Origin of the sequence: Gaetbulibacter aquiaggeris (assembly GCF_044003965.1) — a bacterium.
Lineage (GTDB): Bacteria > Bacteroidota > Bacteroidia > Flavobacteriales > Flavobacteriaceae > Yeosuana > Yeosuana aquiaggeris.
In genome coordinates this window covers 128,557-359,242 of the sequence record NZ_JBAWKC010000003.1, presented here as the reverse complement: position 1 = coordinate 359,242, position 230,686 = coordinate 128,557, and the positions used below count along the sequence as shown (strand labels likewise).

204 protein-coding genes (1 of these 204 cut by a window edge) are annotated in these 230,686 nt (G+C 32.1%); 90 read left to right on the top strand and 114 right to left on the bottom strand.

Going from position 1 to position 230,686, the window contains the following annotated elements:
* Together V8G56_RS10835 and V8G56_RS10830 are read left to right on the top strand one after the other, a co-directional pair.
* Positions 1-327, top strand: partial view of a GNAT family N-acetyltransferase gene (locus tag V8G56_RS10835; RefSeq protein ID WP_395438471.1) — the 3' portion only. The gene continues 2,340 nt to the left of window position 1, outside the view; the window shows 327 of its 2,667 coding nt (coding positions 2,341-2,667); its start codon lies beyond the left edge, outside the window; its stop codon occupies positions 325-327.
* A 22-nt stretch (positions 328-349) separates the two neighbouring features.
* On the top strand, positions 350-1,492 hold the full coding sequence (locus tag V8G56_RS10830) for a GNAT family N-acetyltransferase (RefSeq protein WP_395438470.1): 1,143 nt from the start codon (positions 350-352) through the stop codon (positions 1,490-1,492).
* A 36-nt stretch (positions 1,493-1,528) separates the two neighbouring features.
* Here V8G56_RS10830 and V8G56_RS10825 read toward each other — a convergent pair whose 3' ends face one another.
* The 8 genes from V8G56_RS10825 to V8G56_RS10790 form a co-directional block, all read right to left on the bottom strand.
* Positions 1,529-3,217, bottom strand: a complete 1,689-nt coding sequence (locus V8G56_RS10825) for a carbamoyltransferase family protein (protein WP_395438469.1) — start codon at positions 3,215-3,217, stop codon at positions 1,529-1,531.
* Between the two features lie 572 nt (positions 3,218-3,789).
* Positions 3,790-4,068: a hypothetical protein gene (locus V8G56_RS10820; RefSeq protein WP_395438468.1), complete on the bottom strand. Its 279-nt coding sequence runs from the start codon at positions 4,066-4,068 to the stop codon at positions 3,790-3,792.
* A gap of 259 nt (positions 4,069-4,327) precedes the next feature.
* A complete protein-coding gene (locus tag V8G56_RS10815) occupies positions 4,328-5,023 on the bottom strand; it encodes an HAD family hydrolase (RefSeq protein WP_395438467.1) in 696 nt (231 codons plus the stop codon).
* A complete protein-coding gene (locus V8G56_RS10810) occupies positions 5,007-5,972 on the bottom strand; it encodes an ATP-grasp domain-containing protein (RefSeq protein WP_395438466.1) in 966 nt (321 codons plus the stop codon). Before V8G56_RS10810 ends, V8G56_RS10815 begins: the two co-directional genes overlap by 17 nt.
* 54 nt (positions 5,973-6,026) lie before the next feature.
* Positions 6,027-6,992, bottom strand: a complete 966-nt coding sequence (locus tag V8G56_RS10805; protein WP_395438465.1) for a hypothetical protein — start codon at positions 6,990-6,992, stop codon at positions 6,027-6,029.
* A 5-nt stretch (positions 6,993-6,997) separates the two neighbouring features.
* Positions 6,998-8,449 carry an MBOAT family O-acyltransferase gene (locus V8G56_RS10800; protein WP_395438464.1) on the bottom strand — a complete coding sequence of 484 codons (1,452 nt, stop codon included), beginning with the start codon at positions 8,447-8,449 and terminating at the stop codon, positions 6,998-7,000.
* Positions 8,450-8,627: 178 nt separating this feature from the next.
* Complete coding sequence (locus V8G56_RS10795) at positions 8,628-9,107, bottom strand: Lrp/AsnC family transcriptional regulator (RefSeq protein ID WP_395438463.1); 480 nt, start codon at positions 9,105-9,107, stop codon at positions 8,628-8,630.
* Positions 9,108-9,178: 71 nt separating this feature from the next.
* Positions 9,179-10,336, bottom strand: a complete 1,158-nt coding sequence (locus tag V8G56_RS10790; RefSeq protein ID WP_395438462.1) for a M14 family metallopeptidase — start codon at positions 10,334-10,336, stop codon at positions 9,179-9,181.
* A gap of 301 nt (positions 10,337-10,637) precedes the next feature.
* On the opposite strand from V8G56_RS10790, the gene V8G56_RS10785 reads away from it, so the two are divergent.
* Both V8G56_RS10785 and V8G56_RS10780 read left to right on the top strand, forming a co-directional pair.
* A complete protein-coding gene (locus V8G56_RS10785) occupies positions 10,638-11,015 on the top strand; it encodes a helix-turn-helix domain-containing protein (protein WP_395438461.1) in 378 nt (125 codons plus the stop codon).
* A 37-nt stretch (positions 11,016-11,052) separates the two neighbouring features.
* Complete coding sequence (locus V8G56_RS10780; RefSeq protein ID WP_395438460.1) at positions 11,053-11,427, top strand: DNA topoisomerase IV; 375 nt, start codon at positions 11,053-11,055, stop codon at positions 11,425-11,427.
* Position 11,428: 1 nt separating this feature from the next.
* Here V8G56_RS10780 and V8G56_RS10775 read toward each other — a convergent pair whose 3' ends face one another.
* Together V8G56_RS10775 and V8G56_RS10770 are read right to left on the bottom strand one after the other, a co-directional pair.
* Complete coding sequence (locus V8G56_RS10775; protein ID WP_395438459.1) at positions 11,429-11,929, bottom strand: hydrolase; 501 nt, start codon at positions 11,927-11,929, stop codon at positions 11,429-11,431.
* 2 nt (positions 11,930-11,931) lie between these two features.
* A complete protein-coding gene (locus V8G56_RS10770) occupies positions 11,932-12,693 on the bottom strand; it encodes an MBL fold metallo-hydrolase (protein WP_395438458.1) in 762 nt (253 codons plus the stop codon).
* Between the two features lie 196 nt (positions 12,694-12,889).
* Between V8G56_RS10770 and V8G56_RS10765 the strand changes: the two genes are divergently transcribed.
* The 4 genes from V8G56_RS10765 to V8G56_RS10750 all read left to right on the top strand — a co-directional run bounded on the left by V8G56_RS10765 (position 12,890) and on the right by V8G56_RS10750 (position 17,266).
* The gene (locus tag V8G56_RS10765) at positions 12,890-14,002 is read left to right on the top strand and encodes a Re/Si-specific NAD(P)(+) transhydrogenase subunit alpha (RefSeq protein WP_395438457.1); all 1,113 of its coding nucleotides are present in this window, start codon (positions 12,890-12,892) and stop codon (positions 14,000-14,002) included.
* Between the two features lie 3 nt (positions 14,003-14,005).
* A complete protein-coding gene (locus V8G56_RS10760; RefSeq protein WP_395438456.1) occupies positions 14,006-14,314 on the top strand; it encodes an NAD(P) transhydrogenase subunit alpha in 309 nt (102 codons plus the stop codon).
* A complete protein-coding gene (locus V8G56_RS10755; protein WP_395438455.1) occupies positions 14,314-15,708 on the top strand; it encodes an NAD(P)(+) transhydrogenase (Re/Si-specific) subunit beta in 1,395 nt (464 codons plus the stop codon). Before V8G56_RS10760 ends, V8G56_RS10755 begins: the two co-directional genes overlap by 1 nt.
* A gap of 109 nt (positions 15,709-15,817) precedes the next feature.
* On the top strand, positions 15,818-17,266 hold the full coding sequence (locus tag V8G56_RS10750; protein ID WP_395438454.1) for a TonB-dependent receptor: 1,449 nt from the start codon (positions 15,818-15,820) through the stop codon (positions 17,264-17,266).
* Between the two features lie 3 nt (positions 17,267-17,269).
* Here V8G56_RS10750 and bcp read toward each other — a convergent pair whose 3' ends face one another.
* The gene (gene bcp, locus V8G56_RS10745; protein ID WP_395438453.1) at positions 17,270-17,725 is read right to left on the bottom strand and encodes a thioredoxin-dependent thiol peroxidase; all 456 of its coding nucleotides are present in this window, start codon (positions 17,723-17,725) and stop codon (positions 17,270-17,272) included.
* A 34-nt stretch (positions 17,726-17,759) separates the two neighbouring features.
* On the opposite strand from bcp, the gene nth reads away from it, so the two are divergent.
* Positions 17,760-18,419: an endonuclease III gene (nth, locus tag V8G56_RS10740; RefSeq protein ID WP_395438452.1), complete on the top strand. Its 660-nt coding sequence runs from the start codon at positions 17,760-17,762 to the stop codon at positions 18,417-18,419.
* Between the two features lie 28 nt (positions 18,420-18,447).
* Here nth and V8G56_RS10735 read toward each other — a convergent pair whose 3' ends face one another.
* Both V8G56_RS10735 and V8G56_RS10730 read right to left on the bottom strand, forming a co-directional pair.
* A complete protein-coding gene (locus tag V8G56_RS10735) occupies positions 18,448-18,594 on the bottom strand; it encodes a hypothetical protein (protein WP_395438451.1) in 147 nt (48 codons plus the stop codon).
* Between the two features lie 54 nt (positions 18,595-18,648).
* Positions 18,649-19,233: an RNA polymerase sigma factor gene (locus V8G56_RS10730; protein WP_395438450.1), complete on the bottom strand. Its 585-nt coding sequence runs from the start codon at positions 19,231-19,233 to the stop codon at positions 18,649-18,651.
* 323 nt (positions 19,234-19,556) lie between these two features.
* Here V8G56_RS10730 and uvrA (V8G56_RS10725) point away from each other — a divergent pair, with 323 nt between their 5' ends.
* Entirely contained in the window at positions 19,557-22,343 is a 2,787-nt protein-coding gene (gene uvrA, locus V8G56_RS10725) for an excinuclease ABC subunit UvrA (RefSeq protein ID WP_395438449.1), read from the top strand.
* A gap of 71 nt (positions 22,344-22,414) precedes the next feature.
* Here the strand turns inward: uvrA (V8G56_RS10725) and V8G56_RS10720 are convergent, their stop codons facing one another.
* Together V8G56_RS10720 and V8G56_RS10715 are read right to left on the bottom strand one after the other, a co-directional pair.
* Positions 22,415-23,482, bottom strand: a complete 1,068-nt coding sequence (locus tag V8G56_RS10720) for a DUF3667 domain-containing protein (protein ID WP_395438448.1) — start codon at positions 23,480-23,482, stop codon at positions 22,415-22,417.
* A gap of 47 nt (positions 23,483-23,529) precedes the next feature.
* A complete protein-coding gene (locus tag V8G56_RS10715) occupies positions 23,530-24,243 on the bottom strand; it encodes a VIT1/CCC1 transporter family protein (RefSeq protein WP_395438447.1) in 714 nt (237 codons plus the stop codon).
* A gap of 232 nt (positions 24,244-24,475) precedes the next feature.
* Between V8G56_RS10715 and V8G56_RS10710 the strand changes: the two genes are divergently transcribed.
* Positions 24,476-25,603 carry a hypothetical protein gene (locus V8G56_RS10710; RefSeq protein ID WP_395438446.1) on the top strand — a complete coding sequence of 376 codons (1,128 nt, stop codon included), beginning with the start codon at positions 24,476-24,478 and terminating at the stop codon, positions 25,601-25,603.
* A gap of 72 nt (positions 25,604-25,675) precedes the next feature.
* On the opposite strand, the gene V8G56_RS10705 is transcribed toward V8G56_RS10710, so the two are convergent.
* Genes V8G56_RS10705 through V8G56_RS10690 form a run of 4 tightly spaced genes read right to left on the bottom strand, consistent with a single transcriptional unit; the run spans position 25,676 to position 31,136 of the window.
* Positions 25,676-27,142, bottom strand: a complete 1,467-nt coding sequence (locus V8G56_RS10705) for a lipopolysaccharide biosynthesis protein (RefSeq protein WP_395438445.1) — start codon at positions 27,140-27,142, stop codon at positions 25,676-25,678.
* Entirely contained in the window at positions 27,142-28,425 is a 1,284-nt protein-coding gene (locus V8G56_RS10700; protein ID WP_395438444.1) for a glycosyltransferase, read from the bottom strand. Before V8G56_RS10700 ends, V8G56_RS10705 begins: the two co-directional genes overlap by 1 nt.
* A complete protein-coding gene (locus tag V8G56_RS10695; protein ID WP_395438443.1) occupies positions 28,412-30,835 on the bottom strand; it encodes a YfhO family protein in 2,424 nt (807 codons plus the stop codon). The genes V8G56_RS10700 and V8G56_RS10695 overlap by 14 nt, the downstream gene beginning before the upstream one ends.
* Before the next feature lie 31 nt (positions 30,836-30,866).
* Positions 30,867-31,136: a DUF4834 family protein gene (locus V8G56_RS10690; protein WP_395438442.1), complete on the bottom strand. Its 270-nt coding sequence runs from the start codon at positions 31,134-31,136 to the stop codon at positions 30,867-30,869.
* Positions 31,137-31,292: 156 nt separating this feature from the next.
* Here V8G56_RS10690 and V8G56_RS10685 point away from each other — a divergent pair, with 156 nt between their 5' ends.
* A complete protein-coding gene (locus V8G56_RS10685; protein ID WP_395438441.1) occupies positions 31,293-32,285 on the top strand; it encodes a transporter in 993 nt (330 codons plus the stop codon).
* Between the two features lie 26 nt (positions 32,286-32,311).
* A complete protein-coding gene (locus tag V8G56_RS10680; RefSeq protein ID WP_395438440.1) occupies positions 32,312-33,430 on the top strand; it encodes a GTP cyclohydrolase in 1,119 nt (372 codons plus the stop codon).
* 46 nt (positions 33,431-33,476) lie between these two features.
* On the opposite strand, the gene V8G56_RS10675 is transcribed toward V8G56_RS10680, so the two are convergent.
* The 3 genes from V8G56_RS10675 to V8G56_RS10665 all read right to left on the bottom strand — a co-directional run bounded on the left by V8G56_RS10675 (position 33,477) and on the right by V8G56_RS10665 (position 38,164).
* Complete coding sequence (locus tag V8G56_RS10675) at positions 33,477-34,736, bottom strand: aminotransferase class I/II-fold pyridoxal phosphate-dependent enzyme (RefSeq protein ID WP_395438439.1); 1,260 nt, start codon at positions 34,734-34,736, stop codon at positions 33,477-33,479.
* A 245-nt stretch (positions 34,737-34,981) separates the two neighbouring features.
* Positions 34,982-36,022, bottom strand: coding sequence for a PLP-dependent cysteine synthase family protein (locus V8G56_RS10670; RefSeq protein ID WP_395438438.1), 1,041 nt, complete (start codon positions 36,020-36,022; stop codon positions 34,982-34,984).
* An 81-nt stretch (positions 36,023-36,103) separates the two neighbouring features.
* The gene (locus V8G56_RS10665; RefSeq protein WP_395438437.1) at positions 36,104-38,164 is read right to left on the bottom strand and encodes a S9 family peptidase; all 2,061 of its coding nucleotides are present in this window, start codon (positions 38,162-38,164) and stop codon (positions 36,104-36,106) included.
* Between the two features lie 81 nt (positions 38,165-38,245).
* On the opposite strand from V8G56_RS10665, the gene V8G56_RS10660 reads away from it, so the two are divergent.
* Positions 38,246-38,569 carry a YbaB/EbfC family nucleoid-associated protein gene (locus tag V8G56_RS10660; protein WP_395438436.1) on the top strand — a complete coding sequence of 108 codons (324 nt, stop codon included), beginning with the start codon at positions 38,246-38,248 and terminating at the stop codon, positions 38,567-38,569.
* Positions 38,570-38,571: 2 nt separating this feature from the next.
* Here V8G56_RS10660 and V8G56_RS10655 read toward each other — a convergent pair whose 3' ends face one another.
* A complete protein-coding gene (locus tag V8G56_RS10655; protein ID WP_395438435.1) occupies positions 38,572-39,591 on the bottom strand; it encodes a threonine aldolase family protein in 1,020 nt (339 codons plus the stop codon).
* 91 nt (positions 39,592-39,682) lie between these two features.
* Here V8G56_RS10655 and prfB point away from each other — a divergent pair.
* From prfB to V8G56_RS10640, 3 genes are all read left to right on the top strand, one after another.
* A protein-coding gene (prfB, locus tag V8G56_RS10650; RefSeq protein WP_395438434.1) for a peptide chain release factor 2 occupies positions 39,683-40,790 on the top strand; the annotation gives its coding sequence in 2 pieces (ribosomal slippage) (positions 39,683-39,745 and positions 39,747-40,790; 1,107 coding nt in all).
* 30 nt (positions 40,791-40,820) lie between these two features.
* Positions 40,821-41,162, top strand: a complete 342-nt coding sequence (gene arsC / locus V8G56_RS10645; protein WP_395438433.1) for an arsenate reductase (glutaredoxin) — start codon at positions 40,821-40,823, stop codon at positions 41,160-41,162.
* Positions 41,163-41,277: 115 nt separating this feature from the next.
* Positions 41,278-43,809, top strand: a complete 2,532-nt coding sequence (locus V8G56_RS10640) for a TonB-dependent receptor domain-containing protein (protein WP_395438432.1) — start codon at positions 41,278-41,280, stop codon at positions 43,807-43,809.
* 82 nt (positions 43,810-43,891) lie between these two features.
* Here the strand turns inward: V8G56_RS10640 and V8G56_RS10635 are convergent, their stop codons facing one another.
* Positions 43,892-44,059, bottom strand: coding sequence for a hypothetical protein (locus tag V8G56_RS10635; protein WP_395438431.1), 168 nt, complete (start codon positions 44,057-44,059; stop codon positions 43,892-43,894).
* Between the two features lie 194 nt (positions 44,060-44,253).
* On the opposite strand from V8G56_RS10635, the gene fumC reads away from it, so the two are divergent.
* On the top strand, positions 44,254-45,651 hold the full coding sequence (gene fumC / locus V8G56_RS10630) for a class II fumarate hydratase (protein ID WP_395438430.1): 1,398 nt from the start codon (positions 44,254-44,256) through the stop codon (positions 45,649-45,651).
* Positions 45,652-45,754: 103 nt separating this feature from the next.
* Here fumC and V8G56_RS10625 read toward each other — a convergent pair whose 3' ends face one another.
* From V8G56_RS10625 to rpsA, 7 genes are all read right to left on the bottom strand, one after another.
* Positions 45,755-46,249: a CAP domain-containing protein gene (locus tag V8G56_RS10625; protein WP_395438429.1), complete on the bottom strand. Its 495-nt coding sequence runs from the start codon at positions 46,247-46,249 to the stop codon at positions 45,755-45,757.
* Between the two features lie 165 nt (positions 46,250-46,414).
* Positions 46,415-47,062 (bottom strand): pyridoxamine 5'-phosphate oxidase, encoded by a 648-nt coding sequence (pdxH, locus tag V8G56_RS10620; protein ID WP_395438428.1) that lies wholly within the window; start codon positions 47,060-47,062, stop codon positions 46,415-46,417.
* Positions 47,063-47,216: 154 nt separating this feature from the next.
* Positions 47,217-48,125: a ribonuclease Z gene (locus V8G56_RS10615; RefSeq protein ID WP_395438427.1), complete on the bottom strand. Its 909-nt coding sequence runs from the start codon at positions 48,123-48,125 to the stop codon at positions 47,217-47,219.
* A 1-nt stretch (position 48,126) separates the two neighbouring features.
* Positions 48,127-48,459 (bottom strand): ribonuclease Z, encoded by a 333-nt coding sequence (locus V8G56_RS10610; protein WP_395438426.1) that lies wholly within the window; start codon positions 48,457-48,459, stop codon positions 48,127-48,129.
* Between the two features lies 1 nt (position 48,460).
* The gene (locus tag V8G56_RS10605; protein ID WP_395438425.1) at positions 48,461-49,390 is read right to left on the bottom strand and encodes an aspartate carbamoyltransferase catalytic subunit; all 930 of its coding nucleotides are present in this window, start codon (positions 49,388-49,390) and stop codon (positions 48,461-48,463) included.
* Positions 49,391-49,400: 10 nt separating this feature from the next.
* Positions 49,401-49,940: a bifunctional pyr operon transcriptional regulator/uracil phosphoribosyltransferase PyrR gene (pyrR, locus tag V8G56_RS10600; protein ID WP_395438424.1), complete on the bottom strand. Its 540-nt coding sequence runs from the start codon at positions 49,938-49,940 to the stop codon at positions 49,401-49,403.
* A gap of 147 nt (positions 49,941-50,087) precedes the next feature.
* Positions 50,088-51,947 (bottom strand): 30S ribosomal protein S1, encoded by a 1,860-nt coding sequence (gene rpsA, locus V8G56_RS10595; protein WP_395438423.1) that lies wholly within the window; start codon positions 51,945-51,947, stop codon positions 50,088-50,090.
* A 273-nt stretch (positions 51,948-52,220) separates the two neighbouring features.
* On the opposite strand from rpsA, the gene V8G56_RS10590 reads away from it, so the two are divergent.
* A complete protein-coding gene (locus tag V8G56_RS10590; RefSeq protein ID WP_395438422.1) occupies positions 52,221-52,601 on the top strand; it encodes a LysM peptidoglycan-binding domain-containing protein in 381 nt (126 codons plus the stop codon).
* Positions 52,602-52,653: 52 nt separating this feature from the next.
* Here V8G56_RS10590 and cmk read toward each other — a convergent pair whose 3' ends face one another.
* The 4 genes from cmk to V8G56_RS10570 all read right to left on the bottom strand — a co-directional run bounded on the left by cmk (position 52,654) and on the right by V8G56_RS10570 (position 57,765).
* Positions 52,654-53,349, bottom strand: a complete 696-nt coding sequence (gene cmk, locus V8G56_RS10585) for a (d)CMP kinase (protein ID WP_395438421.1) — start codon at positions 53,347-53,349, stop codon at positions 52,654-52,656.
* Positions 53,350-53,351: 2 nt separating this feature from the next.
* The gene (gene porQ / locus V8G56_RS10580) at positions 53,352-54,371 is read right to left on the bottom strand and encodes a type IX secretion system protein PorQ (RefSeq protein WP_395438420.1); all 1,020 of its coding nucleotides are present in this window, start codon (positions 54,369-54,371) and stop codon (positions 53,352-53,354) included.
* Positions 54,372-54,465: 94 nt separating this feature from the next.
* Positions 54,466-56,916 (bottom strand): endopeptidase La, encoded by a 2,451-nt coding sequence (lon, locus tag V8G56_RS10575; protein ID WP_395438419.1) that lies wholly within the window; start codon positions 56,914-56,916, stop codon positions 54,466-54,468.
* 198 nt (positions 56,917-57,114) lie between these two features.
* Positions 57,115-57,765, bottom strand: a complete 651-nt coding sequence (locus tag V8G56_RS10570; protein ID WP_395438418.1) for a rhomboid family intramembrane serine protease — start codon at positions 57,763-57,765, stop codon at positions 57,115-57,117.
* 62 nt (positions 57,766-57,827) lie between these two features.
* Between V8G56_RS10570 and V8G56_RS10565 the strand changes: the two genes are divergently transcribed.
* Positions 57,828-58,709 (top strand): lysophospholipid acyltransferase family protein, encoded by an 882-nt coding sequence (locus V8G56_RS10565; protein WP_395438417.1) that lies wholly within the window; start codon positions 57,828-57,830, stop codon positions 58,707-58,709.
* 11 nt (positions 58,710-58,720) lie between these two features.
* Here V8G56_RS10565 and glmM read toward each other — a convergent pair whose 3' ends face one another.
* The gene (glmM, locus tag V8G56_RS10560; protein ID WP_395438416.1) at positions 58,721-60,109 is read right to left on the bottom strand and encodes a phosphoglucosamine mutase; all 1,389 of its coding nucleotides are present in this window, start codon (positions 60,107-60,109) and stop codon (positions 58,721-58,723) included.
* 130 nt (positions 60,110-60,239) lie between these two features.
* Here glmM and V8G56_RS10555 point away from each other — a divergent pair, with 130 nt between their 5' ends.
* The 3 genes from V8G56_RS10555 (at position 60,240) to V8G56_RS10545 (ending at position 63,354) form a co-directional block, all read left to right on the top strand.
* Positions 60,240-60,845 carry an acyl carrier protein phosphodiesterase gene (locus tag V8G56_RS10555; protein WP_395438415.1) on the top strand — a complete coding sequence of 202 codons (606 nt, stop codon included), beginning with the start codon at positions 60,240-60,242 and terminating at the stop codon, positions 60,843-60,845.
* Entirely contained in the window at positions 60,842-62,545 is a 1,704-nt protein-coding gene (gene ggt / locus V8G56_RS10550) for a gamma-glutamyltransferase (RefSeq protein ID WP_395438414.1), read from the top strand. Before V8G56_RS10555 ends, ggt begins: the two co-directional genes overlap by 4 nt.
* An 86-nt stretch (positions 62,546-62,631) precedes the next feature.
* Positions 62,632-63,354, top strand: coding sequence for a hypothetical protein (locus V8G56_RS10545; RefSeq protein ID WP_395438413.1), 723 nt, complete (start codon positions 62,632-62,634; stop codon positions 63,352-63,354).
* A 26-nt stretch (positions 63,355-63,380) separates the two neighbouring features.
* Here the strand turns inward: V8G56_RS10545 and V8G56_RS10540 are convergent, their stop codons facing one another.
* Positions 63,381-63,905: a hypothetical protein gene (locus V8G56_RS10540; protein WP_395438412.1), complete on the bottom strand. Its 525-nt coding sequence runs from the start codon at positions 63,903-63,905 to the stop codon at positions 63,381-63,383.
* A gap of 102 nt (positions 63,906-64,007) precedes the next feature.
* On the opposite strand from V8G56_RS10540, the gene uvrA (V8G56_RS10535) reads away from it, so the two are divergent.
* The 7 genes from uvrA (V8G56_RS10535) to V8G56_RS10505 all read left to right on the top strand — a co-directional run bounded on the left by uvrA (V8G56_RS10535) (position 64,008) and on the right by V8G56_RS10505 (position 76,231).
* Positions 64,008-66,839 (top strand): excinuclease ABC subunit UvrA, encoded by a 2,832-nt coding sequence (uvrA, locus tag V8G56_RS10535; protein ID WP_395438411.1) that lies wholly within the window; start codon positions 64,008-64,010, stop codon positions 66,837-66,839.
* Positions 66,840-66,862: 23 nt separating this feature from the next.
* The gene (locus tag V8G56_RS10530) at positions 66,863-67,552 is read left to right on the top strand and encodes an LOG family protein (protein WP_395438410.1); all 690 of its coding nucleotides are present in this window, start codon (positions 66,863-66,865) and stop codon (positions 67,550-67,552) included.
* A gap of 116 nt (positions 67,553-67,668) precedes the next feature.
* Entirely contained in the window at positions 67,669-70,500 is a 2,832-nt protein-coding gene (locus V8G56_RS10525; RefSeq protein WP_395438409.1) for a gluzincin family metallopeptidase, read from the top strand.
* Between the two features lie 172 nt (positions 70,501-70,672).
* Positions 70,673-73,084, top strand: coding sequence for an alpha-ketoacid dehydrogenase subunit alpha/beta (locus tag V8G56_RS10520; protein ID WP_395438408.1), 2,412 nt, complete (start codon positions 70,673-70,675; stop codon positions 73,082-73,084).
* 7 nt (positions 73,085-73,091) lie between these two features.
* Positions 73,092-73,565 carry a hypothetical protein gene (locus V8G56_RS10515; protein WP_395438407.1) on the top strand — a complete coding sequence of 158 codons (474 nt, stop codon included), beginning with the start codon at positions 73,092-73,094 and terminating at the stop codon, positions 73,563-73,565.
* 87 nt (positions 73,566-73,652) lie between these two features.
* On the top strand, positions 73,653-75,818 hold the full coding sequence (locus tag V8G56_RS10510; protein ID WP_395438406.1) for an endonuclease MutS2: 2,166 nt from the start codon (positions 73,653-73,655) through the stop codon (positions 75,816-75,818).
* Complete coding sequence (locus tag V8G56_RS10505) at positions 75,815-76,231, top strand: thiol-disulfide oxidoreductase DCC family protein (protein WP_395438405.1); 417 nt, start codon at positions 75,815-75,817, stop codon at positions 76,229-76,231. Before V8G56_RS10510 ends, V8G56_RS10505 begins: the two co-directional genes overlap by 4 nt.
* On the opposite strand, the gene V8G56_RS10500 is transcribed toward V8G56_RS10505, so the two are convergent.
* The 4 genes from V8G56_RS10500 to V8G56_RS10485 form a co-directional block, all read right to left on the bottom strand.
* Complete coding sequence (locus V8G56_RS10500) at positions 76,232-77,065, bottom strand: sulfurtransferase (RefSeq protein WP_395438404.1); 834 nt, start codon at positions 77,063-77,065, stop codon at positions 76,232-76,234.
* Between the two features lie 2 nt (positions 77,066-77,067).
* Positions 77,068-78,513: a dicarboxylate/amino acid:cation symporter gene (locus V8G56_RS10495; RefSeq protein ID WP_395438403.1), complete on the bottom strand. Its 1,446-nt coding sequence runs from the start codon at positions 78,511-78,513 to the stop codon at positions 77,068-77,070.
* 104 nt (positions 78,514-78,617) lie between these two features.
* A complete protein-coding gene (gene aroC / locus V8G56_RS10490) occupies positions 78,618-79,682 on the bottom strand; it encodes a chorismate synthase (protein WP_395438402.1) in 1,065 nt (354 codons plus the stop codon).
* Between the two features lie 75 nt (positions 79,683-79,757).
* Entirely contained in the window at positions 79,758-82,688 is a 2,931-nt protein-coding gene (locus V8G56_RS10485) for an FAD-binding and (Fe-S)-binding domain-containing protein (RefSeq protein ID WP_395438401.1), read from the bottom strand.
* 134 nt (positions 82,689-82,822) lie between these two features.
* Between V8G56_RS10485 and V8G56_RS10480 the strand changes: the two genes are divergently transcribed.
* On the top strand, positions 82,823-83,305 hold the full coding sequence (locus V8G56_RS10480) for a hypothetical protein (RefSeq protein ID WP_395438400.1): 483 nt from the start codon (positions 82,823-82,825) through the stop codon (positions 83,303-83,305).
* A 61-nt stretch (positions 83,306-83,366) separates the two neighbouring features.
* On the opposite strand, the gene V8G56_RS10475 is transcribed toward V8G56_RS10480, so the two are convergent.
* The 10 genes from V8G56_RS10475 to V8G56_RS10430 form a co-directional block, all read right to left on the bottom strand.
* Entirely contained in the window at positions 83,367-83,678 is a 312-nt protein-coding gene (locus V8G56_RS10475) for a hypothetical protein (RefSeq protein ID WP_395438399.1), read from the bottom strand.
* Positions 83,679-83,817: 139 nt separating this feature from the next.
* A complete protein-coding gene (gene bshA / locus V8G56_RS10470; RefSeq protein WP_395438398.1) occupies positions 83,818-84,954 on the bottom strand; it encodes an N-acetyl-alpha-D-glucosaminyl L-malate synthase BshA in 1,137 nt (378 codons plus the stop codon).
* A gap of 50 nt (positions 84,955-85,004) precedes the next feature.
* A complete protein-coding gene (locus tag V8G56_RS10465) occupies positions 85,005-87,923 on the bottom strand; it encodes a glycoside hydrolase family 3 N-terminal domain-containing protein (protein WP_395438397.1) in 2,919 nt (972 codons plus the stop codon).
* Between the two features lie 205 nt (positions 87,924-88,128).
* Positions 88,129-89,352 (bottom strand): phosphoserine phosphatase SerB, encoded by a 1,224-nt coding sequence (gene serB / locus V8G56_RS10460; RefSeq protein ID WP_395438396.1) that lies wholly within the window; start codon positions 89,350-89,352, stop codon positions 88,129-88,131.
* 123 nt (positions 89,353-89,475) lie between these two features.
* Entirely contained in the window at positions 89,476-89,961 is a 486-nt protein-coding gene (locus tag V8G56_RS10455; protein WP_395438395.1) for an ABC transporter ATPase, read from the bottom strand.
* Entirely contained in the window at positions 89,961-90,134 is a 174-nt protein-coding gene (locus V8G56_RS10450) for a hypothetical protein (RefSeq protein ID WP_395438394.1), read from the bottom strand. The genes V8G56_RS10455 and V8G56_RS10450 overlap by 1 nt, the downstream gene beginning before the upstream one ends.
* Positions 90,131-90,922, bottom strand: a complete 792-nt coding sequence (locus V8G56_RS10445) for a (Fe-S)-binding protein (protein WP_395438393.1) — start codon at positions 90,920-90,922, stop codon at positions 90,131-90,133. The genes V8G56_RS10450 and V8G56_RS10445 overlap by 4 nt, the downstream gene beginning before the upstream one ends.
* Before the next feature lie 47 nt (positions 90,923-90,969).
* Positions 90,970-92,271 carry a 4Fe-4S dicluster domain-containing protein gene (locus V8G56_RS10440; RefSeq protein ID WP_395438392.1) on the bottom strand — a complete coding sequence of 434 codons (1,302 nt, stop codon included), beginning with the start codon at positions 92,269-92,271 and terminating at the stop codon, positions 90,970-90,972.
* A 6-nt stretch (positions 92,272-92,277) separates the two neighbouring features.
* The gene (locus V8G56_RS10435; RefSeq protein ID WP_395438391.1) at positions 92,278-93,210 is read right to left on the bottom strand and encodes an MlaD family protein; all 933 of its coding nucleotides are present in this window, start codon (positions 93,208-93,210) and stop codon (positions 92,278-92,280) included.
* A gap of 51 nt (positions 93,211-93,261) precedes the next feature.
* Positions 93,262-94,389: an N-acetylmuramoyl-L-alanine amidase family protein gene (locus tag V8G56_RS10430; protein WP_395438390.1), complete on the bottom strand. Its 1,128-nt coding sequence runs from the start codon at positions 94,387-94,389 to the stop codon at positions 93,262-93,264.
* A gap of 86 nt (positions 94,390-94,475) precedes the next feature.
* Between V8G56_RS10430 and V8G56_RS10425 the strand changes: the two genes are divergently transcribed.
* Together V8G56_RS10425 and V8G56_RS10420 are read left to right on the top strand one after the other, a co-directional pair.
* On the top strand, positions 94,476-97,232 hold the full coding sequence (locus V8G56_RS10425; RefSeq protein WP_395438389.1) for a putative LPS assembly protein LptD: 2,757 nt from the start codon (positions 94,476-94,478) through the stop codon (positions 97,230-97,232).
* A gap of 26 nt (positions 97,233-97,258) precedes the next feature.
* Positions 97,259-97,639: a RidA family protein gene (locus V8G56_RS10420; protein WP_395438388.1), complete on the top strand. Its 381-nt coding sequence runs from the start codon at positions 97,259-97,261 to the stop codon at positions 97,637-97,639.
* Position 97,640: 1 nt separating this feature from the next.
* Here V8G56_RS10420 and V8G56_RS10415 read toward each other — a convergent pair whose 3' ends face one another.
* Positions 97,641-99,542, bottom strand: a complete 1,902-nt coding sequence (locus V8G56_RS10415) for a response regulator (protein WP_395438387.1) — start codon at positions 99,540-99,542, stop codon at positions 97,641-97,643.
* A gap of 213 nt (positions 99,543-99,755) precedes the next feature.
* Here V8G56_RS10415 and V8G56_RS10410 point away from each other — a divergent pair, with 213 nt between their 5' ends.
* The 4 genes from V8G56_RS10410 (at position 99,756) to V8G56_RS10395 (ending at position 107,847) form a co-directional block, all read left to right on the top strand.
* Positions 99,756-100,799 (top strand): GMP reductase, encoded by a 1,044-nt coding sequence (locus V8G56_RS10410; protein ID WP_395438386.1) that lies wholly within the window; start codon positions 99,756-99,758, stop codon positions 100,797-100,799.
* A 255-nt stretch (positions 100,800-101,054) separates the two neighbouring features.
* Positions 101,055-104,381 carry a transglutaminase family protein gene (locus tag V8G56_RS10405; protein ID WP_395438385.1) on the top strand — a complete coding sequence of 1,109 codons (3,327 nt, stop codon included), beginning with the start codon at positions 101,055-101,057 and terminating at the stop codon, positions 104,379-104,381.
* An 11-nt stretch (positions 104,382-104,392) separates the two neighbouring features.
* Positions 104,393-106,954 carry a circularly permuted type 2 ATP-grasp protein gene (locus tag V8G56_RS10400; protein WP_395438384.1) on the top strand — a complete coding sequence of 854 codons (2,562 nt, stop codon included), beginning with the start codon at positions 104,393-104,395 and terminating at the stop codon, positions 106,952-106,954.
* Positions 106,951-107,847, top strand: a complete 897-nt coding sequence (locus tag V8G56_RS10395) for a transglutaminase family protein (RefSeq protein WP_395438383.1) — start codon at positions 106,951-106,953, stop codon at positions 107,845-107,847. Before V8G56_RS10400 ends, V8G56_RS10395 begins: the two co-directional genes overlap by 4 nt.
* 5 nt (positions 107,848-107,852) lie before the next feature.
* Here V8G56_RS10395 and V8G56_RS10390 read toward each other — a convergent pair whose 3' ends face one another.
* The 4 genes from V8G56_RS10390 to V8G56_RS10375 all read right to left on the bottom strand — a co-directional run bounded on the left by V8G56_RS10390 (position 107,853) and on the right by V8G56_RS10375 (position 115,316).
* The gene (locus V8G56_RS10390; protein WP_395438382.1) at positions 107,853-108,716 is read right to left on the bottom strand and encodes a BadF/BadG/BcrA/BcrD ATPase family protein; all 864 of its coding nucleotides are present in this window, start codon (positions 108,714-108,716) and stop codon (positions 107,853-107,855) included.
* Positions 108,717-108,785: 69 nt separating this feature from the next.
* Positions 108,786-109,787: a type I glyceraldehyde-3-phosphate dehydrogenase gene (gap, locus tag V8G56_RS10385; RefSeq protein WP_395438381.1), complete on the bottom strand. Its 1,002-nt coding sequence runs from the start codon at positions 109,785-109,787 to the stop codon at positions 108,786-108,788.
* Positions 109,788-109,805: 18 nt separating this feature from the next.
* Positions 109,806-110,792 (bottom strand): 6-phosphofructokinase, encoded by a 987-nt coding sequence (gene pfkA, locus V8G56_RS10380; RefSeq protein WP_395438380.1) that lies wholly within the window; start codon positions 110,790-110,792, stop codon positions 109,806-109,808.
* A gap of 150 nt (positions 110,793-110,942) precedes the next feature.
* Complete coding sequence (locus V8G56_RS10375) at positions 110,943-115,316, bottom strand: translocation/assembly module TamB domain-containing protein (RefSeq protein ID WP_395438379.1); 4,374 nt, start codon at positions 115,314-115,316, stop codon at positions 110,943-110,945.
* Between the two features lie 186 nt (positions 115,317-115,502).
* Here V8G56_RS10375 and tsaD point away from each other — a divergent pair, with 186 nt between their 5' ends.
* From tsaD to V8G56_RS10345, 6 genes are read left to right on the top strand one after another with little or no spacing between them, the layout of a single operon-like run.
* A complete protein-coding gene (tsaD, locus tag V8G56_RS10370) occupies positions 115,503-116,525 on the top strand; it encodes a tRNA (adenosine(37)-N6)-threonylcarbamoyltransferase complex transferase subunit TsaD (protein WP_395438378.1) in 1,023 nt (340 codons plus the stop codon).
* A gap of 4 nt (positions 116,526-116,529) precedes the next feature.
* A complete protein-coding gene (locus V8G56_RS10365) occupies positions 116,530-117,237 on the top strand; it encodes a 16S rRNA (uracil(1498)-N(3))-methyltransferase (RefSeq protein ID WP_395438377.1) in 708 nt (235 codons plus the stop codon).
* A 6-nt stretch (positions 117,238-117,243) separates the two neighbouring features.
* Entirely contained in the window at positions 117,244-117,888 is a 645-nt protein-coding gene (locus V8G56_RS10360) for a DUF4159 domain-containing protein (RefSeq protein ID WP_395438376.1), read from the top strand.
* A gap of 19 nt (positions 117,889-117,907) precedes the next feature.
* Positions 117,908-118,408, top strand: a complete 501-nt coding sequence (locus V8G56_RS10355) for a TrmH family RNA methyltransferase (protein ID WP_395438375.1) — start codon at positions 117,908-117,910, stop codon at positions 118,406-118,408.
* A 22-nt stretch (positions 118,409-118,430) separates the two neighbouring features.
* A complete protein-coding gene (locus tag V8G56_RS10350) occupies positions 118,431-119,519 on the top strand; it encodes an AI-2E family transporter (protein ID WP_395438374.1) in 1,089 nt (362 codons plus the stop codon).
* A 7-nt stretch (positions 119,520-119,526) separates the two neighbouring features.
* On the top strand, positions 119,527-120,708 hold the full coding sequence (locus V8G56_RS10345; protein WP_395438373.1) for a THUMP-like domain-containing protein: 1,182 nt from the start codon (positions 119,527-119,529) through the stop codon (positions 120,706-120,708).
* A gap of 134 nt (positions 120,709-120,842) precedes the next feature.
* Here the strand turns inward: V8G56_RS10345 and V8G56_RS10340 are convergent, their stop codons facing one another.
* The 3 genes from V8G56_RS10340 to V8G56_RS10330 all read right to left on the bottom strand — a co-directional run bounded on the left by V8G56_RS10340 (position 120,843) and on the right by V8G56_RS10330 (position 124,070).
* Positions 120,843-121,682 (bottom strand): universal stress protein, encoded by an 840-nt coding sequence (locus V8G56_RS10340; RefSeq protein ID WP_395438372.1) that lies wholly within the window; start codon positions 121,680-121,682, stop codon positions 120,843-120,845.
* Between the two features lie 88 nt (positions 121,683-121,770).
* Positions 121,771-122,829, bottom strand: a complete 1,059-nt coding sequence (locus V8G56_RS10335; protein WP_395438371.1) for a response regulator — start codon at positions 122,827-122,829, stop codon at positions 121,771-121,773.
* Entirely contained in the window at positions 122,826-124,070 is a 1,245-nt protein-coding gene (locus V8G56_RS10330; RefSeq protein ID WP_395438370.1) for a PAS domain-containing sensor histidine kinase, read from the bottom strand. Before V8G56_RS10330 ends, V8G56_RS10335 begins: the two co-directional genes overlap by 4 nt.
* Before the next feature lie 232 nt (positions 124,071-124,302).
* Here V8G56_RS10330 and V8G56_RS10325 point away from each other — a divergent pair, with 232 nt between their 5' ends.
* Together V8G56_RS10325 and V8G56_RS10320 are read left to right on the top strand one after the other, a co-directional pair.
* Positions 124,303-124,758, top strand: coding sequence for a pyridoxamine 5'-phosphate oxidase family protein (locus V8G56_RS10325; RefSeq protein ID WP_395438369.1), 456 nt, complete (start codon positions 124,303-124,305; stop codon positions 124,756-124,758).
* Positions 124,759-125,004: 246 nt separating this feature from the next.
* The gene (locus tag V8G56_RS10320) at positions 125,005-126,348 is read left to right on the top strand and encodes an OmpP1/FadL family transporter (RefSeq protein WP_395438368.1); all 1,344 of its coding nucleotides are present in this window, start codon (positions 125,005-125,007) and stop codon (positions 126,346-126,348) included.
* A gap of 234 nt (positions 126,349-126,582) precedes the next feature.
* Here V8G56_RS10320 and moaA read toward each other — a convergent pair whose 3' ends face one another.
* Genes moaA through V8G56_RS10270 form a run of 10 tightly spaced genes read right to left on the bottom strand, consistent with a single transcriptional unit; the run spans position 126,583 to position 133,554 of the window.
* Complete coding sequence (gene moaA, locus V8G56_RS10315; RefSeq protein ID WP_395438367.1) at positions 126,583-127,590, bottom strand: GTP 3',8-cyclase MoaA; 1,008 nt, start codon at positions 127,588-127,590, stop codon at positions 126,583-126,585.
* Entirely contained in the window at positions 127,591-128,502 is a 912-nt protein-coding gene (gene moaCB / locus V8G56_RS10310) for a bifunctional molybdenum cofactor biosynthesis protein MoaC/MoaB (protein ID WP_395438366.1), read from the bottom strand. It abuts the gene before it with no gap.
* Positions 128,503-128,527: 25 nt separating this feature from the next.
* Positions 128,528-128,893, bottom strand: coding sequence for a four helix bundle protein (locus V8G56_RS10305; RefSeq protein WP_395438365.1), 366 nt, complete (start codon positions 128,891-128,893; stop codon positions 128,528-128,530).
* Positions 128,894-128,940: 47 nt separating this feature from the next.
* On the bottom strand, positions 128,941-129,384 hold the full coding sequence (locus tag V8G56_RS10300) for a molybdenum cofactor biosynthesis protein MoaE (protein ID WP_395438364.1): 444 nt from the start codon (positions 129,382-129,384) through the stop codon (positions 128,941-128,943).
* Positions 129,377-130,471 carry a molybdopterin-synthase adenylyltransferase MoeB gene (gene moeB, locus V8G56_RS10295; RefSeq protein WP_395438363.1) on the bottom strand — a complete coding sequence of 365 codons (1,095 nt, stop codon included), beginning with the start codon at positions 130,469-130,471 and terminating at the stop codon, positions 129,377-129,379. Before moeB ends, V8G56_RS10300 begins: the two co-directional genes overlap by 8 nt.
* An 8-nt stretch (positions 130,472-130,479) precedes the next feature.
* A complete protein-coding gene (locus tag V8G56_RS10290) occupies positions 130,480-130,713 on the bottom strand; it encodes a MoaD/ThiS family protein (protein WP_395438362.1) in 234 nt (77 codons plus the stop codon).
* Positions 130,697-131,281 carry a molybdenum cofactor guanylyltransferase gene (mobA, locus tag V8G56_RS10285; RefSeq protein WP_395438361.1) on the bottom strand — a complete coding sequence of 195 codons (585 nt, stop codon included), beginning with the start codon at positions 131,279-131,281 and terminating at the stop codon, positions 130,697-130,699. Before mobA ends, V8G56_RS10290 begins: the two co-directional genes overlap by 17 nt.
* Before the next feature lies 1 nt (position 131,282).
* Complete coding sequence (locus V8G56_RS10280) at positions 131,283-132,023, bottom strand: sulfite exporter TauE/SafE family protein (RefSeq protein WP_395438360.1); 741 nt, start codon at positions 132,021-132,023, stop codon at positions 131,283-131,285.
* Positions 132,024-132,026: 3 nt separating this feature from the next.
* Complete coding sequence (locus V8G56_RS10275; RefSeq protein ID WP_395438359.1) at positions 132,027-132,365, bottom strand: winged helix-turn-helix domain-containing protein; 339 nt, start codon at positions 132,363-132,365, stop codon at positions 132,027-132,029.
* A gap of 10 nt (positions 132,366-132,375) precedes the next feature.
* Positions 132,376-133,554 carry a molybdopterin molybdotransferase MoeA gene (locus tag V8G56_RS10270; protein ID WP_395438358.1) on the bottom strand — a complete coding sequence of 393 codons (1,179 nt, stop codon included), beginning with the start codon at positions 133,552-133,554 and terminating at the stop codon, positions 132,376-132,378.
* Between the two features lie 264 nt (positions 133,555-133,818).
* Here V8G56_RS10270 and sqr point away from each other — a divergent pair, with 264 nt between their 5' ends.
* The 3 genes from sqr to V8G56_RS10255 are packed head-to-tail and all read left to right on the top strand — an operon-like array spanning position 133,819 to position 135,865.
* Positions 133,819-135,051, top strand: a complete 1,233-nt coding sequence (gene sqr / locus V8G56_RS10265) for a type III sulfide quinone reductase, selenoprotein subtype (RefSeq protein WP_395438357.1) — start codon at positions 133,819-133,821, stop codon at positions 135,049-135,051.
* An 11-nt stretch (positions 135,052-135,062) separates the two neighbouring features.
* Positions 135,063-135,371 (top strand): TusE/DsrC/DsvC family sulfur relay protein, encoded by a 309-nt coding sequence (locus V8G56_RS10260; RefSeq protein ID WP_331633885.1) that lies wholly within the window; start codon positions 135,063-135,065, stop codon positions 135,369-135,371.
* Positions 135,372-135,391: 20 nt separating this feature from the next.
* Positions 135,392-135,865, top strand: a complete 474-nt coding sequence (locus V8G56_RS10255; protein ID WP_395438356.1) for a DsrE/DsrF/DrsH-like family protein — start codon at positions 135,392-135,394, stop codon at positions 135,863-135,865.
* Between the two features lie 88 nt (positions 135,866-135,953).
* Here V8G56_RS10255 and V8G56_RS10250 read toward each other — a convergent pair whose 3' ends face one another.
* A complete protein-coding gene (locus V8G56_RS10250; protein ID WP_395438355.1) occupies positions 135,954-136,442 on the bottom strand; it encodes a hypothetical protein in 489 nt (162 codons plus the stop codon).
* A 274-nt stretch (positions 136,443-136,716) separates the two neighbouring features.
* On the opposite strand from V8G56_RS10250, the gene V8G56_RS10245 reads away from it, so the two are divergent.
* Positions 136,717-138,435, top strand: a complete 1,719-nt coding sequence (locus V8G56_RS10245) for a T9SS type A sorting domain-containing protein (protein ID WP_395438354.1) — start codon at positions 136,717-136,719, stop codon at positions 138,433-138,435.
* A 143-nt stretch (positions 138,436-138,578) separates the two neighbouring features.
* Here V8G56_RS10245 and V8G56_RS10240 read toward each other — a convergent pair whose 3' ends face one another.
* From V8G56_RS10240 to V8G56_RS10185, 12 genes are all read right to left on the bottom strand, one after another.
* A complete protein-coding gene (locus V8G56_RS10240) occupies positions 138,579-139,454 on the bottom strand; it encodes an OmpA/MotB family protein (protein ID WP_395438353.1) in 876 nt (291 codons plus the stop codon).
* 37 nt (positions 139,455-139,491) lie between these two features.
* Complete coding sequence (locus V8G56_RS10235; RefSeq protein ID WP_395438352.1) at positions 139,492-139,935, bottom strand: hypothetical protein; 444 nt, start codon at positions 139,933-139,935, stop codon at positions 139,492-139,494.
* Between the two features lie 74 nt (positions 139,936-140,009).
* Positions 140,010-140,537, bottom strand: coding sequence for an Hsp20/alpha crystallin family protein (locus V8G56_RS10230; RefSeq protein ID WP_395438351.1), 528 nt, complete (start codon positions 140,535-140,537; stop codon positions 140,010-140,012).
* A 120-nt stretch (positions 140,538-140,657) separates the two neighbouring features.
* Positions 140,658-141,074 carry a hypothetical protein gene (locus V8G56_RS10225; protein ID WP_395438350.1) on the bottom strand — a complete coding sequence of 139 codons (417 nt, stop codon included), beginning with the start codon at positions 141,072-141,074 and terminating at the stop codon, positions 140,658-140,660.
* A 17-nt stretch (positions 141,075-141,091) separates the two neighbouring features.
* Complete coding sequence (locus V8G56_RS10220) at positions 141,092-142,465, bottom strand: MBL fold metallo-hydrolase RNA specificity domain-containing protein (RefSeq protein ID WP_395438349.1); 1,374 nt, start codon at positions 142,463-142,465, stop codon at positions 141,092-141,094.
* Between the two features lie 10 nt (positions 142,466-142,475).
* Positions 142,476-143,318: an ATPase gene (locus tag V8G56_RS10215; RefSeq protein WP_395438348.1), complete on the bottom strand. Its 843-nt coding sequence runs from the start codon at positions 143,316-143,318 to the stop codon at positions 142,476-142,478.
* 47 nt (positions 143,319-143,365) lie between these two features.
* A complete protein-coding gene (locus V8G56_RS10210) occupies positions 143,366-143,797 on the bottom strand; it encodes a hypothetical protein (RefSeq protein WP_395438347.1) in 432 nt (143 codons plus the stop codon).
* 63 nt (positions 143,798-143,860) lie between these two features.
* Positions 143,861-144,715: a universal stress protein gene (locus tag V8G56_RS10205; protein ID WP_395438346.1), complete on the bottom strand. Its 855-nt coding sequence runs from the start codon at positions 144,713-144,715 to the stop codon at positions 143,861-143,863.
* Between the two features lie 65 nt (positions 144,716-144,780).
* Complete coding sequence (locus V8G56_RS10200) at positions 144,781-145,611, bottom strand: universal stress protein (RefSeq protein ID WP_395438345.1); 831 nt, start codon at positions 145,609-145,611, stop codon at positions 144,781-144,783.
* Between the two features lie 3 nt (positions 145,612-145,614).
* Complete coding sequence (locus tag V8G56_RS10195) at positions 145,615-146,484, bottom strand: universal stress protein (RefSeq protein WP_395438344.1); 870 nt, start codon at positions 146,482-146,484, stop codon at positions 145,615-145,617.
* 16 nt (positions 146,485-146,500) lie between these two features.
* Positions 146,501-147,355, bottom strand: coding sequence for a universal stress protein (locus V8G56_RS10190; protein WP_395438343.1), 855 nt, complete (start codon positions 147,353-147,355; stop codon positions 146,501-146,503).
* Between the two features lie 71 nt (positions 147,356-147,426).
* Positions 147,427-149,145 (bottom strand): adenosylcobalamin-dependent ribonucleoside-diphosphate reductase, encoded by a 1,719-nt coding sequence (locus V8G56_RS10185; protein WP_395438342.1) that lies wholly within the window; start codon positions 149,143-149,145, stop codon positions 147,427-147,429.
* 117 nt (positions 149,146-149,262) lie between these two features.
* Here V8G56_RS10185 and V8G56_RS10180 point away from each other — a divergent pair, with 117 nt between their 5' ends.
* From V8G56_RS10180 to V8G56_RS10170, 3 genes are read left to right on the top strand one after another with little or no spacing between them, the layout of a single operon-like run.
* The gene (locus tag V8G56_RS10180) at positions 149,263-149,709 is read left to right on the top strand and encodes a DUF2267 domain-containing protein (protein WP_331628471.1); all 447 of its coding nucleotides are present in this window, start codon (positions 149,263-149,265) and stop codon (positions 149,707-149,709) included.
* A gap of 9 nt (positions 149,710-149,718) precedes the next feature.
* A complete protein-coding gene (locus V8G56_RS10175) occupies positions 149,719-150,366 on the top strand; it encodes a dienelactone hydrolase family protein (protein WP_395438341.1) in 648 nt (215 codons plus the stop codon).
* An 8-nt stretch (positions 150,367-150,374) separates the two neighbouring features.
* Entirely contained in the window at positions 150,375-151,022 is a 648-nt protein-coding gene (locus V8G56_RS10170) for a phosphoribosyltransferase (RefSeq protein WP_395438340.1), read from the top strand.
* A gap of 1,032 nt (positions 151,023-152,054) precedes the next feature.
* Here V8G56_RS10170 and V8G56_RS10165 read toward each other — a convergent pair.
* The 4 genes from V8G56_RS10165 to V8G56_RS10150 form a co-directional block, all read right to left on the bottom strand.
* Positions 152,055-152,441: a hypothetical protein gene (locus tag V8G56_RS10165; RefSeq protein WP_331630292.1), complete on the bottom strand. Its 387-nt coding sequence runs from the start codon at positions 152,439-152,441 to the stop codon at positions 152,055-152,057.
* 6 nt (positions 152,442-152,447) lie between these two features.
* Positions 152,448-153,299: a universal stress protein gene (locus tag V8G56_RS10160; RefSeq protein ID WP_395438339.1), complete on the bottom strand. Its 852-nt coding sequence runs from the start codon at positions 153,297-153,299 to the stop codon at positions 152,448-152,450.
* A 127-nt stretch (positions 153,300-153,426) separates the two neighbouring features.
* Complete coding sequence (locus V8G56_RS10155; RefSeq protein WP_395438338.1) at positions 153,427-154,482, bottom strand: response regulator; 1,056 nt, start codon at positions 154,480-154,482, stop codon at positions 153,427-153,429.
* Positions 154,479-156,359 (bottom strand): PAS domain-containing sensor histidine kinase, encoded by a 1,881-nt coding sequence (locus V8G56_RS10150; RefSeq protein WP_395438337.1) that lies wholly within the window; start codon positions 156,357-156,359, stop codon positions 154,479-154,481. Before V8G56_RS10150 ends, V8G56_RS10155 begins: the two co-directional genes overlap by 4 nt.
* A gap of 178 nt (positions 156,360-156,537) precedes the next feature.
* On the opposite strand from V8G56_RS10150, the gene V8G56_RS10145 reads away from it, so the two are divergent.
* The 19 genes from V8G56_RS10145 to V8G56_RS10055 all read left to right on the top strand — a co-directional run bounded on the left by V8G56_RS10145 (position 156,538) and on the right by V8G56_RS10055 (position 174,018).
* The gene (locus tag V8G56_RS10145; RefSeq protein ID WP_395438336.1) at positions 156,538-156,930 is read left to right on the top strand and encodes a hypothetical protein; all 393 of its coding nucleotides are present in this window, start codon (positions 156,538-156,540) and stop codon (positions 156,928-156,930) included.
* Positions 156,931-156,932: 2 nt separating this feature from the next.
* Positions 156,933-157,331 carry a DUF302 domain-containing protein gene (locus V8G56_RS10140; protein ID WP_395438646.1) on the top strand — a complete coding sequence of 133 codons (399 nt, stop codon included), beginning with the start codon at positions 156,933-156,935 and terminating at the stop codon, positions 157,329-157,331.
* Positions 157,321-157,620, top strand: a complete 300-nt coding sequence (gene trxA, locus V8G56_RS10135) for a thioredoxin (RefSeq protein ID WP_395438335.1) — start codon at positions 157,321-157,323, stop codon at positions 157,618-157,620. The genes V8G56_RS10140 and trxA overlap by 11 nt, the downstream gene beginning before the upstream one ends.
* Positions 157,621-157,701: 81 nt before the next feature.
* Positions 157,702-158,328, top strand: a complete 627-nt coding sequence (locus V8G56_RS10130; RefSeq protein ID WP_395438334.1) for a WG repeat-containing protein — start codon at positions 157,702-157,704, stop codon at positions 158,326-158,328.
* Positions 158,329-159,417 (top strand): site-2 protease family protein, encoded by a 1,089-nt coding sequence (locus V8G56_RS10125; RefSeq protein WP_395438333.1) that lies wholly within the window; start codon positions 158,329-158,331, stop codon positions 159,415-159,417.
* A gap of 43 nt (positions 159,418-159,460) precedes the next feature.
* Entirely contained in the window at positions 159,461-160,513 is a 1,053-nt protein-coding gene (locus tag V8G56_RS10120; protein WP_395438332.1) for an efflux RND transporter periplasmic adaptor subunit, read from the top strand.
* Positions 160,506-161,768: an ABC transporter permease gene (locus tag V8G56_RS10115; RefSeq protein ID WP_395438331.1), complete on the top strand. Its 1,263-nt coding sequence runs from the start codon at positions 160,506-160,508 to the stop codon at positions 161,766-161,768. Before V8G56_RS10120 ends, V8G56_RS10115 begins: the two co-directional genes overlap by 8 nt.
* Before the next feature lies 1 nt (position 161,769).
* Positions 161,770-162,444, top strand: a complete 675-nt coding sequence (locus tag V8G56_RS10110) for an ABC transporter ATP-binding protein (protein ID WP_395438330.1) — start codon at positions 161,770-161,772, stop codon at positions 162,442-162,444.
* Between the two features lie 111 nt (positions 162,445-162,555).
* A complete protein-coding gene (locus V8G56_RS10105; protein WP_395438329.1) occupies positions 162,556-163,440 on the top strand; it encodes a DnaJ C-terminal domain-containing protein in 885 nt (294 codons plus the stop codon).
* 2 nt (positions 163,441-163,442) lie between these two features.
* A complete protein-coding gene (locus tag V8G56_RS10100; RefSeq protein ID WP_395438328.1) occupies positions 163,443-163,739 on the top strand; it encodes a chaperone modulator CbpM in 297 nt (98 codons plus the stop codon).
* A 363-nt stretch (positions 163,740-164,102) separates the two neighbouring features.
* Positions 164,103-164,783: a DUF6799 domain-containing protein gene (locus tag V8G56_RS10095; RefSeq protein WP_395438327.1), complete on the top strand. Its 681-nt coding sequence runs from the start codon at positions 164,103-164,105 to the stop codon at positions 164,781-164,783.
* 60 nt (positions 164,784-164,843) lie between these two features.
* Positions 164,844-165,764, top strand: a complete 921-nt coding sequence (locus V8G56_RS10090) for a hypothetical protein (RefSeq protein ID WP_395438326.1) — start codon at positions 164,844-164,846, stop codon at positions 165,762-165,764.
* A 73-nt stretch (positions 165,765-165,837) separates the two neighbouring features.
* Entirely contained in the window at positions 165,838-166,431 is a 594-nt protein-coding gene (locus V8G56_RS10085) for a CDP-alcohol phosphatidyltransferase family protein (RefSeq protein WP_395438325.1), read from the top strand.
* A 15-nt stretch (positions 166,432-166,446) separates the two neighbouring features.
* Positions 166,447-167,667, top strand: coding sequence for a metallophosphoesterase (locus V8G56_RS10080; RefSeq protein ID WP_395438324.1), 1,221 nt, complete (start codon positions 166,447-166,449; stop codon positions 167,665-167,667).
* A 157-nt stretch (positions 167,668-167,824) separates the two neighbouring features.
* Positions 167,825-168,910, top strand: coding sequence for a fatty acid desaturase family protein (locus V8G56_RS10075; protein ID WP_395438323.1), 1,086 nt, complete (start codon positions 167,825-167,827; stop codon positions 168,908-168,910).
* A gap of 233 nt (positions 168,911-169,143) precedes the next feature.
* Positions 169,144-171,987 carry a T9SS type A sorting domain-containing protein gene (locus V8G56_RS10070; protein WP_395438322.1) on the top strand — a complete coding sequence of 948 codons (2,844 nt, stop codon included), beginning with the start codon at positions 169,144-169,146 and terminating at the stop codon, positions 171,985-171,987.
* A 203-nt stretch (positions 171,988-172,190) separates the two neighbouring features.
* Positions 172,191-172,697 (top strand): hypothetical protein, encoded by a 507-nt coding sequence (locus V8G56_RS10065; protein WP_395438321.1) that lies wholly within the window; start codon positions 172,191-172,193, stop codon positions 172,695-172,697.
* Between the two features lie 9 nt (positions 172,698-172,706).
* Positions 172,707-173,177 carry a pyridoxamine 5'-phosphate oxidase family protein gene (locus V8G56_RS10060; protein ID WP_395438320.1) on the top strand — a complete coding sequence of 157 codons (471 nt, stop codon included), beginning with the start codon at positions 172,707-172,709 and terminating at the stop codon, positions 173,175-173,177.
* 172 nt (positions 173,178-173,349) lie between these two features.
* On the top strand, positions 173,350-174,018 hold the full coding sequence (locus V8G56_RS10055; RefSeq protein WP_395438319.1) for a BON domain-containing protein: 669 nt from the start codon (positions 173,350-173,352) through the stop codon (positions 174,016-174,018).
* A 253-nt stretch (positions 174,019-174,271) separates the two neighbouring features.
* Here the strand turns inward: V8G56_RS10055 and V8G56_RS10050 are convergent, their stop codons facing one another.
* From V8G56_RS10050 to V8G56_RS10035, 4 genes are read right to left on the bottom strand one after another with little or no spacing between them, the layout of a single operon-like run.
* Entirely contained in the window at positions 174,272-174,760 is a 489-nt protein-coding gene (locus V8G56_RS10050; protein WP_395438318.1) for a hypothetical protein, read from the bottom strand.
* 2 nt (positions 174,761-174,762) lie between these two features.
* On the bottom strand, positions 174,763-175,758 hold the full coding sequence (locus V8G56_RS10045; protein WP_395438317.1) for an MlaD family protein: 996 nt from the start codon (positions 175,756-175,758) through the stop codon (positions 174,763-174,765).
* Between the two features lie 12 nt (positions 175,759-175,770).
* Positions 175,771-176,553, bottom strand: coding sequence for an ABC transporter ATP-binding protein (locus tag V8G56_RS10040; protein WP_395438316.1), 783 nt, complete (start codon positions 176,551-176,553; stop codon positions 175,771-175,773).
* A gap of 2 nt (positions 176,554-176,555) precedes the next feature.
* A complete protein-coding gene (locus tag V8G56_RS10035) occupies positions 176,556-177,326 on the bottom strand; it encodes an MlaE family ABC transporter permease (protein WP_331630241.1) in 771 nt (256 codons plus the stop codon).
* A gap of 254 nt (positions 177,327-177,580) precedes the next feature.
* Between V8G56_RS10035 and V8G56_RS10030 the strand changes: the two genes are divergently transcribed.
* Positions 177,581-178,354, top strand: coding sequence for a patatin-like phospholipase family protein (locus V8G56_RS10030; RefSeq protein ID WP_395438315.1), 774 nt, complete (start codon positions 177,581-177,583; stop codon positions 178,352-178,354).
* Positions 178,355-178,423: 69 nt separating this feature from the next.
* A complete protein-coding gene (locus V8G56_RS10025) occupies positions 178,424-179,026 on the top strand; it encodes a hypothetical protein (protein WP_395438314.1) in 603 nt (200 codons plus the stop codon).
* Between the two features lie 70 nt (positions 179,027-179,096).
* On the opposite strand, the gene V8G56_RS10020 is transcribed toward V8G56_RS10025, so the two are convergent.
* On the bottom strand, positions 179,097-180,800 hold the full coding sequence (locus V8G56_RS10020) for an ABC1 kinase family protein (protein WP_395438313.1): 1,704 nt from the start codon (positions 180,798-180,800) through the stop codon (positions 179,097-179,099).
* A 3-nt stretch (positions 180,801-180,803) separates the two neighbouring features.
* Positions 180,804-181,172, bottom strand: coding sequence for a hypothetical protein (locus V8G56_RS10015; protein ID WP_331630233.1), 369 nt, complete (start codon positions 181,170-181,172; stop codon positions 180,804-180,806).
* Between the two features lie 131 nt (positions 181,173-181,303).
* Here V8G56_RS10015 and V8G56_RS10010 point away from each other — a divergent pair, with 131 nt between their 5' ends.
* The 6 genes from V8G56_RS10010 (at position 181,304) to V8G56_RS09985 (ending at position 185,737) form a co-directional block, all read left to right on the top strand.
* Positions 181,304-181,708 carry a CBS domain-containing protein gene (locus V8G56_RS10010; RefSeq protein ID WP_395438312.1) on the top strand — a complete coding sequence of 135 codons (405 nt, stop codon included), beginning with the start codon at positions 181,304-181,306 and terminating at the stop codon, positions 181,706-181,708.
* Positions 181,709-181,839: 131 nt separating this feature from the next.
* Entirely contained in the window at positions 181,840-182,625 is a 786-nt protein-coding gene (locus V8G56_RS10005; RefSeq protein ID WP_395438311.1) for a lipocalin family protein, read from the top strand.
* A gap of 186 nt (positions 182,626-182,811) precedes the next feature.
* Positions 182,812-183,081 (top strand): heavy-metal-associated domain-containing protein, encoded by a 270-nt coding sequence (locus tag V8G56_RS10000; RefSeq protein WP_395438310.1) that lies wholly within the window; start codon positions 182,812-182,814, stop codon positions 183,079-183,081.
* A 6-nt stretch (positions 183,082-183,087) separates the two neighbouring features.
* Complete coding sequence (locus V8G56_RS09995) at positions 183,088-183,807, top strand: peroxiredoxin (protein WP_395438309.1); 720 nt, start codon at positions 183,088-183,090, stop codon at positions 183,805-183,807.
* 17 nt (positions 183,808-183,824) lie between these two features.
* Entirely contained in the window at positions 183,825-184,769 is a 945-nt protein-coding gene (locus tag V8G56_RS09990) for a L,D-transpeptidase (RefSeq protein ID WP_395438308.1), read from the top strand.
* A 593-nt stretch (positions 184,770-185,362) separates the two neighbouring features.
* Complete coding sequence (locus tag V8G56_RS09985) at positions 185,363-185,737, top strand: GerW family sporulation protein (protein WP_395438307.1); 375 nt, start codon at positions 185,363-185,365, stop codon at positions 185,735-185,737.
* An 83-nt stretch (positions 185,738-185,820) separates the two neighbouring features.
* On the opposite strand, the gene V8G56_RS09980 is transcribed toward V8G56_RS09985, so the two are convergent.
* The 8 genes from V8G56_RS09980 to V8G56_RS09945 form a co-directional block, all read right to left on the bottom strand.
* Positions 185,821-186,834 carry a 2-hydroxyacid dehydrogenase gene (locus tag V8G56_RS09980; protein ID WP_395438306.1) on the bottom strand — a complete coding sequence of 338 codons (1,014 nt, stop codon included), beginning with the start codon at positions 186,832-186,834 and terminating at the stop codon, positions 185,821-185,823.
* A gap of 5 nt (positions 186,835-186,839) precedes the next feature.
* Entirely contained in the window at positions 186,840-187,478 is a 639-nt protein-coding gene (locus tag V8G56_RS09975; RefSeq protein ID WP_395438305.1) for a hypothetical protein, read from the bottom strand.
* Between the two features lie 293 nt (positions 187,479-187,771).
* Positions 187,772-187,939 carry a hypothetical protein gene (locus V8G56_RS09970; protein WP_395438304.1) on the bottom strand — a complete coding sequence of 56 codons (168 nt, stop codon included), beginning with the start codon at positions 187,937-187,939 and terminating at the stop codon, positions 187,772-187,774.
* On the bottom strand, positions 187,936-188,346 hold the full coding sequence (locus V8G56_RS09965) for a DUF7793 family protein (protein WP_395438303.1): 411 nt from the start codon (positions 188,344-188,346) through the stop codon (positions 187,936-187,938). Before V8G56_RS09965 ends, V8G56_RS09970 begins: the two co-directional genes overlap by 4 nt.
* 4 nt (positions 188,347-188,350) lie before the next feature.
* Positions 188,351-188,764 carry a hypothetical protein gene (locus tag V8G56_RS09960; protein WP_395438302.1) on the bottom strand — a complete coding sequence of 138 codons (414 nt, stop codon included), beginning with the start codon at positions 188,762-188,764 and terminating at the stop codon, positions 188,351-188,353.
* A 187-nt stretch (positions 188,765-188,951) separates the two neighbouring features.
* Complete coding sequence (locus V8G56_RS09955) at positions 188,952-191,879, bottom strand: sigma 54-interacting transcriptional regulator (protein WP_395438301.1); 2,928 nt, start codon at positions 191,877-191,879, stop codon at positions 188,952-188,954.
* 537 nt (positions 191,880-192,416) lie between these two features.
* Positions 192,417-192,893, bottom strand: a complete 477-nt coding sequence (locus tag V8G56_RS09950; protein WP_395438300.1) for a hypothetical protein — start codon at positions 192,891-192,893, stop codon at positions 192,417-192,419.
* 47 nt (positions 192,894-192,940) lie between these two features.
* Positions 192,941-193,333, bottom strand: a complete 393-nt coding sequence (locus V8G56_RS09945; RefSeq protein WP_395438299.1) for a hypothetical protein — start codon at positions 193,331-193,333, stop codon at positions 192,941-192,943.
* 232 nt (positions 193,334-193,565) lie between these two features.
* Here V8G56_RS09945 and V8G56_RS09940 point away from each other — a divergent pair, with 232 nt between their 5' ends.
* The 4 genes from V8G56_RS09940 (at position 193,566) to V8G56_RS09925 (ending at position 198,768) form a co-directional block, all read left to right on the top strand.
* The gene (locus V8G56_RS09940; protein WP_395438298.1) at positions 193,566-193,934 is read left to right on the top strand and encodes a carboxymuconolactone decarboxylase family protein; all 369 of its coding nucleotides are present in this window, start codon (positions 193,566-193,568) and stop codon (positions 193,932-193,934) included.
* The gene (ftsH, locus tag V8G56_RS09935; RefSeq protein WP_395438297.1) at positions 193,915-195,867 is read left to right on the top strand and encodes an ATP-dependent zinc metalloprotease FtsH; all 1,953 of its coding nucleotides are present in this window, start codon (positions 193,915-193,917) and stop codon (positions 195,865-195,867) included. The genes V8G56_RS09940 and ftsH overlap by 20 nt, the downstream gene beginning before the upstream one ends.
* Positions 195,868-196,008: 141 nt before the next feature.
* The gene (locus tag V8G56_RS09930) at positions 196,009-196,773 is read left to right on the top strand and encodes an exodeoxyribonuclease III (RefSeq protein ID WP_395438296.1); all 765 of its coding nucleotides are present in this window, start codon (positions 196,009-196,011) and stop codon (positions 196,771-196,773) included.
* A gap of 63 nt (positions 196,774-196,836) precedes the next feature.
* Positions 196,837-198,768 carry an erythromycin esterase family protein gene (locus tag V8G56_RS09925; RefSeq protein WP_395438295.1) on the top strand — a complete coding sequence of 644 codons (1,932 nt, stop codon included), beginning with the start codon at positions 196,837-196,839 and terminating at the stop codon, positions 198,766-198,768.
* 105 nt (positions 198,769-198,873) lie between these two features.
* Here the strand turns inward: V8G56_RS09925 and V8G56_RS09920 are convergent, their stop codons facing one another.
* From V8G56_RS09920 to V8G56_RS09905, 4 genes are all read right to left on the bottom strand, one after another.
* Entirely contained in the window at positions 198,874-200,325 is a 1,452-nt protein-coding gene (locus V8G56_RS09920; RefSeq protein ID WP_395438294.1) for an RtcB family protein, read from the bottom strand.
* Positions 200,326-200,739 (bottom strand): archease, encoded by a 414-nt coding sequence (locus tag V8G56_RS09915; protein WP_395438293.1) that lies wholly within the window; start codon positions 200,737-200,739, stop codon positions 200,326-200,328.
* Positions 200,736-201,374: a class I SAM-dependent methyltransferase gene (locus V8G56_RS09910; RefSeq protein ID WP_395438292.1), complete on the bottom strand. Its 639-nt coding sequence runs from the start codon at positions 201,372-201,374 to the stop codon at positions 200,736-200,738. Before V8G56_RS09910 ends, V8G56_RS09915 begins: the two co-directional genes overlap by 4 nt.
* Positions 201,375-201,603: 229 nt before the next feature.
* Positions 201,604-202,242: a phosphoribosyltransferase gene (locus tag V8G56_RS09905; RefSeq protein WP_395438291.1), complete on the bottom strand. Its 639-nt coding sequence runs from the start codon at positions 202,240-202,242 to the stop codon at positions 201,604-201,606.
* 203 nt (positions 202,243-202,445) lie between these two features.
* Here V8G56_RS09905 and V8G56_RS09900 point away from each other — a divergent pair, with 203 nt between their 5' ends.
* Positions 202,446-203,114 (top strand): BON domain-containing protein, encoded by a 669-nt coding sequence (locus V8G56_RS09900; protein ID WP_395438290.1) that lies wholly within the window; start codon positions 202,446-202,448, stop codon positions 203,112-203,114.
* 262 nt (positions 203,115-203,376) lie between these two features.
* Here the strand turns inward: V8G56_RS09900 and V8G56_RS09895 are convergent, their stop codons facing one another.
* Positions 203,377-203,580, bottom strand: a complete 204-nt coding sequence (locus V8G56_RS09895; RefSeq protein ID WP_331629857.1) for a dodecin family protein — start codon at positions 203,578-203,580, stop codon at positions 203,377-203,379.
* A gap of 212 nt (positions 203,581-203,792) precedes the next feature.
* Here V8G56_RS09895 and ppsA point away from each other — a divergent pair, with 212 nt between their 5' ends.
* Positions 203,793-206,192, top strand: coding sequence for a phosphoenolpyruvate synthase (ppsA, locus tag V8G56_RS09890; RefSeq protein ID WP_395438289.1), 2,400 nt, complete (start codon positions 203,793-203,795; stop codon positions 206,190-206,192).
* Positions 206,193-206,219: 27 nt separating this feature from the next.
* Positions 206,220-207,242 carry a S1C family serine protease gene (locus V8G56_RS09885; protein ID WP_395438288.1) on the top strand — a complete coding sequence of 341 codons (1,023 nt, stop codon included), beginning with the start codon at positions 206,220-206,222 and terminating at the stop codon, positions 207,240-207,242.
* A gap of 270 nt (positions 207,243-207,512) precedes the next feature.
* Here V8G56_RS09885 and V8G56_RS09880 read toward each other — a convergent pair whose 3' ends face one another.
* Positions 207,513-210,167 (bottom strand): cation-translocating P-type ATPase, encoded by a 2,655-nt coding sequence (locus V8G56_RS09880; protein WP_395438287.1) that lies wholly within the window; start codon positions 210,165-210,167, stop codon positions 207,513-207,515.
* A gap of 582 nt (positions 210,168-210,749) precedes the next feature.
* On the opposite strand from V8G56_RS09880, the gene V8G56_RS09875 reads away from it, so the two are divergent.
* The 3 genes from V8G56_RS09875 to V8G56_RS09865 all read left to right on the top strand — a co-directional run bounded on the left by V8G56_RS09875 (position 210,750) and on the right by V8G56_RS09865 (position 214,102).
* Positions 210,750-211,178 (top strand): MarR family winged helix-turn-helix transcriptional regulator, encoded by a 429-nt coding sequence (locus tag V8G56_RS09875; RefSeq protein WP_395438286.1) that lies wholly within the window; start codon positions 210,750-210,752, stop codon positions 211,176-211,178.
* Between the two features lie 149 nt (positions 211,179-211,327).
* On the top strand, positions 211,328-212,725 hold the full coding sequence (locus V8G56_RS09870; protein ID WP_395438285.1) for a S41 family peptidase: 1,398 nt from the start codon (positions 211,328-211,330) through the stop codon (positions 212,723-212,725).
* 114 nt (positions 212,726-212,839) lie between these two features.
* Positions 212,840-214,102, top strand: a complete 1,263-nt coding sequence (locus V8G56_RS09865) for an alpha/beta hydrolase-fold protein (protein WP_395438284.1) — start codon at positions 212,840-212,842, stop codon at positions 214,100-214,102.
* Positions 214,103-214,490: 388 nt separating this feature from the next.
* Here the strand turns inward: V8G56_RS09865 and V8G56_RS09860 are convergent, their stop codons facing one another.
* From V8G56_RS09860 to V8G56_RS09830, 7 genes are all read right to left on the bottom strand, one after another.
* Positions 214,491-216,143, bottom strand: coding sequence for a GH35 family beta-galactosidase (locus V8G56_RS09860; RefSeq protein ID WP_395438283.1), 1,653 nt, complete (start codon positions 216,141-216,143; stop codon positions 214,491-214,493).
* Between the two features lie 137 nt (positions 216,144-216,280).
* Complete coding sequence (locus V8G56_RS09855; protein ID WP_395438282.1) at positions 216,281-217,471, bottom strand: T9SS type A sorting domain-containing protein; 1,191 nt, start codon at positions 217,469-217,471, stop codon at positions 216,281-216,283.
* Between the two features lie 84 nt (positions 217,472-217,555).
* Complete coding sequence (locus V8G56_RS09850; protein ID WP_395438281.1) at positions 217,556-218,653, bottom strand: PKD domain-containing protein; 1,098 nt, start codon at positions 218,651-218,653, stop codon at positions 217,556-217,558.
* Between the two features lie 18 nt (positions 218,654-218,671).
* The gene (locus tag V8G56_RS09845; RefSeq protein WP_395438280.1) at positions 218,672-220,633 is read right to left on the bottom strand and encodes a hypothetical protein; all 1,962 of its coding nucleotides are present in this window, start codon (positions 220,631-220,633) and stop codon (positions 218,672-218,674) included.
* A gap of 17 nt (positions 220,634-220,650) precedes the next feature.
* Positions 220,651-222,369, bottom strand: coding sequence for a RagB/SusD family nutrient uptake outer membrane protein (locus V8G56_RS09840; protein ID WP_395438279.1), 1,719 nt, complete (start codon positions 222,367-222,369; stop codon positions 220,651-220,653).
* 12 nt (positions 222,370-222,381) lie between these two features.
* Positions 222,382-225,675 (bottom strand): SusC/RagA family TonB-linked outer membrane protein, encoded by a 3,294-nt coding sequence (locus V8G56_RS09835; protein WP_395438278.1) that lies wholly within the window; start codon positions 225,673-225,675, stop codon positions 222,382-222,384.
* A 158-nt stretch (positions 225,676-225,833) separates the two neighbouring features.
* Positions 225,834-227,006, bottom strand: coding sequence for a FecR family protein (locus V8G56_RS09830; protein ID WP_395438277.1), 1,173 nt, complete (start codon positions 227,004-227,006; stop codon positions 225,834-225,836).
* A 112-nt stretch (positions 227,007-227,118) separates the two neighbouring features.
* Here V8G56_RS09830 and V8G56_RS09825 point away from each other — a divergent pair, with 112 nt between their 5' ends.
* On the top strand, positions 227,119-227,718 hold the full coding sequence (locus V8G56_RS09825) for an RNA polymerase sigma factor (RefSeq protein WP_395438276.1): 600 nt from the start codon (positions 227,119-227,121) through the stop codon (positions 227,716-227,718).
* 646 nt (positions 227,719-228,364) lie between these two features.
* Here V8G56_RS09825 and V8G56_RS09820 read toward each other — a convergent pair.
* On the bottom strand, positions 228,365-230,686 hold a 2,322-nt coding region (locus tag V8G56_RS09820), incomplete at its 5' end, for a T9SS type A sorting domain-containing protein (protein ID WP_395438275.1).

The following is a 230,686-nucleotide window of genomic DNA, read 5'->3' as shown; positions in this document are numbered from 1 at the left end:
TTTGCTTTTCTTGGTGGTACAGATGCCATGCATTATGATAAAAGACCAAATGATTTTTTAAGAGTAGAAATTATAAAATGGGGTATAAATAACAACTTCAAACATTATATTTTAGGCGGTGGACAAAAGGATTATGATGGTTTATATAAAAGTAAAAAATCCTTTTTTCCAAAAGAAGAGGATGCTATATTTTATACAGGCAGAAAAATAATTGATAATAAAGCATATAATGAACTCTGTGAAAATCATATAGAAAATTTCACTAACACACGTAAAGAAGAACTAAAAAATTATTTTTTTCCACTTTATAGATTTCACAACCGATAAACATATGATAATTAACGTATAGATGAATAAAAAAAATAACGATTTTTTTTTTGAACATTATGAGAAAAATGCTGTTCCAAGTATTTTTAAAGAAATTTTTTATATCCAAGAAAAAAATAACTTTGTAAATCATAATTATAATTTAGAGGAAAACTTAAGTGTCCTAAACTCTGTAATGTTTGTTCCAAGTTACACAATTCCAAAAGTTGACGAAACAATTTTTAACACAAAAAAAGTAAAACATTTTTTTAAGGGATATGCAATAGAATTGGAAGATTTCAACTCTGTAGACGATTATTTGAAATTTAGATTTAGAAAAAATTCAAAATCCATTTTAAAAAAAGTTAAACGTTTGGAGCACTGTTTTCACATAAGTTATCATTTTTATTTTGGGAAAATCTCAAAAAAAGATTATAATTTTTTTATGAGTCAATTAAAAGAAATGATTGCAAAAAGGTTTCAACAAAGAGGAGATGTTAGTCAAAATTTATTAAACTGGGAACACTATCATAAAATATTCTTTAATCTGATAAATGATAAAAAGGCTTCTTTATTTGTAATAAAAAATAATGACGAGCCAATTTGCATTTCAATTAGTAATCATTTTAATGGAAAAATGTTTAGTTCTGTTTCATCCTATAACATCGACTATGGAAAATTTAGTTTAGGGAATACTGAAATTTATAAAAAATTAGAATGGTGCCTTAAAAACAATCATAACACTTATGAAATGGGCATGGGAGATTTAAGTTATAAGCAGGAATGGAGTAGTAATATATATAATTTTGAACATCAAATAGTGTATCCGAAAAAATCTTATTTTATATCTTTAATGGCTCATCTGGAGTTCATAAAAATTTACCTAAAAGAGGCTGTTTACAAACTGGCTTATGTTCGTTATAAAAACTTTAAATCTAGATTTAAAAAAGTTAATTGTTTTGATGAAGACTATAAAATAATAGAAAATACAACTGAAGATTTTAAAAATGTATCTAAGATAGACTATAATGCCCGTGAAAATCAATACCTAAGGAAAGCTATATTTGATTTTTTATATTCAAATATAGAGCAGGAAAAGGATATAACTGTCAATCAAATATCAAAATTAGAAAAAACGTTTATTATAAATGGTAAATTTAATTCTCAAACAATTCAATTTAATTGATTTAGAAAATGTGTCTTGCATCAACATAAAATCGTGTTACTTTTTAATTATAAAATCACCAATAACCAAATAATCCAGTCCAGTAGAAAAGAAACAGCGAATAGCATCTTTTGGAGATTCTACCAGTGGTTCCCCTTGTATATTAAAACTGGTATTCAATACTACAGGTATACCTGTTCTGTCTCCCAATTTTTTAATCAATTCATAATATCTGGGATGTAAGTCCTTGCTGACGGTTTGCAATCTGGCACTACCATCTACATGAGTCACTGCTGGAATAACAGATAGCTTTTCTTTTAATACATTACAAACTTTGAGCATAAAAGGGGCTTCTACTTCCAAATCAAAAAACTCATTTTTAGCATCTAAAGTACAAGATGGTGCAAAAGGTCGATAGGCTTCTCTAAATTTTACTTCAGCATTTATTTTATCTTTCATATCAGGAAATGCTGGATTGGCTAATATACTGCGACTTCCTAGAGCTCGTGGTCCAATTTCCATGGCCCCTTGAAACCAGCCAATAATTTGACCTTTTTCTAAAAGGGCTGCAGCCAATTCACAGATATCATCATGAGATTCATAAGATAATTTCGCTCCTTTTAATACGGTTTCAATCTCCTCATTACTATAACTCGTGCCAACATAAGGATTTAAATGCACAAAATTCCGTTTATGTTTTAAAAGCCCATTATATAAATAATACGCCGCACCTATGGCCGTACCATTATCACCGGCGGCAGGCATGACATATATGTCTTTAAACGGACTTTCTCGAACAATGCGACCATTCATTACACTATTAAGAGAAACACCTCCAGAAATGACTAAGTAGTCAGCCTTCGTTTTTTTATGAAGAATATCACAAATTTCTAAAACCTTATTTTCAAGTACGCGTTGAAAAGCGGCGGCTACATCCATATGATGCTTTTGAAATGCTTCTCCTTTTTGTCTAGGTTGTCCAAATATTTTAAAAAATTTATCTGAACAGCGCTTCCAACTCATATTTTGATAATTAAAATAGCTCAAGTCAAATGATAATTGCCCGTTACTATCGATCGACACTATTTTATCAACTTCCTCTAAAAATACACTTGGATCACCCATAGGAGCCAATCCCATAGTCTTACCTTCATCATAAGTGGTTCTAAAACCACAAAATTGGGTGACTGCCTCATAAAACGACCCTAAAGAATGAGGAAAATAACTTTGTCCTAAACAGGTAATGTCATTGCCTTTGCCATAACCAAGCCAGGTAGTTGCCCATTCTCCGGAACCATCAATACCTAATAATGCAGCTTCTTCATATGGGGATACATAAAAACTTCCTGCTGCATGTGTGAGATGATGTTCAATCAAATGTACTTCTGGTCCTACTTTTTGAGAATCCCAATGATACTCAAACCAATTCCAAAAACTCATTCGTTCATTATAGCCATGCACCAATTCATGATTAATAAAAGATTTTATGGTATTTAAATGGGTTATACTATGAACTATTTTTCTTCCTAAATTATGAGTGGGTTTAATGGAGATTGCAATATGATCGATATCATTATATTCCAATTCTGCAATTTTAAGGCAACGATCGATAGCTAATGAAGGAAAACTTCTGGTATGTTTATCTCTGTTAAGACGTTCTTCCTCAATAGCTGCAATTAATTGACCATCTTTCACAATGCATGCTGTGGAATCATGAAAATAAAAATTTAGACCTAATATAACCATGCTTAATTATTTTTAACAAATACATAATTCTTATTGGATAAATTAAATAGGTATTAATGAAATTTCCTATGACAAATGTTAGCTTATCTGTATTTAAATATAAATCATGAAATTTGAATTCATTACTCTGTTATTTACTTAGGATAAATTTGTTAACTCAAATCAATATAGCATATGAGTATTTAGTATTAAGAATCAAATTTTTGCTTTAATTAATTTAGTTCTCGATACAATTTTCCGTAATAAATCAATCGAACTGATATCTATATGGTTAGGTGTAACAAGTCAAAATGCGAATTTGGTTTATTTATTATACTCTTAGAAACCACCACAAGGAGTTTCAATTACACCTTTAAAATATAATGTGCGATTAGATTGGCTATTAAATCCCTACCATGGTTTTTCCAATGGATATCATAAATCAAGATGGTTGGTATTTTAGATTGATTGGTGATTTTACTAAAATCAATATTTTGATAAGAATTTTTATCTAAAAAAATCTAAAAAACACTTTAGGAGTATGCTCTTTGTTTATTAATAAAACGAATCGTGTTTTATTATAACCATAGATATTAACTAAACTTTGAAAATTTTAAATATCTATTTTGGGTAACATTATAATCTTCTACTTCTTTTATTGAAGTATTTTGTTGTCCGAAAGAAAGCAAGTTCTCTGTCAAATTTCTGGCCTCAGATAACGCTCCTATATTTTGAAGATATACCAATAGCTTAATATTTCTTAAAGCATGGTAAACAGGAGACCCCAGCCGTATACAATCTTTTAAAATACCATATTCATTTATTGTTAAATCATTTTGAAATTTAATGCTTATAACAACATGATCAATCAAATCAAAATAAGACTGATATTGATGAATTAAATGTAATTAGTCGGCTAAATCATAGCATGTGTATAGCCAAACTCAATGAAATACACCGGACATCCTCTCTTTGTAAAAGAGAATCCTCATAATAGTTGTTTCTCCATTTTAATAAGGTCCTTCTCTTAAAAATAAATGGCATAAAACGTATTTATAACATCAAACCAAGAAACAGTGCTAAAGTTGATATCAAAATCCACGGAATTCCATATGTTGTTAACAATGAGTTTCATGATGTGGTTGGTAATTTAAATAATAAAGATGAGAGTTCTGATAAATGACGAATCACAAACTGAGGCTGTTTGGAGTCATCACCTTTAAACTCTTGTTTATGGATGTTACGTCCCTTGTCTTTTAAACAAACCGTTGTCCATCCCAAAGCGTTAGGTGCTATAAAATCTTTGTTGGTATTATCGCCAACATATACATAGTGATACGTCACTCCGAACAACGTTTCATAATATTCATAATTTCGTGCATCTGGCTTACTACTGCCAAAAGATTCAGAAATAACCGTGGCATCAAAATAATCCTGCAATCCTAAGGCTTTAAGTTTATGGTGTTGTTGAAGGGCTCTCCCATCAGTAATCAAACCCACCTTATATGCCTCTTTCTTGATGGAGTTAAGGACATCTTGAGTATCATGTGACAAGGCTATATCTGGATAATGGTTTCGATATATTGCAACCAAATCTGTCAAATTATATTTTTGGACACCATAGGTTTCTATAACCGTTTGAAAAGTATCCCCACCCGTTTTATAACATTGAAGCATATAACGATATAACGTTTCAGCAGATTCGGCGACCTCTTTACTTAAGATATCAGAAATCTCTTGAAATGCCGATTTTAAAAAATCAATTTCCTGATACAAGGTATCATCCAGATCAAAAACAACTACCATCGTATTATTTTTTATAATCATGTACTAAAATTTCGTTATCATAGCGTAGCATCAATAAATTAGACTCCCAGTCATTAAAAACTGTTACGGGTTGATTTAAAAAATACTCCTGAATAATCCATTTTACATAATTCGCTCCCGCGAGATAGGTTAAAGGAAAACCACCCCCAAAACGTGCATTAATCTCAATACCAAATATTGAACCATCCAACTTATGTTTAAAAAACTGTGTTGTTAAACACCCTATAACACCTTCAATATAATCTAAATGTGATGTAATATAAGGTACTAATTCATTTTTAACAGTAAGCCCTTTGCTAACTTCACCATCTCTGACTTCTATACGTTTTCTAGGAACGACACATTTTAAATGATGCTGCTTATCATAATATAAATCGCAGGTAAATTCTTCAAAATTATTGTGATCCAGATATTCCAGAAACATTAAATTGGGATTCTTAAAATGATAGCTTGTGAGCTCTTCTTCATGTTTGATTATATGGGTATCCACACTGCGACTCCCACGAAGAGGTTTTATAAATAAAGGTAAACTATAATCAAGTTTTGGATATTCTCTAGCGACCTGAATGTCATGTTTTTTAAAAAACAAATGTGTGTCTCTTTTATTTCGGCATACTTCTATAAATGACTCTGAAGATACAATGACCATTATACCATGGCTATTAAACATATTTGAATGTTTTGCAAGAATCAAAAGTTCGGTATCGATAGTAGGAATAACAAGCTTAATTTCTTGTTTTAGACAAATATCTAATAAGATATTAATATAATTTTTATCTTCAACTAAAGGCATTTGAAAGGCACAGTCGGCAACTTGGCAGCCGGCAGATAATGACACGTTGAAATCTGTCACCATAACCTGGCCATTTCTAAAAATAGCTTTTAATTCCTTTTGAAAGGCTTTCACCAAAGAAACACGTCTACCTACAGATGTTATTAAAATATTCACGATTGTAATTATAGATTATGGTGCATAAATAACAAAGGTAAAGGATTTTTGCAGTTATTCGTGTTTTAGTCCTTTTTGGATATATTTAGAAATCAGTTTGGCTATTAAATCCCTACCATGATTATTCCAATGCATATCGTAAATCAAGGTGGTTGGTCTTTTTGACTGCTTTAAAGTTTCTGAAAAATCAAGATATTTAAAATCATAATCATTAAGGTAATTGACAAATACTGTTGGCGATGAAGAAACATCTATTAGAAAAGTAAACTTAGATTTATTAAAACCATACCTATTAATTAAACTTTCAAAATTTTTAATATATTTTATTTCTCTTTCTCTTTGAAGTTTTTCTTCTTCAATTTTCGTTAACTTTTGTTGCTGATGATTACCTCCTTCTGAAAGTAATTTCCATACTAACTCTCTGGGTGCATCAAAGGCGCCTATATTTCGTAAATACACCAACAATTTAATTTGCCGCAGGGCTTTATACATGGGCGACTCTAAGACCAAGCGTTCTTGCACGACATTGTACTCTACTCTGGTTAAATCATTTTCAAACTTTAAACCCAAAATAACATAATCAATGAGTTCGAATTGATTTTTATATTGATTGATTAAATGCAACTGATCGGCTAAATCATAGCCCGCATACCCATATTCATAAACTTCAACGCCATTTAATTCCTTTTCTATTTTTTTGCCGATTGAATTATAATAATTTTGATGGAAACCTTCAATAAAAGAATCGCCAACTAGCGCAATTTCAATCTTATCTTTAGTGGGTTTAAATTCTCTATAGGAGTTATAGCCAAAATTATTAATATGGTATTCTGAAAAATTTTGCCTTCGGTTACCGGTTACTGAAAATCCATTTTGATTAGGCACCCATTTTTCTACTCCAAATTCATCAATATATCTAACAGGATAATCCTTTGTTAAATGAAAAACTCGAATTAGGGATTCTAATAATATCAAAATTAGAACTGAATAAATTAATATTTTAAAAAATAATTTTTTCATTCTCTTTAAAATTGAAAATAGATAAAAGATCTGTCAATACTACTGTCATAAAATAATAACATGGATAAAATGATGATCGCATAAATAATAAAACGAAATATTTTTGATTTAAACTTAAAAGGAGAACGCTCATCTTTTCGAATCATCCATTCATAAATTACAAAGAGTATAATCAGTATGTAGTAATCCATCATACGATAGCCCATTGGGTGATTATAGGAACTATAGGACAAATCAGTAAATATACGGTCAATATAACCAAAGGCATCTGTAATGGAATTGGACCTAAAGAAAATCCTGGAAAACGTCACTATTGTAAAAGTTAAAAAAATCTGACCAATCTCTGTTAGAGAAGGTAAAATAGAGTTTTCAGCTACCACAGAATCTTTATAAATGGCATTTCTGCCCATCAAAAAAACAGGTATAAAAGCTAAGGCATGAAAACCACCCCAAAAAATAAAGGTCCAGTTCGCACCGTGCCAAAAGCCACTGACTAAGAAAATAATACATATATTCCTAACAGACTTTAATTTGCTACCTCTAGATCCTCCTAAGGGAATGTATACATAATGTCTAAACCAGGTAGACAAAGAAACATGCCAGCGTTGCCAGTACTCAGCCACATTTCTTGAAAAATTAGGAAATTTAAAATTTGACATCAATTCAACTCCAAAAAGCTTAGAAGTTCCGATTGCAATATCTGAATACCCGCTAAAATCGCCATAGACCTGAAAACTAAATAAGGTCACACCTAATATAAGCGTGGATGCCGGATAGGTTGAATAGTTTGAAAATATGTCATCAACTATAGGTCCAATAGAATCAGCGATAACCACTTTTTTAAACAAACCCCATAAGATCAATTTTAAGCCACTAACTGCTTCATCATAATTAAAAGTACGTTTATTTAATATTTGAGATAATAAGTTAGACGCTCTTTCAATGGGGCCTGCAACGAGTTGCGGAAAGAAACTCACAAAGGCAGCAAAAGATAAAAAATCTCTGGTTGGTTTTAATTTTTTATAATACACATCAAACGAATAGGACATGGTTTGAAAGGTGTAAAAAGAAATACCAACAGGTAGAATAACTTGTAGTGTCCAGGTACTCTTCATTTGATAACCCAATAGAGAGAACAAATCTACCCAGGAGTCTACAAAAAAGTTATAGTATTTAAAAAACCCTAAAAGGCCAATATTAAAAATAACACTCACCCATAGCCAGCGTTTTCTGATCTTTTTCTCACTATTAATATCAATATTAATGGCAACATAATAATCAACGATGGTACTCAATAATATTAATGACAAAAAGCGCCAATCCCATAACCCATAAAACAAATAACTTGAGGCTAATAAAAACAGGTTCTGAGCCTTTAAATGTTTATTAAAAACAAACCAATACAAAACAAATACCGTTGGAAGAAATATAAAAAATTCTAAAGAATTAAATACCATAAAGACTTAATTATAAAATCACTGTAATTTGAAGCTAATTTTAGAACAGCAAACCTCTGATTTTTTTAATTACTTTTCAAAAAAAATCTTTGAATAGTTTTATATGTTCTATTATCAGTATTATAAAAGAAAAAAGCCCTTAAAAAGGGCTCTTTATTATGTAGTTTGAATATGAATTTTACATTTCACTAAAAATAGAGTGCATCAATCGTTTTTTATCGTTAATGCTTTCTTCAAGAGAGATCATGGTTTCAGTTCTGTAAACACCTTCTATATCATCCAGCTTAAAGATAATTTCTTTAGCATGTTCCGTACTTCGTGCTCTTATTTTACAGAAAATATTAAACTTTCCTGTAGTAATATGTGCCACGGTAACAAAAGCGATATCATTGATGCGCTCCAAAACAAACTTCGTTTGAGAGGTATTGTTCAAATACAAGCCAACATAGGCAATAAATGAATATCCCAATTTTTTATAATCCAAGGTTAGAGATGAGCCTTTTATAATGCCTGATTCTTCCATTTTCTTAACTCTTACATGGACAGTGCCCGCAGATATTAGTAATTTTTTAGCAATATCAGTAAAAGGAATTCTTGTATTGTCAATGAGCATATCAAGAATTTGATGATCAATTTCGTCTAATTTAATTTTCCCCATGATTATTGTTTATTTAAATAAAACACAAAAATAATACATTTTCGTTAAATTATATCTATAATTTCTGCACTTTATTTCAATAATAATGAGATTTTCTCATTATTTACTATTACTACAACGTTTTCGGAATCGACTTCCAACTTTTTATTGTCAGCATTGAGAACTTGTTGCCCATGGGCGCTAATTTCTTGATGACCAAAAAACGAACTCAGATCCCCCATTTTTGCAACTTTAGGCATAAAGGCTATAACTCCCTCTTTAAGGATCTCCTGATATAAAAGACCTATATCGCAATAAGAACCGTTTTTTTCTGAATTAACTAAGGCCTTTCGTATAATAATATCATAAAAGCATTTATCGTTTTCAGGAATATCAAAATAGGGCTGGTAATTTACACCTTCTACCCTATTTAAGGCAAGATGATCCAAGGATTGCAGTAAAGCCATATAAATGTACTTTCTGGTGATATCGCGCGCATAATCATTAGCATAATGCCCTGCTTCAAACAAAATAGTCGGTGTATTCAAACTTTGAAAAGTATCGCCCACACAATTGAGATTAAAAGCATCATCATACACCCCAACCTGATCAGGAATAACCATTTGTAGTGTCGCATTCATTGCGGCGATAAGCTCCATAGCAATCTTTCTATTGGAAGTTACAGTACATTGTTCATCTTGGGCAGGCGCCAAAAAAGAGACAGTGGCCGGATGATTGGTTTTTCCGGCAGAAAATATGGTACGCTGCCCATGGAGGTTATAGCAGAAATCTGGTTTAAATGCGTTAAAAGCCTGTCTGAGAATCTTACTTTCAGGTTGAGATAAGGCTTGAGCATCTCTGTTAAGATCGATGTTATTGGCATTGACTCTTGTATAGGATTCAGCTCCATCCGGATTTAAAATAGGAATGATATATAATGAGCAAGCATTTAATATATGATGAGTTGAATCTAAATCTTCTGAAAGCGTATTTATTAGATCAAAAAGCGCCTTCGTGGTGGTGGATTCATTACCGTGCATTTGTGACCACATCAATATTTTTTTTGCGCCGCTACCTATCTTAATGCCATAAACAGGTTTTTTTAAAACAGACAGTCCGATGGTCTCAATAGTCATTTTGGATTCCAGTTTTTTAAACAAAGGCTGGATATGTGCATTGGTAATATAGCGATGATAAAGACGGGATTCTTTATGCGTTTCAAATAGATCTTTTAAGACTTCAATATGCATCTGAAATAATTAAGATACAAATGTAAACATTTACTAATTTACATTTGTAAACATATAATTGAGGTAAATTTGTATACAATAGTCAACATTTGTATATAAAATTTACAGATGTAATCAGTCTGTTATAAAGATTTACAGCTATTAATATGTTTGCATATATATATTATTCTATTTCAATACTTTATGTTATTTTATATCATGTTTTTATTTAAATGTAATTGACTTTATCCCCTTTTATTTTAGGGATTACAACTATAATTGTTACATTTGTAAAACCATTTGACCCTAAATTGTGTTTACAATGATAAACAACGAAGATTTCGCTAAAAGACTCCAAAAAGTGATAGAATTTTATGGAGAATCTGCGGCTTCTTTTGCTGAAAAAATTGGCGTACAGCGCTCCAGTATCTCTCATATATTGTCAGGTAGAAATAAGCCGAGTCTTGACTTTATATTAAAGATCCTTTCCTCCTTCCCAGAAGTTGAATTGTATTGGTTGTTGAATGGAAAAGGTACCTTTCCATCAGAAGTAAATTCTAAAACGGATACCGTGTTATCAGATGACAAGATATCAGATAGTTTGGTAAAAAAAACAGTTGAAGAAGAGGCGACCAATAGATCTATTGAGCGCATCATTATCTTTTATACCGATGGAAGTTTTAAAAACTATCAGAATTAAGCATTTTCTTTAGTAATTTTGTGTTGAAATCATTTTTATGAAAAATCTCCTTTTCTTACCCCTGGCTTTTCTTATTATAAGCTGTTATCAAACTGAACGTCATTGTAAGGATTTTAAAACGGGTAGCTTTTATAGCGAAGTCAGCATAGAGGACGTATTGTATACATCTCAGTTTACACGATCCAACGATGTGCAGGTGGAGACGTATAATGGAAAATCAGATTCAGCTCACGTCCGCTGGATCAATGATTGTGAAGTTATTTTTAAGACGATACACCCAAAAAACATGGCTGAGCATAAAGATATTCATTTGAAAATCTTAACCACCACGGATTCTTCATACACCTTTGAATATTCTTATGTAGGAGAAACTAAAAAGCAAAAAGGAGTAGCCTACAAAATTAGGGACTAGATTAATTTAAAGGATATAAAAAAGATTCTACTACATTAAAATTAAGCTCATTTGACTCTGTTAGTTCATAGGTCATAAAAAGTTCTCCCCAAAATTCACCATCCGAGAAATCGGCAATAATCCATTTATGATTTAACAGTTTAACCGTATTGATCATCATTTTTCTTCCTGAACTAGACGCATAAGACACCAATGGATGTTCTCCTTTCACTTCATTTAACTCATAGATGTGATCTTTGATATAAGGGATCAACTCCGTCACTTTGTAGCCTTTATTTTCAAAATAACTAATGGCATCTTCATTGCGTTCTAAATTAAAATGTGATAAGTTTAAAATATCATCTTCTAAAGTAGCAATAGAATCTTTGTAGATAGCTAATCTTGCTTCACTTGACCGCAATTTTTGATCTTGAGATTCCATAATGCGTTTAGAAGTGACATATTGAAATAATATGATCAAAACCGAGAAGATAAATAAGTAAATGAAAATACGTTGTTTCATAATTAAATAGTGATTTGTAAATTATCATAGGCTAAAAAAACATGCTGTGGCAACTTTTTTTCTACATCTTCATGAAAACCTAATAAATGGCTAATGTGCGTAATATAAGCCACTTCAGGATTCACCTGGTCTATAAACTGCAAAGCTTCTTCTAAATTAAAATGAGAGATATGTGGCTCTATTCTTAAAGCATTGATGACTAAAACTTTGACGTCTTTTATTTTTTCAATTTCAACCGCTTCCATGCGCTTCATATCTGTTAAATAGGCAAAATTTTTAAACCGAAACCCAAATACCTGTAATTGATGATGCATCCCGTTAACAGGTATCACTTGTAGATTATGCAACATAAATGGTTTGTTTTCAATAACATTGACAGAAAGCGTAGGAACTCCTGGGTATTTATTCTCTGTGGTGAATATATAATCAAAGCGTTTTGTTAAAGAGGCGATAACCCGTTTGTGGGCATAAATTGGAACATCACCCTGGCGAAAATAAAAAGGCCTGATATCATCTAATCCGGCCACATGATCTGAATGTTCATGAGTAAATAAAATACCATCAATTTTATGACAATTGACGCGTAACATTTGTTGTCTGAAATCGGGACCACAATCTACAACATAAGCATAATCGTCCCATTCAACAAGAACTGACACGCGCAATCTTTTGTCTTTAAGATCAGTACTTAAACAAACAGGATGTTTACTTCCTATAACGGGAATTCCTTGTGAAGTGCCTGTTCCTAAAAATGTGATTTTCATTCGATAAATAATGCAATTTGGTTCTAAATTTAACACTTATTAATGAAACCATACACGAGCCTTTTATATTTTTAAAATCATAGGCGATTTACATCTAAAAACTATATCTTTTTTTAATTTAAAACATGATAATTATCAGATAATAAACCTTAGTAAAGAGTTATTTTTATGGGATAAAAAATTAAACTATTTTAAAATGATAATAGGAGTTTTAAAAGAAACCCAAAAAGGTGATAATCGCGTCGCTATTACCCCAAAAATTGCCCAACAACTTATTGAAAAAGGTTTTGAAGTCAGAGTCCAAGAAGATGCAGGCGCCAATTCTTCTTATAAAAATTCAGATTATAGCAAGGCCGGAGCAAGCATAAGAACTAAAGATGATCTTATAAAAAACGCAGACATTCTAATAAAAATTAATCCTTTTGAAAATAAGGAATTAGAAAAATTAAAAAAAGGTCAAATAATTATTGCGCAATTATTTCATAAATCGCACCCACATGATATGAAGATCATTGCCGAAAGAGGCGCTACTGCCTTTTCAATGGATGCCATGCCTCGAATTTCAAGAGCACAGGATATGGATGTTTTAAGTTCACAGAATAATTTAGCTGGTTACAAGGCCGTCATTAAAGGAGCTTATGAGATGACAAAAATATTCCCGCTTATGATGACTGCTGCAGGCACTATTTCTCCAGCTAGGGTTCTGGTATATGGTGTTGGGGTAGCAGGTTTACAGGCTATTGCGACTGCAAAAAGATTAGGAGCCATCGTTGAAGCTACAGATATTAGAACAGAAACTAAAGAACAAGTAGAATCCTTAGGCGGAAAATTCATCATGGTTGATAATAACGGTGAAGAATCAGAAGGTGGTTATGCAAAAGTGGCCTCAGAAGATTACGCAAGACGACAAAAAGAAGCGGTTGACAAATCCTTATTCAAGGCCGATCTAGTCATTACAACGGCTATGGTCCCTGGAAGAAGATCGCCTCTTTTAATTACTGAAGACCAGGTAAAACAAATGCAAAATGGGGCTGTAATTATTGATCTAGCGGCGGCACAAGGTGGTAATTGCGAATTAAGCGTTATGAATAAAGCGGTTATTAAGCATGGTGTGAAAATTATAGGAACCACCATTGCACCTGAAAGTGTTTCAACAAATGCCAGTGATTTATACGCAAAAAATACTTTTAATTACTTGGTACACTTAACAGAAGGTGATCATTTTAAATGGGATTTAGAGGATCAAATTACGGATGAAACATTGATTGTATATAACGGAAAAATTAGACAAAACGGAAAAATAGCATAAAAAATGAATGAATTAATTGATTTTATAAGTAATAATATTCAAATGATATATATCGTCATACTGATGATATTTGTTGGAGTTGAAATTATTGGTCACGTACCAGCGGTATTACACACCCCTTTAATGTCTGGGGCCAATGCCATACATGGCGTGGTTATCATTGGGGCCATTTTAGTGTTACTTGGTGTCAATCCTGAAAATTATTTAGGACAGGCTTTAGGTTTTGTGGCTGTTTTATTAGGAACGCTAAACGTAGTAGGTGGTTTTGTAGTCACAGACCGCATGTTAGAAATGTTTAAAAAGAAAAAATAATGGAGTATATATTTAGTTTGGAATTTATTTATCTCATTGCATCGATGACCTATATATTAGGTCTAAAAATGCTAGGTAAACCAGAATCTGCAAGAAGAGGAAATTTAATAGCTGCCGCTGGTATGACCATAGCCATATTTGGTACTATTTTCTTATATCAAGGGGAAGTTCCCACATTTATATATGTATTAATTGGTACAGCCATTCTTATAGGGACTATCATTGGGTGGGTAATCGCTAAAAAAGTAGCGATGACCAAAATGCCTGAATTAGTGTCTTTATTTAATGGTATGGGAGGCGCGAGTGCTGCTCTAATTGGACTTATAGAATTTGAACACTATACGGGTCACAAATTATCAACAATAACTATTGTAGCTGGTATTATTATTGGTAGCATTTCCTTTTCAGGAAGTATGATCGCCTGGGCCAAGTTGAATGGAACCTTAAATAGGCCTTTGCGCTTACCAAAATATAATTTATTAAATAACCTTGTCATCATCAGTATCTTTGTTTTTGCTGGTTTTATCGCATGGTCTGGAACTGACAGTCAATTCTTACTTTATATTTTATTCTTTGCTGCCTTAGCCTATGGAATTTTATTTGTATTACCAATTGGTGGAGCAGATATGCCAGTGGTTATTTCATTATTAAACTCCTTTACGGGTTTAGCGGCTGCCTTAGGTGGTTTCTTATACGGCAATATGGTAATGCTAACCGGTGGTATTTTAGTAGGTTCTGCAGGTACTATATTAACATTTGCCATGTGTAATGCTATGAACCGATCGCTTGTTAGTGTAATTTTTGGAAGTTTTGGGTCTTCAGAGGCGCCTATGGCAGGTTCTGAGTCTCAAACTATCACAGGATCCATCAAAAAAACAACCATCAGTGATGTGGCGATATTAATGAATTATTCACAACGAATTATCATTGTTCCTGGGTACGGTTTAGCAGTGGCCCAAGCCCAACACGCCATTCATGAATTGGAACAATTATTAGAAAGCAAAGGCATTTCAGTTAAATATGCCATCCACCCTGTTGCCGGACGTATGCCGGGACATATGAATGTGTTATTAGCTGAAACGAATGTAGATTATGATAAACTAGTGGAAATGGAAGACATCAATCCAGAGTTTTCAAATACAGATGTGGTTTTTGTAGTTGGTGCTAATGATGTGGTGAACCCAGCTGCTCATAACAATCCTTCTAGCCCCATATTTGGAATGCCTATATTAGATGTTGAAAAGGCTAAAAGTATTATCATCAACAAAAGAAGTATGAATCCCGGTTATGCTGGTATTGAAAATGAATTATTTTATAACACCAAATCATCCATGCTTTTTGGTGATGCTAAGAGTGTTATTCAATCTTTGATATCAGAGTTAAAAGGTATGTAATCCCATAATTTCTTAAATTTTGTTAAAGCCATTTCATACAAAGAAATGGCTTTATTTTTTTCTATTTTAGCGCTATTTTTTTTTCTATTTTTGTCTCAATAAAAAAATTATGGCTTTAAAATTAAAAGGAGATAAAGAAATCAGTAAAATTCTGACCATAAAGCAGAAATCTTTGCAGATTAATCTGAATGATAACATTTACGGAACTTTTGCTGAAATTGGTGCCGGACAAGAAACTGTAAGGAACTTTTTTCGTGCCGGAGGGAGTTCGGGAACTATTGCAAAAGCAATGTCTGCTTACGATAAGGATTTTAGTGATGCCATTTATGGAGTTGAAGCTGATAATCGCTATGTAAGTGAATCACGTTTGCGCAAAATGCTCAATCATGAAGTTAATTTGATTGAAGACCGTATTACACGAGATAAGCACCCCGATAAATTGTTTTTTGCTTTTGCAAATACGGTAGCAACTATCGACTTTTCTAAAAAATTTAAAGGTCATGGCTGGGTAGGTGTTAAATTTCAATTAGATCCTTTAGAAGATTATAATGAGATCATTTTACACGTGCGTTTTAAACAAACAAATGCGCAGTTGCAGCAAGAAACCTTAGGAGTTCTTGGAGTCAACCTTTTATTTGGAGGTTTTTACATGCATGATGATCCCAAGGAAATCGTCAAATCATTATATGATAATATTGAAAGAGATCAGATCGAAATAGATATGATTAATTTCTCAGGGTGCAGATTCACTTATGTTGATAACCGATTGATGAGTTTGCAGCTGGTGAAGAATGGCATGACGGAAGCCGTTATGTTTGGACCTGACGGTATCAATCTGCTTCCTGCGCAAGAACTTTATAAAAAGAATATCCTAGCCCTTCGCGGAAGTTTCAGACCGGTTACGAAGGTGAATATGGATATCTATGAAAAAGCCAAAGAACTGTTTTTAGCTGAAAAAACAGTAGACAAAAATAATGTCAAAATAATCTTTGAAATTACCCTTGCTAACCTTCGTGCTGAGGGTAAAATTAATGAACGTGACTTTTTAGATAGAGCTGAATTACTATGTTCATTAGGGCAGAATGTAATGATAACCAATTTTCAGGAATATTACAGATTGGTTGAATACTTTGCTCAATTTACTAAGGCTAGAATGGCTTTAGCAATGGGTGTTTATAATTTAATTCAGATCTTTGATGAAAAGTACTACCGTCATTTAAGCGGTGGTATTTTAGAGGCCTTTGGAAAATTATTCTTTAAAGATCTGAAAGTTTATTTATATCCACTTAAGAATCATCAAACGGGAGAATTATTTACCAGTGAAAACCTGAAAGTGCATCCGCGTATGAAAGAATTGTATAAATTCTTTAAATACAATGGTAAAATGAATGATATTAAAGACTTCAACCCTGATATTTTAGATATTTTATCTCGGGAAGTGCTTAAAATGATCCAGGACAACGAAGAAGGATGGGAAGACATGCTTCCTGAAGGAGTTGCAGATACCATAAAAGACCAACGCTTATTTGGATATACTAGAAGACGGAAACAAAAATAGTTTTTAGTCTTCTAATATTTGTGCTGCGTGATCTTTAGTTTTTACTTTATCAATAACGCGCTCTACAATACCATTTCCATTGATTAAAAAGGTCATTCTATGAATACCATCGTATTCTTTACCCATAAACTTTTTTGGACCCCAGACTCCAAAAGCATTAATAACCACTTTTTCTTCATCTGCTAACAATGGAAAAGGGAACTCGTATTTACTTTTAAAGTTCTCTTGCTTTTTAACATTATCAGCACTCACACCTAATAGCTCATAGCCTTTTTCTTTTAATAGATCATAATGATCTCTTAAATTACAGGCTTCTGCTGTGCATCCCGGAGTATTAGCCTTTGGATAAAAGAATACCACTAGTTTTTTACCTTTATAATCTGATAAGGACACTTGTTTTCCCTGGTCATTTAATACGCTGAAATTTGGAACTTTATCCCCTACTTTTAATGTGTTCATATTTTTTAACTTTGTAACTGCTAAAATACAATAAATGTCAAAACAAGAAAAGGTTGAATTTGTAATTTCTACTTTAAACAAGTTATACCCCGAAATTCCAATTCCTTTAGAGCACAAAGATCCTTACACGCTTTTAATTGCGGTTTTAATGTCAGCACAAAGCACCGATGTGAGAGTGAATCAAATAACTCCATTATTATTTGAAAAAGCGAATAATCCCTATGACATGCTTAAACTTTCAATTGAAGAGATCAGAGAGATCATAAAACCAGTAGGATTATCTCCTATGAAAAGCAAGGGCATTTATGGCTTATCTCAAATTCTTATTGAAAAATATAACGGTGAAGTCCCTCAGGATTTTGAAGCTTTAGAATCATTGCCATCCGTAGGCCATAAAACCGCTAGTGTGGTGATGTCACAAGCGTTTGGTGTTCCTGCATTCCCCGTGGATACCCACATTCATAGACTTATGTACCGATGGAACCTAAGCAATGGTAAAAATGTGGTTCAAACTGAAAAAGATGCTAAAAGATTATTTCCCAGAGAATTATGGAATGATTTGCATTTACAGATTATCTGGTATGGAAGACAATACTCACCGGCCAGAGGCTGGGATCTAGAAAAAGATATGATAACAAAAACGATTGGCAGAAAATCAGTGATTGATGCTTATTATAAATTAAAAAAGTCCTGATGACTAACTACCAGGACTTTTTCAAAGTTTAGTTGAGAAGCGCTTCAAACTTCATCTTATTACAATTAATAACACTTAAAGCCTTAGAATAATTTAGAAGAAAATTAACCGTTTCCTCTTTTGGTTGCAAGTCGTTAAATTTTTCAATTGAATTATTAGTGTAAAGTTTTGCCATTTGTTATAGTTTAAATTAATAATCTATGAAACGGAACAAAACTTATTTTATTGTTTAATTGGTTAAAACTATATTATGTTTATCAATAATTTTTCTCAAATTAATGAGGGCATATCGCATTCTACCTAATGCCGTATTAATACTCACGCCTGTTTTATCTGATATTTCTTTAAAACTCATATCCTCATAAATCCGCATTAATAAGACTTCTTTTTGATCTTCAGGAAGTTCTTCCACCAGACGTTTTACATCATTTTCTACCTGCTCTTTTATAATTTTCTTTTCAGCGTTTAAGGAACTGTCACTTAATACCGAAAAAATACTGAACTCTCCACTATTATCAAATTTTGGCATTCTGCTATTCTTTCTAAAATAATCAATGACCAAATTATGTGAGATACGCATAACCCATGGTAAAAATTTACCTTCTTCATTATAAGCACCTCTCTTTAAAGTACGTATCACCTTGATAAAAGTATCTTGAAAGATGTCTTCAGTGACATCGCGGTCATATACTTTTGAATAAATAAAACTGTAGATTTTTTGTTTATGCCTTTTAATAAGAATTTCTAAAGCATACTCTTCTCCCTTTATATATCTACTAACTAACGTAGCATCTGGTATAATTTCGTGTTGCATAATCATTACTTTTAATGCATAGAAGAGATCTTCTTTGCTTGGGGTTAATTATTTAAAAGTAATTTTCTGCTATAGGCTAGAGGTATTTTATGATTAATATCATGTCAAATATAATCACAAACAATCTTAAAAAACAATAATTTGTGGCTTTTTTTTAACTTATAAACAGTTAAAAATGCAATTTTTACGATGAAATACATAAAAACCAATGAATCAAGTATGATAAAACAGTTACATAATGATCACTTTTAAAGGCTATAAATAATAAATTTAGAAGGATAAAAATACTTATAGTATCTTTGCAAAATTATTCTTTAAAAGCTATGATTACTAATCTTTCAGACGTCAATCCGAAACATAATATCATTATTAAAGGGGCGAAATTACACAATTTAAAAAATATTGATGTGGTGATCCCCAGAAATAAACTTGTTGTAATTACCGGTTTATCTGGTTCTGGTAAGTCTAGTTTAGCTTTTGATACCTTATATGCTGAAGGGCAACGACGCTATGTTGAAAGTTTGTCAAGTTATGCGCGTCAGTTTTTGGGCAGGCTAAACAAACCAAAAGTTGATTATATTAAAGGTATTGCTCCTGCTATCGCTATTGAACAAAAAGTAAATTCAACAAATCCACGATCGACTGTTGGAACCACAACTGAAATTTATGATTATCTCAAATTATTATTTGCCAGAATAGGCAAAACATACTCTCCTGTATCTGGAAATGAAGTAAAAAAAGATACTGTTACAGATGTTTTAAATTACATCAAGAAGTTCCCTGAAGGTGAAAGATTGTTGCTCCTCGCTCCTATTCATTTGGAAACTGGAAGAGAAATGCAGGATAAACTAAAGGTTTTACAGCAACAGGGTTACGCCAGGATTAAGGTTAATAAGGATGTTTTGAGAATTGATGAAGTAAAAAACTTAACTACCAATGACATTTTTTTAGTAGTCGATAGAATTATTATAAAAGATGAAGAAGATTTTGAAAATAGATTAGCTGACGCCGTTCAGACTGCCTTTTTTGAAGGAAAAGGAGAATGTATCATTGAAACACTAAGTGATAATTCTATAAAACTTTTTAGTAACAAATTTGAACTGGATGGTATTACTTTTCTGGAACCAAACATTCATTTATTTAGTTTTAACAATCCTTATGGAGCCTGTTCAAAATGTGAAGGATATGGAGATATTGTTGGGATTGATGATGATCTAGTGATACCAAATACAGGCTTATCTGTTTATGAGAATGGCATTTTTCCTTGGCGTGGGGAAAGTATGAGCTGTTACAGAGATCAATTGGTCAATAATTCACATAAATTCAATTTTCCCATTCATAAACCTTATTTTGAATTAACAGCAGAACAAAAACAGCTCATTTGGGAAGGTAACCAATATTTTGAAGGTCTTAATTCCTTTTTTGCTGAGCTTGAATCTAAAGCCTATAAAATTCAAAACAGAGTCATGTTATCACGCTACCGGGGTAAAACAAAATGCAAGACCTGTAATGGTAAACGCTTAAGGATAGAAGCTAATTATGTTAAGATTTGTGAATCAACAATCACTGATTTAGTAGAAATGCCTTTAAACAAATTAACCGGCTTTTTTAAGAATTTAGAATTAAATGATTATGATACTAAAATTGCAGACAGGTTATTAAAAGAAATTAATAATAGATTATTGTTCCTTTCAAATGTGGGTCTGGATTATTTAACCTTGAACAGAAAATCAAACACGCTATCCGGTGGAGAAAGTCAACGCATCAATCTGGCGACCTCATTAGGAAGTAGTTTGGTTGGATCCATGTATATTTTAGATGAACCTAGTATTGGCTTGCATCCTAAGGATACTGAACGGTTAATCACGGTTTTAAAATCTTTGAGAGATCTGGGAAATACAGTTATAGTGGTGGAACATGATGAAGATATTATGAAAGCGGCTGATAATATCATTGATATTGGTCCAGAAGCCGGAACCTTTGGCGGTCATGTGGTTGCTCATGGAACCTATGCAGATATCTTAGCTTCAAATTCCTTAACTGCAGGTTACTTAAATGGAACCTTAGAAATTGAAATTCCCAAAACAAGAAGAACTTCTAAATATCACATTGATATAATTGGAGCCCGTGAAAACAACTTAAAAAATATTGATGTCAAGTTTCCACTTGGCATGTTAACAGTGGTTACCGGCGTTTCAGGGAGTGGAAAAAGCACATTGATTAAAAAAATTCTTTATCCTGCACTACAGAAAAAGTTAACAGATTTTGGGCATAAGCCCGGACAGTTTACTAAGCTTGAAGGTAATTTTAGCAATGTCAATCACATTGAGTTTGTAGATCAAAACCCTATTGGAAGGTCTTCGCGTTCTAATCCTGTGACCTACATAAAAGCCTATGATGATATCAGAGCCTTATACGCTAATCAAAAATTAAGTACTATCAGAGCCTATCAGGCTAAACACTTTTCTTTCAACGTAGATGGCGGACGCTGTGAGACTTGCAAAGGCGAAGGTGAAGTAACCATTGAAATGCAATTTATGGCCGATGTGCATCTGGAATGTGAAACGTGCAAAGGAAAAAGATTTAAAAAAGAAGTGCTTGAAGTGACTTTCGCAGATAAAAACATTGATGATATTTTAAATATGACCATTGATGATGCTATTTCTTTTTTTGACACCAAAAAGCAGACTAAAATTAAAAACAAGCTGCAACCTTTACAAGATGTGGGATTGGGGTATGTTACCTTAGGCCAAAGCTCTTCCACCCTTTCCGGTGGCGAAGCACAGCGTATCAAGCTGGCTTCCTTTTTAGGTAAAGGTGCGAATAAGGAAAAAGCGCTTTTTATTTTTGATGAGCCTACTACCGGTCTGCATTTTCATGATATTTTAAAACTTTTAAAATCATTTAATGCGCTTATTGAAAACGGTCATTCCATCATCGTTGTAGAGCACAATTTAGAACTTATTAAATGTGCCGATTACATTATTGATTTAGGTCCTGAAGGCGGAGAAAACGGTGGTCACATTGTCGCTATAGGAACCCCTGAAGCTATAATAAACACACAGTCTTCTATAACTGGAAAATATTTGAAAGAAAAACTAAAAGTTTAAACTGAATTACCTTAGTATTTCGAACTTATTTTATCACATTATTCATTTTTGTCCCCAACAACCCTTTATTATTAATAAAACATAAACGCAGCGGCAAACATCACGCCTATAGCTATTGGTAATACAAATATCATATAGACAAAAGTGACTATACCCGTTTTAAAGAAACTCACTAAATAGCTTTGTTTATAAAAATGCTTTATTGCTAAAAACAAATAGAAGAAAGTAGAAAGTACAATTCCCCAAATTAATCCATCTGGAATTTGCCAAATAAATTTAGCAGCCAATATGATAGTGAAAACAGTAAATAAAAAGGAATAATAATAGAAACTAAAAACCAGATGATGTGCAAATGAGCCTCTCCTCCAGAAAAAGAGTTTTAATATCATAGCAAAAATTGGTAGCAATATAAAAAGTGCAATAGGAACACTATCATAAAAAGTTTGTAATATAGTGCCTCCTTTTTTATTTGTCTGAAATTTAAGTATTTGAGTATACAAACGACGAGTAAGCCAATTTGCATCTTCTTTCATTCCCATTGCTTTAAGTTGCTCTTCAATTGGTGCTTTAGCTTCAATCAATGAATCTACTTTTTTGGAATCATAATTAAAAGTCATTTTAGGGATATCTGCTTCTTTCGAATCTACTCTCATAATAGAATCTAAATTTTTTAATTCTTTGTCGTTAATCCCCGTTACATATTTTGAATCTTTCAAAGGTTTTGTAATATTGGCTATTGTTGCTGAATCTATTGCTTGCGATTTAATCGTGTCTGCGATTTTTTCGTGTTCAAACTCTTTTTCCAAAACTTTATCTAAAGATTCCACTTGATCACGCACATTAAATGAAAACAGAAAAAAGAATACAACCGAAATAAACAAATACATTTGGGCAGGGTGCAAATAAAGAAGGCGTTTCCCTTCCAAAAACCGCTTGGCTAAATACCCGGGTTTAAGCATTAAAGGAATAAAGCTTTTGAAAAAACGGGCATCAAAAGAAAAATAATTACTTATAGTATTGTAAAATAAGATACCTATGGTAAGTTCTTCATTTGATTTTTGTCCACAATGCGGACAAAACTCAAAACTTTCGTTAAATTCCTTTTCACAATTTTTACAAGTCACCATGTTTTTTTCCATAAAATAATCTCTTTGGTTATAAAAATATAAAAAAGTACTTAATTAAGTTAAACGTTTACTCCAAACAAATAGCCTACAGCAGCTGTAATTCCCATGGCTATAGTGCCCCAAAACACAATTCTAAGAACCGCTTTAAACACATTGGAGCCTCCTGTTTTAGCCGCAAGTGCTCCTAAAATAATTAAAAATAATATGGCTGATGCATAAAGATAATATTCCATGTTTTTTAAAGGAAAAAATACAGTGACTAGAAAAGGAAGTACCCCTCCAAGAGTAAATGAAGCCCCCGATGCCAATGCCGCCTGAATTGGTTTGGCTTGGCTGATTTCGTTGATACCCAATTCATCTCTCACATGCGCCCCTAAAGCATCATGAGCTGTAAATTCTTTAGCTACCATTAAAGCTGTCTCTTTTTTTAAGCCGCGCTGTTCATAAATTTCTGCCAGTCTCATTAACTCTATTTCTGGCATTTCTTTCAACTCTACTATTTCTCTTTCAATATCAGACTTTTCTATATCTGTTTGAGAACTTACAGAAACATATTCGCCGGCAGCCATTGATAGCGCACCCGCAACAAGCCCCGCTAAAGTGGCTAATACCACAGGATCTCTAACATCACTAGCGGCAGCAACCCCAATGGCGATACTGGCTGTTGACAAAATACCATCATTAGCACCAAGCACAGCGGCTCTTAACCAGTTACTACGGTGTATATAATGATTATCTAAATAATTATCTGCATTACTAATGTGGTCTTCCATTATTTTTGAATAATTTAATAATTTTTCAAATACCCCTAAAAGCTGATTAAAGCTATTTCTGTATGAATATATAAAAAATAGAATTATAGCTTAGTCCTACTAATTTAACCATTTTTTATGTAATAAAATAGAGTCCTGTTTAATTACTGAAAATAGCCAGTTTTAAGTTCAAAATATTTTGTGGCACGCTGTTTGTAATTAACCTATTGTCTCACAATTAAAACTGACAATTATGAAAAGAACAATATTATTAGCAAGTTTAATTCTTATGGGAATTACTGCTACAGCAACGACAAACAAATCAATTAACAACAGTGAAAATGCTACAACTTTTATTAATGGTTATGGTAATTCGTTCATATTTGTAGAAGGTGGCATTGAATTTTCTGTATTTCCTGATGGTCAGTTTGATTTTAACATTTTGAACAACAGGTCTAACCTAAATGTATCCATAGGATCTCCTAATCTGAATGTTAGTTTTAATTCTGGTTATGATTATAATACGTATGTTCAGTATGATGAATATGGCGCGGTTATCCAAATAGAAAACGTCCCAATTTATTATGATTATTACGGACGTATTTCACAAGCAGGCAATGTCAATATTAACTATAATAATTATGGTTATATTTCAAGAGTTGGTGGTCTTTATGTTCATTACAACAGACACAACGTCTTTTCACATTGTTCAGGATATATAAACACTTATAATAGGTTTTATGTATACAGACCTTGGCATAATTATTACAGCGTTCCATCTTATAACTACTGTGTTGTTTATAACAGACCTTACAGACAATATTATAATCCAGTTAGATATTCTTATAATAGACCATTTCATAATAACTATAGACCAACGACATCAGTTGCAACAAGACGAGGAAAAACTATTGAAAGAAATAGAAGTTATGCAACGGCCAATAGAAGTTATAATGATACAAGACGAGATAATTCTAAAATAAAATCAAATTCTAATAATAGAAGAGAGTTGGCACGTTCAGAAAATAATCGAAACACGAGTCGAAATGACAACAGAGTGAATAATAAAGTTGTCAACAGAGATAATAATAATTCGAAAAGAGATTATTCTCAATTAAATGACAATAGAAGGTCAAATGAAACCGTTAATAGAAATAGCAGTGGTAATAAAACGAGATCTAATGAGGTAGTTAGACAACGAAATAATTCAGTAAAACAACAACCAAAAACCTCAAATACTCGTACATATAATAAAACAATAACTAGAAATACGCCGCAAGTTGCAGAGCGTTCTAATCAAAACAGAACTTCAAAAGCACAAAGCCAAAATAATTCTAGAAACAGTAATAATAAAGCGTCTGACGCAAAAAGAAGACGTTAATAAATTTGGTTGGTTAGTTGGAAAGCCCTGCGATATGTTTGCCTCAAAGCAACTTCGCAGGGTTTTCTGTTTTTATTGAATACCAACACGTTTTAATAGAGTATCTAAAATCTTAGAAACATCATCAGAAAGTTTAAACACGTAAACTACGAACCCATAGAAAGCTGTAAACAATATTGTTTTTAATGCAATATTTATAATGGCATGAAATGGAAATTCCCAAAAATAAAATACGGCAACACAGATTAAAATAAGAAAGGTGGTTTTTAATGTTTCTATGGTAAATGGCGTGATTTTAAAAGCATATTTCACAAATAAAATTTTAGCACTATTATAGGCAACAACAGCAATAAAGGTGGCGAATGCTGAACCATTGATTCCGTAGATAGGTATAAAAATCATATTTAATCCAATGGTTGTGATCACTAAAAACACACCTAACAATAATACCATTCTATAATAATCACTATTAAACAAAATGGCATTACTGTTCCCTAATAAATTATCTATAAGTTTAGAGATTCCGATTAAAATGACAATTAACAATCCCCCACTAAATTTTTCCGGAATAAGCAAGTATAATTCATTAATATTCAGAATAATTACCAGAAAAATAAAGCCTCCTATGATATATAAATTTAAAGAGCTTTTTTTGTATAATTTTTCTAATTCAATCGTGTTATTTTCATTTAATAATTTAGCGGTTACTGGACTAATGATCTGGTGTAAAGATCTCAGTGGAACCCCTATCACACTTGCAATATATATAGCAACTCCGTAATAAGCTACTTTTTCTATATCAACATAATAACCCAACATAAATTTATCAATTTCTAAAATTAAATTAGCTACAGAACCTGCTACAATAATCAAAGCGGTATATTTTAATACCCGTGACAAACTTTTAAACCGGTGAAATTTTAAAACAGGTTGCCTTAAACTAAAAGCATAAATTGCCATAAGAAGCATGCGCAAAAAATAAATCCCGACGATGCCATCAATCAGCTCTTCAACGTTTATCCACTCAAAATACAGGCAAAATAATAAAATGGTAGTTCCCAATCTGTGGAATACTTCTTTCATAAAATTTCCCCAAACACTTTGCATCTGCACTCTGCTCCAAGCATAAAACACTTCAAAATAGGCAAAGTTGATCGCAGAAATATATATGAGCCAATAATAGTCCTTAATAATTGCGTTTTTTTGAGAGAGCCAATTACTGATAACTTCAAATGAGAACTGCCCGATGAGCCCTAAAGGTATGATAATCGCTAAAGGTAAAAATAGCATTAAGGTTAAAAAACTGTTTTGAGACTGCCTTGTCTTAAAAATTGTATAAAACTTAATAATCGTATTATTTGTACCAAACGCCATTAAAGGCATCATAATATTTGCTGTAGAGAGCATAAAGGTGATGAGCCCAAAATAAGTGTCACTAATAAAATTGGTAAATAAAAACAGAACGTTGATAGCTCCTATTCCAAAACCCAGATAGGTAGTGACCGTATTTTTAATAGATTGTGACGCAACGATTCCCATTATATTAATTTAGATAAAGATTCTGTTAGAAATTTTCTGTGATACTTTTGCAATCCAATTGGGTTGGTGCGTAATTCCCCTTTTTTAAATGCCTTATAATGATTTAAGATAATATTTTTTAAAACGTTATAATCATCATAGTATAAATAGTCGCCTGTATTGGTTTCCTTTATAATGGTTTCAACATCTGATGCTTTTGGACCAATGGCAATAATAGGTCTGCCAGAGACCATATATTCGAATAATTTTCCGGGGATGATGCATTTAGTATCTTCAGAATCTATTTCAATCAACAAGAGTATTTGAGATTTTTTTTGAAACATAATAGCTTCTTTATGTGACACATAACCCACATTATTAATATAATTACTTAAATTATTTTTATCAATGGAATCAAGTATATTTTCACTGATGAGTCCCACAAAATTAAGCTGAAGATCTAAAGAAAAATCTTCGTTTTCTTTAATGATATCATTTAATACTTTCCATAAGACCTCAGGATTTCGTTTTGAAAGTAATGAGCCAATATGAGATATGGTGAATTTAATATCTAATGTCACTTTTTCAGAGGGCACCATATCATAGCCATTGGTAATGACATGAATTGGCTTATTGGTGATGCTTTTAAATTCTTCTTTTGTAACCAAACTGGTGACAATAACTTGATCAGCACCTGTTAAAACCTCCTTCTCTAATAATTTGTGTTTTTGTTGAGATCTTTTGGTTAACCTTAACTCCTTATGATAACCAATGCTCGTCCATGGATCTCTGAAGTCCGCTATCCACTTCACTCCTAGCTGTTTTTTTAATCGCAACCCTGTGAGGTGCAAACTATGTGGTGGTCCGGTAGTAATGATGGTTTGTATCTTTTCATTTTCAATATATTCTGATAGAAACTTTACTGACGGAATTACCCAACCTATACGTGCATCAGGTATAAAGAGATTGCCTCTTACCCAAAGCATGATTTTTTCTAATAAATTTTGATTGTTTGCCTCTAAAATAATACCTCTACTGATGTCTTTTGATTTTTTGTTGGAAAGAATTTGCGCAAATTTATAAGGCTCAGAAATGGGTTGTTTTATAATTTTGAGGTCTGGAGGAACTTCACTCAGAATACTTGTATCAATGATGGGGTAATTTGGGTTCTCAGGGACGTAGACAATGGGTTCTATATTGAATTCGGGTAGATACTTAACGAATTTTAACCAACGCTGCACGCCCGGCCCTCCGGCAGGTGGCCAATAATAGGTTATAATGAGTGCTTTTTTACGCACTGTCATTCTTTTTTTGCTTAAGTTGATATAGTAAACCTAAAATTACCAAAATACCAACTAAAATGGAGCTCCCTAAAGAAATGGCGCTGCCTGTTTTTACAACTTCCGGATCAAATTTAAACTCAATGATATGTTCACCAGCAGGAATTTCCATGCCTCTCAAGGTATAATTTACACGCATATGAGTCGTTTCTTGACCATCTAAGAAAGTCTTCCATCCCTTAGGATAATAAATTTCAGAAAAGACCACAAAACCTTCATGCTTATTTTTTGACAAATATTTTAAATAGTTTGGTTGGTGTTTAATAAGTTTTATTGAAGCTAAAGAATCCAGACTATAATTATCTTTTAGGCTGTTAATTTCTAAGTTATATACAGCCTTGTTTTTATTGTCTAAATTTTCTAATGCTAATATTTCCTCATTTGCAGAATTAACTTTTTCTAAAGATTTGATAAACCACGCGTTGCCGTTAGCCTCTTCATTGGTATATGGAAAAACAGCACCCAAACTATCTTGAACTATAATATATTTAGTATTAAGCATGTTAAGTACCTTTAAGTTGTTTTTGACCACATAAAAATCAAACAACTCACTATAACGCTTTAATTCAGCCGCATTATACCCATTTAACGAATTATGAAAATAGGATGGTTTTGCAGCACCGCCTACTAAATCGAATACACGATAATAGCTGGTATCTTGTAAAATGTATTTATCGGCTTCATTTGCCACAAAAGGCTTGTTTACCTGAATTGAAGAAACAAAATCGTCATTATTGACATAGCGTCTATCTACCCCAACAAGATCAAACAATATTAGAATTCCAAAAATTACGATAGCCCATTTTTCTTTTAACTTATCTTTTAAATACATATAAATTGTACCTGCAGAAAGCAAAACCAAAACAAGAGTTCTTATTGTATCTTGATTAAAAATAGTTTTTCGGTCTTCTTTAATAGCTTCAATAAATGCTTGTCCGTAATTCTGACGATAAAACCCATCATTAACTCCCACAAAATCGAATAATGAAGTTTTAAACAATAAGAAAACCAATGATATACCACCCGTAATTATTGCTGTGTATTTTAGTGCTTTAAACTTTTGGTCCTTATTTTCGTTAGCATTAAATACTTTTACTAATCCCATAACAGCCAAAACAGGAATACATAATTCTAAGATAACCTGAATAGAGGTCACGGCTCTAAACTTATTATAAAGTGGAATATGATCAATAAAGAAATCGGTTAAAAATCCTAAATTTTTTCCGTAGGATAATAGTAAGGCAAAAACAGAACCACCAACAAGCCACCATTTTAAGCGGCCATTAACTAAAAATAAAGCAAGAACAAAAAGAAATAACACGACGGCTCCAACATAAGCAGGTGCTTCAACTATGGGCTGATCTCCCCAATACATAGGCGCTCGTTTAGACTCTTCTAAAGCTTGTGCCGGGGTTGCACCCAGTGTTCTAAAAGCGGTATACGTTTTGGAGTCCTTTCCAACATCTTCTCCATTACCACCACCCATAAATCTGGGTATAAACAAATTGAATGTTTCGGCAAAACCATAACTAAACTGGGTAATATAATCTCTATCTAAACCAGAAGTTACTTCTTTTGAAGAACCATCAGGATTAATGCTCAGTTCGCTTTTTCCTCGTGTACTTTCTTTAACATATTCCTTTGTAGCCAATACGTTAGTTGCGTTAAGGGCCACAGATATAATTACAGCGACAAGTAAAATACCAAAAACCTTAAAATAATGCCTTAAATCTTGATTTCTATAAGCATCAACTAAATAGACAACGCCTAAAATAATAACCAAAAACATTAAATAATAGGTCATTTGAAAATGATTCGCTACCAATTCTAAACCCATAGCTAGGGTGGTCAGCAAAAAGCCAGAGATATATTTCCTCTGAAAGGTTAGCAAGATACCACTTAAAACTAATGGCATGTAAGCAATAGCGTGTGCTTTACTATTATGACCAACGCCCAAAATAATAATTAAATAAGTAGAAAATCCAAAAGCAAGCGCCCCAAGCGTTGCCAGTTTAAAATCAACCTTTAAAACTAACAGAAGTATATAGAAGCTAAAAAAATATAAAAATAAATAGTCGGCGGGTCTAGGTAAAAAACGAAGCGTTAAATCTAATTTCTTAATATAATTGTGAGGGTATTTGGCCCCTAACTGATAGGTTGGCATTCCCGCAAAAGCACTATTAGTCCAATACGTTTCTTTTCCGGTTTCAGCTCTAAAATCACTTTGTTGTTTACTCATGCCAATATATTGCATGATATCACTCTGAAAAATTTGTTTGCCTTGAAGAACTGGACTAAAATATAATAATGAAATTATGACAAAACCTACTAAAACTAATAGGTGTGGCAGTACTCGTTTTATGGAAAATTGCATGAATTTGGATTAAAATCTATGATTCCGAAAATTAATCAATTTCTTCGTAATCAATATAGTCTCCTACGTTTTTATTTGAAGATTTAGTGTTTGGAACTTTATCAATTGTGACTTCACCTTCTTTTCTAGGTGGTTCATTTTGTTTTTGAGATGGCCCTCCAAAACGCTCTTCTGCTTTTTTCGCAACAAATTTTATTAATAATGGTGCAAACAGCCTAGATAGTACTTTTAAAACATAATAAATTACTAATATGATTAGTATCGTTCTAATAAACCCAGTTGCAGATGCAAATTGTAGCATAAATTAATTTTTAACAAAAATACAATTCTATACTTTTAAAAAACAGTCAAAAATGATAAAAAAACTATAAAATCTCTATATTTGAATACCTTTAATCAGGCACTTAATAAATTGTCTTATAATTTTATAATGCTATAAAATTCAAAAACCTAAATTATGAAGCTAATCAAATCTACCTTCTTATTTATCTTATGCCTATCATCTTTAAAAACCTTTAGTCAATATACAGATGTCATAAATTCAAACAGACCTGGCGTTTCTAGAAGTGCCTTTTCAGTTGGGACGAATGTGGCACAATTTGAAATTGGTCCTTATATACTTAATGAAAAACGAACACCAGCAACAAAAACAGAAGTTTCTGGATTCGGAATAGATTTCGCTGCTCGATATGGCCTTTTATGGGAACAGTTAGAGCTAAATATTGAAGGAACCTATCAAAACGACACTAAAACATATTTTTCAAGCATTGCTTTTGATGAACCCCGTTCTAATTTTAAATTTGTAACCATAGGGGCAAAATATTTAATCTACGACCCTTACAAGAATTCTGAAAATGAAAAACCAAATCTATATAGCTGGAAAGCAAATCACAGCTTTAAGTGGAATTCATTAATTCCTGCGGTTTCAGTTTATGCAGGAGCTAATTATGACACAAAAAACAACCCATATACTGCTCAAGGGATAGAAGGTTTTAGTCCTAAGATTATGATTGCAACACAGAATAATTTAGCTGGAGGCTGGGTTTTTGTAATGAATTTTATAAAAGATAGAATAGGTACCGATCAATCAGATTTTCAATATATATTGACACTTACCCATTCATTTAGCCCAAAATGGGTAATATTTGGAGAAACTCAGGGAATTCAAAGTGATTTTTATGCGGATAATCTTTTTAGATTTGGCGGTGCTTATTTATGGGGTAAAGATTTCCAATTGGATTCAGCCGTAACCTTCAATACCAAAGACACCCCTTCCGTTTTTAGCGTTAATTTAGGGGCTTCCTTCAGATTGGATTTCCATAAAGACAAAGAGATTGATAATGGCAACTCTGCCAAACAGGAAGGAGAAAGAAAATCCAGAGGTAAAAAAACAACGAAAGTTATAGAGGACTACAATAAGAAACATAAAAGGAAAAAAGAAGATTTTTAATAACGATACAGATATCTCATTATAGAATGATTACAATCAAAGAAGTGAAAACTCAAAAGGAATTAAAGGAGTTTGTTAAATTTCCTTTTAAGTTATATAAAAACTCAAAATATTGGGTCCCTCCTATTATTAGTCAAGAAATTAAAACTTTTAACAAAAAGGAGAATCCGGTTTTTAAGGATGCTGAAGCTCGATTTTTCTTAGCATATAAAAATGACGAATTGGTTGGTCGCATTGCGGCAATTATTAATTGGTTAGAGGTGAAAAATCAAAACCAAAAGAAAATGCGCTTTGGCTGGTTTGATTTTATTGATGACTTGGATGTTTCCAAAGCCTTATTTTCTAAAATTGAAGATATTGGAAAGGAAAATAATTTAGAATATGCTGAAGGTCCTGTTGGTTTTTCAAATTTAGATAAGGTTGGTGTTGTAACTGAAGGTTATGATGCTATTGCGCCCATGATTACCTGGTATAACCATCCCTATTATGCCAAACACTATGAAGCGGCACACTATAAAATTGAAAAATCATATTCCGAAAGTAGATTCCCTTTTGCAAATGTTAAACCTGAGACCTTTTTAAAAGCTCAGGAATTAATTAAGAAGCGTTATAATTTAACAGCTTTATCATTTACCAAAACGTCTGAGGTGATGCCTTATGTAGATAAAATGTTTGATTTATTTAATACGTCATACGCCTCATTATCATCATTTGTGGCAATCACTGATATTCAGAAAGATTATTTTAAGAAAAAATTTATAAGTTTTGTGAATCCCGAATACATCAAATTCATCATTGATAAGGATGATAATTTAATTGGTTTTGCCATCGTTTTACCGGCTTTTGCTAAAGCATTGCAAAAAGCTCAGGGCAAATTATTCCCATTTGGATTTTTACACATTCTTGATGCGAAAAAAAACAGTAAAGACGTGATCTTTTATTTAATTGGTATTGATCCTGAATACCAAAACAAAGGTGTTCACGCCGTTATTTTTAATGAATATTATAATGTTTTTACTAAAAAAGGGATTCAAACGTGCTACAGAACGCCTGAGTTAGAAGACAATTATGCGATACATCAAATTTGGAAACATTTTTCTCCTGAAGTATACAGAAGAAGAAAAACATTTAGAAAAACTTTATAAAAAAAAGAGCCACTTTTTGAGTGGCTCTTTTTTTTGTCATATATTATTATTCACCCATGGCGGCCATAACTGCCGCTGACAAACGCTTATAGGTACCGTTTTCCAGTCTTGACCTTATGGCATCAAAAGCATCAAGAGTAATTCGTACATCTTCTAAAGTATGTGTAGCTGTAGGTATTAATCTTAATAAGATTAAACCTTTAGGAATAACCGGGTATACCACTATTGAGCAGAATATTCCAAAATTTTCCCTTAAATCTTTTACTAAAGCCATTGCCTCAGGAATACTACCTTCTAAATATACTGGGGTTACACAACTTTGAGTAGTGCCAATATCAAATCCTCTTTCTTTAAGACCTGATTGTAATGCATTGACATTCTCCCATAACTTATTTTTTAGTTCTGGCATTGTTTTAAGCATTTCTAAACGCTTGCGTGCCCCTACTACCAATTGCATTTGTAAAGATTTTGCAAACATTTGAGAACGTAAATTATATTTTAAATAATCAATGATTTCTTTATCAGCAGCAATAAAAGCACCCGTACCAGCCATTGATTTCGCGAAAGTTGCAAAATACACATCAATATCATCCTGCACGCCTTGTTCTTCACCCGCTCCAGCACCCGTTTTCCCTAAGGTTCCAAAACCATGAGCATCATCTACCAAAAACCTAAAGTTATATTTCTTCTTTAATGCAGCTATTTCTTTTAATTTTCCTTGTTCACCACGCATACCAAACACGCCTTCAGAAATAACCAAAATACCTCCTCCAGTTTGTTCTGCCATTTTTGTGGCTCTATCTAGATTCTTTTCTAAACTTTCAACATCATTATGCTTATACGTAAAACGTTTTCCCATATGCAAACGCACACCATCAATGATGCAAGCATGCGCATCTACATCATAAACAATAATATCATTTTTATTAACTAAGGCATCAATGGTTGAAACCATCCCTTGATAACCAAAATTCAAAAGATAAGCTGCTTCTTTATTAACAAATTCAGCTAATTCATTTTGTAATATTTCATGAAGACCTGTGTGACCAGACATCATACGTGCTCCCATCGGATAGGCCGAACCATAAGCTGCTCCTGCTTCAGCATCTACTTTTCTAACCTCAGGATGATTGGCTAAACCTAAATAATCATTAATACTCCAGGTAATCACGTCTTTACCCTGGAACTTCATACGGTTAGAGATTTGACCTTCTAATTTTGGGAATACAAAATATCCTTCAGCTTGTGATGCCCACTTTCCTAGCGGTCCTTTATCCTTATAAATTTTTTCAAATAAATCTTTCATTAATATTTATGTTAATGCTATTAAAAAATTCAATATAACTTCTAATGAAAAGAGTCAGGTTACATAAAATTTGAAAATTATCAAGCGCAACCTTTAAAGCTTTATATTCTTAGTTAGTTGGAGCAAAATTAAATATTTATATTGTTTGCACATAATTTTTACTCCGGAATTATTAATAAAATAAAAAAAGAGATAGCAATTTGTTTTTTCACAATACTATCTCTTTAATATCTATGGAGATTACTCTATTTTATGTATTCAATACTTTGCGCTGCTTCTACATTTATGCTATCAAAAAAGCCTTGTTCTTTCATCCATTTATCACTATATATTTTACTCATATAACGTGATCCATGATCTGGAAAAATAACCACTACATAATCATTCTTCTTAAAACGTCCTTCTTCTCCTAATTGCTTAATAGCCTGCATAGCCGCTCCAGAGGTGTATCCCACAAATAAGCCCTCCGTTTTGGCGATTAGTCTCGCCGTATGGGCGCTTTCTTCATCGGTAACTTTGACAAATTCATCAATGGTATCAAAATCGGTCGCTGTTGGAATTAAATTCTTTCCAAGTCCTTCAATTCGGTATGGATAAATCTCTTGCTCGTCAAATTCTTTGGTTTCATGATATTTTTTAATAACTGAACCAAAGGCATCTACACCAATAACTTGAATATTAGGATTTTGCTCCTTTAAATATTTAGCAGTACCTGAAATAGTACCACCGGTACCACTACAAGCGATCAAATGCGTTATGTTGCCTTCTGTTTGGTTCCAGATTTCCGGACCCGTTGATGCATAATGGGCATCTATATTAAGTTGATTAAAATATTGATTAATATATACAGACCCTTTTATTTCACTATGCAACCTTTTAGCTACTTCATAATAAGATCTAGGATCATCTGCACTCACATGCGCCGGGCAAACATATACCTTTGCTCCCATGGTTTTAAGCATGTCAATTTTATCTGCTGAAGATTTAGAACTTACCGCTAAAACACAATCATATCCTTTAATGATACTAACCATAGCTATACTGAAACCAGTATTTCCAGAGGTAGTTTCAATAATGGTATCTCCAGGACTTAAAATCCCTTGTTTTTCTGCTTGCTCAATGATGTAAAGTGCTATTCTATCTTTTGAAGAGTGACCTGGATTAAAAGATTCTACCTTTGCGTAGAAATTTCCTTCAAACTGTGAGGCCATTTTATTAAGTTTAATAAGTGGTGTTTTACCTACCAAATCTAATACATTGTCAAAAACCTGATTTCTGTGTTTCATAAATGCTTTTTACAAGACACTTTAACTAAGTAAAAAAATTAAGGTATCTTAAACCAAGCAAAAATAAAACATTTTTTTTTATTAACAATGAATTCCTTCCAAATCTAACAAAAAGACATATTCTAAAGCCACTTCTTTTAAGCTTTCAAATCTGCCAGAAGCGCCTCCATGTCCAGAATCCATATCTATATGGAAAAGTAATTTATTTTTATCCCTTTTAAGCTCTCTAAGTTTTGCTACCCATTTTGCAGGCTCCCAATATTGCACCTGAGAATCATATAAACCTGTTGTAACCAGCATGTTTGGATAAGTTTTTGCCTCAATATTGTCATAAGGTGAATAGGATTTCATGTAATTATAATATTCTATAATATTAGGATTACCCCATTCATCGTACTCCCCTGTTGTTAATGGAATGGTATCATCAAGCATAGTTGTTACCACATCTACAAAAGGTACGGCAGCTAAAACACCATGATATAATTCTGGATTCATATTTACTACAGCTCCAACCAATAAACCACCAGCCGAAGCCCCGTAGGCATACAAATGCTTATTTGAGGTGTATTGTTGTTCTATTAAATATTTTGAACAATCAATAAAATCATGAAAAGTATTGAGCTTTGAGAGTAGTTTGCCATTTTCATACCATTGTCTGCCAAGATACTCACCTCCTCGAACATGAGCAATGGCATAAATAAACCCTCTATTTAGTAAGCTCAACCTAATTGACGAGAAAGAAGGATCAATTGTAGAACCATATGAGCCATAGGCATAAAGGAGTAATGGATTTTCGCCATTTAAGCTGATTCCTTTTTTATACACCAATGAAATAGGTACTTTCACTCCATCTCTGGCTATTGCCCATATCCGTTTGGATTCATAATCCTCCTTATTAAAATCATCTCCTAAAACTTCTTGTTCCTTTTTGACCTCACTGGATTTAGTATAGAAATTATAGTCAATTACAGAACTTGGAGAGGTTAATGAATTAAAACCATACCTTAAAACGTCACTATCAAAATCCGGGTTGTTACCAATATAAGTCGTGTAGGTTTCTGTTTCAAATGGTAAAAAATAATCTTCCTTTCCATCCCAACTCATAATTCTTAATTTATTTAAGCCATTTTCACGTTCGTTAATCACTAAATAATCTTTAAATATTTCAATATCTTCAATTAAAACATGATCTCTATGAGGTATTACCTCTTCCCAAAACTCCTTTTTAGTTTTATTTTCTTCGGTTTTCAATAGCTTAAAGTTCTTGGCGCCGTCACTATTAGCAATAACATAAAAATGATCATTATAATGGGCAATACTATAATCTAATTCCCTCACTCGTTTTTGAAATATCTTAAATTTTGCATTTGGGGTATTGGCATTTAATATTCTATACTCTGAGGTTAAAGTACTGGAAGAACCTATGATAATATATTTTTTAGATTTCGATTTATAAACAAAGGTATTATAGGTTTCATCCTTTTCATGAAAGACGACTTTATCTTCTTTTGAATCTGTGAATAAAGAATGCTTTAAAATTTTATGAGAACGCAAAGTAACTTCATCCTTCATACTATAAAATAAAGTGGCATTGTCATTGGCCCAAACGGCACTTCCAGTGGTGTTTAAAATTATGTCTGAATAAATTTCACCTGTGACTAAATTTTTGATTTGAATAGTATATTGCCTTCTGCTCACAGTATCTGTTGAAAAACAAGCCATTTTATTATCTGGACTTATGGCAATACTTCCCAAATTAAAATAAGTATGATCCTTTGCCATCTCATTACAATCAAACAGGATTTCTTCAGCAGCTTCTAAAGTTTCTTTTTTACGAATATAAATAGGATAATCCTTTCCCTGTTCATAACGCGTCATATACCAATACCCATTTAACTTATAAGGAACTGAAGTATCGTCTTCCTTTATTCGGCCTTTCATTTCTTCAAACAGCGCTTTTTGAAAGTCTTCAGTATGCGCCATCATTTCCTTAGTATAGGCGTTTTCAGCATTTAAATATGCTATAACTTCGGGGTTTTCCTTGTCATTTAACCAATAATAATCATCAATCCTAATATCATTATGAATTTCTAGAGTCTTTGGTATTTTATTAGCTTTTGGAGGCTTAATTGTTTTTTTCAAAGGAATTATTTGTTATAGAATATTATGTCCCAAAAATATAAAAATTATATAGTTTTGTAATGAATTAAAAATTATAAAAATATGTTTGGAGATATGATGAATATGATGGGAAAATTAAAAGAAACCCAAAAGAAAGTTGAAGACACTAAAAAAAGATTAGATACGGTTCTAATTGATGAAAAAAGCACTGATGAAAGGTTAAAAATTACCTTAACAGCCAACCGGACCATTAAATCTATTACTATAGATGAAGATTTATTAAAAAACAAAGAAGAACTAGAAGATTATTTAATATTGACGCTTAATAAAGCAATAGAAAAAGCGACTAAAGTAAACGAAGCAGAATTGGCTGCCGTAGCCAAAGAAGGATTGCCAGATATACCAGGAATGGATATGTTTAAGTAAAATTAAATTAGATTTTTTAAAACCTTCAGAACTTTTTCATGCATGTCATCCGTATAATCTAAGTGGGTTACTATACGCAGTTTATTACTTCCCATACTAATAATTAAAATATTGTGTTCCTTTAATTTTTGCGTAAAATCTGCTTCTTTAATCGTGTTGTTTAATTCAAAAATAACAATATTGGTTTCCACAGGTTCAACCACCTTGATATAAGACAACTCAGATAAAAGCTTTTCAAGTTCTTTTGCCTTTTTGTGATCTTCTGATAGTCTTTCTATATGATTCTCTAATGCGTAAAGTCCGGCGGCCGCCAAATAACCCACCTGACGCATATTACCACCAAATATTTTTCGAATACGAATAGCATTTTTCATAATTCCTTCATCACCAATGAGCACAGAGCCTATCGGGCAACCTAGACCTTTGCTTAAACACACCGAAATGGTATCAAAGACTTGACCGTATTGTTGTGGACTTTCTTTTTTAACAACTAAAGCGTTCCAAATACGAGCGCCATCTAAATGGAACCCTAAGTTATTCGCTTTACAAACTTCTTTTATTTTTAATATTTCACTAAAATCCCAACAGGCACCACCTCCTTTATTCGTTGTATTCTCAATTTCAACCAAGCTTGTCTGACTGTAATAAAAAGCATCTGGATTAATAGCTTCAACTACTTGGCTTGCAGTAAACATGCCTCTATGACCATCTAAAAGCCGGCAGGACACCCCACTATTAAAGGAGGCACCACCAGATTCATAATTATAGATATGCGCATATTTATCGCAAATAACTTGTTCCCCAGGATTGGTATGTAGCTTAATAGCTGTTTGATTTGCCATAGTACCAGAAGGAAAAAACACAGCTCTTGATTTTCCAAACATTTTAGCCAATCTTTTTTCTAACTGATTTACCGTAGGGTCCTCACTAAACACATCATCACCCACTTGAGCTTGCATCATAGTTTCCAACATGTATTTTGTTGGTTTTGTTACCGTATCACTTCTTAAATCTATGATCATAAATTATATTTGCTAGTAAATCTATAAAATTAAAATAACATTTACTTTTCTCTAAATCTTTAAATCTTATTTTTACAAAAAATTCTTATTAATGATAACTTCAGATCAGATCAAATCTCTTAATACCCGCCTTGATAAACTAAGGCACTATCTTTGACGTAGATGCTAAACTTATAGAAATTCAAAACGAAGAAGAGCAAACTTTTGCTCCAGATTTTTGGAATGATTCAAAATCTGCTGAATTAATAATGAAATCATTACGTGTTAAAAAAAAATGGGTTGAAGATTATAATAAATCCAAATCACTTTTAGAAGACCTTGAAGTTCTTTATGAGTTTTATAAAGAAGGGGAAACTTCAATGCCAGAGGTAGAAGAACAATATAACAAACTCTATACACTTCTTGAAGATATTGAGTTTAAAAATATGCTTTCAGAAGAAGGCGATAGTTTGAGTGCTGTATTACAAATAACGGCAGGTGCAGGTGGTACCGAAAGTTGTGATTGGGCCAGTATGCTCATGCGTATGTACTTGATGTATGCCGAAAAAAGTGGTTTTAAAGTCAAAGAATTAAACTTTCAGGAAGGTGATGTAGCCGGTATTAAAACCGTGACTTTGGAAATTGAGGGCGATTTTGCCTTTGGTTGGTTAAAAGGTGAAAATGGTGTTCACAGATTAGTGAGAATCTCCCCTTTTGACAGCAATGCCAAACGTCATACCAGTTTTGCTTCAGTTTATGTCTATCCATTGGTTGATGATACTATAGAGATTGAAATCAACCCAGCAGATATTGAAATTACAACAGCGCGTTCCAGTGGTGCTGGTGGGCAAAATGTCAATAAAGTAGAAACTAAAGTTCAGTTAACTCATAAACCTACAGGCATTCAAATTCAATGTTCAGAAACACGTTCACAGCACGATAACAGATCTCGAGCTATGCAAATGTTAAAATCACAACTTTATGAAATTGAACTTCAAAAGCAATTAGCACAACGGGAGGACATTGAAGCTGGCAAGATGAAAATTGAATGGGGAAGTCAGATTCGCAATTATGTCATGCAACCTTATAAACTGGTAAAAGATGTGAGAACCGCTCATGAAACCAGTAATGTTGATGCTGTTATGAATGGTGATATTGGCCCCTTTTTAAAATCCTATTTAATGATGATGGGTCAAAAAGAAGAGGATAATTCATTGTAATTTTTGTAATAACAAATAAAAAACAAAATCATGATAAAAATATATCACAACAACAGATGTGGAAAATCTAGAGCAGGATTAAAATTATTGGAAGATTCAGGGAAAGAGTATCGAGTCATAAATTATCTTGAAACCGTCCCAACATTTGAAGAATTAAAAAAAATTATTGATATGTTGGGAATTAGACCAATTGAGCTTGTTAGAAAAAACGAAACTATTTGGAAAGAAAATTTTAAAAACAAAACGCTATCTGATGAAGAGATTATAGATATTCTGCTTAACAACCCTAAGTTAATAGAAAGACCTATTGTGATCAATGAAAACAGAGGGGTTGTTGGCAGACCAACAGAAAAAATTCTTGAAATCCTCTAATTAAATAATTAAGATTATTTTTTGTTTAATCTTTTTGGTTTTTCTTTTAACATAAAATTAACCGCTGGCTTTTAAACTTTAAGGTAATTTTGTAGTCTAAAGCTAAAAATTAATAATGTTTAGGTATTTCATCATTACTTTAATTGCCATATTTTTATCTCATTCTGTAAATTCTCAATCATCAGTTGATAATTCTAAATTTCCAAATGCAGAGAACTTGATTAAAATTAGTTCAGCTACTCCAAACGAAACTGAAACCGAAAACTCATTAAATAACTTGCTTAATGACGTTATTATAACTGGTTCTGTTTTTGACAATGAAACCAAGGAGCCACTTGAATATGCTACAGTAAGCTTTTTTGATAGACTTGAAAATAAAATTCAAACGGGTGGTATTACAGATGCCAAAGGCCACTTTAAAATTTCTGTAAAAGCTGGTGTGTATGACATAACGATTGAATATATTTCTTATAAAAAGCAAACGATTAAGAATAGAATACTCACTCAAGATGAAAATCTTGGTAATTTTTATTTGGATATCAACTTAGAAGCATTAAAAGCAGTTGAAATAATTTCCGAAAGAACTACGGTTGAATTAAAACTGGATAAAAAAATATATAATGTTGGTAAAGATTTAACTGTGAGAGGTGGAACGGTTAGTGATGTTTTAGATAATATCCCATCCGTATCTGTTGATGTAGAAGGAAATGTTGCTTTACGCGGGAATGATAATGTTCGCATTCTAATAAATGGCAAACCGTCTGGTTTAGTAGGTCTTAATTCAACTGATGCTTTACGCCAATTGCCAGCAGAATCAATAGAACGCGTGGAAGTTATTACGTCTCCATCTGCTCGTTATGATGCCGAAGGTACAGCAGGAATTTTGAATATTATACTCAGAAGAAGTAAACTTCAAGGCTTAAATGGTGCAATAACATTAAATACTGGGTTTCCCTTATCTGCAGGGGCTTCTGGAAATATTAATTACCGTACGGGCAATTTTAATTTTTTCAATACGTCGAGTTACAATTACAGAGAATCACCTGGTAAATCTACTACTAATACTGAATATTTTAACGCTGACGCCCCAAGTACATTTTTAAATGAATATAGAGATTTTGATAGAAAAAGTAAAGGATTCAGCACTAATACTGGAGTTGAATGGTATATCAATGATACGGCTTCTTTAACAACATCATTAGTTTACAGAGATAGTAATAATGAAAGCGAAACCACTAATTCAATTATAGAACTTGACCAAAATGGTGGGCTGTTAAATCAATCCTATAGATTCGATCCTGAATTGGAAGATGATAAAACAATCCAATATTCTTTAAATTTTGATAAACAATTTGACGGTAACTCAGAACACAAACTAACATTTGATTTTCAAATTGAAAATAGTAAGGAAGACGAAAAATCAGTCATATCTCAAGATGGGGATGAGGCAGAAAGAGTTGAAACACTAGAAGAACAAAACAGGGTATTACTTCAAACAGATTATATTTTGCCATTAGGTGATGTTAGTCAGTTGGAGTTTGGTTATAGAGGTAATTTTAATGAATTAGATACCGACTATACTTTAGAATTTAGAGAGAATGGTGATTATATTTTAGACACTAATGTCAGTAATAATTTAATCTACACAGAACATGTTAATGCTGTATATTCACAGTTTGGGAGTAAGATAAAAAATAAGTTTTCTTATCTTTTAGGGTTGAGAATGGAGCAAACAAGAATTAAAATTGATCAAGTAACAAGCGGGGATTATGAGGCAAAGAACTATTTAGGATTATTTCCAACCATAAATTTAGGTTTTGAAATTAACGAAATGCAATCAATTACTCTTGGATATAATAGAAGGATAAGTAGACCAAGATCCCGTTTTATTAATCCTTTTCCATCAAGAAGTAGTGCTACTAATCTATTCCAAGGAAACCCCGATATAGATCCTAGTTATTCTAATCAAGTCGATTTAGGTTATTTAAACAAGTTTGGAAAACTCACGCTAAACTCTTCTATATATTATACACATGCTACTGATGTGTTTACATTTATTACTGAGGATACAGGTGAAACTGTCATAATAGGTGGTACAGAAGTACCAGTCATAAGACGTTCTCCAATTAATTTAGCTACAAACGACCGTTTTGGTTTTGAGTTTACACTTACGTATCGGCCAAATAAAAAATGGAATGTTAACGGAAACCTGAATCTCTTTCAATCAAAAACCAGAGGAGATTATAATGGAACCAATTTTGATGCAGACAACTTAAGTTGGTTTGCTAGAATTAATAGCAAATATACCTTGCCAGGGAATATAGACTGGCAAACACGTATCTTCTATATGGGTCCCAGTGAAGATGCTCAAAATAAAAACAAAGGCATGCTTTCTACTGATTTAGCATTTAGTAAAGATCTTTTTAATGAAAGAGCTTCTTTAGCTTTTAATGTTAGTGATTTGTTTAATACTAGAAAACGCCAAACAACTTCCACTACACCTACTTTTAAATCTTATAGTGAATATCAAAGGAGACAACGCAGTTTTAACTTGTCTTTCACTTATAGATTTAACCAGAGTAAGAAACGAGATCGTGATAATGGTCAACGTGGAAATGGTGGAGACGACTTTGATATGGAAGGTTAAGCTCAAAAATATAAGAATTAAAAAAGGAAGCAAAATGCTTCCTTTTTTTTATATATGAATAATATTATACAAATAATTACTTCTAATCCTTAGCTTTTCTTTCAGCTCTTATTTCTTTAATACGTTCTATTGATGAACCCACAATCCAATAAGGAATTACAAAGGTTATTAAAAAAATCATTAACCAAAAACCGATAGTTAAAATGGTTAAAAATGCTAAAAATCCTAAATATTGTTCAAATGTAAACATAATTGTAAGTGCCTTTTTAAAAATATGAAGCAAATATAATGTAAAGCAAGTATTTATACAAAACTATACATAAGATTTATTAACATAATTATTCAAAAGTATTCCTTCTTATTAAACAATAAAAACCAACATATATCATAATAAAATTTCTGAAAACTATTAACTTTGTAATTCAATTTTTAATCACTACTCTAATGAAATTCAGAATAGAAAAAGATACTATGGGTGAAGTAAAAGTCCCTGCCGATAAACTTTGGGGGGCACAAACTGAGCGTTCAAGAAATAATTTTAAAATTGGTCCTTCTGCGTCCATGCCTTTAGAAATTATTTATGGTTTTGCTTATCTTAAAAAAGCGGCGGCTTTTACTAATTGTGAACTTGGGGTTTTACCTATTGAAAAACGAGATTTAATTGCTCAGGTATGCGATGAGATTTTGGAAGGACAACATGATGATCAATTTCCGTTAGTGATTTGGCAAACCGGATCAGGCACACAAAGTAATATGAATGTGAATGAAGTTATAGCCAATAGAGCACAACAACTGGCCGGGAGAATTGTTGGTGAAGGTGAAAAAGTGATTCAACCTAATGATGATGTCAATAAATCACAATCATCAAATGATACTTTTCCAACAGGAATGCATATTGCGGCTTATAAAAAAGTAGTTAAAACAACCATTCCTGGTGTAAAACAATTAAGAGATACATTAAAGAAAAAGTCTGAAGCTTTTAAAAATGTGGTTAAAATAGGAAGAACCCATCTCATGGATGCCACGCCTTTGACTTTAGGACAAGAACTTTCTGGTTATGTAGCACAGTTAGATCATGGATTAAAGGCTTTAGAAAACACATTATCACATTTAAGCGAGTTGGCCCTTGGTGGAACGGCAGTAGGAACCGGTTTAAACACGCCTAAAGGCTACAGTAAACGCGTTGCTGAATATATTGCTAAATTCACTGAATTACCTTTTGTTTCAGCTCCTAATAAATTTGAAGCACTGGCAGCTCATGACGCCTTAGTAGAAACTCATGGAGCCTTAAAACAATTAGCAGTATCACTAAATAAAATCGCCAATGATATCAGGATGATGGCCTCTGGACCACGAAGCGGCATTGGTGAAATTTCTATTCCTGCTAATGAACCAGGTAGTTCTATAATGCCAGGAAAAGTAAATCCTACACAATGTGAAGCCTTAACTATGGTGTGTGCTCAGGTTATAGGAAATGATGTGGCTGTTTCTGTTGGTGGTTTGCAAGGTCATTATGAATTGAACGTTTTTAAACCTGTAATGGCGGCCAATGTTTTACAATCTGCTCAATTAATTGGTGAGGCCTGTATGAGTTTTGATGAGCATTGTGCAGTAGGTATTGAACCTAATTATGATGTTATAACAAAACTTTTGAATAATTCATTAATGCTTGTTACGGCACTTAATACAAAAATTGGTTATTACAAAGCGGCTGAAATTGCTAATACAGCGCATAAAAATGGAACTACTTTAAAAGAAGAAGCTGTTAAATTAGGTTATGTAACTGCTGAAGACTATGATGCTTGGGTGAAACCTGAAGATATGGTAGGAGGATTAAAATAAAGTTCTTAAAGTTATAAAAAAAAACCTCGCAAATTTATTGCGAGGTTTTTTGTTAATGTATCAGAGCTATTAATTTCATTAATGCCGTTTACAATTAACTATATCATTTTTTAATAAATATATTCGTGTAAAACCAGTTGCCTTCTGCATTTTGTTCTGCTGAGACGTCAAAATTGCTAAAATCACCTTCTATGTTTTCTCTATGCGAGGCGCTCTTTAACCATGCATCTACCACCGATGCGGCCTTAGTATAACCAAAAGCCACATTTTCTGATACTACTTTAGCGCCAGCATTAGCCTTTAAAAAATTACTTCTTTCAAAAAAATTATCATGAGAAACCTCGTTTTCAATAACCATATGTTCCGTATGTGAATAGGCCTGAGATTTAATTAAATCCATATTTTCCATAGGATTTAATCCAATACTTAATCTATGATTATTAATTAATGCTAAGATTTCTATTTCTATAGATTTAGTTTCAGGAACAACAAGTGCTTGAATCATTGCTTCTGCATTTTCATCGATGTTGTCTGTAGAACAAGAAAAACTGAATACAGCTAAAAACACCAATAACGGTAGTTTGGTTAATAATTTCATGACAAAGTAGGTTAAACTTGGTTTTTTAAAATTAAACCTCTAGTCAGGAAATAAGTGTTAAGGAAATGTTAAATTCGATTAAAAACATACGTTTTGTCGTATTTATATGTTTTTTATCGATAAAATGCGTCTGTGAAAATTAAAATAGGATTATCATCAAATCAATTATGGGGATAATCGATCTACTTTCCATGAATAATCATCTTGAAGTAAAAATCTAATTCTATCATGTAATCGATTGGGTCTTCCCTGCCAAAACTCGAATTCAACAGGTTTAACAATGTAACCACCCCAAAAAGGCGGTCTTGGAATTTCCTTTCCTTGATACTGCAATTCAAGTTCGGATAGTTTACTCTCTAAAAATTCTCTGTTTGCTATAATGTCGCTTTGTCTTGAAACAACAGCGCCTAATTGACTTCCTCTTGGACGGGATTCAAAATAGCCATCACTTAAATTCTCTGCAATTCTTTCAGCGCTTCCTTTAATAATTATTTGACGTTCTGCAGCATGCCAAAAAAACGAAATACAGACATTAGGGTTCTGCTCAATCGCCTTTCCTTTCTCACTTTCATAATTGGTATAAAAAATAAAACCTTCAAAAGTATATCTTTTCAGCAACACTACCCTGTTCTTTGGATAACCATCTAAACCTATTGTAGAAAGTGTCATAGCATTTGTTTCATCAATTTCAAAATTGGAATCCACTTCATAAAACCACTTTTGAAATAATTCCATAGGATTATCACCTATATTACTTTCAATGAGTTGTTTTTTTTCGTATGATTTTCTATAATTGCCTAAATCTTTATCCATACTAAAGTCTAATTAAATAAATTTAATAATATCTTTTTCAAATTTACATAAAATGCTATTTGTGGAGTCTACTCGTTAATAATAACTACTATTATTATTTTAAAAACTTTAATTTATATGCTGCTAACAGCAAACGAACAATCTTTATAAGTTTTTAATCAAATTCAAAAAATTTACCATCTTCAGCTAAATGAACATTTTCAAAAACCGTTTGAGCTTCTAATTTAAAATCATTTAAATCGTCATATCGTGTGGAATAATGACCCAAAATGAGTGCGCCTACATTGGCCATTTTAGCAATATTTGCGGCTTGTTTAGCGGTGCTATGCTTGGTTGGCTCTGCCAGGCTCTCATGTTTTTCTAAAAAGGTAGATTCATGATAGAGAACATCAACACCCTTAATTATAGGAACTATGCTTTCATTATATGCTGTATCACTACAAAAAGCATAACTTTTAGGTTTTGGAGGTGAAAAAGTGACACTTTCATTTTTTATAATAGTTCCTTCCTCATTTTCCACATCAAAGCCTTGCTTCAGTTTTCTATAATAAGCAACATCAATATGACTTTCTTCTGCAGCCTGAACATCTAATTTTCGTTCTCCTTCTTTTTCTTTAAATAAAAAACCATTCGTATATACGCGATGTGTTAAGGGTATAGTATAAACTTCAACTTCTTCATCTTCATAAATTAATTCAGATTTATCAGAAACCAATTCATGAAAAATAAGCTTATAGTTGGTCCATGAATCTGCTAATTTCATTTGAAGTGTAATGACTTCTTTGATGCCTTTAGGACCATAAATATGAAGATCTGCTTCTCGTGTTAAGAGTCTGAATGTCGAAATTAAACCAGCTAACCCAAAAAAATGATCACCATGTAAGTGTGAAATAAAAATATGCTTAATTCTATTGAATTTTATTTTATGTTTTCTGAGCTGAACTTGAGTTCCTTCACCACAATCAATTAAAAACATATGATTATTAATTTCCAGAACTTGCGAAGTGGTATTTGTCAAAGCTCTTGGGGTTGCACTATAGCAACCTAAAATAGTTAACTTCATATTAAAACCCTAAATCCCTTTCTATCTCTTCCATTTCGATAATATCATAAGCCTCTTGTAAAGTGGGCACTACAACTATCTCATCAGGAGTTTTATCTATATCAACTTGATCAGTAACAATTACAAAAGAAAGCTTAGATTTTTTATGTGCAGATGAAATCTCTGAAAACTCAAGGATATCCTCTATATTCAGTTTGTTCAAACTAGATAGGTTGACAATTACATTATCGTTTTTTATTTTCGAGTGACTGTCTTGGATTTTTTTTATAAGTTCTACTATAGTGGCTTTCTCTTGGGTAATTATAGAAATATTTCCGTCTTGATCTAAAATCATATTAATGTTTAATTTTTGAGGCTAATAAATATATTACAGCCATTCTGATAGCAACACCATTTTGAACCTGTTCCAAAATAATGGACTGCTTCGAATCAGCTACATCACTAGTTATTTCAACACCTCTATTAATGGGACCTGGATGCATGATGGTTATTTCTTTATCTAAAGAATCTAATAATTCTTTATTAACGCCAAATTGCTGTGTATATTCACGTGTTGAAGGAAAATAACTAATATCCATACGCTCATTTTGAACACGTAACATATTGGCTACATCACACCAGTTTAAGGCTTTCCGTAAATCAGTTTCAACTTTAACTCCTAATTTATCAATGTATTTAGGAATTAATGTTTTAGGGCCGCAAACCATCACATGAGCACCTTGAAGTTGTAAAGCAAAAATATTTGATAAGGCCACTCTACTGTGCAAAATATCTCCAACAATGACAATATTTTTACCTTTTACCTCTCCATGTTTTTCTCTGATAGAATAAGAATCTAATAAAGCCTGAGTAGGATGTTCATGCGCACCATCTCCAGCATTTACAATACTTGCGTTTACATTCTTTGATAAGAAGACTCCTGCTCCAGGGTTTGGATGTCTCATGACCACCATATCAACTTTCATTGATAAGATATTATTAACGGTATCAATTAGGGTTTCTCCCTTTTTTACAGAAGATTGTGCTGATGAAAAATTAATCACATCTGCAGATAAGCGTTTTTCGGCTAATTCAAATGATAATTTTGTTCTGGTAGAATTTTCAAAAAATAAATTTGCAATGGTTATATCTCTCAGCGAAGGCACTTTTTTGATAGGTCTGTTTATCACTTCTTTAAAATGATCTGCAGTTTCGAAAATAAGTTGAATATCTTGTTTGTTAAGATATTTGATTCCTAATAAGTGATTGACACTTAACTCGCTCATGGATAATTAATTATTTATTTATTAAGTAAACAGAATCTTCTCCGTCATTCTCCTTCCAGTTTACTTTTACTTTTTCATTATTTATAACATCAACTTGTCTACCTCTATAATCTGGTTGAATTGGTAAATGCCTACTAAATCGTCTGTCAATTAACGTGAGTAATTGAATTTCATTCGGTCTTCCAAAAGATTGAATGGCTGTTAAAGCCGCCCTAATACTTCTTCCAGTATAAAGCACATCATCAATAAATACAACGGTTTTATCTTCAACTAAAAAATTGATAACTGTTGTATTAGCTTCTAAAGGTTTTTCACCTCTTCTAAAATCATCTCTAAAAAATGTAATATCTAACAGACCTAATTGAATATTTTTAACTTTATAGTCTTCTCTTAAAATTTTTGCAATCCTATTGGCTAGAAATATACCACGTGGTTGTAAACCAATGAGCACGGTATTTGAGAAATCGTTATGTTTTTCAATAAGTTGACAAGCCAATCGGTGAAGAATGATGTTTACCTCTTTTTCGTTAAGTAAAACTTTTTGACTCATATACTATCCAAACGTATTTGGAGAACAAAGGTAATGCAAAATTTTAAAAATTTTAGTTTTTAAAAAAGTTTAATAAAAAAGCCTCCAATTTCTTGAAGGCTTTAATTTTATAAATGATTACCCGTTTTCACAGGAAATGAAAGCTTACTATTTCTTTGCTTTTGGTTTAGCTTTTGAAACTTTTCCGTCCATTTTATCTTTAAGAGCTTGTAACTGATCATTAGCATCACCAAGTGTTGGTTTTGCTTCAGCGGCAACAGCCGCCGCTTTTTTAACAGCAGCCTTTACGTTTGCAGCCTCTTCAGCTCTAAAAATAGCTGTATGAGATGCCACTACACGTTTAAACTCTTTATTGAATTCAATTATTTTAAATTCAGCAGATTCTCCTTTTTTAAGTTTCTTACCGTCTTCTTTTTCAAGGTGACGAGAAGGCACAAAAGCTACGATATCTTCATTAAATTCAACGGTAGCACCTTTATCAACGATTTCTGTAATTTCAGCTGTATGAACCGTATCTAAAGCGAAATCTGTTTCATAAACATCCCATGGATTATCAGTAGTTTGTTTGTGACCTAAACTTAATTTACGTCCCTCAACATCTAATTCTAATACTACAACATCTAATTTGTCTCCAACAGCACAGAATTCACTTGGATGCTTGATTTTCTTAGTCCAAGATAAATCAGAGATGTAAATTAATCCATCAATACCCTCTTCTAATTCAACAAATACACCAAAGTTTGTAAAGTTACGTACGACACCAACATGTTTAGACCCTACAGGATATTTACCTGTAATATCTGTCCATGGATCTGGAGTAATTTGCTTGATACCAAGTGACATTTTACGTTCTTCTCTATCTAAAGTTAAGATAACTGCTTCAACTTCATCTCCAACAGAAACGAAATCTTGAGCTGAACGTAAATGTGTTGACCAAGACATTTCTGATACGTGAATCAATCCTTCAACACCATCAGCAACTTCAATAAATGCACCGTAATCTGCAATAACAACTACTTTACCTTTTACTTTATCACCAACTTTAACGGTGTCAGCAAGAGCTTCCCAAGGATGCTTACTTAACTGTTTTAAACCTAATTGGATTCTAGATTTGTTTTCATCAAAATCAAGAATAACAACATTAAGTTTTTGATCCAGTTCAACAATTTCATTTGGATGATTAATTCTTGACCAAGATAAATCTGTGATATGAATTAAACCGTCAACACCACCAAGATCAATAAAGACACCGTAAGATGTAATATTTTTAACTACACCTTCTAGTACTTGACCTTTTTCTAATTGTCCGATGATTTCTTTTTTCTGTTCTTCAATATCAGCTTCAATTAAAGCTTTATGAGAAACTACTACGTTTTTGAACTCATGATTGATTTTTACAACCTTAAATTCCATAGTTTTATTTACGTACTGATCGTAATCTCTAATTGGTTTTACATCAATTTGAGAACCTGGTAAGAATGCTTCGATACCGAATACATCTACAATCATACCTCCTTTAGTTCTACACTTAACAAAACCATTAACGATTTCACCAGATTCATGAGCCGCATTAACACGATCCCATGCTTTGATTACACGTGCTTTTCTGTGAGATAATACTAATTGTCCTGTTGCATCTTCACGCACATCAATTAATACTTCTACTTTGTCTCCTACTTTTAAGTTTGGATTGTAACGAAATTCGTTTAAAGAGATAACGCCTTCAGATTTAGCATTAATGTCAATAATAGCGTCACGATCAGAGATGTGAACTACTTTTCCAATAACCACTTCATCATTAAGTGTGTCTACGAAATTTTCTGCTACTAATTTTTCAAATTCTTTAAGTTGTTTGTCATCAACCTCATCAATACCTTCTTGGTAATTATGCCAGTTGAAATCTTTTAAGAATTTTTCAGGGTTTGCTTGAGCTTCAGATACTACTTGAGCTTCTACAGTTATTGCTTCTACAGCTTCAACTTCAGCTTTTTTTGCTTTTTCAGCCATGTGCTGATTAAATTTTGTATTCCGTTATGTTCCAGGAGATTTTAAGCGATAAACACACAGAAGGGTTATTTTATTTTTAGTTTCATTCCTTTTATCTCTCCAATAATTCGCTAAAAGGAGTGCAAAAATAAACATTTTAAACAAAATAGCCTAATTACCTTAAAATATTTTATTGTTTGATTTTGAGAACTTTAAATACCATGAAAAATTAAAAACTTTTGGTATTTATTTTGCCATATTTAACATATTGAAATTTATTAAATAGAATAAATTATGACAGTAAAATCAAAATACCAGGCAGTGTTAGACTTAGGTGGAAAATTACATATTAAAGAAGGTGATGTCACTGAAGAAAATGGGGTTTTAAAAATAAAAGGAACTGCTCAAACCCAGTACAAAAAAACTTACTTTGGGATAAAATATAAAGAAATTGGTAACGAAAGCCCATCTGATATTGTAGCTAATATCAAAGTCGCTGACACGAGTGTTTTTCATAGAGATACTGTAATAAGCGGTGAAACTCTAGGAAAAATTGCCAAACAGTATTTTGGTAATCCTTCAAAATATCAGACTATTTTTAAGGCTAATTCTGATATCTTGAAAAATCCGGATTTAATTCATCCTGGACAAGAATTAATTATTCCTAATTTATAATACTTTAGACTTTAAAGCAAAAAAGACTATCATTTAGATAGCCTTTTATATTTCATTTATTTAAAACGGCCATCACTAATTTTAAAATGGTTTCAAATTGTTCCTCCATTGACATATTTGAATTATCTATTTCAATGGCGTCATCTGCTTTAAAAAGAGGAGAATCCGCTCTAGTAGAATCTAGATAATCACGTTCTTGGACATTCTTTAAAACATCCTCGTATAACACATTTTCTCCTTTCGATTTAAGTTCTTGAAAGCGTCTTAAAGCTCTGGTATCTGCAGAGGCAGTCATAAAAAGTTTTAGTTCTGCATCTGGAAAAACTACGGTTCCAATATCTCTACCATCCATCACAACACCTTTTTTTATTCCCATTTTTTGCTGTTGTAAAACCAATTGTTGCCTAAGCTCAGGTATTGCAGAGACTATACTTACAAAATTTGAAACTTCTAAAGTTCTAATTTGATTTTCTATATTTTCTCCATTTAAATAAACCTCAGCAAACCCTAAGTCCTCATTAAACTTAAAACCTATATCAATGCTTTTAAGTTTTGAAATCAGACCTTCTATATTAAATTTTTCATTGTCAATAAATCCTTGAGTCATAGCAAAAAAAGTGACGGCTCTATACATGGCTCCTGAATCAATATAGATATAGCCAAGGTGTTTGGCTATTTGTTTAGCTACAGTACTTTTCCCTGTTGAAGAAAAACCGTCTATGGCAATTATAATTTTCTCTTGATTCATGACTATCTTAAATCTATTTGCAAGCCAAAAAAGTTTGAATTGGCTGCACTTGTATATTTGGCATGTGTATAACTAAATCGCATTTTATTCAACTTAATTGAAAATCCAGCTGATAATCCCGAAAAATTTCTCTGATCCAAAATACGTAATTCTTCAGCTCTTCTAAAATTATATCCTAAACGAATATTAAACCCACCTTCCGGAAATATTTCTGCACCAATAATGGTATGCCTCATAACATTGCCAAGAAAACCAATTTTCTCTTCAGTCTGATTTCCTGATAAATCGGTTGTAACTCTGGCAGGGTTTGAAACCGCTATTGGCCATTTTTGTAAATTTTCAAGTGTAATATGCCAACGTATAGGCACATTCTCAAGACGTTGAGACATCCCAAAATCTACCTCAAATGGTAATGACTCCTTCAGTCCGGCATAGGTTGTGATTTGTGTTCCGAAATTTCTAACCACCAAAGCCGCATGAAAATCTAAATCTTCATTAATATATAATAACCCTAAGTCTGTTGCCACCCCTAAAGAATTGTATTGTTCTAGTTTTGAAGTAATTAATTTAACATTAGCCCCAAAATAAAAATCACTATAGCCCAATTGAGAAGAATAACCAAATGATAAGGCTGCCTCATTACCTGTAAAAGTACCAGTGGAATTTCCAGTTTCATCATATCCATCAAAAGAACCATAATTAATATAGGTCATTCCTGCATGAAAAGTTTGAGTGCGTCTATCAATAGTATAAGCATAAGATGCTGTGCCATAACTAATACCTCCTAGATAACTTGTGTAATTTAAGGCTAGCTGATTATCCATTTCAACATTTATAGTTGCGGGATTATAAAGCCCCTGTGCTACATCGTAATCTACATTTGTGATTACTTTACCACCAAGCGCTGCTTGTCGAGGTGACGAAACCAAATTTAAAAATTGATACGTTGATTCGCCACCAACTTGTGCTTTGGAAACCATACTAATAAGCAAACAAAAAAGTGGGATTATTTTCTTTAACATATAAAGTACAAAGTAACTAAATCTATCTTAGAACGGATGTAGCATCGAATTATTTTAAATAATAAAAACCTCGAACTTAATCGAGGTTTAAATTTTATAAAGTCTTAGCGTTTTGAACCTTTTGATCGGTTATTGCTATTCTTATCACATCGCTCATATCTGTTACATAGTGGAAGGTCAACCCCTTAAGATACTCTGGTTTAATTTCTTCAATATCACTTCTGTTTTCTTCACAAAGTAAAATTTCTTTAATTCTTGCTCTTTTTGCGGCTAAAATCTTTTCTTTGATACCACCAACAGGCAGCACTTTTCCACGCAATGTTATTTCACCGGTCATGGCTAAACTTTTCTTAACTTTCCTTTGCGTAAATAAGGAAACCAGTGAGGTTAGCATAGTGACACCGGCACTAGGCCCATCTTTTGGCGTAGCTCCTTCCGGCACATGTATATGTACATTATAGTTATCGAATACCGTTGGGTTTATTCCAAATTCTTCAGCGTTTGACTTGATATATTCCATGGCAATGGTAGCCGATTCTTTCATGACTGTTCCAAGGTTCCCTGTAATGGTTAAAGTACCCTTTCCTTTAGATAAAATGGATTCTATAAATAAAATATCACCACCTACCCGAGTCCAAGCCAAACCAGTAACAACACCAGCTACATTATTGTTCTCATACTTATCACGCTCCATTTTTGGACCTCCTAAAACTTTAATGATATCCTCATTTGATATTTTGACGTTATAAGTCTCATCCATCGCAATATTTTTAGCGGCATATCTTACCATCTTAGCAATTTGCTTTTCAAGACTACGAACTCCTGATTCTCGGGTATATCCTTCTACAATTTTTTCTAATTGTGGTTTTGCAATTTTTAAATGTGCATCGGTTAAACCATGCTCTTTTAACTGCTTAGGAAGTAAATGACGTTTGGCAATTTCAACCTTTTCCTCAATAGTATAACCTGTTACATTGATAATTTCCATTCTGTCAAGTAAAGCCGGTTGTATGGTTGATAAGCTGTTACAAGTAGCAATAAACATGACTTTTGATAAATCATAACCCACTTCCAGGAAATTGTCATAAAAATCATAATTTTGTTCAGGATCCAGAACCTCCAACATTGCAGATGAAGGATCCCCTTGATTTGAATTTGATAATTTATCTATTTCATCTAAAACAAATACCGGATTTGATTTACCAGCCTTTTTTAAACTTTGAACAATTCTTCCCGGCATGGCACCAATATAAGTCTTTCTATGCCCTCTTATTTCTGCTTCATCACGCAATCCACCTAAAGAAATACGTACATACTCTCTACCTAAAGCTTCTGCAATTGACTTACCCAATGATGTTTTACCAACACCAGGAGGGCCGTATAAGCATAGAATGGGTGACTTCATGTCGTTTCTAAGTTTTAAAACCGCCAAATGTTCAATAATTCTGAGTTTAACGTCTTCTAAACCGAAATGATCTCTATCAAGAATTTTACGAGCACGTTTTAAATCAAACTTATCTTTACTAAATTCATTCCAAGGTAAATCTAAAAACAAGTCTAAATAATTTCTTTGAATGGAGTATTCTGCAACCTGAGGATTCATACGTTGCATTTTTGCCAATTCTTTTTCAAAATGACTTGCCACTTTTTCATCCCAAAGTTTGCTTTTGGCTCTTAAACGCATTTCATCAATCTCCTCATCATGACTTACGCCACCCAATTCTTCCTGAATAGTTTTCATTTGTTGATGCAAGAAATATTCCCGTTGCTGTTGACTCATGTCCATTTGAACCTTAGACTGAATATCATTTTTAAGCGCGAGTTTCTGAAACTCAACATTCATATATTTTAGTGTTTCTAAAGCCCGCTTTTTTAGGTCATTTATTTCTAATAAACTTTGTTTTTCGGCTACAGAAAGATTCATGTTTGATGACACGAAGTTTACTAAAAATGAAGTGCTTTCTATATTTTTTATAGCAAATGATGCTTCACTAGGAATATTTGGACTATCCTTAATAATTTGAAGTGCTAAATCTTTTATAGAATCAATAATAGCAATAAATTCTTTATTACTAATAGCTGGTCTTGCTTCTGGAATTTCCCTTATAGTCGCATTCATATAAGGTTCTTCTGTAATTATTTCTGCTACTTTAAACCGTTTTTTACCTTGAATAATAACCGTAACATTCCCGTCAGGCATTTTTAAAACACGCAAAATTCTGGCAACAGTTCCAGTCCCATGAATATCTTTTGCAGTAGGGTCTTCAACAGATTCATCTTTTTGAGCCACTACACCAATAACCTTATTTCCTTTGTTGGCGTCATTGATTAGTTTAATTGACTTATCTCTTCCAGCCGTTATAGGTATCACTACACCTGGAAAAAGCACCGTGTTTCTTAAAGGTAAAATTGGTAAGATTTCAGGCAAAACTTCGTTATTGATTTCTTCTTCGTCTTCAGGCGTCATTAAGGGAATCAATTCAGAATTTTCATCAAATTCCTGAAATGACAAACTGTCAAGACTTATAAAATTAGATTTCTTCATATATATTTTTAAGCCAATATGTCATTTTTATACATAGGGCACTTATTTATACTTGTTTTTTATTTAAATAAAATACTGAATATCAATATTTTAAATTTACGTTTCAATTTTTATTCATTAAATAAGGTCAATAGCTATGCCATAATAATATTTAATTTCATAAAAAACCCAAAAACTACATGCCTTATTAAACATAGCTTACATTTTACCAGTCTTTTTCAAAATAAAAAGCAAAACTATTGGAATGGCCAGTAAACCAATCATTAATAAGTTTTCTTCAAATAACCAAGAAGCCAATATTAAAGTAATGACATAACCACCAATAGCACCTCCAAAATGGGCATCATGACCAATATTGCCTACTCTATTTTTCATTCCATAAATGGAATATAATAAATAACCTATGCCAAAAAGATAAGCTGGTATTGGAATAGGAATAAAGAACATATATAAACTCATTCCTGGCTGCAATAAAATAGCAGAATAAATGACACCCATTACGGCACCACTGGCCCCAACAGCACTATAATGATACTCATCTTTGTGAAAGTATAACGACAATAAATTACCTAGCAATAAACTTCCTGTATATATTATTATAAAACTAAAAATCCCTAGATCATTAATAACAATGTCAGCAAAAAAATACAATGAAAACATATTAAAAAATAAATGCGCATTATCAACATGCAAAAAACCAGAGCTAAATAAACGGAACTGTTCCCCTCTTCTTAAAGCTCCAACATTAAATTTATATTTTTCGAAAAATCCAAAATCTCCGAATCCTTTATATGAAATGATCACATTGGCTGCAATAATAATTATGGTTACTAAATCTAATTTGCCCATAAGGAATAAAAGTTTAAATAATTTAAGTTCTATATTTGTTGCTGCAAATTTAAAATTAAATAATGCAATTTCTAGCTTACATTGTTCTTTATCCTTTTTTATGGCTTATTTCTATTTTGCCTTTTAGAGTATTGTATATAATCTCTGATTTAGTTTATGTTTTAATCTATCATATTTTTGGGTACCGAAAGAAAGTAGTCAACGCCAATTTACACCTTGCTTTTCCATACAAAACGGATGCTGAAATTAAAATTATAAGAAAAAAATTCTACCATCATTTATGTGATATGCTTGTAGAGGCGATAAAATCCATCACAATTTCTGAGGCTGAAATGAAAAAACGCTATGTTTTTAAAAACGTAGAAGATATTCACAATCTTGAAAAGGAAAACAAAAGTATTGTGCTCTTTATGGGACATTATGCAAGTTGGGAATGGGTTTTTATTTTACAAAAGCATATTAACCATATGGGATATGCTGTTTATAAACAATTAAGCAATAAATATTTTGATGCTTTGGTAAAACGAATTCGCGCAAAATATAACAGTTATTTAATAACGACAAAGGAAACGTTCCCTACACTTATTCAGGCAAAACAAAACAAACAATTAACCTTAAATGGTTTTGTGTTTGATCAGTCACCAAAACTTGATAAAGCGATACACTGGCAAAATTTTATGGGTATAAAAGTACCGGTTCATGTTGGTGCTGAAATACTTGCCAAACGCCTAGATATGGCCACCCTGTTTTTGAAAGTAAAAAAAATAAAACGTGGTTATTATGAAGCAACCATTATGGATATTATAAAGGATCCCAATAAAATGGAAGATTTCAAAATTACTGATGCCTACTTAAAGCATGTCGAAGAAGAAATATTAGAGGCTCCGGAATTTTATTTATGGACACACAAACGATGGAAGCATGCAAATAATGCTCCCAAGTAATTATTATTCCATTAACCTTTAGCAATAGCGCCTATTTCTTTAATAAACTTATCAGCCAAAGTATCAGCTTCTACTTGAGATTTAGCTTCAGTGTATATTCTAATAATTGGTTCTGTGTTACTTTTGCGTAAATGCACCCAGCTTTCAGAAAAATCGATCTTTACCCCATCAATAGTTGTTAATTGTTCATTATGATAGCGGTTTTCTATTTCTGTAAGAATACCGTCTACATCTAAACCTGGAGTAAGTTCTATCTTCTTTTTACTCATAAAGTAATTAGGATACGTTTTACGGAGCGCACTGACACTTATTTGTTTATCAGCCAACAAACTTAAAAACAAAGCTACACCAACAAGGGCATCTCTTCCATAATGAGATTCTGGGTAAATAATACCACCATTACCTTCACCACCAATCACCACTTTATTTTTTTTCATTAATTTAACTACGTTCACTTCTCCTACCGCACTAGCTTCATAAGTGCCACCGTATTTCTCAGTAACATCACGCAAAGCTCTGGTAGAACTCATATTGCTTACTGTATTTCCTGGAGTTCTGCTTAACACATAATCAGCACAAGCCACTAATGTATATTCTTCGCCAAACATGTCTCCCTTTTCATCCATAAAAGCAAGTCTGTCTACATCAGGATCTACTACAATACCAAAATCAGCGCGCTCTTTCACAACTCGTTCAGACAAATCTGTTAAATGCTCTTTTAGAGGTTCAGGATTATGTGGAAATTCACCATTTGGCTCACAATACAATTTAATTACATGAACACCTAATCTTTCTAAAAGTAATGGAATGGCTATACCTCCAGTAGAATTTACACCATCAACAACTACTTTAAATCTGGCATCCTCAATAGCTTTTACATTCACAAGTGGCAAATCTAATACTTCAATAATATGTAAATCTATATAAGCTTTGTTTTTAGTTATTTTTCCTAAACTATCAACATCTGCAAATGACATTTGATCACTTTCAGCAATTTCTAAAATTTTAGCACCTTCTTCCCCATCAAGAAACTCCCCTTTTGAATTTAAAAGTTTTAAAGCATTCCATTGTTTCGGGTTATGACTGGCGGTAAGGATAATACCTCCATCAGCATGCTCCATTGGAACTGCTAATTCAACTGTTGGTGTTGTAGACAGACCTAAATCTACCACATGAATCCCTAATCCAACCAATGTATTCATTACCAAATTCTGAATCATAGCACCGGAAATTCGAGCATCCCTGCCTACAACAACTTTATACTGATCTTTATGTCGTTGTTGTTTAACCCAAACACCATAAGCCGAGGCAAATTTAACAGCATCAATTGGGGTTAAATTATCTCCAACCTGACCTCCAATGGTTCCTCTAATTCCAGAAATTGATTTTATTAATGTCATTTTTAATTGAATTTTTAACAAACCTACATATTTTTTTCAGCTTGTATTTTATTCTACCTTAAAAAATGTTTAACGGAATAATTTTAAAGTTAAAATACTTATCTTCCTTTTGAATTTGTAAATTACCCGAATGAATTACTTAGCACATATATATCTTTCCGGTGACAGTGATCTTGTGACCATTGGAAATTTTATGGCCGATGGAATCAAAGGTAAAGATTATAAAAAATATCCTGTTGAAATTCAAATTGGCGTCTTATTACACAGGCATATAGACACTTTTACAGATGCCCATAAAACGGTAAGAAAGAGTACCAAACGATTGCACTCAAAATACAGTCATTATTCTGGTATCATTGTAGATATGTTATATGATCATTTTTTAGCAAAAAACTGGGACAGATATAGTAATGTCTTATTGCCAGAATATGTTGAAACATTTTATGATTCTTTAGAAGAAAACTACCATATATTGCCATTGCGTGTACAAAAAATGATGCCCTACATGATGAGCGATAATTGGTTAGTAAGTTATGCCTCTCTTGAAGGTATTTCAAAGGCCTTAGAAGGCATGAATAGACGCACAAAAAACAGATCAAACATGAACGAAGCTGTCCATGAACTTGAAGCGTTTTATTCAGATTTTGAAAATGAATTCAGTTTCTTTTTTAATGAATTAGTGCTGTTTTCAAATCTTAAACTGAATGAGTTAAATAATTTATTTTATACAAAATGAGAAGATTTATTTTTTGCCTTTTAATATTAATTAGCATTTTTTCATGTAAATATTTTGAAGAAAAAGCTAGTGTAAAAATTCCAAAAAGAGGTCTGATATCAAATCACGCGATGGTTGTTTCTGCACGTGAGGAGGCCTCAAAAATAGGGGTTGATATTTTAAAAAAAGGAGGCAATGCTTTTGATGCCATGGTAGCAACAGAATTAGCTTTGGCAGTAGCTTATCCATATGCTGGTAATCTTGGTGGCGGTGGTTTTATGGTTTATAGAAAATCTAATGGCGCAATTGGAGCTATAGACTATAGAGAAAAAGCCCCTTTAGCATCAACAAAGAACATGTTTTTAGATGGCGATGGAAATGTAATCCCTGAAAAAAGTACTCTTGGCGCCATGGCTGTTGGTATTCCTGGAACCATAGCAGGTGTTTTTGAAGTTCATAAAAAACTAGGATCACTTCCCATTGAAGACATTCTCAAACCTGTCATTGAATTAGCTTATAAAGGAGTTGTAGTGACTCAAAAGCAAGAAGAACGGATTAAACATTATCAACCATTTTTTACAAAAGTAAATAAAGATTCTATTGTTTTTGATAAGTATTGGAAAGCCAATGACACCATTAAATTTACTTCACTTGCCAAGACTTTAGAGCGTGTTATGAAAAATGGTCGTGATGAATTTTACAAAGGTGAAACAGCAAAAATATTAGTGAAATTCATACAAGATAATGGAGGTGTTATTACAGAGGAAGATTTATCAAAATACGAGGCCCAGTGGCGAACGCCAATAACTTTTACTTATGATGATTTAAAAATCATCTCCATGTCTCCTCCTTCAAGTGGTGGTGTATGTTTAGCACAAATCATGAAAATGATTGAACCTTATGATTTGAATGAATATGGGCATAATTCTTTAAAAACCATTCAGGTTATTACTGAAGCAGAGAGACGTGCTTATGCGGATAGAAGTTATTATTTAGGTGATCCGGATTTTGTTGAAATTCCTTTAAAAGAACTTATTAATGATGCCTACTTAAGTCAAAGAATGTCTGATTTTTCATTTGACAAAGCCAGCTCTTCAAAAAATGTTTCACATGGCAATATTCAAGTTGTTGAAAGTAATGAAACCACCCATTATTCAATTATTGACCAATTTGGAAATGCTATTTCTGCAACAACAACATTAAATGGTGCCTATGGATCAAAGTTATATTGTTCAGAATTGGGATTTTTCTTAAATAATGAAATGGACGATTTCAGTAGTAAGCCCGGTGTTCCAAACATGTTTGGACTCATAGGAGCTGAAGCCAATAGTATTGCTCCTGAAAAACGTATGTTAAGTTCAATGACCCCTACTATTGTTGAAAAAAATGGCGAATTATTCATGTCTGTAGGAACTCCTGGTGGTTCTACAATTATTACCTCTGTATTACAAACTATTTTAAATGTCCATGAGTTTAAAATGACCATGCAAGAAGCCGTAGACGCACCCAGATTTCATCATCAATGGCTCCCAGATGTCATACAAATGGAACCTAATTCTTTTGATAAAGATTTAGTTAAGGCACTTCAAAATAAGGGATATCTAATTAATGAAAAAGATTCACCTGTTATTGGAAAGGTTGATGGCATCATGCTTTTAATCGATAAAAAGTTAGAAGGCGGTGCAGATTATCGAGGTGATGATACGGCTGTCGGTTTTTAGTTCCAATTTTCTTCTGAGTCAATTCTATTTAATAATTTAGTGCTGATTTATAGAACATTACCCAACGAATCCAAGTCAGCACATTTATGAAAACCAAAAAAACATTTAAAATAATTACTAGTGTTATTGTCTTTTTAACATTACCCAGTATTTTGTTTTTTGTGTTTATGTTTTTTAAATATAACGAAGATTTACCGCAAGGAAAGCAAGGCCCAAAGGCAGATGAATTAGCCTATAATATGCTTGAAGCTTTAGATTTTGAAGCTTATAAAAACACTGATTATATAGAATGGACTTTTAAAAATCTACACCACTATAAATGGGAAAAATCTAAAAATAGCTGTTCTGTTTTTTGGAAAGAATATAGAGTTGATCTTGACTTAAATAATAAATCATTAAACAAGGCCTATATTCATGGCTTTAAAATTGAAGGAGAAATAGGCGAAGATCTAACCACAAAAGCTCTTTCTTATTTTAATAATGATTCCTTTTGGTTAGTTGCGCCTTATAAAGTCTTTGATCATGGCACAGAAAGACGATTGGTTGAATTAAAAAATGGTGAGGATGGGTTATTAATAACCTATACATCAGGCGGCACAACACCAGGCGATTCCTATTTATGGTCTTTTGAAAACAACGGCATGCCGAAAAGCTTTAAAATGTGGACTTCCATCTTACCTATTCAAGGTCTCGAATCCTCTTGGTCTCATTGGACAACCACAGAAAGTGGTGCCAAATTACCCACCTATCACAATATTTTATTTTTAGGAATTGAACTAACAAACATAAAAGGAACAAAATATAACTAGTAATATTTTCAATAGATCCCCTAATTTTAACTCCCCTTCTGCCCAACAAACTGCTGGCTTTTAGATTTAAACAATACATTAAAGCTTGTTAAGCTACCATATATTCGGGTAATATATTGCTGCAGATCTATTTTTCCTTGTTCATCCAGATCACTCGCATTAATGCGCTGCTCCATAACTCTCAATCGGTCTCTCACCATCGTTATCTTATGGAAAAAAGTATCAATAGGGAGCTCATATGGTTTTAAATTGGTATCACCTGGTTCTAAAATTAGCTTACCTCCTTTATATTTATCTGCAATTGGAACGATTTCTGAAACATCGCTCCACTTTTTTAATATTTCTTTTAAACTACTTTCAACATCAAAAAAGCTAACCGTATCAACATCATCTTCAGTGGCTTCAATGATTTCTATTTCAGCATCAATATCTATGGTTTCTAATCCGCTATCAATAAAAGTAACCCAATAATGTCTTGATGATACATTGGTAATGACCCCTTTTCCAAATTCAGCATGATTAATTCGAGAACCTATTCCTAATAATTTCATAATTTTATTATAATTTATTTCAGTTAACAATTATAATAAATCTAACAGTATTGGCAATTAAAAATTTGCACTAAAATTGTACCTTTGCACTTTTGCTAATTTATGAGCCAATTTGAAGAACATATTGAGGTTAAAGGTGCTAGAGTACATAACCTTAAAAATATTGATGTCTCTATTCCTAGAGAAAAACTTGTAGTTATTACAGGTTTATCTGGTAGTGGCAAATCTTCATTAGCATTTGACACTATTTATGCTGAAGGACAAAGGCGATACATTGAAACCTTTTCTGCTTATGCCCGCCAGTTTTTAGGTGGATTAGAACGACCGGATGTCGATAAAATCGATGGGTTGTCACCTGTTATTGCCATTGAACAAAAAACCACTAGTAAATCGCCTCGGTCCACTGTAGGAACCATCACTGAAATTTATGACTTTTTACGTTTATTATTTGCAAGAGCATCAGATGCCTATAGCTATAATACCGGGGAAAAGATGGTTAGTTATAGTGATGCCTTAATAAAGGAACTTATTATTAGTGATTTTAAAGGAAAACGCATCAATATTTTGGCGCCTGTTGTACGTTCACGGAAAGGGCATTATAGAGAGTTGTTTGAACAAATTGCTAAACAGGGATTCGTAAAGGTTAGAACCGATGGTGAAATTATGGATTTAACCAAAGGCATGAAACTTGACAGATACAAAAACCATGATATTGAAATTGTTATTGACCGCTTAGTTATTGACGATACAGCCGATAATGATAAGCGATTAACAGAAACTATAAATACCGCCATGTATCATGGAGAAGATGTTCTGATGGTCATTGACCAAGACACAAAGGAAATCAGGTATTTTAGCCGAAATTTAATGTGTCCGTCATCAGGCATTTCTTATCCAAATCCGGAACCTAATAATTTTTCATTCAATTCTCCAAAAGGCGCTTGTCCTAATTGTAACGGTATAGGTACGCTCTACCAAGTTAATGAAAATAAAATTATACCAGATAATACCATATCTATAAAAAACGGGGCTTTAGTGCCACATGGCCCTGAAAAGAACAGTTGGATTTTTAAACAGTTTGAAATCATTGCACAGCGATTTAATTTTAAATTGAGTGACCCCTATAAAGACATTCCTGAAGAAGCAAAACAAATGATTTTGTATGGTGGAAATGAAAAGTTTTCCGTAGAAAGTAAAACATTAGGTGTTACACGAGATTACAAAATTGATTTTGAAGGCGTTGCAAATTTTATAGAAAATCAATATAAAACAGCAGAATCTACTTCATTAAAAAGATGGGCTAAAGATTATATGGATAAAATTATTTGTCCGGAATGTGAAGGATCCAGATTAAAAAAAGAATCGCTCTATTTTAAAGTTAATGATAAAAATATTTCAGATTTAGCTAATACTGATATTAGTGAACTGGCAGAATGGTTTAATACCTTAAATCAACATTTATCAGAAAAACAATTATTGATAGCTGAAGAAATAATTAAAGAAATTAAAACACGATTAAAATTTCTATTAGATGTGGGATTAGATTATTTAGCACTTAACAGGAGTTCTAAGTCTTTATCCGGTGGTGAGGCACAACGGATTCGATTAGCTACTCAAATAGGTTCTCAATTAGTCGGTGTTCTTTATATTTTAGATGAACCAAGTATTGGGTTACATCAACGTGATAATGAAAAACTGATCAATTCGCTTATAGCGTTAAGAGACATTGGCAACTCTGTTATTGTAGTAGAACATGATAAAGACATGATTGAACGCGCCGATTATGTGATAGACATTGGACCTAAAGCAGGAAAACATGGTGGTGAAATTATAAGCATTGGCACACCGGAAGAATTAAAAACACACCACACTTTAACCGCAGATTATTTAAACGGTACAAAACATATTGAAATTCCAAAAAAGCGACGAAAAGGCAATGGTAAATCTTTAATTTTAAATGGATGTACAGGTAATAATTTAAAAAATGTATCAGTATCCTTTCCATTAGGAAAAATGATTGGTGTAACGGGTGTTTCCGGTAGCGGAAAATCCACTTTAATTAATGAAACCCTCTACCCTATTTTAAATGCCTATTACTTTAATGGTGTTAAAAAGCCAATGCCTTATAAAAGTATTGATGGCTTAAAACATATTGATAAAGTAATTGATGTGAACCAGTCACCAATAGGAAGAACCCCGCGAAGTAATCCGGTAACCTATACCGGTACTTTTAGTGAAATAAGAAGTTTATTCGCTAAGATCCCTGAAGCGATGATTCGTGGTTATAAAGCAGGAAGATTTAGTTTTAACGTAAAAGGAGGGCGATGTGAAACATGTCAAGGTGGTGGTTTACGTGTTATTGAAATGAATTTTTTACCAGATGTCTACGTGGAATGTGAAACCTGTCAAGGTAAACGTTTTAACAGAGAAACTTTAGAAATCAGATATAAAGGAAAATCTATCAGTGACGTATTAAATATGACCATAAGTGAAGCTGTTACCTTTTTTGAGCATATTCCTAAAATAAACAACAAACTAAAAACTATAGAAGATGTTGGGTTGGGCTATATCACACTTGGGCAACAAAGTACAACCCTTTCCGGAGGTGAAGCACAACGTATTAAATTGGCAACTGAACTTAGTAAACGAGACACCGGAAATACCTTTTATATTTTGGATGAACCAACTACTGGCTTACACTTTGAAGATATTAGAGTATTGATGCATGTATTAAATAAATTGGTTGATAAAGGAAATACGGTTCTAATTATCGAACACAATTTAGATGTTATTAAAACCGTTGATCATATCATTGATATAGGTTATGAAGGAGGAAAAGGTGGTGGACAAATTATTGTTGAAGGCACTCCTGAAGAAGTTGTTCAACATAAAAAAAGCTATACCGCACAATTCCTTAAAAAAGAATTAAATTAGCAAGTTTTATAAATTTACTTAACATGAGACAAGAACTACATCCAAAAGGATGGAATGAAATAAAAACAAATGATTCCTGGGCTATTTTCAAGATTATGGGAGAATTTGTTAGTGGTTTTGAGAAAATGAGTAAAATTGGTCCATGTGTAACCATTTTCGGATCTGCAAGAACAAAACCAGACAACATTTATTATTTATTGGCCGAAAAAATAGCCAAAAGAATTGTGGAATCTGGTTATGGAGTCATTACAGGTGGCGGACCAGGAATCATGGAAGCTGGAAATAAAGGAGCGCATCTGGGCGGCGGTACGTCAGTTGGTTTAAATATTGAATTACCTTTTGAGCAGCATGACAATCCTTACATTGATAGTGATAAAAATTTAGATTTTGATTACTTTTTTGTTAGAAAAGTCATGTTCGTGAAATATTCACAAGGTTTTGTGGTTATGCCGGGAGGATTTGGTACACTTGACGAATTATTTGAAGCCATCACACTCATTCAAACTCATAAGATTGAAAAATTTCCCATTATTTTGGTGGGAACAGAATTTTGGAAGGGTTTAATAGACTGGATAAAAGCAACACTCTTAAAAGAGTTTGGAAATATTAGTGAGAAAGATTTAGAATTAATTAATTTGGTAGATACTGAAGATGAGGTTATTAATATTTTAGATTCTTTTTATAAAGAATCTGATTTTAGCCCTAATTTTTAGTATCATCATTTTTAAGCAGAACATTCTCATACAGATATTTTTCAACAATTAAATTTAACTATATTACCAATCCAAACTATCACTATAATTAACCTTTTTAATGTTTATAGAATAAATTGAGATTTCGATTATTAAGCTTTTTTCTAATTGGGTTACTTAGCCTTAGCCTGTCAGGTCAAAATAGTATTGACCTCAGAGCTGTATTTAATATTGAAAAAAAACAAATCGCCATATCTCAAACCATTATTTATCAGAATTCTTCGAATGACACCTTGCAAACCATTTATTTAAACAATTGGAATAACAGTTATTCTACAAAAAAAACACCACTTGCCATTCGAATGGCGGATGAGTATAAAAACGAATTTCATTTTGCTAAAAATGAGGATAGAGGGTTTTCAGTAATTACCTCAATTAAAGAAAATCAGGAAGAATTACCATTTGAAACATTACCCGGAAAAATAGATGTTATAAAAGTTGAATTAAACAAGCCTCTTAAACCTAATGAGACCTATAAACTTAATCTCTCATACCTTGTTCAAATACCCAATGATAAATTCACGGGTTATGGAATTACTCCAACGGGCGATATAAATCTAAGATACTGGTATATTACACCAGCTGTTTATAATGGAGAATGGCAATATTATAGCAATAAAGATCTAGATGATCTATACATACCTGAAGCTGATTTAGATTTGGAAATTATAATCCCAAAAGGATATTTTATTACTTCTGAATTAAATGTAAGTAATGTAATTCAAAGTATTCAAAATCAAACAATTAAATTAGAAGGAAACAAGAGAGTTAATAATAAATTATTTTTAAGAAAATTACCTGTTTTCAATAGTATTCAAACAGGTGATTTTTCATTAATTTCAGATATAGAAGATCCTAATTTAGCCGTTATTGATAAAGTCCTAATTACTGAAAAAATAACTAAGTTTATTTTTGAAAACCTAGGTAATTATCCTCATGAAAAACTACTTTTAACTAATATTGATTACTCAAAAGATCCTATATATGGATTGAATTTTCTACCAAAATTTGTTCATCCATATCCTGATAGTTTTCAATTTGAATTGAAGTTGTTAAAGGTGGCACTTTACAGTTATTTAGAAAACACCCTTCTTGTAAATCCAAGAAAAGAACAATGGCTCTTGGATGGTTTACAGATATATTTTTTAATGAAATATGTGGAAATCAACTACCCTAATATGAAGTTTCTGGGTACGCTTGCCAACTTTTGGGGAATCCGCTCTTTCCATGCTGCTGACGTTAATTTTAACGAAAAGTACAATCTTGGTTACATGCTCATGGCACGAACAAATAGAGATCAACCTCTTTTAATGGAAAAGGATTCTTTATTAAAGTTCAACAAAAGTATCGCCAATAAGTATAAGGCAGGTGTCGGTTTTAAATATCTAGATGATTTTATTAATTCTGATATTTTAGAATCAACGATAAAATCATTTCTAGCTCAAAATCAAATAAAGCAAATCAAAGCAGAGGCATTTGAAAACTATTTAAAAAATAATACCAAAAAAGATATTGATTGGTTTTTTAAAGACTATTTAACGACAAGAAAAAAGATAGATTTTAAAATAAAGAAAGTTTTTAAATCAAATGATTCTATAACCATAACTATTAGAAACAAAAGTGACAATAATTTACCTGTTTCACTATATACTTTAAACAATGATACAATAATTTCAAAAACCTGGATTGAGAATATTAAAGCAGATAAAACCATTACAATTCCTAGAAATGATGCTGATAAATTAGTTCTTAACTATGAAAATATAATTCCTGAAATAAATGCTCGAGATAATTGGAAATCATTAAAAGGGTTCTTTTTTAATAACAAACCACTGCAATTCAGGATTTTTAAAGACATAGAAGACCCTTATTATAACCAGGTCTTTTTTATGCCAATTGTTGAATATAATAATATATATGATGGTTTAACTTTAGGGATGAGAGTCTATAACAAAACTCTTTTAAGAAAACACTTTAACTATCAATTTGAGCCAAAATTTTCTCTTAAATCACAATCTTTAACCGGGAGAGGCAATATTTTCAATATTCACGATTTTGAAAACAGTAGTCTGTATTCTCTAAATTACGGAATTAGAGGGGGTTATAATGCCTATGCACCAGACTTATTTGTTAGACAAATTACCCCCTATTTAAGTTTATTCTTCAGAGAAAAGGATGATTTTCGTTCCAACAAAAGAAAAATATTAAATATTAGATATTTAGATACGAAACGAGATGAAGATGTCAACAATATAGCTAACTCCTATCAACCAAATTATAACATTTTTAATATCCGTTATGTGCATTCGAATGATAATTTAATCAATTATAATAGTTGGCTAACAGATTTTCAATTAGGAAAAACATTTACAAAAGTATCATTTGAATATGAATACCGACGTTTATTTGAAAATAACAGACAATTAAATTTACGCTGGTTTTCAGGTGCTTTTTTAAGAAATACTAATAATACAGATTCTGACTATTTTAGCTTCGCCTTAGACAGACCTACAGATTATTTATTTGATTACAATTATTTGGGGCGATCGGAATCTACAGGTATTTTTAGTCAACAATACATTGATGCAGAGGGTGGCTTTAAGTCCAAATTAAATCCTGCATTTGCTAACCAATGGATTACTACACTCAACGCCAGTACCACTTTATGGAAATATGTATTAGTTTATTCTGATGTGGGGCTGGTTAAAAATAAGTTCAACTCTATTAAATTTGTTTATGATTCAGGCATTAGGATAAATCTGGTAACTGATTATTTTGAAATTTATTTACCCATTTATTCAAACCTTGGATGGGAAATTGGACAACCCAATTATGATCAAAAAATCCGCTTTAAATTCACTGTTGACCCGAAATCATTATTTGGGTTATTCAGAAGACGGTGGTATTAAGAATGTTAATTTATTACGTTTTTTTCTTTATAACACCTCTTTATTAAAATAATTATCAATAAAATTTGAATAAAAAATTATTTTATTAACAATTGTTCAAACATCCAAAAATATTCGTATTGTGAGAACCATAAAGTTTACCTAAATTTGCCGAAAGTGAAAGCACAATAAAATGCAACCAATCCCTGATTTAAAAAATAACATGTCTTTTGATGACTTTAAAACAGAAGTTTTAAATGATTATAAAATTGCAATCACCAGTCGGGAATGTAGTTTATTAGGCCGACGTGAAGTTTTAACAGGTAAAGCAAAATTCGGAATTTTTGGAGACGGTAAAGAGGTCCCGCAATTAGCCATGGCTAAAGCCTTTAGAAAGGGTGATTTTCGTTCTGGGTACTATCGTGATCAAACTTTTATGATGGCTTTAGGCGAGTTAAGTATAGAGCAATTTTTCGCTGGATTATATGCCAATACGGATTTAGAAAAGGAGCCTATGTCAGCTGGAAGACAAATGGGTGGGCATTTCACAACCCATAGTTTGGATGAAAAGGGTCATTGGAAAGATTTAACAAAACAATATAATTCAAGTGCTGACATCTCTCCTACTGCAGGACAAATGCCTCGCTTACTAGGTTTAGCTCAAGCATCAAAAATTTACAGGAATGTAAAAGGTATTGATTCCACAAATTTTTCTAACAATGGTAATGAGGTCGCTTGGGGGACTATTGGAAATGCCAGTACAAGTGAAGGGTTGTTTTTTGAAACTATCAATGCAGGTGGCGTTTTACAGGTTCCAATGGTAATAAGTGTTTGGGATGATGAATATGGCATTTCAGTGCATGCAAGACACCAAACTTCAAAAGAAAATATATCAGAAATTTTAAAAGGTTTTCAACGTAATCAAGAAGAAAAGGGTTATGAAATTCTAAGAATTAAAGGCTGGGATTACGCTAATTTGGTTGAAACTTATCAAGAAGCCGCTTCTATTGCTCGTGAAGAACATGTGCCTGTATTGATTCATGTAACAGAATTAACGCAACCTCAAGGTCATTCAACTTCTGGATCTCACGAACGCTATAAAGATAAAAACCGATTAAATTGGGAAATAGAGCGTGATTGCAATTCTAAAATGCGCTCTTGGATGATTGAAACCGGTATTGCAACAAATGAGATGCTAACCGAAATAGAACGTGTAATAAAACGGGAGGTTAGAGATGGTAAAAAAAGAGCCTGGGATGCTTTTCTTGATCCAATTTTAAAAGAAAGGGAAGAATTATCAATTATATTATCTCGATTAGCAAAAACAAGTAACAGTTCTGAATTTATTTTAAAAGCAAAGAGCAGTTTACTTTCACTCGAGGAACCCACACGAAAAGATATTTTATCGACAGCCAGAAACATTTCACACCATATTGTTTCTGATAATTCGATTGAAAAACAAAACCTAAACCATTGGATCATTAAAAAATTTAATGAAGCTCAACTTAGCTTCAGTTCTCATTTATATTCTGAATCTGATAAATCAGTAGTTCGTATCGATGAGGTACATGCACATTATGATAATGATGCCGCACAAGTGGATGGTAGAATTATTATACGGGATAATTTTGATTATATTTTCAACAAGCATCCAGATGTTTTAATTTTTGGAGAAGATACCGGGTATATTGGAGATGTAAATCAAGGCTTAGAGGGCTTACAAGAAAAATACGGGGAACTCAGAGTTTCAGATACTGGTATTAGAGAAGCCACAATTTTAGGACAAGGCATTGGAATGGCCATGCGCGGTTTAAGGCCCATTGCAGAAATTCAATATTTAGACTATCTCATGTATGCCTTGCAAATAATCAGTGATGATTTAGCTACTTTGCATTACAGAACCAAAGGTCGCCAAAAAGCACCCTTAATTATTAGAACTCGCGGACATAGGTTAGAAGGAATTTGGCATTCAGGTTCTCAATTAGGGGGTATTTTAAATTTAGTGAGAGGTATTCATGTTCTGGTTCCGAGAAATATGACCAAAGCCGCTGGATTTTACAATACTCTTTTAGAAGGAGATGAACCTGCATTAGTAATTGAGTGCCTAAACGGATACAGGTTAAAAGAAAAATTACCAAATAATATTGGACAATTCAAAACACCTATAGGTGTTGTAGAAACAGTAAAGCATGGAAACGATATAACCTTGGTTTCGTATGGTTCTACTATACGTATTGTTGAACAAGCAGCCAAAGAATTACAATCAGTAGATATTGAAGTTGAAATTATAGATGTACAATCTTTACTTCCTTTTGACATTAATCATGATATAGCTAAAAGTATAGCCAAGACCAATCGTGTTATGATTATTGATGAAGATGTCCCGGGTGGAGCTTCGGCCTATATTTTAAATGAAATTTTGAATACGCAAAATGCATATCAGTATCTAGACAGTCAACCTAAAACATTAACTGCTAAAGCCCATAGACCAGCTTATGGCACTGACGGCGACTATTTTTCAAAGCCATCTGTTGAAGATGTTTTTGAAGCAGTTTATAATGTCATGCATGAAACGAATCCTTCTGATTTTCCTAAATTGAGATAATTATATTTTGAAAGCTGTTCCGGTAGTCACAATAAAAAAAGAGTTGAAAGAACTATCTAACGAAGAGCTCACAGAACTTTGCCTTAGGTTATCAAAATTTAAAAAAGAAAACAAGGAACTTCTCACTTATTTGCTATTTGAATCTCAAAACGAAGAGGACTATATCCAAAGTATAAAGAATTTTGTTGATGAACAATTTGAAATAATTAATAGAGACAGTTATTTCTACATAAAAAAGAGTGTTCGTAAAATATTAAGACTGATTAAAAAATTTGCCAGATACTCTTTAAAAAAAGAAACAGAAGTTGAATTGCTTTTGTATTTCTGCCAAAAACTCAAAGAATTTAGTCCTTCAATAAAAAACAATGTGACACTTACCAATATTTATGAAAGACAATTACTTCTTGCTAAAAAAATTGTTTCCACATTACATGAAGATTTACAATATGATTATAATGCAGTCATTGAGGAATTAGATTAAATAAATTAAGCCAAACATCTTACTTTTCTAACTTATCAAACTTAATATGTAACTTTGCGATCTATATTTCAAGTTTCAAATAAAAGAATGATAAATATTCACGAAAAGACCTTACAAGACTTAGAATTTCATACGGTTTTAGAGCAAGTTAGTGAACATTGCATTACGGCTTTAGGAAATGAAAAAGCAATGCAAATTACTCCTTTTAAAACAAAGGAAGAACTCTTGGTTGCTTTACAATTGACCAATGAATATCTATCATCTTTTCACAATAATAACAGAATACCTAATCATGGTTTTGATGCAATAACAAAAGAACTTCAATTATTGCGTATTGAAAATACCTATCTTGAAGTTCACAGCTTAAGAAAAATTGTTTCTATTTCACTAACCACCAATGACATAGTTTCATTTATAATAAAATTTACAGAATATTATCCGGTTTTAAATGAATTCGCCTCAAATATTCAAGTTAATAAAGCAATCATTGAAAAAGTAGACACCATTGTTGATCGATTTGGTGATATCAAAGACAATGCTTCCTCATTATTATACGATTTAAGGCAATCAATTAATAAAATAAAAGGTAAAATCAATCAGAGTTTTGCAACCGCCCTGCACAGTTACCATCAATTGGACTATTTAGACGATATTAGAGAGTCTGTTGTAGATAATAAGCGTGTTCTAGCAGTAAAAGCAATGTACAGACGTAAAGTTCAGGGCTCTATAATGGGTGGCAGTAAAACCGGTAGCATCGTTTATATAGAACCAGAAACTACATTACAGTTCACTCGCGAGCTCAATAATTTAGAATATGAAGAAAAAGAAGAAGTCGTTCGTATTTTAAAAGAAGTCACTAATTACATACGTCCGTTTTCAAAATTATTGGAGGATTCTCAAACCTTTTTGATCGCATTGGATGTCATAGCTGCCAAGGCTAAATATGCCAAATCCATGAATGCCATTTTACCTGAAATTTCTGAAGACAGAAGTATGGTTTTAAGGGATGCCTATCATCCACTGTTATATTTAAGTAATCAAAAAAACAAAAAAACAACCTTTCCTCAAACTATTGATTTTCAACAAGAAAAGCGCGTCATAGTCATTTCAGGACCCAACGCAGGAGGAAAAAGTATCACTCTTAAAACTATTGGACTGTTACAAGTAATGATTCAAAGTGGCTTACTAATTCCTGTTCATGAACGTAGTAAGGTTTTTGTTTTTGACAGGATTTTAAGCGATATAGGAGATAATCAATCTATTGAAAACCATTTGAGCACCTATAGTTATAGACTCAAACAAATGAATTACTTTCTAAAGAAATGCAATAAAAACACCTTGTTTTTAATTGATGAATTTGGAACTGGAAGTGATCCGGAATTAGGAGGCGCTTTAGCGGAAACCTTTTTAGAAGAATTTTATCATAGAGAAGCTTTTGGCATCATTACCACGCACTACTCCAACTTAAAAATATTGGCAAATGAATTACCGCATATGGTTAATGCCAATATGCTATTTGATGAGAAAACCTTAGATCCGTTATTTAAATTAGTGGTAGGACAAGCAGGGAGTTCCTTTACGTTTGAAGTAGCGCAAAAAAATGGCATTCCTTATAGTTTAATAAATAGGGCTAAAAAGAAAATTGAGCGTAGCAAAGTTCGTTTTGATGCTACCATAGCAAAACTTCAAAAAGAACGCTCAAAGTTGGAGAAAACAGGAGAGTCTTTGAAGCTAAATGAAAAAAAGAAGCTCCAAGAAGCCGATAAATTGGAAGAAATTAATGCGAAAATTCAAAAGAAATTAGAAAGTTATCAAGAATTATACGACTCCAATCAGCGCCTGATTTATTTAGGTCAGAAAGTTAACGACATCGCTGAAAAGTTTTTTGAAAATAAACAAAAAAGAGAGTTAATGTCTGAGTTTTTCAAGATTGTACAGATTGAAAACTCAAAACGAAAAAAAGTGTCTACCAAACAAAAAAAGGACATAAAGGTAAAAGAAGAAAAAGTAAAACAAGAAGCCGAAAAGACAGTAGAAGTTATTCGTCAAAAGAAAAAAGCTGCTAAAATAAAAGCTATTGAAACTCCAAAACCTAAACCTAATTTAAAAATTGGAGATCGAGTCAGAATGCATGATGGAAGAGCGATAGGAAGTATAGATAAAATTGAAAAAAATAAAGCTGTTGTCAATTATGGTATTTTTACCACAAATATAAATATAGACCTTTTGGAACTTGTAGAATCTAAAAAATGATTAATATTCCTGAACAAAAACAACTTGTGTTGTTTGATGGCATTTGCAATTTGTGTAATTGGAGTGTTGAGTATATTATCAAACATGACAAAAAAAACAAATTTTGTTTCGCAGCACTACAAAGTAGCATAGGCGAAAAAATTATTAAAGAATATAATATTAATACAACAAAAATAGATTCTATCCTGCTCTACTCTGAAGAAAAGGATATTTCTTATAAATCAACAGCCGCTTTAAAGATTGCGACAAAACTAGGTTTTCCAATAAATTTAATGTCTATATTTTTGATTATTCCAGCTTTTATCAGAAACTGGGTGTATGACTATATTGCAAAAAACAGATATAAATGGTATGGCAAAAAGGAATCATGTATGATACCGTCGCCTGAATTAAAAAGTAAATTTTTAGATTAATTATTCAGGAACTAGACTACCCCATTCGGTCCAGGATCCATCATAAACAGAGATGTTTTTATATCCACTTAATTCTGCACCTAAAGCCAATACACAAGCGGTAATTCCAGAACCACATGAGAAAATGATGGCTTCCTCTTTATTTGCTAAAGACTTAAATTTGGTTTCAATCAGATCTTTAGATATTAATTGGTAGTCTTCTAATAAATCTTCAAAAGGTAAATTTAAAGAATTTGGTATAGTACCACTTCTTAAACCTATTCTTGGTTCAGGCTCCAAGCTTTTAAATCTAGCTTCAGAACGTGCATCAATAATTTTATGTGATTTCTGAGATGAAGCTTGTTTAACGTCATCAAAAAACTTCATATATTCAGGATTATACTGTGCAATAAAATTACCTTGAGTTAATTTGTATTCCCTTTTAAATTCAGATCCAAAACCAGCGTCTATCCATTTAGGCAATCCTCCGTTTAAAACGGCCACATTATTATGCCCCATGGCTTTAAAGATCCACCAGGCTCTGGCACTAGAATAAATGCCTTTATCATCATAAATAACAATAGCGCTATCTGAATTAACACCTAAATTTTGAGCTTCTAATGTAAATTGCTTTTCTGATGGAAAAGTAGTTGGAAATGGTGCTGAAACATCACTAAAAGCTTCCTTTAAGTCAAAGAAAAGCGATTTAGGAATTTGTAATTCAGATTTTAAGTCATTATCGCCTCCGCCTACTTTATTAATACTGGCATCTAGGATAATTAAATTTTCAGCATCTAAATTAGAATGAAGCCATTCAACTGATACAATGGGTTCGGAAAATACAATAATTGCCATAATTAAGAATCTAAATCAAAAGTCTCTGTCGGATCCTTTTCACCCTGATAATCTAACATATCTTCACCATTCGCAATAATACTGCATACCGTAGCATCTCCTGTAACATTTACCACAGTTCTGAACATGTCTAAAATTCTATCAACAGGAAAAATAATAGCAATCCAAGCCGGGTTTAGGCCAACAGAATCAAGTACGATGATAAGCATTACTAATCCTGCACTTGGAACGGCTGCTGAGCCAATAGATGCTAAAGTGGTTGTTAAAACAATGGTCAATTGCTGTCCAAAAGTTAAATCAATCATGTGAAGTTGTGCCAAAAATATAACAGCAACCGCTTGATATAAACTCGTGCCATCCATATTTACAGTGGCACCTATTGGCAATACAAAACTGCTTACCTTTTTATCAACTCCAAGATTTTGTTCAACGCATTCCATAGTTACAGGTAAAGTGGCTGCACTACTTGAAGTTGAGAATGCCAATGTTTGAGCCGGCCCCATAGCTTTGAAAAAACCTGTGTAAGGGATCTTCCTAACAAATGTTTTTAAAATTGATGGGTACACGATAAAAATCATTAACAAAAGACCAATTAAAACTGTTAAAGAATACCAGCTCAATCCTTTAAAGATTTCAACAACTTTACCAATGTCATCACCGGCCATTTTACTCACGACGCCTGCTAACAAAGCAAAAACAAAAAACGGTGCGGCTTGCATGACCAAATCAACCATTTTTAAAAATACCTCATTAATCCCATCTACTAAAGTTAAAACAGGTTGTGATTTTTCGTTGGGGATAAATAGCAAACAAACACCAAAAAATATGGCAAAAAAGATGATTTGCAACATTAAACCATTATTTGACAAGGAATAAAAAAAGTTGTCAGGTACTATATCGACTAAAGGTTGTAATGGCGTTGTTTCTTTTCTTTGTGTTGCTTTTTCTAATTTATCAGAAACTGAAGCCTCCTTGATTTCTGAATGAGATAATTCAGAAATTACTTTTGCACGTTCAAAAAACTTAGGATCTTGAAGATAGTTAATACCATCTTTTATCTGATACCCTTGTGAAGAAGCCCATATTTCATAATTAATTCTGTTGTCAATTCTACTCTGTTCATCAATTAACTTTCCTGGTTTTATGGTATTTACAAGTAATAATCCTAGCGAAATAGCCAGAACCGTTGTAATTAAATAAATAAGAAGGGTCTTTCCTCCCATTCTACCCAAACTAGCCGGATCACCAATATTGGCCACACCACTAATAATGGAAAATAAGACCAAAGGAACCGCTATTAATTTTAAAAGATTTATAAATATGGTACCAAAAGGATCAATCCAATCAATAGTAAACGCACTCCATCCAAGAGAACTTGATAATAGCGCCCAAATGATCCCCAGAACCATTCCTATTAGAATTTTCCAATGTAGTGCGAGCTTTTTCATATATGTATTTCTTTAATTTAAAAAATGTAAAATCCGTTTATTAGCCCTGATTGAAGCGTTATCCTTTTGTGATAACAAAAGATTAAGCTGAAAGCAGGAAATAGCTACAAATGAGCGACTTTATTTTGCAACCAGAAATCTGCAATAACAAGCGCTGCCATGGCTTCAACTATAGGCACTGCTCTAGGTACTACACAAGGATCATGACGCCCTTTACCTTGCATTTCAACTGAATTACCTTCCTTATCTATAGTTTCGTATTTCTGAATCAGTGTGGCCACAGGTTTAAAGGCTACATTAAAATAGATATCCATTCCATTACTGATGCCCCCTTGGATGCCTCCCGAGAAGTTAGTTTTCGTGGTGCCGTCATTATTAAAAGCATCGTTATGCTGACTTCCAAACATAGTACTTCCTTCAAAGCCACTACCGTATTCAAAGCCTTTAACGGCATTGATAGACAACATGGCCTTCCCTAATTCAGCATGCAATTTATCAAATACTGGTTCGCCTAAACCTACAGGTACATTCTTAATAACACAACTTACAATACCGCCAACCGTATCACCTTTTCCGCGTACTTGTTTAATATAAGTTTCCATTTTGGCAGCCATATCAGCATCAGGACATCTCACAATATTGGATTCAATTTGAGTCAAATCTAATTCAGTATAAGGCTTGCTTATTTTTAAGGTCCCCACACCAGAAACATAGGCTATAATTTCAACCCCTTTGATCATTTGTTTAGCAATGGCTCCAGCAACTACGCGACATGCCGTTTCTCTGGCAGAACTGCGGCCACCACCTCTATAGTCTCTAAACCCGTATTTTTTATCATAAACATAGTCTGCATGACTTGGTCTATAACTATCTTTTATATGCGTGTAATCATGAGATTTTTGATTGGTGTTTTCAATCACAAACCCAATAGACATACCTGTGGTTTTACCTTCAAAAATACCAGAATAAAACTTCACTGTATCCGGTTCCTTACGTTGGGTCACAATGGAAGATTGTCCAGGTTTTCGTCTATCCAGTTCTTGTTGAATTGCCTCTAAATCTAATTCAATTCCAGCCGGACAACCATCAATAACACCTCCTAAAGCAGGCCCGTGTGATTCTCCGTAAGAAGTTAAAGTAAATAGTTTTCCAAAGGAATTTCCTGCCATAAATAATATTTTGATGCTAATGTAATTTTATTCTTAGAGAAACAAAAATTGAAACCCTTTAAATCATAAAAAAAATTACACTAAAGCTTGTCGTAAAATAGTTATTGGATGCCTTGCTTCTCGCTGGGTACCATCTTTTATTTGGTGCCTGCAACTCGTTCCATTAGCGGCTATAATTGTATCTTCCGCAGCATTTCTAATGGCTGGAAATAAGGTTTGTTCACCAATGGTCATACTAACCTCATAGTGTTCTTTTTCATAACCAAAACTTCCTGCCATTCCACAACAACCACTTGGAATAATAGTTACCTTATAATTTTTAGGTAAATTTAAAACTGAAAAACTTGAAGATTGATTTGATAAGGCCTTTTGGTGACAATGCCCATGAAATTTTATTTCTTTTGCTTCTAAAGTGAACTGCTCTGCTTTAATATTGCCAATTTCAATTTCATTCTGAAAAAATTCTTCAATCAAATAAGTGTGTTTTGAAATATTTTCTGCAGATGTTTTATCATCAGCCAATTTTAAATACTCATCTTTAAAAGTTAAAATAGCGGAAGGTTCAATCCCAATTAAAGGGCTGTCTTTTGAAATTATATTTTTGAAACTATTGACGTTTATATTTGCTACGTCTTTAGCCTGTTTTAATAAACCTTTAGACAAAAACGCACGGCCTGATTCAGCATGGTCTACAAGTTTTACTTCATAATTTAGTTTAGTCAATAAGGCTATGGCATCTAAACCAATTTGAGTATCCAAGAAATTTGTAAACTCGTCATTAAATAGATAAACAGATTTTATATAATTAATTTTATCTATTTGTTTTTCAATATTTTGAAATATATTACTTAAACTTTTATTTGAAACCAATGGAAGACTCCTTTGTTGTGCTACTCCAACATATTTTTTTAATATTGAAGAAATAAATTTATTAGAAAACATGAAATTAGTGAAGCTAGGAAAACGACTTCCATACTCATTGAATGTGTTGTTATAAGCAAATAATTTTGTTCTGAAAGGAATCCCGTTTGCTTTTTGGTATTGATATTGAAACTCAGCTTTTAAACTAGCCACATCCACACTACTTGGGCATTCACTGGCACATGCTTTACAACTTAAACACAAATCAAAAACCTCTTTTAATTCATGATGATCAAATCTATTGGGCTTATTTGAATGCGTTAAAAACTCACGTAAGGCATTTGCACGAGCACGGGTAGTATCTTTTTCATTTCTCGTCGCCCGGTAACTTGGACACATCGTCCCGCCAAATTCAGGTAATTTTCTGCAATCACCAGAACCATTACATTTTTCAGTTTCCCTAAGAATTCCTAAGGAAGACGAAAAATCTAATAAAGTATCAATCACCGGTTCTTCTCTATCAGGTTCATATCTCAAGGACTTGTCCATAGGGAAAGGATCCACAATTTTACCTGGATTAAAAATATTATAAGGATCGAATGTTGTTTTTATTCGCTTTAAAATGTTGTAATTAGATTCTCCAATCATAAATGAAATAAACTCAGCTCTCACAATTCCGTCACCATGCTCACCACTCATTGAACCCTTATATTTTTTTACTAAATGAGCGACATCTGTTGTGATTTTTCTAAACAGCACTACATCTTCAGACATTTTTAAGTTAAGCATGGGACGTAAATGCAATTCACCAGCACCGGCATGTGCATAATAAATGGCTTCCTGATTATACCCTTTCATTAAAGCTGTAAATTCTTTAATATAATTAGCTAAATCTGGCAAAGCAACCGCAGTATCCTCAATGCAAGCTGCTGATTTTTTATCTCCTACTATATTTCCCAGAAGTCCCAAGCCAGCGCTGCGTAATTGTGTGGCCCTTTCAATTTCGTTTCCTACTAGTTTTGGATAGGCATAACTCAATTTTGTTTTGATTAAATCATTTATTAAAGCATCTGCTTTTAAATTGGCTTCTGAAATCGTATCTGCTTTCACTTCGCACATTAAAATAGCTTTTGGGTCCCCTTCGATAAATTTGCGATTTTCTTGTTGTGTTTTATTATGTCTGGTACAATCCAAAATGGTCTTATCCATCATTTCACAAGTAAACAAATCATGCTCCATAAGCTTTTCAATAGCATTTAAGCAGTTTTCTATACTACTAAAATGCGCCAATACCAAAACCGATTCCTTCGTTAAAACTTTGTCTAGTTTTAACTTTATTTGTGTCGTAAATGCTAAGGTCCCTTCACTACCCGTTAGCAACTCACACATGTTAAAAGGAATATCACTAGCAGAAAACACTTCTGAATGGATTAATTCATCTATAGCATAACCCGTATTTCTTCTGTGAATTTCAGGTTTAGGAAAGTTGTCAACGATATTTTTTTGTACAGATTCCGACAATAGTTCGGAATAAATACTTTTATAAATTTTTCCTTCTAAAGAATCTTTTTTTAATTTTTTATGAAATTCATCCTTTGACAAATCATTAAATATGACTTCACTACCATCACTTAAAATAGTATGAAGTTCAACAACCTTATCTCTTGTAACACCATATTTTATTGAGGTTGTTCCCGAAGAATTATTGCCAACCATACCTCCTATCATACATCTGTTTGATGTAGACGTATTGGGGCCAAAAAACAATCCGAATGGTTTTAAATAGTTATTTAATGCGTCACGTACAACCCCAGGTTGCACAGTGACGGTTTGCGCCTTCTCATTAACATCTAAAATTCGTGTAAAATATTTAGAAACATCCACTACTATACCTGTTCCAACACATTGTCCAGCCAGTGAAGTCCCGGCCGTTCTCGGAATTAAAAAGGTTTTATGTTTTCTAGCAAAAGCAATTAATTTTTTAATATCTTCTTTATCCTTAGGGTAGGCAACTGCTAAAGGCAACATTCTATAAACAGAGGCATCTGTTGCATATAATGATTTCATCAACTCATCATAAAACAATTCACCAACAAGTGATTTTTGTAGTTCCTGTAAATGAGGAGTTAAGACCATAATTTTCATAACTATGTTTATAAATCTAATAGAAAGCTAAATATAATTACAATTTTGTCGTTATTTTTGTAAATATAAAAAGAATTTTAAATGAACTTTTTTATCAAATTGTTCGTATATCAAAAAACTAATATTTATAACTTATGAAAAAATTATTATTAATAGCCTTAATTTTTATTGGCTTTACCACTTTATCAAATGCTCAAACGATTTCTGAAAACGCTATAGGATTACGTTTAGGAGATAGTGATGGTATGGGCGCTGAAATTTCTTATCAACGTGCTTTAGGCGAAAACAACCGTTTAGAATTAGATTTAGGCTGGAGGAATAGCAACAACTATGACGCTTTTAAACTGACAGGCTTGTATCAATGGATGTTTCTATTAGATGGATCATTTAACTGGTATGTTGGCGTTGGTGGTGGCGTAGCCTCTTTTGATGGTAAAAACAATTTAAATAATGATCAAAGTCAAACAACTATTTTTGCAGCTGGAGATATAGGTATTGAGTATAACTTTGACATACCATTACAACTTTCATTGGATTTCAGGCCTGAATTTGGTAATAATGACTTTACAGACAACACTGTTTTTGATATTGCATTAGGTATTCGGTATCAATTTTAGAACTAAAATTACATAAACAAAAAAGCACCTAATAGGTGCTTTTTTGTTTAATCAAGAATCATTATAATATTATAATAATTAGCAAAATTATGATGATAGCACCCGCTGATATATATAACCCGCCACCATTCGATCTTATTTCCTTTTTAATTTCTCGAAGTTCAATTCGAAGTACTTTACGTTCAGAAGAATCTAAATTGGTTTTATCCATTGATTTTATTTCATCCAAACGATTTAGCAAAGGTTTTATTTCCGCAGGAATTTCTGTATTTGGTGTTTCAATTGGAACTGGATTTTTTTCAGACGCCATAACTTTACTAGGAAACACACTTAATAATATTGCTATTATTAAATAAAAGACTGTTTTTTTCATGTTGTTTTTATTTAAATTATTAGTTAATAACTAATTCTAAATTTACAACACAATAAAGCACAGTTAATTACATGTTTTTAATTATAACTTATATAATTAACATCTAAAAAAAAAAGGCAATATAAATTCAAATAAAAAATTATAGTACTAAACATTTAGACAATGTATCAATATAAATAGCTTCATATTGTGGTACAATTTTATGTAGATCAAATTTTAAGGCTTCTTTGCGCGCATTCGCTTTAAAAGTTTCAAGACGCTTTTTATCTTTTAATATATAAAGGGCATTTTTGGTCATATCATCCACATCACCCACATTACTTAAAAAACCAGATACGCCATGAATATTAACTTCTGGAATACCACCAGTATTACTTGAAATAACGGCTACACTCGAAGCCATGGCTTCTAAAGCAGCTAATCCAAAACTTTCTGTTTCTGAGGGTAATAAAAATAAATCGCTAAAACATAATATCTTATCAATTTCATTACTTTTTCCAAAGAAAATAACCTTGTCTAAAATGCCTAATTTCAGACATTGAAGTTCTATCTTTTCACGCTCCGGACCTTCACCAACAAGCATTAATTTAGCAGGTATTTCTTTTTGAATATTATAAAAAACGGATATCACATCTTTTACTCGTTTTACTGGTCTGAGATTGCTGATATGTGTAATAATTCTTTCTTCATCTTTAGCCATCATAGCGCGTTGACAATCTTTGAAATTATTACTGTATTTATCCAAATCTATAAAGTTCGGAACAACGGATATCTCATTTTTAATATCAAATAACCTTAAAGTGTCATCTTTTAAACTTTGGGAAACCGCAGTAACTGCATCAGATTTATTGATGCTAAAAGCAACGGCAGGTTTATAAAATGGGTGGCTTCCTACAAGAGTAATGTCTGTTCCATGTAATGTAGTAACTATTGGCACAAAAATTCCTTCTTCCTGAAGCATTTTTTTAGCCATATAAGCAGCATATGCATGCGGTATGGCATAATGCACATGCAATATCTCAATTTTATGAAGCTTCACCATATCAACCAATTTGCTTGATAAGGCTAATTCATAAGGCTGGTAATGAAATAAAGGGTATTCGGGTACAGTAACTTCATGATAATGCACGTTATTACTTAATAATTCCAACCTTACGGGTTGATTATAAGTAATAAAATGAATTTCATGTCCACGTTTAGACAATTCTAAACCTAATTCTGTAGCTACAACACCGCTTCCACCAAAAGTTGGATAACAAACAATACCTATAATCATAATTTTTATTTTATGAATAAAATTTTTTAGATTTTAAACATTACACCTATTTAGTCTTCTATCGCTTCATATATTAAGCGTTGAATTTCTGTCCTTATATTTTCTTTCAATAGTAAATTTTGTCCTGCATTAGGATATGTTCTATTTGCTAAAAACACATATACAATTTCCTCTTCCGGATCCGCCCACGCATACGTACCTGTAAAACCGGAATGGCCAAAACTAGTCATAGACACACAACCACAAGTAGGACCTGCTTCTTCTAATTGGGGTTTATCAAAACCAATTCCTCTACGATTCTCTTTAGTACAAAAATAACAAGTATTAAACTTATCCATAGTCTCTGGCTTAAAATAACGTTTTCCACCATAAAATCCTTTTTGCAAATACATTTGCATAATTTTAGCTATATCATTAGCATTACTAAAAATGCCTGCATGACCTCCTACGCCATTTTGCATGGCTGCTCCCATATCATGAACATAACCATGAATTTCTTGGTATCTATAATAGTCATCAATTTCAGTTGGTACGATATCTTTTCCACTCATTTTATGATAAGGGTTATACATTGTTAAATTAGCTCCTAAAGATTCATAAAAATGATCTTGTACTAACTCATCTAATCCTTTGTCGTAATGTGTCTCTATATATTTCTTTAAAATGTAATAAGGCAGATCACTATACTTATAACGCAACCTAGGTAACAACTTACTTTCTTTAATAATAAGTTGCATGGTATCTTTATAATCTCTTCTCAAGTACAAATTATTATCTATCTCAATATTAAATTTATTACTTGGCACACTCCTATAATATTTTGCACTAGGCTTTTTAGTATCTGGGTCTAAAGTCGCAGTATAAAAAGGAACCCATGGTATCAATCTAGCATAATGTGATAACATTTCCTTGATTGTAATATTCTTTTTATTAGAGTTTTTATATTCCGGAAGTAACTTTGATAATCTATCATCTAAATTTACAATACCCTGTTCTTCTAATTCCATGAGTAAAGGTAAGGTCGCTAATATTTTTGTTAAAGAGGCTACATCATAAATATCATTTGACGTCACTAATTCATTTCCGTCATAGGTATGCTTTCCAAAATTTTTATTATAAATAACCTTTCCTTTACGCGCAATTAGTAATTGAATTCCTGGTGTCATTTTATTGTCAACAGCATATTGTGCCAACGAATCCACCTTTTCTAATTTCTTTGAACTCATCCCAACTCGTTCTGGAATGGTATAACTCAATCGCTCAAGAACATTGTTTTGAATTCCGGTTCCAACCTTAAAAAAATCACCCATTGAAACCGGTAAATTGCCTTTAGATGGTATGGCACCAAAAATTAATTGTGCCGATTTTTGTTGTGCAACTTCACTATTCTGATAACTGACTATAATACTTTCAATATTTTCAACAGTTTTTAAATCTGCAAGAACATATGGTTTTACAAAGACATCTAAAATCACCGAATGAGTTCTAGCTATTTCATATAACCAAACCAATTCCTGATCTGTAAATTCATAACTTTTCCAGGGGCTATCATTAGAACGATGAAAGCCTAAAATAACCGTATTATAAGATTGCAATTGTGTTAAAAGATCATCCAGTTTCTCAGCTTTCACTTCATGAACTTTGCCGTATTTTTTTAATTCTGTAAGAAATTCTGATCCATTATCATCACCCATTTTAACATAAGCTATTGTTTTGGTTTCCAATCTGCGAAGTGGGACTAAATCAGACTCGTTTTTTACAATTGTCAGAGCATTTTCAATAAGTTCTTCGTATAAACCGGCGTCTTTGATGCGGTTTAAATCTTCTGCCAAGTTTCTAATTTCAATTGGTTTATAATGATTTAATCCTACCTTATACTTTGCTTTTAAAATTTTCTTAACCGAATACTGTAAACGTTCCTCTGTTATTTTACCTTCATAATAAGCATCTGCAATTTTAGCAATTCCTGTTGGAGGGTCTTCAGAAATTAATAACATATCATTTCCAGCCAAAAACGCTGCTAAATCAATTTCTCCTGATTCATCAAAATCTGCAGCACCTTTCATATTGAGCGCATCGGAAATGATCAAACCATTAAATCCAAGTGAATTCCTTAAAATATCAGTCACAACATGATTTGATAATGACGATGGATATTTAGACCTTTTTTCTAAACTTGGAACATTTAAATGAGCCACCATAACGCTGGAAAGCCCTTCTTTAATTAATTTTTTATAAGGAAACATCTCTACTGAATCAATCCTTTTTTCATCAAAATCAATAGTAGGAAGTGTTTTGTGAGAGTCCTTTTCAGTATCGCCATGACCGGGAAAATGTTTGGCATTGGCTAAAATGCCGGCATCTTGCATACCTTTCATAAAAGCCGAAGCTTTATTGGTGACATTATCTCTGTCTTCTCCAAAAGAACGATTCCCAATTATGGGATTCTTAGGATTCGTGTTAATATCAACAACAGGCGCAAAATTCAAGTGAACTCCCAGACGTTTGCAATGCTCTCCTATTTGTCTTCCAGCCTGTTCAATTAACTTATTATCCTTAATAGCCCCAAGTGTCATATTCCATGGAAAGGCGAAAGTAGAATCTAAACGCATATTCAATCCCCATTCTGCATCCATGCTAATCAGCATGGGAACTTTAGAAAGTCCTTGTAGCTCATTATCTAATTTAGCCTGTCTTACTGGTCCGCCTTGAGAATAAATAACACCTCCTATTTGATAATCCTTTATTAACTGAATTTTTTCCTTTTTAGTAGCTTCATCTTGATTAGAAAATACTTGTATCGTATATAATTGGCCCACTTTTTCCTTTAAAGTAAGCGTATTATAAATACTATCGACCCATTTTTGTTGCTGCTCAGGATTTGAAGTTAATAAAGGGTCTATTGTATTTTGTGCAACGATGGCATTAAAAATAAAAAATATAGAAATGGTTAATTTAATTTGGCGCATAAATATGAATTAATGTCGATTTTTCAATCAATTATTACATAGACGAAAAACCATGCCAAAATAACACTTTTACTAGGAAGAATAAAAGACTTTTATGATAGATTTATAACAAGGTTGTAAACAACATTTATGGAGAAAAAACAATAATTATAAAAAACAATAAATTAGATTCAATATATTTTGAATTGTGTGAAAATATAAAATGCTATTCTATCAAATCTATATGTCTATCGTGATAACCTAATAAATATAGAACGCCATCCAACCCTATGCTAGAAATAGAACTTTGTGCATTTTCTTTTACCGTTGGTTTTGCGTGAAAAGCAATCCCGAGTCCAGCAAGATTAAGCATTGGCAAGTCGTTTGCCCCATCACCAACTGCAATAGTTTGACTGATATCTATACCTTCTTTTTTGGCTATTTCTTTCAGGAACTCTGCTTTTTTATTACCATCAACAATTTCACCAATATACCCACCTGTTAAAATACCATCTTTAATTTCTAATTCATTGGCATACATATAATCCATCCCCAGTTCCTTTTGTAAATAAAGCCCAAAGTATGTAAACCCACCTGATAAAATAGCTGTTTTAAAACCATAACTTTTTAAGGTATCAATTAATCTTCTGGCTCCTTTAGTAATAGGTAAATTCACGGCCACCTCATGTAGCGTTTCTTCACTCAAGCCTTTTAGAAGTTTCATGCGTCTTTTAAAACTTTCACTAAAATCTATTTCTCCATGCATTGCAGATTCGGTAATAGCTTTGACTTCATCACCAACACCAGCCAATTCAGCCAATTTATCAATAACTTCAGCTTGTATCAAAGTTGAGTCCATATCAAAACAAACCAATCTTCTATTTCGTCTATAAATATTATCTTCTTGAAATGCTATATCTACATCTAATTCTCTAGAAATTTGCATAAATTTCTCAGTTAACTCAGGTTTATTATCTATTTTACCTCTAATAGATAACTGAATACAGGCTCTGGGGTATTCCTGTTCCTTGACAAGAGATAAGCGTCCTGTTAATCGTTTAATAGAATCAATATTTAAATTCTTTTCTGAAATGATTTTGGTAACTTCTGAAATTTGTTGTGCCGCCAGTTTTTCACCTAAAATTGTGATTATATATCTGTCTTTACCTTGAAGACCTACCCATTTCTCATAATTTTCAAGAGTAATAGGTGTGAATTTAGCTTTAATACCGAGCTCGTAAGATTTAAAGAGTAAATCCTTTAAGACGGCAGCAGAATTTACTCCAGTCTCCACTTCAAACAATATTCCTAAAGATAATGTATCGTGAATGTTTGCTTGTCCAATATCTAATATCTTGGCATCATATTCTGCCAAAACACTTGTTAAATTAGAAGTCAATCCTGGTTTATCTTGTCCGGATATATTTAGTAGAAAAATCTCGTTAGCCATAATTTATGATTACTTTCTTGAAAGCCGTAAAAATGATTATTCTATTTGAGATATGAAAGTTTTTTTAATCATAAAGCACAGTAAATTAGAATATTTAAGATTTTAATTTAACAAGAGAAAAAACTATTTAACAAATCTGCTATGCCAGCTTTCACTTGCAGGAACTTCCCAGTTTTCTTTAAATTCAGCAATATTATTTACCAAATTATTAAATACAATGGTGTTTTTTGAAACCGCCTTTTCCTGTGCCATTTTTCTGAAATCGGTTAATGTTTTGTAAGCAATAAACTCTCCTTGTTTATATGAGACATTCATCTTATCTAATAAGTCAACTGAAAAATCCTTTTCTAATTGCTGAATAAAATGAACCGATGCATCTATAGAACAACCGGTAGCATGATTTAAGTTTTGATTTAAACCAAGTACTATAAATCGTTTATATTTAATACAATAACCAGATTCCAAATCACCACCATGAGCTGTCCAGTTTTGGATAAATTCAATTAATCTCGATTGAATTTCTTCAATCTCTTGGTCTGTGAACGAACGACTGGCTTGGTAAATCCAAACTCTTGATTCGTCAGGTAATGTATTAAATTCTACTAACATTAATTTTTATTACTTTTTAAAATACGTCCGGTTAAAATAAGACCAATTCCTAGTCCTACTAATATTCCTGAAACAAAATCAATTCCTTCTTTATCTAAATAAGAAAGTAAAAATACTCCAATCAACAATATAATAGTTCCAAAAATTCTTACTCTATTCTTTTTAAACATCATAAATCTTGAGCATTTGCAATCAATTCTGCAATATCCATAACGGTTACATCTTCTTCTCTTTCTTTTACCTTAATACCATCCGTCATCATGGTGTTACAAAATGGACACCCAGCAGCAATAATGTCTGGTTTTATTTCTAAGGCTTGTTCAGTACGTTCCACATTGACTTCTTTATCTCCTTTTTCTGCATCCTTAAACATTTGTGCTCCTCCAGCGCCACAACACAAGCCATTCTTTTTACAGTTTTTCATTTCAATGAGTTCTGCTTCAAGTTTGATAATTAAATCTCTTGGAGCTTCATAAACATTGTTGGCCCTGCCTAAATAACATGGGTCATGAAATGTGATTCGTTTCCCTTTAAATTTACCGCCCTCAATAGTCAATCGCCCATCATCCAATAAACTCTTTAAAAACTGGGTATGATGCATAACTTCATAATTACCGCCAAGTTCAGGGTACTCATTTTTTATGGTATTAAAACAATGCGGACAAGCCGTCACAATTTTTTTAATTTCATATGCATTCATTACTTCTATATTAGTAACAGCTTGCATCTGGAATAAAAATTCATTGCCTGCGCGCTTTGCAGGATCACCAGTACAACTTTCTTCAGTGCCTAAAACAGCAAATTCTACCTGAGCCTTATTTAGAAGTTTCACAAAAGCTTTAGTGATTTTTTTTGCTCTATCATCAAAACTACCAGCACAACCTACCCAAAATAAAACTTCTGGTTGCTTGCCTTGAGCCATAAATTCAGCCATTGTTGGCACTTTTAGTAATTCGCTCATGTCTATCTTGTTTTTTTTGAATTTGTTTGACTTAATCTTCAAATTTACTATTCGTTTTTCCAATTAAGTCTGTCCATTTGATTGTAAGGCCATGGCGCTCCATTGTTTTCAATATTCGTCATCATGTTATTTAATTCAACAGGTGCTGCGGATTGTTCCATCACTAAATAGCGACGCATATCTAAAATAATGGATAACGGATTGATACTGACCGGACAAGCTTCTACACATGCATTACAGGACGTACAAGCCCATAATTCTTCTCTGGTTATATAATTATCTAATAATTGTTTTCCGTCATCTACAAAGGTTCCTTTATTAACATCCAGGTTTTTCCCAACTTCTTCTAACCGGTCTCTGGTATCCATCATTATTTTGCGTGGGGATAATTTTTTACCAGTTTGATTGGCAGGACATTCACTGGTGCAACGCCCACACTCCGTGCAAGTATAGGCATTAAGCAGTTGAACCCAATTTAGATCTTGTACATCACTAGCGCCGAATTTAGCAGGCATTTCTGCACCTTCGGCTGGTGCGGCAAAAGGATTAACATTTGGATCCATCATCATTTTTACTTCTTTGGTGACTGCGGCTAGATTATCAAATTGCCCTTTAGGCTTTAAACTTGCATAAAATGTATTTGGAAAAGCTAAAAGAATATGTAAATGCTTTGAAAAATACAGGTAATTCAAGAAAACTAAAATTCCTAAAATATGAATCCACCAAGCCGTTCTTTCAATAATATGGAGTGAACTTACAGAGAACCCCTCAAATAATGGTGCTATGTATTGACTAATAATATTTCCTGAATTCATGGCTTGAAAATGAATGTCAGTTGCATTCATAATCAAAAACAAAGACATCAAGACCATTTCAAAGTACAAAATGTAATTAGCGTCATTCTTTGGCCAACTAGTCATTTCACTTTTCCAGAAGCGTTGTAATTTCAAAATATTTCTACGAATCCAAAAGACAATAACGGCAACAAAAACAAGCAGAGCCAATATTTCAAAAGAACCAATTAAAAAGCCATATAACGGGCCAATTGAAGAAAACACTCTATGTGTTCCCAATATACCATCAATAATTATTTCTAATACTTCAATATTTATAATTACAAAACCAACATATACTATGATATGTAAAAAACCAGCAACAGGACGGCGAACCATTTTACTTTGACCAAGGGCTATCATGGCCATATTCTTCCATCGTTGTGATTTGTTATCACTTACATCTATATCATGACCTAATTTAATATTACGTATAAGCTTTTTTACATTTTTAGTAAAATAACCAATACCAATAATAAGAGCAATAGCAAAAAGAATGTTTGGCAAATAGTTCATGGATTATCAATTAGTTTCTGACTCCTGATAAGGTATTTCCTTTTTTGATAATATTCTAAAATAACGTTTTGGATGCAGTTTAATATCCTTCAATAAAGCTTCCATTTCTTTAGTAGCTCCTTCTAAGTTTTGATATAATGTTTCATCTTTCAGTAATTTACCCATTGATCCTTCACCATTATTTAGATTCGTAAGTAGACTGTTCACATTAGTTAAAGTTGCATTTAATGATTCAACAGTATTTCCAACCTTAGCTTCTTTTAATTCTGAAGTCATAACCGCTAAATCATTACTCGTTGTTTTAAAATTATCAAGAATGGAGGTTATATTCTTATCATTTTCAGAAACCACAGTATTTAAGGAATTGGCTAAATTTTTAAATGACTTTAAAGTCGCGTTAAGTTCAGCGATTGTTCTTTTTAATCCGGCGTCAGACTCATCTATAACAATTTTATTAATATTGGTTAGAAGCGTATCTGTAGATTTTAAGGTAGCATTTAAATCGGTACTCAATCCGGAAAAGTTTTTTGAAAGACTAGTAATAAGGCCTACTTGAATTTCAGATTCTAAAACATCCCCTGGTTTTGCTAGCTCACCATCATTACTAATAATAATAGCAAGTGCATTACCGCCCATTAAACCAGTTTCATACAATCTGACTTTACTATTTACAGAAAATTTTAATTGTTCGTTTACAGAAAAAGCTGTTCTTGTCTTACCAGTTTTATAATCATAAATAATATCCTGAATTTTCCCAACTTGGTTGCCTTTAACAGTAACAACTGAAGAACTGCTTAAGGCGTTATAATCAAATTCAGTATAATAAATATTCTTTGGTTCAAAGAGGTTTTGTCCCTTTAAATAATTATATCCAAAAATAAACAGGAAGATTCCTAATAATACAAGAATGGCGGTTTTAATTTCTTTTGTTATTTTCAAAGTGATTTTTTTTATTCAAACAAATTTAAAATAAATTTAAAAAGAATAACCTTAATTAGCACTTGATTTTAATGCTTCTGATATAGGAATTCTTTTGCCATCTTTAAAAGCTACTATAAAACTAGATTTATAACCCTTTAATTTAGCGACATCTTCCATTTTTAATATTTTATTATAATCATAAGAAGCGCCATAATAATACTTATACAGATTGTTCTCCTTTTCACAAGAAATGTCGTCCAATTGATTAAAATTATAGGGCTTTGGATCTATTTTCCTAGAACCAGCGGCTATTTGCACTTTGAAAATAACATTAGTATCAAAAGTATTGATTGTTTTAGTATCATTCTTAGTTTCAATTTCATGAGCTACCTCTTCAACAAATAATTCATCACCAACATTTTGATCTAGGTTCTTTTTGTAATTAGTGATAGCCACCGATATTGAATTGGAAATTTCATTTTGTCCTTTCCTTGAATTTAAATAAGCGCCTTCTGAATTATTAGTGATAAAACCAGTTTCAATCAAAACACTTGGCATTACGGTTTGATGCAATACAATAAAGCCGGCTTGCTTAACTCCTCTATCTTTTCGTTTTAAATTATTTGTAAACTGATGCTGGATTAAACTAGCTAATTGTATACTTTGATCTAAATACTCTTCTTGAGCTAGCGTTAAACCTATAACAGCTTCTGGAGAATTAGGGTTAAAACCCGCATATTTCTTTTCATAATCTTCTTCCAAGTAGATTACTTCATTTTCAGCTTTTGCTACATCAAAATTTGTTTTATTTCTGTGAATTCCTAAAACATAGGTTTCAGCGCCTTCTGCTTGAGTGTGATGGGCATTACAATGCACGGACACGAATAAGTCTGCTTTGGCTCTATTGGCAATTTTACCCCTTTCAAATAAATCCACAAACACATCTGTTTTTCTCGTATAGATGACTTTAATGTTAGGGTTTTTTTCTAGTTCTTCTCCAACATCCAAAACTATTTTCAATGCAATATCTTTTTCTATATAGCCATTTTTTGTAGGTCTCCCTGGATCCTTACCACCATGGCCCGCATCAAGAACCACTACAAACTGAGGAGATTTATTTTCACTTGAAGTAATAAATGAGGAAAATATTACAACAAAAATAAAAGATACGAAAAGTATAACTTTAGGCGTTTTCATAAGGATTTTAATGACTTAAAAGCAAGTTCTTTTTATTTTAAATTTTATTTAATAATGAAATAATCTCAAAAAAAATATATGTAATTTTGACTTTTCAAAAACCGAGCCATACTTTTACAAAAATACATTTAAAAGCATTGTATACAAACAACTTTAAACTACTTTTTGCATTAAGTTTTACACTGTTTATAAACATGTACAGCTTTAGTCAAGATATACCAAAAAAGGGCGCTCCTATAAAAGCAATAGTTAAAGATAGTATCATTGTTGATCAAACAGATTTACCTCAACCTGAGGTTTCAGAAAAAGTACAGGACTCCATTTTAAAAGATACCACTAAGACCAAAAAAAAAGAACTTTTAGAGCATATTGTTGACTACAAGGCTACTGACTATACTTCCTTCAATCAAAAGCTACAGAAATTATATTTATATAACGAAGCTGAGATTACTTATGGTGATATGAACATAAAGGCTGGTAATATTACTATAGATTACAGCAAAAACGAGGTATACGCAAGAGGAATTAAAGATTCTATCGGCGACTATTCACAAGCCCCCATTTTTACTCAAGGCACTAATGTGGTGGAACCTGATTCTATTTTATTTAATACAAAAACTCAAAAAGCCCTTATTTATAATTCCAAAACAGAACAATCTGGTGGAACCGTAATTGCTGAAATTACTAAAAAGGAAAATGATTCGGTATATTTCATTTCAAGAGGAAAATATACGACGGCACAAGATTTAGAAGATCCTGAATATTATATTTTGTTAAGAAAAGCTAAAGTAGTTCCCGGAAAAAAAATTGTGACGGGATTAGCTAACCTGTTTATTTATGACGTACCAACACCATTAGGTTTACCTTTTGGTTTTTTTCCACAATCAGAAAAACAAACTTCAGGCATTTTATTCCCTGCCTTTGGAGAACAAAATCAACGTGGCTATTTTTTACAGAATGGTGGTTATTATTTTGCGATTAGTGATTATGTAGATTTAGCGGTATTAGGTGATTACTATACAAACGGAAGTTATGGTTTCCGATTTGAAAGTAATTATGCCTTGCGTTATAAATTTAGAGGGAATTTTGGATTTAGATATGAAAATTTAATTGCCAGCGAACGCGGTTTTCCGGATTACTCAAAATCAACAGTTTATAATTTGCGCTGGTCACACAGTCAGGATGGAAAATCAAGTCCAAATTCTCGATTTTCAGCCTCTGTCAACTTAGGTAGTAGCAACTATTACAGAACTTCTATAAATCAGGTAAATACAGGAAGTTTTTTAAATAACACCTTGTCATCCTCCGTTTCCTATTCAAAAACGTTTCAAGGCGATCCCCAAGTAAATTTCAGTTTAACTGCAACACACCAGCAAAATACCAATACTGAACAAATCAATATGACGCTTCCTACCTTTCAAGGTAGTGTTGGAAGAATATTTCCTTTCGCTCCAAAAACCGGATCAAAAAAAGGGATTATTCAAAACGTTAACCTTCAATATAATTTAAGAGGGGAAAACAGAATACAAACTTCTGATTCCTTATTCTTTAAAAAGGAAATGTTTCAAGATGCAAAGACTGGTTTTCAACATACTATTCCACTAAGTACTAATTTTAAAGTCTTTAAATATTTTAGTTTAAGTGCGAGTACTAATTATAATGAAGTCTGGACATTTAAAACCATTGAAAAATCATTTGATCCAACTGAAAATAAGGCTGTTACAGAAACCGTGAATGGTTTTGACTCCTTTAGGACCTATAACTTCAGCACAAGTTTGGGAACTACTATCTATGGAATGTTTGATTTTAAAAAGGAGGGAAAAGATCCAAAAATTCAGGCTATCAGACATGTTATGAGACCCTCTATTAGTTACAATATAAATCCATCTTTTGATAAGTATTATGATTCCTATGAAGTGGTCAGTGCAGATGGATTAACAACATCTGATGTTGAATACACAAGATTTGAACAAGGTGTTTTTGGCGTGCCTAACAAGAACTTTTCCAGTTCTATGGGTATTTCGTTATCAAATAATTTAGAGGCTAAGGTAAAAGATAAGGATAGTACAGCTACAGAATCAAAAAAAATCATTCTCCTTAATAATTTAAATTTTTCAACTTCTTATAATTTTGCTGGTGATTCTTTACAATGGAGCCCTATAAGGATGACTGGGGGCACCCAACTTTTTAAAAATAAAATGAGTATCAATTTTGGAGCAACTTTAGATCCATATGCGCTTGATAACAACAATAATAAAATTGCTGATTTTAATATAAATAATGGTGGTAGCCTATTTAGACTCACCAGTGCCAACTTAACCTTGAATTATTCCCTTTCAAGTAAAGACAATAAGGCAGATGATAAGAATAAAAATGGCATTGAAGAAAACATGAGAAGCGGTGGACGTGATGATGGTTTATTTGGTCTTCCAGATGGCTATACGAGTGATCGATTTGACGAAGGAAATAAGAATGAAGATGAGGAAGAAGTGAGCCAGTTCTATAATTTTAAAATACCCTGGAGTTTGCGGATTGCTTATGCTGTTAATTACAACAATTCAAGAAGACAAAATGAAATTTCATCTCATTCGCTCATGTTTTCGGGCGATATTGAGCTTTCCCCAAAATGGTCTGTTGGTGCTTCATCTGGTTATGACTTGAGAAATCAAGGCTTTACCTATACACAATTGCGTTTTGAACGCGATTTATTAAGTTGGAGGATGAATTTTAGCTGGGTGCCCTTTAGTTCAAGAGCCTCCTGGTATTTCTTTATTGGAATTAAATCAACCATCTTAAAAGATCTTAAATACGATAAGAGAAATCAACCTGATCTTCAGCTTTAATATTTTATTATATAAAATTAATTATTATGAAAAAAATTATAATCACTTCCAATGCTCCTGCTCCCATTGGACCTTACAATCAAGCCATATTAAAGGGAAATACCTTATACACTTCAGGTCAAATTGCTTTAAATCCTGAAACTGGTGAATTAATTTTAACTGATATTAAAACCGAAACACAACAAGTAATGAAAAACATGAAAGCTGTTATAGAAGCTGCTGATATGACTTTTGACGATGTTGTAAAAACCACTATATTCATAACAGACATGAATGATTTTGGGCAAATAAATGAAGTATATGGCAGCTATTTTAATGAAGACAATGCACCTGCCAGAGAAACTGTACAGGTCGCAAAATTACCAAAAAACGTGCATGTTGAAATTAGCATGATTGCCATTAAATAATTTAGGAAATAGCACTTTTATCTTTAGGCGCATATTTAATTAATAATTCTTTCAGCTTATCTGATTCAATTGGTTTTGCTAAAAAATCATCAATTCCGGCTTTTTTAGCATTTTGTATATCTTCTTCAAACGCACTGGCAGAAACTGCTATGATAGGTATCTCATGCTTAGCGTATTTCTCACTTGCCTTAATTAGTTTTGTAGCTTCATAACCATCCATTTCAGGCATAAATATATCCATAAACACCATATCAAAATCAAGAATATTAAATAGCTTAACCGCGTCTGAACCATTTTTAACAAAAGTACAATCTGCACCTTGTTGTTCTAATAAGAACTTAATAACCTTTTGATTCATTTTATTATCTTCTGCCACTAATACATTAAACTTATAATCAAACTGATTTAATAAATCTGGGCTAGGTTCTAATTTTTCTCGTTTTAAATTTAGAGTTTTTTGAAGTTGAATACTGAAATAAAATATGGACCCTTCATTTTCCTTACTTTCCAATTTCAGTTCACCACCCATTAATTTTATAAGTTGTGAAGAAGCTGTTAATCCTAAACCAGTTCCTCCATAATAATCTGTAATTGACAAATGGTTATTTTCAGAATCAGCAAAAATTCTTTTCGCTTTTTCTGGCGGAATTCCAATCCCTGTATCTTTTATATAAAAGGTTACAATTTGATAATCATCAGGTCCAACAGTCTGATCTATAACCAATGAAACTTTACCTGAATTTGTAAATTTAATAGCATTACTCATCAAATTGGTTATAATTTGTTTTATTCGCTTTAAATCGCCAAGTAATAAAAACTTCTCGTTTTCATCCGCTAAAAACTTAAATTCAAAGTCAAGACCACTATCCCAGGCTTCATATTCAAATACTTTAACCAGTTTTGACAAATCAGATTTTAAATCAATTGCCGATAATTCTAACTCTATTTTTCCTCCTTCAACTTTAGAGTTATCAAGTATCATGCTAACCAATTGCATCACATGTTCTGAGGAATATTCAGCAATTTCTAATTGTATTTGCTGATCTGTTGTGAGTTGGCTCTGTTTTAGCATATTGATCATACCTAAGACAGAATTTAACGGAGTTCTAATTTCATAACTCATATTAGCCAAAAACACCGATTTGTACTCACTTATCTTTATAGCTTCTTCCAAATCTGATTCTAATCTTCTGACCTTAGTTTTTAATATTTCAAATGACTTGTCTAAACTATTCACATCATCAATTTTAGATAACAAAAGTTTGTCACTATGATTATTGATATCGTCAATTTTGGTCTTTAGTCTACTAAAATCATTAGTCATTCTACGCGCTAAAAAATAAGCTACAACCACCATCAGAATGGCAATAAGAACAAATAAAATTAATCCGTTATTATAAAGGGCTTTCTTTTTTTCTTGAAATACTTTGTTTAATTTAATAATTAAGGAATCAATCTTCGCATTTAAATTTAACTGATTCTCAGAAGAAGGATTAAATAAATTTTTTGAAGTTGAATTTTGAAATAATTCAACTACCTCAATTATTTGAATAATATCATTATCAAAAACAAATGAATGATTATATATCTCTTTTTTAAGATTGATTAATTTTTCTTTATTTGAATTTAAATTAGTTACAAAAAAATCTAAATTATTTTTATTTATTCCAGTTTTGTGAAGGGCTTGATTATTCTCAAGTAAAGTAGACTGGTAATTAAGAAAACTCCTTGAAAAATCAAATTTAATGTCTTGAAGATCACTTACCGCCATTGGTAAATAATCAAGCTTTTTTTGCAGTTGAGTAAAGCCAATAAACAGGACTATTATTAATAAAATAAATGTAAAAAAAATCAATGTTATCCTTACTTTAAAGGATCGCATTGATTGAAAAAGAAATGCCATCTTTAGGTGCTTTTTTACAAACTTATTTATAATTGATGGAATTCCCAAAAGTATTATAACTATTAGTATTTATAATTAATCCTTTTTTTTAGTAAAAAGTTAGATTTTAAAGGTAATACTAATTTTCAATATTTTGTTGATGTATTTTTCTTGTTTTTTTTAATATTCAATTATAAAAATAATACATTTGAAATGACTTAAATTAAATGATAAATGCGCATAGAATATGATTTAAAATTAGGCTTTAAAGATGTTATGATTCGTCCAAAGAGGTCAACATTAAAAAGCAGGTCTCAGGTTAATTTAGAGCGTAATTTTAAATTTTTACATAGTCCACATATCTGGGAAGGCATTCCTGTTATGGCGGCTAATATGGATACGGTAGGAACCTTTGAAATGGCAAAAGCACTTTCACAGAAAAAATTATTTACTACTATTCATAAACATTATTCTATTGACGATTGGAATATTTTCTGCGCTTCTGCCCCAAAAGATATCGAGAATTATATTGCTATTAGTACAGGAACCAGTAATAAAGATTCAGAAAAACTAACGGCCATTTTTAATTTTAATCCACATTTAAAATTTATTTGCATTGATGTTGCCAATGGATATTCTGAACATTTTGCCAACTTTGTAAAGAAAACAAGAAAGCAATATCCAGATAAAGTGATTATTGCCGGTAATGTAGTAACTGGTGAAATGGTTGAAGAACTTTTGCTATCAGGGGCCGACATTGTAAAAGTTGGAATAGGTCCAGGATCTGTTTGTACTACCAGAGTTAAAACTGGCGTTGGTTATCCTCAATTATCGGCCATTATTGAATGTGCTGATGCCGCTCATGGTTTAGGAGGACAAATTATTAGTGATGGTGGCTGTGCAACACCTGGAGATGTTGCTAAAGCTTTTGGTGCTGGTGCTGATTTTGTAATGCTTGGAGGTATGTTAGCTGGCCATGATGAGAGTGGTGGAGAAATAATTGACAAAAACGGTAAATCTTTTAGAAAATTTTATGGCATGAGTTCTTCAACTGCTATGGAAAAACATATTGGAGGTGTTGCCGATTATAGAGCTAGTGAGGGAAAAACAGTTGAAGTACCCTACAAAGGAAAAGTGGAATCAACATTACAAGATATTTTAGGAGGTTTAAGAAGTACTTGCACTTATGTTGGTGCTCAACGACTTAAAGAGCTCACTAAAAGAACCACCTTTATTAGAGTTGCAGAGCAAGAGAATAGGGTTTACGAAAAGGAATAATATTATTTGACAAAAGTGGTGTAGTGATTTTGCATTTCTTTAGATGATATGTTTCTGTTTTTATGATATAAAATCTTCCATATTTAATGGCAATAATCGTTTTAGCTTAACTATTAAACGCACAACAATTTCTCTGAATTAATTTATAAATAAGGCTGATAATTATGTTAATAACAGCTGCATTTTTTTTTATAAGCTTATCCATTTTCATTTAAAAAACATTTAAATTGTACCTTACCAAAAACCGACTTGTAAATGGCATTAAAAATTGTAATATCACATAAAACGCTCTATAAATACGATCGCCCTGTAAAATTATCTCCTCATATATTTAGATTAAGACCAGCACCACATAGCAGAACTCCTATTGAATCCTATTCTATAAAAATAAAACCTGAAAACCAATTTTTTAATTGGCAACAAGATCCATTTGGAAATTATTTAGCACGTTTAGTTTTTCCTGAAAAAACAAAAGAATTATCCATTGAGGTAGAAATTATTGCAGATTTAAAAACAATCAACCCCTTTGATTTCTTTGTTGAAGAATATGCTGAAGACTTTCCCTTTAAATATGATGAAACTTTAAAAAAGGAACTTTTACCCTATTTAGAAATAGGCGAAAACGGAAAATTGCTTCAAGACTTTTTAAAAACGATTGATCTTACGCCAAGAAAAACAATATACTTCTTAATAGATATCAATAAAAAGATATATGATTTTCTGAATTATAATATTAGGTTAGAACCTGGTGTTCAAAGTTGCGAAGAAACATTAGAACGAAAAAATGGATCATGTAGAGATTTCGCCTGGTTATTTGTGCAAGTTATGAGACATCTAGGATTAGGTGCCAGATTTGTTTCGGGGTATTTAGTGCAATTAAAAGCAGATGAAAAATCTTTAGATGGCCCTTCCGGACCAGAGGAGGATTTTACAGATTTACATGCATGGGCTGAAGTATATATTCCTGGTGCAGGTTGGATAGGTTTTGATGCCACTTCTGGATTATTAGCTGGTGAAGGCCATATTCCGTTAGCATGTACACCTTCTTTTGAAAGTGCAGCACCTGTGAGTGGCTTAACAGATGTCTGCGAAACAGAATTCTTCTTTAATAATTCTGTAAAACGCATTTTTGAATCTCCAAGAGTGACCAAACCTTACACTGAAGAACAATGGGATGCTATTTATAAACTGGGGTTTAAAGTTGAAAAACAATTAGAAAAAAATGATGTAAGGCTCACGATGGGTGGCGAACCCACATTTGTATCTATTGATGATATGGAATCCCCAGAATGGAATACAGATGCCGACGGACCTCATAAAAGAGAGCTCGCCAAAAATCTTGCAGTTAAACTATATGATTCTTTTGGCAAAGGTGGTTATTTGCATCAGGCACAGGGCAAATGGTACCCTGGTGAACCATTACCCAGATGGTCCATTGAAATTTGCTGGAGAAAAGATGGTCAAAACATATGGCATAACAGAAAATTGTTATCCTTATTTTCAGATAATCCAAAGCTACCTAAAAACACTGATAAAGTTTTTTTAACAACGCTTACAAAATATCTTGGTATCACAAATAAAACGGTATTGCCTACATTTGAAGATGCCTTTTATTTTCTTTGGGAAGAAGGCAAAATGCCCATTGATGTTGACCCAACTAAAGAAGACGGCCATTTACTGGTTAAGAATAAACTGCAAGAAATTCTTAATCAAGAAAAATCGAATCCAGTAGGCCATTTATTACCATTAAATAACACAAAAAACACCTGGCATACCTGCGTATGGGCTTTTAGAAGAAAACATATTTTCCTATTGCCAGGAAATTCACCAGTAGGCTTAAGATTACCCTTAAACTCATTAATTAAAAAGCCAAAACAAGAAGAATTTCCTCAATATATTCCAGATAATTTCTCAAAAAAGAAACCTTTACCAGATTATAAAGAAATAGTAGGAAAACGTTATAAAAACTTAAGTAAAAAAGAACTTCTGAAGAACCATTCAGAATATTTTATTAGAACGGCTCTTTGTTCAGAGGTTAGAGACGGTAAATTATATCTGTTTTTACCACCTTTAGACAGTGCAGAAATATTTTTGGATTTGTTGGCATCCATTGAAGCTACCGCCAATGAACTCAACATTCCTGTCATTTTAGAAGGTTATGATGCGCCACATGACCAGCGGTTAGAGTCGTTAAAAATTACTCCAGATCCTGGAGTTATTGAAGTCAATGTACAACCCGTTAAAAGCTGGGATGAACTCACCAAAAATACGTTCACCTTATATGAACAGGCTAAGCAAGCCAGGTTAGGAACCGAAAAATTTATGGTAGACGGAAAACATACAGGAACTGGTGGAGGCAATCACGTTACTTTAGGCGGAATCACTCCGGCTGATAGCCCTTTGTTAAGAAAACCAAATTTATTGCGCAGTCTTTTAACATTTTGGCAACATCATCCTGGACTTTCATATCTGTTTTCTGGTGCTTTTATAGGACCAACAAGCCAAGCTCCAAGAATTGATGAAGCACGTATGGACAGCTTGTATGAATTAGAAATTGCCTTTAACCAAATCCCGAAAAATGGTGAAGTCCCATTTTGGTTAACAGACAGACTGTTTAGGCATTTACTAACAGATTTAACAGGAAATACACATCGATCAGAATTTTGTATTGACAAACTGTATTCACCAGATTCCTCATCAGGCAGATTGGGTATATTAGAATTACGTGCCTTTGATATGCCACCGCATCCTCAAATGAGTTTAATGCAAAACTTATTAGTCAGAACTTTAGTTACTTGGTTTTGGAAAAAACCATACGAGCATAAATTGGTGCGTTGGGGCACAGAATTGCACGACAAATTCTTAATTGAGCATTTTGTAAGAGAGGACATCAAAGATATTGTTGAACAATTGAACAAAGCTGGCTATAACTTCAAAGAAGATTGGTTTAATCCATTTTTTGAATTTAGATTTCCACTACATGGTATGGTAGATATCAATAATATCCATTTAGAATTAAGAGCTGGTATTGAACCCTGGAATGTTTTAGGTGAAGAAATGACCGGTGGTGGAGCCGCAAGATATGTAGATTCATCTTTAGAGCGTATTCAAGTTAAAGTATCTCATTTTAATCATGACAGATATGTATTAACTTGCAATGGCCTTAAAGTAAATCTGATTAAAACAGGTGTCGAGGAAGAATACGTGGCAGGTATACGATATAAAGCTTGGAATCCTTATTCAGCACTGCATCCTACTATTGGAGTAGACGCACCTTTGGTTTTGGATATTATTGACTCTTGGAATAAACGCTCCATTGGAGGATGTACTTATTTCGTGACGCATCCTGGTGGACGTACTTATGAAACATTCCCTGTTAACAGCTATGAAGCTGAATCCAGGAGAATTAATAGGTTCTGGGATTTTGGACATTCACAAGGTGAATTAGATTTACAAGAAAATATAAAGCCAAACAAATCAAATAAAAATGCTTCAGATTACGCTTCAAAGAAAACATTTAAATATAAAGAATTACCTATAAATCCAGAATTCCCAAACACACTTGATCTTAGGAAAAAATAATAATAACATTTATGACGGTTAACACCAATATATTATTTCAAAATTACTTTTCTGATGTAAAGAATTATGATGAGGTCATTAATAGCAATTTGATTATAAATTCCAATTGGGAAAACTTACTTGAAAATTTAACTAATATTGGAATCCCTCAACTCAAATTAAAGCAAAATGAGGTTAATTGGTTAATGGCAGAAAATGGTGTTACTTATAATATTTATAATGACCCTAAAGGATTAAACAGACCCTGGAATTTAAATATAGTGCCCTTTCTTATTCATGAAAATGAATGGACCAACATAAAAAAGGGCATAGAGCAACGTGCTGAATTACTCAATTTAGTTTTAAAAGATATTTATGGAAAACGGGAACTTATTACCAAAGGTATTGTCCCACATGAAGTCATTTTTGCTCATCGCGGTTTTCTAAGACAATGTGATCAGATCCAATATAAAACATCAAAGCATTTATTGATTTATTCTGCCGATTTAGCGAGAGGTCCTGATGGAAGAATGTGGGTTGTCAATGACAGAACTCAAGCACCCTCAGGTATGGGGTATGCTTTAGAAAACAGATATTCTATAAGCAGAGTGATTCCTGATATTTTTAAAAATATAAACGTCAAGCAAGCGGCTGGATTTTTTTATGATTTTAATCAAATGCTGGTCGAGTCTGCTCCTCAAAATCAACAGGACCCCAATATTATCATTTTAACACCTGGTCCGCATAATGAAACCTATTTTGAACACGCATACCTCTCTACTTATTTGGGATATCCTCTGGTTCATGGCAATGATTTAGTTGTAAGAAATAAAAAGGTATATATCAAATCACTAAAAGGATTAAAACAAGTAGATGTCATTCTCAGACGTGTTGATGATGCTTATATGGACCCTTTAGAACTAAGAGAAGACTCTTATTTAGGTGTTGTGGGATTATTAGATGTCGTTAGAGAACAGAACGTAACCGTTGTAAACCCTATTGGAAGTGGTGTTTTAGAAAACTCAGGTCTAATCCCTTTTATGAATCATATTTGCAGGTTTTTTTTAAACGAAGATCTTATATTACCTCAGATAGCTTCGTGGTGGTGTGGGCAGGAAAAAGAACGAAACTTTGTTTTAAATAACCTGACACAACTAGTTGTAAAGAGAATTGATAGGTCTCATAGAGAATCCATCTATTTCTGTGAGTTTTTAACTCTTTCCCAATTAGAAGAATTGAAGAAAGCCATACAATCCAATCCTTATAGTTTTGTGGCCCAAGAGAAAATATTCTTTTCAACAGCACCTGATTTTGTGAATGACCAATTGGAACCACGAAAAGTCACTTGCAGGACCTTTGCCATTGCAAAACAAAATGGTTACAGTGTCATGCCTGGAGGCCTTGTAAGAGTAGCTCCTGAGCGGGAAGATTTATATGTATCTAATCAACGTGGAGGAATTAGTAAGGATTTTTGGATAATTTCAGATGAAGAACAAACCACTATTCAAAATTATACATGGGATAAGTCCTTCAGAATATCTATTTCTGATATCAATGATTTACCAAGTCATACGGCTGAAAACTTATTTTGGTCTGGAAGATATTTAGGAAGAGCTTTAGTTACTGCAAGATTTTTAAGAATGACCTTAAACAGAATGAATGACTTGCAATTTAATGAACAGCAAACAGAATCAGATAATTTACAATATATCTATCAAGCCATTACAAATATTACATCTACCTTTCCTGGTTTTGTTGGTAAAGGCAAAGAAATAGCCTTAAATAATCCTTTAAAAGAAATATGCGGTTTAATTCTTGATGAAAAACGATTTGGTACATTCGCACAGGCTCTAAACAGTTTTAATAACTCCTACTACTCTTTAAGAAACTTATGGTCAAAAGATATGTGGCGGGTATTTGACAGCATTCAAAAAACTTGGCACAAATTCAAAGAAGACAATAATTATAGTATTTCTGAACTTATAAAATTACTTGATAAAATAATTACAAGGTTGATTGCTTTCATGGGTTTGATTGAAGAAAGTATTATGGTGGAGCAAGGATTGCTTCTATATTTTATAGGTTTACAAACCGAGCAAGCCATGATGAATATAGAAAAGTGCCGAGCTCTTTTAGTCTTTAATCATGAAGAACATCTTCAATATCAAATCCTGGAATCATTATTGACCAGTCATGAAAGTTTGAATATTTACCGATATAGTTATCGCTCCTATTTAAGTGTTGAAAACGTTATAAAACTGATACTTTTAGATGAGAAATTTCCAAAATCATTGACTTATCAATTGAATAGAATTCAAAAAGATATTGATAATTTACCTCATTCTAATACTCAAGATAATCTTTCTGAGCCTCAAAAATATATTTACAAAGCCAAAAAAGTTATTAGTGATACTACTATCAATTTACTTTTAGAACTTAACCAAGATGGAAGTTTAAGACAGAATCTTGATGATCTACTTTCTGTATTAAGTGATTTACTAAACGAAACATCATTATCCATTTCAAACACGTATTTTAATCATTCTCAACAACAAACGCAGTTGGTCAATCAAGATTTTCCTTCGTCAATATGATATATAAATTATCACATACTACCAGGTATAACTATGACAGTAATGTTACCTTTTGCCATAATATAGCCATACTTAAACCAAAAACCATGGTAGGTCAATCCTTATTGGAATACAGTCTAGATATTAATCCCCTACCAACTGAAATTTCTGAAAAAATTGATTTTTTCGGTAATACAATTACCCGATTTTCAATTCAAAAATCACATAACGAGCTAAGCGTTAAAGCCACCAGTAAAATATTACGCAATTTTAGTTTACAACCTGATATATTCAATTCAGTTGAAGGGAAAAGCATCACATTGGAATCTGCTTTAGAAGCACTTGAAATAATTTCACCCGAAATTTTAGAAGTGAAACAGTATTTACTTGATTCCATTCTTATCTCAAAGATAACAGATGAGATCAGAGCTTATGCGCAAGGCTCCTTTAAACCACAAAGGTCTGTTTTTGAGGCTAGTTTTGAACTTATGCAACGTATTTTTAGAGATTTTAAATTTGATTCCAAATTTTCAAATGTTGCCACCCCTTTAACCGAAGTTATGAAAGCAAAAAAGGGCGTTTGTCAAGATTTTGCACAAATTGCTATTGCATGTGTGCGGTCTATAGGTTTACCTGCGAGATATGTGAGTGGTTATATTGAAACGTTGCCTCCGCCTGGTAAAGAAAAACTTATTGGATCAGACGCTTCGCACGCCTGGTTTTCGGTATATATTCCAAAATTTGGCTGGATAGACTTCGACCCAACAAACAATCAAATACCAAAAAATCAACACATTACAGTGTCTTATGGAAGAGATTATTATGATGTGGCTCCTTTAAAAGGAGTTATTTATAGTAATGGAAAAAATAGTATGAAAGTGTCTGTTGATATAAGACCAGATACTGAGAGCTAATGAATTTATTTAAGACTATTGGTATGAAATTTAACTAGGCCTTCAATAGGCCTTCTTTCAAAATTACCAGTTGTAAATCCCATTTCTTGAGCCACTTCTTTAATTTCACCTTGTGAAAAATAGGCAATAGATCCTGCAAAATGAACCGGAACCGTCTTAAGCTCTTCTTTATATTGCATGATATAATTTTTTACAAAAAGTCTAATACCATCTTTAATAAGAGTTCTGATATATTCAGAATCTTTATTTAAGAACATAAACTCAGCAAAATTTGCAAGATAGGCATTAGGATTTGGTTGCTTATAAATATTATATTTTATATAATCTGCATCCAGATTATATTTAGTTGAAAAAGCAATTTTAATATCTGTTGGCATATGGTTAAAATAATAATCTCTTATTAATTGTTTACCAAAAAAATTCCCAGCAGCATCATCCATTAAAATATAACCTAAAGATTGCACTTTTTGATGCAATTGTTTGCCATCATAATAACTGCAATTAGACCCTGTACCCAAAATACATACCACAGCTGCCTCATTTTCATGATTAATAGTAGAATAGACCGCTGCCATGGTATCCTCTTCTACTTTAATAAAAGCGTTTAGAAAGATTTCCTTTAATACATTGGCAACAGATTCTTTACCTCTTTCAGTCCCACAACCTGCACCATAAAAATAGACATGAGTGACTTCACTTCTGTTATTTTTAAGATCCTCATTTTTTTTAATTGTTTTCTTAAGTTTTTTTTCAGTTAAAATTTCAGGGTTAAGCCCTTTAGTACGAATTTTTTCCAATAACTGATTACCGTCTTTATCAACTGCAATCCAATCACACTTAGTGGAACCACTATCAACAATTAAAATCATAAGCTTTGAGATAAATAAAATCCATGGAATTATTTAACATAAATAATTCCATGGACAATATATTAAAAATTATACAGAATGAATATGTTGTGCTAAATCAATTAATTTAGTTGAATATCCAAATTCATTATCGTACCAAGATACAAGTTTGAAGAAATTATCATTTAATGCGATACTTGCTTCAGCATCAAAAACACTTGTCATAGGTTCTGAAACAAAATCTTGAGAAACTACGGCCTCTTCAGTATATCCTAAAATACCTTTTAATTCATTTTCAGACGCTTTCTTTAAAGCGGCTTTAACTTCATCCCAAGTCGCTGATTTTTTTGTTCTTACAGTTAAATCTACTACAGATACGTCTGGAGTAGGAACTCTGAAAGACATTCCTGTTAACTTACCATTTAATTCAGGAATTACTTTGCCAACAGCTTTCGCTGCTCCAGTTGAAGAAGGTATGATATTAGCTAAAGCACTTCTTCCACCTCTCCAATCTTTTTTAGAAGGTCCATCAACAGTTAATTGTGTTGCTGTTGTAGCATGCACGGTAGTCATAAGTCCTTCTATAATTCCAAAATTATCATTGATAACTTTAGCTAAAGGTGCTAAACAGTTTGTTGTACATGAAGCATTTGAAACAATCGTATGAGCTGCCGTAATTTGCTTATGGTTTACTCCCATTACAAACATTGGTGCATCAGCAGAAGGTGCAGAAATAGCAACCTTTTTAGCGCCAGCAGTAATATGCTTTTGGGCTCCTTCTAAAGAAGTAAAAATACCTGTACAATCTAATACAACTTCAGCTCCTACAGCATCCCATTTTAAATCTTCTGGATTGCGTTCAGCTGTAATTCTAATTTCTTTTCCGTTTACAACTAAATTTCCGTTTTTCACTTCTACAGTGCCACTAAATTTACCGTGAACTGAATCATACTTTAATAAGTAAGCTAAATGTTCTACATCTAATAAATCATTGATTCCTACTACTTCAATTTCTGGTCTTGATACTGCCACTCTAAAAGCAATTCTACCAATTCTACCAAATCCATTAATTCCTAATTTTAATTTTGACATTTTATTTATGTTAAGATGTTAAGTGGCCATTATTTCTGACACACGCAATAATTCTAAATTTATTTTTGATTTTCCTTTAATAGCCTTTTCTAAAGGAGTCAACTCGATTTCATTATTAAGTAATCCAACCATATAATTGGTTTTACCTTCCATTAAGGACTCTACAGCTTTTACACCCATTCTACTCGCTAAAACACGATCAAAACATGAAGGGGCGCCTCCACGCTGCATATGCCCCAGAACTGAGACTCTCACGTCATAGTTTTCCATATTTTCATCAACATAGTCTTTTAACTCAAAAACGCTTTTTCCTATTTTATCTCCTTCAGCTACAATAACAATGCTAGATGATTTCCCTGATTGTCTACTTCTTCTAAGTGACTCCACTAATCTATCTAAGCCTAAATCTTCCTCAGGTATTAAAATTTCTTCAGCACCAGACCCTACTCCAACATTTAGAGCAATATGTCCAACATCACGACCCATGACTTCTATAAAAAAAAGCCTGTTATGTGAACTTGCCGTATCTCTAATTTTATCTACAGCTTCAACAACTGTATTTAAAGCAGTATCAAAACCAAGTGTATGAGAAGTTCCATAAATATCATTATCAATAGTACCAGGAATTCCAATAACCGGAAAATTAAATTCTTCATTAAAAATCATCCCTCCGGTAAAAGTTCCATCACCACCAATCAAAACCAAGGCATCAATCCCTTTATTTATCAAATGATTATAGGCTAATTTTCTTCCTTCTTTGGTTCTAAATTCTTTTGATCTGGCAGATTTTAAGATTGTTCCTCCTTTGTTAATGATGTCTTTTACACTTCTGGCATTCATTTCTTTAAAATCACCTTCCATTAAACCTTCATAACCACGGTAAACTCCTACACATTCTATATTATGATAAGCACATGTTCTAACTACAGATCGAATCGCTGCATTCATCCCAGGAGCATCGCCTCCGGATGTTAAAACGCCTATTTTTTTTATTTTATTTGACATTAATTCGTAATTAAAAAGTAAAATTACTAAACTAAAATTAGATTACTAACAGCATTTTGGTTTTTTTACGTAAGTGCTAAAACTACAACGTTTTAGTTAATAAAAAAGAGGATTTTATGAAAAATTATTACTGGATAATAATAAAATCTATTAATTCTCATTTTCTTCAGTATTTTTAAAACCAACAAAATCTGGCAAGGTACTTTCGGGTACTTTCTCAGATTCTTTCTTCGGAGTGACGGTTTTTTTCTTTGAATTCAATAAAAGTCTTTGAAGCAATTCTTTGAAAGTGTCAAAATCAACATTATATGAAATACCAATTCCTTGAGTATACCCAATTTCTTCTCCAAAATTACGTATGCTATTTTCTCTATTAAAGACTTTAGCTCTTAAGGTACCTTCTTCATTCAGTAAAAATTCAATTTGAACATCACCTGCCACAACTGTCTGAGTTTCTCCTCCAACTGGAACGCCTACTTTACCATTTATGAGTACGCGATCACTTATTTGAGTTTGTAATGTTAAGTCAAACCGATCATCTGTTTTGTAGTCCGGCCTATTTTCGCCTACTTCATAATTTACACCCACATTAAATTTACTGTCACTACTGGTAAAAATACCATTTACTATACCATTCAATCGTTCTGCAATAGTTCCTGAAAAATTAAGTTCGCTTAAACCTCTTGAAAAGGAACCTGTTGACAATAAATAAAGCGCTTGGTTTTGCCTATCATCATTTGATTCCAATCTATATTGCAATTCTGATTTTACTGTAGAATTCACGTTTGGAAACTCAAATTCAAAACTTGGATCTGGTTGTTCCAATTCACCCGTTAGATTAATATTTAATTCAACAGGAATACTTCTGTTAATGGGGTTATCCAGTAATGGAGAAGGATTTGCCTGTGTTTTATAAATAGCTTCCATATTAATACGGGCTTTTAATGGATCCCCATCCCAGGCTAAAGTTCCACCTGGCTGTACTATAAATTTCTTAGCAACTAAGCCTCCGTATGCAAAATTATAAACACCTTCAAATACCGAAAAGTCACCATATATATTAAATTTTCCGTTAGTATTTATTTCAACAAGCATACCGCCTACCCCTCTTCCTTTAAGTGCATGACCTGTAGCCTTATTAATAATGATTTCGATCTCAGCATCTTCTGTAATATCTAAATCAAAATCTAGTTCAAGACCTTTGATTTCTTCAAATCTAAATTCAATTCCACTACGCTTTGCCTGTTTCTCCTCGGGACTCAAAAAATGTATATAAGAATTGTCACCGAAAGATTCTGTATCACTTAGGGGAATTTTAAAATATGTTCCTGATTTTGTTTCTCCAATAACACTAATTAATAATTGATCTGTGGGACCTTTTATGCTTGCTTTACCTCCAATAAAACCAGTTCCATAATAAAGAGCTTCTTCAGTTTCTGTTGTATTAAGCACTAATAACCTCTCAGTATCCAACTCTAAATCTAAACTCCAATCAGATAAATTAACATGGCTTAATGAGCCACTAAGCTGCCCTTTTGAATTAAATTTAGTATCCGTTAATTCAAGTCTGTCAAAAATAAAACTTTGATTTTGAAGCGAAACTTTAGTGCTTTCTTCAAAATCTAAATCTACTTTGAGATATGGAATATTAAAACCTCCATTATTCACTATTAATTCACCATTTATCTCTGGTCGTTTTAAATTTCCTGACACTTTTGTTTTTCCCGTAACGGTGCCCCTTATATCACTTAAAACATCATGCAACAAAGGGTTTAAAGGCATTAAATTAAATTTGTTAAAAGCCAGATCTACATCTATATATGAATTGTTATTAGCTACATCAATATTTCCATTAACACTAAATGACTTATATTCATCATCTTTGATTGTGACATCAACAAAATAACTTGTTAAATCTTTATTTCCTTTAATGTCTGCATTAAAAGACCCAAAATCAAAATTGTTCACTTTAAAATCGTCAATTACAATGGTTGCATTTGGCAAATAATTCCCGTTTTTCTGAATGACATCAATATCTCCATTTATATTTCCTACTAAGGATATACTATCAATTTCTGGAATAATGTTGGCAAGATTAACATCTTTGAAATTAAGTTTAACATCCTTTTGAGTGCTATCTTTTAAGAAACCCGAAAGTTTAATTTCTTCATTGTTGTGATTAATTCTGAATTTATCAATATTAAAATCAGTGAAACTTTTATTAAATGAGATTTTATTAAAATTATCCTTATTCTCATTAATGAACCAAACATTATCTTTAATTGTTACATCAGACGTTTTAAAACCAACCACAGATTTATTTTCTGTATCTATTGTATGGTAAAAACTTAAATTAAAAATGTCTTTGTTTTTTTTGCCTCCTTTAAATTCTGAACGCATAAACAACGTGTCTTTAAGTGTTACATTGATAAGATTAAACTTTGAAACACTATAATACTTTGTATATATGCTATCAACCTCGATATAGGTGTTAAAAAGCGGGTTGTCATTATCAACTTGTAACTCTATATTGCTGGCAAAGTAATCCAAATATTTAAACTCAGGTGATTTAAATGTTAACTTGAATCCTTTCTCATTACTCTCAACTTGTCCTCTTATGAATGTGTTTTTTCCAAGCTTAATTTCAGGATAAAATACTTCTATAATTTTATTGTAAATTTTAAAATTGAAATTTATGGACTGGTTCTGTTTTACTTTAATAGGAATATAATTTGTATAAATACTTCCAATTGAATTTTCAAACAATTTGGCAATATCTTTAAATACAAATTGACCGCTCATAGCCCCTTCAATAATATCAGGAGAATTAATTTCCATGAATCTTATTTGATCTTCAAATCGAGATGAAACAGCAAATTCATCAAAAAAATAAGTATCATTCTGATTTTTATACGACGTGTTTTTAAATGTTACCTGTCCGTAGGCATCATCTAAATCACTCGCATTCATATTCATTTTAACACTACTCTGAAAAATTGAAATAGTATCCTTTTTAACAAAATTCAATGCTTGAAGATTGGCATAATAAACATTCGCTTCAAAGTCATATTTTTTCATCTTTTCAGAAAAATCTACCAATCCGTTAAAATCAAATTTTAGATTATCATCACTGGCAATAAGATTTCCATCAAAAATTTTATTTCTAACATTCCCCGCTACTTTAATATTTTTATAATTATAACCATTAAATTCAATTTGGTACACATTACCTTTAACTTGGGTATTAATAGTCTCTGCAACAAAACCATTTCCATCAACATCAATATTTAAAGAAACTTTTCCAAAATTAGCATCATTAATAAGCACGCCTAAATCAAAATCTTCGAATATTATATTCCCTTTATAAGAAGCATTATCAATATTATTAACACGAGTCATTTTTAAATCAGAATTCACAAAACCTAATTCTGTTTCGGTTACAACATTGGCAAAAATTGTTGAAGGTGTTATTTCTGATTGACCTATTAAAGTAAATTTGCCTAATCTGTCAAATGAGGAAGGAATTGATGCACCTAAGACATTTGGCAAAAGGGCTTTCAAATCTTTATATGTTGACGTTAATTGACTGAATTTTGCCAACATATAAAAATTATTTTCCTCTTTATTAAATAAATTTTTAAAATTAAAGTCACCAACTATTTTTGATCTAGAACTGGTATTTAAATCTAAATTATTGGCGTGCAAATCGTTTAATGTGCCCGATAATTCAACATTAAATCTGGCATGTTGATTTTCACCAAATTCATTATAAAAGGTATTTAATTCATCAAGTAGTATATTGGCTTCTGTAAACTTTGCAGTGATTTTAACTTTATCTTCAAAAAACTTAAAATCTTCTCTATTATATGAAAATTTTAAGTTTCCTTTTAAAATTGAGTTTTCAGTCTTGATTTGTAGATTATCAAACGTCATCGCTTCAAGCGTATATGAGAAATCTGTCATCATATTCTTGATAGCTACGCCTCTACTGTCCCTAAGCGCTAAAGTGTTTATCCTGGAACTAACATCACTTCCGTTTATTAAAAAATTAGTGGCATTAATATTTAAATTTTCTAATTCAAGTATTTTTGGATTTTCCCTGTTCTCATCAGATAATTTAAAAACGCCATCATAGATTGAAACATCGCTAGATGATAATAAAAAACCACTCTTTTCTTTCCTTGGATTATCATCATCAAACTTGGCGACAAAAACATCCAGATTAGTATCACTTTCTCCTTTATAGCGTTTGATATTAAAAACCAAACCATAAATATCAATATCACCAAAAACTAATTTTCCATTATATAAATTCCTGAAATTTAAAATGGAAGTGTTTAACTCGGTGATACTAATTAATGTGTCTAGTTTAAAATCCTCTATATAAATATTTTTAAGCTGAACATCGCCATTAAATTGCAATCCTACTCTATCAATATTTATACTAGTTCCATAACTTGAATTGAGTTTATTTGTAGCATAGTTTCCAAGTCGAGTTTGAACTGCAGTAATGGATAATATCATCACCAAAATGATGAATAACAACAGCAATATACCCGCTATTTTTGATAATATTTTTAGAAACTTTTTGATACTTGTTAAAGTTATGAATTTATTGAGAATGAATTACATTTGCATATACGAACAATTGAAAGTCACAGATTTCTAATTGTTTTCAAAATTAACAATTATTGTGCCTAATTCTTATTAATGACTAAACAAAATATTTATATAATTGGAATTGAATCATCATGTGATGATACAGCTGCTTCTGTGATGTATAATGGCAAGATTTTAAGTAATGTAGTGGCCAACCAAAAAATCCATGAGGAGTTTGGTGGCGTTGTGCCAGAATTAGCCTCTAGAGCACATCAACAAAATATTGTTCCCGTGGTAACACAAGCATTAGCAAAGGCAAAAATTAAAAAAGAGCAGCTGAATGCCATCGCTTTTACAAGAGGGCCAGGTTTAATGGGGTCACTTTTGGTAGGAACCTCATTTGCGAAATCTTTAGCCTTTGGTTTGAATATTCCACTGATTGATGTAAACCATATGCAGGCCCATATCTTAGCTCATTTTATAGATGAAGAAGGATTTAATAAACCACCTTTTCCTTTTTTAGCAATGACCATTTCTGGTGGACATACTCAAATTGTAAAAGTAAATCACTATTTTGATATGCAAGTTATAGGGGAAACCATTGATGATGCTGTAGGTGAAGCTTTTGATAAAAGTGGAAAAATACTAGGTTTAGGGTATCCTGCAGGTCCTGAAATTGATAAGCTTGCTAAATTAGGAAATCCAAAAGCCTTTAAGTTTACAAAACCTAAAGTTGATGGTTTAAATTTTAGCTTTTCAGGACTTAAAACAGCTATTTTGTATTTTATTCAAAAAGAAACTAAAACGAATCCAGATTTTGTTTATGAAAATTTAAATGATATTTGTGCTTCCATCCAATTTACAATTATTGGTATTTTAATTGATAAATTAAAACTGGCTTCAAAAACTACTGGCATCAAACATATAGCTATTGGTGGTGGTGTTTCTGCGAATTCCGGCATCAGGCAAGCTTTAAAAGATGGTGAGCAAAAATTTGGATGGACCACTTATGTGCCGAAATTTGAATTTACTACTGACAATGCTGCCATGATAGCTATTGTTGGTTATTTGAAATATTTAGAAGGTGATTTTTCAGAACAAGATATAACAGCTTCGGCTAGATTAAAGATTTAAATTAATGCAACTTTTCTACAATCCAGATATTACAGACCAGACCAAACAGTTTTCTTTTGATAAAGAAGAAAGCAAGCATATTTTAAAAGCGTTGCGTAAAACAACTGGAGACCAGTTATATATTACTAACGGCAAAGGGTGGTTGTTTACTGCTGAAATTGCCATTGCTGATATGAAAAATTGTTTAGTTACCATTACTAAAAAGGTATTAAAACAGAAACATCAATATAACCTTCATCTGGCAGTAGCGCCAACTAAAATGAATGATCGTTATGAATGGTTTCTTGAAAAATCTACGGAAATAGGCATAGACAGTATAACACCTCTTATATGCGAACAAAGCGAACGTAAAGTCATAAAAACGGATCGGTTTGAAAAAATCCTTCAGTCTGCCATGAAGCAATCACTTCACTGCTATCTTCCTAAACTAAACAAAGCTATTTCCTTTAAGGAATTTTTAAATCAAAAAAATAGAGGGCAACTATTTATAGCACATTGTGAAGAAACTGATAAAAAATCTTTAAAAGAAGAACTAAAACCAAAACAAGACGTTACCGTTTTAATTGGTCCTGAAGGCGATTTTAGTGTTAAAGAAATTGAAATGGCTATATCGCAAGGTTTTATTCCAGTAACTTTGGGAGAAACCAGATTAAGAACTGAAACCGCAGCTATAGTAGCGTGCCATAGTGTCGCTTTTATTAACCAAGAATAGCAATAAATGAAACTATTTTATTCCATATTATTCCTAACCTTATATTCTGTCGCATTACATGCTCAAGACATCGCATTGCTCAAATATAAAGGTGGTGGAGACTGGTATGCCAATCCTACTTCTTTACCCAATCTAATTACATTTTGTAATAATAACATCAATACAAAAATTAGTCAAAAGCCAGAAACAGTAGACGCAGGTAGTATAGATATTTTCCAGTATCCATTTATACATATGACTGGCCATGGCAATTTGTTTTTTAATGAAGACGAAGCTGAAAATCTTAGAAATTATTTGATCTCGGGAGGGTTTTTACATATTGATGATAATTATGGCATGGAACCCTATTTAACTAAAGAACTAAAAAAGGTATTTCCTGAACAAGATTTAGTTGAACTACCAGCAAGCCATCCTATTTTTAATTGTTTTTATAAATTCCCAAACGGTCTCCCAAAAATCCATGAGCATGATGGAAAGCGGCCACAGGCTTTTGGGGTTTTTTATGAAGACCGACTCGTTCTATTATTTACTTTTGAAAGTGATTTAGGAGATGGCTGGGAAGACGAATTGGTCCATAATGATCCTTTTGAAGTAAGAGAAAAAGCTTTGAAAATGGGCGCCAATATTGTTAAATATGCATTTGAAAACTAATAATTTTAACCTTATATAATTGCAACTCAATCATTACAGCACTAAATTTACAAAACGCATCTTTCCAATTACATTAGTGTCAGAAAATGTGACCAATGCCCCAAATATTGGAAGCTTGTTTAGAATGGCTGATGCGTTTGGAATTGAAAAGCTAATACTTTGTGGAGATAATATTGCACTAGGCAGAAAAACTGCTAAAACATCAAGAGCTACTGAAAAAGTAGTTAATTATGAAATTCAAGACTCTGCCATTGAAGTGGTCGCATCTTTAAAAAAACAAGGGTATCAAATTATTTCTTTAGAAATTACTACTACAAGTAAACCCGTACATGATTTTAAATTTTTAAAGAACCAACCAATAGCACTTATTATAGGAGACGAAAATTTTGGTATTTCAGAAAGCATTTTAAATAGTTCTGATCATATTATTCATATTGATATGTATGGTCAAAACAGCAGTATGAATGTGGTTCAAGCTACTAATATTACTTTATACGAAATCACTAAGCAAATTTTGTAATCACTTTTCATATATTTACTAAATGAATTCAAAAATTATAGCAAGTGGTATTTTAAGAGCTATTGGCATCGTCTTCGGAATAGCTTTATTCTTTTATTTTTTATATAAAATACAATCTGTTTTAGTTTATATTTCAATAGCAGTGGTTATTTCTTTAATAGGCAGACCTATTGTACTCTTTTTACAAAACCGTTTAAAATTCAGAAATACTTTCGCGGTTATTTTCACCATGCTGCTTTTAATTGGTTTTTTCATTGGACTGGTATTGCTATTTATTCCATTAATTATTGAACAAGGGCATAACCTGTCATTATTAGATATTAATAAATTACAAACTAATATTGAAAATTTATATCAACAGATTATCTCTTATTTTAAAATACGAAATGTCAATATTCAAGAATCCTTTGAAAATTATAATTTACTTTCAAAAATAGATTATTCAATTATTCCAAATTTTTTAAATTCTATTATTAGTAGTCTGGGTAGTTTTAGTATTGGTCTTTTTTCAGTACTTTTTATTTCTTTTTTCTTTTTAAAAGACAGCCAATTATTTGAAAATGGTGTCTTAATATTTATACCTGAATCAAAAGAATCCAGATTAACAAATTCCTATAATAAAATTAAAGATTTGCTTTCCAGGTATTTTGTTGGACTCATATTTCAAATTCTAATTTTGTTTACCATTTATACCATTGGTTTACTTATAGTTGGCGTTGAAAACGCTGTAGTCATTGCCTTTTTATGTGCGTTGCTTAATCTGATTCCTTATGTTGGTCCATTGGTCGGAGGATTCTTAATGCTAACCCTGACTATGACCAGTGCGCTTGGAAATGAATTTGGCAGTATTATTTTTTCAAAAATTATTTGGGTTTTAGCAATCTTTATATTTGGACAACTTGTAGATAATTTTTTTAGTCAGCCTTTTATTTTTTCTAAAAGCGTCAAATCGCATCCTTTAGAAATATTTTTAATCATTTTAATTGCCGGCCTATTATTCGGTATTATTGGACTCATTGTTGCGGTTCCTGCCTATACTGCTATTAAAGTAATTTTGAAGGAATTTTTATCTGAGAACCAGATCGTTAAAAAACTAACCAAAGGCTTATAATTATAGTTTGAATAAAGCTATTTTAAATACTGAAATACAGAGTTTTATAAATAATAATTTAGATTCAAATATTACTTCTATTTTATTAAAAGGAACCTCTTTCTCATCTCTAGACACTAAAGAGATTATTGAGCAAATTGAGGCTAAAAAAAAATGCGAAAACAAATTAGCAACTTGGTTCCAAACTAAAAATATCTACTATCCAAATAAGCTAAACATTGAACAAACCTCTTCTGAAGTTACGGCACACTACAAATCAAAATTAATTAAAGGAAATTCTTTAATTGATATTACTGGTGGTTTTGGTGTTGATAGCTTATTTTTTTCAAAATATTTTGAAAAAATTGTGCATTGTGAATTGGACAAACATTTATCAGATATCGTAAAGCATAACTACTCTCAATTAGGCGTTATTAATATTGAAACCCAAAATATTGATGGTATTCAATTCTTAAGGGAAAACAATAAACCAGTTGACTGGATCTATGCCGACCCTTCAAGACGACATGACAGGAAAGGAAAAGTGTTTTTTTTAAATGATTGCTTACCTAACATTCCTGAGCAATTAGACACTATTTTCAACTACACAAAGAATGTGATGATAAAAACATCGCCCTTACTTGATTTAACTATAGGAATTAATGAATTAAACCATGTTAAATCTATTCATATAGTCGCCATAAACAATGAAGTAAAGGAAATATTGTGGATTCTGGAAAAGAATTTTTTGGATGAGATCTTCGTAAAAACAGTAAATATTTTTAAAGAAGACTTCATTGCCTTTGATTTTTTACTGAATGATGAAAAAAAACACCGTTCGGAGTATTCACTACCTCTCACCTTTTTGTATGAGCCCAACGCGGCCGTTTTAAAGGCGGGCGCATTTAATATAATCACCAAGCAATTACAAGTTTTTAAACTTCATACAAACTCACACTTATATACTAGTCACAAACTAATTGATTTTCCTGGCAGACGTTTTAAAATAGAAAACATTTTACCTTATCATATCAAAACTATAAAACAAGCAAACTTAAAAAAAGCCAATATTACTACAAGAAATTTTCCAGAAAGTGTTCAACAACTTAGAAAAAAATTGAATATAAAAGATGGTGGTGAAAAGTACTTGTTTTTTACTACAGATAAAGATGACCGCCGTATTGTGATTATCACCTCAAAATTGTTTTAAAAACAAAAAGGACAAATAACAATATCCTTCCAAAATTGTCATCTGTCCTTTAATAATTGCTATTAACATTAAGTTGCATAAAATTAACTTAATAGGATAAGAAAAAACATGACAAATGTTATCTTTTAAATATTTTATTCGTGTAAAACTAGAAAAGGAATATCGGTATGATAACTGATTTCCTTTATGGTTGGATGGAATAGTATACGCTGAAAATAATTTAAATTTTTTGCGACCATCGTAATTAAATTAACATTTCTTTTCTCCACAAAGGACTGTATAGCAGATTCTAAACTATTATTTGTTAAGTGATGAAATTTAAAATTATTATTGGCAAAATAGTCTTCTAAGTATCCTTTATTTATTTGTTGATCCAAATTTAAGGTCGCCCCTTTTTTGTTAATATGTAAAATATTTATTGATGCTTGGTATTGATCTAAAATCTCTAAAATAGGCTGTAGTAATTCAATGGAATAAAAAGACGAAAAATCAGTAGGAAAGGCAATTTCTTTAGGTTTAACATATTTAGCATTTTCAGGAACTACCAAAGTTGAACAATGAACCCGAGTGAGCACATCACCAGTATTACTGCCTACTATAAGTTTTTTTAAACCTGAAGCCCCCTTAGTTCCCATAACAATAATATCTATTTTCTTTTCAGATACATGTTTTCTAATGGAATCTATAAAATAATTATAATCGGTAAGTGTAAAAAACTTATGCTTATCATTATTTGAAATACTATGGATGCGGTTTATAGCCTCTTTTAATTTCACATTTGCAGGTTTTATGAAAGCTTCCTCAATGACTTCCTGAGTAGGCATATAGGTTGTTTCTGCAACGACAAGTGTATTTATAGTATTAACATGTAATAAATAAAAATTACAACATGAATTTTCGAAAAATTTAAGGGCATACTCAATGGCGTTCCATGAGTTTTTTGAGAAATCAGTAGGTATTAAAATGTTTTTCATTGAATTGACCCTAATCAAAAACAAAAATATGTTTAGACAGCATCACAAAAAATGATATAAATCATATTGTAATACTTTAAAGTAAAACTTAATTTATTTGTTGAAGTTTTTGAATGTCTAAAATCTTAATATTTCTAGCCTCAATTTCTATAAGACCATCCTTCTTAAAACTAGACAGGGTTCTAATCAAAGTTTCAGTAGCGATGCCTGCAACACTCGCTAAGTCATTTCGGGAGATTCTAATGGCTTCGCCAGATTTATTATTTAATTTTTCAGCAAATTTTAATATAGTAGAAGCTGTTTTTTTATTGACAGAACTATAAGCCATATCAATTAATTGATCTCTTGCTCCAGATAAATTATCTGTCAGCAACTGAATTAATTCAAGGGTTATTTTATGATTGTTATCTAAAACATCTTTTAGCTCTTGCTTCGACACGCCCACTAACTCAGTATCCTTTATAGCAGTAGCTGACTCTTGATAAGGAATATTTTGAGTAAATGAAGTATATCCAAAAAGCTCATCTTCTTGATATAAGTTGGTAGTAAGTTCTTTACCATCATTATCAAACTTAAAGTTTTTCACCACGCCTTTTCTTATAAGGTAAATATAATTAGAGTTATTCCCTTCTTCATAAATAATATCTCCCTTTGAATACAAAAAGACCTTACCATTATCATCAAAAAAATTTTTTAAATCATTGAGAGTTTTCATTTCGTCATTGAAAACATTTTCTTCCTGAAATACCCCGTTATTTTCTCTTTCTTCATTAAGAATCGCAGCTTTTGCAATTCTACTTTCAATAGCGCTGATTAATTCCTCTTCATTAAATGGCTTGGTTATATAATCGTCTGCACCAAGATTCATGCCCTTTCTAATATCCTGACGCTCTGTTTTAGCCGATAAAAATATAAATGGAATATACTTAGTGATATCATTTTTTGACAAACTTTCCAAAACACCATAACCATCAAGTTCAGGCATCATAATATCGCATACAATAATACTTGGTAAATACTTTTTGGCAACTTCAACTCCAGCCTTTCCATTTGAGGCCGTTTCAACTTTATAACCTGATAATTCTAAAAGCTCAGCAGTATTCTCTCTTAAAACTATATCGTCTTCTATTAATAATATTTTTTTCATTTTATAGCTTTGTTTGGAATGGTAACATTAAACTTAGTCCCCACATTTTCTTGGCTAACAAATTTAATTTTACCCCCTAAATTTTCTAAATGTGTTTTTACAATATTTAATCCAATGCCTGTTCCTTGCGTAAGTAAAGCATTTTCAGCTCTAAAATAGCGATTAAAAATGTTTTTTTGATCTTTTTCAGGAATCCCAATGCCTTCATCTCTAATTATAAAGGTAGTATTCTCATAATCTTGAATCACATCAATGTCTATTGTTGTGTTTTCTGGAGAATATTTTAAAGCATTATGTACTAAATTAGATAGTGTCAATTCTACAATTTTTTCATCTTGAAACAAGTACATGTCATCTATATTATCAGGATAATTAATTCTTTGACCTTCTTTTAATAACAAATTACAGTTATAAACCACTTCATTAATTACCTTACTCAATTTAAAATCCTTATAATTATATTTAATTTTACCTGTTTCAAGTTTATCAATTGATAAAAAGTCGTTCAAAATATTATTCAGGTAATGCACTCTATCTGTAATAGTTTTTATGTGTTTATCTCTGTTTTCCTGTTGCTCAGTTAATTTGTATTTTCCAAGTAACATGGTTGATGTTAAAATACCACTTAAAGGGGTTTTAAACTCATGAGACACTAATGATAAGAATTTCGTTTTTAATTCATTAAGTTCTATTTCTTTTTTTAATGCAATTTTAGTTTTTAATTCTGCTTCAATTCGCCTTTTATTTTCAGCTTCAAGTCTTGTATTGACAGCTTTTAATTCATCAACTGCATTGATAAGTTCACGAGTTCTTCTTAAAACCTTTTCTTCTAATTGCAAGTTTAAATCTAAAATCTGTTGTTCTTGCTTTTTTCTGACAGAAACATCTATAACCAAGGCCATCACGTAAGTTCTGTCATTAAATTTAAAGGGGTTTAGCCCTATTTCTAATGGGAAAACACTCAAATCTTTTCGCAATCCGTTGAGGTCACGTCCAATCCCCATTTTTCTACTTACATTTTGGTGTATAAAACCTTCTACATGTTGACCGTGTCCAGCATGATAGTTTTTTGGAATCAGAACATTAAGTTCTTTACCTAAAAGTTCTTTACTTTCATAACCAAACATTTGCTCTGCTGAAACATTAGTTGCCACAATATTTTGAGCCTCATCAACAACTACGACACCTTCAGAAACTGCCTCAAAAAGTAAATTAAAAACATGCTGATCCTTTTGAAACATTAATAGTTTGGTTTAAAATTTAAAAGCCTAAAAATACAAAAAAATATAAACTCACATCATATGATCATGGTTAACAAATGTTAAATATCAACAGAATAATAGCATCCCGTTATTAAAACTAAAATAGGTCCAAAATTTTATGCTAAGAGTCGAATTATTTCTATTTTCTATAAGCGTTTAAGTTTAAAGTTAAATCTAAAACGATTATATTTATAATTTAAACGCAAATAGTATGTCTGAAAAATTAGGTAATAAAGAATCTCTACAAATACTTAGCAATAATTACATTGGTCACCTGGCATATATATCAAATGACACGCCTTATATATTGCCTATAACTTATTATTATGACCCCAAAGAGAATACTATCCTGAGCTATTCAAGTGAAGGACATAAAATTAGCGCCATGCGTTTAAATACTGCTGTTTCTATTCAAATTGAAGAAATCGAATCAATAAATAGCTGGAGATCTGTTCTTATAATTGGCGATTTTGAAGAACTGAAAGGAAGTGAAGCTAAAATGCATCTGCATAATTTTGCGCAAAATGTCAAGAATATTATATCCAAAAAAGAGTCAACACACCCTGAGTCTATTAATTCATTTACAAGTAAGCTGGAATCTGATTCTATTCCTATAATCTATCGAATTAACATTCAAGAAATTATAGGCAGAAAAAAACTACCATAATTTATTTTTTAACATATAACTTAACTTTCTAAAAGGAATTAAAGATAATTTCTTTATTGTTAGAAAATCTATTTTCCAAATAAATCATATGTTTTCATTTATAATAAAATGCTGACAAATGTCATGTTTATCCTAAATTCCAAGCTGTAAATTTGCATAAACATTAATAACAAAAAACATATTAAAATAATTATTAACTAATTAAAAAACTGATATTTTTTAATATGTTTTGCAAATTTTATAACTATGAAATCATTCTATCTACAATTACTTTTTTTTAGTTTTTCCGCCATGATGTTCTCACAAGCTGGACACATTATGCAAGGTATTGGTGCCGTTAATATGTCTATGGGTGGTGCAGCAACTGCACAACCATTAGATATTTCGGGTGCCATGCAATGGAACCCTGCAGCGCTATCTGTTTTTGACAGCAAAATTTTAAAGCTTGACGTCGGATTATTTTCATCTTCACCAGAATTATATTCTTCATTACCAGCCGGAATGCTAGGGCCAGGAGCTCCAGGCGTTAGCGGTATAACTAAAGATGATAGAGGCACCTCTTTAATGCCTGCATTAGCAATGGTTTGGGGTAAAGAAGGAAGTAAACACACCTTCGGCGTTTCTGCTTTTGGTATTAGTGGTTTTGGGGTAACTTTTCCAGAAGAAGCCAATAACCCTTTAAGCCCTAACTTTAATCCAATGGAAAATTCTAATCCAATAAATTATCCTCAAATGGCGAGAGGATTCGGCCATATTGAATCTGATTATATGTTATTACAAGTTGGAGCTACTTGGGCTTATCAATTAACAGATAAATTTTCTATTGGTGTGCAACCAACTATTAATTATGCTGCATTAGAGTTAGCACCAAACCCAACGGCCAATCCAACAATGGCAGGATACCCTACAACAGATAAACCAAGTGCCATAGGTTTTGGAGCTCAATTTGGGATGTTTTATGATTCAGGTCATGGTATAAAACTAGGAGCTTCTTATAAAATGCCTCAAACATTTTCAAAATTCAAATTTACTAACACCTATTTAGATAATAGTATTTCTGAAAATGAATTTCAAATGGACTATCCAGGCATATTATCTCTTGGTTTAGGATATTCAGCAGGTGATATTGATTTCGCATTTGACTTTAGAAGAGTGGATTACGAAAATACTGCCGGTTTTAAAAACACAGGATGGACTCCAAGAGCTTCAGTTGCTGGATTTGGATGGAAAAACATTTCAATCATATCTACAGGTCTTCAGTATAAAGGTATTAATAAATTACCATTACGTATTGGATACACTTACAGCTCTAACCCAATTCCAGAAGAGTTAACATTTTTTAATATTCCCGCTACAGCAGTTATTAAAAATGCCTACCAATTTGGTTTAAGTTATATAGTGAATGACAGTTGGAAACTAGATGCTGTTTACCATTATGGAGACAGCGATGGATCAACAGAAGGCCAAATACTTTCTCCTGATATGATTTCTCAAAATAATCCATTAGGAGCTATGCCTGGTTCAAAAGTGTCTTATCAAATGACAACTTCCATGATACAGTTTGGTTTAAGCTATACATTTAATAAATAATGTAAGCATTAAAGTGTAAACTTATTTAAACTTTTATTATATAATGAAAAAGCCGGAGAATAATTCTCCGGCTTTTTATTGTTTTAAGAATTCCGTTAAACTTATTGAAATATTTTACCTTATATAGATTAAAACAAATACAACGGTGCATCTATCAATAGATTAAAAATATATTTTACAAAATCTGACTATATTTTTTGGAATAAAAAAATAATCTGAACTCAATTATTATATTCACCCACCAATAGTAATCATACTTCGGTTATTATTATGAAGTTTAGGCTCTTGAAGTTTTTCTAAAGTATCCATGCCACCGCGAACTTTTAACTTAGCTTGTACTGCTTTTTGAATAATGGGTTCAATCGATTTTCCTGCTCGAAGGGTAGTTAATAAATCTGATTCGGTTGATGAGAACAAACAGTTTTTTAACTGTCCGTTTGCTGTTAAACGCAGTCTGTTGCACGAATCACAAAAAGGATTGGTGACCGAACTTATAATAGCAAAACTACCTCTATATCCTTTTATCCTGTAATTCTTGGCTGTATCATTAGGTGCATCCTGCAAACGTTCAATATCAGTTTCTGAAAAAGAGACGTTTACATAAGTCATTACTTCTTTATAAGATACCATTTTACTTAAATCCCATTTATTTCCGTCAAAAGGCATAAATTCAATAAAACGAATAGAAACCGGCAAATCTTTAGTTAAGTGAATAAAGTCAATAATCTCATCATCATTCACACCTTTCATTAAAACCGCATTAATCTTTACGTTGAAGCCTTCTTTTACCAAAAGGAAAATATTTTTATAGACAATATCAAACTCATCTCTTAGAGTGATCTCTTTAAATTTTTTAGAGATTAAAGTATCTAAACTTACATTAATATTATTTACATTATATTTTTTTAGTGTATCAATAAATTTATGAATGATGACCGCATTTGACGTGATAGACAATTCAACGGGTAAGGACGCTAATTTTTCTAAAACAAAAGGAATATCTTTTCTGATTAATGGCTCTCCTCCTGTTAAACGTATTTTGCTAACGCCGTGTTTTACAAAGGTTTTAGCAATGTCATAAATCTCTTCATAGGTCATGATATGGCTTTTAGGAGTTAATTGCACTCCTTCTGCCGGCATACAATAGAAACAGCGTAAATTGCAACGTTCTACCAAAGAAATTCTTAAATACGTATGATCTCTTCCGTGTGAATCTCGTAATATGTTAGTTTGATTTATCATTTAATCGTGTCTTGCACCTTTTAATATTCTGAATATATGTAAAACGGATGGAAAAATAGCATCCATGGACTCTTTGGCACCATTTGTTGAGCCTGGTAAGGATAAAACTAAGGTGTCTTTAATGGTTCCTGCAATACTTCGTGATAACATGGAATATGGTGTTCTATCTTGTCCATAATTGCGAATAGCTTCTTCAATACCAGGAATTCTTCTATCTAATAACGGTATTAATGCTTCTGGCGTTACATCTCTACTGGAAAGGCCTGTTCCACCGGTATATATAATTAAATCGATACCTTGTTCCTGAAATAATTTAGCCTTTTCCTGAATAACATCTGATTCATCAGGAATTATAATGTACTGAGCAATTTTTACATGACAATCTTCTAACTTATTAATAATAGCTTTTCCTGCTTTATCTTCTTTTTGCCCTGCTGAAATAGTATCTGAACAAACAATAACAGCAGCCATTAAATCTTTTCTGAATTTATCTGTAAAATCTGATTTGCCTCCCTTTTTACTAATCAATTTAATGTGATGTATTTCGATGCCCTTATCAATTGGTTTTAACATGTCATACATATTTAACGCAACCACACTGGCTCCATGCATGGCTTCAACTTCAACACCTGTTTTATAAATAGTTTTAACTGTAAAAATTATGGTTATTTCTAAACCGTTTATTTCATAATCCACACTCGTAAATTCAATAGGTAACGGATGACAATCCGGCAGTATATCTGGCGTTCTTTTAACCCCTAATAACCCAGCAGCTTTGCTCATAGCAAATACATTGCCTTTCGGCACCGTATCATTTTGTATAGCTAAAATTGTTTCAGGTTTACTCACTTTTACAATTGCCTGCGCAATGGCTGTTCTTAATGTGCTACTTTTATCTGTGATATCTACCATTTTTTATGTGGATTCGTTTATTCGTTTAACTGTTTAGTTGTGCTTTTTTCAAAGCATTCAATTTATTAGAAATTTTTTCAATTTCTTTTCTGATTTCATTGTAATCCTCTCCATTTAATAAATTCAATTCGTAAGCAATGATAATCTGGTTTAGAACTTCCATTAATGAACTAAATGATAACGTAGTAAAATGAGCCATGTCTTTATTTGAATTTCTAGATGTGCCCTCGGCTAAATTAGATGCCACAGATATAGAAGCTCTGCGTAATTGATTTGTTAATCCAAACTTTTCTTCATCGGGAAACGATTTAGTAATATTATATATGATTTTTATTAGCTCTTTTGAATCTACCCAAACATTTAGTTTTTCAAATGAAAATTTATAGGACATTTTTATATTTTAACAATTAAACAAATCAACAATTCCACAAAAAACACTTAAGTGTTTTTTTTCCATTGATGCGAACTGTCTTCAAAAATTTCCTTCCCAAAAACAGGAACTTTAGCTTTAATTTCTTCAACTATGAATTCTAAGGCTTCAAAAACTATTTTTCTGTGTGGGGACGATACAAAAACAAACAAGCATATTTCGCCCGCATTTACCACACCCAGACTATGATAAATATGCATACATGTAAGTTCATATTTTTCAAATGCAGCTTCTCTAATTTCATAAAACTTTTTATTAGCCATTTCTTCATGCGCCGAGTATTCAATAGACTTAATGGTCTTATTATTAATGACATCGGCCCTCACCTGCCCCAGAAATATATTATGAGCTCCAATGCTTGTCTTGGTTTGATGTTTGGCTATGGATTCTCCAATAAATTCTGAAGAAATAGCACCTTGTCTAAAAACATTTTTAGGTTTATTATCACTCATGGATTGTATTTTTATTAGATTTATTTATATATCCAATTATTTCAGAAGCCCCTTCTTTAATGCTATAGCAATTATTTATGTGATGCTTTTTTAAAATTGTTACAGCTGTTTTACTTCTAATACCTGACTGGCAAAAAATAGCTTTTTCCTCAACACGACTTATCAAGTCCAATTGATTCTCTAAAACACTTAAAGGAATTTCAATCACATTAAAATTATTTATTTTTGGTTGCTCCTGCCTTTCTCTTACATCAATAAATTGAACATTTTGCCTGTTTAAAAACGCTTCTATTGAAACTTCAATAACTTCAGGTCTGCATATATTATTCATTTTTTGATTTTGAAAATCATTTTTATTTAAAATTATATTTTCAATTTCAGCTTCATTCCTATTAATCTTTATGATCTGATTTTGATTGGATAGTGCATCATAACACCATATTTCTCCTGAAAGGATATTCCCTATTCCTAATACAATTTTTAATACTTCATTAGCCATCATGGTTCCAATTATTCCAGGCAAAACCCCTAAAACGCCTATTTCAGAACAATTTGGCACCTCTCCTTTTTCTGGTTTAGCAGGAAATGCACATCTATAAGAGGGTCCGTTATTAAAATTGAAAACAGCCACCTGACCCTGAAACTTATAAATTGCCCCAAAAACAAGAGCCTTGTTAGTAATTACGCAGACATCATTTATAAGATACCGTGTTTCAAAATTATCAGTCCCATCAACAATGATGTCAAATTGACCAAACAATTCAATAGCATTCTGAAATGTTAATTGTACGGGATACGCTTTAATATTTATGGTTTGGTTTAAGTCTTGTAATTTAGCTTTCGCCTCGTTAGCTTTATTTTTTCCTAAGGAACTTGTGCCAAATAAAATTTGACGTTGAAGGTTTGATAATTCAACAATATCATAATCAATTATGCCCAGTGTTCCAATACCTGCAGCAGCAAGATATTGCAATACAGGACATCCCAAGCCGCCGGCCCCAACAACCAGAACTTTTGCTTTTGATAGCTTTTCCTGGCCTTTATGACCTATCTCTGAAAGTATTATATGTCTGTTATATCTATCCATTTTAAACGTTAACCACCAGAAAAAGGCGGTAATAAAACTATTTCCTGACTTGATATTTTTGTGCTTAAAGGTACCAACTCATTATTTTGCGCCACTTGAAATTTTTTATCTTTCAACTTAGGGTATTTAATAAAAAGTACCTCTAATAATTCAGAGATAAGTAGGCCAGAAAAGTCAATACTTTCTTCTTCGCAACTGGTAATATCAGTAAGCATTCCAAAATATTTAATCTTTATTTTCATAGACCATTTTTTCTAAATCTTCAGGAGTATTAATATTGGTTACAAATAATTCTAAAGATGGATTTAAAACAATATTTTTTACTTTGCATTGACTCACCGCTACTTGTAATCGTCTTTCATTCTTTTTTAAAAGATTGTTAAATACCTTTTCACAACCCTTTCTGTACAAGGCTATCAATGGCATAGACTTGTTATTACTCATTATTTGTATGACATCAAAATTGTCTTCACACTCATTCATCAATTTTTTTAAAATTTCAGTCTTAATTAAAGGAATATCTGAACTCAAAACCAAATTATACTCTGTATCTGATGCCGTTAATCCAGAATATAGGCCTGCCAAAGGACCAGCCTCTTTAATTAGATCTTCAACACGTTTCAAATTAAATTTGTCATAATCAGCATTATTTGAAACAATTAATATTTGAGATACTAAAGGCTTCATGGCTGCCATACTATATTCAATAAAGCATTTATCATTTAACTTCAATAATCCTTTATCAGTTCCCATACGGGAGCTTTTTCCACCAGCCAAAATAATACCTGTTATATCTTTTTTATCAATCATTTTAAGTAAAAAATAATTTAAAACTCGCCATAACAAGTACTAATGCTAAAATATAACGCAATTTTTGATTGTTTAATTTTTTACTTCCGAAATAGCCTCCTAAAGCACCTCCAATGATTGCAATTGCTACCAATATAAAAGAATCCTTACTTAAACTTATTCCAGTACTTAACTGACCAATTAATCCAGAAGCTGAATTTACCCAGATAAATAAGGCCGATACAGCAGCAGCCTCTTTCATTTTACCCCAATGCAGTAGTAAAATTAATGGCGTTAATATAATGCCACCGCCAATACCAATTAATCCAGAGAAAAAACCAATGATTCCTCCAACTATTAAACCTTGCCAAAGTTTAACTTGTTTAATAGTATCTGTTTCTTTGCCAAAAACGTTCAACATTTTTAGAATAGCAAAAACTAATAAAACGGCTAAAACCTTTTTATAAATTGAGGCATCAATTTCAATCGTTCCACCCAAAAAGGCTAATGGTATAGAACTAATAGCAAATGATATAAATAATTTTTTATTAAAAAACCCTTCTTTGTAATAATAATAAAAAGAAATACCTGCTACAAATAGATTTAGTAAAAGGGCGGTTGGTTTCATAGTTTCTGGAGCAAAAGAAAACAAAGCCATCAATGCCAAATAACCGCTGGCGCCCCCATGACCCACACTTGAATAAAGAAATGATACAATAGGAAGTATTAAAAAAAATAAATATATGTTATCTAACTCCAGCATCGTTTATAAACTTTTCATTTTTTCTAATTGAATATCTAAAAAATTCCAGCAATTTTTATTTATTTCTTCAAATACACGTATTAATGATCTACCGTAATCTGTTAACTCAGTACCTCCCCCTCCTTTTCCACCTATGCTCATTACAATGACCGGCTGTTTTGATGATTTATTCACGGCATCTAATAAATGCCAGGCTTTTTTATATGAAATTTTCATCAGTTTTGCGGCTTTTGACAAAGATCCTGTCTCATTAATAGCATTCAATAACTGGATCTTTCCCTCACCCAAAAACTCTTCACCATCTAACTCAACCCAAATTCTACTCTTTATTTTATAATTCATATGTTGTTTTTTAAAAGGGAAGTAAAATCACCTCTACCAAATCATTAACCTGAATCTGTTCCATGTTTCCTTTCATGAGCACCAAGGCATTAGAGATTGCAAAAGTTTGTAACATGGCAGAACTTTGACCTTCTAAAATAGTGACCTCTCCATTTCTGTAAATGGCTTTTAAGAATTGTGGTCTATCTCCATTTTTCACAAAATTTGAAAGTGATTTTGCTTTTATAGTAGGCAAACCATGGTTTTTCAAACCAGTCAATCTATGCAAAGCCAAATAAATATATACATAAAAACAAGTTAATGCAGCTGCCGGATTTCCTGGCAATGCAAATAAAAGGGTGCTGTCGCTTTTGCCAAAAAATAAAGGTTTTCCCGGTTTTTGATCCACTTTATAAAACACTTCTTCAACCTTTAATTCAGTTAAAGCTTTTCCAACAAAATCATAATCGCCTACAGAAATTCCTCCACTAATAATCACCAAATCATGTTCTGTAATTGCATTTTTCAATTTGGAATACGTTTCCTCATAATTATCTTTAATTTTATGAATAGAAATATCTTCAAAACCTAAATTCCATAAGGCACTATGAAGCATTTTAGAGTTGCTTTCATAGATTTTACCATAATCCAAGTCTTCTCCCGGTTCTACAAGTTCATTTCCTGTAGTAATTAATGCGATTGTAGGCTTTTTATAAACAGATACTTTAGTTATTCCCAGAGAACTTAGATAGCCTATTGCCGCAGGTGTTAATTTCGTGCCTTTTTTTAAGGCTAATTCCCCTTTTTTTACCTGCTCTCCTACTGTCCTTATATTATATTCAAAAGAAAGTTGACTATTAACAGCTAACTTATTGTTATTTATAATCACCTTTTCCTGCATAATAACCGCATTAGCAGAATCTGGAACAGCCGCTCCCGTAAATATTCTTATAGCTTCTCCCGGCTTTAAGATAGGTTGGTGACTATCACCAGCCTTAACCTCATCAATGAGCTCATAGGAAAAATCATTATGTAAATTCAGTGCATACCCATCCATGGCAGACTGTCTGAATGGAGGCATATTTATTGGAGCATATATATCTCTATATAAAATTGAATTATAGACTTTTTCAATAGGTAATATAACCTCTTTTGAAACTTCTTTGCTCTTGGCGATAACAGCTCTCAAAGCATCTTCAATACTTATCATAATCATTTCGTTATATCTAAACAAATATAACGAAATAAAAACTAAAATAAGACACATCTGGGGTGCGAAAAAAACTGTGAAATTCAAAATATCTAAAATAGCTAAAAAACGTTACGAAGCCAGTAAATACAATATGTAACAATTGTTACATAAGCATGTTTATATGATTTATATCATGTTTTGCACTTCCTTAAATATTTAATTTTGTATCAAATTAATAAGGCATATTTAGACATTAAGCCCTTAGATTGTAAATCAAAAAGAATGAAAAATTTAGTTATTTTAGGAGCAGGCACCTCAGGAACCATGATGGCGAATCATTTAGTTTCTAAACTACCAAAAAAAGAATGGAAAATAACCATAGTAGATCAATATAAAACACATTATTATCAACCTGGTTTTCTTTTTCTACCTTTCGATATTTACACTGAAGACCAAGTAAAAAAAGTAGGTAAAAAATTTATTCCTAAAGGCGTCAACTATATTCAGAAGAAAATTGAACAAATTTTTCCTAAAGAAAACAAAGTTGAATTAGAGGATGAAACATTACAATATGATCTTTTAATAGTTGCAACGGGTTGTAAAATTGCGCCACAGGAAACCGAAGGTATGAAAGGCGAAAATTGGCATAAAACAGTTTTCGATTTTTATACATATGAAGGTTCTTTAGCATTACGAAATAAACTAAGAGACTGGAAAGGTGGAAAAATGGTAGTTCACTTCACAGAAATGCCAATTAAATGTCCGGTAGCTCCTTTAGAATTTGTTTTCTTAGCAGATTCTTATTTCACAAAGAAAGGTATGAGAGACAAAGTAGATTTAACTTATGTCACTCCGCTTGGAGGTGCATTTACCAAACCTAAAGCAACAGCAGCTCTAAGCCATTTAATGAAAGAAAAAAACATTAAAGTTGTTACAGATTTCAATATTGAAAGAGTGGATAATGAGAAAAATCAAATTATTGATTATGGTGAAACCGCTGTTGAATTTGATTTACTTGTTACCGTTCCAACAAATATGGGTGATGAAGTTATTGAGCGCTCAGGTATGGGAGATGATTTAAATTTTGTACCAACACATCATAACACACTTCAATCTATTGACTACGAAAATGTATTTGTTATTGGAGATGCAAGTAATATACCTGCCTCTAAAGCTGGCTCGGTAGCTCATTTTGCTTCTGAAACTTTAACAGATAATATTTTATTATATATAGACGGCAAACCTTTAAAAGAAGAGTTTGACGGTCATGCCAATTGTTTTATTGAAACTGGTAATAACAAAGCGTTATTAATTGATTTCAATTACAAATTTGAACCTTTAGAAGGTACCTTTCCTATTGCAGGCATTGGCCCTCTAAAGCTTTTAAAAGAGAGTATATTCAATCATTGGGGTAAACTAGCCTTTAGGTGGATTTATTGGAATATGCTTTTGAAAGGAATACCAATCCCAATGGTAAGTAGAAATATGAGTTTAAAAGGAAAAAAAATAAATTAAAAACAATTATTATGGATTTAAACATAGCAGGAATTCGATTAGATGTTACTGAAGATGGATATTTAACTGATCTATCTCAATGGAACAAAGAAATAGCTGTTGAAATAGCTAAACAAAATGGTATTGAATTAACAGATAAACACTGGGAAGTCATTTCCTGGATTCAGGATCAAGTAAAAAACGATGTGGCTCTATCTATTAGAGGAATTAAAAAAAGCGGGGTAATAGATATCAAAGAATTTTATGAGTTATTCCCTGGTGGCCCATTAAAAATTTCAACTAAAATAGCTGGTGTACCAAAACCAAAAAGCTGTATCTAATAATATAAAATCATAACATTATGAGTACTAAAGTTAAAAAAATGCTGTTCATTCTTTCAAAAGCAACTATTGAAAATGCCTATGCCGCTTTTGTGATGGCTAATGGTGCCAGAATGGAAGGTATTGAATCAGAAATATTTTTCACCTTTTTTGGATTGGAAGCTATTCAAAAGAAAAAACTAGAACATTTACATGTGGCCACTGTGGGTAACCCAGGAATGCATATACCAACCATGTTAGGTGGTTTACCTGGTATGGAAGCATTAGCTACCACTATGATGAAAAAAGAAATGGAAAAACTAGACATGCCTCCAATTGGAGAATTTCTTGAAATTCTATCTGATTCTGGTTGTAAACTATGGGCTTGTAAATTAGCCGTAGATATGTTCCACTTGAAAAAAGAAGACTTAATTGATGAACTAGACGGTATCTTAACTATTGGTGATTTTTATAATAGAGCAGATCAAGAAGGTTGTCAGTTACTTTTTATCTAAAAGAAGAGGTAACAATAAATAATATATTAAACAAAAAGCCTTACTTATTTAGTAAGGCTTTGTTATTTATAAGTAATTAATCTGATTATTAAAGGGCGTATCCAATGCCAAAGTAAATGCCTTCTGGATAACCAATTCCTGTTCTAAAAAGAAAATGTTTACCCGGCACATTTCTTCTATACCCTATATTAATAGCAGGATCCGTTTTATCATGATTTTCAGAATATTGTGTTTGATTTATTTTCGCTGCTCCAACAGCGACTTCAAATCTTCCTTTTCCTGAACCAAAAAGAACGCCACCTTGTCCCATTAATGTGGTTCCACTATTTACTAATAGTGTAAACCAACCACCATAACCTACTCTTGCAAAAACAGCGACATTACTATTTTCATACACTATTCTATCATAAAAAATATGTGCTGCATTATAAGCTATATCAGGCGCCAAGGATCCATGAATTATATTTCTTTTTAAAAAAACATCTTTCTCTGAAGTGGTGTTTTGAGAATGCATAAGGTTACAACCAACAAAAAGATAACACAAAGTGAAAGCTATATAAATTAGATTTAGATTCATTATATTTTATTAATATTTACAAATTAAAAAGGGCATTGTTCCCTTTGAAATATTTTAAATCTACCCCAAGTAGAATTAAAAAGTGGCGAATATAGATTTAAATAGAACAATAACCTAGTTAAATAATTTTTCAAAATCACATAGCTATGATTGATGAATATCATTTCATAAATAAGCATAGACATTTAGCTTAGCATTAATTCATACAGCACTCTATAAACAAATACTATAGATGTGTTTAGAGTTTTTTACTAATTTTTAAAGCTATTAAACTATGAAACGATTTTTATCTTTATTACTTGTATTATTTTCCTTTTCCTTGTTCACAAAAGTTTTGGGACAAGTCACTGAGTTTCCTTATACTGAAAGTTTTGAAACCGAATCTTTTATAGAAGGAACCAACGTTTATTTTATTGACAATTGGTTTGGAAATCATGTTGACAGCACAAGAGTATTTCAGGAAAAAACCAATGTTAAAAGTGGTACTTCGGCTTTAGGATTATGGCCTATTCCTGAAGAAGGCGTCGATAGTGAAGAAATAGAACTTATTGTAAACGTAGATCTTGATCTTACAGGAATGGAAAATGTTGTAGCTAAATTTTGGGTAGCTACCGAAGCCACAGCTGCTTATAAGCATGTTAAACTTTATTTGAAGCAATCAATGGACGGTGGTCTAACATTTGGACCTAAATTTATAATGGGAACAGATTATCGTGGCTTCGTAAATGCCGATACTCCTTATAAGGAATTCACATTTCCGCTTCACTCAAGTGCAAATAATAATCCCGATGTCGTTTTACAATTTATCGCCAAATCGGGCGCAAGAAAAGGAACTGTAGCAAAGATACTTATTGATGATGTTTATATTTATGCGGCACCAGAAGATATATTTCCACCTGTTGCCATAGAACCTAAAACACTCAATGTAAATGAAATTAGTATTCGTTTTAGCGAAGCTGTAGATGAATCGGCTTTAGATCCAGCTAACTATATTTTTGCTCTTGGTTCACCTACAGGACACAGTGGTTCGGGATCTGGAGGACATAAAATTACTGATTCAAAAGACTTACCAACTATTGGATCGATTACCCAAATTGACTCGGATACGTATACCTTAAATTTAACGACACCTATAAATATTGGTAAATATTATGACCTCACCATTTCTAATATTAAAGACATCGCTGGAAACACCATGCTAACAAGTACCAGCACATTTATCTATAATCCACTTACTGAAGGTCTTGTTATTTCTGAAATTATGTACGATGACCCTCCTAAAGAGCAAAATGATAATCTTGAATTTATTGAATTATATAATGTAACAGATACCCCTATTGAATTAGGAGGCCTTATGATTAAAGGGGGCATTGCGAGTGGAAAATTACCTGAATTCACTTTACAGCCAGATTCTTATTGGGTTACTGCTAAAAATGCATCGGCATTTTATAATGTTTTTGGTGTTATCGTGCATGAATGGATGGGAGCTAACTTGAGTAATGATGAGCCTGAATCGCTATTTATTGTTAATACAAATCATCATTCGGGTGTTATGATTGATTCACTTACCTATCATGTAGGTGCACCATGGCCGGAAGGTGCTGCTGGATTAGGACATTCCATGGAACTCATTGATCTTTCTTCAGATAATAGCAACCCACTAAACTGGAAAGATTCGAACAATTATATTGGGAATTACAATGGAACTGATATTTATGCAAGTCCAGGTTATGCCAACTCAACACTTAGTGCCAACCATTCTTATTTAGAAGAACAAGTGCGTATTTACCCTAACCCTGTGAGAGAGGCTTTAACTATTGACTCCAAAATTCAACTTACAAAGGTTGAAATATATTCTGTTTTGGGTAAAAAGGTGAAAGAAATACATAGAGATTTTAATGCGATTCAAACAAGTCAACTACCTAACGGCATTTACATTGTTAAAATCTATTCTGACAAGGAGTTTACGACTAAGAAAATATTAAAAAAATAAATACTCAATGTAATTCATAAAAAGAGCCTTACATGTCTGTAAGGCTCTTTTCTTCTTTAATTTAATATGACATTAATAAAAAACAACTCTATATTCTTTTCACAAACATCGTTATTCAGTAGTGAATTAATTTTAATTAACAATTATAAATCACTGTTTTTTGGTGGTTCCAAAAGTTCAAAAAATTGATCAAGTTTCGGTAATATCACGATTTCAGTACGACGATTAACAGCACGTCCTTCAGTTGTTTCATTAGTTGCTTTTGGTATATATTCAGAGCGTCCACCAGCAGTCATTCTTTCTGGTTCTACTCCAAATTTTGTTTGCATTAACCTGACAATTGAAGTGGCTCTTTTGACGCTCAGATCCCAATTATCATCAATACAATCTGTTGCAATGGGCACGTTATCAGTATGACCTTCAACAAGAATATCCAATTCATCATGGTCATTGATTATCTTTGCAATCTTACCTATAACTTCTTCTGCACGATTACTTATTTTATAACTTCCGGATTTAAAAAGCATCCTATCAGAAATGGAAACATAAACTACACCTTTTTTAACCTCTATATTAATATCTTCATCATCAAAATCATCTAATGATCTCTTTAAGTTCATTACAAGTACCAGATTCAATGAATCTTTTCTTTGCATTGAGGTTGTGAGATCCTTAATGTACTTATTTTGCTCATTTAAAGCTTCCAAAGATTGCTTGATACTTTCCGCTCCCGTTTTACTAACAATCGAGAGGTCTGAAAGTCTGTCTAGTAAATTGGTGTTGGTGCTTTTAAAATAGTCGATTTGCTTTTCTAGTTTATTCACTTTATTTGTTTCATTTCCTAGATTTGCATTCAACACCAAAATTTCATTCTGTTTTGATTTTAAATCATTTTCACATAACTGTGCTTTGTCTTCAGCAAGTTGAGCTCTATTTTCAAGATCACTGTATTTCTTTTGACTCACACAGGAAGCTAAAAGCACAGCAATAACGATTATTGAAAGTTTTAAAGTTTTCATTTGTTTTTTATTAAAAGTTACTTTTTTAACAGACTAACTAAGGAAGTAATCGTTTTTGTTTTCCTTCTTTTATAATACCCTTAATTAGTTTAAAAACCTGTTTTTTAATACCTCTGTACTTTTCAAGAAAACTACTCACATCAATGATGAGCCGTAAATGCTCTTTTCTATAAGCTTCTTCTTCTTTTAACTGGTCTACACCATCTACTAATATTTTAAGATCATGCTCATGATTTTCTACAATACCAATTATAGTTTTGGTGTCTTTTTTGAGTTCGCTTAATTTATCAATAATATCCTTGCTTTTTTTATAGTGTTTTGAATCTATAAGTTGAAGCGTATAGGATTTTATTAAATCATCAAAAAATAATTGCTCGTCTTTAATAAATTTTAATTCAGACAACCAATTAAGAGATGCTTTATGTATAATTTCTGGGCTTAGCCATTCTTGATATTTAGCTTTTGTTTCTTTTGTTTCCATCATATTAGTTTTAAAGATTAAAAAAAAACAGAAAGTGAAGCTTTTGACCCCTTCACTTTCTGACTCAAAAGAAGTTAAATAACTTCAATCACTTTTTTTGGATGTTCTTTTTCAATAGCCTCTTTCTTTTTAAGAAGATCAACTTTCAAAATACCATTTTTGTAAGTTGCTTTAACATCTTGATTTAAATCAATAGAAGGCGGAAGCACCATAGATCTTTTAAAAGATTTATAGCTAAACTCTTTACGGGAAAAATCGTCTTCCTTTTCTTCTTTTTCTACTTCCTTTTCTCCAGAAATATGAAGCACATCATCTTCAATAGTCACCTCAAAATCTTTTTTATTAAAACCAGGTACGGCTAATTCTATTTCAAAATCTTTTGTATGCTCTTTTACATTCATGGCAGGCATCAAACTATCCTCTGCAAAAAAGTCGTCTTTAAAAACATCATCAAATCTTAACAGACTATTTAAATCATCAAAACTTGAACTAAATAATCTACTGGTCCAAGGTCTTAAAAAGTTATTATTCCATGGGGTTAATAATCTGTTTTCCATTGGAGATAATTCATTTCTTTTTCTGCGTTTCATAAGTGTTGTCATAATATTAATATTTTTAGTTTAACTTATTTATAATCACGAAGGTATTTTGAAATTGAACTTTTCACAATGATTTTCATCAATCAGCTAAAGTTAATTTTGAGAAGTTTTTGTTGACAAAATTTAGTCAAGAATGGTACTTTGTATATATTCAAATAAGCCTGACTTCAAATTAGAAAGTCCTTCATGAAACTTACTGATTGCTGTCTCTAATTCATTTACATTGTTTTTCAAAATATTGTCAAAAGTGACCTCTTTATTTTCAATTTTACTACTGATTTGATTTAATTGTGTACTTATTTTACCCATTAATTTTAAACGGTTTTCATCTAAATGTCCCAGGTCATATTTAAATCTGGCTAATGTTTCATATAAATTCATTACCCGAGATTTAAAAATAGGTTTATATAGTAAAGTGGTATAGAATTGTAACTCACGTTCTAATTCTTTAAGCACCATCTCCTGCTTTTTTAAGTTATTTAGCCATTCTTCTAAAGATTTAGTGTTGTTATAATCTTTATAAATTTGTTGTGATTCCATTATTGATATTATTAAAACTAAATGATAATTGTTTGAACATCTAAGAGTTTAGGAATAGTCACATTCCAGTTATAAATGTCTTTTATTTTTGTGCGAAAGGCATCTAATGCAGGTGGTTCTCCATGAATTAGAAATACGTTTTCGGGTATATTTTTTAGGTGACTCATCCAACTGATTAAATCATTTTGATCAGCATGAGCAGAAAGACTTTCTATACTTTTAATAGTGGCTTTAACAGGATAATATTTGCCAAAAAATTTAATTTCATGTGCACCATCTTGCAATTGCCTGCCTCTTGTCCCTTCTGCCTGATAGCCTACTAATAAAACAGTTGTTGCTTTTTCATCTATTAGTTGTTGTAAATAGGTTAACACCCGTCCACCTGTTACCATGCCACTTCCAGCTATTACTATTTTAGGGTTTTTATTGTCAATCGTCTCCCAGGTTTCTTTATAAGATTCTAAAATAATTACGTGATTACACATGGCCTTGTATTCTGAAACTGATAATTTATGCCAATTAGGAAAACGTTGAAAAACTTCTAAAACACTATTTCCCATTGGGCTATCAATAAAAATAGGAATGTTAGGTATTTTATTGATTTTATAAAGTTTCCATAATATATAAATAAGGGTTTGCAATCTTTCAACAGCAAAACTTGGGATGATTAAATTTCCCTTTTTATAAATGGTTTTCTTAATTAATTCAGAAAGAATTTGATTAATATCTTCATGCTCATGTAACTTATTGCCATAGGTACTTTCTATGAATAAATAATCTGCCCATTGGGGTTTTTTAGGATCCTGTAATAAATAATCATTTGGCCTGCCAATATCTCCTGAAAACACAAAGCGTTTTCCGTTGATATCTAGTTCAATAAAAGTAGCTCCTAAAATATGTCCGTTAGATTGAAAACGATAGGATATATTTTCAGAAAGTTTAATCCATTTATCAATCATTTCAATTTTAAAAAACTTTAAAGTTTTTTCAACATCAAGTGTGGTATAAAGAGCTAAGGCCGGATCATGTTTTGTGTATTTTTCTTTATTAGCCTTTTCAGCATCTTCTTCATGTATTTTAGCACTGTCTCTTAAAATGATCTCTGCAATGGCTAATGTTGGTGCCGTGCCAATAATTTCACCCTGAAATCCCTGTTTTAAAAGTCGGGGTAAATAACCTACATGATCTAAATGGCCGTGGGTTAATAATACCACATCTATGGCTTCAACATTCACAGGAAGATCACTCCAGTTAAGTTCTCTTAGCTCCTTTAAGCCCTGAAACATGCCACAGTCAATGAGTATATTTTTCTCAGAGGTTTCAATAAGAAATTTAGATCCTGTCACAACCCCAGCTGCACCCAAAAAATTAATTTTAATTGAATTTTTCATGAGAGCGTTTTTAAGTATGACAAAGCATTTTAATTTCTTTCAGAATTCTTGCCTTTCTTGTTTCTGAAATTCCCAAATGATCTAAATAAAAAGCATCTCCAACCAATTCTCTGCAAAGCACAACATCTCTGCTTAATAAAAATTGTTTTTCTCTATTTGTTAACAATGTAGAAACAGTAATTGGATATAAGCCCAAACGATCAATTCTATCCTTTAGGCCATTGTTTTTTGGGTAATCCCAACTTAATAAATATAAGTTAGCACATTTACCATATTGCAAGGCATCCTCAGTAAAACGGGTATTGGTAACCACCCAGCCATTGGTAAGTTTGGTGCCGTTTTTTGGATTTGAATTCCAATGTGTTTTGACATCATTATATCGGGAATTAATATAAAGTGGGATTTTCACATTACAATTAAGCCCTTGTTCATTATGAAATTTACATTCTACAATAGTCGTATTGCCGTTTTTATGTGCTAAAACATCTATTTCATGTTTAACGCAATGCCCTTGTAAGATTGTACCAACTTCGGTTTTGTATCCTGAATATTTTAAAATGGCACTTATAAAATTTTCAAACGGAAAGCCTGTTGGTCCTAACTCATAAATAGCCTTTTTTAATTTATATTTTGAAGCCCAATAACTTTTCTTTTTTTTGAGCATTGCAAAGGCTCTATTATAGATTTCTTTTGTTGAAATACCCTGATACAGTTCGTCTTTTACCGTATCAACAATTTGATTTACCGTATGCTCATCGGTGCCAATTCGTTTTAAAGACAATTTTAATTTATCCAATGAAAATTTGACCTTTTCACCAGAAGATTTAATAATATCAATAGTATCTATTTCCATTTTAGAGCGTATTACACTGGCGAAAAAAAGCAATTAGAATAGTGCTTTTATGACAAAAAACCTTTAACTCTTATAGGAATATTAAAAAATTCTTTAACCCATGCCTTTACTTGCTTTTTGGTCATACTGTCGGTTTTCACTACATCTTTAACTTTAGCTTTGATATCACTATAGCTTTCTGTCAATTCCTTATAAAACTTTTCTCCCGTTTCTGCCGGCCCAAAAATCACTAAATTTTCTGCCTCGCTTACAGCAGACACAATATTTTTAAAATATTTTTTTAACTGTTGTTTTTCGCGTTTCATATATTTGTTTTCAGCCATTGCATCTTGAGGGCTTCCCTTATATCCAAGTCCAAAACCTCCAGATGGATGAAAATCTTCCACTTCAGATAATATTGTATTTAAACTGACTCTACCATCATGAATATCAACAATATGAGCTTTTTTTTTGTCTAACCATATACCAATTTGTCTCATCTGTTCTCAATTTTAAATTATTAATTCCTTTAAATCGAAAAGTTGAAAATACTTTTATAAACTTTAGTTTCTTAGATCATGCATGACCAATAATGGTACTTTTGAAGCGTATCCTATTTCTTTTACTAAAGGTTTGGTTAAAATACTTCCAAAAAAAGCATGCTTTTTATTTATAAAGGCAACCATATCACTATCTCTGCTTTCTACAAAACAATTAATTGCAACAAATATGTCATTATGACTCAGCTCATGGAATGAATGATCAACATTTTCAAAATACTCTTCCAGTAGTTTTTTATTATTTACTTGCATTTTATTCAACTTTTCTTCAGTTTTGATATGTAGGAATTTGACAGAAGCCTTACAGCTTTGAGCCAACTCTATTAAATGTTTTAGTTCTCTCCTTTTTAAGTGGGTTTTAAAACTAGTCGGGAAAACTATTTCTTTAGGTAAGTTATTTTTAGCTAATTCTGGAACCACTATAACCGGGCAATTGCGCACTTTCTCCATCACATCAATGGCAACACTTCCAAACACTGCTTTAATAGATTCTGTCTCGCCTTTACTACCCATCACAATCATATCTATATCCTTTTCCTCTACTGCCGTTTTAATAGCTTCTATGGTATTGTTAAATTTTGAAATTACTTCAAAATGATGTTTAGGATTCTGATTCTTTTCAAGAGTCAACTTATCTAAAATTTTTGCTAAACCGTTTTCTGATTTAAGTCTGGCTGTTTCATATAGTTCACTTCCTGGCTCAAGACTAATTAAACTAACAATTGGATTGCCTGTTGCAGAAAACACATTTAAAATATAAAAATTGCAGGAGTCATTTTTATACAGTTCTTGTGCATAGGTTATAGCACGCCACGCATTCTTTGAAAAATCTGTTGGTAACAGTATTTTGCGCTTCATTTTTTTATTTTGTTTTAATTTAAATATAAAATAGAAAACCACTCATAGCAATGATATTCATCAACTCATTCCGGTATCACTAAAAATGGCACTATAGGTTGACGTCCTATCTTTTTTATTACGGGTTCCTTTATTATATTTTCAATAAAACTATGCCTGTAGTTGATCATAGCCAACATGTTAATATCTAGCTCAGTAACAAAGTCTTTAATTTCAATTGTTTTTTTTGCATACTCAGGCATCCAATGAAAACTATGCTCGTAATCAAACAGATAACTTTTTAAAACCATCAAATTATACTCCTGAAGATCATCAAGTTTTTCTTCTTCATTGATATGAACAATTCTAATTTTCGCATTATACATATCCGCCAATTGTTTTAAAGGTTCTAATTCAGTTTTACTAAAAAAATGATTAAAATCTGTTGGAAAGGCAATTTCCTTAGGCTCTACAAAATCATAATCCTCAGGCAGAACTAAAACAGGACACATGCTTATATTATTTATAAGATGTACCGTATTGGTTCCAAATAAAAATTCCCCGGTTCCGGTTGCTCCTTTAGTACCCATTATAATAAGATCGATATCATACTTAATGATGGCTTCATCAACCGCAATATTTAAATCTTTTGAACTTAATATAATTTCAAACCTATGATTTGAATTAGCATCTGAACTTTCTGCCATTTCTTTCAATTCTAATAATTCTTTTAAAGCAGTTTCATGTATTGTTGATTTCAATTTATTTGACAGATTTGTCATTGTTGTCGCCCCCAAAGCAGTTGAATGTAGAAAGTGAAATGTACATACCTCATCTGCATAGAGTTTTAAAGCATAAACTATGGCGCTCCATGAGTTATCTGAAAAATCTGTTGGTAATAATATTCGTTTTTCCATGATTTATGATTTTTTAGTTTTAGCGGGAATTAGTAAAAAAGGGATATTTAAGTGAAAACCTATTTGATTCACCGTATTTTTAAAAAACAGGTTTTCAAAAAATGAATGTTTATTATTGATCATTACCAATAAATTAATACGTGCTCTTAACTGAAATTCAGAAATGGCCTCTGGAACAGATTCATTAACCACACTGTGAAATAGGTAGGCCGTATTTTCAAATAGTTTCTCCAGTTCCTTTTTATTTTTTTCTTGAGTTTCAGATAATTCATATCCATAAGAAACATTTAAAATATTAATTCTAGAGATGTATAAAGAGGTAATATCAATTAATGGCTGAAGTTGTTTTTCAGTAAATTCTATTTCATAATCTGTTGGAAATAGTATTTCATGAGGTGTTTCAAATTTAAAATTTTGCGGAATCGCTAACACTGTGCATTTGATGCTTTTGAATACATGAACTGTATTTGATCCAAATAAAACTTCTTTGGCACCTGTAGCACCTTTCGTGCCCATAACTACATAATCGATAGCCTTCTCTTCTACCAGTTCTTTAATTTCAGAAATTAAAGTATTAAAAACAGAGATCGTTTCAATGCTGTGTTTTGTATTCTTAAATTCCTTATTGATCCTGTCCTTAAAGTCTTTTAACAATTGTAATGAGGTCTCTCCAATAGGATCTGGTACCCCAAACTCGGTAGGACCACTAAATAATGCCGGACTGCCATATAAATACTCCGTTTGATAAATTACTGGCGTATAAACATTCAACAAATAAAATTTACATTTTTCATTTTTAAATAATTGTAAGGCATACACTATGGCATTCCAAGAATTTTCAGAAAAATCGGTAGGAAGAAGAATCTTTTTCATGATATAGTTTTATAATTTATAATTCGTCACGTTTCATATTTTGTAATGCTAATAGCGGGATGTTCAGATTTAAGCTTAATTCGTCTATAGTAGATTGGAAAATTATATTTTCTAAAAAGGAATGTCTCGTATTAACCATGACTATCATGTCAATATTATTTTCTTTAATGTATTTGTAGACAGTCTCAAGAATATCTTTGCTTTTAGCCACTTTAAAATTGATGGTATTCTTACATAATGTTTCTTTAACAAAATCTCTGTTATCTTCTTGCCTCATGGAGAGTTTCTCTGTTTTAGAAATATATAGCATATCAATTACAGCTCTATATGGTGCCGCCATTTCACACAGTAATTTTAGCTCCCTGCGTTTAAATGGAATCATATAATTTGTTGGAAAAAGAATGTGTCTGGGCTGCGTATATTTGTAATTTTCTGGAATGGCCAGAACAGGGCACTGCACATATTTTAAAACCTGAAGTGTATGACTACCAAATGTTAAATTTCTATCATTAGTTTTTCCACGGGTACCCATGACAACAATATCAATATTTTCCTCATCAACAATTTTATCAGCTTCATCTAAGAGAAGACTATTAGAAGAAATAATATGATGTTTATGTTTAGGATTTGGTGAGTATTTTTTAACATTGATCAATAGTGCCTGTAATTGTTCATGAGATCTTTTACTTACTTCTTTTTTTGTTTCCTCTAATGATTCTCTTGTTAGCGTATGCTCATCTGCATAAATTTCATCCTGATAAGCGTGCATAAAATAGAACTCACTGATCTCATATTTAAATAAATCAACCCCATAATGAATGGCATTCATTGCGTTATCAGAAAAATCAGTAGGAATTAAAATTTTTCTCATGATCACATTATTTTAACTAAAATTAAATACATTATTAGCCTGTTACAATGATATTTATCAAGCTGAAATGATTAACAGGTACTGCTATTATTTAAACTGCATTTTTGAAGTACTTGATTTGTTTTACTACCATATCTGTAAATGGTTATGCCCTTTAATTTATAGTTCCAAGCAGTCATAAATATTTTAGAAACATCTTCAGCTGTTTTCTCTTCTGAAAGGTTGATCGTTTTAGAAACAGCATTATCTGTATATTTTTGAAAGGCTCTTTGATGCAACAAATGATACTGCCATGAAATATCCAAACTTGTTTTAAAAAGATGCTTTATATGGTCTGGAATTATTTTTATATTTTCTATGCTGCCTGTTCTTAAAACGGTGTTTTCAACTTGTGGAGTCCAGAGATTTAATTGCTTTATTTTCTCAATAAAAAGCGTGTTGATTTCAGTTTGTGTTTCATTTCCTAAAATACCCACACGGTTGTATGCCAATGCGAATAGTGGTTCAATAGAATAAGAAGTATTTGCAATGACAGAAATAGTTCCTGTTGGTGCAATACTATTGCAAGTGGCATTTCTTAATTTATATTTTGGTGAATAAATACTATCATTCCAATTCGGAAAGACACCTCTTTCATTTGCTAATTTCTCTGAAGCCGTGAAACTTTCTTTTTTAATAAACTGCATGACTTGTTCAGCTAATGCAACTGCTTCGTCAGAAGCATAGGGCACTTCCAGCAAAATGAGTAATTCTGCCCAGCCCATAACCCCTAATCCAATTTTTCTATTAGCTGTTGTTATCCTTTTTATCTGTGGTAATAAATAGTGATTTAAAGTAATAATATTGTCTAAAAAGCGAATGCCTAAATGGATGGTCTTTGTTAATTTTTTCCAGTCTATAAGTATTTTTTCATCCTTTTCCACAATCATCTTAGCAAGATTAATAGAGCCTAAATTGCAACTTTCATAATTTAATAACGGCACTTCCCCACAAGGGTTTGTACAATCTATCCTTCCAATTTTGGGTGTTGGGTTCTGGGTGTTTATAGTATCTATAAAAATTAATCCCGGATCACCGGTACGCCAGGCTTCATGAACAATTAAATGCCATAAATCTTTGGCCTTTAATACTTTTGTTATTTTTTTGGTTCGAGGGTTTATGAGATTCCAATTTAAATCTTGTACCACAGCTCGCATAAAATCATCTGAGATTCCCACTGAAATATTAAAATTTTCAATGGCATCTCTGCTTGATTTAGAGGTAATAAAGGCTTCAATATCGGGATGATCAATATTTAATATACCCATATTTGCGCCTCTACGTTTGCCTCCTTGTTTCACATATTCAGTGGCTGCATCATATACTTTAATAAAGGCTACTGGCCCTGAAGAGCTGCCACTGGCAGAACTTACAATTTCATCTTTAGGACGCAGCTTTGAAAAATTAAACCCGGTGCCTCCTCCACTTTGATGAATTAGAGCGGCATACTTTAAAGTATTAAATATTCCCTTTAAACTATCTTCCACCGGAAGCACAAAACAAGCGCTTAGTTGTCCTTTTTTACATCCTGCATTCATTAATGTTGGAGAATTTGGCAAAAAATAAAGCCCACTAAGCATTTTATAAAACTGTATTTCAAAAAGATCTTTTTGACGTTTTTCACAACCAGCAACAAACGTGGCTACACGTTTAAAAAGTTGTTGAGGCGTTTCAATGATATGGCCTTTATTATCTTTTAGAAGATAACGTTCATTAAGAATTTGTCTGGCATTATTTGATAGCGTTAACACAATTTAATATGCTATATATCAAATATATAAACAGATTAATTTTGCTGCACTGATCAATATCATTTGGAAAAACCATTGGAGTTAGCAATTTTATATATAAACTAAAAACATCCTAAAATGGCACTTAATTTCACACAATTTGCAAAAGAAGCAAATTCATTTTTAAAGAATTATACCAAAGAAATGAATTTAGACGACAATACAGATAAAGCAGGACGCATACTCTCTTCTATCTTACATGCGTTAAGAGATGTTATTACTACTGAAGAATCTTTGAATTTAATTTCACAATTCCCTATGTTTTTAAAAGCTGTCTACGTTAATGGATGGACAATTCAAAAAAAAGAAAAAATAAAAACAATGACAGAATTTATTGACCTGGTTAGAAAATATGATGGTGTCACCTCAGTCCATGACTTTGAATCAGACGAACTTGCTGAAAACTATATTGACACCACATTTATATTATTAAGAAAATATATTTCTTTAGGAGAATTGGAAGACATAAGAACAAGTCTTCCTAAGAATTTAAAATCAATGGTTTACCACAATATTATGTTTTAAATAAAGATTATGGAAACTAAAGTCAATTACAAAGAAATTGAAATACCCATCGGGAATACTCATTTGAATGGTATTTTGCGCTTAAAAAAAGACAGCAAAGGCATTATCTTGTTTTCACATGGTAGTGGAAGCAGCCGATTTAGTAGTAGAAATAATTATGTGGCAAATTTTTTACTAGAAAAAGGCTATTCGAGTTTATTATTTGATCTCCTTACGGCACAAGAAGACATGACCTATGAAAACCGATTTGATATTGACCTTCTTTCTGAAAGGTTATTAAAAGCCACCATGTGGATTACAAATAATAAAGAAACGAAACATTTACTGATTGGTTATTTTGGGGCAAGTACTGGTGCTGCCTCGGCATTAAAAGCAGCTGCAGCTTTAGGTAAAAATATCAAGGCCATTGTTTCCAGAGGAGGCCGGCCAGATCTAGCCATGTCTGCTTTAAAAAAAATTGAAACGCCTACACTTTTAATAGTTGGAGGAAATGACGATGTTGTCATAGAACTCAATAAAAAAGCAAAAAAACAAATACCAGGCATTTGTGAATTAAAAATAATTGCTGGCGCTTCACATTTGTTTGAAGAACCAGGTAAACTAGATATAGTAGCTCAAGAAACGGTTCATTGGTTTGATGTTTATTTGAATAAATAATAATAAGTATGTTTAATAATAGAACTGAAGCTGGATTATTACTTGCTGAAAAATTAAAAAACTATAGTAATACTCAGGATGTCATTGTGGTTACTATTCCAAGAGGAGGTTTACCATTAGGTTATGCCATCGCAACACAATTACAGGCACCATTAGAAATTGTGCTTTCAAAAAAAATTGGACATCCAGCCAATAAGGAATATGCCATTGGAGCCGTTACTCTTAATGACCGCATTTTGAGTGTTAACTCCGATACTATTTCAGAAGCGTATTTAATTGAAGAAACCAAAAAAATAAGACAACTTTTAAAACAGCGTCAGGACAATTATTATGGCACTAAAACAGCTCGTAGTTTAAAAGATAAAATTGTAATTCTGGTAGATGATGGCGTGGCCACAGGTCACACCCTCATTTCCTGTATCAAACTTATTGAAAAACAAAAACCTTCCAAAATCATAGTGGCTTTACCAGTTGGTCCCGCTTCAGTTATAAAAAAAATAGATGACATGCCTGATGTTGATCAAACCATATGTCTATTAACGCCATATGATTTTTATGCCGTCGGACAATTTTACAAAGAATTTAATCAGGTTGATGATAAAGAAGTTATTAAACTTTTAAGAGAGGCTAATAACCAATTTAAAGAAACGGTCTAATTTTCTGAAGCAATTACTTTATAAAAGTCAAACAGCTCCAAAATAACTCATATGAATTTTATAATGGTCTCTAAACCTCATGAGATTTAAGATTTTTAATACTTGAACGTCTTTAAAAATAAACGGGAAAGACATGTCTTTCCCGTTTATCCAGTGCGTAAAGATCTGTTTTATAAATATAAAACAAGTATTGCAACTGATTAATAGCCAATTATAAAAGAAACAGGAAGCCTAAACTTCCTGTTTCCTCAAAGCATTTGATTATATTCATCAACCTTTTCTAATCATTAATTTGGCTTTACTTCTAAAGTTACATTAAATCTTCAGCTAAAAAATAGCTTCAAACGCTTCTAAACTAGATCAAGCCTTTTACGATGAAATCTCTAGTTTGTTTTTAAGAAACAGGAAGCCTGAACTTCCTGTTTCCTCAAAGTATTTAATGTCATCAATATAACTTACGGTTTTCTGCAACATACTCTCATTATCTAAGAAATACATCTGGGTTTTCAGGTTACATAATAGCTTTAAACACTTTGTTTCGGCCCCATCATTTCTCAACAACAGAACCTATTTTTTTTTAAGAAACAGGAAGCCGGAACTTCCTGTTTCCTCAAAGCATTTAATTTCATCAATATAACTTACGGTTTTCTGCAACATACTCTCATTATCTAAGAAATACATCTGGGTTTTCAGGTTACACAATAGCTTTAAACGCTTTGTTTCAGCTCCATCATTTCTCAACAACAGAACCTATCTTTTAAAGAAACAGGAAGCCTAAACTTCCTGTTTCAATTTAGAGTTCAATTATATTATACAATTTTATATTTGCTATTTAATCTCCCATTTATAATGAAGAATACTATTCAATTTAACTAACCAAGAACGATATTGGCAAATACATATAACTAGATAATAGCTTTGAACTCTTATTTGTTTTGTAACTAACTAAGTGAAAGAACGTATAATTTAGATTGCTAAGATATAACACATAATATGAATTTGCATTGATGGATATCAATTTGGAAAAATAATTTATACTGGTACTATATCATAAACAATATTTAATAAAAACAATCCTATAAAAAATAATAGCATGTAAATAACCTGAACAAATTTTATGTTAATAAGTTCTAAACTTGGTATGGTTCTATTGGGAAATATAAATAGTGCCAACCCAATAAAAAGAGAAACCCATCCAATTAAAGTGACAATAATTTTCCAGTTAAGTTCCCACACATTATGAAATAAAATATTGACCAATCCAACAATTATAGCAATAAAGGCGGTAAGTATTAAGAATTTTTCGTCATTTAAATCTGTAAAGATCTGTTTGATCCGTTTGGGGTTAAAGCTCAGTATTAAAAAGAATATGATGAGATACCATCCCCAAAATTTTGCTAAAAAAATAGAATTATCCATAGTTATTTATTTATTTTTTTCGTGTAATACAAAAAATGGTATTTCCAAATGATAACTTAAGTCTTCAACATTAGAATGAAATAATATTTGTTGAAAATAATTTAAGTTTTTGGCCACCATAAAAATCATGTTAATATCTCTACTATCAATAAAGCATTGTATTCCTTCTTCTATCTTATTATTTGTTAAAAAATGGAAACTATGTTCGTACTTTGCAAAATAGGCCTCCAGTATGTTTTTATTTATTTGCTGTTCTTTATTTAATTCTGCTTTCTTTTTGTTAACATGAACAATACGTAAGGATGCTTTATACCTTTTTAAAATTTTTGCTATAAATTCTAATATTTCTGGATCACAACCAGATAAAAAATCTGTTGGTAAGGCTATTTCGTTAATCTTTTTAAAATCGGCGTTTTCTGGAACAGCCAAAAGCGTACACTTAATTTTTTTTATAACATCATTGGTATTGGTACCTATAAGATACTGACTTAATCCTGAAGCCCCTTTGGTTCCCATAACAATGCAATCTATATCCTTATCATCCACAAAATTCTTGATAGATTCTATAAAAAAATTATAATCGGTATGTGTATGGAATTTGTGATTTTTATGTTCAGGAAATGTTTTAGAGATCTGCTTTAAAATTTTTCGCAGTCTTACTTTAGCGGGTTTTGTATAGACTTCTTCAATCACATTCTCTGTTGCGGTATAAGGAATATCTCCTGCAACCATATAACTTAATCTATCAACATGAAGCAAATGAAAGTGACATGTTGATGTTTCAAAAAAACGGATAGCATATTTAATAGCATTCCATGAGTTTTCTGAAAAATCTGTTGGTAATAATATATTTTTCATAGAATTAAACCTTTAATAACTTAAAATTAGATTTATGTTATTGGTTATGAAATGATATTACTCATTTTGAAGTGTTTTAAGGCCATCCGTTATTTCAAAAAATTGGAGGAAGTTAAAGGTGGATTGTTTATTTAATTTTTCTTAATTTTTCTAGATCCACCACTTTAAAATTTTTACCATCGGCCTCAACAATACCCTCATTTTTTAAGATTGTAAGCGCTCTGACAAAAGTTTCTGAGGCAATTCCGGCAACACTAGCCAAATCACTTCTTGAAATTTTAATAGGATCCCCTGGTTTATGATTAATCTTTTCGGCAAATTTTAAAATGGTTGTAGCCGTTTTTTTATTGACTGAACTATAGGCCATTTCTAAAAGCTGATCTTTTAAAGTAGACAGATTATCAGCTAATAATTCAATGAGTTCTAAAACAACTTTATGATTATTATCAAGAATATTCATGAATTCTATTATTGAAATACCATATAACTTGGTAGCTTGAATAGCTACTGCTGTTTCCTTATGTGGTGCATTGTGGGTAAATGAGGTATAACCAAACAAATCATCTTCCTTAAACAGGGCTGTAACCAATTCTTTACCCTGCTCATCTATCTGATAGCATTTTACTGCCCCTTTTTTTATAAGATAAATATAATTAGTATGATCTCCCTCTCTATAAATGATATCGTCTTTATTAAATTCAAAAAGGACGCCATTATCCTCAAAATAGTTCTTTAAATCATTCATTGTTTTTATCTCATCCTCAATTACTTCAGGAATAACAGGGCTACTTTTTGTTTCTGTGTTTTGTGTTTTATAGGATCTTTCTATTCGTCTTTCCACAACACTTATAAGGTCTTCATCTGTAAAGGGTTTGGTAATATAATCATCAGCTCCTAAATTCATGCCCTTCCTAATATCTTGAGTTTCACTCTTTACAGATAAAAAAATAAAAGGTATATTTTTACTGGATTTCTTTTTAGAAAGTGCCTCAAAAACGCCATATCCATCAAGTTCAGGCATCATAATATCGCAAATAATAAGGTCTGGCTGATGCTTTTCGGCCAGGGCCACTCCTTTTACACCATTTGAAGCAGTAATTACCTTGTATTTAGACAACTCTAAAATTTCCGCTGTATTCTCTCTTAAAGCAAGGTCATCTTCAATAACTAAAACTGTTTTCATTGTTTTGCAGTATTTGGTATAGATACTATAAACGTTGTACCTATATGCTCTTCACTTTCAAAACTTATAATACCATCTAAATTTTCTAGATGATTTTTTACAATATTCAAGCCAATACCCGTTCCTTCTGTATTAATAACATTTTCAGATCTAAAATAGCGCTCAAAAACATTTTTTTGATCTTTTAACGGGATGCCAATGCCATTATCAATAATTTTAATAGTTGTTAGATCCTCATTTTGTTGTATATCGATGTGAATAGTTGAATTCTCTGGAGAGTATTTAATAGCGTTATGTATTAAATGCGTTAATATTAATTCAATGACCTGTTCATCTTGATATAATGATAAGTCTGTAATATTTTCTCTATATTTAATTTGCTGCCCTTCTTTTAAAAGTAATTTGGCATCAAAAATAACGTCATTAACTATATCACTGATTTTAAATTCACTAAACTGATAACTTAAATTGCCTGTTTCAAATTTTTCTATGGATAAAAAGCTATTTAAAACATTGTTTAATAAATGAACTTTATCTGTTATGGTTTTTATATGCTTATCTCTATTGGGTTGCTGCTCCGTTAATTGGTATTTACTTAACAACAGACTAGAGGTTAAAATAGCACTTAAAGGTGTTTTAAATTCGTGTGACAATAAGGACAAGAATTTTGTTTTTAATTCATTGATCTCAATCTCTTTTCTAAGTGCTTCTTTAAGTTGTTTGGTGCGTTCAGAAACTATATTTTCTAATTTATTAGTATAATTTTTACGTTCTGTTATATCTAAAATAATGGCAACAAAAACTTCTTGTTCTCCTAATTTTGAGAGTTGCAGATGCGTCTCCACAGGATAGGTAGTACCATCTTTTCTATAATGAACAGATTCTACTTCTAATTTTTGTACGTTTTTTTTAAGTAAAATATCAACAAGCCCCCTAAACTCAGCTTCATTCTTATATGGTAATATATCTAATGGCGTCATTTTAACTAGCTCATCCATGGAATATCCAAGATTTTTTTGAGCACCATAATTAACCTTTATAAACTTTAATGTTTTGGCATCAAAAACATGAATTTCATTTAAAGAATCATCAAAAATTGTTGATAAATGCCGGAGTTCTTCTTCTTCTCTTTTTTTGTCTGTGATATCTTCATGTATCCCTATAAAATTTGTTACTAATCCTTCTGAATCAGTGATAGGTATAAGATACAACTCATTCCAAAATAAAGTACCGTCTTTTTTATAATTGCGCAAATGAATACGACAACTCTCCCCTTTTTTAATAGCTGATTTTAATATTTTAAGAGATTCTTGATCCTTATCTGTTCCATACAAGAACCTACCGTTACGATTAAGTACTTCATCAGATTTATAGCCTGTTATGTTTTGAAATGCCGTGTTAACGTAAATAACAGGGTTATCATGCTGCAAAGCATCTGTTATAATGATTCCGCTATTCGCAGATTCTAAGGCTCTGCTTTTTATCATTAAATTCTTTTCTATTTCCAACTGATGAGAAATATCTTTGATTAGGGCCATCACATATGGCTTGTCAAAAACAGTAAATGGAACCAATTCAAGATCTAATTCAAGAATATTGCCGTTTTTGTGTAAACCGTAAATATTTTTGGATTCGCTCATCTTTCTTCTAGTACCATTTTTCATAAATTCTTGAAAATGGATAGAATGACTTTCGTGATAATTAGAGGGAAGTAGAATATCTAAGTTTTTGCCAACTAATACTTCTTTTGAATACCCAAAGATATCCTCAGCAGCAGTGTTTATTTCAACAATTTTTTGATGATTGTCTACAACCACCACAGCTTCAGAAATCGCTTCTAGAAGAAGACTAGATATTTGATCATTTTGCCTAAACATTACCTTCTTTGTTTTAACTAAGGATTAATAATGTTATTATTGGCTGGTCGTTTAAATTTACGAAAAAAATTACAAAAAGCACAATTTTTCAGTCAGATTGATATTTATCATAACATCTTAATCAACAAGAAATTAAATTTGTTATTATTTGAATCGAGTTATGAGTCCTAAAAAGAAAATGACGCTTAAATTTTATCAAAACCTTGGTAAACTTTTCTATGCGATTGCTGCAGTAGATTATCATGTAAAAAAAGTTGAGTTTGATAAACTTAAAGAATTAGTACAAAAAAATTGGTTGGAACTGGATCCCATTGAAGATGTATATAGGACAGATGCTGCCTATCAAATTGAAATTGTTTTTGATTGGTTATATAATCAAGAAAACTTAAATACAAAAGCGTGTTTTGATGACTTTGTGACTTATAAAAATGAACAAAAACATTTGTTTACAAAGCCAGTTAAACAATTAATACTAAAAACAGCTGGTGCCATTGCTGCTGCCTTTTCAGGTATCAACAAATCAGAGTTGATTTTTCTTGCTAAATTAGATCAGGAATTAAAAAATATATAATGATGACCTATTATTTTAACACCATTGTTTCAGGAAAATTTGAAGCAGTTATAGAAAACGTTACCGAATTATTAAAAAAGGAAGGTTTTGGCATACTCACACAAATTGATATCCAGCAGACTTTAAAAAATAAATTGGATGTCGATTTTAAAAAGTATAAAATACTAGGGGCTTGTAATCCGCCTTTTGCATATGAAGCACTGCAGCAGGAAGATAAAATTGGTACCATGCTTCCATGCAACATTATTGTTCAAGAACTGGAACCTAACAAAATAGAAGTGGCAGCGATCAACCCCATGGTATCCATGCAATCTGTAAAGAATGAAAAACTTGAAAATATAGCTCAACAAGTAAGTAGTAAATTAGAAAACCTTATAAGTAACCTTAAAAATGAAAAGTAGTTTTAATAACATAATAAATGAAAATCTACCCGTATTAGTAGATTTTCATGCAGATTGGTGCGGCCCCTGTAAAATGCTGGCTCCTATTTTAAAAGAGGTCAAGCATGAGTTAAAAGATACTATAAAAATTGTAAAAATTGATGTTGACAAAAACCAAGTCATAGCAAGCAAGTATCAGGTTAGAGGGGTCCCCACTATGATTCTTTTTAAAAATGGAAATCAATTATGGCGACAATCTGGAGTTGTTCAAAAAAATGATATTTTAAATACCATAAAACAGTACCTCTAAAATCAAACTGTAATGATGAATATCATTTTGAAATCTTAGAAAACCTTATACTTTTAAACAACAATTTAAAAGTATAAAGTGATGAAAAAAGTAGTTATTCTATTGATGGTTTTATTTTTAATCCCTGTTTTTGTAGGCGCGCAAACTATTGAAAACTTGGAATTCATTTCTCCTTTTAATGATGGTCTTTCTGCCATAAAAAAAGATAATCAGTGGGCGTTTATTAATCAAGAAGGTGCTATTGTTATAAACTTTAGAAATGACTTAGTGCCTACCAAATTTAATGATGGTAATTATCCGGTCTTTTTTAATAACCGGTGTTTAATAATGAAAGAAATTAATGAGATTTCTTATTTTGGATACATTGATACTTCAGGAAAAACCATTATAGACACCCAATTTTTAAATGCTCAAAATTTTCAAAACAACGAAGCTATTGTTTTAAAATTGACTGAAGAATTCATTGGAAAAAACGACGTTTTAGGCAAAAATATAGTTCAATACAAATATTATGAAGTAACCATAGATACTGATGGCAATATTAACCAATATTTAACCCCAAAAGGTTTTAATACAGTTCTAGACAAAAAGTATTTAAAAACTCCGCCTGAAATTACTTCAAGAAAAATTTCAGATAATTTATATGCTATTTATGGTGAAAATAAGAACTGGACCATTATAAAAAAAATTAATGTCAATCAGTTATAAATGAAAGCAAATCTGAATTTGGGAAGTGTTTTTGGAATTAAAATAAAAGTCCACTGGACTTTTATTTTTTTAATAATATGGATTATTTTTAGTGAATTGAAGCGCGGCGGAAATAAAGTTAGTATTTTATTTAATATAGCCTTAGTTCTAGCCGTTTTTGTATGTGTTATATTGCATGAATTGGGACATGCCTTAACTGCAAAATATTTTGGAATTGAAACTAAGCAAATAACCTTGTTACCGGTTGGAGGTATGGCTAGTCTAGAAAGAATACCTGAATCGCCCAAACAGGAACTATTAGTAACATTAGCTGGTCCTTTAGTTAACATTATAATTGCAGTACTACTTTATTTTATTATTCCTGTCCAGGAATTAATGCAATTAAATTTTACAGAAACGCTTGAAACTTTAAGCAGTTTTACGCTCCTTAATTTCTTATTCTATCTCTACATAGTAAACATAGCGCTTGTGGTCTTTAATGCAATTCCTGCCTTCCCTATGGATGGCGGACGTATTTTAAGAGCATTATTGGCTATTAAAATAAACCGGGTTAAAGCCACACAAATCGCATCAACAATTGGTCAGATCATTGCCGTTTTATTTTTACTGATCGGTTTATTATATAATCCTATTCTAATATTCATAGCACTGGTTATTTTTTTAGGTGCCTATGGTGAAAACCAGATGGTTCAGCATATGGCCATTCTTAAAGGACATACAGTTAAAGAATCTGTAATCACAAATATTACCACATTCAGTCCGAAAGATCCCTTAAAAGAGGTCATCAAAGTAATTATTTCAGGAACTGAAAATAATTTTATAATTCTTGAAAATGATGCTATTAAAGGGCTCTTATACTATCAAGACATTATTGAAAACGCAAAAAATGAAAACACCTTGGTTAAAGATATTATGAACACCTCTTTTAAGACAGTAAAAGGCGAGGACGACCTAAATAAAGTATACCAATTAATACACAGCCAGAAAAACTCCTTTTTCCCTGTTTTAGAAAATGGCAAACTAGTTGGTGCGATAGATTCGGTCAATCTCAATGAATTCATATTATTTCAACCTAAACTTGTTTTTTAATTATTTTTTGATGCGACGATCTTATTTTTTATTATTTATTTTAATGATAGTATCCTGTTCCAAAAAACAGGATAAAATACTACCCGAAGCTAAAAATCTTGTGGAATCTGTATATTCTTCTGTGACCATTCAACCGGATGGTTTATATGAAGTTTTTGCCATTGTATCAGGTATTTTAGATAAAAATTTGAAAACAGAAGGCGATCTAATTTCTATAAATGAACCACTCATCAAAATAATAAATAACGCTCCAATTCTCAATACACAAAATGCCAAATTAGCTTTAGAATTAGCTGAAAACAACTATTCTGGAAGCGCTGCCATTTTAGAAGGAATACAAAATGAAATTAATACAGCTATTTTAAAATATAAAAATGATTCCATTAATTTTTTCAGACAACAAAATCTTTGGAACCAACAAATAGGATCAAAAACCGATTATGATACTAAAAAACTTAATTATCAACTGTCTTTCAATAACCTCAGTCTTTTACAAAACAAGTACAATAACACCAAGAATGCATTAGAAACAGCTCTTAAACAAGCCCAAAATAATTATCAAACTTCCTTAATTAACACGAAAGATTTTACAATAACCAGCAAAGTTAATGGTAAAGTATATGCCTTATATAAAGAACCGGGTGAAATAGTAACCATTCAAGAACCCTTAGCATCCATAGGTAGTTCCACAAGTTTTATCATTGAATTGTTGGTTGACGAAGTAGATATTGTAAGAATATCTAAAAACCAAGAGGTCATTATCACACTTGAAGCCTATAACGGTGAGGTTTTCACCGGAAACATTTCAAAAATTTATCCAAAAAAAGATGAACGCAATCAAACCTTTAAAGTGGAAGCTGTATTTGATAATCCTCCAAAAGTATTATATCCAGGCCTTTCTGGAGAAGCCAATATTATTATTGCTAAAAAAGATCATGTTCTAACCATTCCAAAAGAGTATTTAATGGAAGGTAATAAAGTTAAAACTGATGATGGTATTATTGGTATTTCAACGGGATTGCAAAATATGGAATACGTAGAAGTGCTTTCTGGAATCACAAAAAACACCTATATATACAAAGCTAAAAATGACTAACTGGCCAGTTATATTAAGTATTGCCAAAACGCATTTGCTTTCAAAAATTAAGCAAACAGCCACGGCCGCACTAGGTGTTACCTTTGGTATTGGCTCCTACATTACGCTTGTATGCTTTATGACAGGATTAAACACCATGCTTGACGATTTAATCCTTAATCAAACACCTCATATTCATATTTACAATGAGATTGAGCCCTCAAAAAATCAACCCGTCAATTTATTAGCAAATTTAAAGAACAACTTTAGTGTTATTCATTCTGTTAAACCTAAACTGAGTCAGAAAAAAATTCATAATGCCTTACCAATTATTAACTATTTAAATAAGGATATTCATGTTAGAGGGGCTATTCCAGAAGTAAAAACCCAAATATTTTATATTGCAGGATCTATAGAACTAGCTGGCAATTTAACAGGGATTAATGTGATGGATGAAGCCAGATTATTTAATCTTAAAAATTATATAGTAGAAGGCACTCCTGAAGATTTAGATACTAATGATAATGGCATATTATTGGGGGCCGGTATTGCAAAAAAGATGTCTTTATCCCTTGGAGACCGTATTCAAATAAGCACTATCAAAGGGGATGTTTTTCCTTTAAAAATTGTTGCTATTTTTCAAAGTGGCATTGCTGATATTGATGCCATGCAAAGTTTTGCCAATTTAAAAACGGTACAACGTATTTTAGGTGAGGCAGAAAATTATATAACAGACATCAATGTGAAGTTGTATGACATAGAATTGGCTCCATCCTTCTCAAAAAAAATAGAACAACAATTTCATCTTACAGCAATAGATATTAAAACAGCGAATGCCCAATTTGAAACAGGTACTACGGTTAGAAACCTCATTACTTATGCGGTTTCCATAACATTACTCATAGTTGCAGGATTTGGCATTTATAACATCTTAAACATGCTTATTTATGAAAAGATGAATGATATTGCCATTTTAAAAGCGACAGGGTTTTCAGGGAAAGATGTTCAGATCATTTTTATGAGCCAGGCCATGATTATTGGTTTTGTGGGTGGTATTTTAGGATTGTTACTTGGTTATGGCTTAGTGCGATTTATTGACACCATCCCATTCAGAACAGAATCTTTACCAACAGTAAAAACATACCCGGTAAATCTGGACCCTCTGTTTTTTGTCATAGGTTTTTCCTTTGCCATATTTTCTACTTTTCTAGCAGGTTATTTTCCAGCAAAAAAAGCAAAAAAAATAGATCCTGTAAACATTATAAGAGGCCAGTAAGATGAATACTGTTTTAGAAGCAAAAAATATTAATAAATATTTCAGAAAGCCGGTGCTATACCATGTTTTAAAGGATATCAACTTTCAAATTAAAACAGGTGAATTTGCCTCTATTATGGGAAAATCGGGTTGCGGAAAATCAACCTTACTCTATATACTTTCTACTATGGATACGGATTATGAAGGAGAACTATTCTTAAATAATAAATTAGTAACAGGACAAGACAGAAATCACCTTTCCTATTTAAGAAATAAACACATCGGCTTTGTGTTTCAGTTTCATTTCTTATTATCTGAATTTACTGTTTTAGAGAACGTTATGCTTCCAGCTAAAAAATTAGCTGAAAAAACAAACAAGGAAATTGAGCATGATGCTTTTGAAAAATTAAAAATGCTGAACATCGACCACTTAGCATATAAACACGCTTCCAGAGTATCAGGAGGCGAAAAACAGCGCATTGCGATTGCAAGAGCGCTTATAAATAATCCTTCCATCATTATGGGCGATGAACCCACTGGTAATTTAGATAGTTATAATTCAGAAAACGTTTTTAATATTTTCAAACAATTGAGTGCCGAACAAAATTTATCATTGTTAGTAGTCACTCATAATGAGGATTTTGCCAAAAGAACTGACAGGATTATAACTATGGAAGATGGGACTATTCAAGTTTAATTCGAAATAAACAGTAATAATATTTAATTCCTGATAGAGTTGATTTTAGTCATTTAAAATACTCTTTTTTAAATCTATCTTTAAAATTTAAACCCCTAAATAAATCATCACATGGCGTTTATAGATTACTATAAAATTTTAGGTGTTCCAAAAACTGCAACTGAAGCTGATATAAAAAAAGCTTACAGAAAATTAGCCAGGAAATACCATCCTGACTTGAATCCTAATGATAAAACTGCCGAAAAAAAATTTAAAGAAATTAATGATGCTAATGAAGTTTTAAGCAATGCTGAAAACAGAAAAAAATACGACCAATATGGTGAACATTGGCAACATGGCGAAGAATTTGAAAAGGCCAAGCAGCAACAGCAATATCAACGAAGTACTCAGGGTTCAGCGAGAGGGTTTTCTGAGGAAGATTTTTCAGATATTTTTGGTAGTATGTTTGGGGGAAGAACTTCAGGAAGCCGTGGCAGACAAGTTAAATTTAGAGGGCAGGATTTTAATGCAGAACTGCAACTTGATCTAAAAGATGTTTATACTACTCATAAGCGCACCTTGACCGTGAATGGAAAAAATATTAGGATCACCATTCCGGCAGGTATAGAAAATGGACAGATTATTAAAATAAAAGGCCATGGTGGTCCAGGTGTAAACGGAGGTCCTAACGGTGATTTATTAATTCAATTCTCTATTGTAAACAATTCTAAATTTAAAAGAGACAAGGACAACCTGCATGTCACAGTAGATTTAGATTTGTATAAGGCCTTATTGGGGGGAGAAAAAATGATAGACACGTTTAATGGAAAGGTAAAACTTAATATTAAACCAGAAACTCAAAATGGCACAAAAGTAAAACTTAAAGGTAAGGGATTTCCCAAATACAAAAAAGAAGGGCAATTTGGAGACCTCTATATAACTTATCAAATAAAGCTACCAGAAAACCTTTCCAGTCAAGAGAAAGCACTCATAGAACAGTTACAAAAACTTCGTTGATTATGGGAACAAAAAACTTAATATCCGTACAATTAATTTGTAATCATTACAACATCCCGGTATCCTTTATTGATACTTTAAATGAATTTCAACTGGTTGATATCATTATTGAAAACAAGAATTTATTTATTCACAAATCCCAATTAAAAGAAGTTGAAAAACTGATGCGTATACATTATGATTTAGAAATTAATTTTGAAGGGCTTGATGCCATTTATAACTTACTAAATCAAGTTGAATCATTAAAGGAAGAAATAACTTTACTACAAAACAAATTAAGGTTCTATGAAGATTTATAAATAATTAAAACCCTGTGATTTCATTCTTCTTTTTGATTACTTCGTCTTTCTATAGTTATTATCATTATAAACTGATAACCTTCTACCAATAACTTATGGGTGTTTAAGGTAATATTCCCTGATGTCATCCTCAAAACAATAATAAAATTTTGTTCAATTTAATTGATATTCGTCAACTTCCAGAATTCCTTTTAATTAACCCTATTAATAAAACTATTACCTAAGGATTATTTTATAATATACTACTTCATCATTAAAAAATAACAATCCACCAAAAAATAATTTTGCATTGATGGAAATCATTTTGAAGCCTTATCAATAGGGTTACTTTTAACCTAATATTAATTTTAAATACTAAGTACTATGAAAAAAATAATTTTATTAGGAGCAATGGTGGTTTTAGGAACTTCTGCCCTATTTGCACAAGATCAAATAAAAGACCAAGATCAAGACAGAGATCAAGATCGCGTTATGCTGGTTGATGGGGATGTTTTACATATTAGAGATCGTGACCAAATCAGGTTAAAAGATCAAATAGTATTAGATGACGGAACAGTTGTATATCCTGATGGTACTTATATGACTAAAGATCGAGACAGATTGCGTTTAAAAGATGGTGAATGTTTAGATAATGATGGTATTAAATATCGTAATGAATACCAATATCGTTACAAAGTTCAAAAAGAAAATAAGGGATTAAATGAAAGCCAAGTTGCCGAACGTAACCAAAATAGATACCAAATAATGGCTATGGATGGTGAACTATTTCAAATAAGAAATCAATCTCAAGAACAAGTTCGCCAACAACTAAAACTTAACAATGGAACCGTTGTTAATCCTGACGGAAGCTATCAAACACAAGAGCGTGCTCAATTACGTCTTAAAGAAGGTGAATGTTTGAACATGGATGGAGAAATGTATAAAAACATGTTTCAACACAGAAAAATGATCAATGAAAAAGTTTTGAATAAAAATAAAATTCAAAATAAATCACAGATCCAGAATAAAACACAGGTCAAAAAAACAAAAAAGGGAATTTCTTAATTCAACAGGAAAAAGGGGTTTTTAAATAAACCCCTTTTTAAACATTCAAAACTGCTTATTATGAAACTGCAAATACTCAAATTTAGTCTTCTCTTTTTAATTGTTTTCAGTGTTAATCCAATATTTGCACAAGACAAGTCAGAGACTACCAGAAGCTCTAAAAATAGTGAGGCCTCTTACTTTTCAATAAATTTAAGCTTTATAAGCGATGCCGTTTATTTAGGACGAAAAGATTCCATAACAGCACCCTACTTGAACCCATCCATCATGTATCATAATAAATCAGGATTTTATGCCATAGGCTCCTTTTCATACCTCACAAAATCTGATCAAAGTAGGATTGATTTGTTTTTAGGAACTATAGGATACGATTTTACATCTAAAAATTTAAGTGGTGATTTTTCAATCACAAAATACTTTTTTAATACAGATAGTTATAATGTTATTTCAGAAGTTGACGCCGGCATTACAGCTAGCTTGAAATATGATTTTAATCCGATATATTTATCTGCTTCTTCAACTTATTTTATTGATACAAGCAGTAATTCAGATCTCTTTTTATCTGCAGAAATAGGTCATGATTTTGTGACTTCAACTAAAGATTTTCAAATTTCCCCAAGCATAGGCGTATATTTTGGATCCCAAAATTTTTACGAAGAGTACTACATCAATAATCGTTTTGGTAGTGACAGAACAGGTTCTGGTTCTGGTTCTGGTTCTGGAAGCGGCCAAGGAACTGGCGGAACAATACCAACAACTACTACCACCACGGTAGTAATGCAAGAAAGTGAAAAATTTGATTTAATGGCCATAGAATTTAGTTTACCTATCTGGTATATAAATAAACCTTTTATAATCTCATTTTTACCGGTTTTAGTGATCCCACAAAACCCTGCAACTTTAACGGTTGATTCCGTAATTTACGAAGAAGATTTAGAAACCACCTTTTATTGGATGGCTGGAATAAGTTATAGATTTTAAAAATTGGATTACTGATCAATCTCATTTTAATTGAGCCTTACTACTTGTATTTTTATATAAATCAAAAAATGGTATGCTCACTTTTAAAAACTACAATATTGCCGATTGGTTTTCTTTTTACAGAATATTTGCTGCCCCCTTTTTATTAGTTTTAATTTGGTTTGACCTCAGACTTATTTTTACATGGTTTTTATTAATAAGCTATTGTACAGATGCTATAGATGGTTATTTAGCCAGAAGGTTAAAAATAACAAGTGCCAGAGGCTCTCAGCTCGACTCTTTTGGTGACCAGATAACACTTATAATCGGGTTAATTGGTTTGTTTTATTTTCAAACTCAATTTATAAAAACCAATTTAACTTTAATAGGTATTGCATTTATACCTTACATCGTCCAAATGCTTATTGCTTATTTTAAGTATGGCAAAGCAACATCCTTTCATACCTATTTTGCAAAATTATCGGCCATTATTCAAAGTGTGTTTATTTTATGGTCGTTATTTTTTACACCAGAATATACGCTGTTTTATATAATGATCATTATAGGCTTATTGGAAACCTTTGAAGAAATAATACTGATTTTTATGTATGACCATTGGGCTTCTGATATCAAAGGAATTTATTGGGCTTTAAGAGACAAACGCAGGTTGAAAAAGAAAATAAATTAACGCAATTATATTGCTATGCGCAGCTTTTCCCTATTTACTATTTTACTTTTGTGCTTAGCTATATTATTGGTAGATGTTATGGCCTTTTACTGGTTACGATCTATTACTACACTTATTTCTTCTCCTTTTTTAAAAACTACAATACATGTTCTATTCTGGATTTTTACTATTGGTTTAATAGTTGCCATTATTGTTCTAAAAACCACATTGGATGACATTAATCCAAGGAGAAAACACAAACTTATCTCGTCATTATATGGGCTTACAGTATCGTCATTTATACCAAAAATAATATTTGTGATCATCATCTCTATATTATATTATACAAGAACAATGATTCCCGAAAAAGCATCCCTTTTAATAATTCCAATTATTGGGTTGTTTTCAGGGTTTCTACCTTTTTCAATTATTGTTTATGCCATTTTTAAAGCCGTGTATCACTTTAAAATTCATCAGCATAAAATAAGTTTTAATAATTTACCCAAATCCTTTGAAGGTTTAAAAATAGTTCAAATATCAGATTTACATATAGGCGGTTTTAACTACCGTTTTAACATTCTGGAAAGAGCCGCAAAACTAATTAATGAATTAGAACCAGACCTTATTTTCTTTACAGGAGATCTGGTTAACAATTACGCCTGGGAACTCATCGGTTGGGAAAATGTATTAAACAAATTAGTAGCTAAAAAAGGTAAATATGCCGTATTAGGAAATCATGATTACGGCGATTACAGCCAATGGAATTCCGATAAGGAAAAAGAAGATAATTTTAATAAAATAAAACAGTTTTACAAAAAGATAAACTTTGAGTTATTACTAAATCAATCTGATATCATTGAGGTAAACCATGAGAAAATAGCCATATTAGGTGTGGAAAATTGGGGGACGCCACCTTTTAAAAAATATGGAGATTTAGAAAGCTCTTTAAATAAGGTACAGCACATTCCATTTAAAATATTACTCTCTCATGACCCCACGCATTGGAATGAAGAAGTAGTTAATAAGACTGATATTGCACTGACATTATCAGGACACACACACGGCATGCAATTAGGATTTAATTATAAAGATTTGAAATGGAGTCCCATTAAATACAAATACCAGCACTGGGCAGGTTTATATGAGCATAACAAACAATATTTATATGTGAATCGTGGTTTGGGTTGGTTAGGTTTTCCCGGAAGAATAGGCATGCGCCCGGAAATATCATGTTTTAAACTTATAAAAACCCGATAAGGATTCTTTCACTAAAAGAAAATGCTATAATAAATAACCAAAGTTTGATTCCATATCTCGATTTATAATTTCAACATCAACTAATTAAAAGAATTGACAAAAATCATTTTAAAATAATTTTATTTCCAATACTTTTTAGCATCTCTTTATTATTAGAATGAAAACAATTAAATTCCATAGCAACAATTCTAAAGAAAAAGAATTTACGCATGAAGTAAGAAAACGGGTGCGCACTTATTTTAAGTCTCATCATATTTCAAAGACTGGTAACCTGAACTTATATCTAAAAACAGTGGTCATGTTAGCCGCTTATTTTGTGCCCTTTATTGTAATACTTACATATCCTATTTCAACATTAACAGCTCTGTTCATGGCCATTCTTATGGGGGTTGGCGAAGCCGGCATAGGGATGTCTGTCATGCATGATGGTGCCCATGGATCTTATTCCTCAAAAAAATGGGTCAATAAAATTATGGCGTCTACCATGTTTTTATTGGGAAGTAATAATTTTAACTGGAGGGTGCAACACAATATTAAGCATCACAGCTACACGAACATTTATAATTATGATCTAGACATTTCTAACGCGAGTATTATTCGTTTATGTGAGCATGCTCCTATTAAAAAGTACCACCGTTATCAGCATTTATATGCCTTTCCGCTGTATGGTCTTATGACCTTTGCCCGCTTATTTGGTGAAATCTCGGTACTATTAAACCTTAATAAAACAGGTGTTACAAAACAATTAAATATAAATCCAACCTTGGAATTAATTAAACTTATTTCTATAAAAATTATTTACCTCGCTATTATCATTGGGTTGCCCTTATTTTTAACCAGTTTTTCATTCTGGCAAATACTTATTGGTTTCATTACATTACATGTAACTGCGGGTATGATCATGACTACAGTATTCCAAATGGCTCATGTAGTTGAAGGTACCCACCAGCCGCTTCCTATTAAAAAGAACCTGATACCCCATGAGTGGATGATTCATGAGTTAAGGACTACTTCAGATTTTGGCAGAAAAAACGGATTATTTAGTTGGTATATAGGCGGTCTTGATTTTCAGATTGAGCACCATTTATTTCAAAATATATCTCACATACATTATCCTAAAATTGCTCCTATAGTAAAAGAAACCGCTGAAGAATTTGGTTTTATATATAATTTAAAACCAACCATGTTTCACGCATTAGGTTCTCACTTCAGACGTCTGAAAGAATTAGGTCTAAAAAAATAAAATTTCTTCAATAAAATCTATTTAGCTATTACTTAATAATTCATCTCTTCCCTATTTAAATATAAGATTGATCTCCTATATTCTTAATAATTTTTTTTCCAATTGACGGGGGTCATTTAGGTTTTTGCAATTCATATTTATCTTTCATGTGTTTTACAAATTATGTTTAACGTCCACATTTTGTTTGACATAATTACTGACTAAAACAAATTGTTTAATTAAATCATGTAATCATGAAAACACTAATTACTTTTTTAAGAATAATGGTTTTTATGCCATTCATATTTATTTGTTCCAGCCAGACCATTAACGCACAAGGCGGCAATGGTGGTGGCGGAAATGGTGGCGGCGGCGGCGGCGGAAACGGCGGCGGCGGCGGTGGTCATGGTGGCGGTGGTCACGGTGGCGGTGAAGGTGAAACTGGTGGAAATAACTTATCATTTCCAGTGATCTTTGCTGACGGAGGATCAAAAGTTTTACCTGGCACATTAGGACAGTATTCACTTGAAGGGGTATGGTGGTATGTTTGGGGTGAAGACCCTATTGACCCACAGGCACCTCTTTATAGTTGCGAACCGCTTGATAATACTAGTGGTAAATGTATGGATGGTTCAACTCCTGGCGACGGTAACTCTATAGTGTATAAAGCTTATGTACAAAAAGACTTGAAAAATGTCTGGCAGGCGTATAATGCGCCGGTACCAGCTGGAGAAACTCTGAATGTTGATTGGGTTGACTGGGGTGATAACCTGGAGTCTATAGCCTGGAAAATCAATTCGAAGGTAAGGACAGAAATGGTTTTATATGAAGATATTGATTCCGTGACTCAATTTAGCATGCGGCATGTTGATAGTTGGGGTATTGACGAAGTTCATGGTTTACAAGCCACACTTGAAGATGAGCCAGTATATGGTCCAGGAACACAAGCGACTGTTTTTACTCCAAATGCCAGATTTACTATTCAAAAGTTAAATTATAAAAGAGAAAGTATTGATCCTTCCAGACTTATCTGGGTACCTGAAACCGGATGGACAGAAGCAGCTTCTGAAAACGTTGATATTATAAATGAGCCCATATTTAATCAGGCTGTTTCTGAAGCAGGCGATGGTCCTGCATACTTTAATGCCGAAATTAATGTAAAAGGTAAAATTATGTTTGGATATACCTGGGACGTGAATAAATTGAATGAAGGAGAAGGATATTATAGAATTACCTTCAGTTTTGATGAAGGTGATGAAGCTATAGGCACTGCTAAATTTGATGAATTTACACAGATAATCGTACCAGAAGAAGAGGAAGGTGAAGAAGAGTCAACTGAAATAGCAAAAGTTACTGAAATTACCGAGGAGGGAGGTCCTGGTAATGGTGGTGTTGGTATTTTGGATCCAGCTAATAATCTAACCTATATGGATATACTTATTGGTGAAGATGTAAGCGATGAACTTCCTTGGGTAGCGGTAACCGGTTTAGAACTCATTGATGCTGTTAATGATGTATCTCTCGGTGCACTTACTAATGGCATGACCATAAACATCAATGAGCTTCCAGTTTCTAACCTTAGCGTTGAAGCTTTAGTAACAAAAGATGTTGGCAGTGTAAAGTTTGATCTAAATGGACCGCATTCCACTTCAAGAACTGAGAATGTTGCCCCTTATACGCTTTACGGTCATAATAATGGTGACTACTCTGGCAACGACTTCACAAAAGGAAATTATAATCTCACTGTGACGCCTTACGCTGAAGACGACCTCTCTGGTGAGGCAGGAACAGCATTAAGCATTTCGTTTGAGCTAATATCTGCTCCTCCAGATGGTGATAAAGCAGGAAATAACTTGTCATTCCCTGTTATTTGGGCTGATGGTGGTTCAAAAGCTTTACCTGGCACCATGGGAACCTATTCTCTTGAAGGCGAATGGTGGTATGTTTGGGGTGAAGACCCTATTGACCCACAAGCACCGCTTTATAGCTGTAAACCAGATGAAAACAATAAACAAAAATGTGAAGACGGCTCTAATCCTGGTGATGGAAACTCCACAGTATATAAAGCCTATGTACAAAAAGATTCAAAAAATGTATGGCAAGCCTATAATGCAGCCGTACCAGCAGGAGAAACCCTAGATATTGATTGGGTTGACTGGGGAGACAATCTTGAATCTTTAGCCTGGAAACTTAATTCAAAGGTAAGGACAGAAATGGTTTTATTAGAAGATATAGATTCTGTCACACAATTTAGTATGCGCCATGTGGATAGTTGGGGTATTGATGAAGTTCACGGATTACAAACCACATTAGATGATGAACCTGTATTTGGTGAAGGAACTCAGGCAACTGTTTTTTCCCCTAACGCCCGATTTACAATTCAAAAATTAAATTATACAAGAGAAAGTATTCCTCGGGATAGACTCAAATGGGTACAAAAAATTGGTTGGACAGAAAAGGAAAATGAAGTTTATGACATTATAAATGAGCCAATATTTAATCAGGCTGCATCTGAAGCTGGCGATGGTCCTGGATACTATAATGCCGAAATTAATGTAAAAGGGAAAATCATTTATGGATATACATGGGACGTAGGTAGTTTGAATGACGGAGAAGGATACTACAGATTGACCTTTAGTTTTGATGAAGCTACTCCAGGAATAGGAACTGCTAAATTTAGTGAGTCAACACAAATTATAGTTCCTATTGAGGAAGAAACTACTCCAGAAGGTAAAACTGTCGAAGACGGACCTGGTGGAGGTGGTATTGCTATTATGGATCCTTCAAATAATCTTACTTATATGGATGTCCTTATTGGAGAGCCTGGAGGTGAAGCATTAAGCATTAAAAATTCTAAAATTGTAAGCTTTAGAATGTATCCAAATCCAACAACATCAAGTAAAACTGTTAACATTCAAAATACAACCGGAAATCTGGTTAATATTTATAATATGCTTGGTCAAGAAGTGTTTAGAACAAAACTTAATAACTCAAATGGAATTCAAACACTCAACTTAAGTATGTTACAATCAGGTTTGTATTTTGTTAAAGTCAGTGATGGTCAAAATACTTCAGTAAAAAAATTAATAGTGAAGTAACCAAAGTATAATAACTCTGAAAAGAAACTTAATAGTTATTATTTAAATGGAAATCCTGACAGATTTAAAATCTGTCAGGATTTTATATTAGAACGACCTCTTATTGGCTGTTGATTAACAAAAATAAATCCCATACTGACTAATATCATCGTCTAAGTTTCTGATATAAAATAAATTAGTTGAATAATATAAATTTTTTTATCATGTCTTATAAACTTAAAATAACACTGTTCATATTATCATTAGGTGTGATGCTTTTAGTTTATGCTGTATGGTATAAATATGAGTATTCCATGGACAAAGTTGAAACAGTTCAATTTAATTCTCCAGATCTGGATCTCAAATTACTCATAGCAACACAAGGCAGTGCGTTTAAAAATGAAATTACTTCTAACATTACTGATCATTACAAAAAGGATTCTGTTTATATAAAAGTTATTGACGTGTCTCAACTGCCAGAAATTGATCCAATAGACTTTAATGCTATAGTGATTATTCATACCTGGGAAAATTGGAAACCACCAAAAGAAGTGCAATCATTTTTAGAACAAAACATGTCAAATCAAAATAAGATAGTTGTATTAACCACTTCAGGAAAAGGATCTTTTAAAATAAAGGAAATTGATGCCATTACTGGAGAGTCAAAATTAGAAAACACCACATTTTATGCTAATTTAATTATTAAAAAATTAGATGATCTAATAAAATAACCTTTAGCTATGATTAAAAATTTAGAGCCTTCAGAATGTATTAAAATCCTTAAGCAGAACTATATAGGTCACTTGGCATATATCTTTCAAAACAGACCATTTGTAATACCTATAACCTATTTCTATGACCAAAAAACAAATACGATCATTGGGTATTCCAGCGAAGGACACAAAACAAAAGCTTTACGCATACTAAGCGCTGTATCCATTGAAGTTTCAGAAATTGAATCCGTAAATAACTGGCAATCTGTTTTGGCCCATGGTAAGTATGAAGAACTTAATGGGAGCCAGGCAAAAGCATATCTTCACAGCTTTTCTGATGGCATTAAGGATATAATCAGACAAAAAGAAGAAAAAAACCCACAATCCATCAGTGACTTTTCAAGTAAAATTTATGATGAGGAAGTTCCTGTGGTTTTTCGCATAAGCTTAGATGAGATAACAGGAAAAGAAAGAAAACATGTCAATAGCCCATTGTAATAATAAAAGTCAATTAAATTTCTCTTTTTAGAAATCCAATCTTGAGTTTACTAGACAGGTTAAAATGAAAAAAAGTTAATAAAACCCCGTCTGATTTAAAATTGATTGATACATATCATTTCTGATATTTTGATAATAATTTATCTTAGAAATCAATTAAAAATATAATATTATGAAAACAGATTTAAAAATAAAAGAAGATGTTCTTGCGGAATTAGCATGGCAACCTGATATTGATGAAACTCAAATAGGTGTTATTGTAAACGATGGTGTTGTGACTCTTAAGGGAACTGTAGATTCATATACTAAAAAATTGGCGGCAGAAAAAGCGGCAGGTAACGTATATGGCGTAAAAGCTGTTGCTGAAGATATTGAAGTTAAATATACTTCTACTAAAGGTAAATCAGATACAGAAATTGCAAAAGCAGCAGTAGAAGCCATAAAATGGAATGCTTCAGTACCTAGTGATTCGGTTAAAATTAAAGTAGAAGATGCCTGGGTATATTTAAATGGAGAAGTGTCTTGGGAATATCAAAAAAGAGCCGCAAAAAGTGCTGTTGAAAAATTATATGGTGTGAAAGGAGTAATTAATAATATTACTTTACAGAAAAGAGCTCAACCCATAGAAATTCAAGATAGAATTACAAAAGCATTTGAAAGATCTGCTGCCCTTGAAGCTAAAAACATTAACGTTGAAGTAGATGGACATACTGTTAAATTAACTGGAACGGTCCACTCACTGGCTGAAAAAGAAGAAGCTCGTAAAGCTGCATTTTTTGCACCAGGTGTTACTAAGGTTGAGAACCACCTTATTGTAGATTATTATCCGGAATACGCATAATAACTTAGACTTAATTTAAAATCTTTAAAGCCCTGAAAAATCAATCTTTCAGGGCTTATAAAACAAAAATTATAATCAGTTAAAATTGTATATCAATTAGTTAGCGTGATGAAATTTACAAAAGCTTTAATCATGACATTCATAGCAACAATATCAATTCTTTTATTAATTAACTTTATTCTTCTCATTTTTAGTGTCAATAAGAAAACAAGGTCTTAATTAAACTTGTGAGAAAAATAAAAGTAATTTATTTCTAATACCCTAACTTAGCTTTTGGAGCGGGTAATTCCCATTTTATAATTTCCTTTAAAAATTCATCAACCATTTCTACAATTAATTTTTCAGTAATCTCTGCAGGACTAAAAACGCCCAGTTCCAAGCTACTATCTTCAATAGAAATGTTCTCTATTAATGGAAATAAAATAGTGATACGTACGTTGCCATTATAAGATTCAGAAAAAACCAACGCCCCTCCTTGAATAAACTGGTAATTTGGCATTTGATTAATCTTTTCCGCCAATTCAACAGGAAATGATTCAAATGTAATATTAACTGCCTCATTAGTACCAATCCAATTAAGTTCTTGAACACGCCAGCCAATAGCATGTTTATCTACAATATTCTGTAAAGTTTTAACCAAAAAAGATTTAATTTTTGTTTTCCAAAGAATCTTCTTCTCAATAACAGTTTCAATGGACTTTTTATAATCAGTGATTCGTCCCTCTAAATGTTCTGTTTTCATTCCTATTTATCTTTGTTCATTTTCTTTTGTTGCTTTTTCTCCTCGCGCTCTATTTTCTTAAAATAACTACGCGTGAAGAAATTATGTTTAAACGCCTCCATGTTTTCATTAAACTTAGAGGTTCCTTCATTAATATTTTGAATGGTTTGCTCAAGATTCTTTACAAATTCTTCATCATTAGATAGATAATTTAAGGCTCCATTTCCATCTTTGATATTTAATAATGTTTCATTTAAATTGGAAAGGACCATTTTAATATCATTGCTGGATTCATCTAGATTTGTAATTATTCCTCTCACTTTTTCGGCTTCAATGGAGTCATTGAAAATCAAACCTGCAATACTGTTATTTAAATTAATGGAGTCCACAATCTTATTGATGCTTTTCATTGTTCTATTGGCTTCAATACTGGTGAGCTTGAGGTTATAAATGGTTTGCTTAATATTATAGGATGCAATAGTGTCGTTTATTAACATGCCTAGTGTGCCTTTACCATCAGTAATATTATTTGCAATATCCAATAATTTAGCAGTCAATAAGGCAGCATTTTCATTAGTAACATTTAAGGTACTTAACATTTCATTAGTTCCGATTTTTGTGTAAGATTTAATCACATCTCCAGCCACCACTACCCGATCATCCCCTTTTCCAGGAATAATATTCACTATCATATTACCCACTAATCCGTCTGTACCTATAGTTGCAATGGCGTCCTTTTTAATATGAATTGCCATATTTTCATCAATAGCCATACTCACACTAATAGTAGAATCATTTACTATAGTGATAGTTTTTACACTCCCCACATTAATTCCCGAATAGCGCACATTATTTCCAAGTTGTAACCCATTTACATTATTGAAATTGGAATTAATTATAAATGTTTTGGCAAACATATTTTGACGACTGCCAATAAAATAGATAGCAACGACAAGAATAAGGAGTCCAACTATTGAAAAAATGCCTAGCTTTAATTTTTCACCGATCGTTTTTTTCATGACAACTAATTTTTATTGCTTAAAAAAAGCTCTTACTTTTTCATCTTTTGATTGGGCCAGTTCATTAAATGTCCCTTCAGCATAATTAATACCATCCACTAGTAAAATCATGCGTTCTGATACTACTCGTGCACAATCAACATCATGTGTTATAATGAGAGCCGAGGTTTTATATGTAGCTTGAATACTTCGCATCAGTTCAATTATTTCTTTTGCGGTAATAGGATCTAATCCACTTGTTGGTTCATCATATAAAATTATTCTTGGTTTTAAAATAAGTGTTCTTGCCAGTGCAACGCGTCTTTTCATACCGCCGGATAATTCTGAAGGCATTAAATTTATGGCATGCTCCAACCCTACGCTTTTAAGCGCTTCTATAACAATTTGAGTCGTATCAGAAATAGTACCAAATTTATGTTTATGCCTTCTTAATGGAAATTCCAAATTCTCCCGCACGGTCATAGAATCATACAAGGCACTTCCTTGAAACAAAAACCCAATTTCCGTACGCAATTCATCTAACGCTGTTTGCCTTAATTTTGTAATATCTTTACCCATTACCATAATACTTCCCGAATCAGGTTGCATCAGGCCTACCAAACATTTGATCATAACCGATTTTCCTGAACCAGATTTTCCCATTATTACCAGATTTTCACCTTCAAAAAGACGCAGATTAAAGCCATTAAGTACATGGTTGTCACCAAAACTTTTCCGTAAATCTATAATTTCAAGCATCAATTTCTTAGTGCCTAATTCCTTATTATCCATTAATATGTTTTGGGTTTGTTCCATAATTATATTTCAACAAAAATGTCAGTTATAAAAACCGCAATAAAGTCAAGAATAAATAATAACATTGAAGAAAACACCACTGCTGAATTAGCAGCAAGCCCAACACCAACGGTCCCTTTGTCGCAGTAATACCCCTTAAAACAACCCACAAGACCGATAGCGAATCCAAAGAAATACGTTTTAATAATAGCTGGAATGAGATCACCAAATTCAAGAGAATCAAATACTTTATTAAAATACAATAGGAAGGATACTTCTCCTTTAATGTTTTCAATAATATAGGAACCGTAAAGAGCAATCGCATCTCCCATTAATACTAAAATAGGCAGCATGAAAGTAGCTGCCAATACTCTGGTTACTACCAAATATTTAAAGGGATTGGTGCCAGATACTTCCATAGCATCAATCTGTTCAGTAACGCGCATAGAACCCAATTCAGCACCAATACCAGAGGCTATTCTTCCTGCAAAGGTCAAAGCTATAATAACAGGTCCTATTTCTCGAATTATTGAAATACTGACCATGGACGGCATCCAGGATTCTGCCCCAAATTCTTCAAGTGTCGGTCTTGTTTGAAGCGTCATTACTAAACCAATGATAAAACCTGTGATACCAACTAAGAACAAAGATTTGTTACCTATATAATAGCATTGCCTTAAAAGTTCTTTAAACTCAAAAGGTTTACTAAAAACTTCTTTAAAAAAGCGATGGGCAAAAAAAGTAAGTTCACCAATCTCAATAAAAAAGGATTCTATTTTAGATGAAATAAACATAATATGCACATTAATTAAATATACAGCAACTATGCATTTTTAGAAATGATATTAATCATCCTAAAATTGTCTAAAACAGAATCCTACTTTATTAAAAATGAGTGCCTTAAAAGATTATTTAAATTATAATTATAAGAAAAAGGAACTTCAAATTCGAATTTAATCCGAGAGACTTTAGTGTATATCCGGTTGACTTATATCATCTTAAAACCTAATAAATTCAACTACCTTTAGTATTAAATCATTCAATAACAATGAAAATTGGACTGGTATTATCAGGTGGCGGTATGCGCGGTGCGGCTCATATAGGAGCCATTAAAGCCCTTGAAGAATATAATATATTTCCAACACACATTGCCGGCACTAGTGCCGGTGCTATTGTAGGTGCTTTTTATGCATATGGCTACCCATGGGAAGATATTTTGAAGTTTTTCAAAGAAATTAACATCCTAGATATTAAAAAATTTGCTTTAAACAAACCTGGTTTTATAGACACTGAAAAATTTTATTCAGATTTTAAAAAATATATAAAAGAAGATGATTTTTCCTGTTTAAAAAAAGAGCTGAGTATTACGTCAACCAACATATTAAATGGGAAGTTAGAAGTTTTTAGTCAAGGAGAACTTATCAGACCCATACTCGCCTCAGCAGCTATTCCCGGTGTATTTACTCCCGTAAAACTTAATGGGAATTATTATATAGATGGTGGATCAATTAATAACTTTCCTGTGGAATTATTAAAACCGAAATGTGATAAAATCATTGGTGTTTATGTTAATAATCTGGATTCAATTAACTTCAAAGATTTAAAATATTCACACAACGTCATAGAAAGAGCTTATTCAATTAAATCTATAAGAGAAGATCAAAAAAAATTTGATGATTGTGATCTGGTTGTGGCACCTAATGGATTGGGTAAATACGGCGTATTTGACAAAAAACATGTAGAAAAGATATTTTTAATAGGTTATGAAGCGGCGAAAGATGCCATGGCAGCAAATAAGGATTTTAGAGTTAACCATTTTTAAAATTGATGATTATCATTTAGTATTTTCAGTTTTGTTTTTAGCTTTACTATCATCATAAATCTAATAATCATGAAAAATAGCAAGGATATTGAATTTGTAGATAAAATCATTAAAGCGCTAAGAAAAACTGCCGTTGAGTTAGAAGAATTTCAGGTAAAAGCAGCTTTAGGAAAAGCAGAAGCTCAGGATAAGTATGAAGAGGTTAAAAAGAAATTTAACCAGTTTATTCATGAGAGTGAGTTTAAAATTGAAGGTATTAAGGAAAAAATTGAAGAGCTTAATGCCAAATTTGATGAACTTAGAGTGCAATTGGCTTTAGGTAAAGCAGAAACTAAAGAGATTTTTAAAAAACAAAAAAAACAATTGCTTACCACCTTACATGATATTGAAGTTAAAATTAAAACAAATGAAACTTTAAATAGAATGTACGCCTTTACCCTCATTGAAATTGAACAGTTTAAAATTCAACTAGAAATTTTAGAGCAAAAATTTAACAAGGATAAAGGAAAAGCTACAGACACTTTTGAAAAAGGAAAGCAAGACTTCAATTCTTTTATTGATAAGTTTAAAGGTAAATACGCCAAGAAAAAAGAAGAAACAAAATTAGAGCATTTTCAAAATGAAATTTCTGAAGCATTTGATCATTTCAAGAAAGCCTTTTCTAAAGCTTAAAGAATTAAATTTATTGCAAAAAAAGTACAATTAAAATTGTACTTTTTTTTGTTTAAATGCTTGAGGTTATTTAATAATCATAATCTCCTTTTTTTATATTTGAAAGCATACCAAACCCCAAAAATACAGCTAGGGTAAAACTGGTGATACCTAATATAGAAACACCTTTCAATAGCGGCTGTATTTCAAATATTATAAATAAGGAAGCAGACAAGATTAGAGCGACCATTATGGAAGCAGCAATCAATTGTTTTGTTATTCTTTGCAAGGTATGAACCATTGGATCTATGCCTTGATGTGTTAAATCTACTTTTATTTTACCTGAATTTATTTTACGTATGGCATTTTTTAGATCTGAAGGAAAATCTTCCATATAATTGGTAAGCTCTAATAATGAATTGGCCACTTTTTTACCTATCATTAATGGATTGTATTTTTGAGAGGCACTTTTTTTTAGGTAGGGTTTCACAATTTCAAATTGCTCTAAGTTTGGATCTAGCTTTTCTATTACTCCTTCAATAGTGACTAACGAACGTGCAAAAAGGAAAAAATAAGTAGGCACTTTTAATCCATGGGCAATGATAATATCTTTTAGTTCTAATAAAATGGTACTCATCTCATTTTCATGAATATCTCGCACGTAATATTTTTCTAGAAATTCATTAATATCAAACTCTAAATCTCTCATATTGGCTATTGGGGCATTATTGGAAAGTTGTTGTAAAGCTTTAATTACTTTTCTGACATCTTTATTGGTGATAGCGATAAATAACCTTCCAAAAATAGATATATCTCTAGGTAACATACTTCCCATCATACCAAAATCCAGATAACAGATATGACTATTGGGAAGCACTAATAAATTTCCTGGATGCGGATCGGCATGAAAGAAACCATATTCAAAAATTTGTTTGAAATAACTGATTGCAAGCCTTCGGGCTATAACAACCGTATCAAATTTGTTAGCTCTTAAATCTAAAATCCTGTCAATTTTAATGCCTGAAATAAATTCTAATGCTAAAACTTTTGAAGTAGTATATTCTTGATAAACTTTTGGCGCATGGGCAAATTGCTCAATTGTAGTATCATTTTCAAGATTATTATAAAATCGTTGAACGTTGATAGATTCATGAATAAAATCTAGTTCCTTTAATATAGAATTTTCAAAATTTTTAACCAGTCCAATTGGATCAAAGCTTTTTATTGAGGGTATCCTTTTTTCTAATACATGTGCAATTTTATACATCACTTTCAGATCCTCTGTAATAACATCATATATTCCGGCACGTTGAATTTTTAAGGCAACACGGTCCCCACTATGTAAGGTAACTCTATGAACTTGAGCCATGGACGCCGACGCAAAAGGAATGGGCTCAAACCACGCAAACAGGGTCTCTACTTTATCTTTTAGCTCTGTTTCTACGACTCCTTTTGCCTCAATTTCAGACATTGGTGGCACATTATCTTGTAATTTTTCTAATTCAAAGGTTAATGCCAAGGGCACCAAATCTGGTCTGTTACTTAAAATTTGACCAAATTTCACGAACGTAGGCCCTAACTCTTCACATACCAATCTCATTTTCGCCCATTTACTATATTTAGTGACGGCTTTTCTGGTAGAAGAAGGAATTAATTTATGAATGAAGGTATATTGTTTATTTTCCTCAAGATAATTGACCAGATCTTCAAAGCCATATTTTAGTAATACTCTTAGAATTTGATTATATCTAGAGATAGATTTAATTCTTTTGTGAATATCGTTAAGAATGCCCATGTTTTAAGCTTCCAATTTGTTGAGTCTTGCTTCTAATAATGCAACCATTTTTTCAAGAGTATCTACTCTTTCATTTAAAGCCTTAATTTCATCTAAATGGGCCACATTTATTTTTTTATAGAATTGAGCAACCAATTCTTCTATTTTGTCATAGAGTTCTTCTTTAAGTTCATTGGTTTTTAAAATAATTTTATCTACAAATTCAATTTCATTGCCATTTTCGTCCAACTCAGTTTCAGACATCACTCTATTAATATTTTCTTTTCCTTTTTCTGAAAGCTCATTAATCTTATCCAAAAAATGAGTGTCTCTAGCTAAAAAATAAATGCTAGAACTTAAGGTAAGTAACTCCAATATTGTCTTAGTTTTCATAACCTGAACATTTAGCTTAATCCAATACTAAATATATTATTAAATATGCTGGTTCTAAATGATTAAAATCATTTAGAAAGGCATTCTAATGCTTTATTTTTAGGTGTATTTCAAAATAAAAAATTAAAGCCATGAAATCCCATCCAATAACAACATTAATGACAAAAAATGTGGTTTGCGTTTCCCCAGAACAACAGCTTTTAGATGTTAAACACATTTATGAGAAAAAGAACTTTCACCATCACATTCCAGTGGTGAAAAATGAAAAATTAGTAGGAATGGTAAGTTTGGTTGATTTTATGTATAACATTGCTGGTGGTGGTATGGATGACGATTACAAGATTTATAAAGAGCTTAAAGTTAAAGATATCATGACCTCAAAACCATTTTCTTTAACTACTGAGGCTTCTGTTGAAGAAGTCGCTCAAGTTTTGTCTGAAGGTAATTATCATGCCATTCCAATCCTTGAAAATGATAAACTGGTAGGCATTGTATCAACTGCCGATGTTATAAAGTTTTTCCTTATGAAAGCCTAATATAATTAATTGGAATCCTACTAATTGATGCTTGTTGAATAGCTTTTAATTCCTCTTCCATATTGATAACTATCATTTCAATATTATAGCTTCATTTATAATTTTAGTTTTAATCAATTAAATTAAAAGGTATGAAAAAATTATTGGTATTGATCAGTATTCTAATTGTTGCAATTAGTTTAAAATCTTGCAGCTCCAGTGATAGCGATGAGATTCAATATGAGGGGAACATTATAGGTAAATGGCGATTAAGTCAATTATTTATTGATAATGTAGATCTACAAATTTCTGAATGTGAAAAAAAGATGACCATTGAGGTATTTGAAAATGGTACATATATTGAAAATGACTATTTATATAACGATACAGATACGGAATGCATACTCTATGATGTTGTCAATGGTACATGGGAAAGTTTAGGTAATTCTAATTATAAAATGTCTGGTTTAAATACTTCAACTGTTAAAGTCACTTTTCAAGATGACAAAATGATCGCTGAATATTCTGAGGCAAATGATGGGATCACCTTTTCAATAAAAACAATATTTATTTCTGATAAAGCCTATGTTCCAGATAAAATTATTGGTAAATGGGAACAAGACCAGGCATTTATTGGTTCAATTGAAATAGAGGTCTCCGAATGTGAAAAAATGGGAAGCGTTGAATTTTTTGAAGATGGTTTTTTCGAAGAAATCTCATTTATGGACAATAGTGAGCAAACAGAATGTATAGAACTGCCTTTAAAAACAGGTATGTGGAAAAATATTGGAGACTCATTGTATAAAATTTATGGTATCGGTGTAGATGGAGAAATTAAAATAACCTTTGAGAATAATAAAATGTCTGTAGAATTTTCAGAAGAAATAGAAGGCATTCTAGTAACTCTCAAAATTGTTTTTATTAAAGTGACCACCTGATGCTAGTTTTTCAAATAAAATAAGCCCGTTATAATTATTTAAAAGTCGAAATTTCATTTCGGCTTTTTTTATATCACATGATAGAAACTAAAATCACTTTCAATAAAAGTTGCCTTGAATTGATTCTAATCATTTCAAATATTTTCATCAAAAATTACTTTTAAAGACCTAATTAAAACGAGTCTTATGAAAACCACATTATATATCCAAAACTTAAAATGCGAATATTGTGATTCAATCATTTTAAAAATGCTCTCTAAACTTAAACATATATCCAATGTTTCTGTTAAACATCAATATGCTACTGTAACATTTGAACATCAATCAGCAGCTGATGTCATACAAGTAAAAAAAACACTTTCAAAAATTGGTTATCCACCCTTTGGTGATAAAAATAATATATATAGAAGAGCGAAATCATATTTGAGAAAAGCAGTTAATCAATACAAAAATTAAATACATATGGAAACACTTCAAGAACAAGAAAAAGTAATTTCAATTCCAAGAATTGGAGATAAAGCGCCCGAATTCAGAGCCATTACTACACAGGGCATCGTTAATTTTCCTGGTGACTACAAAGGTAAATGGGTGATTTTATTTAGTCATCCCGCAGATTTTACACCTGTTTGCACCTCTGAATTTATAACATTTGCAAGTCTAGAATCTAAGTTCGCCAAAGCCAATTGCAAACTGATAGGACTTTCAATTGATGGCTTATACAGTCATATTGCCTGGTTAAGAACCATTAAGGAAAAAATTAAATTCAATGGCATGAAAAACGTTGAAGTAAAATTCCCATTAATAGAAGATATTACTATGGAAATTGCCAAAAAATATGGTATGATTCAACCTGGTGAAAGTAAAACACAAGCCGTAAGAGCCGTGTTTTTTGTGGATCCAAAAGGTATAGTAAGAGCTTTAATATATTACCCTCTTAGTTTGGGTAGAAATTTTGATGAGCTTTATAGGGCCTTAATTGCCATGCAAACGTCTGATAAATTTGCCGTGGCAACCCCTGCCGATTGGAAACCTGGAGATGATGTTATTATATCGCCTGCGGGTTCATGTGGCGTGGCTGAAGAACGCATGACCACTAAAAATGGATTAACTTGTGATGATTGGTTCTTCTGTACTAAAAAATTAGACAAGAATGCTATTTTAAGTGAGTTAATAAAAAATTGATCACAAAAACTAACAAGATGTTTTCAAAATCAATTCCCTCAGTAATTTTGATCATGATCTTGTTAGTTTTTATCAAATTTAACTACAAGGGAAATCACCAAGATTTCCTTTTATCATCTAATATTCAAAACAATAAAATATTTGATAAGACCATTGAATTGAATTCTGTTGTTGTTGGAAAGCCAGTAACAATAGAGAACTATTTTGAATTTTTAGACTCCATTGTTACCGCATATCATGCTCGAACATCTTATAAATTAACCGAACACCTTTTGGTTAGAGCCAACCCATGGATCATTGAAAATTTAAAAAATACAGATTATTACATTTTGAAAGCAAATGATTCATTTGTATATGATCAAAAAAAAATGATCGTGTTTAGAAAAGGTGACTTAATAGTTTTTCCAGATTCAATAAAAGCAAAGGAAATACTTAAGGCTTTTGAAAAAACCTATATAGATATAAATATTCCGGAGTATAAGCTTCGTATTATTGAAGATTCAACTGAATTATATAAATTCCCGATTAGAGTAGGCCGTCCGGAATGGAAATATTTAAAAATGGCTGATAGGATCACAGATTTAAAAACTAAAACAGGGAGTGGTTACATTATAAATCATGTTAGGAATCCTGACTATTATAACCCTGTTAATGGTCGTCAATATTTTGTTACCAGAAGAGATGATCATAAAATAACCGCCTTGCCTCAAATACCATTTTTAGAAACTGAAATTAACGGAATTAGAAACGGTCAATTAATTCATCCTACTACTAATCCCATAACTCTTGAGAAAGCCTATTCTAACGGTTGTATTGGCACAAAAGAAACAGATGCCTGGGTTATTTATTATTATGCACCTATAGGTACAAAAATCACTATAAGATATGATTTAAATATTAAAGATTCGTTGGGTGAAAAGATTGTTTTAAAAGATATTTATAACTATAGGAAAAATCTGTAATGATAAAAATTTAACATGAGGTTGATGGATATCATTGCTTTATATAAATGCTAACAGCTATTTTAACATAAAATTTGAACATGGTAATCCCCATTTTTCTCATCATAATTGTATCTCTTATATTGGGACTCTTATTCTTACCAATTATAATTTTTATAGATACAACATCAAATCAATATTATCTCCAGTTTAAAGGGGTTTTTAAAATCAGTTTTGAAAAACATGATCTAGAAATCTTTAGGTTAAGACTTAAAATATTATTTTTTAATTTCTATTTCTATCCATTAAAAGTCAAAACTGTTAAAAAAGATAAAAAGGCTATTCAACACAAATTAGAAAAACCTAAACAGCATATACCTCTTAACAAAATTATACGGGTTATAAAAACATTTAAAGTAAAAAACTGCCTTATTAATATTGATACGGGAAATTGTATTTTAAACGCTAAATTATATCCCTTATTTGCATTTCTAAATTATAATCACGGGAATTTCTTTATCAATTTTCAAGGTCAGAATCAATTTATTTTAGTACTGGAGAACAAACCAATTAATATATTAAAATCATATTATTAACATTTAAATTTTTGAATTATGGATTTACATTTTGAAGAATTATTAAATAAAGTGACAGACTTTATTAAAACAGAAGCAAAAACAGAAACGGTTATAGGCGCTCAATTTGAACTCGGACAATTTAAATGTGTACCTGTGATAAAGGTAGGTATGGGATTTGGATCTGGAGGAGGTGAAGGTATTGAAACCAAAACCAAAACCCAAAAAGGTCATGGAGTTGGTGCCGGTGCCGGAATTGGAATTGAACCAATAGGTTTTCTGGTAACAAAAGGTGAAGAAATTTCTTTTATTCCAACAGGGAAAATTCATGGTTTAGCCGCGGCATTTGAAAAAGTCCCTGACATTATTGAAAAAATAATTGAAAAAAAATCAAAAGATGAAGTCAATACATAAAATAATTAATTAAAGTATGATTGGCATTAAAAAACGGCCCTGTGTATTCAGCGATTTACAGGGTCGTTGTTAGATTTTATAAGTTACAATATGGTTTTTAGCGATTTGAAATGAAGTTCGTTCTTAGTTGCCTTATCCTCACTCCAGCAATCTAAATTATAAATGGTAGCATCGGCTATATTAGTAAGTGCTTCTTCTGTTAAAAAAGCATGATGTCCCGTAATAAGGACATTAGGTAATGCATTTAATTTTATAAACATATCATCCTTTGGGATTTCTTGAGAATAATCATTAAAGAACAGATCTCTTTCATGCTCATAAACATCTATTGCCAGCCCAGAAATTTGTTCATTAACTAGGGCCTCAACCATATCCTTAGTATTTATTATGGCCCCTCTGGCAGTATTAACAATGATTACATTGGGTTTCATTAATTCAAATAATGTTTTATCAATTAAATGGTGTGTTTCTGTATTTAAAGGTAAATGAATTGAAATGACATCTGCTGCTTTGCATAATTCCTTAATTGAAACATATTCTAATTGATAAGCATCCATTAATTCTTTATTTTCTTTGATGTCAAATCCTAGCAATTTACAACCAAAACCATGCATGATTCTAGCCATTACAGAGCCTATTTTACCTGTACCAAGGATCCCTATTGTTTTATTTTTTAAATCAAAACCTATTAAATTATTGATATCAAAATTGAATTGTTTGACTCGTTGACTGGACAGTATCAATTTTCTGTTTAAAGCCAGTAAAATAGCTACGGCGTGTTCTGCAATGGCATTGGGAGAAAAGGCAGGAACATGAGCCACTTTAATTCCTAAAGTCTGGGCCGTAAAAAGATTCACGTTGTCATGCCCTACTGATCTAAGTGTTATATATTTTACGCCAAAATCCTTAAGTTTTTCTAAAACTGTATTTGATAAAATATCATTTGAAAACACAGAAATAGCATGAAAGCCCACCGCTTTCATGGCGGTTTCTGACGATAAAGATTCCTTTATAAAAGTTAACTTATGCTTTCCTTTATTAGCATCTTCCAAATAAGGAATTTCAAAATCCTTTGCACTGTATACAAGTACTTTCATGTCTATTATTTAATTAAGGAAGGTATAATAGCCTCTTTTTCTAAAGTTTCAATAATGGCCTTTACATATTCTTTAACTGTTGTATTAATTGATTTTGGATCAATGATATTATAAGAAGCAACCCAGACCAACGATTTATCTTCATGATTTTTTAAATCAAATAAGGAGGCCTCAACATTGTAAATATTATAATTTTCATAATAGCCAGGATCAAAATAGACATCTTGATAGAAATAATAATACCGGCCAAAACGCCTCCAGTAATAATCTGTTCTATACATATCTACAGAATAAACTGTTTTTTGATTAACACCCTTCACAGTAGATATCAAAATAGCATCAAATCCATTTTCAGAAAGTCTTTCAACTTCTTTTTCAATATTATCTTCCGTTTGTTTGGTGCTTATAAATGAGGTCGTAAACACATTAAAACTTTCAACGGCATTAATGTTTCTAATTTGAAGTTCTTTCGTTAATTCTCCTTCAAATATCTTTCTTGCCGTTAAATTGTCTGTGATCCCTAAAACCAATACTTTTTTAGGCGTAAAGTTTACAGATTCTTGATCAACCCAACTATCTACTAATTTTGTAGATGAACAATTGAGTAATAAAACCATTGTTAACAGATACCATAATATTTTCATGATAATTAAATTTAATTGAATAAAATTATCTGATTATTAAGCTTATGGCAATGATATAAATCAATCACATTACTAAGAATGCAAACAAATTATTACTGGGTATTGATTAAATATAAATTTATGTTTGATTAAAAGAATTCCACACAAAACCCAAATTGCTATTAATTAATAAAGTGTAAAATAATAAAACCTCGAGCTCATTGCATCACTTTCTCAAAAACACAATGAATGAAAGCTTTATTTGCGGGTTTATGTGTGGAATTAGGGTATTTTTAAATATTTTTTAATAATTATTAATATAAAATTTCTATTTGGCCATTTGAATAGTGCAAATATTCAATGGCATCTTTTGTACTTCTTAATGATTTAATCCTTTTGTTAACGGCTAATTGTTCAGTATTCTCTTGACTGATAAACAAATCCATTTTAAAATTATCAAACAACATAACATTCATCTTCATTTCGACATGTCATTTTTAAATTCTAAACAATATCTTTCAGCCATTTCCATAGTATTAAAAACAGCATATGGAATACTTGTATCATATAATCTTTTGTAGGACCGAATTAATATATTTATTGAGAGTGAATTGATAACATAGGCTTCGGAAATGATTAATGAAAGGTTATTGAAACTTCGTGCTAAAAATCGAGCTGCTGCAATTGAAAAAGTACCTTTAGTATCCCGTAAATCAATGAGTAACGGCATAGAAATGCCCTTAGATAATTTAGAAATGGCCTCTATACATAATTCTGCTTTTGGATAATCTAATTTATTATTGGCATTTAAACTTTTAAACTTACAGAAAAGAATTCCAGAACTATCTGTCCAAATGCTTGCATGTTCATATATGATCATTCCTTCCATAGTTTTAGTTTGCCATATTAAACATCATAAATCCTTCATTACAATAATTAATGACCATATCCATGTTACTATAAATTTTATTAAGAACAACATCATTTAAAGCTAAATCACAAAATATAAATAGTGACTGTAATCCAAATGTTCTAACTACAGAAGTCTTTGAAAGAACAGAGGTATTATTTAATAAATTTTGATAAAAAAACTTAAATCCCTTTATGGAATCAGAATTTCTAACTTCTTTTAAATTAATATGTATTGACGGGTATCTATCATTAGAAAGTATCATAATGGTATTATCAAAAAATTTAGAAATACCTCGCTTTTGAGATTGAAAATCAAAATGTTCATTTAATTCACAGGGAATTATATTTTGGTCTGCCCAATATTTAATACCACTAAACTCAATCAAGTTGTTCATTAATAAATTTTAAAAAACAAATGTCAATTGACGTGCCAAAAGTCAAATTATCAAAAATTATGATTTTATTTTATTGATAATCAATACTTTAAAAATTAATAAAATAAATATGGAGATACAAATATACACGGTATACCGTTATTAACCTTACCGCTTAAAAGTTAAAACACGGTATTCCGTGTTTTTTTTACTGCTTTTTAATCCCTAATTTAGACATCTTATCACGCAGGGTACTAGGTTTCAAACCTAATAATATAGAAGCTCCATTAGGTCCTGAGATTTTCCAATCACACCTTTCTAATACGCTGACAATATGATTGCGTTGAATAGCATCTAATGATAAGTTTTTTGTCTTTTTAATAGAAAGTTTAGACTTTTGGGGTTCAGTTTCAAACCCTGGAATTACTAAGGTTTCATCATTTGATAAAATGGAAGCCCTTTCTATTAAATTTTCCAGTTCTCTCACATTACCCGGCCAGTTATATGCTTTTAATTTAGCCATGGCGGCATCAGAAATATACTTGATATTTTTTGTATACGCCTTATTAAACTTATCTACAAAATGTTCAACTAACAGCGGAATATCATCAATCCGTTCTCTTAATGGAGGTATTACAATGGGAAAAACGTTTAATCGGAAATACAAATCTTCTCTAAATTGTTTTTTTTCTATTGCCTCTTTAAGATTTCGGTTAGTTGCTGCAATAATTCGTACATCCAATTTTCGAGTACCTGTACCACCCACAACTTCAATTTCGCCTTCTTGCAAAAATCTTAAAATTTTTGGCTGCATATCTAGTGGAAGTTCGCCTATCTCATCTAAAAATAAGGTACCTCCATCTGCTAATTCAAATTTTCCAATCTTATCACTAGACGCTCCTGTAAAGGATCCTTTTTTATGACCGAACAACTCACTTTCTATGAGTTCCCTAGGTATAGCCGAGCAATTGACCTTTATTAAAGGTTTATTGCTGCGCAAACTAATCTTATGAACGGCTCTGGCCAATAATTCCTTACCAGTACCAGACTCGCCTAACAACAGTACTGTTGCACTTGTTAAAGCCACTTTTTCAACCTCTGAAAGAACATTACTAAATTCCGCACTTCCATACACCATTTCCTCATAGTTAAATACTAAATCAAGTTCATTCCTGAGATAAATATTTTCTTGTTCTAACTGATTCCTTAAGGCACTTAACTCAATATTGGCATTTGAAAGTTCTAGATTTGCCTGAATTATTTTATGTTCAGCTTTAATTTGCTCTGTTAAGTCTTGCACAGTGGCAAAAAAAGCAACTGTATTATCATCTTTATCTTTAAGAGGTTTTGCACAAAGCGACACAGGAAACCTTTCACCATTTTTACGCATAAAATTAAAATGAAACCGATTATCTTCTCCTTTTATGGTTTTTTCAAAGGCTAAATTTATTTCTTCATAAGATTCAGAGGGCCAATAAGGAAATGGCGCTTTAATTCCTAAAAGTTCTTCTTTGGTAAACCCAGTCATATCACAAAGGGCCTTATTTACATCTAAAGAAATACCTTTTAGATCAACAATTGCTAAACCTTCAGCCATTGTTAGTATAAGGCCTTCAGAAAAGTCTTTGGCATATTTTAAATCTAATTCAATTTTTTTACGGTCAGTAATATCTTGAATAGTACCAAAAAAATTGATAGCCTCTCCGTTTGAATAAATAACTTCACCTAACCCATGTATCCATTTTAACTCTCTTTTATTTTTTGTGAAAATTTTATATTCCAAATCAAATTTTTCACCTGTTCTTATGCACTTCTCAAGCACTTTTTGATTGTTAGGAATATCTTCTGGATGGGTTATAGTTCTCCAAAGATCAAAAGTTAACACACTATTTGCATCAAGTCCTACAATTTCATTAAAAGTAATTGAAGTTGTAGCAGTTTGAGTTTTTAAGTTTAGGTTATAACTTCCAATTTTGGCGATTTTTTGAGCTTCTAATAACGATTTTTCGTTTTCCTGTAATAATAATTCAGCCTGCTTACGTGAAGTGATATCTCTAATTATTCCAATAAGATATTTGTTATTATTATCATCAATAAACCTTGTCTTTTTAGTGGAAATTATTTTTGTTTCTTCATTATTAATGGTAAGTGTCTCTTCATTAATATTCTCAACACCCGTAGAGATTACTTGCTTGTCAATACTAAAAAAAATACTTTTTTCTTCTGGCGTTACATTTTCGGCTAATGTTTTACCAATGATGTCTTTTTTTTCAAGTTTAAATATTTTACAAAAAGCGTCATTTACTAACAACAAATGGCTTTGATCATCTTTTACAAAAATGGGATCGCCAATATTATTAATAATGTTCTCTAAATATTTTTCACTTTTCACTATTTGCTCTTCAGCTTTTTTTCGTTCCGTAATATCATAAATTATACCAACCAAATGTGTGCAGTTCTCTTTTGAATCTAATAAAGGACTTATGGTAATAATCGCTGTTTTAACACCTGTTTTATAAGGGATGGTTTCCTCCCATTGAATTGTTTTTTTGCTTTGGATGGCATCCTTGTATTTTCCTAATACTAGACTCAATGAAAGCTCAGGGACAATATCATTTATAGACTTATTAATTATTTCTTTTTCAGAGATATTTAAAATATTTAAAAAACTATTGTTTACTGAAATAAATTTAAATTGATTAGTCTCTTCTACTTTTAAGATGAATATAGGCTGAATTAAAGTCTCATAAATAATATTTAATTCCCGCTCTTTTTGGAGGATGATGTCTTTTGCTATTTTATTTTCTGTAATGTCTGTAAAATAAATTGACAACCCTTCTTTTGATGGATAAATCCTATTATCAAACCATCTGCCCAATGGTTCATAATAATCTTTTAAATATTGTGTTTCTTGAGTTTCCGCAGCTTTATAATAGGCGTGATAAAAAGGAAGACCTACGCCGTCAGGAAATTCAGTCCAAATATTTTTACCAATTAAACTACTCGGTTTTCTGCCTAAAAACTCCCCAGCCTTTTTATTTATAAACGTATAACACCAATCATTGTCTAGAGACACAAACCCATCAGAAATATTATCTATTGTAAAATCTATTTGACTTATAAATTTTTTCTCCATGACAAAATCAAAGTATTTTTTTCTGTAAACCGAGTCTAAAAAAACCTGCTGTTTTCGTGCCCCTTAATAACTGTTTATTTTTATTATTGAAAATCTCCTGAACGAGTGCTAAATAACCTATAACTTCTTCTTCTTTTTTAAAAGACTCAGTTTTCTTTTGGAATTCCAGCAATTCACTTGTAGGTTATTTCTTGTTTTTAACCTGAATATTCATCTTTCCTTCTTTTGAAAAAATATCAAAAATACGCCTTCAAATATAGGTTAAAAATTTGAGTTGTTTTTTTACAAAATTTATAAATTAGATCAAATCCCCTAAAAGTTTAAGTCTTATTTTAATGAAATAATTATATTTTTTCTTTCGATAAATTTCAATTATCAAAAACAAAAAAAAGGAAATTATCAGCCAATTACAATTTTGGCAGTAGTTTTATCTTATTTGATGAATATCACTCAAATTATACTGCGCTAATAAAAGAGAGAAAAAGAAAATTAAATTGTTTCAAAACGGCATTGAAAATGGGTGAAATCGCTTAGTATTTATTTTTTAGATTCCATTAAACCAGGATAATAATTCTTTAAAAAAGCATTCCTTGAAGAATCCATTTTTTTTATCATTTCTTCTATTTCAGAATGCCGCATTTGCCAATTTCTAATAAAGTAATCTTGTTTAAAAAAATCATTCATAAAAAGGGAGTCCTTTTTTGGAAAATAGGCAAAGTCTTCATGCCATTTAAAAGGGGTGTTTTTATCAAAATATCCTTTAAAAGAATCCATAATACTATCTAAGTTTACCCGAAACTGATCTCCTTTTAAATTTGAGTATGACCAAGAGTAAATAGAGTCATATTTAATGAGATTGCCAAACTCATCATATTCTTTATGTACATCCCATTTTTCCTCAGGTTTTACAATGGAGTCTTCTTTTATATTGTTTTCTGTTTGTTTTTTTTCTTTTTCTTGACTATTACATCCTATGATTATAAACATTAATAATAGGGTTGTTAACTTTTTCATTTCTATACGTTTTAAATTAAACAATTATTTATATTTTTTTAAGAGATTTAATTTCTACTGTTATTAGTATTTGATCGTGTATTAGATCTCCTGTTATTTGAATTATTTGCTCTGTGATATTCAGAAATATTATCTCCTCTATAGTTCTTTACTCTAACAAATTGACTTTGCCTTAAGTTGATGGATCTGTAGCGTTGAGGCAAAACTTTTACCCTTACCCAAACGCCGTTATTTAAATAAATATAATTCCCAAGTGACAGATCGTAATAAATCGTATAATCTGGAAAATAGACATATCTAATGGTTTCTACTCTGTTAGGATAAAACCAAACAGGAGGAGCTGTTTCCAAACTTGAAGAAAAAACAACAGGCCCGCAACTTTGTGCAATAAACATAAATGCAACTAGCGGTATTATTAGAAACTGATTTCTTTTTTTCATCTGTTTTTATTAAAAGGTTATATTAATTTTACAGTTAGCCCTTTATATAATTATTAAGCTAATACAGCTATTTTATTTTTTTCTAATACAAATTAAATACACCAACAAAACAAGTGAAATGATGCTGGTCATTTTGAAGGTTGAATAATTTAAATAGTTTTGAACTACATCAAAGCATCAAGGATTATATCATTTTAAAAAGATATTAGGCATATAACCAAAATTCAAGGAAATGATAAAAGATTATTCAAAAAATTACCATGATCTAACAAAATCAATAAGCGAACTGGAATTAAAAATTCCACAGGTCATGAAAGGTTTTAATACACTTCATAAGGCAGGTATTGCAGATGGGGTGCTTTCAACAAAAACAAAAGAACTAATTGCTTTAGGAATAGCTATAACTGTAAGATGTGATGGTTGTATTGCCTTTCATGTACAGCATGCACTAAGTTCGGGAGCCACTTCCCAAGAAATTTTAGAGACCATTGGTGTTGCCGTACTTATGGGTGGTGGTCCGGCAGTTGTTTATGGTTGTGAAGCTATGGAAGCCTTAGAACAATTTATTGTTTTGGAGAAAAATGGAAAAGAAACCTCATAAAATAGATAAATCCAGTTCATCTGAAAAAAAAACTTCAGATCAACCACCAGGCGGTTTTGGCATTAGTTGGTTATACGTCATTATAACAGCCATTTTATTGTCTGTTTTTATATTTAACAATCCTACTTCTAATTTAAAAGAAATAAGCTGGAAGGAATTTAATAATAGTATTTTAAGCCAGCATGAAGTCGATAAGATTGTTATCGTCAATAAAGAAGTCGCAGAAATATATATTAAGCCAGACCGACTTAAAGATCCTAAATACGAACAATTAAAAAGGAATAAATTCACCATAAACACAGGACCACATTACAAGATACAAATAGGTTCTGTAGAAAGTTTTGAAAGTAAGCTGGAAGAAGCACAACAAGAAGTCATCCCAGAAGAAAGAATCACCTTACTCTTTAGTACAAGAAACAGCTTTATTAATGTGTTTTCTTGGCTTATTCCCATACTCCTGTTGTTTTTTTTCTGGTTAGTCATTATAAGAGGAATCTACTCAGGAAAAGGAACGAACCCACTATTCAATTTTGGAAAAGCAACTATTAGAGTGTCTGAAAAAGGACAAAAAAGCCATATTAATTTTAATGATATTGCTGGATTGAAGGAAGCAAAAGTTGAAGTGATGGAAGTTGTCGATTTTCTTAAAAACCCAGAAAAATATACCAAACTGGGAGCTAAAATTCCAAAAGGTGTCATGCTTATAGGACCTCCAGGCACGGGTAAAACATTGATGGCAAAGGCATTGGCAGGTGAAGCCGGGGTTCCGTTTTTTTCTATGTCCGGTTCAGAATTTGTTGAAATGTTTGTGGGTGTTGGCGCCTCTCGTGTAAGGGATCTTTTTAAACGTGCTAAGGAAAAAGCACCAAGTATTATTTTTATTGATGAAATAGATGCTGTGGGACGTTCAAGAGGTAAAGTAAACGCATTTCAAGCCAATGATGAAAGGGAAAGCACCTTAAATCAATTGCTTACAGAGTTAGACGGTTTTGGTCCTAATACAGGAGTTATAGTACTTGCAGCAACCAATAGACCAGATATTTTAGATAGAGCTTTGTTGCGGCCAGGAAGGTTTGATAGGCATATTTATCTTGAATTGCCAAATAAGCAAGAGCGCATTGAAATATTTGGAGTCCACATACGAGGACTTAAATTAGCAAAGAAAGTTAATATAGAAGAGCTGGCAACATTAAGCCCTGGTTTTTCAGGAGCCGATATTGCGAACATCTGTAATGAAGCAGCTTTGATTGCTGCAAGGAAAAAAAAGAAAGCGATTGAACAAGAAGATTTTATTGAAGCTAGAGAACGTGTTGTGGGTGGACTGGAGAGAAAAAGTAAAATAATTTCTCCTAAAGAAAAAGAAATTGTTGCTTATCATGAGGCAGGTCATGCGGTGGCCAGCTGGTATTTAAAAAATGTAGATGCGCTGGTTAAAGTATCTATTATTCCCAGAGGAAAATCTTTGGGGTCTGCGTGGTATTTGCCAGAGGAACGGCAGATAGTTACTAAAGCTCAATTTATGGATCAAATATGTGCTTCATTGGGTGGCAGAGCAGCCGAAGAAATTATATTTAATGAAATTTCTTCAGGGGCCTTAAATGATTTAGAAAAGGTCACTAAACAAGCTTATTCTATGGTGGTTTACTATGGGTTAGATGACGAAATAGGCCCACTAAGTTTTTATGATTCAACCGGCCAGAATCAAGCCATATTAGGAAAACCATATAGTGAAGATATGGCTCGTTTATTTGATAAGAAAGTAAAAGAATTAGTACTAAACGCTTATGAACGTACAAAAAATCTATTAAGAACTCATAAAACTGAACTGGAAGCCTTAGCAAAACTTTTGCTATTAAAAGAAACTATAGAAAAAGAAGAATTAGAAACCATATTAGGTACACGCCATGTGGAACTTTTAATAGAGAATCCTTAAAATAAAATGCTTCTATTAAAAAATTCTAACACATAGTTTTACTGACCTAAATCATTACGTTCCTATTAATGCTTCCCTAATTTTAAACTAATTCTTAAGTAATTATATAATGCAACATTACCCAATAAAATAGAGCCTAATATGAACATTGTTTCCTGGAATATTAATGGTTTAAGAGCCATTGTTAAAAAGAATTTTTTTAAGGATATAAAAAAGTTAAATCCCGATATTTTGTGTCTTCAGGAAACCAAAGCACAAGACGACCAAGTAATCAAAGAGCTGTCTTTATTGAACAATTATTACATATATGTAAATTCTGCAGATAAAAAGGGATATTCTGGTACTGCCACCCTTTCTAAATCAAAACCGATATCTGTACAAAATGATATTGGTATTGATGAACATGATTATGAAGGAAGGGTTATTTGTTTGGAATATCTCAATTTTTATTTGGTCAATGTATATGTTCCGAATTCTGGTCAGCAACTGGAAAGACTTGATTACAGGAAAAAATGGGATTCAGATTTTCTTAATTATTTAAAGAATCTTAAAAATACAAAACCACTCATTGTTACCGGTGATTTTAATGTGGCTCATAAACCAATCGATCTTAAAAACGACAAAGCCAATTACAACAAAACGGCTGGTTACACCCAAATTGAAATTGATGGTATGTCGGCTATGATTAATGCTGGTTTTGTAGATGTATTCAGGGATCTACATCCTAATCAAATAGCCTATACTTACTGGAGCTATCGCTTTAAAGCGCGAGAAAGAAATATAGGTTGGCGGATTGATTATTTTTTAATCAGCAGCATGTTAAAAAACAACATAAAAACAACCAGCATTTTATCTGATTATTATGGATCTGACCATTGTCCAATACATCTTGAAATTAATTTGTAATTGATACGCATCATTTAAAAAATGAATCTGCCTTACTAAATTGAATCATAAATAAGATGCGTTATGAAAAATAATGAAATGGTTATGCAGTTAAAAAATAGGGGAATAAAAAATGCCTTACTATTAAAGGCTTTTCAAGATATTCCTTTCTCTTTGTTTATATTAAAAGACTTCCCTACAGCTTCCTATCAAGAAATTGAAAAAACAGAGGCACTTAAACTTATAGAAACAAGGGCTTTAGTTATTGCCAAAATGTTGGAGCAATTAAAAATTAAAGAAGGAGAAAAGATTTTGACCATAGGTGTTGATTCTGTGTATATATTGGCAGCTCTCTCCAAAATTTATAAGGAAGTTTACATGGTAGATGCCCATAAAATATATGCAGAATGGGCTGTTAAAACATTAAATAATATAGGAATCACTAATGTTTTTGCCAAGAATAACAATCAAACTTTGGGTTGGAAGGCAAAAGCACCATTTGATGTTATTTTAATAGCTTCAGAACTTGAAGAGGTTCCAAAAGGTTTAAAAGAACAGTTAAATATAGAAGGGAAATTGTTGATTCCGGTAGGTCCTGATTGGGTTCATTCGGTATTTGAAATAATACAAAGAGTATCTGAAACTGATTATAAAACAGAAAAATTAAGAGATAATTTTTTTATTCCTCATCCTGAAATTTTACCTGAAATTGAATCAACAGACTTCCCTGAGAAAGATATTATTAATGAAATAAAATTAAAAGCTATGCCGTTTGAAGACATCAAAGATTTTCCTATTGATGATCTTCTTGACAGAATTGGTGATGCACAGGTAGTTTTACTTGGTGAAGCCTCGCATGGAACTTCAGAATTTTATTTAATGCGACAAGAAATTACCAAAGGGCTTATAGAAAAGAAAGGATTCAATTTTGTTTGTGCTGAAGCAGACTGGAGTGATGCCCAACAAATAAACAGTTATGTCAAAGATAAGTATACCCAGAACCAGTGGATGCCCTTTGCCCGTTTTCCAGAATGGATGTGGAAAAATAAAGAAGTATTAAACTTTGTGGAATGGCTAAGAGCTTACAATATGAAACATGAGCCTCAAGCTGGCTTTTATGGTCTTGATCTATATGGACTGGAAAATTCAATATTGCTGGTTATTGATTATTTAGAAAAAAAAGATACTGAACTGGCCAAACTGGCAAAATCAAGATACACCTGTATTATGCCTTATATGTCAGATCCATCAATATATGGTAAAATGGTATTGAGTAATCAGTTGATAAGCTGTGAAAAAGAGATCTTAAAAATGCTGATAGATTTACTTAAGAATAAAATTAAATTGAACCATTCTCCTGAATATTTTTATGCTTACCAGAATGCCAATGTGGTAGTAGATGCTGAACGCTATTATAAAGCTATGTATTATGGAAGTGCAGATTCATGGAATTTACGTGACTTTCATATGTTTCAGACTTTAAAATCACTTTTATCTTATTTTGGACCTCATTCCAAAGCCGTTGTATGGGCACACAATTCTCATATTGGAAACGCATTGGCTACAGAAATGTATTCAAGAGGAGAAATAAATATTGGTCATTTATGTAAAGAGCAGTTTAAGAATAAGTCCTATCACATAGGTTTTGGTACCCATGATGGCACGGTGGCAGCTGCTCATAATTGGGGAGGTGCCATGGAAATAATGCAAGTCAATCCTTCTTTGCTGGGTAGTTACGAAAATTTATGCAGTCAAACCCAAATAGCCAATTTCACCCTTCCATTGCGTGAAAATGATACTGGAAAAAAATTAAGGAAATTATTGAATGCTCCAAAACTGGAACGCGCAATTGGTGTTATGTATAGACCAAAAACAGAACGTATGAGTCACTATTTCCAAGCTGTTTTACCATCGCAATTTGATGAATATATTTGGTTTAACACATCCAAGGCTGTTACACCTATTACTACCAGCAATGTAATTCCTAAACTATTGGAAAGTCATCCATTTGCGTAAATAGGTTAAAAAATATTAAATTTAGATAGAATGAATTTGATTTATAAATAGTATGAGGGATGTAAATGTTTGCCTTTTTTTAAAACACTATGATTATGAAATAATTTATCCCTTAACCACGGCAACGGGTCGCAGCTTTGCCACTTTTTTTGCAATACCTGAAGTTTGAATAATATCTACTACCAAATTAACATCTTTGTAAGCTTGCTGAGCTTCTTCGGCAATACCTTTAAATGAGCCAGCTTCTATATAAATACCTTGTTCTTTGAGTTGTTCTTTAAGTGCAGGTGCATTGACTTGTTGTTTTACGCTTCGCCTGGATAATCTTCTTCCGGCACCATGACAACAAGATCCAAAAGTAAGGTCTTTACTTTTTGATGTTCCAGATAAAACATAAGAACATGTTCCCATACTTCCGGGTATGATTACAGGCTGGCCAGATTTAATATAAGCTTCAGGTAATTCTTCAGAATCTGGGCCAAATGCCCGTGTTGCTCCTTTTCTGTGAACAATAACTTTTTGTTTCACATGGTCTATAATATGGTCTTCAATTTTTGCGATATTATGAGCCACATCATATAGTAACTTCAACTCGCCCGCGTCTTTACCAAAACAGTTTTTCCATGCTGTTCTTGCTTCCCAAGATATAATTTCTCGGTTACACCATGCATAATTAGCCGCAGCACACATTGCTTTAAAATAGTGTTGTCCTTCTTCTGAGCTAAAAGGCATACAAGCCAATTCCCTATCTGGTAGTTTAAAATTATATTTAATCATTTCTTTCATCATGATTCTAATATAATCTGTGGCTACCTGATGTCCCAGTCCTCTGGATCCTGTATGGATAAGTATAACAACCTGGTCTTTTTTTAGGTTAAATACATTTGCAATGTCCTTGTCGTAAATATCCTCTACATAATCCACCTCAATAAAATGATTGCCTGAGCCAATGGTACCCAACTGATCAGTGCCTCGTTTTTTGGCAAAGTCCGATACTAAATCCGAATCAGCAAAGGATAATCGACCATGGCTCTCCATATACTCCAAATCTTCCTTTCTGCCATATCCCTTTTTAACAGCCCATTCTGCACCTTCAGTCAATACATCTGTCATATCTTTGGCAGATAATACTATTTTTCCACCTTTACCCATACCCGATGGTATTTGTGCATACATTTCTTTTGATAATGATTCGATGTTACCTTTTATGGTTTCATATTGAAGATGAGAAATTAGTAGACGAACGCCACAATTGATATCGTAGCCAATACCTCCTGGTGAAATAGCACCATCTGGATACAGTGTTGCAGCAACGCCTCCAATAGGAAACCCATAACCTTCGTGTACATCAGGCATAACCATAGATGCTTTTTGAATACCTGGTAATACAGCTACATTTACCAGTTGATTCAAAGACCTATCCTCAATAATATCGTTTAAAAGTGTTTCAGAAGCCAATATTCTGGCAGGCACTAGCATATCATTTCTAAAAGATTTGGGAATTTCCCAAAGATAATCTTCAAGTTTAATGATATCTTCTTTTTTTACTTTTTTCATTTATATATCAAAAATGACAAAAGTTTCCCAAAGGCCATAATCGTTCATTATAACATCAGCTTCATGATAAGTTACAGCCTTTATTTCTTCATCAAATGCTTCAACCTTTGTGCCTAATAACTCCGCTTTAATTTTCTGACCTGAAAATTCAATGATTTTCATTTCACAGTAAATGGACTTTTCAATGTAAGAACTGGACAAAACGTCTGACAGGAAATCTACAAGCAAATTAGTAGTATCTGAAGCTTCTACATTAATTATGGTCCTATTATCAATATTAGATGTTTTTTCACAGAACTTTTCCTTTAAAATATTATTCATGCCTTTTACCCCTTGCTCAAATAGACCTTTCAATGTTTTATCAAATATCAACATCCTTATGTCGGCAGTATGAGATACGTAAGTAATACTCATTTTTTTGTTGCTTTAAGTACTACAAAAGATCCTTCACCATAGCCTGATTTTGGTAACTGGATATCTTTAATAGATTCCATATTACCAAATAAGGTTTGGTTGAACTCTAAATTTTTGAATCCTGCTTCTTCAATTATTTGTTTGATGCGCATCACTGAATAAAACCTGGCATTACTAAAAAAAGTACTTCGATCTCTTCGTTCCTTATACTCTTTTGCAACAGCTTGATCTTTGTCTAAAAAACCAATAATGATAGATCCATTATGTTTAAGAACTCTGTGAGCTTCCTCTACAGCTAGTTTTACATTATCTAAATGGCAGATGGTCACAAACAATACAAAATCAAACTGTAAATCGCGATAAGGCAAATATTCCGCAACGCCTTTTAACACCTCAATCTTTCTATTTACAGCTTTCCTAGCCATTTCTTCAGATGGTTCAATACCTTCCTTAATGCCTAATGGTTGTGCAAAGCGTCCTGTACCGATGCCTACTTCAATTCCCCTAATATTTTCAGGTAATTTTAAAAATTGTTCTCTAATAGCGGCCAATTCAGATTCATATACTTCCGGATATTTGTCATACCAGGCTTCATAATCTTCAACATATTTATCAAAAATTTCTGTTTTTAACATGATTAATTAGTTTATGATTTGCACTCTAAAATTTAGTGTTTTTAATATTTTCTCATAATGATAAATATCAATTAAAATGTTTTTTAATCTTATTAAAAATCAATGAAAAAATGTAACAATAGTCTGAAATGAAGCCATCTATTCAGTTTTTAATACAATCCAGAGACATACTTAAAAAAACATATTGAAAAAGACAGTATAATCTTCAAAAAAATAAAATAATCGATTATTAATTTGAAAATGATTTGAGCATTTTATTTAATAACTGTTTTACTTCTGTATCATCTACCTGATCAAAATTTTGATAAAATTGACCCACTGCCCGAAAATTATTAGGGACTAGAAGACAAATAACCTCATCAATATGTGGAGAGTCCTCAAGTTTTTTAATGGCATCGGGGGGAGCCACAGGTATTGCAACTATAATTTTCTTCGGTTTTTCGTCATGGAGCATTTTAATGATGGATAACATGGTATTGCCGGTTGCGATCCCATCATCTACTATTACTAAAATCTTGTCTTTTAAAGGTAATGGTTTATGATCTCCATAATAATCTGCATAACGTTTATTCAGTTTGGCTCTAATATTTTCCGTTTCTGATTCAATATATGATTGAGAGACATCTGCAGCAGCATCGCTTAAAATCCTATTTTTCAAGGTCACTGCACCAATAGCATATTCTTTATGTAAAGGATGTCCTATTTTTTTAGAAAGCACGACTTCTAAAGGTAAATTTAAATTTTGTGCCATTATAAAACCTAAGGGTATCCCTCCTCTTGGTATTGCCAAAATGACAGCATCAGCACTTCTATATTTTTCTAATTTATTGGCTAGCAGGTAACCAGCTTCATTTCTATCTTTAAACATCTCGATAATATTTATTAACAAATTTGCAAATTCATTTTATAACCTAAAATGATGAGGGTCAATATGACTATTTCATTTTAAAGATTTAGATGTCACAATAATTCTTATAAAAATTAGTCGCATTGACCCATATCATTTCCAGTTTTTTATAACCAACTTATTTTGCGCTCTATAAATAGTATTTAATTTAAATTTTTATAATTATGAAAACAGATTTTGAAATTAAAGATGATGTATTAGATGAATTAGCTTGGCAGCCAAATATTGATGAAACACAAATAGGCGTCATTGTTGAAAATGGGGTAGTTACTCTTAGTGGTGTGGTTAATAGCTACGCTAAAAAACTGGATGCTGAAAAGGCAGCAAAACGGGTTGAAGGGGTAAAAGCTGTAGCTTTAGATATTGAAGTTAAATATGGTACCGATTTTAAAAAAACTGACAAAGAAATTGCCAAGGCCATAGTTGATGCATTTGAATGGAATGCTTTAGTTCCTGAAGATGATATCATGGTGAAAGTTGAAAACGGATGGGTTTATTTAACTGGTGAAGTACAATGGGCTTACCAAATGAATGCCGCAAAAAATGCTGCAGAGAAACTATTGGGTGTGAAAGGTGTAAGCAATCTTATCACATTAAAAAATAACATTAAACCCACAGAGGTTAAAGACAGGATAAAAAAAGCGTTTCAACGCATGGCTAACCTTGATGCCGATAATATTATTCTAGAAACTCATGGTCATACTGTAACCTTACGTGGTAAAGTACATTCCATTAAAGAAAAAGAAGATGCCGAAGCTGCGGCTTATAATGCACCTGGTGTATACGACGTTAAAAATGAACTTAAAGTAGAATATTACACAGAATATGCCTAAAAATTCTGAATGTTAAACTTTTTATAGGGCCTTGATAAAAAAATCAAGGCCTTTTTTTATTTAAATAGTAATTTTCTGAATGTGATAATTATTATTTAACTATTAAATATCTAAAAAGGATTCAAACGGGTGAGGCGAGTTTTTTTTTTTAAATATTTTATTAAATACAAAAAAAAGCTTCCTGAAAGATAAAGTATTAGTTCAATAACTTTCAGGAAGGCTTCTGATAAAAACTATAAGTCCTTTACTTTCTAAATTTAAGTTAATCCATAATACCAAAGCAAACCTTGGTGTTAACTCTGTATTCTTTGATTTGGTTGTTGTTAACAGTTACTTGCATATCCTTCACATAAACAGATTTAATATTTTTTACTGTTTTTGATGCTTCCTTAATTACATTATTAACGGCATCCTCAAAACTTACAGTTGAATTTCCTAATACTTCAATGACTTTTAATACTGACATGACATATAAATTTATTGTTTATTGAATATCTAAAGTAATTTAGAATTGTGCTTAATGAAATGACCTTAATCAATTCATAAAATTTTATTTCTACAATTCTTAAAGAACTTAATATTTGGTTTGACTCAAATGACCTACGTCATTTGAAATTGCTGGTAAGCTATTTATCTTCAATACTATATAACTTATTAAACAATCTTAATAATAAAACCATGGAAGTTCGCATCAAAAAATTCAGTGAAATTGGAATTAAGGATATAGGGATTGTTGGAGGAAAAAATGCCTCATTAGGTGAAATGTACAATCAATTGTCAGTAAAGGGTGTTCGTATTCCAAATGGCTATGCAACAACTTCAGGTGCCTTTTGGGAATTTCTAAAAGAAAATAATATTCAGGATTCCTTAAAGGACCTATTAAAACAACTTGATAAAAGGAATTATTCTAATTTAAAAACCATTGGTGAACAAGCAAGAGCACTTATTTTAAATGGAAAATTTTCATCCATTCTTATAGAAGAAATAGCACATGCTTACATGCAATTATCCGACAATAATACTAAGGAAGTAGCAGTAAGAAGCAGTGCAACCGCAGAAGACCTTCCAGATGCCAGTTTTGCTGGTCAACACGACACATATTTGAACATCAAAGGAAAAGCAGCATTACTTGAAGCTGTAAAGAAATGCTTTGCATCGTTGTACACCAATCGAGCTATAAAATATCGGGAAGACAAGGGTTTTAAACATGATAATGTAGCTCTTTCTGTAGGCGTTCAACTCATGGTAAGATCAGATAAAGCTTGTTCCGGGGTGGGTTTTACCATAGAACCTGAATCTGGTTTTGAGAATGTTATACTGCTTTCAGGTGTTTGGGGTTTAGGAGAAAACATCGTACAAGGCGCGGTGAATCCTGACGAATTTTATGTTTTTAAACCAAGTTTAAAGCAAAACAAATATCCTATTATCCAGAAAAAAATGGGTGACAAGAAACTTACCATGATCTATTCTCAAGAAAAGGAACAAACAACAACTATAAACCTAAAAACATCTAAAGAAAAGCAGGAACAATTTGTCCTACAGGACAATGAAGTAGTCTCTTTAGCTTATTGGGCACAACTTATTGAAGACCATTACCAAAAACCAATGGATATTGAATGGGCCAAAGACGGAATTACAAACCAATTATTTATTACTCAGGCGCGTCCGGAAACAGTGCATCAAACGCGCAATAAAAATATGCTGATCACTTATAAATTAATTGAAAAAGGAACCTTGTTGACTCAGGGAAATGCCGTGGGTTCTAAAATAAAAACAGGTATTGCTTGTTTTTTGAAAACACCAAAAAATGCTGGGCAATTAGATCAAAATTCAATTATTGTTACAGATACCATAACCCCAGATTGGGACCCGCTGTTAAAACGGGTTGCTGGTATTGTAACCAATAAAGGCGGTAGAACAAGTCATGCAGCTATTGTAGCCCGTGAGTTAGGCGTTCCGGCTATCGTTGGCTGTGGTAACGCAACCACAACTATTAAAGATGGTACAACCATTACTTTATCCTGCGCCCAGGGAAAAACAGGTTTTGTGTATCAAGGCAAATGCAAGTTTGAAAAAGAAGAAATAGATTTCTCTAATATTAATATGCCAAAAACAGAAGTAAAAATGATTTTGGCAGATCCCGAAAATGCTTTCCAGTTATCCTATTATCCAAATAATGGGGTTGGGCTTTTAAGAATGGAATTTATCATTACGCATCATGTTAAAGTACATCCTATGGCATTAGTGAAGTTCAATGACATTAAAGACGCCTCGGTAAAGCGTAAAATCATGAATATTACCAAAGGATATGATAATAAGCAAGATTATTTTGTAGACAAATTATCCCAGGGCATAGCTACTATTACTGCTGCTTTTTATCCAAAGGAAGTCATTGTCAGATTAAGTGATTTTAAAACTAATGAATATGCAAATTTAATTGGTGGTAAGAACTTTGAACCTCAGGAAGAAAATCCAATGCTTGGATTTAGAGGGGCCTCCAGATATTATAGCGAGTTGTATAAGGATGGCTTTGCCTTAGAATGTAAAGCTATTAAAAAAGTCAGGAATGATATGGGGCTTAAAAATCTAAAAGTAATGGTACCCTTTTGCAGAACATTAGAAGAAGGTAAAAAGGTGCTCACCAGTATGAAAGAAAATAATTTAACACGTAGTGAAAATGGTTTAGAGGTCTATACCATGGTTGAAATTCCGAGTAATGTCATTTTAGCTGAAGCATTTGCTGAAATTTTTGATGGTTTCTCGATTGGTTCTAATGATTTGACCCAACTTACCTTAGGAGTTGACAGGGATTCTGAATTATTGGGAAAACTATTTGATGAGAACGATGCAGCTGCAAAACAAATGATTAAAATGGCTATACAATCAGCTCATAAAACAAATACTAAAATAGGCTTGTGTGGTCAAGCTCCTAGCGATTTTCCGGACTTTGCTTCCTTTTTGGTAAAAGAAGGAATTAATAGTATTTCGTTTAATCCAGATGCTTTATTACAAGGCATAAAAAACATCAATAAAGCAGAAAAGATCTTAGTTAAAAAGCGTCTTGTAACAAATTTATAACTTATAAATTAAATCAATTAATACATCTTGAAAAATACACTATATATAATCGCATTGCTCACGTGCCTCTTTGGGTTTTCACAAAAAATAAGTACCCTATATGAAAATGCAAATAAAGCTGTTGTACTTATTAAAACATTACAAGCAGAAGTGCTCTATGAAGGAGGATTAGCCACCATGTCTGGATTGAATGGCTTTGGTTCTGGTTTTGTTATTTCAGAAGCTGGAGACATACTTACTGTAGCGCATTTAGTTCAAACAGCAGAATACATTATTGTAACCTTTGCAGATGGCGAAGAAATTGAAGCAAAAGTTCTGTATTCCTATCCATTATCAGACGTGGCTTTAATTCGAACACTTACGCCAAAAAGTACGCCATTAACTGTGTTGAAATTAGGAGATTCTGACTTAGCAAAAACAGGTGATCAAGTTTTTATTATTGGTGCTCCTTATGGTTTAAAAAGTTCCTTATCAGTGGGCTATATAAGTGGAAAATACACCCGGAAACCTTTGTTTAATGGCTTGATAACCGCTGAAATTATTCAAAGTGACGCTGCTATTAATATGGGTAGTTCTGGTGGCCCTATGTTTAATATGAAAGGAGAGGTTATAGGAATCGCCAGTTTTATTTTAAGCCGCTCTCAAGGATTTCAAGGTCTTGGATTTGCAACAACTTCCAATATAGCAAAAAAGCTTCTTTTAGAAGAGCATGCCATCTGGACAGGAATTCAATCCAGTTTTCTTTATGGTCATTTAGCTGAAATTTTAAACGTACCTCAAAAAGGAGGCATTTTGGTTGAAAAAGTCGCAGCAAATTCCTTAGGAGATCAATTGGGTCTGCAAGGCGGGTACTTTAGAACTATTCTTGAAGACAAAGAATATATACTGGGAGGTGATATTTTATTAATGGTTGAAGAAATACCGTTAACAAACGAGGAAAACCTGATTAAATCATGGTACAAATTACAGGAATTAAAACCTGGAGATCTGATAAGGTTTACTTTACTCAGAAGAGGTAAAATTGAAAAAATTTCTGAAATAGTTCCTTAAATTTTTTTGATCAATTTTAGATAACGCCCAAATTTACTCCGAAAAACCTAGAAAAGTGCCAAAGGGTTGAAAATTCCTGTATTTCTAAAATAGAAAATAAATATTGCTTATCATTTTCACATGATAATTGCATAAATGTTTTGGGTGATAAGCATCTTAAAAGGACTCACCGCAATTTGAAAGAAAGCGCAGTATTACACCTCAGTTTACTGTTAAAATTACTGAGAAAGATGGTCCTGAGATAATAAATAAAATAATAGTACATCAATTTCAAATTGTACCGCCCAGACGTTTAATGATTTGAGCCAAAATAAGAGAACCCATACTAAAGATTAATATAGTTAATAACTGACTTGAAGACAGAGTCACTAAAGAAAGTGATTTAGAGACTGCTGGTGTAATATATGCCAAATAAGTTAAACACAAGCATAAAGCAATGGCACCCCAAATATATAAATTGGAGGTGATTTCATTTTTAAAGAATGACAAATACCGCGCAGGCATATTAAAAACATTAAGTAATTGAGCTAATATCAGGGTATAAAATCCCATATTGTTTATTTGATTTGTTGAAAGTTCTAATACAACATGAGAATAAATGGTAATTCCCAAAACAGCTAAACTTATAGTGATCCCATAAATTATAGTGGTATGCCATAATTGTTTTGTCATTATAGGTTCTTTGGGGTTTTTAGGTGATAGTTTCATAATCGTTTTTTCACCTTTACCCAAGCCTATTGCCAAAGCAGGAAATATATCGGTAATAAGATTTAAAAATAGAATTTGTAAAGGTAATAAAGGCGTTGGCAAGTTTAAAATGGCTGCTACACCTACAGAGAGTATTTCGGCAAAATTGCTAGATAAAAGATACACTACAAACTGACGAATGTTCTGAAAAATAATTCTTCCTTGCTTTATGGCTAATTCGGTCGCTGTAAATTTATCATCTATAAGAATAATATCCGCAGCTTCTCTTGCGGCATCGGTGCCGCGAATTCCCATTGCAATACCAACATCTGCTTTTATTAATGCAGGAATATCATTAATGCCATCACCTATCATTCCTACAATATTATTGTTTTCCTGAAAGAAGCTAATAATATTTATTTTTTGTTCAGGAGTGACTCTTGCAAAAACTGAAGCATTAAGAAATTGGTGTTTCTTATTCTCAGAGAGTGCACCTGTGCTTTTAAAGTCATTACCTAAGATCACCGTATCTTCTGTTGCATTTGTGGATAATAATCCAATATCTATAGCTATTTTTTTTGCGGTACCAGGATGGTCGCCCGTAACCATGATTACCTTAATTCCAGCTTGTTTATAACTTTTGATAATGGGCTTAATGTCTTTTCTGGCAGGATCAACAAAGCCAATAACACCTAAAAAAATAAAATGGTTAAACAAGATCTTTTTTTTAGGTTTAGAAACTGTTTTTTTATAAGCAAAAGCCAAAGTTCGTAACCCTTTTGAAGCTAAGTTGTTAACTATATCAAACCATTCCTTTTTATTAATGAATACTTCAGGTTTTCCATTTTTCAATATTCGGTTACAACCACTGAGAATATTTTCAAAAGCACCCTTCACATAAATACCATAACCAACTTGATTAGAATTGACGGTTATCATCATCTTGCTTTTGGTGTTAAATGGGATTTTAAAAATTTCAGCATTCTTATTTCTAATAGCTTCAAGATTAAACCCATTTTTCTCTGCAAAATCTAACAAAGACAAGTCAATAGAGTCTCCATGTCTTTCATGTGGTTTTAATGATACGTCATTACAAAGTACACTAGTCATAACTAAAGTTTCAAAATCATTTTTTGAAGTTACCTTTGATGATATGTGATTTTCGTGAGCACAAATTTCTTCTGTAAGTTGGCTTCCAAGTACAAGTGTTTGTACTTTCATTTCATCTTCAGTAAGGGTTCCTGTTTTATCGGTACAAATTATATTGGTTGCTCCTAAAGTTTCAACATCTTCTAAATTTTTTATAATAATATTTTTTTTTGATAACCTAAGCATACCGTGTGCCAGCGCAATGGTTGCCACTATTGGTAAACCTTCGGGTATGGTGGCAACTGCTAGCGCCATTCCTGTTTGAAACATAAGAAGCATGTCATTTCCTCTCACAATACCAGAAAAGACTATTAAAATGGCCAAAATAAGGGTTAGCCAAATGAGTTTCTTACTTAATTTGTTTAACTTTTTTTCAAGAGGCGTATGGGCTATTTTTGCATTTATCGCCAATTGTTGGATAATACCCAATTGAGTATTCATTCCTGTTGCTACTACGATGGCTTTTCCTCTTCCTGAAAAGACAGTCGTCCCTTTAAAGACCATGTTGTTTTGTTCTGTTATAGGTGTATTTGAAGACCTTAATGCGTTCGTTTGTTTGTCTATAGGAAGGCTCTCACCCGTTAAAGTAGCTTCTTTAATCATTAAGTTTTCTACTACAATGAGGCGCGCATCTGCCGGAACAACATCACCTCTTTCAAGAAGAATAATATCTCCTGGAACCAACATTATTGTTTTTTCTCTAATGATCTTACCATCTCTTATAACTCGAGAAAATAAATGACTTAAATTTATTTTATGAAGTGTTTCTAAAGATTTTCTCGCCTGCAATTCCATAAAAAACCCAATCATTGTTGTTATAATCACAACTATCAATATGGCAATTCCTTCAAGCCAATCTTGAAATAAAAAGGCCAGTATAGTGGCTATTATTAGAATAAAAATAATTGGGTCAATAAATTGTTTGGCTAAAATGAGTCCTTTGCTCTGTTTCTTTTTTTTAAGGACTTCATTTCGCTTATAATATAGTAGTCGCTTTGCAGCCTCCTTTGAACATAACCCTTTATCAATAGCTGTTTTAAGTTTTGCGGCTACATTCTTAGAAGAAATAGCGAAGGCATTATTTATCATTTTTGCCCGATAATTACTATTGGTTTATTGGCATAATGTATTGCTAGAAAATAATTTAAGAAATGATATAGGTCATTATCATGTTTAAAAAGGCTTATAATTATTAGTATTTAATGATTAAAGACACTCATAAAGCGTATTGTAATTTACTTTATGTGAGCGTAATTTTATTTAACTATTTCTCTAATAGAATAGTTGATAGATAGATTAAAACACAAAATAAATACTATAAGCAGAAAGAATAAAGGAGAGGATTGGTGGATTTTTTAAATAGTCTGTATCACTTGGACTATCGGTAGGACAATTATCAAAGTTAATTGATAGGCCTAAAAAGATGATTTTTTAAATTAATACAAGTAATATGGCATATACGCCATGCCCTTTTAAACAAAATAATAACGACCAACATTCCATCAAATGATTTGTTACAAATGAAAAACCTTCGATTTTACAGTTGTAGCAAATCTTAATACAAACATGTTGTAAACTCGAAGATTAAATAATCCTGATGAAAATTTAAAAAAATAGTAAAATATTTTTTTTATTTGATATATCAATTATATTTGTGTCAAATACATAAATATGAAGATTCCATCTAAAACAGTTTTTTATACCATTGAAAAAACCATAAAAAGTTATAGAAAATTCGCGAATCATAATTTTTTAAAAGTGGTTGATGATATCACCATTGATCAAAAATTAATCCTACAATATCTTAATGCTTTCCCTGAATTGAACCAAAAAGAAATTGCGGATTTGGTTTTTAAGGATAATGCTTCACTAACCCGAATGATTGACCTCATGGTTAATAAAAAATTTCTCAAAAGATCAATGAATACGGAAGATCGCAGAAGATTTAAAATAGAAATTACTCCCAAAGGAACAGAAGTATTAAAAAAACTAGAACCTGTAATAGTAGCCAATAGGGAAAAAGCGTTTTCAGGTATTACAGAAGAAGAATTAATTCAGCTTGACATTACCTTGAATAAAATTTTATCAAACCTCAAATAAAAATTTTGAAAGCATTAAAACCCTATGATTATTAAATTATACTTAGCACAATATCTCGTTTACAAGAGAAATAAAAGATAAAGCAACCTGAAAAAGAACCAAAACATTTGAAAAAGAGAAGCAGAATAAAAAACAACCAAATAAGAAAAATGAAAATCAATACCCGACTATTCATCCTGTTTATAGCATTATTTATAACTGTGAATTTATCTAAAGCACAGGACCATTCATTAACCAATAAATATAAGGAAGAGGTGATTCAAAACCTGTCGCAATTAATGAATGATTATTATGTATTTCCTGAAGTAGCAAAACTGACCGAACAACATATTAAGACCCAAATGTTAGATGGTTATTTTGATTCGATTAAAAATAACGAAACTTTTGCGGCAGCCTTGACAAAGTCAGTACAAGCTATTAATAAGGATAAGCATATGCGTATTCGGTCAAATCAACCAAATATGACTTCAGAAACAGCTCAGGAAAGCATGATTGACGAACATATTGCTAGAATGGACAGATCCAGACTATCAAATGCAGGATTCAAAACTGTTCAAATTCTGGAAGGAAATATAGGTTATTTGGATTTAAGAGGTTTTGCTGGAATAGAAACTGGAAAGGACATTGCTGATGCTTATATGAAATTAATGTCAAGAACAGATGCAATTATTATTGACTTGAGTAAAAATGGAGGGGGCAGCCCAAGCATGGTTCAGTACCTATGTAGTTATTTCTTTAATCAGAAATTACTTTTGAATAGCCTGTATTGGAGAGAGGGAAATAAAACAGAAGAGTTTTGGACATTGGAGGACGTTGGAGGACAAAAAATGCAAGATATTCCCTTATTTATTATGACAAGCGAAAGAACTTTCTCTGGAGCAGAAGAATTCTCATATAATATGCAAACTCAAAAAAGGGCAACGTTAGTAGGACAGACCACTGGTGGAGGTGCTAATCCGGGACGTAGTATGAGAATCAATGATAATTTGAGCGTTTTTATTCCAACAGGAAAAGCAATTAATCCAGTTACTAAAACTAATTGGGAAGGCGTTGGAGTCATTCCAGAAGTGGCAACAAACGTTGAAGATACTTATGATAAAACACTTGCCTTAGCCCAGAAAGCCGCAGAAACTTATAGGGCCCAAAGAAATAAAAAATTCAACCAGTTGTTTACGGATTTAAGCAACCAACTTGACCACTACACAGTTGGAGAAACAGACGACATGATTTTTGAAAAATTAAAAAAATGTCAAGAAGCTAATTTGTTTAACGAAGGAGACATCAACAACCTAGGTTATGACTATTTACTAACATACAAAAAACCAAAAATAGCTGAATCGATTTTGAGAGCCAATGCAATTCTCTATCAAAACTCTGCAAATGCATTTGATAGTTATGCTGAATTGCTAATGATAAATGGCCATTTAGAAGCTTCCCTGAAGAACTATCAACAAGCCGTTGATATTGCTATTATAAATGAGGATAGAAATCTGGAATTATTTCAGAAAAATTTAGAAATAGTAAAACAGAAGTTGAAACATAAATAATTGTATAAAATTTATACTTAGATTTTAATTAAATAACGAACTGACAAACATTCAACTTCCGATTTTTACGTCTTACAAATCAAATAAAACCAATTAATTACTAACAAACAAATCATGAATAGAATTAAAATATTTTTAATTACAGGTTCTGTAATCTTTTCTTTACAATTTGTACAGTCCCAAACAAATAAAAACAATCAATTTTTACAAAAAGTTGGTGCTTTGGATAGCATATATTCCGAAAGCCTTAAAGAATACAGGAAAATTTATGTGCAACTCCCTGCGGATTACAACGCTAATAAAAATGAGAAATATCCAGTAGTATATATTTTGGATGGAGAAGTATTTCTCCCTACAGTGAATGATTTACAAAACTATTATAGTGGTGGTTTTACACCTGAAATGGTTATTGTTGGCATTTCAAACGATAAAAACAGAATGCGTGACTTAACAACTTCAAAAGTAACTGAGATGTATGGAAGTCCTTTTAAACAAGAAAACGGAGAGGCAGCTAATTTCAGTAAATTCATAGAGACTGAACTAATTCCATTTGTAGAAAAAAAATATCCTGTTACTAATTTTAGAACCTTAATTGGTCATTCTTATGGAGGCTTATTTACTATTTACACCCTAATTCATCACCCACAATTATTTTCAAATTATTTAGCCATCGACCCAAGTCTTGATTGGGACGATCAAAAATTAATAAATGAATCACGAGAAATACTTTCAAGTCAGAATTATAAAGGAAAAGCCTTATTTATGTCTTTAAGTGGACAATTGCATATGCAGAACTCGCAAATAACGATAGACAATGTAATGCAGGATACAACAGATTTCACTTTGTTCGCCCGTTCGAATATTGCCTTTTCAAAATTGGTAAAGCAAAATGCTAAAAACGAATTGTCTTTTGACTGGAAATTTTACCCCAGGGATATACATGGTACAATTCCTTTTCCATCTATCATGGACGGTTTAATTTCACTTTTTGAATGGTATCAAATGGAAAATACTGATAAATATAATATGCCAACTACCACTGCAGATGAAATTAATAAGATTGTTAGGTATCGACAACATAAACTTGAAACGCATTTCGGCTACGCTGTACCTCCTTTTCCCGAATTCTTAATAAATATGCAGGGTTACATGAGTATGGATATGGGCCAAATGGAAAGAGCAAAGATGTACTTTGAACTTACCATTGAGTATTACCCAAATAGTCCCAATAGCTACGATTCTATGGCCGATTATTATGAAAGAATGGATGATTTTAAAAATGCTTTAAAATTTGTAACTAAAGCGTATGAAATAAATGCTAATGATGATTACAAGCAAAGAATTGAAGAACTTAAAGAAAAAACTAATAAAGGTTAGTAACTTGTATGATTAATAAAAAGGATTATTTTGATTTATAAATGTGCACATCGATGTGTAACAATCGAACCAGACAGACCTGACTTCAAATCAAACTCTTGAGTTTTTTGAAACATTAAACTTGAAAATTATAATTCAAAACATATCCAGCTTTTCATAACTAATACAACTAGCAGAGTGAACATAAAAAATGTCGAACCTATTACTAATTTCAGAATTAGATAAATTTGATTCAATATTAAAAGGCTAAATCATTAGTTTAAATATAAATTCAAACAATTTTAAAGATTCAAATTTCTCTTTGAGTACAACCAATTGTAATTATTTATAAAAATAATATTGCTTAATAACGGCCTATCTTATTAAATTGAAGTAATATATAAACTACTTAGCGTTTATAAGTAATCACTTTATAAATTCCAGGAGTTACAATTTTTTGCTTAGTTGCTGGTGAATAGGCATCTGGCTCTCCCTCCTTTTTTTGATTTTTTACTAAGTCTTCTGAAGTTTCAAAAGTTCTACCAAATACTCTTAATCTCGAATTATGATAGGTTTCATCGCCATTCATCATGCGAGTTGTTACCCATTTTTCATTTTCATATTTCCCTTCAAAAACCTGCCCTATATAACCAATGGTATTTTTTACCTCTGAATCAAAATAGATAGACATATTCATCCCTATAACAATAAATTCATCAGTATCAGTTTGAATAATAATGCCAAATGAAGGTTCGTTGGGTTTTTCATACATCACTTTTATTTTGTAATCGCCCAAATAAATATCTTTATAGGTTTCGTCTGCTTCTTGAAGAACGGCTCGCATTTTACCAGTACCTTGATATTTTTTTATCAGATGTTGCACCTCATTGAGCAGCTCATAAGATTGTGTAAACACAAAATTATCTGCAGCATCTTCAATACCAAAAGGCGAAAAACAGATGGCATTGTGTTCGCCAAAAGCATAAAAAGCTCTTCCAACTTCTGCCTTTGACTCTGGAATTAGCAAAGGATTATCTTCTCTATGATACATGGCTACTATTTCTTTAAAGTTTTCCAAATAAATATCAGGAGATTGAATATCAACGTCTGGCGCAGCTGCTTTCCAAATATCCATGACTCTAGAAACTGGCCCTCCATTTGGATAAACACCAGGCAAATCTTCCGGTTTCTGAACTATCCAAGCATTAACCATCATGGGCAAGTTATATTGCTCGCGGCCCGACTTTGCTACAAAATTTATATAAGTAGCATATTGCCAAGTTGTAAAAAATGCTTTTGCCTCAGGGGTGTCTCCAAATATTTCTTTCCAAGTCCCAGAGGTTTTAAAGTTATACTTAGACCAGGCCTCACTTACATAAGTATTCAAATGCTTTCTATTTATCTTTAAATAGGTCATTAATTCTGTCGGAACATTTTTTTCAAATAAATCTAATGCTACGTTGTTGTAATCTATGTCTTGAAACATCCCAACCTCGTTTTGAGGTTGCATTAAAATTACGGTTTGTTCAGTATCAACCTCTTTTATGTGTTTCATAAGAGCTGCAAAGGCTTTTGCGTCGGCAATTTTGGTAGCTTCACAAAAAGGAGACATCGTTTCTATTTCCATTCCTTCTTTTGTCTTTACTCTAAAAAAACGTTTGATATCTTTTTTTACCCACATTGGCGTGTAGCTAGACTCCCCGTTTTTCCAACTGGCAAACCATAGTAAGCATACTTTTAAATTATTTTCTTTTGCATTGTCTATAATAGCATCAACAAGTGTATAATCAAAAACTCCCTCATTTGGCTCAAACTGTTCCCAAGCTAAGGTCACAAATACGGAGTTTAAATTCATAGCCTTTAATTTAGGAAACAACGGCTTCATATATTCTATGGTTGACGCCGAAGAGTTATGCACCTCCCCAGCAATCATTAAATATGGTTGGTTATTTACTATTAGCTGAGTAACATTATTTGTTTTTTTTAAATGCGGAATGTCTTGAGCATTTGTTGTTAATAATGAAAGTGTCATAAAAAATGAAGCTAAAATTGCCTTATTCATGTTTTTTAAATTTTATGGTTACTATTTTTTAATGTATTGAAAAATAAAGCCCGAAGTATTTATCGGGCCTTATTATGTCATGAATTGATCAACTAACTCAAATCAGTAATATTAAACAACATACTACTTAATAACTACTAATAATACACACTTTTCTGTGAGCTAACGCCATATTCAGACTTAATTCTTAAAAGATAAATGCCTTTATGATTCAATACTTTCTCACCTTTTTTACCATTTATTTTTTCCTCAAGAATTAATCTACCAGTTATGTCATATATTGATAAAAATGTGTTTTTTTGTTCTTTGTAAAAATGGACACTACCTCCTTTTGAAATAAAAACTCTGTTATTAATTTGCGCAATAGAATTAGTGCTTAACGTAGAAGACGTTCCAAAATAAATATTGTCAACGTAAGCAGAGTTTGCCTCCCCACTTGCTAGATATAACCATATTTTATTTATTTCATTACCCACATGACTAGTGAGATCAAGGCTATGCTCAACCCATCCAGAAGTTGCACCAGTATCATATGTTACATTGCCTCCCCAAACCTCAGTGCTACCACTTGAATAGTCGAATTTAATTTGAGCTGATATTACACTGTTAGGGTTGTATACCGAAAAGTAAATTTTATCTCCACTCACAGGAGTATAGGTAGGGAAAAATTCTATTTTCTGCCATCCAGTTCCAGACTGAGCACAAGTTGTACTAGAATTTACCCCATCTGAATTTGGATTTGATACTTCCGAACCACCATCAATGAAAATATTTGACGATATGGTATCATTATATACATAGGTTTGCGCTGGTGAAGTTAAAACAGAACTTGTATAAAAATAAACGTTGTCAACATAAGCAGAGTTTGCCTCCCCACTTGCTAAATATAACCATATTTTATTTATTTCGTTACCTACATGAGCAGTAAGGTCAAGACTATGTTCTACCCATCCAGAAGTTGCACCTACATCATATGTTACATTGCCTCCCCAAACCTCAGTGCTACCACTTGTATAGTCGAATTTAATTTGAGCTGATACTACATTGTTCGGGTTGTATACCGAAAAGTAAATTTTATCTCCACTCACAGGAGTATAGGTAGGAAAAAATTCTATTTTCTGCCACCCAGTTCCAGACTGAGCACAAGTTGTACTAGAATTTACCCCATCTGAATTTGGATTTGATACTTCCGAACCACCATCAATGAAAATGCCTGATGAAGTTCCATCATTATAAACATAGGTTTGCGCTTTGGCATTAAAACCAAATAGTAACAATGCAATTATTGCAGTTGTTGAGAAATTTTTAAATGTAATTTTTGTTTTCATAATAGATTAATTTAAGATTAGTGTTTAAGTTTGAAATTATTGTAAGGCAACTAATTATATATTAATTGCCTTATGGTTTTGTTATTATGGGACTTCTTTAAGCGAAATTTCATCTATATAAATAGTGCCTATTGCTGGTTGAACAAATTTGAACTGCGTATAGGCATTAGTAGCTCTGCCTTCTGAATAAACTTGTGTAAGATCACCTGTTTGGAACGTAACCGTTCTAAAAGACCATTCGTTTGTAACTTGAGGTATAGGACTGTACCAGGCGAAGTTTTTCCAAGACTGAATATCACTTTGATTCGTTACTTCGGCTGCGGTCACTTGATTAAAATCAGCGCTTTTTACATAAAAACTAAATTCGTATTTTTTGTTGCTTTCTAGCACCGCATTAGGAAAACCAATATTCCCTTTTGTATATAACTGAGATTCTACATTGGCAGTGTTAATAACAATTTTAGCAAAACCATTGGTGCCTAAAGCGCCTTCTCCTGCAGAATTTTCTACACTAAATACCATGGCGTCTGTACCGTTTGAAACCCAAGTTTCCCACATTTCAGTTGCCAACGTACTATCTTCAAACCCAAATACAGATCTCACATATTGCTCGTTTCCGACTTGAATATTGATTTCTTGTGTGTCTGTAATGCCATTTAAAAAAGTAACTTCTAAGATACATACAACTGGACCTTCTTGTCCAAAACTAACGCTTACTTCTGCATCAGTTGAAGTGGTTGGAGTACCACCAGGGAACGTCCAGACTCTTGAGGCAACACTGTTTGAATTATCTGTAAATGTTATGGGTTGAGAAGCGTCAGTTTTATAAGCACTTACATCAAAATTTATAAGCCCGCTTCCTACCTGAACATAAATGTTTTTCGATTCTGTAATCCCATTTGAAAACGTATTTTCAATGGTACAAGTAATAAGTCCTACGCTAGAAAAACTAACATTCACTTCTGGATCGGTAGAAGTCGCTGGGGTACCTCCTGGAAATGTCCATAATCTAGAAACTACACCCGATGAATAGTCAGTAAAAACCACTTCCTGACCTAAATTGGTTTGAGTTGTACTTACATCAGGGTCAAAGACAATTTCATCAGGATAGGTATGTTTGTCGTCACAACCAAGCAATAATAAAATAGCTGCAAAGGCATAAATCAAAATTTTTGTGTTCATTTTATAGTTTTATTATTTTTAAAAAGATTGTTTTAATTTTTGTAAACTATCAGCAATAGCCGCATCACTCATATAATAATTAGCTATCACATGTTGTTCATGTTGATCTATTGCCATAGCCATAGGGCCAATATTAATGTCATAAGGATTCCAATTGGGAACCGTTACCTTTAAATTTTGTGGCAAATTGTTTATTCTTATATTGTCTGGTAAGCCTAAAAGCGGATGGTAATAACCCATTGCTAAATAAGATTTTAAGGCTTCAATGGCTTGAGAAGGTGTAAAAGCCAAAGCCAAAGCAGCACCATAAGGGGCTGGAGATATTTGAATTACTTCAGAGGAATTAGCTCCTGAAACAGAAGCGCCTTGGTTGCTTATATAATTATTCCAATTAATAAAACCATTACTTTCCATATTGGATAGTGTTCCGCAAGCTGTAAGACCCATTAAAGGTTTAGCAAAAGCTGTTCTAGATGTGGCAGCATCAGCTGTAAAAGCTGCCATACTATTTGATTTATAGGGTTCTGTAGCACCTGTCCATAGTTGTAGCCAATTGTAAGTAAAACCACAGCCAAACCAACTTACATAAAAGCCATTTTTTTGCTCTCTGTAAATTCTATTGAGGTCTAAATCGTTTACTTTTCCAGAGGCTAAAGCTTCTAAATAAATAAGCTCAGTTTCTTCAGAAAAAGCATCTGCCCATACTTGTCCGTTTTTCTGCCCAAGCGTTGCATTAAATCCTTTAGATATTCTGCCTAATCTATAGTAATCACTTGTATTGGTATGAATCGTTTCTTTCCATAAAGGCCTGTTTAGTAATTCATCACAAATATTTACAATTTCGGCATCTGTACTATATTTTTGTTTAACCGTTCTTATACCAGCCGCACATATTGCCCAATCTATGGTGCTTATTGCTGCGGCATCACTTTGGTACATCCCACTTCCATCTGCATTGAAATAATGTAGTGGAAAACCATAAATTCCTGCAGAACCATTAAACCAGTTTTGTCCTTGCTGCCACTTGAGCATGGAAAGAATTCTTTCTTTTGCAAGTTGAGGATTTATCATATTTATATGTTCAGCTAATATATAATTAGCATACGCATACCCTAAACCAGATAATGAGACTCTGTTGTTTTCATCACTTGCTTCTAGCACAATTCCACGATTGCCTCCTACCTCTCTATAATTCCATAAAAAATAGTTGACACTCGCTTTTTGTAACCAATCCAAAAGTTGGGCATCTGTTGAAGGTGGCTGGAAGGCTGATGTAGAACTATTGTTTAAATAAATATCATCAATCCCTAATGCACCTTCTTTAAATGTATCTTGGTCTTGGTTTTCGCCTAGAATTTTAAATCCAAAATGATGCAGATTTTGATTGCTAATTGTCATGTTAAAAGTTTGCATTTCAGAAGTTATAATCTGAAAATTTTCACTTTTAATAAGTGACCCGTCTATGCTAAAAGCTTCTAATGTTAAATTGATAGGTACACCATAACTTACAGCCCTAAAGCTGATACCGCTTAAATTTTGTAAAAATGCTTCTGGTGCAGGAACTGGATTTATCAATTTTCCATGAATAGCCACTACAAATTCCAAATAATCGGTAGCCGTTTTAAAATTGTTAAAAGATATTTTATGTATAGCGTTGTAGCCGTTTCTAATTATTTCGGATGAAATATTAGTGTATTGGCTGTTTCTAATAACCCATTCAGAATTGACTTCTGTACTTCTGTTTTTTCCCATATCTGCGGTATAAATAGCAACACCCGGATAATGTGCAGGAGCAGCTAAGTTTGGCAGGGCATAAACGCTATTTACGGGAGGGTCTGGTGCAGGGTTGTCCGCTGGAGTTGGAGATTCTGCACCACCATCAGTGCCACAACTTGTAATAACAATTAAGTTAATGCTCAACATAAAAAACATATGAAGAGAAAAAAGTTTAAATAAGTTATGTACAATAAATATTTTCATGTAAAAATTTTGAAAAATTAATATCCTGGGTTTTGTGTTAGGCTACTTTTTTGCATTTCTTCAATGGGTATTGGCCACAGATAATGGTTTTCTGGAAAACTCCTTTTCCCTTTACTTCCCTCAAAATAAAAATAGCGGTATGACTTTACACCTGTAGTCGCATTTTTGATTACCTCAACTGCTACAATGTCTTGAGCAAAATCTGTTTGTGCATCTTTCCAACGGCGAGCATCATACCAGCGATTACTTTCAAATGCGAGTTCGATTTTTCTTTCATGTTTTATTTTTGCTAATAAATCACCTGAGGCATCTATTGGCGGCATATTTACGCCACTTCTTCCTCTTATTTGGTTGACATAATCAACTGCCGTTGAGGAAAATCCTAGATGATATTGAGCCTCTGCATAGGTTAAATAAAATTCTGAAAGGCGCATATATATCCAAGGTTGGCCACTTCCAGCTGGAGATTCTAAAGACCAGCTTTCATCTAAAGATTTTCTGATGCCATAACCTAATCTACTTCCATTCCACCAAAAATCTATCTCTGTATTTCTACTGTCTTTACCACCGTCCCAAAATTCAAGTTCTCTACTTTTAAATAACGTTCCGTCATACAAAACAGAATATTTAAGTCTTGGATCTCTATTCTCATAGGGATTATTGGGATTATAATCAGTTGCGTTTGGATTAATGATGGGTTGCAAATTATTTGCTAAACCTGTATACCCTAAAACAGGTATTTCTCCTAAAGTGGTTTCGTATTGGTCAATAAATTCTTGCCTTGGGTTTTCGCTTATCCAACCGCCATCGCCATTTGGAAAACGCCATTCATCAATTCTTTGTCCACCAGTATAATGGTAGTAGTAATCTGAAAGAACGTCAACAATTTCTGACCCATATTGATCAATAAACTGTTTGAAAAATATGACTTCAGAGTCCTTAGGGTTTAAAAACAGTCCTTTATAATCTGAGGATAAGGTATATTGATTTAAACTGAATAGTTGCTCGCAAGCATCAGAAACACTTTTCCATTTTGTATTATCATTGGTTGTATTGAACAGCGGACTCGCGTTGAACATTAAAGCTCTAATTTTTAATCCAATTGCTGCGCCTTTGGTAATTCTTCCGAAACTCTCACCTACAGCATCTGCTTTGTTAGGTAAATCTTCAATGGCTAAGTCTAGTTCTTTTACAATAAATTGCACACATGTTTCAAAAGTGGCTCTTTGAACATCAAAACTTCCGTTTAAATCAAAAGTATTTTCAATTATAGGAACGCCGCCATATCTTGCAATAAGTTCAGTGTAGAAATAAGCTCTTAAAAATCGGATTTCGGCAGTTAGGGTTTTTATTCTTTCTTCTTCACCAGTAAAGCCAACGATTTTTTCAAGAAAAATATTATCATTTCTGATGGCTGTATAAGCATCCAACCAAAAGCCATTGAAATAGTACATATTACCTGAGGTTAAACCTCCTTGGGTATATTTGTCTAAAAACCGAGCTTCATGCATGTGATAACTTTCATCGGTAATACCTGTGAGGCGTAAACCGCCAGCCCATTGATTAAAACCATGAGGTAGTTCATTATACCTGTCATTTACATAAAGCTCAATGAGATTTAGATCTTGCCAAACACTTACCTCTGATACAGCGTCAGTAGGTTCCAAATCTAATTCTGCACATGAAACAACGGAAAAAAGAATGGCGATTAGAATAGTTATTTTTATTTTTTTCATTTTATCCTATGTTTAAAATGTTAAGTTAATACCGGTAGAGATTAATCTTTGCTGTGGATAAAACCAACCTGTTGAAGAATTACTTTCAGGGTCATTTATTTTTGCATTATCATATATGAGAAATAAATTATTGCCAGTTATAAAAATTCTGAAACTCTCCAAACCAATTGATTTTAATAAATCCTGACTAAGTGAATACGATAATTCAACATTTTTTAATCTTAAAAAGGAATTGTTCTTTACCCAAATTGTAGAGACATTTTGGTAGCTACTGCTACCTAAATCATATGCTGCAGGGTAAGACGCATTGGGTGTAAAGTTTTCAGACACCCATCTATTTTCATAAAAATATGCTTGCTGATTTAAATCAAAAGGTCTGTAAATGGTTTGTGCCCCGGCCTGTCCTTGAAATAATACATTCAGTGCAAAATTTTTCCATTCTAGTCCCATGGTAATTCCATAAACAACTCTTGGAGTAGGAGACTTGTCTAAAATGATTTGATCGTCTTCAGTTATAAATCCGTCTCCGTTTTTATCAGTAAATTTTACATCACCAGGTTTGGCATCTGAGAAATGTGCAGAATTATCAATTTCATCTTGGTTTTGATAGATACCGTCTGCTTGATAGACAATTAAATAATCTACAGGATTGCCCGTTCTCCTTTGCCATTCTGGAATGTTAGGAGATTCGTCTATAAATTTAATTTTGCTACGGGCATAGGTAAACTGGCCTCCTAATGAATAGGATACCTCATTGATAGTATTTCTATGATTTAGCTGAAGTTCTATCCCTTTGTTTGAGACTTTTCCAATATTTTCATCAGGTAAAGTTAAACCTGAAAAAATAGGTATAGAAGCATTTCTTGGAGCAAGTATGTCAGATCTGTTTTCATAAAAAGCATCTATGCTTCCCGCTAATAAATTTCTTTTAAGTCTAAAATCTATACCTAGATTTATTTTCTCTGCCGTTTCCCAAGTTATATTAGGATTTGCGGTAGTTCCAGGTGTTAAACCATTGGTTCTTATTGTAGTTTCACCAAAAATATAAGAATTGTCTATATCATAAAACTGAAGGTATTGAAAATTAGGGACTTTGTCGTTTCCAAGTAAACCCCAAGACCCTCTTAATTTTAATTCTGTAACTAAATCACTTTTAAAAAAATCTTCTTCAGATATTCTCCAACCTAAAGATGCCGCTGGAAAAAACCCATATCTATTATCTTTTGCGAAATTGGCTGAGCCATCATATCTAAGAGTAATATCAAGTAAATACTTATCATCAAAGGCATAATTAAATTTACCGAAGTAATTTCTTCTTGCTGATTGATATCCTTTACCATCATTCTGAATATTTTCATCAGAACCACTAAACAAAAAAGGAATATTTTCTGAAATCAAATCTTGCCGAGATGCGGCGATATACTCTCCTTTCTGTTCATATTGCTCATAGGCAATAAAAGAACTTATAGCATGTTTATCAAAAGTTTTATTATATCCAAACTTAAAGTGAAACGTTTTATTGAGTTCTTCACTGTATTGCTGAAATAAGTTAATCCTTCCTGTTTGAAACTTTAAATTATTATATGTTCCTGTTGCTTCATCATATTCATATTGATCAAAAGGTTTAGAAAGATCTTTTCTGGTAGTCGTATAAAAATCTATTGCAGCGTAACCGGAGGCGTAAAGTCCTTCTGTAATAAATGGCAAATCCCATGTAAAAGAAAATTTGGAATCAAACTTTTTAGTGTTTGTCTCCTTGCTTCCGCTATTGCCATTGACTAAATTAACTGGGTTTCCAGCTGATGTTTTAGCTACTAAACCATTTTCAAAATAAGGAAACTCATAGGGGCGTTGTACAAATACTTGTCTAATTAAAGCATCAGTATCTAATGTAGGGCTGTTTTTATCGCCTATTCTCGCAGCCAAATCAAAACCCAACCTAAAATTATTAGATAATTGTGTGTCAATATTTGATCGAATATTATACTGTTTGTATCCGTAGGCATCGCCTTTATAGAGTGCGTCCTGATCTAATAATTGACCGGATAAATAAAACTGTGTTTTCTCGCCACCGCCCCTAATACTCGCAGCGTATTGAGATTGTGGTGTCCAGTTATCTACAACTTCATCCCACCAATCGGTATCTCCCCAAACAGATTTGTCGACAGAGCCATCTCTGTATTGTCTGATGACGCTTTGAAACTCCGTCGGTCTTCCGTTTCTGCTATTTTGCTCATCAACCCAAGTTAGGTATTGTTGGGCGTTCATTAAATAGGGCCTTCTTGTTGCCTGCGCAAGCGAATAATTATGGTTAAAACTAAAAACAGTTTTTCCGTTTTTACCTCTTTTTGTAGTTACTAAAATAACTCCATTAGCAGCTTGAGCCCCATAAATTGCTGCGGAGGCATCTTTTAAAATTGAAATACTTTCAATGTCATCAGGGTTTAGTCTTTCAAAACTACCGCGATTAGCAATGCCATCTATAACATATAGTGGTGTATTATCTCCGGTAGTGCCTTTTCCTCTAATAAGAATATCTACACTATCACTGCCTGGCTCACCACCTCTTGAATTAATAACCAAACCTGCCACTCTACCTGTAAGGTTATTGGCTAAATTGGCTGTTTTAGATTCTTGAATTTCTTCCGTTTTAATAGCCGAAACGGCTCCTGTTAAGGTAACTCGTTTTTGAGTTCCATAACCAACTACAACGACTTCATCTAAAAGAGAAGCATCTTCTTTTAAAACTATATTAATATTGGTTTGACTATTTGTATTGATCTCTATAGTTTCATAGCCTATATAGGAAACAACTAATATTGCATTTTGATTTTTAAGTGTTATAGAAAATTCGCCATCAAAATCTGATTGCGTGCCGTTTGTTGTTCCTTTTTCTATAATATTGGCACCTGGTAGTGGTTGACCTGACTCATCTTTAATAGTACCATTTATTTGATACTGTTGTTGTTTTTCTTCATCTGAAGGATTTACCTTAATTATAGGATTCCTTTTAATAAAAATTGTATTGTCTTTTGAAAACTCAAAATTTATATTATCGTTTTCAAAAGTTTGTTCTAATAGTTTGATTACTGTAATCTCTCCCTTTTTCAATTGGACTTTTGGCATATTCAAAAAGGCATCTTTTGGATATACAAAGTTAAATTGAGTCTGCTTTTTAATAATCTTGAATACTTGATTAACACTAGCTAATTGATCTTTTTCTATGATAACCTTTTCTTGAGAAAACGAATATTCACTAGTGAAGCCAAAAAAAGTTGTTACAATTAAAAAGATAAATGTTTTCATAACCAATAATAGAAGCCGTTTCCTAAATAGGAAAAGGAGATTAATTAATTTAATTTGCATAAATTTGTCTTGTGTTAATTATACATTAGTTTAATTGATACTCTTATGAGGGACGAGGTTTATGACACTGCGAATTGTTTATACTTCGTTCCTTTTTTCTATTCTAATATTACTTTTTCATCATTAATTGTAAAGTTTTTAATAACTCCGAAATTTTTAATACCGTTCAGTATTTCTTCTATATTTTGATTTTTTCTTAATATTCCAATAAATTCTTCTTTTTCGATTGATTTATTTTTAAATACAACCTCAATATCATACCAACGAGATAGAACCGTCATGATATCTTTAAGCGATTTTTCCTCAAAACTAAATACACCATCCTTCCATGATATTTCATTAAAAACATCGATTTCTTTAATCGTTGAAACATTAGTTTTTAAATCTAGATTTAACTGCTGGTTTGGTATTAAGTTTTGTTTTCTGTTCTCAATACTTATATCTACTTTACCCTCTACTAGGGTTGTATATATATTATTTTCGTCTTTATAAGCCTTAATATTAAACTCTGTACCTATCACTTCTACTTCTTGTGATTTATTAAGCACTTTGAATTTAGAACCTTTGTGTTCTGTACTTGGGGATACAACAAAATACGCTTCGCCATAGACCAACTCAACGGTTCTTGCTTTACCTTCTATAAAACTAACAGGATATTTTAATTGAGATTCAGAATTTAACCATACTTGCGTTCCATCAGAGAGTTTAATAAAAAACTGGCCACCTCTGGGAATCGTTAAATAGTTATATGCAATTTCGCTAGTTTTAGGTTTTTCAGCTTCATAAATAATTTTCTCCCCATTACTGCTAGCATTTTGTGTTTGTACAGAAGTACCTTTTTCAAGAGCGATTTGAGAACCATCCTCTAAAGTAAGTGTTGCTTTATCAGTTCCAGGCAAAATAGTATTTGTATTTACTATTATTGATTTAGCCTCGATAGTTTTGCTAAACAAATCATCTCTCAAGAAATAGGTTGTAGTTAGCAATCCAACAATTACCGCAGCAGCTGCAAAGCGCATTACTTGATATCTTCTTTTAAGTTTGAAAACCTTTCTCTCATTTGCTATTTCTTTTAATAGCTCAATCTTTATTTTCTCTGAATTGAATTTTTTCATATTATAATCAATAGCGTAATTTGTTCTAATATATGAATTGAACAATTTTTCATTATTAGGATTTTGAACCCATTTTTCTAAATCATTCAACTCTGAAAAATTAGCTTGATGACTAAGATATTTTATTATGATATTTTGTATTTTATTTGATTCCATATTATTGAACTCTATATTACTAAAACGTTACAATTTTGCATAACCCTAACTTTTATAATCACTTTTTTTATATTTTCGCAACAATCAATATCAATTATTATCAGTTTCTGAAATGGATATTAGTTTTATAAATGACATTACTTTAATAAAAGCCTTAAAAAAAGGAGATTCTAAAGCTTATACTTTTTTAGTAAATAACTATCATCATAAACTTTGTGTTTATGCCTTTAGTTTGACTAATGACCATGATTTATCAGAAGATATTGTGCAGAATGTTATTATGCGTATTTGGAAACAAAGGCAAAAGCTAAAGGATGATTTTGGAATTAAAAGTTATTTATATAGGTCTGTTTATAATGAGTTTATTGATCAATACAGAAAACAAAAAGCCGTATTAGCCCTAGAAAAAAAATATATTGATGCCTTAAGCACTATTTTAGAGGAAGAAGATGAAAACTCCTTAGAAAAATTAATCAAACTTGTTAAACAAGAAATCGAAAATCTTCCCCCAAAATGTAAACAGGTGTTTTTAATGAGTAAACAGGAAGGACTTACCAATATAGAAATAGCTGAATACTTAAATGTTTCAATAAAATCTGTTGAGGCGCATATTACTAAAGCCTTTTCTATTTTACGCAAATCAATTGGAGATAAAATGAATGGTATTTTGTTTTTGATATTTGGAATGCAAAAAAAACTAAATAAATTATAAATATTTAGTTTCTGCATTATATAAAATAACTATTCGCTTTTAAGCTCTTTCATATAACTCCAAAACATTTAAAAACAAAAAACCTCCAACCAAAAAGGTTGAAGGTTCTAGTGAACCAGATAGACCTGACTTCAAATCAAACACTCGAGTTTTTTATAAAATTAAACTTGAAAACTTTAAGCTAAAAAATAAAACCCTCAACTTTTTAGGTTGAAGGTTCTAGTGAACAAGATAGACCTGATTTCAAACCTAACAGTTAATTTTTTTGAAAAAAATACTAAAGAAAATATAAACTAAAAAAACTCCAACCAATTAGGTTGAAAGTATACCTTGTAACTCGCCTGTTTGTATTTTATCTAAATACGAGCCTTTTTTTCCAATTTTTTAAGCGTAGGTTTAAATCCTATATTTTTTATAAATTTTGTTTTAATTTATTTTACAGATATGTTATTTTTTAGGCGACCTTATTATTAATAATTTTTGATAAAATTAAATTTGGTACCATAAAATATGGTACATCTTAATCATTATTAAATTTTATTTCAGATTTAAACTAAATTTTCAATAAGTTTTTTCTACAAAAAAAGAGGTTATCTGAAATTTATCAGATAACCTCTTTGGTTAATAGTTAATACCTATTATTAATTCATTTTGAAACTACAATAGGAACAGCTTTCACTGTATAATCATTCATCAATCGTACATAATACATCCCTTCATCAATCTTTAAAGGAAGGTCGATAGTCAAATCTTGATTAGGAACAAATGGTTTCTTAACCTTCATAATTTGACGTCCAGAAGTATCATACATGGCAATGTCAGCGTATTCGCCATTATACCCTTCAAGTTTAACGTTGAAGCTAGTTTGAACAGGATTAGGATAAATACTCATCGTTGTTTCTATACTTAGTTTCGATGTCGATGTCGCAGTCACAGTCGTACCCGACTCATCTGGCACATTGATATCTAACCACGTGCCGTCAGTAAAGTGAACGCGAATAGTGTAACCAGAGCTCACGACTTTATTACTGAAGTCGAATCTCAAAATGGCTTCACCAGTGAGAAGCGTAGCACCAATCCAACCCGTATCAGTGACATCCAATAAGGCTTCTGCTGGATCGTCATTTCCTTGCCAGATTAAATCATTAGTCTTACCAAACGTGAGCCAGACCTTGATCAAGTTACCGTTACTTTCAGGCCATACAACATAGACTTCATCAATGGTTTTATTCTCGCCCGTTAAGTTGTTCAAACGCGCTGTGAGTCGTTTACCATTGGTTTGTAAACGGTCCAGCGTAATACCAGGACCAATCGTTACGGTGGCGTCGTCTGTTGCCGTCTCAGTTTCAAAAGAATCTTCTCCGCTTGTATCCGCTATGTTCAAGATATCAAAATCATTGGTCACATTACCGCAGGACTTAAGGAATCCTTGTGGGCTATATCGGCCAATCGAGAAATAGGCTATCTGCCAGTTCGTGTCAACCCCTTGAACAGGTCCACCAGACTGTCCCCAACCACCTGTGAAAGGATCGGAACATGATAGATGCAGTTCGAATGCTGGATCTGGTCCTGGTGGGTCAAAGATAATATCGTTTCTTGTTAGACTGGTAATGATAGTTACATCGCCGGAGATATCGTCACCGTTAAGATACACTTTACCAGTGGCCGTCGATCCTTCCAGAACACTACCATTCAGGAAGACGAAGTAAAAGTCGTCACCAGCGGTATCTGTACCATAAGGCGAAACTCCGTCTTGGATGAATGGTGCTACCAGGTATTCAACAGTAATCGTTACAGACTCACCGGTTGGAATTTGAACGGTACAGTCCATTTCCTGATCATCCTCTATTGTATCACTTACTGAACAATTACCACTGCCACTGCCAGTGCCGTTAGGAGTCACATTAATACTGGTAATATCTAATGAGGAATTTACAAAATCCGTCACCGACACGTCAACCGCGTCTGATGGTCCAGTATTACTCACCACTATGGTAAAGGTTTGGAAAGTGCCTTGCGGTACATGCGTTGGATCAAATGTTTTAACAATATCCAGGTCAATATCAACCTTAATATCTATTGAGTCACTACTATCGTCGTTAACACTTATAGTGTTATCGTCGGTTGCGATAGCATCCACTGTGGCGTCATTCGGTACATTAGGTAATAAGTTGAGACGTCCTCCTACTCCATCTGCTTCTTCAACATCAGAAGCCACTTCAAAGTAAACGGTAATGGTTTCTGAAGCACCTACTGCCAGTGATGAAATAGACCACTCAACGGTTTGGTCATCACCATCAGAATCGGCATCTGATCCTGCGGTACCACTAACACCCGTAACTGTGAGGCGATCGTCAACATCATCAAAAATATCGACGTTGCTTAGTGGCGCTGTACCATCATTGGTTACTACCAACGTAAAGTAACTTCCATTGCCACCCGCAATCACAGAGTCGTCTGTAAATGTTTTGACGATATTAATTGATGCTACCAAGATGTCTTGAGTGAATGAGGTTGGGTTATCGCAATCATCCGTTGCTGTAAAAGTTATTGTTACCGAACCACCTGCTCCACAATCATCATTTATAGTTGTGAAATCGTTAGACCAAGATACGCTTCCACAAAGATCTGATGCATTTGCACCTCCATTATCTGCTAACCACGCAGCTATTGAATCTGCATTACTATCACCAATACCAATACCATCATCACAAGCTAAAATTAAATCACTGCCTGCAGTATCTATGCTTGGAGCTGTAGTATCCACAATGGTAAAGGTGGCATCTTTAGTAATCTTGTTGCCACATTCGTCTGTCAAGGTAAAGGTTACTGTTTCTGTTCCTGTTCCACCACATAGGTCACTAAGACCTGCACTGTTATGAGTTACTGTTGCTGTTCCACAAGTATCACTACCAGAGAAACTTGCCAACCATGCCGCAAATGCTGCTGCATTAGTAGCAGGATCACA

Coding starts and splice junctions, on each gene's coding strand:
- V8G56_RS10670 (WP_395438438.1), bottom strand. CDS start 36,022: ATGAAACACAGAAATCAGGTTTTTGACAATGTATTAGATTTGGTAGGT.
- V8G56_RS09975 (WP_395438305.1), bottom strand. CDS start 187,478: ATGAAAATATTATGGTATCTGTTAACAATGGTTTTATTACTCAATTGT.
- V8G56_RS09900 (WP_395438290.1), top strand. CDS start 202,446: ATGAAAACAGATTTTGAAATTAAAGATGATGTATTAGATGAATTAGCT.
- V8G56_RS09925 (WP_395438295.1), top strand. CDS start 196,837: ATGAAAAATAATGAAATGGTTATGCAGTTAAAAAATAGGGGAATAAAA.
- V8G56_RS10035 (WP_331630241.1), bottom strand. CDS start 177,326: ATGTTTATTTCATCTAAAATAGAATCCTTTTTTATTGAGATTGGTGAA.
- V8G56_RS10605 (WP_395438425.1), bottom strand. CDS start 49,390: ATGAGCGAGTTAAGTGTCAATCACTTATTAGGAATCAAATATCTTAAC.
- fumC (WP_395438430.1), top strand. CDS start 44,254: ATGAAATTCAGAATAGAAAAAGATACTATGGGTGAAGTAAAAGTCCCT.
- V8G56_RS09835 (WP_395438278.1), bottom strand. CDS start 225,675: ATGAAAACATTTATCTTTTTAATTGTAACAACTTTTTTTGGCTTCACT.
- V8G56_RS10040 (WP_395438316.1), bottom strand. CDS start 176,553: ATGGAACAAACCCAAAACATATTAATGGATAATAAGGAATTAGGCACT.
- V8G56_RS10205 (WP_395438346.1), bottom strand. CDS start 144,715: ATGAAGCGCAAAATACTGTTACCAACAGATTTTTCAAAGAATGCGTGG.
- V8G56_RS10195 (WP_395438344.1), bottom strand. CDS start 146,484: ATGAAAAAGATTCTTCTTCCTACCGATTTTTCTGAAAATTCTTGGAAT.
- V8G56_RS10800 (WP_395438464.1), bottom strand. CDS start 8,449: ATGGTATTTAATTCTTTAGAATTTTTTATATTTCTTCCAACGGTATTT.
- V8G56_RS10830 (WP_395438470.1), top strand. CDS start 350: ATGAATAAAAAAAATAACGATTTTTTTTTTGAACATTATGAGAAAAAT.
- V8G56_RS10055 (WP_395438319.1), top strand. CDS start 173,350: ATGAAAACAGATTTAAAAATAAAAGAAGATGTTCTTGCGGAATTAGCA.
- V8G56_RS10155 (WP_395438338.1), bottom strand. CDS start 154,482: ATGAAAACAGTTTTAGTTATTGAAGATGACCTTGCTTTAAGAGAGAAT.
- V8G56_RS10220 (WP_395438349.1), bottom strand. CDS start 142,465: ATGAAAAATTCAATTAAAATTAATTTTTTGGGTGCAGCTGGGGTTGTG.
- V8G56_RS10390 (WP_395438382.1), bottom strand. CDS start 108,716: ATGATTTTAATTGTTGATAGTGGTTCCACTAAGTGTGATTGGATTGCA.
- V8G56_RS10140 (WP_395438646.1), top strand. CDS start 156,933: ATGACCTATTATTTTAACACCATTGTTTCAGGAAAATTTGAAGCAGTT.
- ppsA (WP_395438289.1), top strand. CDS start 203,793: ATGGAAGTTCGCATCAAAAAATTCAGTGAAATTGGAATTAAGGATATA.
- V8G56_RS10545 (WP_395438413.1), top strand. CDS start 62,632: ATGAAAACCAAAAAAACATTTAAAATAATTACTAGTGTTATTGTCTTT.
- V8G56_RS09920 (WP_395438294.1), bottom strand. CDS start 200,325: ATGAAAAAAGTAAAAAAAGAAGATATCATTAAACTTGAAGATTATCTT.
- V8G56_RS10785 (WP_395438461.1), top strand. CDS start 10,638: ATGATAAACAACGAAGATTTCGCTAAAAGACTCCAAAAAGTGATAGAA.
- V8G56_RS10485 (WP_395438401.1), bottom strand. CDS start 82,688: ATGAAAATTATGGTCTTAACTCCTCATTTACAGGAACTACAAAAATCA.
- V8G56_RS10165 (WP_331630292.1), bottom strand. CDS start 152,441: ATGGATAATTCTATTTTTTTAGCAAAATTTTGGGGATGGTATCTCATC.
- V8G56_RS10690 (WP_395438442.1), bottom strand. CDS start 31,136: ATGCTACAATTTGCATCTGCAACTGGGTTTATTAGAACGATACTAATC.
- nth (WP_395438452.1), top strand. CDS start 17,760: ATGTCAAAACAAGAAAAGGTTGAATTTGTAATTTCTACTTTAAACAAG.
- V8G56_RS10225 (WP_395438350.1), bottom strand. CDS start 141,074: ATGGAATCACAACAAATTTATAAAGATTATAACAACACTAAATCTTTA.
- V8G56_RS10005 (WP_395438311.1), top strand. CDS start 181,840: ATGAAAAAATTATTGGTATTGATCAGTATTCTAATTGTTGCAATTAGT.
- V8G56_RS10530 (WP_395438410.1), top strand. CDS start 66,863: ATGAGACAAGAACTACATCCAAAAGGATGGAATGAAATAAAAACAAAT.
- V8G56_RS10615 (WP_395438427.1), bottom strand. CDS start 48,125: ATGAAGTTAACTATTTTAGGTTGCTATAGTGCAACCCCAAGAGCTTTG.
- V8G56_RS10120 (WP_395438332.1), top strand. CDS start 159,461: ATGATAGTATCCTGTTCCAAAAAACAGGATAAAATACTACCCGAAGCT.
- V8G56_RS10240 (WP_395438353.1), bottom strand. CDS start 139,454: ATGAAAACTTTAAAACTTTCAATAATCGTTATTGCTGTGCTTTTAGCT.
- V8G56_RS10020 (WP_395438313.1), bottom strand. CDS start 180,800: ATGGGCATTCTTAACGATATTCACAAAAGAATTAAATCTATCTCTAGA.
- V8G56_RS10215 (WP_395438348.1), bottom strand. CDS start 143,318: ATGGAAATAGATACTATTGATATTATTAAATCTTCTGGTGAAAAGGTC.
- V8G56_RS09910 (WP_395438292.1), bottom strand. CDS start 201,374: ATGTTAAAAACAGAAATTTTTGATAAATATGTTGAAGATTATGAAGCC.
- V8G56_RS10395 (WP_395438383.1), top strand. CDS start 106,951: ATGATATATAAATTATCACATACTACCAGGTATAACTATGACAGTAAT.
- V8G56_RS10825 (WP_395438469.1), bottom strand. CDS start 3,217: ATGGTTATATTAGGTCTAAATTTTTATTTTCATGATTCCACAGCATGC.
- V8G56_RS10770 (WP_395438458.1), bottom strand. CDS start 12,693: ATGAAAATCACATTTTTAGGAACAGGCACTTCACAAGGAATTCCCGTT.
- V8G56_RS10145 (WP_395438336.1), top strand. CDS start 156,538: ATGACGCTTAAATTTTATCAAAACCTTGGTAAACTTTTCTATGCGATT.
- V8G56_RS10070 (WP_395438322.1), top strand. CDS start 169,144: ATGAAAACACTAATTACTTTTTTAAGAATAATGGTTTTTATGCCATTC.
- V8G56_RS09960 (WP_395438302.1), bottom strand. CDS start 188,764: ATGAACAACTTGATTGAGTTTAGTGGTATTAAATATTGGGCAGACCAA.
- V8G56_RS10335 (WP_395438371.1), bottom strand. CDS start 122,829: ATGAAAAAAATATTATTAATAGAAGACGATATAGTTTTAAGAGAGAAT.
- V8G56_RS10320 (WP_395438368.1), top strand. CDS start 125,005: ATGAAATCATTCTATCTACAATTACTTTTTTTTAGTTTTTCCGCCATG.
- cmk (WP_395438421.1), bottom strand. CDS start 53,349: ATGAATCAAGAGAAAATTATAATTGCCATAGACGGTTTTTCTTCAACA.
- V8G56_RS10795 (WP_395438463.1), bottom strand. CDS start 9,107: ATGGGGAAAATTAAATTAGACGAAATTGATCATCAAATTCTTGATATG.
- V8G56_RS10805 (WP_395438465.1), bottom strand. CDS start 6,992: ATGAAAAAATTATTTTTTAAAATATTAATTTATTCAGTTCTAATTTTG.
- pyrR (WP_395438424.1), bottom strand. CDS start 49,940: ATGAGTCAAAAAGTTTTACTTAACGAAAAAGAGGTAAACATCATTCTT.
- V8G56_RS10610 (WP_395438426.1), bottom strand. CDS start 48,459: ATGATTTTAGATCAAGACGGAAATATTTCTATAATTACCCAAGAGAAA.
- V8G56_RS09905 (WP_395438291.1), bottom strand. CDS start 202,242: ATGTTTAAAGATAGAAATGAAGCTGGTTACCTGCTAGCCAATAAATTA.
- V8G56_RS10115 (WP_395438331.1), top strand. CDS start 160,506: ATGACTAACTGGCCAGTTATATTAAGTATTGCCAAAACGCATTTGCTT.
- V8G56_RS10340 (WP_395438372.1), bottom strand. CDS start 121,682: ATGAAAAACATTTTAATACCTACTGATTTCTCAAAAAACTCATGGAAC.
- V8G56_RS10675 (WP_395438439.1), bottom strand. CDS start 34,736: ATGAAAGATTTATTTGAAAAAATTTATAAGGATAAAGGACCGCTAGGA.
- V8G56_RS10065 (WP_395438321.1), top strand. CDS start 172,191: ATGTCTTATAAACTTAAAATAACACTGTTCATATTATCATTAGGTGTG.
- V8G56_RS10100 (WP_395438328.1), top strand. CDS start 163,443: ATGGGAACAAAAAACTTAATATCCGTACAATTAATTTGTAATCATTAC.
- V8G56_RS10495 (WP_395438403.1), bottom strand. CDS start 78,513: ATGAAAAAGCTCGCACTACATTGGAAAATTCTAATAGGAATGGTTCTG.
- V8G56_RS10420 (WP_395438388.1), top strand. CDS start 97,259: ATGAAAAAAATTATAATCACTTCCAATGCTCCTGCTCCCATTGGACCT.
- V8G56_RS10755 (WP_395438455.1), top strand. CDS start 14,314: ATGGAGTATATATTTAGTTTGGAATTTATTTATCTCATTGCATCGATG.
- V8G56_RS10190 (WP_395438343.1), bottom strand. CDS start 147,355: ATGAGAAAAATTTTAATTCCTACTGATTTTTCTGATAACGCAATGAAT.
- ggt (WP_395438414.1), top strand. CDS start 60,842: ATGAGAAGATTTATTTTTTGCCTTTTAATATTAATTAGCATTTTTTCA.
- V8G56_RS10555 (WP_395438415.1), top strand. CDS start 60,240: ATGAATTACTTAGCACATATATATCTTTCCGGTGACAGTGATCTTGTG.
- V8G56_RS09880 (WP_395438287.1), bottom strand. CDS start 210,167: ATGATAAATAATGCCTTCGCTATTTCTTCTAAGAATGTAGCCGCAAAA.
- V8G56_RS10045 (WP_395438317.1), bottom strand. CDS start 175,758: ATGAAAAAAACGATCGGTGAAAAATTAAAGCTAGGCATTTTTTCAATA.
- V8G56_RS10175 (WP_395438341.1), top strand. CDS start 149,719: ATGGAAACTAAAGTCAATTACAAAGAAATTGAAATACCCATCGGGAAT.
- V8G56_RS10455 (WP_395438395.1), bottom strand. CDS start 89,961: ATGTTAGTAGAATTTAATACATTACCTGACGAATCAAGAGTTTGGATT.
- V8G56_RS10430 (WP_395438390.1), bottom strand. CDS start 94,389: ATGAAAACGCCTAAAGTTATACTTTTCGTATCTTTTATTTTTGTTGTA.
- trxA (WP_395438335.1), top strand. CDS start 157,321: ATGAAAAGTAGTTTTAATAACATAATAAATGAAAATCTACCCGTATTA.
- V8G56_RS10640 (WP_395438432.1), top strand. CDS start 41,278: ATGTTTAGGTATTTCATCATTACTTTAATTGCCATATTTTTATCTCAT.
- V8G56_RS10305 (WP_395438365.1), bottom strand. CDS start 128,893: ATGTCCTATAAATTTTCATTTGAAAAACTAAATGTTTGGGTAGATTCA.
- moaA (WP_395438367.1), bottom strand. CDS start 127,590: ATGATAAATCAAACTAACATATTACGAGATTCACACGGAAGAGATCAT.
- V8G56_RS09875 (WP_395438286.1), top strand. CDS start 210,750: ATGAAGATTCCATCTAAAACAGTTTTTTATACCATTGAAAAAACCATA.
- arsC (WP_395438433.1), top strand. CDS start 40,821: ATGATAAAAATATATCACAACAACAGATGTGGAAAATCTAGAGCAGGA.
- V8G56_RS09825 (WP_395438276.1), top strand. CDS start 227,119: ATGGATATTAGTTTTATAAATGACATTACTTTAATAAAAGCCTTAAAA.
- V8G56_RS09955 (WP_395438301.1), bottom strand. CDS start 191,879: ATGGAGAAAAAATTTATAAGTCAAATAGATTTTACAATAGATAATATT.
- V8G56_RS10790 (WP_395438462.1), bottom strand. CDS start 10,336: ATGCATATTGAAGTCTTAAAAGATCTATTTGAAACGCATAAAGAATCC.
- V8G56_RS09985 (WP_395438307.1), top strand. CDS start 185,363: ATGGATTTACATTTTGAAGAATTATTAAATAAAGTGACAGACTTTATT.
- V8G56_RS10000 (WP_395438310.1), top strand. CDS start 182,812: ATGAAAACCACATTATATATCCAAAACTTAAAATGCGAATATTGTGAT.
- V8G56_RS10680 (WP_395438440.1), top strand. CDS start 32,312: ATGATTACAATCAAAGAAGTGAAAACTCAAAAGGAATTAAAGGAGTTT.
- V8G56_RS10360 (WP_395438376.1), top strand. CDS start 117,244: ATGAAACTATTTTATTCCATATTATTCCTAACCTTATATTCTGTCGCA.
- pfkA (WP_395438380.1), bottom strand. CDS start 110,792: ATGTCAAATAAAATAAAAAAAATAGGCGTTTTAACATCCGGAGGCGAT.
- mobA (WP_395438361.1), bottom strand. CDS start 131,281: ATGATTGATAAAAAAGATATAACAGGTATTATTTTGGCTGGTGGAAAA.
- sqr (WP_395438357.1), top strand. CDS start 133,819: ATGAAAAATTTAGTTATTTTAGGAGCAGGCACCTCAGGAACCATGATG.
- V8G56_RS10480 (WP_395438400.1), top strand. CDS start 82,823: ATGAAAAAATTATTATTAATAGCCTTAATTTTTATTGGCTTTACCACT.
- V8G56_RS09865 (WP_395438284.1), top strand. CDS start 212,840: ATGAATAGAATTAAAATATTTTTAATTACAGGTTCTGTAATCTTTTCT.
- V8G56_RS10450 (WP_395438394.1), bottom strand. CDS start 90,134: ATGATGTTTAAAAAGAATAGAGTAAGAATTTTTGGAACTATTATATTG.
- V8G56_RS10750 (WP_395438454.1), top strand. CDS start 15,818: ATGGCTTTAAAATTAAAAGGAGATAAAGAAATCAGTAAAATTCTGACC.
- gap (WP_395438381.1), bottom strand. CDS start 109,787: ATGTCAAAATTAAAATTAGGAATTAATGGATTTGGTAGAATTGGTAGA.
- V8G56_RS09895 (WP_331629857.1), bottom strand. CDS start 203,580: ATGTCAGTATTAAAAGTCATTGAAGTATTAGGAAATTCAACTGTAAGT.
- V8G56_RS09850 (WP_395438281.1), bottom strand. CDS start 218,653: ATGAACACAAAAATTTTGATTTATGCCTTTGCAGCTATTTTATTATTG.
- V8G56_RS10095 (WP_395438327.1), top strand. CDS start 164,103: ATGAAAAAAATAATTTTATTAGGAGCAATGGTGGTTTTAGGAACTTCT.
- V8G56_RS10230 (WP_395438351.1), bottom strand. CDS start 140,537: ATGACAACACTTATGAAACGCAGAAAAAGAAATGAATTATCTCCAATG.
- V8G56_RS10270 (WP_395438358.1), bottom strand. CDS start 133,554: ATGATAAGTATTGAAGATGCTTTGAGAGCTGTTATCGCCAAGAGCAAA.
- V8G56_RS10025 (WP_395438314.1), top strand. CDS start 178,424: ATGAAAAATAGCAAGGATATTGAATTTGTAGATAAAATCATTAAAGCG.
- V8G56_RS10500 (WP_395438404.1), bottom strand. CDS start 77,065: ATGGCAATTATTGTATTTTCCGAACCCATTGTATCAGTTGAATGGCTT.
- V8G56_RS10170 (WP_395438340.1), top strand. CDS start 150,375: ATGTTTAATAATAGAACTGAAGCTGGATTATTACTTGCTGAAAAATTA.
- V8G56_RS10150 (WP_395438337.1), bottom strand. CDS start 156,359: ATGTTTAGGCAAAATGATCAAATATCTAGTCTTCTTCTAGAAGCGATT.
- V8G56_RS10350 (WP_395438374.1), top strand. CDS start 118,431: ATGAATTCAAAAATTATAGCAAGTGGTATTTTAAGAGCTATTGGCATC.
- V8G56_RS10730 (WP_395438450.1), bottom strand. CDS start 19,233: ATGCAACACGAAATTATACCAGATGCTACGTTAGTTAGTAGATATATA.
- V8G56_RS10160 (WP_395438339.1), bottom strand. CDS start 153,299: ATGAAAAATATATTATTACCAACAGATTTTTCAGAAAACTCATGGAAT.
- V8G56_RS10300 (WP_395438364.1), bottom strand. CDS start 129,384: ATGAGTGATAATAAACCTAAAAATGTTTTTAGACAAGGTGCTATTTCT.
- V8G56_RS10475 (WP_395438399.1), bottom strand. CDS start 83,678: ATGAAAAAAACAGTCTTTTATTTAATAATAGCAATATTATTAAGTGTG.
- V8G56_RS10625 (WP_395438429.1), bottom strand. CDS start 46,249: ATGAAATTATTAACCAAACTACCGTTATTGGTGTTTTTAGCTGTATTC.
- V8G56_RS10280 (WP_395438360.1), bottom strand. CDS start 132,023: ATGCTGGAGTTAGATAACATATATTTATTTTTTTTAATACTTCCTATT.
- V8G56_RS09855 (WP_395438282.1), bottom strand. CDS start 217,471: ATGAAAACAAAAATTACATTTAAAAATTTCTCAACAACTGCAATAATT.
- V8G56_RS10505 (WP_395438405.1), top strand. CDS start 75,815: ATGATTAATATTCCTGAACAAAAACAACTTGTGTTGTTTGATGGCATT.
- V8G56_RS10710 (WP_395438446.1), top strand. CDS start 24,476: ATGAAAAGAACAATATTATTAGCAAGTTTAATTCTTATGGGAATTACT.
- V8G56_RS10685 (WP_395438441.1), top strand. CDS start 31,293: ATGAAGCTAATCAAATCTACCTTCTTATTTATCTTATGCCTATCATCT.
- V8G56_RS10060 (WP_395438320.1), top strand. CDS start 172,707: ATGATTAAAAATTTAGAGCCTTCAGAATGTATTAAAATCCTTAAGCAG.
- V8G56_RS10510 (WP_395438406.1), top strand. CDS start 73,653: ATGATAAATATTCACGAAAAGACCTTACAAGACTTAGAATTTCATACG.
- V8G56_RS10180 (WP_331628471.1), top strand. CDS start 149,263: ATGGCACTTAATTTCACACAATTTGCAAAAGAAGCAAATTCATTTTTA.
- V8G56_RS09980 (WP_395438306.1), bottom strand. CDS start 186,834: ATGAAAGTACTTGTATACAGTGCAAAGGATTTTGAAATTCCTTATTTG.
- serB (WP_395438396.1), bottom strand. CDS start 89,352: ATGGCTAACGAGATTTTTCTACTAAATATATCCGGACAAGATAAACCA.
- V8G56_RS10290 (WP_395438362.1), bottom strand. CDS start 130,713: ATGAAAATAAAGATTAAATATTTTGGAATGCTTACTGATATTACCAGT.
- V8G56_RS10660 (WP_395438436.1), top strand. CDS start 38,246: ATGTTTGGAGATATGATGAATATGATGGGAAAATTAAAAGAAACCCAA.
- V8G56_RS10255 (WP_395438356.1), top strand. CDS start 135,392: ATGAGTACTAAAGTTAAAAAAATGCTGTTCATTCTTTCAAAAGCAACT.
- V8G56_RS10075 (WP_395438323.1), top strand. CDS start 167,825: ATGAAAACAATTAAATTCCATAGCAACAATTCTAAAGAAAAAGAATTT.
- V8G56_RS09845 (WP_395438280.1), bottom strand. CDS start 220,633: ATGAAAATATTTATTGTACATAACTTATTTAAACTTTTTTCTCTTCAT.
- moeB (WP_395438363.1), bottom strand. CDS start 130,471: ATGGATAGATATAACAGACATATAATACTTTCAGAGATAGGTCATAAA.
- V8G56_RS10700 (WP_395438444.1), bottom strand. CDS start 28,425: ATGACAGTGCGTAAAAAAGCACTCATTATAACCTATTATTGGCCACCT.
- V8G56_RS10275 (WP_395438359.1), bottom strand. CDS start 132,365: ATGAATTATAAAATAAAGAGTAGAATTTGGGTTGAGTTAGATGGTGAA.
- V8G56_RS10760 (WP_395438456.1), top strand. CDS start 14,006: ATGAATGAATTAATTGATTTTATAAGTAATAATATTCAAATGATATAT.
- V8G56_RS10565 (WP_395438417.1), top strand. CDS start 57,828: ATGCAATTTCTAGCTTACATTGTTCTTTATCCTTTTTTATGGCTTATT.
- lon (WP_395438419.1), bottom strand. CDS start 56,916: ATGAAGAAATCTAATTTTATAAGTCTTGACAGTTTGTCATTTCAGGAA.
- V8G56_RS10520 (WP_395438408.1), top strand. CDS start 70,673: ATGCAACCAATCCCTGATTTAAAAAATAACATGTCTTTTGATGACTTT.
- V8G56_RS10465 (WP_395438397.1), bottom strand. CDS start 87,923: ATGCGCCAAATTAAATTAACCATTTCTATATTTTTTATTTTTAATGCC.
- V8G56_RS10570 (WP_395438418.1), bottom strand. CDS start 57,765: ATGGGCAAATTAGATTTAGTAACCATAATTATTATTGCAGCCAATGTG.
- V8G56_RS10410 (WP_395438386.1), top strand. CDS start 99,756: ATGCGCATAGAATATGATTTAAAATTAGGCTTTAAAGATGTTATGATT.
- V8G56_RS10050 (WP_395438318.1), bottom strand. CDS start 174,760: ATGAAAACAGAACATTTAGAGGGACGAATCACTGATTATAAAAAGTCC.
- glmM (WP_395438416.1), bottom strand. CDS start 60,109: ATGACATTAATAAAATCAATTTCTGGAATTAGAGGAACCATTGGAGGT.
- V8G56_RS10260 (WP_331633885.1), top strand. CDS start 135,063: ATGGATTTAAACATAGCAGGAATTCGATTAGATGTTACTGAAGATGGA.
- V8G56_RS10090 (WP_395438326.1), top strand. CDS start 164,844: ATGAAACTGCAAATACTCAAATTTAGTCTTCTCTTTTTAATTGTTTTC.
- V8G56_RS10365 (WP_395438377.1), top strand. CDS start 116,530: ATGCAACTTTTCTACAATCCAGATATTACAGACCAGACCAAACAGTTT.
- V8G56_RS10235 (WP_395438352.1), bottom strand. CDS start 139,935: ATGGAAACAAAAGAAACAAAAGCTAAATATCAAGAATGGCTAAGCCCA.
- bcp (WP_395438453.1), bottom strand. CDS start 17,725: ATGAACACATTAAAAGTAGGGGATAAAGTTCCAAATTTCAGCGTATTA.
- V8G56_RS10125 (WP_395438333.1), top strand. CDS start 158,329: ATGAAAGCAAATCTGAATTTGGGAAGTGTTTTTGGAATTAAAATAAAA.
- V8G56_RS10715 (WP_395438447.1), bottom strand. CDS start 24,243: ATGGAAGACCACATTAGTAATGCAGATAATTATTTAGATAATCATTAT.
- V8G56_RS09995 (WP_395438309.1), top strand. CDS start 183,088: ATGGAAACACTTCAAGAACAAGAAAAAGTAATTTCAATTCCAAGAATT.
- V8G56_RS10735 (WP_395438451.1), bottom strand. CDS start 18,594: ATGGCAAAACTTTACACTAATAATTCAATTGAAAAATTTAACGACTTG.
- rpsA (WP_395438423.1), bottom strand. CDS start 51,947: ATGGCTGAAAAAGCAAAAAAAGCTGAAGTTGAAGCTGTAGAAGCAATA.
- V8G56_RS09840 (WP_395438279.1), bottom strand. CDS start 222,369: ATGAAAAAAATAAAAATAACTATTCTAATCGCCATTCTTTTTTCCGTT.
- V8G56_RS09870 (WP_395438285.1), top strand. CDS start 211,328: ATGAAAATCAATACCCGACTATTCATCCTGTTTATAGCATTATTTATA.
- V8G56_RS10400 (WP_395438384.1), top strand. CDS start 104,393: ATGACGGTTAACACCAATATATTATTTCAAAATTACTTTTCTGATGTA.
- V8G56_RS10415 (WP_395438387.1), bottom strand. CDS start 99,542: ATGGCATTTCTTTTTCAATCAATGCGATCCTTTAAAGTAAGGATAACA.
- V8G56_RS10590 (WP_395438422.1), top strand. CDS start 52,221: ATGACAGTAAAATCAAAATACCAGGCAGTGTTAGACTTAGGTGGAAAA.
- V8G56_RS09945 (WP_395438299.1), bottom strand. CDS start 193,333: ATGAAAAAAAGAAATCAGTTTCTAATAATACCGCTAGTTGCATTTATG.
- V8G56_RS10405 (WP_395438385.1), top strand. CDS start 101,055: ATGGCATTAAAAATTGTAATATCACATAAAACGCTCTATAAATACGAT.
- V8G56_RS10780 (WP_395438460.1), top strand. CDS start 11,053: ATGAAAAATCTCCTTTTCTTACCCCTGGCTTTTCTTATTATAAGCTGT.
- V8G56_RS10540 (WP_395438412.1), bottom strand. CDS start 63,905: ATGAAATTATTAGGAATAGGTTCTCGAATTAATCATGCTGAATTTGGA.
- ftsH (WP_395438297.1), top strand. CDS start 193,915: ATGGAAAAGAAACCTCATAAAATAGATAAATCCAGTTCATCTGAAAAA.
- tsaD (WP_395438378.1), top strand. CDS start 115,503: ATGACTAAACAAAATATTTATATAATTGGAATTGAATCATCATGTGAT.
- V8G56_RS10210 (WP_395438347.1), bottom strand. CDS start 143,797: ATGAGACAAATTGGTATATGGTTAGACAAAAAAAAAGCTCATATTGTT.
- moaCB (WP_395438366.1), bottom strand. CDS start 128,502: ATGGTAGATATCACAGATAAAAGTAGCACATTAAGAACAGCCATTGCG.
- V8G56_RS10705 (WP_395438445.1), bottom strand. CDS start 27,142: ATGGGAATCGTTGCGTCACAATCTATTAAAAATACGGTCACTACCTAT.
- V8G56_RS10445 (WP_395438393.1), bottom strand. CDS start 90,922: ATGAGCGAATTACTAAAAGTGCCAACAATGGCTGAATTTATGGCTCAA.
- V8G56_RS10200 (WP_395438345.1), bottom strand. CDS start 145,611: ATGGAAAAACGAATATTATTACCAACAGATTTTTCAGATAACTCATGG.
- uvrA (WP_395438411.1), top strand. CDS start 64,008: ATGAGCCAATTTGAAGAACATATTGAGGTTAAAGGTGCTAGAGTACAT.
- aroC (WP_395438402.1), bottom strand. CDS start 79,682: ATGGCAGGAAATTCCTTTGGAAAACTATTTACTTTAACTTCTTACGGA.
- V8G56_RS10375 (WP_395438379.1), bottom strand. CDS start 115,316: ATGATATTATCCATTACTGCAGTTCAAACTCGACTTGGAAACTATGCT.
- V8G56_RS10130 (WP_395438334.1), top strand. CDS start 157,702: ATGAAAAAAGTAGTTATTCTATTGATGGTTTTATTTTTAATCCCTGTT.
- V8G56_RS10085 (WP_395438325.1), top strand. CDS start 165,838: ATGCTCACTTTTAAAAACTACAATATTGCCGATTGGTTTTCTTTTTAC.
- V8G56_RS10080 (WP_395438324.1), top strand. CDS start 166,447: ATGCGCAGCTTTTCCCTATTTACTATTTTACTTTTGTGCTTAGCTATA.
- porQ (WP_395438420.1), bottom strand. CDS start 54,371: ATGTTAAAGAAAATAATCCCACTTTTTTGTTTGCTTATTAGTATGGTT.
- V8G56_RS09990 (WP_395438308.1), top strand. CDS start 183,825: ATGTTTTCAAAATCAATTCCCTCAGTAATTTTGATCATGATCTTGTTA.
- V8G56_RS10030 (WP_395438315.1), top strand. CDS start 177,581: ATGAAAATTGGACTGGTATTATCAGGTGGCGGTATGCGCGGTGCGGCT.
- V8G56_RS09830 (WP_395438277.1), bottom strand. CDS start 227,006: ATGGAATCAAATAAAATACAAAATATCATAATAAAATATCTTAGTCAT.
- V8G56_RS10695 (WP_395438443.1), bottom strand. CDS start 30,835: ATGCAATTTTCCATAAAACGAGTACTGCCACACCTATTAGTTTTAGTA.
- V8G56_RS10655 (WP_395438435.1), bottom strand. CDS start 39,591: ATGATCATAGATTTAAGAAGTGATACGGTAACAAAACCAACAAAATAC.
- V8G56_RS10765 (WP_395438457.1), top strand. CDS start 12,890: ATGATAATAGGAGTTTTAAAAGAAACCCAAAAAGGTGATAATCGCGTC.
- uvrA (WP_395438449.1), top strand. CDS start 19,557: ATGATTACTAATCTTTCAGACGTCAATCCGAAACATAATATCATTATT.
- V8G56_RS10635 (WP_395438431.1), bottom strand. CDS start 44,059: ATGTTTACATTTGAACAATATTTAGGATTTTTAGCATTTTTAACCATT.
- V8G56_RS10250 (WP_395438355.1), bottom strand. CDS start 136,442: ATGAATCTAAATCTAATTTATATAGCTTTCACTTTGTGTTATCTTTTT.
- V8G56_RS09860 (WP_395438283.1), bottom strand. CDS start 216,143: ATGAATAAGGCAATTTTAGCTTCATTTTTTATGACACTTTCATTATTA.
- V8G56_RS10010 (WP_395438312.1), top strand. CDS start 181,304: ATGAAATCCCATCCAATAACAACATTAATGACAAAAAATGTGGTTTGC.
- V8G56_RS10110 (WP_395438330.1), top strand. CDS start 161,770: ATGAATACTGTTTTAGAAGCAAAAAATATTAATAAATATTTCAGAAAG.
- pdxH (WP_395438428.1), bottom strand. CDS start 47,062: ATGGATAAAGATTTAGGCAATTATAGAAAATCATACGAAAAAAAACAA.
- V8G56_RS09940 (WP_395438298.1), top strand. CDS start 193,566: ATGATAAAAGATTATTCAAAAAATTACCATGATCTAACAAAATCAATA.
- V8G56_RS09965 (WP_395438303.1), bottom strand. CDS start 188,346: ATGGAAGGAATGATCATATATGAACATGCAAGCATTTGGACAGATAGT.
- V8G56_RS10105 (WP_395438329.1), top strand. CDS start 162,556: ATGGCGTTTATAGATTACTATAAAATTTTAGGTGTTCCAAAAACTGCA.
- V8G56_RS10015 (WP_331630233.1), bottom strand. CDS start 181,172: ATGAAAACTAAGACAATATTGGAGTTACTTACCTTAAGTTCTAGCATT.
- V8G56_RS10440 (WP_395438392.1), bottom strand. CDS start 92,271: ATGAACTATTTGCCAAACATTCTTTTTGCTATTGCTCTTATTATTGGT.
- V8G56_RS09970 (WP_395438304.1), bottom strand. CDS start 187,939: ATGAAGATGAATGTTATGTTGTTTGATAATTTTAAAATGGATTTGTTT.
- V8G56_RS10775 (WP_395438459.1), bottom strand. CDS start 11,929: ATGAAACAACGTATTTTCATTTACTTATTTATCTTCTCGGTTTTGATC.
- V8G56_RS10815 (WP_395438467.1), bottom strand. CDS start 5,023: ATGATTATAAAAAATAATACGATGGTAGTTGTTTTTGATCTGGATGAT.
- V8G56_RS10245 (WP_395438354.1), top strand. CDS start 136,717: ATGAAACGATTTTTATCTTTATTACTTGTATTATTTTCCTTTTCCTTG.
- bshA (WP_395438398.1), bottom strand. CDS start 84,954: ATGATTATAGGTATTGTTTGTTATCCAACTTTTGGTGGAAGCGGTGTT.
- V8G56_RS10330 (WP_395438370.1), bottom strand. CDS start 124,070: ATGTTTCAAAAGGATCAGCATGTTTTTAATTTACTTTTTGAGGCAGTT.
- V8G56_RS10325 (WP_395438369.1), top strand. CDS start 124,303: ATGTCTGAAAAATTAGGTAATAAAGAATCTCTACAAATACTTAGCAAT.
- V8G56_RS09915 (WP_395438293.1), bottom strand. CDS start 200,739: ATGAGTATTACTTACGTATCTCATACTGCCGACATAAGGATGTTGATA.
- V8G56_RS10720 (WP_395438448.1), bottom strand. CDS start 23,482: ATGGAAAAAAACATGGTGACTTGTAAAAATTGTGAAAAGGAATTTAAC.
- V8G56_RS09950 (WP_395438300.1), bottom strand. CDS start 192,893: ATGAAAAAGTTAACAACCCTATTATTAATGTTTATAATCATAGGATGT.
- V8G56_RS09930 (WP_395438296.1), top strand. CDS start 196,009: ATGAACATTGTTTCCTGGAATATTAATGGTTTAAGAGCCATTGTTAAA.